Annotated in this window: 207 protein-coding genes, 2 tRNA genes and 3 pseudogenes (2 of these 212 cut by a window edge); 88 read left to right on the top strand and 124 right to left on the bottom strand. The window is 67.5% G+C overall.

Features of this window, described 5'->3' with window-relative positions:
* Window positions 1-28 carry the final stretch of a sensor histidine kinase gene (locus P2PM1_RS14325; RefSeq protein ID WP_186399518.1) on the top strand. Its footprint begins 1,340 nt before the window's first position, so 28 of the gene's 1,368 nt are visible here — the last part of the coding sequence; its start codon lies beyond the left edge, outside the window; the stop codon is at window positions 26-28.
* A gap of 9 nt (window positions 29-37) precedes the next feature.
* Here the strand turns inward: P2PM1_RS14325 and P2PM1_RS14330 are convergent, their stop codons facing one another.
* From P2PM1_RS14330 to fabI, 7 genes are all read right to left on the bottom strand, one after another.
* Entirely contained in the window at window positions 38-892 is an 855-nt protein-coding gene (locus P2PM1_RS14330; protein ID WP_186399519.1) for an alpha/beta fold hydrolase, read from the bottom strand.
* Window positions 893-1,061: 169 nt separating this feature from the next.
* Window positions 1,062-1,715 carry a 3-oxoacid CoA-transferase subunit B gene (locus P2PM1_RS14335; RefSeq protein WP_186389223.1) on the bottom strand — a complete coding sequence of 218 codons (654 nt, stop codon included), beginning with the start codon at window positions 1,713-1,715 and terminating at the stop codon, window positions 1,062-1,064.
* 10 nt (window positions 1,716-1,725) lie between these two features.
* Window positions 1,726-2,379 (bottom strand): CoA transferase subunit A, encoded by a 654-nt coding sequence (locus P2PM1_RS14340; protein ID WP_186389222.1) that lies wholly within the window; start codon window positions 2,377-2,379, stop codon window positions 1,726-1,728.
* On the bottom strand, window positions 2,376-3,554 hold the full coding sequence (locus tag P2PM1_RS14345; RefSeq protein WP_186395245.1) for an acetate/propionate family kinase: 1,179 nt from the start codon (window positions 3,552-3,554) through the stop codon (window positions 2,376-2,378). Before P2PM1_RS14345 ends, P2PM1_RS14340 begins: the two co-directional genes overlap by 4 nt.
* Entirely contained in the window at window positions 3,551-4,915 is a 1,365-nt protein-coding gene (locus tag P2PM1_RS14350; RefSeq protein WP_244301522.1) for a bifunctional enoyl-CoA hydratase/phosphate acetyltransferase, read from the bottom strand. The genes P2PM1_RS14345 and P2PM1_RS14350 overlap by 4 nt, the downstream gene beginning before the upstream one ends.
* A gap of 7 nt (window positions 4,916-4,922) precedes the next feature.
* A complete protein-coding gene (locus P2PM1_RS14355; RefSeq protein WP_186399521.1) occupies window positions 4,923-7,433 on the bottom strand; it encodes a DUF3141 domain-containing protein in 2,511 nt (836 codons plus the stop codon).
* A gap of 10 nt (window positions 7,434-7,443) precedes the next feature.
* Window positions 7,444-8,208, bottom strand: a complete 765-nt coding sequence (gene fabI, locus P2PM1_RS14360; RefSeq protein ID WP_186389218.1) for an enoyl-ACP reductase FabI — start codon at window positions 8,206-8,208, stop codon at window positions 7,444-7,446.
* A gap of 178 nt (window positions 8,209-8,386) precedes the next feature.
* On the opposite strand from fabI, the gene P2PM1_RS14365 reads away from it, so the two are divergent.
* Complete coding sequence (locus P2PM1_RS14365) at window positions 8,387-9,865, top strand: pyruvate kinase (RefSeq protein WP_244301525.1); 1,479 nt, start codon at window positions 8,387-8,389, stop codon at window positions 9,863-9,865.
* Between the two features lie 208 nt (window positions 9,866-10,073).
* Here P2PM1_RS14365 and P2PM1_RS14370 read toward each other — a convergent pair.
* The 5 genes and pseudogenes from P2PM1_RS14370 to P2PM1_RS14390 form a co-directional block, all read right to left on the bottom strand.
* A pseudogene (locus P2PM1_RS14370) lies at window positions 10,074-10,271 on the bottom strand (transposase); the annotation flags it as partial.
* A 61-nt stretch (window positions 10,272-10,332) separates the two neighbouring features.
* Window positions 10,333-10,920: a hypothetical protein gene (locus P2PM1_RS14375; RefSeq protein ID WP_186399523.1), complete on the bottom strand. Its 588-nt coding sequence runs from the start codon at window positions 10,918-10,920 to the stop codon at window positions 10,333-10,335.
* A 39-nt stretch (window positions 10,921-10,959) separates the two neighbouring features.
* A complete protein-coding gene (locus P2PM1_RS14380) occupies window positions 10,960-12,003 on the bottom strand; it encodes a transporter substrate-binding domain-containing protein (protein WP_186399524.1) in 1,044 nt (347 codons plus the stop codon).
* 96 nt (window positions 12,004-12,099) lie between these two features.
* Complete coding sequence (locus P2PM1_RS14385) at window positions 12,100-13,185, bottom strand: amino acid ABC transporter permease (protein ID WP_186399525.1); 1,086 nt, start codon at window positions 13,183-13,185, stop codon at window positions 12,100-12,102.
* A complete protein-coding gene (locus tag P2PM1_RS14390; protein ID WP_186399526.1) occupies window positions 13,182-14,345 on the bottom strand; it encodes an amino acid ABC transporter permease in 1,164 nt (387 codons plus the stop codon). The genes P2PM1_RS14385 and P2PM1_RS14390 overlap by 4 nt, the downstream gene beginning before the upstream one ends.
* 94 nt (window positions 14,346-14,439) lie before the next feature.
* On the opposite strand from P2PM1_RS14390, the gene P2PM1_RS14395 reads away from it, so the two are divergent.
* The 3 genes and pseudogenes from P2PM1_RS14395 to P2PM1_RS25815 form a co-directional block, all read left to right on the top strand.
* Window positions 14,440-15,066 (top strand): winged helix-turn-helix domain-containing protein, encoded by a 627-nt coding sequence (locus tag P2PM1_RS14395; protein WP_244301526.1) that lies wholly within the window; start codon window positions 14,440-14,442, stop codon window positions 15,064-15,066.
* A 494-nt stretch (window positions 15,067-15,560) separates the two neighbouring features.
* Entirely contained in the window at window positions 15,561-17,672 is a 2,112-nt protein-coding gene (locus P2PM1_RS14400; protein ID WP_186399527.1) for a hypothetical protein, read from the top strand.
* Between the two features lie 1,370 nt (window positions 17,673-19,042).
* Window positions 19,043-19,732: pseudogene (locus P2PM1_RS25815) on the top strand (SIR2 family protein); the annotation flags it as partial.
* Window positions 19,733-24,222: 4,490 nt separating this feature from the next.
* Here P2PM1_RS25815 and P2PM1_RS25820 read toward each other — a convergent pair.
* Entirely contained in the window at window positions 24,223-24,345 is a 123-nt protein-coding gene (locus P2PM1_RS25820; protein WP_186395256.1) for a type I restriction enzyme endonuclease domain-containing protein, read from the bottom strand.
* Window positions 24,346-24,878: 533 nt separating this feature from the next.
* Window positions 24,879-24,969 (bottom strand) — tRNA-Ser (locus tag P2PM1_RS14415).
* Between the two features lie 489 nt (window positions 24,970-25,458).
* Between P2PM1_RS14415 and P2PM1_RS14420 the strand changes: the two genes are divergently transcribed.
* Window positions 25,459-26,184, top strand: coding sequence for a LuxR family transcriptional regulator (locus P2PM1_RS14420; RefSeq protein ID WP_186399529.1), 726 nt, complete (start codon window positions 25,459-25,461; stop codon window positions 26,182-26,184).
* Between the two features lie 177 nt (window positions 26,185-26,361).
* Window positions 26,362-26,628 carry a hypothetical protein gene (locus P2PM1_RS14425; protein WP_186399530.1) on the top strand — a complete coding sequence of 89 codons (267 nt, stop codon included), beginning with the start codon at window positions 26,362-26,364 and terminating at the stop codon, window positions 26,626-26,628.
* Window positions 26,629-26,824: 196 nt separating this feature from the next.
* On the opposite strand, the gene P2PM1_RS14430 is transcribed toward P2PM1_RS14425, so the two are convergent.
* On the bottom strand, window positions 26,825-27,094 hold the full coding sequence (locus tag P2PM1_RS14430) for a hypothetical protein (protein WP_186389213.1): 270 nt from the start codon (window positions 27,092-27,094) through the stop codon (window positions 26,825-26,827).
* A gap of 218 nt (window positions 27,095-27,312) precedes the next feature.
* Here P2PM1_RS14430 and P2PM1_RS14435 point away from each other — a divergent pair, with 218 nt between their 5' ends.
* The 3 genes from P2PM1_RS14435 to P2PM1_RS14445 are packed head-to-tail and all read left to right on the top strand — an operon-like array spanning window position 27,313 to window position 28,468.
* The gene (locus P2PM1_RS14435; protein WP_186399531.1) at window positions 27,313-27,525 is read left to right on the top strand and encodes a hypothetical protein; all 213 of its coding nucleotides are present in this window, start codon (window positions 27,313-27,315) and stop codon (window positions 27,523-27,525) included.
* Window positions 27,522-28,022, top strand: a complete 501-nt coding sequence (locus P2PM1_RS14440) for a DUF2147 domain-containing protein (protein WP_208985284.1) — start codon at window positions 27,522-27,524, stop codon at window positions 28,020-28,022. The genes P2PM1_RS14435 and P2PM1_RS14440 overlap by 4 nt, the downstream gene beginning before the upstream one ends.
* Complete coding sequence (locus P2PM1_RS14445; RefSeq protein ID WP_186399532.1) at window positions 27,968-28,468, top strand: DUF2147 domain-containing protein; 501 nt, start codon at window positions 27,968-27,970, stop codon at window positions 28,466-28,468. The genes P2PM1_RS14440 and P2PM1_RS14445 overlap by 55 nt, the downstream gene beginning before the upstream one ends.
* A gap of 41 nt (window positions 28,469-28,509) precedes the next feature.
* On the opposite strand, the gene P2PM1_RS14450 is transcribed toward P2PM1_RS14445, so the two are convergent.
* The 11 genes from P2PM1_RS14450 to P2PM1_RS14500 form a co-directional block, all read right to left on the bottom strand.
* Window positions 28,510-29,223, bottom strand: a complete 714-nt coding sequence (locus tag P2PM1_RS14450; RefSeq protein ID WP_186399533.1) for a glutathione S-transferase N-terminal domain-containing protein — start codon at window positions 29,221-29,223, stop codon at window positions 28,510-28,512.
* A gap of 143 nt (window positions 29,224-29,366) precedes the next feature.
* A complete protein-coding gene (locus P2PM1_RS14455; RefSeq protein WP_186399534.1) occupies window positions 29,367-30,053 on the bottom strand; it encodes a class I SAM-dependent methyltransferase in 687 nt (228 codons plus the stop codon).
* A complete protein-coding gene (locus P2PM1_RS14460) occupies window positions 30,050-31,309 on the bottom strand; it encodes a DUF3419 family protein (RefSeq protein WP_186399535.1) in 1,260 nt (419 codons plus the stop codon). Before P2PM1_RS14460 ends, P2PM1_RS14455 begins: the two co-directional genes overlap by 4 nt.
* 103 nt (window positions 31,310-31,412) lie before the next feature.
* Entirely contained in the window at window positions 31,413-33,215 is a 1,803-nt protein-coding gene (mdoH, locus tag P2PM1_RS14465; RefSeq protein WP_186399536.1) for a glucans biosynthesis glucosyltransferase MdoH, read from the bottom strand.
* Between the two features lie 31 nt (window positions 33,216-33,246).
* Window positions 33,247-33,621 (bottom strand): hypothetical protein, encoded by a 375-nt coding sequence (locus P2PM1_RS14470; RefSeq protein ID WP_186399537.1) that lies wholly within the window; start codon window positions 33,619-33,621, stop codon window positions 33,247-33,249.
* The gene (locus P2PM1_RS14475; RefSeq protein ID WP_186399538.1) at window positions 33,618-35,228 is read right to left on the bottom strand and encodes a glucan biosynthesis protein; all 1,611 of its coding nucleotides are present in this window, start codon (window positions 35,226-35,228) and stop codon (window positions 33,618-33,620) included. Before P2PM1_RS14475 ends, P2PM1_RS14470 begins: the two co-directional genes overlap by 4 nt.
* Window positions 35,229-36,715: 1,487 nt before the next feature.
* Entirely contained in the window at window positions 36,716-38,200 is a 1,485-nt protein-coding gene (gene gatB, locus P2PM1_RS14480) for an Asp-tRNA(Asn)/Glu-tRNA(Gln) amidotransferase subunit GatB (protein WP_186399539.1), read from the bottom strand.
* A 132-nt stretch (window positions 38,201-38,332) separates the two neighbouring features.
* Window positions 38,333-40,480: a hypothetical protein gene (locus tag P2PM1_RS14485; RefSeq protein WP_186399540.1), complete on the bottom strand. Its 2,148-nt coding sequence runs from the start codon at window positions 40,478-40,480 to the stop codon at window positions 38,333-38,335.
* Between the two features lie 356 nt (window positions 40,481-40,836).
* Entirely contained in the window at window positions 40,837-41,862 is a 1,026-nt protein-coding gene (locus P2PM1_RS14490; protein WP_244301527.1) for a fatty acid desaturase, read from the bottom strand.
* A gap of 222 nt (window positions 41,863-42,084) precedes the next feature.
* Window positions 42,085-42,351, bottom strand: coding sequence for an EscU/YscU/HrcU family type III secretion system export apparatus switch protein (locus P2PM1_RS14495; protein WP_186389035.1), 267 nt, complete (start codon window positions 42,349-42,351; stop codon window positions 42,085-42,087).
* A gap of 52 nt (window positions 42,352-42,403) precedes the next feature.
* Window positions 42,404-43,669 (bottom strand): flagellar hook-length control protein FliK, encoded by a 1,266-nt coding sequence (locus tag P2PM1_RS14500; protein WP_186399542.1) that lies wholly within the window; start codon window positions 43,667-43,669, stop codon window positions 42,404-42,406.
* 207 nt (window positions 43,670-43,876) lie between these two features.
* Between P2PM1_RS14500 and P2PM1_RS14505 the strand changes: the two genes are divergently transcribed.
* On the top strand, window positions 43,877-44,137 hold the full coding sequence (locus P2PM1_RS14505) for a DUF6455 family protein (protein ID WP_186389037.1): 261 nt from the start codon (window positions 43,877-43,879) through the stop codon (window positions 44,135-44,137).
* A 70-nt stretch (window positions 44,138-44,207) separates the two neighbouring features.
* On the opposite strand, the gene P2PM1_RS14510 is transcribed toward P2PM1_RS14505, so the two are convergent.
* On the bottom strand, window positions 44,208-44,513 hold the full coding sequence (locus P2PM1_RS14510) for a phosphatidylglycerophosphatase (protein ID WP_186389038.1): 306 nt from the start codon (window positions 44,511-44,513) through the stop codon (window positions 44,208-44,210).
* 319 nt (window positions 44,514-44,832) lie between these two features.
* Between P2PM1_RS14510 and P2PM1_RS14515 the strand changes: the two genes are divergently transcribed.
* Together P2PM1_RS14515 and P2PM1_RS14520 are read left to right on the top strand one after the other, a co-directional pair.
* Window positions 44,833-45,090, top strand: a complete 258-nt coding sequence (locus P2PM1_RS14515; protein WP_186389039.1) for a YjhX family toxin — start codon at window positions 44,833-44,835, stop codon at window positions 45,088-45,090.
* Between the two features lie 125 nt (window positions 45,091-45,215).
* Entirely contained in the window at window positions 45,216-45,878 is a 663-nt protein-coding gene (locus P2PM1_RS14520) for a LysE family translocator (RefSeq protein ID WP_186395268.1), read from the top strand.
* Window positions 45,879-45,973: 95 nt separating this feature from the next.
* Here the strand turns inward: P2PM1_RS14520 and gor are convergent, their stop codons facing one another.
* The 3 genes from gor to rpiA all read right to left on the bottom strand — a co-directional run bounded on the left by gor (window position 45,974) and on the right by rpiA (window position 48,680).
* Window positions 45,974-47,347 carry a glutathione-disulfide reductase gene (gene gor / locus P2PM1_RS14525; RefSeq protein WP_186399543.1) on the bottom strand — a complete coding sequence of 458 codons (1,374 nt, stop codon included), beginning with the start codon at window positions 47,345-47,347 and terminating at the stop codon, window positions 45,974-45,976.
* Window positions 47,348-47,370: 23 nt separating this feature from the next.
* Window positions 47,371-47,913, bottom strand: coding sequence for a DUF2059 domain-containing protein (locus P2PM1_RS14530; protein WP_186395270.1), 543 nt, complete (start codon window positions 47,911-47,913; stop codon window positions 47,371-47,373).
* Between the two features lie 62 nt (window positions 47,914-47,975).
* Window positions 47,976-48,680 carry a ribose-5-phosphate isomerase RpiA gene (rpiA, locus tag P2PM1_RS14535; protein WP_186395271.1) on the bottom strand — a complete coding sequence of 235 codons (705 nt, stop codon included), beginning with the start codon at window positions 48,678-48,680 and terminating at the stop codon, window positions 47,976-47,978.
* A 392-nt stretch (window positions 48,681-49,072) separates the two neighbouring features.
* On the opposite strand from rpiA, the gene P2PM1_RS14540 reads away from it, so the two are divergent.
* Complete coding sequence (locus P2PM1_RS14540; RefSeq protein ID WP_186399544.1) at window positions 49,073-50,746, top strand: methyl-accepting chemotaxis protein; 1,674 nt, start codon at window positions 49,073-49,075, stop codon at window positions 50,744-50,746.
* A gap of 164 nt (window positions 50,747-50,910) precedes the next feature.
* Here P2PM1_RS14540 and gatA read toward each other — a convergent pair whose 3' ends face one another.
* The 5 genes from gatA to P2PM1_RS14565 form a co-directional block, all read right to left on the bottom strand.
* On the bottom strand, window positions 50,911-52,386 hold the full coding sequence (gene gatA / locus P2PM1_RS14545; protein ID WP_186399545.1) for an Asp-tRNA(Asn)/Glu-tRNA(Gln) amidotransferase subunit GatA: 1,476 nt from the start codon (window positions 52,384-52,386) through the stop codon (window positions 50,911-50,913).
* A gap of 88 nt (window positions 52,387-52,474) precedes the next feature.
* Window positions 52,475-52,762, bottom strand: coding sequence for an Asp-tRNA(Asn)/Glu-tRNA(Gln) amidotransferase subunit GatC (gene gatC, locus P2PM1_RS14550; protein ID WP_186389047.1), 288 nt, complete (start codon window positions 52,760-52,762; stop codon window positions 52,475-52,477).
* A 206-nt stretch (window positions 52,763-52,968) separates the two neighbouring features.
* The gene (locus P2PM1_RS14555) at window positions 52,969-53,517 is read right to left on the bottom strand and encodes a hypothetical protein (RefSeq protein WP_186399546.1); all 549 of its coding nucleotides are present in this window, start codon (window positions 53,515-53,517) and stop codon (window positions 52,969-52,971) included.
* A gap of 71 nt (window positions 53,518-53,588) precedes the next feature.
* The gene (locus P2PM1_RS14560; RefSeq protein WP_186399547.1) at window positions 53,589-54,437 is read right to left on the bottom strand and encodes an NYN domain-containing protein; all 849 of its coding nucleotides are present in this window, start codon (window positions 54,435-54,437) and stop codon (window positions 53,589-53,591) included.
* A gap of 186 nt (window positions 54,438-54,623) precedes the next feature.
* Window positions 54,624-55,331: a metal-dependent hydrolase gene (locus P2PM1_RS14565; protein WP_186399548.1), complete on the bottom strand. Its 708-nt coding sequence runs from the start codon at window positions 55,329-55,331 to the stop codon at window positions 54,624-54,626.
* 111 nt (window positions 55,332-55,442) lie between these two features.
* Here P2PM1_RS14565 and ruvX point away from each other — a divergent pair, with 111 nt between their 5' ends.
* The 6 genes from ruvX (at window position 55,443) to dprA (ending at window position 61,161) form a co-directional block, all read left to right on the top strand.
* On the top strand, window positions 55,443-55,970 hold the full coding sequence (gene ruvX, locus P2PM1_RS14570) for a Holliday junction resolvase RuvX (RefSeq protein WP_186399549.1): 528 nt from the start codon (window positions 55,443-55,445) through the stop codon (window positions 55,968-55,970).
* A complete protein-coding gene (locus P2PM1_RS14575; RefSeq protein ID WP_186399550.1) occupies window positions 55,967-56,893 on the top strand; it encodes an AEC family transporter in 927 nt (308 codons plus the stop codon). Before ruvX ends, P2PM1_RS14575 begins: the two co-directional genes overlap by 4 nt.
* Window positions 56,894-57,032: 139 nt before the next feature.
* Window positions 57,033-57,989 (top strand): aspartate carbamoyltransferase catalytic subunit, encoded by a 957-nt coding sequence (locus P2PM1_RS14580; protein ID WP_186399551.1) that lies wholly within the window; start codon window positions 57,033-57,035, stop codon window positions 57,987-57,989.
* A gap of 11 nt (window positions 57,990-58,000) precedes the next feature.
* Window positions 58,001-59,296, top strand: a complete 1,296-nt coding sequence (locus tag P2PM1_RS14585) for a dihydroorotase (protein ID WP_186399552.1) — start codon at window positions 58,001-58,003, stop codon at window positions 59,294-59,296.
* 102 nt (window positions 59,297-59,398) lie between these two features.
* Window positions 59,399-60,019, top strand: a complete 621-nt coding sequence (gene plsY, locus P2PM1_RS14590; protein ID WP_186399553.1) for a glycerol-3-phosphate 1-O-acyltransferase PlsY — start codon at window positions 59,399-59,401, stop codon at window positions 60,017-60,019.
* Entirely contained in the window at window positions 60,016-61,161 is a 1,146-nt protein-coding gene (gene dprA, locus P2PM1_RS14595; RefSeq protein ID WP_186389055.1) for a DNA-processing protein DprA, read from the top strand. Before plsY ends, dprA begins: the two co-directional genes overlap by 4 nt.
* Before the next feature lie 2,047 nt (window positions 61,162-63,208).
* Here dprA and rpmG read toward each other — a convergent pair.
* The 5 genes from rpmG to topA all read right to left on the bottom strand — a co-directional run bounded on the left by rpmG (window position 63,209) and on the right by topA (window position 69,808).
* Window positions 63,209-63,376, bottom strand: a complete 168-nt coding sequence (gene rpmG, locus P2PM1_RS14600; protein WP_186389056.1) for a 50S ribosomal protein L33 — start codon at window positions 63,374-63,376, stop codon at window positions 63,209-63,211.
* A 168-nt stretch (window positions 63,377-63,544) separates the two neighbouring features.
* Complete coding sequence (locus tag P2PM1_RS14605; protein WP_186395284.1) at window positions 63,545-64,288, bottom strand: NUDIX hydrolase; 744 nt, start codon at window positions 64,286-64,288, stop codon at window positions 63,545-63,547.
* Window positions 64,285-64,773: a DUF983 domain-containing protein gene (locus P2PM1_RS14610; RefSeq protein WP_186399554.1), complete on the bottom strand. Its 489-nt coding sequence runs from the start codon at window positions 64,771-64,773 to the stop codon at window positions 64,285-64,287. The genes P2PM1_RS14605 and P2PM1_RS14610 overlap by 4 nt, the downstream gene beginning before the upstream one ends.
* Window positions 64,770-67,022 (bottom strand): ribonuclease R, encoded by a 2,253-nt coding sequence (gene rnr, locus P2PM1_RS14615; protein ID WP_186399685.1) that lies wholly within the window; start codon window positions 67,020-67,022, stop codon window positions 64,770-64,772. Before rnr ends, P2PM1_RS14610 begins: the two co-directional genes overlap by 4 nt.
* An 86-nt stretch (window positions 67,023-67,108) precedes the next feature.
* Window positions 67,109-69,808, bottom strand: a complete 2,700-nt coding sequence (topA, locus tag P2PM1_RS14620; protein ID WP_186399555.1) for a type I DNA topoisomerase — start codon at window positions 69,806-69,808, stop codon at window positions 67,109-67,111.
* Between the two features lie 471 nt (window positions 69,809-70,279).
* Here topA and P2PM1_RS14625 point away from each other — a divergent pair, with 471 nt between their 5' ends.
* Window positions 70,280-70,921: a DUF2799 domain-containing protein gene (locus tag P2PM1_RS14625; protein ID WP_186399556.1), complete on the top strand. Its 642-nt coding sequence runs from the start codon at window positions 70,280-70,282 to the stop codon at window positions 70,919-70,921.
* Between the two features lie 15 nt (window positions 70,922-70,936).
* Here P2PM1_RS14625 and P2PM1_RS14630 read toward each other — a convergent pair whose 3' ends face one another.
* Entirely contained in the window at window positions 70,937-72,424 is a 1,488-nt protein-coding gene (locus tag P2PM1_RS14630; protein ID WP_186399557.1) for a PleD family two-component system response regulator, read from the bottom strand.
* 27 nt (window positions 72,425-72,451) lie between these two features.
* Entirely contained in the window at window positions 72,452-72,820 is a 369-nt protein-coding gene (locus P2PM1_RS14635; protein ID WP_186389062.1) for a response regulator, read from the bottom strand.
* Between the two features lie 156 nt (window positions 72,821-72,976).
* Between P2PM1_RS14635 and P2PM1_RS14640 the strand changes: the two genes are divergently transcribed.
* The 3 genes from P2PM1_RS14640 to P2PM1_RS14650 are packed head-to-tail and all read left to right on the top strand — an operon-like array spanning window position 72,977 to window position 75,374.
* Complete coding sequence (locus P2PM1_RS14640; protein WP_186399558.1) at window positions 72,977-73,306, top strand: DUF3572 domain-containing protein; 330 nt, start codon at window positions 72,977-72,979, stop codon at window positions 73,304-73,306.
* A complete protein-coding gene (locus P2PM1_RS14645; RefSeq protein WP_186399559.1) occupies window positions 73,303-73,983 on the top strand; it encodes a hypothetical protein in 681 nt (226 codons plus the stop codon). Before P2PM1_RS14640 ends, P2PM1_RS14645 begins: the two co-directional genes overlap by 4 nt.
* Window positions 73,984-74,021: 38 nt before the next feature.
* Window positions 74,022-75,374, top strand: a complete 1,353-nt coding sequence (locus P2PM1_RS14650) for a DNA polymerase IV (RefSeq protein ID WP_186399560.1) — start codon at window positions 74,022-74,024, stop codon at window positions 75,372-75,374.
* Here the strand turns inward: P2PM1_RS14650 and P2PM1_RS14655 are convergent.
* A complete protein-coding gene (locus P2PM1_RS14655) occupies window positions 75,371-76,099 on the bottom strand; it encodes a GntR family transcriptional regulator (protein WP_186399561.1) in 729 nt (242 codons plus the stop codon). The genes P2PM1_RS14650 and P2PM1_RS14655 overlap by 4 nt on opposite strands.
* A gap of 250 nt (window positions 76,100-76,349) precedes the next feature.
* On the opposite strand from P2PM1_RS14655, the gene P2PM1_RS14660 reads away from it, so the two are divergent.
* Together P2PM1_RS14660 and P2PM1_RS14665 are read left to right on the top strand one after the other, a co-directional pair.
* The gene (locus P2PM1_RS14660; RefSeq protein ID WP_186399562.1) at window positions 76,350-77,330 is read left to right on the top strand and encodes a N(4)-(beta-N-acetylglucosaminyl)-L-asparaginase; all 981 of its coding nucleotides are present in this window, start codon (window positions 76,350-76,352) and stop codon (window positions 77,328-77,330) included.
* A gap of 77 nt (window positions 77,331-77,407) precedes the next feature.
* Window positions 77,408-78,436, top strand: coding sequence for an amino acid ABC transporter substrate-binding protein (locus P2PM1_RS14665; RefSeq protein WP_371636753.1), 1,029 nt, complete (start codon window positions 77,408-77,410; stop codon window positions 78,434-78,436).
* 75 nt (window positions 78,437-78,511) lie between these two features.
* Here the strand turns inward: P2PM1_RS14665 and P2PM1_RS14670 are convergent, their stop codons facing one another.
* Entirely contained in the window at window positions 78,512-79,366 is an 855-nt protein-coding gene (locus tag P2PM1_RS14670) for a cell envelope integrity EipB family protein (RefSeq protein WP_186399563.1), read from the bottom strand.
* 193 nt (window positions 79,367-79,559) lie between these two features.
* Between P2PM1_RS14670 and P2PM1_RS14675 the strand changes: the two genes are divergently transcribed.
* The 4 genes from P2PM1_RS14675 to P2PM1_RS14690 all read left to right on the top strand — a co-directional run bounded on the left by P2PM1_RS14675 (window position 79,560) and on the right by P2PM1_RS14690 (window position 82,846).
* On the top strand, window positions 79,560-80,024 hold the full coding sequence (locus tag P2PM1_RS14675; protein ID WP_186389070.1) for a RidA family protein: 465 nt from the start codon (window positions 79,560-79,562) through the stop codon (window positions 80,022-80,024).
* Window positions 80,025-80,049: 25 nt separating this feature from the next.
* Window positions 80,050-80,820: a glycerophosphodiester phosphodiesterase family protein gene (locus tag P2PM1_RS14680; RefSeq protein WP_186399564.1), complete on the top strand. Its 771-nt coding sequence runs from the start codon at window positions 80,050-80,052 to the stop codon at window positions 80,818-80,820.
* A gap of 122 nt (window positions 80,821-80,942) precedes the next feature.
* Window positions 80,943-82,202, top strand: coding sequence for a GNAT family N-acetyltransferase (locus P2PM1_RS14685; protein ID WP_186399565.1), 1,260 nt, complete (start codon window positions 80,943-80,945; stop codon window positions 82,200-82,202).
* Between the two features lie 215 nt (window positions 82,203-82,417).
* On the top strand, window positions 82,418-82,846 hold the full coding sequence (locus tag P2PM1_RS14690; RefSeq protein WP_186399687.1) for an HIT family protein: 429 nt from the start codon (window positions 82,418-82,420) through the stop codon (window positions 82,844-82,846).
* Window positions 82,847-82,860: 14 nt separating this feature from the next.
* On the opposite strand, the gene P2PM1_RS14695 is transcribed toward P2PM1_RS14690, so the two are convergent.
* From P2PM1_RS14695 to P2PM1_RS14720, 6 genes are all read right to left on the bottom strand, one after another.
* On the bottom strand, window positions 82,861-83,523 hold the full coding sequence (locus tag P2PM1_RS14695) for a glutathione S-transferase family protein (RefSeq protein ID WP_186399566.1): 663 nt from the start codon (window positions 83,521-83,523) through the stop codon (window positions 82,861-82,863).
* A 116-nt stretch (window positions 83,524-83,639) separates the two neighbouring features.
* Window positions 83,640-83,990: an AzlD domain-containing protein gene (locus tag P2PM1_RS14700; protein WP_186399567.1), complete on the bottom strand. Its 351-nt coding sequence runs from the start codon at window positions 83,988-83,990 to the stop codon at window positions 83,640-83,642.
* A complete protein-coding gene (locus tag P2PM1_RS14705; RefSeq protein WP_186399568.1) occupies window positions 83,987-84,760 on the bottom strand; it encodes an AzlC family ABC transporter permease in 774 nt (257 codons plus the stop codon). The genes P2PM1_RS14700 and P2PM1_RS14705 overlap by 4 nt, the downstream gene beginning before the upstream one ends.
* A gap of 154 nt (window positions 84,761-84,914) precedes the next feature.
* Window positions 84,915-87,341 carry an ATP-dependent Clp protease ATP-binding subunit ClpA gene (gene clpA, locus P2PM1_RS14710; protein ID WP_186399569.1) on the bottom strand — a complete coding sequence of 809 codons (2,427 nt, stop codon included), beginning with the start codon at window positions 87,339-87,341 and terminating at the stop codon, window positions 84,915-84,917.
* A gap of 9 nt (window positions 87,342-87,350) precedes the next feature.
* Complete coding sequence (gene clpS / locus P2PM1_RS14715) at window positions 87,351-87,680, bottom strand: ATP-dependent Clp protease adapter ClpS (protein WP_186389077.1); 330 nt, start codon at window positions 87,678-87,680, stop codon at window positions 87,351-87,353.
* A gap of 548 nt (window positions 87,681-88,228) precedes the next feature.
* Complete coding sequence (locus P2PM1_RS14720) at window positions 88,229-88,558, bottom strand: phasin family protein (protein ID WP_186389190.1); 330 nt, start codon at window positions 88,556-88,558, stop codon at window positions 88,229-88,231.
* 678 nt (window positions 88,559-89,236) lie between these two features.
* On the opposite strand from P2PM1_RS14720, the gene P2PM1_RS14725 reads away from it, so the two are divergent.
* Window positions 89,237-90,940, top strand: coding sequence for a D-alanyl-D-alanine carboxypeptidase (locus P2PM1_RS14725; protein WP_208985286.1), 1,704 nt, complete (start codon window positions 89,237-89,239; stop codon window positions 90,938-90,940).
* A 51-nt stretch (window positions 90,941-90,991) separates the two neighbouring features.
* On the opposite strand, the gene P2PM1_RS14730 is transcribed toward P2PM1_RS14725, so the two are convergent.
* Together P2PM1_RS14730 and P2PM1_RS14735 are read right to left on the bottom strand one after the other, a co-directional pair.
* On the bottom strand, window positions 90,992-91,702 hold the full coding sequence (locus P2PM1_RS14730) for a DnaJ domain-containing protein (RefSeq protein ID WP_186399570.1): 711 nt from the start codon (window positions 91,700-91,702) through the stop codon (window positions 90,992-90,994).
* Window positions 91,703-91,807: 105 nt separating this feature from the next.
* Complete coding sequence (locus tag P2PM1_RS14735; RefSeq protein WP_371636787.1) at window positions 91,808-92,554, bottom strand: VWA domain-containing protein; 747 nt, start codon at window positions 92,552-92,554, stop codon at window positions 91,808-91,810.
* Between the two features lie 152 nt (window positions 92,555-92,706).
* Here P2PM1_RS14735 and panC point away from each other — a divergent pair, with 152 nt between their 5' ends.
* Entirely contained in the window at window positions 92,707-93,573 is an 867-nt protein-coding gene (gene panC, locus P2PM1_RS14740; protein WP_186399571.1) for a pantoate--beta-alanine ligase, read from the top strand.
* 44 nt (window positions 93,574-93,617) lie between these two features.
* Here the strand turns inward: panC and P2PM1_RS14745 are convergent, their stop codons facing one another.
* The 4 genes from P2PM1_RS14745 to P2PM1_RS14760 form a co-directional block, all read right to left on the bottom strand.
* Entirely contained in the window at window positions 93,618-94,052 is a 435-nt protein-coding gene (locus P2PM1_RS14745; protein WP_186389080.1) for a DUF1489 family protein, read from the bottom strand.
* A 93-nt stretch (window positions 94,053-94,145) separates the two neighbouring features.
* Window positions 94,146-96,083: a biotin carboxylase N-terminal domain-containing protein gene (locus P2PM1_RS14750; protein ID WP_186399572.1), complete on the bottom strand. Its 1,938-nt coding sequence runs from the start codon at window positions 96,081-96,083 to the stop codon at window positions 94,146-94,148.
* 63 nt (window positions 96,084-96,146) lie between these two features.
* Window positions 96,147-97,754, bottom strand: a complete 1,608-nt coding sequence (locus P2PM1_RS14755) for a carboxyl transferase domain-containing protein (protein ID WP_186399573.1) — start codon at window positions 97,752-97,754, stop codon at window positions 96,147-96,149.
* 148 nt (window positions 97,755-97,902) lie between these two features.
* Window positions 97,903-98,550: a glutathione S-transferase family protein gene (locus tag P2PM1_RS14760; RefSeq protein WP_186389083.1), complete on the bottom strand. Its 648-nt coding sequence runs from the start codon at window positions 98,548-98,550 to the stop codon at window positions 97,903-97,905.
* A gap of 115 nt (window positions 98,551-98,665) precedes the next feature.
* Between P2PM1_RS14760 and P2PM1_RS14765 the strand changes: the two genes are divergently transcribed.
* Window positions 98,666-99,274, top strand: coding sequence for a hypothetical protein (locus P2PM1_RS14765; protein ID WP_186399574.1), 609 nt, complete (start codon window positions 98,666-98,668; stop codon window positions 99,272-99,274).
* Here the strand turns inward: P2PM1_RS14765 and P2PM1_RS14770 are convergent.
* Together P2PM1_RS14770 and P2PM1_RS14775 are read right to left on the bottom strand one after the other, a co-directional pair.
* Entirely contained in the window at window positions 99,263-99,694 is a 432-nt protein-coding gene (locus tag P2PM1_RS14770) for a rhodanese-like domain-containing protein (RefSeq protein ID WP_186389085.1), read from the bottom strand. The genes P2PM1_RS14765 and P2PM1_RS14770 overlap by 12 nt on opposite strands.
* 722 nt (window positions 99,695-100,416) lie before the next feature.
* Entirely contained in the window at window positions 100,417-101,886 is a 1,470-nt protein-coding gene (locus P2PM1_RS14775; RefSeq protein ID WP_186399575.1) for a PAS domain-containing methyl-accepting chemotaxis protein, read from the bottom strand.
* 299 nt (window positions 101,887-102,185) lie between these two features.
* Between P2PM1_RS14775 and P2PM1_RS14780 the strand changes: the two genes are divergently transcribed.
* The gene (locus tag P2PM1_RS14780; RefSeq protein ID WP_186389087.1) at window positions 102,186-102,944 is read left to right on the top strand and encodes a DUF599 domain-containing protein; all 759 of its coding nucleotides are present in this window, start codon (window positions 102,186-102,188) and stop codon (window positions 102,942-102,944) included.
* A 44-nt stretch (window positions 102,945-102,988) separates the two neighbouring features.
* Here the strand turns inward: P2PM1_RS14780 and P2PM1_RS25825 are convergent.
* From P2PM1_RS25825 to P2PM1_RS14800, 5 genes and pseudogenes are all read right to left on the bottom strand, one after another.
* A pseudogene (locus P2PM1_RS25825) lies at window positions 102,989-104,068 on the bottom strand (adenylate/guanylate cyclase domain-containing protein); the annotation flags it as partial.
* 195 nt (window positions 104,069-104,263) lie between these two features.
* A complete protein-coding gene (gene der / locus P2PM1_RS14785) occupies window positions 104,264-105,751 on the bottom strand; it encodes a ribosome biogenesis GTPase Der (protein ID WP_186399576.1) in 1,488 nt (495 codons plus the stop codon).
* 138 nt (window positions 105,752-105,889) lie between these two features.
* Window positions 105,890-107,218 (bottom strand): PQQ-binding-like beta-propeller repeat protein, encoded by a 1,329-nt coding sequence (locus P2PM1_RS14790; RefSeq protein WP_186399577.1) that lies wholly within the window; start codon window positions 107,216-107,218, stop codon window positions 105,890-105,892.
* A gap of 47 nt (window positions 107,219-107,265) precedes the next feature.
* On the bottom strand, window positions 107,266-107,937 hold the full coding sequence (locus P2PM1_RS14795; RefSeq protein WP_186399578.1) for a tetratricopeptide repeat protein: 672 nt from the start codon (window positions 107,935-107,937) through the stop codon (window positions 107,266-107,268).
* Between the two features lie 245 nt (window positions 107,938-108,182).
* Entirely contained in the window at window positions 108,183-108,761 is a 579-nt protein-coding gene (locus P2PM1_RS14800; protein WP_186399579.1) for an NnrU family protein, read from the bottom strand.
* A 241-nt stretch (window positions 108,762-109,002) separates the two neighbouring features.
* On the opposite strand from P2PM1_RS14800, the gene P2PM1_RS14805 reads away from it, so the two are divergent.
* Complete coding sequence (locus P2PM1_RS14805) at window positions 109,003-109,278, top strand: PilZ domain-containing protein (RefSeq protein WP_186389092.1); 276 nt, start codon at window positions 109,003-109,005, stop codon at window positions 109,276-109,278.
* A 38-nt stretch (window positions 109,279-109,316) separates the two neighbouring features.
* Here P2PM1_RS14805 and P2PM1_RS14810 read toward each other — a convergent pair whose 3' ends face one another.
* Together P2PM1_RS14810 and P2PM1_RS14815 are read right to left on the bottom strand one after the other, a co-directional pair.
* Window positions 109,317-110,189 carry an EamA family transporter gene (locus P2PM1_RS14810; RefSeq protein ID WP_186395315.1) on the bottom strand — a complete coding sequence of 291 codons (873 nt, stop codon included), beginning with the start codon at window positions 110,187-110,189 and terminating at the stop codon, window positions 109,317-109,319.
* A 105-nt stretch (window positions 110,190-110,294) separates the two neighbouring features.
* Complete coding sequence (locus tag P2PM1_RS14815; protein ID WP_186399580.1) at window positions 110,295-110,939, bottom strand: nitroreductase family protein; 645 nt, start codon at window positions 110,937-110,939, stop codon at window positions 110,295-110,297.
* A gap of 126 nt (window positions 110,940-111,065) precedes the next feature.
* Between P2PM1_RS14815 and P2PM1_RS14820 the strand changes: the two genes are divergently transcribed.
* The gene (locus P2PM1_RS14820) at window positions 111,066-111,959 is read left to right on the top strand and encodes a LysR family transcriptional regulator (protein WP_186399581.1); all 894 of its coding nucleotides are present in this window, start codon (window positions 111,066-111,068) and stop codon (window positions 111,957-111,959) included.
* 6 nt (window positions 111,960-111,965) lie between these two features.
* Here P2PM1_RS14820 and P2PM1_RS14825 read toward each other — a convergent pair whose 3' ends face one another.
* The 5 genes from P2PM1_RS14825 to P2PM1_RS14845 form a co-directional block, all read right to left on the bottom strand.
* Window positions 111,966-113,192, bottom strand: a complete 1,227-nt coding sequence (locus tag P2PM1_RS14825) for an MFS transporter (protein ID WP_244301530.1) — start codon at window positions 113,190-113,192, stop codon at window positions 111,966-111,968.
* 58 nt (window positions 113,193-113,250) lie between these two features.
* Entirely contained in the window at window positions 113,251-113,613 is a 363-nt protein-coding gene (locus tag P2PM1_RS14830) for a helix-turn-helix transcriptional regulator (protein ID WP_186399583.1), read from the bottom strand.
* A gap of 98 nt (window positions 113,614-113,711) precedes the next feature.
* Window positions 113,712-114,755, bottom strand: a complete 1,044-nt coding sequence (gene arsB, locus P2PM1_RS14835) for an ACR3 family arsenite efflux transporter (protein WP_186395343.1) — start codon at window positions 114,753-114,755, stop codon at window positions 113,712-113,714.
* A 63-nt stretch (window positions 114,756-114,818) separates the two neighbouring features.
* Complete coding sequence (locus P2PM1_RS14840) at window positions 114,819-115,328, bottom strand: arsenate reductase ArsC (RefSeq protein WP_186399584.1); 510 nt, start codon at window positions 115,326-115,328, stop codon at window positions 114,819-114,821.
* 41 nt (window positions 115,329-115,369) lie between these two features.
* Complete coding sequence (locus tag P2PM1_RS14845) at window positions 115,370-115,702, bottom strand: helix-turn-helix transcriptional regulator (protein ID WP_186399585.1); 333 nt, start codon at window positions 115,700-115,702, stop codon at window positions 115,370-115,372.
* Between the two features lie 121 nt (window positions 115,703-115,823).
* On the opposite strand from P2PM1_RS14845, the gene P2PM1_RS14850 reads away from it, so the two are divergent.
* From P2PM1_RS14850 to P2PM1_RS14860, 3 genes are all read left to right on the top strand, one after another.
* A complete protein-coding gene (locus P2PM1_RS14850; RefSeq protein ID WP_186399586.1) occupies window positions 115,824-116,174 on the top strand; it encodes a hypothetical protein in 351 nt (116 codons plus the stop codon).
* Window positions 116,171-116,926: a class I SAM-dependent methyltransferase gene (locus tag P2PM1_RS14855; protein ID WP_186399587.1), complete on the top strand. Its 756-nt coding sequence runs from the start codon at window positions 116,171-116,173 to the stop codon at window positions 116,924-116,926. The genes P2PM1_RS14850 and P2PM1_RS14855 overlap by 4 nt, the downstream gene beginning before the upstream one ends.
* Before the next feature lie 82 nt (window positions 116,927-117,008).
* The gene (locus tag P2PM1_RS14860) at window positions 117,009-117,704 is read left to right on the top strand and encodes an aspartate/glutamate racemase family protein (RefSeq protein WP_186399588.1); all 696 of its coding nucleotides are present in this window, start codon (window positions 117,009-117,011) and stop codon (window positions 117,702-117,704) included.
* Window positions 117,705-117,710: 6 nt separating this feature from the next.
* On the opposite strand, the gene P2PM1_RS14865 is transcribed toward P2PM1_RS14860, so the two are convergent.
* On the bottom strand, window positions 117,711-118,301 hold the full coding sequence (locus tag P2PM1_RS14865; RefSeq protein WP_186399589.1) for a helix-turn-helix domain-containing protein: 591 nt from the start codon (window positions 118,299-118,301) through the stop codon (window positions 117,711-117,713).
* A 147-nt stretch (window positions 118,302-118,448) separates the two neighbouring features.
* On the opposite strand from P2PM1_RS14865, the gene P2PM1_RS14870 reads away from it, so the two are divergent.
* From P2PM1_RS14870 to P2PM1_RS14880, 3 genes are all read left to right on the top strand, one after another.
* Window positions 118,449-118,841, top strand: coding sequence for a hypothetical protein (locus P2PM1_RS14870; RefSeq protein WP_186399590.1), 393 nt, complete (start codon window positions 118,449-118,451; stop codon window positions 118,839-118,841).
* Between the two features lie 77 nt (window positions 118,842-118,918).
* Window positions 118,919-119,440, top strand: coding sequence for a copper chaperone PCu(A)C (locus P2PM1_RS14875; protein WP_186389105.1), 522 nt, complete (start codon window positions 118,919-118,921; stop codon window positions 119,438-119,440).
* A gap of 132 nt (window positions 119,441-119,572) precedes the next feature.
* Window positions 119,573-120,958: a PepSY domain-containing protein gene (locus P2PM1_RS14880; RefSeq protein WP_186399591.1), complete on the top strand. Its 1,386-nt coding sequence runs from the start codon at window positions 119,573-119,575 to the stop codon at window positions 120,956-120,958.
* Window positions 120,959-121,015: 57 nt separating this feature from the next.
* Here P2PM1_RS14880 and P2PM1_RS14885 read toward each other — a convergent pair whose 3' ends face one another.
* Window positions 121,016-122,005 carry a nucleoside recognition domain-containing protein gene (locus P2PM1_RS14885; RefSeq protein WP_186399592.1) on the bottom strand — a complete coding sequence of 330 codons (990 nt, stop codon included), beginning with the start codon at window positions 122,003-122,005 and terminating at the stop codon, window positions 121,016-121,018.
* A gap of 116 nt (window positions 122,006-122,121) precedes the next feature.
* Between P2PM1_RS14885 and P2PM1_RS14890 the strand changes: the two genes are divergently transcribed.
* Complete coding sequence (locus P2PM1_RS14890) at window positions 122,122-122,580, top strand: Lrp/AsnC family transcriptional regulator (protein ID WP_186399593.1); 459 nt, start codon at window positions 122,122-122,124, stop codon at window positions 122,578-122,580.
* A 135-nt stretch (window positions 122,581-122,715) separates the two neighbouring features.
* Here P2PM1_RS14890 and P2PM1_RS14895 read toward each other — a convergent pair whose 3' ends face one another.
* The 6 genes from P2PM1_RS14895 to P2PM1_RS14920 all read right to left on the bottom strand — a co-directional run bounded on the left by P2PM1_RS14895 (window position 122,716) and on the right by P2PM1_RS14920 (window position 129,514).
* Window positions 122,716-123,126, bottom strand: coding sequence for a DUF3830 family protein (locus tag P2PM1_RS14895; RefSeq protein ID WP_186389109.1), 411 nt, complete (start codon window positions 123,124-123,126; stop codon window positions 122,716-122,718).
* 74 nt (window positions 123,127-123,200) lie between these two features.
* Window positions 123,201-123,929, bottom strand: coding sequence for an amino acid ABC transporter ATP-binding protein (locus tag P2PM1_RS14900; RefSeq protein ID WP_186395332.1), 729 nt, complete (start codon window positions 123,927-123,929; stop codon window positions 123,201-123,203).
* 2 nt (window positions 123,930-123,931) lie between these two features.
* Window positions 123,932-126,841 (bottom strand): FAD-dependent oxidoreductase, encoded by a 2,910-nt coding sequence (locus P2PM1_RS14905; RefSeq protein WP_371636761.1) that lies wholly within the window; start codon window positions 126,839-126,841, stop codon window positions 123,932-123,934.
* Window positions 126,842-126,857: 16 nt separating this feature from the next.
* On the bottom strand, window positions 126,858-127,748 hold the full coding sequence (locus P2PM1_RS14910) for a dihydrodipicolinate synthase family protein (RefSeq protein WP_186399595.1): 891 nt from the start codon (window positions 127,746-127,748) through the stop codon (window positions 126,858-126,860).
* A gap of 22 nt (window positions 127,749-127,770) precedes the next feature.
* Window positions 127,771-128,463, bottom strand: coding sequence for an amino acid ABC transporter permease (locus P2PM1_RS14915; RefSeq protein ID WP_186399596.1), 693 nt, complete (start codon window positions 128,461-128,463; stop codon window positions 127,771-127,773).
* Window positions 128,464-128,869: 406 nt separating this feature from the next.
* A complete protein-coding gene (locus tag P2PM1_RS14920; RefSeq protein ID WP_186399597.1) occupies window positions 128,870-129,514 on the bottom strand; it encodes a GntR family transcriptional regulator in 645 nt (214 codons plus the stop codon).
* Between the two features lie 74 nt (window positions 129,515-129,588).
* Here P2PM1_RS14920 and P2PM1_RS14925 point away from each other — a divergent pair, with 74 nt between their 5' ends.
* Entirely contained in the window at window positions 129,589-130,314 is a 726-nt protein-coding gene (locus P2PM1_RS14925) for a GntR family transcriptional regulator (protein ID WP_186389115.1), read from the top strand.
* A gap of 6 nt (window positions 130,315-130,320) precedes the next feature.
* Here P2PM1_RS14925 and P2PM1_RS14930 read toward each other — a convergent pair whose 3' ends face one another.
* A complete protein-coding gene (locus P2PM1_RS14930) occupies window positions 130,321-131,349 on the bottom strand; it encodes a phosphotriesterase (RefSeq protein WP_186399598.1) in 1,029 nt (342 codons plus the stop codon).
* A 117-nt stretch (window positions 131,350-131,466) separates the two neighbouring features.
* On the opposite strand from P2PM1_RS14930, the gene P2PM1_RS14935 reads away from it, so the two are divergent.
* From P2PM1_RS14935 to P2PM1_RS14945, 3 genes are all read left to right on the top strand, one after another.
* Window positions 131,467-132,342: an ABC transporter substrate-binding protein gene (locus P2PM1_RS14935; protein WP_186399599.1), complete on the top strand. Its 876-nt coding sequence runs from the start codon at window positions 131,467-131,469 to the stop codon at window positions 132,340-132,342.
* A 148-nt stretch (window positions 132,343-132,490) separates the two neighbouring features.
* Complete coding sequence (locus P2PM1_RS14940; protein WP_186399600.1) at window positions 132,491-133,306, top strand: aspartate dehydrogenase domain-containing protein; 816 nt, start codon at window positions 132,491-132,493, stop codon at window positions 133,304-133,306.
* A complete protein-coding gene (locus P2PM1_RS14945) occupies window positions 133,218-134,654 on the top strand; it encodes a M20/M25/M40 family metallo-hydrolase (RefSeq protein ID WP_186399601.1) in 1,437 nt (478 codons plus the stop codon). The genes P2PM1_RS14940 and P2PM1_RS14945 overlap by 89 nt, the downstream gene beginning before the upstream one ends.
* 68 nt (window positions 134,655-134,722) lie before the next feature.
* On the opposite strand, the gene P2PM1_RS14950 is transcribed toward P2PM1_RS14945, so the two are convergent.
* The 7 genes from P2PM1_RS14950 to P2PM1_RS14980 form a co-directional block, all read right to left on the bottom strand.
* Window positions 134,723-135,064, bottom strand: a complete 342-nt coding sequence (locus P2PM1_RS14950) for a RidA family protein (RefSeq protein ID WP_186399602.1) — start codon at window positions 135,062-135,064, stop codon at window positions 134,723-134,725.
* Window positions 135,061-136,461, bottom strand: a complete 1,401-nt coding sequence (locus P2PM1_RS14955) for an NAD(P)/FAD-dependent oxidoreductase (protein WP_186399603.1) — start codon at window positions 136,459-136,461, stop codon at window positions 135,061-135,063. The genes P2PM1_RS14950 and P2PM1_RS14955 overlap by 4 nt, the downstream gene beginning before the upstream one ends.
* Window positions 136,454-136,759 carry a (2Fe-2S)-binding protein gene (locus P2PM1_RS14960; RefSeq protein WP_244293154.1) on the bottom strand — a complete coding sequence of 102 codons (306 nt, stop codon included), beginning with the start codon at window positions 136,757-136,759 and terminating at the stop codon, window positions 136,454-136,456. Before P2PM1_RS14960 ends, P2PM1_RS14955 begins: the two co-directional genes overlap by 8 nt.
* Window positions 136,734-137,834: an FAD-binding oxidoreductase gene (locus tag P2PM1_RS14965; RefSeq protein WP_186399604.1), complete on the bottom strand. Its 1,101-nt coding sequence runs from the start codon at window positions 137,832-137,834 to the stop codon at window positions 136,734-136,736. The genes P2PM1_RS14960 and P2PM1_RS14965 overlap by 26 nt, the downstream gene beginning before the upstream one ends.
* Before the next feature lie 64 nt (window positions 137,835-137,898).
* Window positions 137,899-138,888 (bottom strand): TRAP transporter substrate-binding protein DctP, encoded by a 990-nt coding sequence (gene dctP, locus P2PM1_RS14970; protein WP_186389124.1) that lies wholly within the window; start codon window positions 138,886-138,888, stop codon window positions 137,899-137,901.
* Window positions 138,889-138,942: 54 nt separating this feature from the next.
* On the bottom strand, window positions 138,943-140,241 hold the full coding sequence (locus tag P2PM1_RS14975; RefSeq protein WP_186399605.1) for a TRAP transporter large permease: 1,299 nt from the start codon (window positions 140,239-140,241) through the stop codon (window positions 138,943-138,945).
* The gene (locus tag P2PM1_RS14980) at window positions 140,238-140,708 is read right to left on the bottom strand and encodes a TRAP transporter small permease (RefSeq protein ID WP_186389126.1); all 471 of its coding nucleotides are present in this window, start codon (window positions 140,706-140,708) and stop codon (window positions 140,238-140,240) included. Before P2PM1_RS14980 ends, P2PM1_RS14975 begins: the two co-directional genes overlap by 4 nt.
* A 135-nt stretch (window positions 140,709-140,843) precedes the next feature.
* Between P2PM1_RS14980 and P2PM1_RS14985 the strand changes: the two genes are divergently transcribed.
* Complete coding sequence (locus P2PM1_RS14985; protein ID WP_186389127.1) at window positions 140,844-141,764, top strand: LysR substrate-binding domain-containing protein; 921 nt, start codon at window positions 140,844-140,846, stop codon at window positions 141,762-141,764.
* 160 nt (window positions 141,765-141,924) lie between these two features.
* On the opposite strand, the gene P2PM1_RS14990 is transcribed toward P2PM1_RS14985, so the two are convergent.
* Both P2PM1_RS14990 and P2PM1_RS14995 read right to left on the bottom strand, forming a co-directional pair.
* Entirely contained in the window at window positions 141,925-143,655 is a 1,731-nt protein-coding gene (locus P2PM1_RS14990) for a cation:proton antiporter (protein ID WP_208984360.1), read from the bottom strand.
* Window positions 143,655-143,870 (bottom strand): helix-turn-helix domain-containing protein, encoded by a 216-nt coding sequence (locus P2PM1_RS14995; RefSeq protein ID WP_186389128.1) that lies wholly within the window; start codon window positions 143,868-143,870, stop codon window positions 143,655-143,657. Before P2PM1_RS14995 ends, P2PM1_RS14990 begins: the two co-directional genes overlap by 1 nt.
* Before the next feature lie 126 nt (window positions 143,871-143,996).
* On the opposite strand from P2PM1_RS14995, the gene P2PM1_RS15000 reads away from it, so the two are divergent.
* Complete coding sequence (locus tag P2PM1_RS15000; RefSeq protein WP_186399606.1) at window positions 143,997-144,872, top strand: universal stress protein; 876 nt, start codon at window positions 143,997-143,999, stop codon at window positions 144,870-144,872.
* A 74-nt stretch (window positions 144,873-144,946) separates the two neighbouring features.
* Here P2PM1_RS15000 and P2PM1_RS15005 read toward each other — a convergent pair whose 3' ends face one another.
* The 10 genes from P2PM1_RS15005 to P2PM1_RS15050 form a co-directional block, all read right to left on the bottom strand.
* On the bottom strand, window positions 144,947-145,288 hold the full coding sequence (locus P2PM1_RS15005) for a RidA family protein (RefSeq protein WP_186399607.1): 342 nt from the start codon (window positions 145,286-145,288) through the stop codon (window positions 144,947-144,949).
* A gap of 151 nt (window positions 145,289-145,439) precedes the next feature.
* On the bottom strand, window positions 145,440-146,753 hold the full coding sequence (locus P2PM1_RS15010) for an aspartate aminotransferase family protein (protein WP_186399608.1): 1,314 nt from the start codon (window positions 146,751-146,753) through the stop codon (window positions 145,440-145,442).
* Window positions 146,754-146,767: 14 nt separating this feature from the next.
* Window positions 146,768-147,436, bottom strand: coding sequence for a cysteine hydrolase family protein (locus P2PM1_RS15015; RefSeq protein WP_186389132.1), 669 nt, complete (start codon window positions 147,434-147,436; stop codon window positions 146,768-146,770).
* Window positions 147,433-148,461, bottom strand: a complete 1,029-nt coding sequence (locus tag P2PM1_RS15020; protein WP_186389133.1) for a branched-chain amino acid ABC transporter permease — start codon at window positions 148,459-148,461, stop codon at window positions 147,433-147,435. The genes P2PM1_RS15015 and P2PM1_RS15020 overlap by 4 nt, the downstream gene beginning before the upstream one ends.
* An 11-nt stretch (window positions 148,462-148,472) precedes the next feature.
* Window positions 148,473-149,363 carry a branched-chain amino acid ABC transporter permease gene (locus P2PM1_RS15025; protein ID WP_186389134.1) on the bottom strand — a complete coding sequence of 297 codons (891 nt, stop codon included), beginning with the start codon at window positions 149,361-149,363 and terminating at the stop codon, window positions 148,473-148,475.
* 2 nt (window positions 149,364-149,365) lie between these two features.
* Window positions 149,366-150,073, bottom strand: a complete 708-nt coding sequence (locus P2PM1_RS15030; protein WP_186389135.1) for an ABC transporter ATP-binding protein — start codon at window positions 150,071-150,073, stop codon at window positions 149,366-149,368.
* The gene (locus P2PM1_RS15035) at window positions 150,066-150,800 is read right to left on the bottom strand and encodes an ABC transporter ATP-binding protein (protein WP_186399609.1); all 735 of its coding nucleotides are present in this window, start codon (window positions 150,798-150,800) and stop codon (window positions 150,066-150,068) included. Before P2PM1_RS15035 ends, P2PM1_RS15030 begins: the two co-directional genes overlap by 8 nt.
* Before the next feature lie 51 nt (window positions 150,801-150,851).
* Entirely contained in the window at window positions 150,852-152,024 is a 1,173-nt protein-coding gene (locus P2PM1_RS15040) for an ABC transporter substrate-binding protein (RefSeq protein WP_186399610.1), read from the bottom strand.
* A gap of 122 nt (window positions 152,025-152,146) precedes the next feature.
* Window positions 152,147-152,797, bottom strand: a complete 651-nt coding sequence (locus P2PM1_RS15045; protein ID WP_186389138.1) for an isochorismatase family cysteine hydrolase — start codon at window positions 152,795-152,797, stop codon at window positions 152,147-152,149.
* Window positions 152,797-153,603, bottom strand: coding sequence for an N-formylglutamate amidohydrolase (locus tag P2PM1_RS15050; protein ID WP_186399611.1), 807 nt, complete (start codon window positions 153,601-153,603; stop codon window positions 152,797-152,799). The genes P2PM1_RS15045 and P2PM1_RS15050 overlap by 1 nt, the downstream gene beginning before the upstream one ends.
* Before the next feature lie 157 nt (window positions 153,604-153,760).
* Here P2PM1_RS15050 and P2PM1_RS15055 point away from each other — a divergent pair, with 157 nt between their 5' ends.
* Both P2PM1_RS15055 and P2PM1_RS15060 read left to right on the top strand, forming a co-directional pair.
* The gene (locus P2PM1_RS15055) at window positions 153,761-154,663 is read left to right on the top strand and encodes a MurR/RpiR family transcriptional regulator (RefSeq protein WP_186389195.1); all 903 of its coding nucleotides are present in this window, start codon (window positions 153,761-153,763) and stop codon (window positions 154,661-154,663) included.
* Window positions 154,653-155,966, top strand: a complete 1,314-nt coding sequence (locus P2PM1_RS15060; RefSeq protein WP_244301531.1) for a glutamine synthetase family protein — start codon at window positions 154,653-154,655, stop codon at window positions 155,964-155,966. The genes P2PM1_RS15055 and P2PM1_RS15060 overlap by 11 nt, the downstream gene beginning before the upstream one ends.
* On the opposite strand, the gene P2PM1_RS25705 is transcribed toward P2PM1_RS15060, so the two are convergent.
* The 5 genes from P2PM1_RS25705 to P2PM1_RS15085 all read right to left on the bottom strand — a co-directional run bounded on the left by P2PM1_RS25705 (window position 155,963) and on the right by P2PM1_RS15085 (window position 162,425).
* Entirely contained in the window at window positions 155,963-156,421 is a 459-nt protein-coding gene (locus P2PM1_RS25705) for an integrase core domain-containing protein (RefSeq protein ID WP_186399612.1), read from the bottom strand. The two genes, P2PM1_RS15060 and P2PM1_RS25705, sit on opposite strands and share 4 nt — an antisense overlap.
* Window positions 156,418-156,999 carry a dienelactone hydrolase family protein gene (locus tag P2PM1_RS15070; protein WP_186389141.1) on the bottom strand — a complete coding sequence of 194 codons (582 nt, stop codon included), beginning with the start codon at window positions 156,997-156,999 and terminating at the stop codon, window positions 156,418-156,420. The genes P2PM1_RS25705 and P2PM1_RS15070 overlap by 4 nt, the downstream gene beginning before the upstream one ends.
* A gap of 526 nt (window positions 157,000-157,525) precedes the next feature.
* On the bottom strand, window positions 157,526-158,074 hold the full coding sequence (locus tag P2PM1_RS15075; protein WP_186389143.1) for a GNAT family N-acetyltransferase: 549 nt from the start codon (window positions 158,072-158,074) through the stop codon (window positions 157,526-157,528).
* Window positions 158,075-158,117: 43 nt separating this feature from the next.
* Entirely contained in the window at window positions 158,118-161,231 is a 3,114-nt protein-coding gene (locus P2PM1_RS15080; RefSeq protein WP_186399613.1) for a multidrug efflux RND transporter permease subunit, read from the bottom strand.
* Window positions 161,232-161,240: 9 nt separating this feature from the next.
* Window positions 161,241-162,425 (bottom strand): efflux RND transporter periplasmic adaptor subunit, encoded by a 1,185-nt coding sequence (locus tag P2PM1_RS15085; protein ID WP_186399614.1) that lies wholly within the window; start codon window positions 162,423-162,425, stop codon window positions 161,241-161,243.
* 160 nt (window positions 162,426-162,585) lie between these two features.
* Here P2PM1_RS15085 and P2PM1_RS15090 point away from each other — a divergent pair, with 160 nt between their 5' ends.
* A complete protein-coding gene (locus tag P2PM1_RS15090; RefSeq protein ID WP_186389146.1) occupies window positions 162,586-163,269 on the top strand; it encodes a response regulator in 684 nt (227 codons plus the stop codon).
* 2 nt (window positions 163,270-163,271) lie between these two features.
* Window positions 163,272-164,402 (top strand): ATP-binding protein, encoded by a 1,131-nt coding sequence (locus tag P2PM1_RS15095; protein WP_186399691.1) that lies wholly within the window; start codon window positions 163,272-163,274, stop codon window positions 164,400-164,402.
* 130 nt (window positions 164,403-164,532) lie between these two features.
* Here P2PM1_RS15095 and guaA read toward each other — a convergent pair whose 3' ends face one another.
* Entirely contained in the window at window positions 164,533-166,098 is a 1,566-nt protein-coding gene (gene guaA / locus P2PM1_RS15100; RefSeq protein WP_208985287.1) for a glutamine-hydrolyzing GMP synthase, read from the bottom strand.
* A 245-nt stretch (window positions 166,099-166,343) separates the two neighbouring features.
* Here guaA and P2PM1_RS15105 point away from each other — a divergent pair, with 245 nt between their 5' ends.
* Complete coding sequence (locus P2PM1_RS15105) at window positions 166,344-167,552, top strand: lipopolysaccharide assembly protein LapB (RefSeq protein WP_186389182.1); 1,209 nt, start codon at window positions 166,344-166,346, stop codon at window positions 167,550-167,552.
* Between the two features lie 54 nt (window positions 167,553-167,606).
* Here the strand turns inward: P2PM1_RS15105 and P2PM1_RS15110 are convergent, their stop codons facing one another.
* On the bottom strand, window positions 167,607-168,905 hold the full coding sequence (locus P2PM1_RS15110) for an RsmB/NOP family class I SAM-dependent RNA methyltransferase (protein ID WP_186399615.1): 1,299 nt from the start codon (window positions 168,903-168,905) through the stop codon (window positions 167,607-167,609).
* Between the two features lie 379 nt (window positions 168,906-169,284).
* Between P2PM1_RS15110 and P2PM1_RS15115 the strand changes: the two genes are divergently transcribed.
* Window positions 169,285-169,521 (top strand): hypothetical protein, encoded by a 237-nt coding sequence (locus tag P2PM1_RS15115; protein WP_186394390.1) that lies wholly within the window; start codon window positions 169,285-169,287, stop codon window positions 169,519-169,521.
* Window positions 169,522-169,623: 102 nt separating this feature from the next.
* On the opposite strand, the gene guaB is transcribed toward P2PM1_RS15115, so the two are convergent.
* From guaB to P2PM1_RS25830, 3 genes are all read right to left on the bottom strand, one after another.
* A complete protein-coding gene (gene guaB, locus P2PM1_RS15120) occupies window positions 169,624-171,126 on the bottom strand; it encodes an IMP dehydrogenase (RefSeq protein WP_186394389.1) in 1,503 nt (500 codons plus the stop codon).
* A gap of 188 nt (window positions 171,127-171,314) precedes the next feature.
* On the bottom strand, window positions 171,315-172,013 hold the full coding sequence (locus P2PM1_RS15125; protein ID WP_186389186.1) for an RlmE family RNA methyltransferase: 699 nt from the start codon (window positions 172,011-172,013) through the stop codon (window positions 171,315-171,317).
* Between the two features lie 9 nt (window positions 172,014-172,022).
* The gene (locus P2PM1_RS25830; protein WP_244293163.1) at window positions 172,023-173,108 is read right to left on the bottom strand and encodes a Ppx/GppA phosphatase family protein; all 1,086 of its coding nucleotides are present in this window, start codon (window positions 173,106-173,108) and stop codon (window positions 172,023-172,025) included.
* Window positions 173,109-174,261: 1,153 nt separating this feature from the next.
* On the opposite strand from P2PM1_RS25830, the gene P2PM1_RS15135 reads away from it, so the two are divergent.
* A tRNA-Gln gene (locus P2PM1_RS15135) sits at window positions 174,262-174,335 on the top strand.
* Between the two features lie 210 nt (window positions 174,336-174,545).
* Here the strand turns inward: P2PM1_RS15135 and P2PM1_RS15140 are convergent.
* Window positions 174,546-175,823, bottom strand: coding sequence for an FAD-binding oxidoreductase (locus P2PM1_RS15140; protein ID WP_186399616.1), 1,278 nt, complete (start codon window positions 175,821-175,823; stop codon window positions 174,546-174,548).
* 116 nt (window positions 175,824-175,939) lie between these two features.
* On the opposite strand from P2PM1_RS15140, the gene P2PM1_RS15145 reads away from it, so the two are divergent.
* Window positions 175,940-176,827, top strand: coding sequence for a LysR substrate-binding domain-containing protein (locus P2PM1_RS15145; RefSeq protein WP_186399617.1), 888 nt, complete (start codon window positions 175,940-175,942; stop codon window positions 176,825-176,827).
* Window positions 176,828-176,918: 91 nt separating this feature from the next.
* On the opposite strand, the gene P2PM1_RS15150 is transcribed toward P2PM1_RS15145, so the two are convergent.
* The gene (locus P2PM1_RS15150; RefSeq protein WP_186399618.1) at window positions 176,919-178,427 is read right to left on the bottom strand and encodes an aldehyde dehydrogenase family protein; all 1,509 of its coding nucleotides are present in this window, start codon (window positions 178,425-178,427) and stop codon (window positions 176,919-176,921) included.
* A 253-nt stretch (window positions 178,428-178,680) separates the two neighbouring features.
* Between P2PM1_RS15150 and P2PM1_RS15155 the strand changes: the two genes are divergently transcribed.
* Window positions 178,681-179,580, top strand: a complete 900-nt coding sequence (locus P2PM1_RS15155; protein ID WP_186399619.1) for a LysR family transcriptional regulator — start codon at window positions 178,681-178,683, stop codon at window positions 179,578-179,580.
* A gap of 43 nt (window positions 179,581-179,623) precedes the next feature.
* Here the strand turns inward: P2PM1_RS15155 and P2PM1_RS15160 are convergent, their stop codons facing one another.
* Window positions 179,624-180,448, bottom strand: a complete 825-nt coding sequence (locus tag P2PM1_RS15160) for an IclR family transcriptional regulator (protein WP_186399620.1) — start codon at window positions 180,446-180,448, stop codon at window positions 179,624-179,626.
* 234 nt (window positions 180,449-180,682) lie between these two features.
* On the opposite strand from P2PM1_RS15160, the gene P2PM1_RS15165 reads away from it, so the two are divergent.
* From P2PM1_RS15165 to P2PM1_RS15245, 17 genes are all read left to right on the top strand, one after another.
* Window positions 180,683-181,072 carry a hypothetical protein gene (locus P2PM1_RS15165; RefSeq protein ID WP_186386786.1) on the top strand — a complete coding sequence of 130 codons (390 nt, stop codon included), beginning with the start codon at window positions 180,683-180,685 and terminating at the stop codon, window positions 181,070-181,072.
* A 36-nt stretch (window positions 181,073-181,108) separates the two neighbouring features.
* Window positions 181,109-181,957: an alpha/beta fold hydrolase gene (locus P2PM1_RS15170; protein WP_186386785.1), complete on the top strand. Its 849-nt coding sequence runs from the start codon at window positions 181,109-181,111 to the stop codon at window positions 181,955-181,957.
* 196 nt (window positions 181,958-182,153) lie between these two features.
* Complete coding sequence (gene attM / locus P2PM1_RS15175) at window positions 182,154-182,936, top strand: N-acyl homoserine lactonase AttM (protein ID WP_186386803.1); 783 nt, start codon at window positions 182,154-182,156, stop codon at window positions 182,934-182,936.
* Window positions 182,937-182,975: 39 nt separating this feature from the next.
* On the top strand, window positions 182,976-184,148 hold the full coding sequence (locus P2PM1_RS15180; protein WP_208985288.1) for an ABC transporter substrate-binding protein: 1,173 nt from the start codon (window positions 182,976-182,978) through the stop codon (window positions 184,146-184,148).
* A 67-nt stretch (window positions 184,149-184,215) separates the two neighbouring features.
* Complete coding sequence (locus tag P2PM1_RS15185) at window positions 184,216-186,030, top strand: sugar ABC transporter ATP-binding protein (protein WP_186399621.1); 1,815 nt, start codon at window positions 184,216-184,218, stop codon at window positions 186,028-186,030.
* On the top strand, window positions 186,027-187,445 hold the full coding sequence (locus P2PM1_RS15190; RefSeq protein ID WP_244301532.1) for an ABC transporter permease: 1,419 nt from the start codon (window positions 186,027-186,029) through the stop codon (window positions 187,443-187,445). The genes P2PM1_RS15185 and P2PM1_RS15190 overlap by 4 nt, the downstream gene beginning before the upstream one ends.
* Entirely contained in the window at window positions 187,442-188,821 is a 1,380-nt protein-coding gene (locus P2PM1_RS15195; RefSeq protein WP_244301533.1) for an ABC transporter permease, read from the top strand. Before P2PM1_RS15190 ends, P2PM1_RS15195 begins: the two co-directional genes overlap by 4 nt.
* Window positions 188,822-188,867: 46 nt before the next feature.
* On the top strand, window positions 188,868-189,572 hold the full coding sequence (locus P2PM1_RS15200) for a bacteriorhodopsin (RefSeq protein ID WP_186399622.1): 705 nt from the start codon (window positions 188,868-188,870) through the stop codon (window positions 189,570-189,572).
* A 45-nt stretch (window positions 189,573-189,617) separates the two neighbouring features.
* Entirely contained in the window at window positions 189,618-191,312 is a 1,695-nt protein-coding gene (locus P2PM1_RS15205; RefSeq protein WP_186399623.1) for a flotillin family protein, read from the top strand.
* A 55-nt stretch (window positions 191,313-191,367) separates the two neighbouring features.
* Window positions 191,368-191,799: a hypothetical protein gene (locus P2PM1_RS15210; RefSeq protein ID WP_186386781.1), complete on the top strand. Its 432-nt coding sequence runs from the start codon at window positions 191,368-191,370 to the stop codon at window positions 191,797-191,799.
* Entirely contained in the window at window positions 191,800-193,710 is a 1,911-nt protein-coding gene (locus P2PM1_RS15215; protein WP_186399624.1) for a hypothetical protein, read from the top strand.
* 10 nt (window positions 193,711-193,720) lie between these two features.
* Entirely contained in the window at window positions 193,721-194,881 is a 1,161-nt protein-coding gene (locus tag P2PM1_RS15220; RefSeq protein WP_186399625.1) for an iron-containing alcohol dehydrogenase, read from the top strand.
* A 31-nt stretch (window positions 194,882-194,912) separates the two neighbouring features.
* Window positions 194,913-196,373 (top strand): NAD-dependent succinate-semialdehyde dehydrogenase, encoded by a 1,461-nt coding sequence (locus tag P2PM1_RS15225; protein ID WP_186399626.1) that lies wholly within the window; start codon window positions 194,913-194,915, stop codon window positions 196,371-196,373.
* 439 nt (window positions 196,374-196,812) lie between these two features.
* Complete coding sequence (locus P2PM1_RS15230) at window positions 196,813-198,447, top strand: amidohydrolase family protein (RefSeq protein WP_186399627.1); 1,635 nt, start codon at window positions 196,813-196,815, stop codon at window positions 198,445-198,447.
* A gap of 41 nt (window positions 198,448-198,488) precedes the next feature.
* The gene (locus tag P2PM1_RS15235) at window positions 198,489-199,481 is read left to right on the top strand and encodes a TRAP transporter substrate-binding protein (protein WP_208985289.1); all 993 of its coding nucleotides are present in this window, start codon (window positions 198,489-198,491) and stop codon (window positions 199,479-199,481) included.
* Window positions 199,482-199,548: 67 nt separating this feature from the next.
* Window positions 199,549-200,043, top strand: coding sequence for a TRAP transporter small permease (locus P2PM1_RS15240; protein WP_186386775.1), 495 nt, complete (start codon window positions 199,549-199,551; stop codon window positions 200,041-200,043).
* Entirely contained in the window at window positions 200,040-201,323 is a 1,284-nt protein-coding gene (locus tag P2PM1_RS15245; RefSeq protein ID WP_186386774.1) for a TRAP transporter large permease, read from the top strand. The genes P2PM1_RS15240 and P2PM1_RS15245 overlap by 4 nt, the downstream gene beginning before the upstream one ends.
* 51 nt (window positions 201,324-201,374) lie before the next feature.
* Here P2PM1_RS15245 and P2PM1_RS15250 read toward each other — a convergent pair whose 3' ends face one another.
* From P2PM1_RS15250 to P2PM1_RS15260, 3 genes are all read right to left on the bottom strand, one after another.
* Entirely contained in the window at window positions 201,375-201,761 is a 387-nt protein-coding gene (locus P2PM1_RS15250) for a RidA family protein (protein ID WP_186399629.1), read from the bottom strand.
* Complete coding sequence (locus tag P2PM1_RS15255) at window positions 201,758-202,699, bottom strand: DMT family transporter (protein WP_186399630.1); 942 nt, start codon at window positions 202,697-202,699, stop codon at window positions 201,758-201,760. The genes P2PM1_RS15250 and P2PM1_RS15255 overlap by 4 nt, the downstream gene beginning before the upstream one ends.
* A 100-nt stretch (window positions 202,700-202,799) precedes the next feature.
* Complete coding sequence (locus P2PM1_RS15260; RefSeq protein ID WP_186399631.1) at window positions 202,800-203,360, bottom strand: MarR family winged helix-turn-helix transcriptional regulator; 561 nt, start codon at window positions 203,358-203,360, stop codon at window positions 202,800-202,802.
* Between the two features lie 257 nt (window positions 203,361-203,617).
* Between P2PM1_RS15260 and P2PM1_RS15265 the strand changes: the two genes are divergently transcribed.
* Entirely contained in the window at window positions 203,618-203,950 is a 333-nt protein-coding gene (locus P2PM1_RS15265; protein WP_186386770.1) for a YciI family protein, read from the top strand.
* Window positions 203,951-204,013: 63 nt separating this feature from the next.
* On the opposite strand, the gene P2PM1_RS15270 is transcribed toward P2PM1_RS15265, so the two are convergent.
* From P2PM1_RS15270 to P2PM1_RS15295, 6 genes are all read right to left on the bottom strand, one after another.
* Window positions 204,014-204,811, bottom strand: a complete 798-nt coding sequence (locus tag P2PM1_RS15270) for an ABC transporter ATP-binding protein (protein ID WP_186399632.1) — start codon at window positions 204,809-204,811, stop codon at window positions 204,014-204,016.
* A 3-nt stretch (window positions 204,812-204,814) separates the two neighbouring features.
* The gene (locus P2PM1_RS15275; protein WP_186399633.1) at window positions 204,815-205,750 is read right to left on the bottom strand and encodes an ABC transporter permease; all 936 of its coding nucleotides are present in this window, start codon (window positions 205,748-205,750) and stop codon (window positions 204,815-204,817) included.
* A 268-nt stretch (window positions 205,751-206,018) separates the two neighbouring features.
* Window positions 206,019-206,963, bottom strand: coding sequence for an ABC transporter substrate-binding protein (locus P2PM1_RS15280; protein WP_371328844.1), 945 nt, complete (start codon window positions 206,961-206,963; stop codon window positions 206,019-206,021).
* Between the two features lie 35 nt (window positions 206,964-206,998).
* Entirely contained in the window at window positions 206,999-208,252 is a 1,254-nt protein-coding gene (locus P2PM1_RS15285) for an alpha-hydroxy acid oxidase (RefSeq protein ID WP_186399634.1), read from the bottom strand.
* Between the two features lie 79 nt (window positions 208,253-208,331).
* The gene (locus P2PM1_RS15290; RefSeq protein ID WP_186399635.1) at window positions 208,332-209,396 is read right to left on the bottom strand and encodes a prephenate dehydratase domain-containing protein; all 1,065 of its coding nucleotides are present in this window, start codon (window positions 209,394-209,396) and stop codon (window positions 208,332-208,334) included.
* Window positions 209,397-209,409: 13 nt separating this feature from the next.
* Window positions 209,410-210,198, bottom strand: a complete 789-nt coding sequence (locus tag P2PM1_RS15295; protein ID WP_186386764.1) for a class I SAM-dependent methyltransferase — start codon at window positions 210,196-210,198, stop codon at window positions 209,410-209,412.
* Window positions 210,199-210,954: 756 nt separating this feature from the next.
* On the opposite strand from P2PM1_RS15295, the gene P2PM1_RS15300 reads away from it, so the two are divergent.
* From P2PM1_RS15300 to P2PM1_RS15350, 11 genes are all read left to right on the top strand, one after another.
* Complete coding sequence (locus tag P2PM1_RS15300) at window positions 210,955-211,731, top strand: FadR/GntR family transcriptional regulator (protein WP_186386763.1); 777 nt, start codon at window positions 210,955-210,957, stop codon at window positions 211,729-211,731.
* Between the two features lie 199 nt (window positions 211,732-211,930).
* Window positions 211,931-212,821 carry an ABC transporter ATP-binding protein gene (locus P2PM1_RS15305; RefSeq protein WP_186386762.1) on the top strand — a complete coding sequence of 297 codons (891 nt, stop codon included), beginning with the start codon at window positions 211,931-211,933 and terminating at the stop codon, window positions 212,819-212,821.
* On the top strand, window positions 212,818-213,699 hold the full coding sequence (locus P2PM1_RS15310) for a branched-chain amino acid ABC transporter permease (RefSeq protein ID WP_186399636.1): 882 nt from the start codon (window positions 212,818-212,820) through the stop codon (window positions 213,697-213,699). The genes P2PM1_RS15305 and P2PM1_RS15310 overlap by 4 nt, the downstream gene beginning before the upstream one ends.
* A 1-nt stretch (window position 213,700) precedes the next feature.
* A complete protein-coding gene (locus P2PM1_RS15315; RefSeq protein WP_186386760.1) occupies window positions 213,701-214,744 on the top strand; it encodes a branched-chain amino acid ABC transporter permease in 1,044 nt (347 codons plus the stop codon).
* Between the two features lie 36 nt (window positions 214,745-214,780).
* Window positions 214,781-215,950 carry an ABC transporter substrate-binding protein gene (locus P2PM1_RS15320; RefSeq protein ID WP_186386759.1) on the top strand — a complete coding sequence of 390 codons (1,170 nt, stop codon included), beginning with the start codon at window positions 214,781-214,783 and terminating at the stop codon, window positions 215,948-215,950.
* Between the two features lie 5 nt (window positions 215,951-215,955).
* On the top strand, window positions 215,956-216,765 hold the full coding sequence (locus P2PM1_RS15325) for an ABC transporter ATP-binding protein (protein ID WP_186386758.1): 810 nt from the start codon (window positions 215,956-215,958) through the stop codon (window positions 216,763-216,765).
* Between the two features lie 11 nt (window positions 216,766-216,776).
* Window positions 216,777-218,582, top strand: coding sequence for a long-chain fatty acid--CoA ligase (locus P2PM1_RS15330; protein ID WP_186399637.1), 1,806 nt, complete (start codon window positions 216,777-216,779; stop codon window positions 218,580-218,582).
* Between the two features lie 41 nt (window positions 218,583-218,623).
* A complete protein-coding gene (locus P2PM1_RS15335) occupies window positions 218,624-219,832 on the top strand; it encodes an acetyl-CoA C-acetyltransferase (RefSeq protein WP_186386756.1) in 1,209 nt (402 codons plus the stop codon).
* A gap of 11 nt (window positions 219,833-219,843) precedes the next feature.
* Window positions 219,844-221,235: an enoyl-CoA hydratase-related protein gene (locus tag P2PM1_RS15340; protein WP_186399638.1), complete on the top strand. Its 1,392-nt coding sequence runs from the start codon at window positions 219,844-219,846 to the stop codon at window positions 221,233-221,235.
* Entirely contained in the window at window positions 221,232-222,026 is a 795-nt protein-coding gene (locus P2PM1_RS15345) for an enoyl-CoA hydratase/isomerase family protein (protein WP_186399639.1), read from the top strand. The genes P2PM1_RS15340 and P2PM1_RS15345 overlap by 4 nt, the downstream gene beginning before the upstream one ends.
* 32 nt (window positions 222,027-222,058) lie before the next feature.
* Window positions 222,059-222,997: a nitronate monooxygenase family protein gene (locus tag P2PM1_RS15350; protein WP_186399640.1), complete on the top strand. Its 939-nt coding sequence runs from the start codon at window positions 222,059-222,061 to the stop codon at window positions 222,995-222,997.
* Window positions 222,998-223,019: 22 nt separating this feature from the next.
* Here the strand turns inward: P2PM1_RS15350 and P2PM1_RS15355 are convergent, their stop codons facing one another.
* From P2PM1_RS15355 to P2PM1_RS15370, 4 genes are all read right to left on the bottom strand, one after another.
* A complete protein-coding gene (locus P2PM1_RS15355) occupies window positions 223,020-223,310 on the bottom strand; it encodes a type II toxin-antitoxin system RelE/ParE family toxin (protein ID WP_186399641.1) in 291 nt (96 codons plus the stop codon).
* Complete coding sequence (locus tag P2PM1_RS15360; RefSeq protein WP_186399642.1) at window positions 223,307-223,561, bottom strand: type II toxin-antitoxin system ParD family antitoxin; 255 nt, start codon at window positions 223,559-223,561, stop codon at window positions 223,307-223,309. Before P2PM1_RS15360 ends, P2PM1_RS15355 begins: the two co-directional genes overlap by 4 nt.
* A gap of 75 nt (window positions 223,562-223,636) precedes the next feature.
* Window positions 223,637-224,092 carry a translation initiation factor 2 gene (locus P2PM1_RS15365; RefSeq protein ID WP_186399643.1) on the bottom strand — a complete coding sequence of 152 codons (456 nt, stop codon included), beginning with the start codon at window positions 224,090-224,092 and terminating at the stop codon, window positions 223,637-223,639.
* Between the two features lie 78 nt (window positions 224,093-224,170).
* On the bottom strand, window positions 224,171-225,070 hold the full coding sequence (locus P2PM1_RS15370) for a LysR family transcriptional regulator (RefSeq protein ID WP_186399644.1): 900 nt from the start codon (window positions 225,068-225,070) through the stop codon (window positions 224,171-224,173).
* A gap of 127 nt (window positions 225,071-225,197) precedes the next feature.
* Here P2PM1_RS15370 and P2PM1_RS15375 point away from each other — a divergent pair, with 127 nt between their 5' ends.
* A protein-coding gene (locus tag P2PM1_RS15375) for a VOC family protein (protein WP_186399645.1) crosses the window boundary here: on the top strand, window positions 225,198-225,755 show its 5' portion. Its footprint extends 375 nt past the window's final position; 558 of the gene's 933 nt are visible here — the first part of the coding sequence; its start codon is at window positions 225,198-225,200; its stop codon lies beyond the right edge, outside the window.

Consider the following 225,755-nt stretch of genomic DNA (forward strand, 5'->3'; position numbering starts at 1 on the left):
GGTCTTCGAGGTGGCGTTCGAACGCTGAGCGCGACGATCATCCGGCCGCCCGTTCGGCAGCGCAGGCCTGTCCCACGGCGGCCAGCCAGTCCTCGATCGCGCGCAGGGCCTCGGGCTCGTCCAGGAACGGGATATGCCCGCGATCCGGGATTTCGGCGAAGATCATGTCGGGGCGGCGGCGGCGCATCTCCTGCGCGGTGGCGCGCGCCAGCACATCCGAGGCCTCGCCGCGGATCAGCGCCAGCGGCAGCCCCTGGCAGGCGTCGAACAGCGTCCACAGTTCGGGCAGCGGCGTGGCCATCGCGGTCTCGAAGGCGAGGCGCAGGGCGGGGTCGTAGGGCAGGCCGAGCCGACCGTCGAGCTGGACATAGTGGCGGATGGCTTCCTCGGCCCAGCGCATCGGCGGCACCCCGTGAAAGCCCGGCATCGCCGCCGGCATGCGGTCGGCGACCTCGTCCAGATCGGCCACCGCCGGCTCGATGCCGATATAGGTGCCGATCCGCTGCAACCCGTCGCGTTCGACCACCGGCCCGACATCGTTGAGGCAGAGCCCGAGCACGCGCGAGGGCTGGGTCGCGGCGATCACCAGCCCCAGAAGCCCGCCCCGCGACGAGCCGAGGATCGCCGCCCGGTCGATGCCGAGATGGTCCAGCAGGGCGACGGCATCGCCCGCCTCCTGCGCCACGGTATAGGTGGCGGGATCGGCCCAGCCCGAACCGCCGCGGCCGCGGCTGTCGAGCCGGATCAGGCGCACGTCCTCGGGCAGATGTCGCGCGAGATAGTCGAAGTCGCGGCCGTCGCGCGTCAGGCCGGCCAGGGCCAGCAGGGGCAGGCCCCGACCCGTGTCGCGATACGCCAGAAAGGTGCCGTCCCCGGCCTTGAACCTGTGCATTCCCCTCCCCTGGGCGGTCCCCTCCCCCGTGCAGCCCGTCCCCGCTCCGCATCGGCTCCGGTCCGCATCGGCGGTTGTTGCAGCCGGCAAGTCCCTGCCGGTCTGGTGTCGCGCCTCGTGGGCGGCGACGCAGGCGCCGCGCGAGGGATCGCTCGGGGCCGGGACGTCCTCAGGCGAGGATCACTTCGGGAACGTCGTCGGGGATCACCAATGCGGCCTCGGTCGCGGCGCGAATGTCGTCGACAGTGACGCCGGGCGCGCGTTCGCGCAAGACCAGACCGGCCGCCGTCGGTTCGATGACCGCAAGGTCCGTCACCACCAGGTCGACCCGGCGCTGCGCGGTCAGCGGCAGGGTGCAGCGCGGCACGATCTTCGACTGACCCTTGGCGCTGTGCTGCATGGCGACGATCACGCGGGCCGCCCCGGTGACCAGATCCATCGCCCCGCCCATGCCCGGCACCATCTTGCCCGGCACCTTCCAGTTCGCCAGATGACCGGCTTCGTCGACCTGCAGTCCCCCCAGCACCGTCATGTCCAGGTGCCCGCCCCGGATCAGGCCGAAGCTCATGGCGCTGTCGATGCTCGCCGCTCCCGGCACGGCGGTCACGAAGCCGCCGCCCGCATCGGTCAGGTGGCGATCCTCCATCCCCTCCGGCGGTCGGGCGCCGAGACCGATCACGCCGTTTTCGGCCTGGAAGAACACCCCAAGATCGGCGGGCACGAAATTCGCCACCATCGACGGCAGGCCGATGCCGAGGTTTACCAGCGACCCCGGCCTGATTTCCCGCGCCACCCGGCGGGCGATGAATTCCTTGGCGTCCATGTTCCCCTCCTCAGGCCGCGCGGATCAGCAGGTGATCGACCAGGACGCCCGGCGTCTTGACCGCGTCGGGCGGGATCACCCCCACCGGCACGATGCTTTCCGCCTCGGCGATGACCGTGCGCCCCGACAGCGCCATGACCGGGTTGAAATTCTGCGCCGTGAGCAGATAGCTGAGGTTGCCGACATAATCCGCCTGCCAGGCGCCGATCAGCGCGAAGTCGGCCTTCAGCGGCGTTTCCACCAGATAGCGGTTGCCCTCGACGGTGACGATCTGCTTGCCGGTCTCCACTTCGGTGGCAAGGCCGGTCGGCGTCAGCACCCCGCCGAGCCCCATGCCGCCGGCGCGGATGCGCTCGACCAGCGTGCCCTGCGGCACCAGTTCGCAGGTGATCTCGCCGGCGATCATCTTGGCTTGCGTCTCGGGATTGAGGCCGATGTGGCTGGCGATCACATGCCGGACGAGGCCGGCCGAGATCAGCTTGCCGACGCCCTTGCCGGGCATCGCCGTGTCGTTGGCGATCACCGTCAACCCGCCGACGCCCCGTGCCACCAGGGCATCGATCATCCGCTCGGGCGAACCGACGGCCATGAAGCCGCCGATCAGCAGGCTGGCGCCCTCGGGGATCATCTCCGCCGCGGCCTCGGGTCTCAACGCACCTTTCATACGGCCTCCATCGCGCCCAGGGCCGCGCGGGCGGCACGGGCGATCACCAGTTCCTCGTTTGTCGGAATGACCATCACGGTCGTGCGGGCGAGATCGGAAGAGATCACCCGCGCATGCTTCGCGTTCCTCGCATGATCGATCTCGATCCCCATCCAGCCCAGCCGTTCGCAGATCCTGGCGCGGATCAGGCACGAGTTCTCGCCGATGCCGCCGCAGAACACCAGCGCATCGATGCCGCCGAGGGCAGCGGCCATCGCCCCCACCTCGCGCTGGCAGCGAAAGGTGAAATAGTCGATGGCCTCGGCCGCCTCGGGCGTGCCGGCGGCCTCGAGCGTGCGCATGTCGTTCGACAGGCCGGACAGGCCGAGAAGGCCCGACTGCCTGTAGAGAAGGTCGGAGATCTCGCCGGCCGTCATGCCCTTCTGGTCCATGAGATAGAGCAGCACGCCGGGGTCGAGCTGCCCGCAGCGCGTGCCCATCGGCAGGCCGTCGAGCGCCGAGAACCCCATGGTCGAGGAGACCGAACGGCCGTCGGTGATCGCGCACATGCTGGCGCCGTTGCCCAGATGCGCCACCACCACCCGGCCCTGGGCAAGGCGCGGCGCGGTGCGGGCCAGCTCCCCGGCGACATAGTCGTAGGACAGACCGTGAAACCCGTAGCGCCGCACGCCCTCGGCATAGAGCGCGCGCGGCAGCGCGAACGTGTCGTTGACGAAAGGGTGGCTGCGATGAAAGGCGGTGTCGAAACAGGCCACCTGCGGCACCCCCGGAAACGCCGCCCTCGCCGCGCGGATGCCGGCAAGATTGTGCGGCTGGTGCAGCGGGGCGAAGGGAGACAGCCGCTCCAACTCGCCGAGCAAGGCCTCGGTGATCGGTTCGGGAGCCTGCCGGTCCGCGCCGCCATGCACGACGCGATGGCCGATGGCGAGCAGCTCAAGATCGGGCCAGCGCGCCCGGAACGCGTCGATGACGGCGGCCATCGCGCCGGCATGGGTGGTCAGATCCCCGGCGGCGGCCGGGATTTCGGCCCCGTCCGCGTCCGTGAGGCGCAGCAGGGCCTGCGGCCCGATCCGGTCGGCCAGGCCCGTCGCCACCGGCGCATCGCCGGTCTGCGGGAACAGCGCGACCTTCAGCGACGACGACCCGGCGTTCAGCGTCAGCACCGCGCGGGTCATCTGGCGCCCGCGAAATGGCGGATCGCCGCCACGGCACAGGAGGCAAGGCGCGACATCGGGCTGTCGGAGCGGCTGTTCAGGATCACCGGCACCTTGGCGCCCAGCACCAGCCCCGCCCCCTCGGCATGGCTGATGAAGGCCAGTTGCTTGGCCAGCATGTTCCCCGCATCGAGCCCCGGAACGACAAGGATATTGGCCCGCCCCGCGACCGAGCCCTTCAGCCCCTTGGTCCGCGCGGCCCCCATGTCCACCGCATTGTCCATGGCCAGCGGCCCCTCGACCTGACCGCCCTTGATCTGGCCGCGGTCGGCCATTTTCGACAGCAGCGCCGCATCGATGGACGACTGGATGGCCGGGTTGACGGTTTCGACCGCCGACAGCACGCCGACGCGCGGCTCCATCCCCAGGGACAGCGCCAGGTCGATGGCGTTCTGGCAGATGTCCATCTTGGTGGCGAGATCCGGCGCGATGTTGATCGCCGCATCGGTGACGAACAGCGGTTCGGGATGGCCCGGCACGTCCATCACGAAGACATGGGTGAACCGGCGCCCGACCCGCAGGCCATGGGCCTTGTCGAGCATCGGCTTCAGAAGATCGTCGGTATGCAGATGCCCCTTCATGACGGCCGCCGCGCGGTGGTCATGGACCAGCCTGCAGGCCAGTTCGGCCGCGGCCGCATCGCCGGCCACGTCGATCACCTCGATCCCGCCGAGATCGGCCCCGATTTCGTCGGCCGCGCGCCGGATCGCCTCGGCCTCGCCGATCAGAATGGGCGAAATGACGCTCTCGCGGGCGGCGAGCAACGCCCCGCCCAGCGATTTCGCCTCGTTCGGGCAAACCACGGCGGTCGGCAGCGCGGGCAAGGGCCGCGCGCGCTCGAGCAGCGCCTCGAAATGGCGATGGCGCTGGACCACCAGCCCCGGCACCTCGACATCCTCGCGGTCGAACTTCTCGACCGGGGCGATGACCTCGGCCTCGCCGGTCAGGATCTGGCGGCCGTCGGCATGGGTGACCTCGGTCCTCAGCCGCACCATGCCCTCGGCCTTGGACACCACCTCGGCACGCACGATGACTTCCTCTCCGGCATGGGCGCGGGTGTGGAAGTCGAGGGTCTGGCGGCGATAGAGCGTCCCCGGCCCCGGCAGTTGCGTGCCGAGCACGGCGGAGATCAGCGACGCCATGAACATGCCCGGCGCAATGCGCTCGGCCGTGCCGTTGCCGTCCACATCGGTGTCCGTCAGATGCATCGGGTTGGAATTGCCCGAAGCGGCGGCGAAGACGAAAAGATCGTCGGCCGTGATCAGACGACGCAGCTCGGCGCGGTCGCCGGGCTGCATTTCGTCGAAGGTGCGATTTGTCATGCGCATCTCAGCCCTCGCCACCGGGAGTGGAGACGGGCTTGCCGCGTCGGGGTTTCGCCGTGCCGCCGGCCGCCGGCGGCACCGTCTCGAGCATCGCTGCCGGCTCCAGTGTCGGAGGGACCTCGGCGGGCGCCGACAGCGGATCCCGCGAGACGTTGCCGATCAGCGGATCCAGCCCCAGTATCTCGCGGAACCGCTGCAGCAGGACCACCGTGGTGGGCAACATTTCCTCGGTGTCGCCGGCAATGTACTGCACCGCCTGCATGGCCAGTTCGCGTTCGTTCCTGTCGCCCAGCAACAGCGGCAGGGTCTCGATCGCGCGCTCGGGCTCGAACGTGGCGATCAGTGTCTGCTGATGGATGATCATCGCGCGGCGTTCCGCGCCCAGACTGCGGAAAGGTTCATCCCTGGTCAGCACATGCGCCGAGCGCTCCAGCCGGTCGCGCCGGACCTGGCGGCGGTTCTCGGCCATGAGCACCAGCATGCGGATCACCGCTTCGCAGAAGCCGCCCAGTTCGACGGTCATCAGCGCAGTGGCAACCTCGGGCAAGCCGCGCAGCTCGTTCTGGTTCTTCAGGGTCCGGCGCGCCTCGTGGGTGCGGCCGAAGGCACGGCCCCAGGGGCTGCCCCAGATCGAATGGAAATACAATTCGTACCCCATGTCGCGGCTGTCGCGCAGGAAGTCGATCATGGTCTCCGTGCCCTGCACCCAGAAGGCTTCGGCGGCGAGGAAGGGGTTGCCGGCGGCGGCCTTGCGGCGCTCCGCCTTGACCTTCGCGGCAAGGCCTTCGACCGGTTGCATCGCCGGGTTGCTGCTGGAGGCGAGCGCGCGGGTCAGGCGCATCGGATGCAGCGCGCGGCTCATCTCGGCCCCGCTCTCGGTGACCAGCGAGCGCACCACGGGCCGGACGATCGCGTCGTAGAGCTGCGCCTGCACCTCGGCGGCACGGGCAACGGCGGCGAACGGACGCTGGTCGTCCAGCCCGTCGCCCAGCGCGCGGATGTCGTCGAGCGTGCGTTCCGCGAAGCCGACGGTGAAGTGGGTGTGCCCGTCCTTCTCGGTCACGTCCTCGATGGTCATCTCGTAGAGGCCGGGGGCCAGGGCCTCGATCGTCTTGAGCGTGGAGGCAACCTCCGTGTGCTCCTTCTTGGCGATCTGCGACGAGACGAAGATGCCCAGATGCCCGACCTGTTCGTGCACCATGTAGACGATGCGCTGGCCGCGGATGCGGATCTCGTTCACATCGGCATAGGTTTCGGCGACCCAGTTCAGCGCCTGTTGCGGCGGGGTGATGTTGTCGCCGTGGCTGGCGAAGACGATGATCGGCGCGCGGATCGCCTTCAGGTCGACCGGGCGTCCCGGCTCGATGCGGGCCTCGTTCTTGACCAGCCGGTTGCCGACGAACAGTTGCTCGACGATCCACTTGATCTCGGCTTCCGTCATCAGGAAGAAGCCGCCCCACCATTTCTCGAACTCGAGGAACGCCTCGTCGCCCTTGTCGATGTCGCGGAAGAGGTCGGTATACTTGCGGAACAGCGTGCGCGCCGGATTGAGAAGCTCGAAATTCTGCACCAGATGCGCGCCGTCGAAGATGCCGCCGCCGAGATCGGACAGGAACATCGGGATCCAGGTGCCGCCCAGCACACCGGCATTGTAGCGCATCGGGCTCTCGCCCACCTTGCCGGCCCAGGGCGCGACGGGGGCGCCGTTGATGACGATGGGGCCGGTCAGGTCCGGATTGGTGGCGGCCAGCAGCAGCGTCGCCCAGCCGCCCTGGCAATTGCCCGTCACCACGGGCATCGACGCCCTGGGATGGCGGCGCATCACCTCGCGCACGAAGGCGGCCTCCGAGCGGGTGACGTAGGACAGGAACTGCCCGGGCTCCGGCATCCGCCGGAAGGCGACGAAATAGACCGGATGCCCCTTCCGCAGGGCGACCCCGACCTGGCTGTCGGCCTTGAAGCCGCCGATCCCCGGCCCGTGGCCGGCCCGCGGGTCGATGATGATATAGGGGCGCCGGGCGTCGTCGATCGTGACGCCGTCGGGCGGCAGGATCTTCAGCAGCATGTAGTTCGACGGATAAGGCAGGTCCCGGCCATCCATGATCACGTCGTAATCGTAGATCAGCACGGGCGGGCAGCCGGCCTCTTCATGCGCCAGAAAGATATCGCCGCGCTTGCGCAGCGTGTCCATGGTCAGGATCGTCCGTTCCCAGGCATCGCGCAGGTATTCTGCATAATCCGTGTGCAGCCTGCCCTCGGCCTGCGCGGCCCGCAGCTTGTCCATCAGCGAGCGGGCGGTCTCGACCGCCGCTTCGGCCCGGCGCGAATGGCCATCGGCGATCCGCTCGGACTGGCGCGAGGCGGCCGTGGTCAGGACGGTCAAGATGGCCGAACCGGCATCGATCTCGCCGTCGGTGGCGGTCATGGTCTTCTGCATCGCGGAGAAGAGATCGCCCTTGGAGCGCAGAACCTGCGACTGGCGGAAGGGATCGAACAGATCGAAGACATTCGCCATGGGGGTCTCCTCAGGCCGTGATCGAGAAGCCGCCGTCGATGTCGTGGACACCGCCGGTCAGGTTGCGGGCCTCGGGCGAGGCAAGGAAGGCCGCAACGGCCCCCACATCCTCGATCGTCGCCAGGTGATGGATCGGCGCGCGCTCGGAGGCGGCCGCCAGAAGTTCGTCGAAATGGTCGATCCCGCTCGCCGCCCGGGTCTTCAGCGGCCCCGGCGACAGGGCATGCACCCGGATGCCCTTTTCGCCCAGCTCGGCGGCGGCATAGCGGACGGCGCTTTCCAGCGCGGCCTTCACCGGGCCCATCATGTTGTAGTGCCGCACCACGCGGGAGGAGCCGAAGAAGCTGACCGACAGGCAGCAGCCGCCCTCGGTCATCAGCGGTTCGGCCGAACGGATCATGCGCAGGAAGGAATGGACCGACACATCCATCGCCATGGCGAAGCCTTCGGCCGAACAATCCACCACCCGGCCGTGAAGATCCGCCTTGGGCGCGAAGGCGATGGAGTGGACCAGCGTGTCGAGCCGTCCCCAGCGATCCGCGATTGTCCCGAACACCGCTTCGAGCTGGCCGGGCCGGGCCACGTCGAGCGGCAGCATGATCTCGGCCCCGAGGTCCTCCGCGAGAGGGCGGACGAAGCGCTCTGCCTTGTCGTTCAGCCAGGTGACGGCGAGGTCCGCGCCCTGGGCCCTCAGCGCCTGCGCGCAGCCATAGGCTATCGACTGATCGTTGGCGATCCCGACAACCAGCGCCTTGCGGCCACTCAGAGAGAACATTCCCGCCTCCATCTTGCTGACGGTTACAAGTTGCGATGGACAGGAGTCAGATTCATGTCGGATTGGCGACAGATCTACGAAGGCCTGCACTCGCCAGCTCCCGCAAGCAAGGTTCATGCAACCGTCCTTCACACCACCGTCGCACTGCCGTGAGAGGGGAATCCGAAAGGAGTGTTCCGTGCTGCCCGAAGACCTGTCCGCCCTGTCCCGTGAACTGGATGCGCTTGCCGAGGCGATTGCCGAAGACGCGGCGGCGATCGCCGCGCCCTGGCAATCCTGGCTGGAGGGGTCGGACTTTGCCGACAGCGCGAGCAACCTGTCGCACTACCTGGCCCTGCGTCACCGCGACCTGCGCGACCTGCAACAGCGCCTGATGGCCGCCGGCCTGTCGTCGCTGGGCCGGTCGGAAAGCCGCGTGATGCCCACGATGGCCGCCATTCGCCGCGTTCTCGCGCTGGCCTGCGCCAGCGAACCGGCGGCCCTGCCGAACGGAGCCGGCGATTTCTTCGCCGGACAGGCGAGGATTGCCGCCCGCGCCAATGCGATCCTCGGCCCCTGCGGACCCGAAAGCCCGGTGCGCCTGATGGTCACGCTTCCCTCCAGCGCGGCCAAGGCTCCGGAGTTTGCCGCGCACCTGGCGGGTCTCGGCGTCGAGGCCGTGCGCATCAACTGCGCCCATGATGACGAGGCCGCGTGGGCGGCCATGATCGCGCATGTCCACGCCGCCGAGGCCGGAACCGGCAGGCGCATGCGTGTCGTGATGGACCTGCCCGGTCCCAAGATCAGGACCGGCACGCCGCGCAAGGCCAAGGCCACTCCGCGGCTGCATGTCGGCGACCATCTGGCGATCGCGCGCAAGAACCGGGTTTCCGACGTGCCCGCCTCTCTCTCCGCCATCGAATGCGAGCTCGACGCCGCCCTCGACGCGACGCGGGTCGGTCACCGCATCCATATCGACGACGGCAAGCTGTCGACGCGGGTGCTCACGGTCGAGGAGTGGGGCGTGCAGGTAGTCGTGGAGGCCGGACCGGGAGAGAAGGGCTACAAGCTGAAGCCCGAGAAGGGCATCAATGTTCCCGATGCCGAACTGGCCGTGCCGGCCCTGACCGACGACGACCGCGCCCTCCTGCCCTTCGTCGCCCGCCATGCCGACGCCATCGACTTTTCCTTCGTCCAGACGCCGCAGGACGTGGCCGACCTGCAGTCGGCCCTTGCGGATCTGCGTCCCGACGACTGGCACAAGCTCGGCCTGATCTTGAAGATCGAGACCCGGCTGGCCCTCAGGAACCTTCCCTCGCTCATGGTCGCCGCCGCCGCGCGGCAACCGGCGGCGGTGATGATCGCCCGCGGCGATCTCGCCGTGGAAGTCGGCTTCGCGCGGGTGGCGGAGATGCAGGAAGAGATCCTCTGGCTGTGCGAGGCGGCCCATCTGCCCGTCGTCTGGGCGACGCAGGTGATGGAGAGCTTTCTCAGGACCGGCGTTCCCTCGCGCGGGGAAATGACGGATGCCGCGATGGCGGTGCGGGCCGAATGCGTGATGTTGAACAAGGGCCCGTTCCTGCTGGACGGGATCCGCATGCTCGACAGCCTGCACCTGCGGATGGGCGAGCACATGGCGAAGAAGTCGCATTTGCTGCGGCCGCTGCGCTCCTGGTGACACCCGGCGACAGCCGGCCAGCGCCCCCCAGGGCAGGCGGCGACGGCGGGACTTTACGCGCCCACCGCAAGATAAACGTCGCAAAATACTCCGTCCTCAGACGTTTTCACGCAGCATACTGATGTAGCTGACCAGAGGCGGCGCACGGCGGGTCAGATATGCAGCGACATGACAGTCTCACGATCAAGTACAAGCACCATCATAGAAGATGCCGTTTCACGGCAAGCGCCCTGCCGAGGCGTAGCCGGCTCTGGGCATTCGGGAAGAGGGGCAGGACATAGGTTCGGCGCCGGATCTACTCGTTGAGGCGATCGAACCTGTTGGTCGACTTCAGGTGCTTGTGGTGCTGGCGCGGCAGCCGAAGGAAGGTGGGAGCCTGTTCGATGTTTTCCTCCGCCCAGGCGGTATCGCACCGCCCCGCGCCCTCCCCTGCGGGCATGCGCGATACGCTTGTCGTGACACTGCTATCAGGGGCAGTCGGCCCGCGGAGGGTTTGCAAAATCGACGAGCCAGGCAGACTGGAGATCGTTTTCCACCGATTCGGGAAACTGGCGGCGCAATTGCGTCACCGCCTCGATCGGTGTCAGACCCTCTTCGATCAAATGCATCGCGGCCACGAGGCCGCTGCGACCTGCGCCATGGTGGCAGCACATGCCGACGGACCCGCCAGAGGCGAAGATCGCGGCAAAGGCCGGTGACAGGCGGTGCCATGCGCGCAGGAAGGACGCGCCAGGGACCGAGTAATCCAGGATCGGCAAACGGACACCGCGCAGGCCACGGGCGCGCAGCGCGCCCCGCAGCAGTGACATCGCATCCGTTGGCAGTTCATCGGGCTGGGGTAGAATCAACAGCAGCGCCATGCCCGCCGATACGGCATGGTCGAGGGTAACCTCCATTCGCTCAGGAGAGATCAGGGCCTGACCGCGCAAGTCGGTCTCCAATCCGGGAAAGCCCATCGTGATGACTTGACCGCCACGGGGGTGCGGGCAGATCGCGCGCACGGAACTGTCGCGATCGTCGGTTTCCGGTGTCTGTAGCATGGCAGGGCCGAACAAGGGCGCGCGCCCCGAAAGCCGGGGCGCGCTGGAGCGGGATCAGCGGATCGGATAGGGATACATCAGGCCGCCATCGGCCGCGGCGGCGTTGGGCGTTTTCGCACGGTTCAGGCCAAAGGGCGTGTCGACGCCGAGGTGACGGTCGAACACCTCGCCATAAGACCCCACCTGCTTGACGATCTGGTACGCCCAGTCAGCAGGCAGGCCCAGCTTCGCGGCCATGTCGGTGGTGGCGCTGTCGGCCCCGAACATGCGCTGCACGGCGGGCGGCTGGTCGGCGAGATCGGCCACGATCGCGTCGATATTGGCCGAGGTGATGCCGTGTTTGTCGGCGTTCAGCATGACCTGAAAGCCCCAGAACAACGCGGCCTCGAAGGCTTGATCGGGGCGAGCCACCAGGGTCAGCGGCTCGTTCGAGATGACCTCGGGCAGGATGACGAAGTCACCCGGGTTCGGCGCAAGCTGGCGGTCCGCCGTCAGGGCGGTCACGTCCGAGGCGTAGACATCGCATTTGCCCGAGAAGAAGGCCTCGAGGCGGGCGGTCTTGTCGGCGATGTTCTCGACCCGGTAGGCCATGCCCTGCGCGCCGAACCAGTCCGCAATGTTGAGAAGCGTGGTTGAGCCGTCCTCGGCGCAGACGCTGGAACCATCGAGCTCCGCCGCGCTGGACACGCCAAGTGACTTGGGAACCATGAAGCCCTGACCGTCGAAGAAGGTCGTCACGACAAAGACCATGCCCTCGTCGGCATCGCGGGTGCCGGTGCGGGTGATGGAGCGCGATGCCATATGCGCCTCGCCCGCGACGATGGTCTTCATCGAATCGGAAAAGCCGATGCCACGGATATCGGCCTTGCCGGCGTCACCCAGGATGGCAGCGGCGGCCATACGGCAGAAATCGACATTGAAGCCCTGGAAGATGCCGGTGCTGTTGGGCACCGAGAAACCGGGGGCGGTCGGGCTGACAAGACAGATCAGGCTGTCTTTGGCCTTGATGTCATTCATGACGGGCCCGGCAAGGGCGGGGGTCGTCGCGGCAACCAGGAGAACAGCGCTGGCGGACATGAGGGTTTTTGCGGCGGACATGGGAAACTCCTGCGATTGAAAGAGGAGAGTATCAGCGTATGCCATTACATGTATACAGGTATATTTCATCAGTTTAATGACAATTCTGACGGGTCCTCAGCGGCTTTTCGCGCCCGCGCTGCGGTGCAATTCGCGACCGACCCAGGACAGGAAAGCACAGGACAGCAGGAACCAGACCCCGACAAAGGCATAGGCTTCCAGCGCAAACTGCCCCCAGCCGGGTTCGCTGAAGGCCATGCGCGCCGTAGCGGTCAGATCATGTATTCCGAGGACCACGACCAGCGACGTATCCTTGTAGGCCCCGATCACCGAGTTGACCAAGGCAGGCAGGCTGCGGGTCAAGGCCTGCGGCAACAGGACAAGCCGCATCGACTGCACCCATGACAGACCCAATGCGGATGCGGCCTCTTGCTGGCCGCCGTGCAAAGATTGCAACCCACCCCGCACATCTTCGGCGAAATAGGATGCGTGGAAGAACACCAGCGCGATCAGCGTGGCCAAGACCGGGCTGATCCGGGTGTCCGGCGGCAAGGTCAGCGGCAGAACGAAGACACCGACGAACAGGACGGTGACCATGGGGAAGCCCCGCATCCCTTCGATGTAGACAATGGCCGCGCGGCGCAGCACCGGCCAGCGGGTCTGGTGGCGCAGAACGGCCAGTACAACCCCCAGCGGAAAGGCCAGCGCGATCGCGATGACCGAGAGGATCAGCAGCACCGGCATACCGTTCCACCGCGACATGTCGACCGGCACAAGCCCGGCGAAGCCGCCACTCATCAACAGGAAGGATGCGGGGATCACCGCGCACCACATCGCCATCAGGGCCGTCGAGCCAAGGCCCCGCAACCGCCCGGTCATCCGAAGGCCGACCGCGACGGAGAGCGCCAGCAGCACGGCGCAGACCACCGCTGGGCGCCAGTGCTCGGCATAGGGATAGGTGCCGAACAACATGAACCGGCTTTTTTCGGCATAAAACCGCCAGCAGGCGCCCGACGCCCCGGTGCAATCTGCCATCGGACGCAGCGGAGAGACCGCCGAGAGCAAAGCCCAATCCAGGAGCCCCCAAGCGACAAGCGCCGCAACCGCAGCGCTGACCAGCGAGACAAGAGCCGTCACCGGCGTTCCGGCCCATTGCTTCAGGATATCGCGGCGTGCCTCGGGGGGTGGGGATGGGGGAATCATCTGGATTGTCCGGTGCTGCGGGCGCGCAGACTGTCGTTGAGATGGTTCATCCCCCAGGACGTCACCAGGCACAGTCCCAGATAGAGCCCCATGGTGATCAACATCACTTCCAGCGGGCGGAAGGTCTGGTTGATGATTGTGCCGCTGACCGACATCAGGTCGGAATAGCCAACCGCAATGGCGATGGAAGTATTCTTGATGAGGTTCACGTACTGGTTGATCATCGGGGGAATGATGATCCGCACCACTTGCGGCAGTATGACGAAACGCGTCACCGACCTCGGTGCCATCCCCAGCGCCATCGCGGCCTCGATATGGCCGCGCGGCACTGACAGGATGCCGCCGCGCACCACCTCGGCGACCTGGGCACCGTGATACAGGCCAAGCGTCAGCAAGACCACCATGAACTGGATCGAAAACCGGGCACCGCCCTCGAAATCGAAACGCCGGAGTTCCGGAAGATCGGGCACCATGGGCGTGCCGAAGGCAAGGCCGAAGGCCAACGGCAGCCCGAACACGGCGGCCAGAACCACCGGCAGGACGGGCAACTCCCGGCCCGTTTCGCGCTTGATCCGGCCAGCGTGACGGTGCCAGAGCACCGCAACCGCACACGCAAGCGCCAGCGGCAGGAGCAACCAGGCCTGCCGCGGATCAGCCTCGATCGTCGGCAGGTATATCGAGCGGTTGCTCAGATGGATCGGCCCGATCGAAATCGCCTCCCGTACGGAGGGCAACCCGCGCACGGTCATGACATAGAGCACCAGCAGAACAAGGATCTTGGGCAGGTTTCGAAACAGTTCGACATAGAGCATGGCGATCAGACGGCCTGCCGGACTGGGTGTCACGCTGACCAGCCCCATCAGGACGCCAAGCACCGTGGCAAGCACCAGCGCGCAGACCGCCAGAAACACCGTGTTCAGCAGGCCTGCAACGATCACCCGCCCGTAGCTGTCAGAGGCGCTGGCGCGTATCAGGCTTTCGCTCAGATCAAATCCTGCGGTCTGGGCCAGGAACCCGAAGCCCGGCGTCATTCCGGCCGCCTGCATGTTCAGCCAGATATTGAGACCGAGTACAGCAAGACATGTGAGGATCGTCCCGACAAGCACGATACCGATCCAGTCGCGCGTGGCGCGGCTCGTCGAGGGCGGACTGTGTTGCATGACGCAAGCCTGTGAAGTAGCATATCGATGTTGCACACTTGTATACAGGTTTTGTGTTCGGTCTGTGACACGCATTCGCCGGAATGAGACACCAATGACCATTAAAATGGCCAAGCCACGCGCCGACGACATCGCAGAAGCCATCCGCAAGCGGATCTGCCTGGATGTTCAGGACGGTCAGGGAATGCTGCTGGAAGGCGCGCTGGCCGAAGAGTTCGGCGTATCCCGCACCCCGGTTCGGCAGGCCCTCCAAAGGCTGACTTATGAGGGGCTGATAGAAGTGCGGGCCGGTGTCGGCTCGGTCATCAGCGCGATGGAGCCTTCCCAACGCGACATGCATTTTTTGGTTCATGGCGAATTGCTGGGCCTTGTGGCGCGATTGCCCGATGCACCCGTTCCGACAGAGATCCAGCGGCGTCTCGACATGATCTGCGCCCAGGTCATTTCGGGCAGGTCTACGGATATCGAAAGCCAGTATTCCCTTTTCACCGAGTTCAATGCCCTCCTGTCACGGCTGATCCCGGACCCTGCCATTGCAGATGCGCATCTCATCAGTGGCTGGCGGATTGTGCGCTGGTTGCTCGCGGATATGCAGACTGGCCAAGGTAAGCCGCTGGAGGTATCGCTCGACCGCTTCTGGACCACATGGCGCACCGAAGGGAGCGGGCGGGCATCCTTGTTCCGGGAAGCCTCGAACAGGTTTCTTGCCAAAGGCGCATGAGGGGCGGCGGCGCGGGTGGGCCGAACTGCGCGGCGTGATCCGCGCGCAGCCGGCAGCCGGGGCCTTCGCAGGATCCAGGCCGACGGCTTCCTGCACTCCGACCGTCCGCTTGGGGCCGGTCGCTCCGGTCCGCTCATTCGCCGATGGCCCGCCGCACCTGCCCCCCCAGCCTCCCCCCCAGCCTCCCCCCAAGCCTCCCCATTTTGCAGAACGTGATGCAAACGACCGCAAGGGGCCTGCCTTCCAAGCCGGAGGGCACCTGGCCGCCTTTCGGCGGCCGTGCGGAACCGCGCGCGCCCTGTTGGACGAAGCGCCAGGCTGCGCCGGCGCCAGCCTGTCCTCGCCCGGCTTTACATATGCATCCCGAAGATGCCACTCTCACCAGACATTACGTAGCGTTGCATTTTGTGGATTGTCCCCGCCCCCACCGGGATCCGATTGCAGACCCGTCGATTTGACGGGCAGGCCCCGCCTGCCGAACAGGATATTTCGGAGTGTTCGCCTTGATCGAAAACCGTCCCTCGCCCTGTCCGGTCCTGCTTCTCGGCGATCCCGCAACCGACCATTTCATCCTCGAAATTCCCCCGATCGGCGGTCAGACCAGCCCGGACTGGGCACATTACGGCACGTGGAAGATGTGGACCCGGTATGGCGGAGTGCACATGACACACGACATGCTCCGCAAGCACGGCTTCGTCGTGACCATGGCAGGTCCGAAGACACGGCCGGGCAGCCCGAACGCGGGTGACGGGAAAGCCGGCGGCGGCACTATGACTCACGTCGAGTCTCTCGCCCATGTGCGCTATGTCGATGCCTCGGGCCAGTTCCTTGAGCACCGCCCGAAAGCGCCGCTCGAATTGCGCATTTCCGGTTTCGGCGGCTATCGCGAGAGCACGCGGACCGCGCTGCCGCCTCGGATCTCCGAAACCTGCCCTAAGGGAAGTTGGCCGATCGTCGTTCTCAACGACGCGGGCGGCGGCCTGCGCGAGCGCGAGGATATCTGGGGTCCGCCCTTGTCCGATGCACCGGCGGCCCGGCGCACACTCCTGCACAAGATGCACCTGCCCCTCGGCGAGGGGAGCCTGTGGATCCGCATCGCGGCGCTGCACGACCAGACGCGGGTCCTCATCGTCCACGCCGAAAACCTGAGAGCCAGCGGCGTTCGCCTTGCACGCGGCCTGTCGTGGGAACGCGCCGTCGAGGATCTGTCGCGGCAGGCAGCGGTGAGCGACGGGCTCGTGCCGAAGCTCCTGTCGGGCTGCGACCACATGCTGGTGCTGTTCGATGTCGAGGCCGCGGCGATCCTGAGCGGCAACGCGACGTCCGCCCCGACCCTCGACCTGCTGTTCGATCCGGGTTTGGCCGAAGGCGATGTCGAGACGGAACAGGCCGGCGACCTGTTCGGAAAGATGAACAGCTTCACGACGGCGCTCGCGCGCGGGATCGCCGATGCCGGGCAACCGCTCACGCTCGACGCGCTGCGCAAGTCCGCCCTGAACGCCCTTGCCTGGCAGCGCGCTTTCGCGCAAGGCCGGCTCGTGGAACGCGGCAGCCAGTTGGACTTTCCGGTGCCGGTGCCGACGCAGCAGCACGTCGCGCGCTATCGCTGCGCGATCAACCTTGCCGCCGAAGACCCGGCCGCGCGTGTCGCGATCCCTCGTCCGGAAGCGAACGACACGATCGCCCGACAGGTCGTGCGCGAGGGCTTGGGCGTCCTTTCGAGCGTTCCCTCGGCCCGCTTCGGCAAGTTCTTCACCGTCGATCGGACGGAAATCGAGGGCTACCGGGCGATCAACCGTCTGATCCGGGGCTATCTTGCGGATCACGGCGCGACGAAACCTCTCTCGATCGCGGTCTTCGGCCCGCCGGGCGCCGGAAAATCCTTCGGCATCAACCAGATGGTCGCGCCGCTCGGGCTCCCGTTGAAGGTCTTCAATCTGTCGGAGGCGGCGGCCGAAGATCTGCCCGGCTTTTTCCACGAGATCCGCGACGAGAACCTCAAGGGCAAGACGCCGCTCTGCTTCTTCGACGAGTTCGACGCGCACGGGCTCTCCCTCGTGCCGCATTTTCTCGCGCCGATGCAGGACGGGACCTTCCGGGAAGGCGCGCGGCTCCATCCGATCGGACGCGGTCTGTTCGTGTTCGCGGGCGGCACGAGCCACAAGTTCAAGGACCTGAACGCCAGGGCCGCCGAAAAGCCGGAGCGGAAGCTGACGGACTTTGTCTCGAGGCTCAGCGGCCATATCGACGTGCGCGGCCCCGATCCGGACGACCGCGGCGCCGATGACGGCGACAGCGATCACGTCCTGCGCCGCGCCATCCTGCTGCGCAGCATGCTGGAACAGCGGGCGCCCTCCGTCATCGACAAGGCCAGCGGCAAGGCCTCGATCGACGACGGCGTTCTCGACGCCTTTCTGAAGATCCCGAGCTTCCATCATGGCGCGCGGTCGATGGAAAAGATCATCCAGATGAGCACGCTCGGGGCCCGCGCCGCGCGCTACGCGGTATCCGACCTGCCCGAGACGGACCAGCTCGGCATGCATGTCGACGCCGACGCTTTCCAGCGCCTCGCCCTGGGCACGTCGGACCCGACCAGGCACGGATAGGCGGACGCGAAGACGACGTTCGAGGGGGGCGACGCATGACGACAAATCCGACAACGGGCGACGAAGACAAACGCGACTTCTTCGAGGAATTGCGCGAGCAGTTGCGCTACTGGCCCTACACGATCCACCAGATCGACGACACGCTCGACATGAGCCTGATCGAGGGCAAGGGCAAGCAGCTTCTGTTCCAGGCGATCAACAGCCGCAACCTCACCACGTTCATCGGCTCGGGCTTTTCGGCGAGCTTCGGCCGGCTGAGTTGGCGGGAATGGCAGACGCTGCAGATCGACGTCGTCTGGCGCGCGGCCGAGTGTTTCGAGACGCTCATCGAACAGTCCCAGATCGCGCTGGCGAGGAGCCTCCACATCATCGATCCGGATCTCGACCAGACGGCATTCGACGCCGGCCCGGATGGAAGTTCCGAAGTCCTCAAAGCAATCAGGCCCCTGCGCCGGCGGGTCTTCGGCACTGACGTCGTCGACCGCACGAACCCCAAGTCGCCCCTGATCGCGTCCTTCACCATCGGCGACGCCCGCAACGTCGCGCGCTGGATCACCAGCCGCAAGCGCCAGGTCGACTATGCCCGCGCGGATGTGCGCCGGCTGAAGCGCACCTTCGAACGGGCCAAGAGCAGAAGCGGCAGCTTTCCCGGCGGCGAGAGCCTGCCGATCCTGTTCGAGATCGCCCAGCAACTGCACGACCTGCTGCAGCGCCAGTCGGGCCTGTTCCTGCACAAGCGCGACATCACGCCGGACGACAAGGACGAGATCCTGAGACGCAACGCGCTCGGCTGTCTCGGGGCCAGCGACAATGCGGCGCCGATGGACAGCCTCAAGACGCTGATCGGCGCCCTGCGCGGCACCGGCCCACGGCGGAAGCCGTTCTACCGCAAGATCTACGGGTGCTTCGAGGACAGCCTGATCGCCTATTACCGGCAAGCCCGCAAGGCCGAGATGCAGATGTCCTTTTCCGATCTGGTGAAGGTGCTTCTGGTCGACGAGACAGCCCATGCCGAACAGAGCCTGTTGGGCGGCCTGCGCTATGGCCGGGACAGCGGCCGGTCGGATTCGAACGGTCATAGCGAACGGCTTGTCGACGAGATACGGCGCGCGCTGGCCGTGCTCGACACGGCCAAGCTCGGGCGGCGGATTCCCGGCATCCGCCAGAAACCCGAGCGCTACCGGGTTCTGGCGCCGTTCCGCTGCCGCAACATCCGCAAGATCCTCAATCGAATCCCCAAGGATCAGCCGCACTGGCGCGACATCGCGGCCTTTGTCGGCGACAACCTCCAGGACCAGGCGGCCGAGTCCGGCCAGGCGTCCGGACACGACCAGACATTCCTGACACCGTCCTCGCGCTTTCTCGCCGGCATGCTTCTCGCGCTGGTGAAAGATCCGATCAAAAGCCTCAAGACCGGTCCGCGCGAGGGCCTTCCCCAACTCACCATCTTCGACGAGGTGAAACCCGACGATTTCCGCTCGCGGCGCTCGGTCGTTTCCGAGCGCTTCGACCCGCTGGTCAAGACCGCGCGCAAGCTCAAGATCAGCCGCTTCCTGACGACCAACTACGACTTCGAGATCGAGCGCTATTTCCAGGACGCGGGATACCGGCGGTTCGAGCATGAAAGCCGCGACGGACCGACCGACGGAAGTCCGTTTCCACGCGGCTACATGGATCTGCGCAGCCACCGCTCCGACAGTTTCGGCAGCGTGTTCCGCGACCTGACCTTCCGCCGCGAGACCGCGTCGGATCTCGTCAGCTTCTCCGTCGCCGACGAAGGCGCCGACGCCTCGGTGTTCCATCTGCACGGCCGGGCAAGCAGCGACGAGGACATCGTCGTGACGGAGGCCGACTACATGGACCTCTACCTGCGCCGCGACGCCATGCGGGAGATGGTCGACGAAGGCATCTCGGTCGCCTTTTCGGGCGCGCCGATCCTGTTTCTCGGGCTCGGCATGACCGAGGCGGATCTGCTGCGGCCGCTGCGCCAGTTCATCAGCGACCGCGACCGGGAAGTCGGCTACACGTCCATCGTCCTGTTGCCGGCCGAAGAGGACGAGGACGCTCGCGCCAAGACGAGCACCGCCCTCTATCTTCGCTACGGCGTGCACACGATCTTCTTCGGCGGCGGCCAGGTCGGCATCGACGGCACGCAGCAGGATCTCGACTGGCTGCACAAGACCCTGGCCCTCGTCGGCGCGCTGAAAGCGATTGTCCAGGATCGCCGCGACGCGCTCGACCGCCATCGCAAATCCGGATCGCTGCCAGGTCTTAAGCAACCGATCGACGGCCTGAGCTTGAAAACGAAACATGGCGAGGACCTGACCAATCGCGCGGCGCTGTTCAGGCGCCTGCAAGACAGGCTCGGGACGCTCGAGCACCAGTGGTGCGAACAGACCGTCCTCGCCGCCCTGTTCGGCCGAACGACCCTCTTGCAAGACGATCTTCTCTCGCCGGTCGGGCCGAACGGCGAACTCTCGTGCCGCCTCGTCTGCCCGACCTTCACTCCGGTCCGCCACAAGTCATCGAAGGCGGCGCGGGACGCGCGCGCCCGCCACGGCGACGAGACGATCGACGGCACGCCCTATCTCCGGTTCTACCTGCAACTGCTGACCCATTTGGCGCGGCAGGCGGTGAGCGGGCCCCCTGCCGGTGCCAGGCTCGGCGCCGTGCTGCGCGACCTCACCGCCCAGGAGATCGCCCTTGACGGTCTTTACGGGGCGCTGCTGACCGGCTCGCTCAACGCCTCGCTCGACGGACTGGAGAAGGAATGGCGGTCGTGGTGGGAACGTTGGCAGCAGAGCCCGCCGCACCGGCTGGCGCGGTTCGAGCGGTTCGCGGCCGATCGGTCCCTTGCCAGAGAATTCGCGAAACAGCGTCTCGTCCTGCCGCGGCGCTTCATCCGTTACCGCGTCGACAGCGTGATCACGGATCTGACGAAGGCGGACTCGCGCGTGGCCGCCCGCTGGCCGGACCCGCAAGCGATTGAGAACCAGAAGACCCTTGCAAGGCAACTCAGGGACTTGAACGTCACCGGCGTACGGGCCGCCGACACGTTCCTGCGCGCGGTCTATCTGCAGCGCTGCAAGGACGAACGCGCCGGTCGGCTGAGTCCGGGCCGGCGCTTCTACACGATCTGCGCCCATCGCGGTCTCGGCAAGGGCTGCCTTCTGTCGACCATGAGCACCGGGCTCGGCCTGTCGGCCTATATCCGAGCCGCCTGGCCGAAGCGCGGGCTCGTCCTGCCCGGCACGGCGCGACTGATGCGGCCGGCCTATTTCGGCGCGATCTTCATCAATCTCAGCTTCTCGACCGAAATCGCCTCGGTCTATGACATGCTGATCGACGCGCTGGAGGACCTGACCGACGACATGGCGCGCATCCGTCCCGGTTTGGCCGCCTACAGCTTAATTCGAGCCGAATTCTACGCCGAATTGAATCAAAGTCTGGCCAATGACACCGCAAGACGGGCGTTTCGTCGCGCGCGTGAAACCGGGAACCGCGCCGACGACGAGGGCGCGCTGGACGGCATCGCCCGCATGGTCCACCTGCGCAATGTGATCGCTGCCTTCGCCGCGACGAGTTCGGCCTTCCAGCGCGCACCCTCGAACAGGCTCGGCCTGCAACCGCGCGTGCTCGTCTATATCAACGGGGTCGAACTGCTCGTCGAGCGCAACGGCCGGGCCAAGAATGCCGAGATCCACGATGTTCTCGCCTATCTGATGTCGGAGGAGGCCCGCGATATCCCCTTCGACGTGATCGCAACCGGCGCGGAGACCGGGCTTGGCGAGTTGTGGCGCATGCGCGCGCCGGGGCGGAAGGCGCGGATGCGGGCGAGCCCGGATCGGCCGCCGGCGCCGGCGTTGCATCCGGTTCGCATCGACTCGCCGGCCATCAACGCCCGCGGCCAGGCGAGCGTGCAGCAGCGCGCCGTTACGTCCGGAATCCCGTTCGGCACAGGCAAACGGAAAGCGACAAGCGACCGGACGAATCTCGTCCATTTCGCCCGGCCGATGAAGACGACGAACTTCCTCGTCGACAATTTCTTCCTGCTGGCAAGCGCCTTGTTTGTCATGAACGCGCACGGATCGCGGCACTATGCCGGCATTCGCGAGGATCTTGCAAAGCTGACGACGGCGGGAGCGGTTCGCAGAGCCGGTTTGAAGCGTGACCAGGCTTGGGCGACCCCGAAACCCGAGCAGCTTGTCCATAGCCTTGCGGAAAGTTGGGCAACCGTCGAGAGCGCCGTTGCCCGGCGGATGGTCATCGTTCTCAGGCGCAATTCCGGTCGCGGTCGAAACAAAAAACACAGGCGGGAAACGCTCGTGCCGATGATGCGCCGCATCATGCTCAAGCGTTACAACTCCGTGTCCGACCCCTCCGAACGCGAATGGCGGGAGATCCGCCGGCATCTCGGCGCCAACCGCTTCTGCATGACGCTGCTGCTCGCCGCGGCCCAGCGCATCGTGCTGCGCGAGAAGACCTTGCTGGAGGGCGCGCGCCGGGCCGAGGCCTTCATCTTCAACACCGTCAACGAGATCCGCAATGTCAGCGTCGAGCAGCGCGAGCAGACCGTGCTGCAGGCCGTGCTCGATGCCTATGCCCGGTTCCACACGATCGGCGACCCGGAAAACGACATCGAACTGCACCAGAAGCTGCTGCGCAGCCTCGCCGTCATCGGCTCCCCGGTCAGCGCCAACGTTCTCGTGCGCCTGCCCGACATCCGCGCCTATTTCCGCAATGCCAAGACCGAATTCAACGTCAGTCGCCGGCGGACCGTGTCGCGGGCGCTTCACACGCTGGCGCTACGCGGCCTGTGCTTCCGGCTGCACCCGCATCCGCAGGTGAACCGGCCCCTTGCCTCCGGCGGCGCGGCACAGGGTCCGGCGAAGCGACCCGGCGACTGGCCGCCGCAACACGAATACCGCTTCGCGCTCCACCGCATCGTCCAGCATTACGGCGTTTCCAAGCTCGGCAGCGGCACGGCCGATCCGGTCGCGATCAACAGCTTCTCGCCCTCGCTCTATGCCTCGATGCCCGCGGGCCTGCCACGGCTCACCCACGAGGCCTACGAATACCTGCGCGGCCTGCTGGTCGGCCTGTCGCAATATCCCGACATCCCGCATTCGGAGCAGCGGTTCGAGCCGTGGATCTTCTCGACCGACGACCACAACACCCGCGTCGAGGCGCTGCGCGCGGCGCTGACCATGGTGCGCTCCACCTTCTCGATCGCCGTGGTCTCGCGCTTCGAGGACTACAAGAGCCTTCCGGCAAGCCGGGCGGCGCGCAAGCGCGGCTATTTCGAGACCTACAAGGTCCGCCTGCGCTGGATCATCCGCAAGGCCTGGGAACTGCTCGACGTCAACGACCTGAAGGGGGCGATCGCCAGGCAGACCAACCGGGGAAGCGGCAACACTGTCGATCTGCAGACCGACTTTCGCGCCTACCGGCCCGATCTCGACTGGCCGAAGATGAATGCGCTCTACCGCGACGAGATCGTCTGGCTCTACAACGAGGCGGGGCTGACCTGCCTGGTCCAGGGCAACCTGACCGATGCCGTCGCGCTGCTGCGTCAGGCGATCGAATTCAACCGCGGCATCGACGGCCGCGAAAACACCGGACGCCAGCACAACCGCATTTCGCTCAATCTCGCCATCGTCCAGATCGAACGCGGCCGGCTCAGCGCCGCGCAGCGGCGGCTGCGCCAGATCCGCGACGCGGAGGACGTGCGGGGCGACCGTGTCTTCAAGCTGGCGACGGGCTATCTCGGCCTCATCGACCACCTGATGGGCAATGTCGGCAAGGCGGAGTGTCAATATGGCGAGGCGATCGACTGGTGCCGCCAGGACGACGACATGCGCGGCGCCGCCGTGTTCTTGAACCACAAGGCCCGCCTGGTCGCGGCCCGCGACCCGGACGAGAGCCTGCGGCTGCTGCGCGAGGCGCGCCAGTTCGCCGACACGGGCGGTCACGAGGACGTCCGCCGCCACATCGTCCTGTCGGACATCCGCATCAGGATGCTGACGCCCGTCGGCGAGCGGCCGAGCGCGGAGATCGCCATGCAGCGGCTGCGCGAGGTGGAGGACTATGCCGACCTGATGGGCGCGCCCTCGCTCGCCTGCGAGGCCTTGCACCTGCGCGCCCGCATCCTGCTGCAGAACGGCGAGGCCTCGACCGCCGGCAAGCTGCTCATCCGATCCATGGCGATCGCCCGACGCAATGCCATGCACCTGCGCCTCAACAGCGCCATCACCAGCTATGCCCTGTCGCTGCTGCATCGCGGCCGGTCGCTGCCGGCCGAGCGCCTGCTCTACGCCAGCCTCGAGATGGCCAAGCGGTCGCGCTACAACAGCGAGATCGCACGGGTGCTGCGCGAGTTGGAAAGGCCGGAATTCCTCGACGGCAAGGGCGGCCGTGGCGGGTGAGACGCCGGTGCCGGCTGTTCATCGCTCCCTTTCATGGCGTGCGGTTCCGTCTGTCCGCCGCCGGCGCCATGCATCCTGACCGCATCCGCAACCGGCCGGACGCACAGGCGCCACCAAGTCTCGCGTCACGCCCACTGCGCAGAATGCGCTTCCGCCTGTCGAAGAACCGTTTGCACCGCTGCATCCTGGAGATCGGGCGGGTTGCCGTGCTTGCGCCGAAGGCGCTTCACCAGAACGCGCAGGCCCATCCGAGCTCATGCGAGGCCCCGACTGGAGCGAAGCCCGAAGGGCGGCAGCGCGAAGTCAGAGAATGGCGGAGAGAGAGGACGAAGTCCGAACTCGGAGCCCAGCGGGCGACTGCCCGCCGGCCGGTCAGGCCGCCCCAGCGGGGGCGTCGAGCGAAGCGAGACTGCCGTGAGCGAAAGAATGGCGGAGCATCGCGCAGACAGTCCGAACCCGCAGGGTTCGCAAGGCCAAGGGCCGTCCGAGCTCATGCGAGGCCCCGACTGGAGCGAGCCCGAAGGGCGACAGCGCGAAGTCAGAGAATGGCGGAGAGAGAGGACGAAGTCCGAACTCGGAGCCAGGAGCGCGACGGCGCGACCGGCCGAAAGGCCGCCCCAGCGGAGGCGCCGAGCGAAGCGAGACTGCCGTGAGCGAAAGAATGGCGGAGCATCGCGCAGACAGTCCGAACCCGCAGGGTTCGCAAGGCCAAGGGCCGTCCGAGCTCATGCGAGGCCCCGACTGGAGCGAGCCCGAAGGGCGACAGCGCGAAGTCAGAGAATGGCGGAGAGGATGGGATTCGAACCCACGAGACGCTTTTGACGCCTACTCCCTTAGCAGGGGAGCGCCTTCGACCACTCGGCCACCTCTCCGTGCCGCCCTTTTCGAGGATTTGCGAGCATTTGGCAAGACGGGAAGTTGCGCTTTTGCCCGCCGCCTCGCCCTGCCAGCCGAAATCCGCGTTCCGCTGGTCGAGGTTTCCACAGGCAAAGGGCGGCCCGGCCCAGGCTGGCGGGCGATCATCGCGTCTTTCGACCTTGTCGAGACGAAAAATCTATTTCCGTCGTCGGTCGGTCCGATCTGAACTTGTCGGAACCGGGACCCTGGGCTTCCGCCTCGCGCGGGCTCCTGCTCGTCTTTGCGGGAACCGGGGGACAGTCGATTTTCAAGACCGAGCCATTCATTGAACAGGTTCATGACAAAAGCACCGTTGGCCGTGGCCGCCCCTTTCGAGAGATCCTTGCACCGCGCGATGCCCAGCCTGCACACGGCCAGCCTGCACACGGCCAGCCTGCACAGGGCCTGCCCGCGCGCGATCCGATTGACCGTTTTCGCCGCCGGCCAGGCGGCAGGGACAGCCCGTGAAAGCCGACGACCTTCTCGCCCATCTTGACCGGATCCGGCACGCCGGCACGCCGGACGAGGTGGGCGCCCGGCTCGCCGCGGCCACCGCAGGCTTCGGCATCGACCGCGCGCTGTGCGGCCTTGTGCCCCTCCCCGCCACTCCGCCGGCCGAGGCGCGCAGGGCCATCTTCTTCGGCAACTGGCCCTCCGGCTGGCTGGAGCGCTACGTCGCCCGCCGCTATGCCGAGATCGACCCGGTGATCGCCCGCGTCCTGCGCGCCGACCGTCTGTTCGGCTGGCGCGAGGCGTGTGCGGATGCGGATCGGATGGCCCTTGCCCGGCAGATGATGGGCGAGGCGCGCGAGCATGGGCTCTCGGACGGCTTCGCCCTGCCCTTCGCCAATGGCGCCGGCCGGCGCGGCAGCATCTCGCTGAGCGGCGAGCGGATCGAGCTTGCCCCCGCCCGACGACCCGCGCTGGCGCTGCTGGCGGCCTCGGCCGCCGATCGCGCCGCCGCCCTGCTGGAAACGCCGGCGGCGCTGCCGCTCGCCCCGCTGACGCAGCGCGAGCGCGATTGCCTGTCATGGGCGGCGGAGGGCAAGACCGAGTGGGAAACCGCCATCATTCTGGACATCGCCCCGAAAACGGTCGAAAGCCACTTTGCCGCCGCCCGCCGCAAGTTGAACGCCGCGAACAAGACACATCTCGTAGCCAAGGCCTTCCGCCTTGGGATAATCGACTGAACGACACACCGACAGAACGGCGCAGGGGCGCAGGGTCGCTGGCCGTGTCAATCCGGGAAACCCATGATGGCGACCCGGCAGGACCTTGCGAGACTCGCAAGCGGCACGCAACACGGGACCAGCCGGCTGCGAACGGGAGCCGGAGGGAGCGCGCCAGCGCGCGAAAGGAGAGACCGGATGGACAAGAGGAAGGGACGCAACGACGCCCGACGGGAGATCATCGACCGCCTCGAAGGGGCGATCGCCCGGATCGCGCCGCATCCCGAACTGGTCGTGCTCGGCGGTCAACTGGCGGCGATCCGCGAGATCGCGGCTCTGGAACTCACCGGCGAGGACAGGGCGGAAGCAAGCCCGTCCACGGGCGCGCCCTCTGGCCGGCGGGAGGAAACGGCGCCCTCGTCCGCGCAGGCGCTACCGGGACAAAGCCCGCAAGAGAGCGAGTGAACGTCCGCTCGCCGGGTCCGGCAGGGGCCGGGAACCATCGGGGCAGGCCGCACGGCATCGGCGCGGCATCCTCCCCGGAGCGGGGGAAACAGGCTGCGGCGCGGGCGCAAAGGGACGGTCTGCGCTCACAGTGCCGCAGCCGGGTTGATCCTGTCGGCGGGAATGCCCCTCTCGCGGGGGCCTGCGCCACCGCGGATCAATGCAGCGACAGCCACTCGCGGGCCGCCCGCTGGGCATCGGCGATTTCGGTGCGCGTCATCTCGGTGGAAATTTCCTTGCGGTAGCGCACGGCGTCCTGGCTGCCCTTCACCGCCGCGATGTTGAACCACTTGTGCGCGGCGATCAGGTCGGCGGCGCCGTGGCGGCCGCAGGCGCAATCCAGTCCCATCTGCAGCAGGATATCGGGGCCGGCGGGCTGGCCGCCCATGATTGCGAGTTCGGGGGAACCCAGGTCCAAACGAGCCATGTCACACTCCTTGTCTGTCGTCTTTTCGGCCGGCGTCCTGCCGGCCCGTTGCCGATAGAAGATCCCGAAGCGACTGATCTTTCCCCGCAATCTTCATGTTCGAGTGTGCTGCCGGCCCTTCAACGTGCTCTTAAAATTTTCGCTTAACAGGAAGAAAACGAGACGAAAACAAGCGGTAAATTTTACGAGGGATTCACGAATTTCTCCGCGAAACGGCAATGAAATCAATCGTCTTTGAGTCAAATCCGGAAACGCACGGAAACCAACGGGTAACCTTGAAAGAACTTGGCCCGAAAATGCGCAAGGCGCGCGGCGGCAGAAAACCGCCGGCCTGCCGCTACGACACGACTGGTCAGGTGCCCGGCTCAGGCGTAGGTTACGTTTCCGTAAAGGGAATGCAAAAGATCCCTAAACAGTGGAGGAACCCATGATCGAAGCCGAAACGTCCCTGCCCCGTCTCCTGTCCCGTCCCCTGCCCCGTCTCCGGGCAGCGGCCGTCCTTGCTCTCCGTTCCGGTCCGGCCCTTGCGCTCGCCGCGGCAGCCGCCCTTGCCATGGTGCTGGCCGCGCCGCCGGCCCTGGCGGCCGAGGCCAACGGCATCTGGGCCCGCCCCGGCGGCAGTTCCCGCATCCAGATCGCGCCCTGCGGCGGCGCCCTGTGCGGCACGCTGGTCTGGCTGCGCGAACCGCGCAACGACACCAACAATCCGGACCCGGCCAGGCGCTCGCGGCCGCTGCTCGGCAGCCAGACCGTCTTCGGCATGGTCGCGGACGGGGGCGGACGCTGGAAGGGAAAGGTGTATAATGCCGAGGACGGCAAGACCTATAGCGGCATCATGACGCTCGTCGGCAACACGGGACTGAAGCTTGAAGGATGCGTACTCGGCGGACTGATCTGCAAGGGCGAGACCTGGCAACGGGTCAAGTAGCGCCCTTCCCCCATCGATGGCTTCTGGCCGGGGGACTGGCCCTGTTTTCCCTCGTCTCGCCCGCCAGCGCGGACGAGACGATCTTCGGCACCTGGCAGACGCCGGATGCCGGCATCGTGCGGATCGGCCCCTGCGGGGCGGCCCCTTGCGGGCTTCTCGTCGACTTTCCCCCGCCGCCCGGCACCACCCGGCAGACGGCAACCGACATCAACAACCGCGACGGCGCCAAGCGCGGCCGCAGGCTGCTGGACATGCCGGTGATCTGGGACATTGCCCCCGCCGCCGGCAAGGCCGGCACCTGGAGCGCCCGCGTCTACGACCCGCGCCGCGGCGTCACCGCCAACGCGACGGCGACGCTGAACGGTCGGGACCAGCTCACCTTGCGCGGCTGCGTGCGGGTGGTGGTGCAGTTCTGCGAGACGGAGGTGTGGCGCCGGACGAACTGATCCCCCCGGCGCCGTCGTCGAATGTGGGCGAATGTGGAAGGTCAGCGCGCGCGCTGGCCGAACAGCACCGACTGGGCGCCCTTGTCGTCGGCAAGGTTGAGCTGCTCGCGCATCTCCCGGCCGACCGCCAGCCCGCGCTCCACCGCCGGGCGCGCCTTCAGCGCCGCCAGCCAGCGGGCGACATTGGGGAAGTCCTTGTCCAGTTCCATGCCCTGGCGCTCCCAGCCGGTCGCCCAGCCGACGATCGCCATGTCGGCGATGGAGTATTCGTCGGCGACGAAATCGCGCCCGGCGAGCTGCTTGTCGAGCACGCCATAGAGCCGGTGGGTCTCGTTGAGATAGCGGTCCATGGCGTAGGGGAGCTTCTCCGGCGCATAGACGCGGAAATGGTGGTTCTGGCCCAGCATCGGACCGAAGCCGCCCATCTGCCACATCAGCCACTCGTCCACCTTGACGCGCTTGCGTTCGTCGGCCGGATAGAAGCGGCCGAACTTGCGCCCGAGATATTGCAGGATCGCGCCGGACTCGAACACCGAGATCGGCTCGCCGCCCGGCCCTTCCGGATCGACGATGGCCGGCATCCGGTTGTTCGGCGAGATCTTCAGGAACTCCGGCTTGAACTGGTCGCCGGCACCGATATTGACGTAATGCACCTGATAGGGAACGCCGAGTTCCTCCAGCAGGATCGTCACCTTCCAGCCGTTCGGTGTCGGCCAGTAATGCAGATCGATGGGCTTGGTCTGGGTGGCGGACATGCCTGTCATGCTCCATGGTCGTGGATGGCCGGGGCCCTGGAGCATCGCCCCGCAGGCCGCAGACGGCCGGTCGGAGAGGAACTTAAGGCTCCGCTGCGCCGAAACAACCATTCGCCTGTCCGCAGGCGAGCCGAACGGCGCGATCAGCTTCGCGCCACACCTGCCTTGAGATCGCCGATCACCGCGTAGCCGCCATGCAGGCGGCGGAAGCTTGCCTTGCCGCCGACGGCCGCCGCGCAGGCGGCAAGCGCCTCGCCCAGCTCCGCGCGCGGCGTCACGTGGAAGGCCGCCAGCCAGGCGCGGAAGGGCGCGCGCAGGAGGCCCGGCCAGGCCTCCATCATGCCGAAATCGACGAGATGCACCCCGCCGCCGGGCGCGAGCGCCCCGGCCCCGGCGACAAGCGCCTCGCGCCAGGGCGGGATCATCGACAGGCTGTAGGAGAAGAACACCCGGTCGAAGCGCGCAACGCCGAACAGCGCCTCTGTATCGAACGCCGTCGCATCGCCCTGCGCCACATGCACCCGGCCTTCGAGCCCGGCGCGGCGGATCGAGCCGCGGGCGCTCTCCAGCATCTGCGCCGAGATGTCGATGCCGAAGAACCGCGCCTGCGGGTGCCGGCGCGCCGCCAGCACCAGGTTGCGTGCCGTGCCGCAGCCCAGTTCCAGCACGGTGCCGCCCGGCGGCGGGGCGATCTCGTCGATCAGCCGGTCGCGGCCGAGCAGATAGTATTTGCGCGTCGCGTCATAGACATGCCGCTGCCAGCGGTAGATGCCGTCCATCAGCTCCGCGCCGCCGGAGGCCCCTGCCTCAGCCCCGTCCCGCACGGTCATGCCGCGTCGCGGATATAGAGGTGGAAGCCGCCATAGATCGACGAGCGGTCCATATAGCCGAGCTTGCGCGAGCGCTCCGCATCGTAGCGCCACTTCTCCAGGATCTCCGGCGCGACGCGGCCGGGCAGCAGGCTCGGCTCGGCCGCCGTGCGGAAGACGACGCGCGCGCCCGGACGGGCCGTGCGGGTGATCTCCGCCCACAGGGCGTTGAGCGCGCCGTCGGTCATCCAGTCCTGCGCATCCAGCAGGATGTAGCGGTCGACGCTCGCCTCTTCCTGCGCCGCCAGATAGTCGGTGAAGGAGCGGTTGACCACGCGCACCCGGTCTGCGCGGGCGCGGATCGCCTCGAAATGGTCGCGCCGCAGATAGGGCGGCAGCGGGCCTGACTCGTCGTTCGCATAGCCGCGGCCGAAGGCCTGCCAGGCGAAATAATTCTCCGACAGCGGGAAGTCGCAGGCCAGCCGCTCCAGCCGCTCGCGCAGCACCGCCGCCATGCCGCCGGTGCCGCTGCCGGCCAGCGCCTCGTATTGCGCCGGCGGAATGCCGAGCCCGTAGAGCGAGACGCGCTTCGACGTCGCCCAGCGGACCATCCGCTTGTCGAACAGCGGCGCCAGCGCCTTGTCGAAATAGGTGCGCTGTTCCTCCAGCGAGCGGGCGCGCAACATGTCCCTGGGGTCGATGCCATAGGCGCGGGCGACGAAATGGCCGGCGCCGATGAAATAGCCGAGCAGCCCGTGGTGATAGAGGTCGCGGGCGAACAGGGTGATGCGCTTGCGCCCCGTCAGGTCGCGCTTTTCCCAGTAGTCGCGGGTTTCCGGGTCGAGCCGCTCGCGCAGGAAGCGGTCATAGGCCTCGACATTGCCCTTCTCGTCCGCCTTGCCGAAAAAGCGGTAGAAGGCGTCGTGCCCCGGCAGGTGCTTGACCGCGGCGAGCTTCAGCCGGGTCAGTGCCACATGCGCGCGGTTGAGGTCGACGGCGGTAATGCTGGCCGGATCGGCCGTCAGGTAGGACAGCACGTTGCAGCCGCCCGAGGCGATGGTCACCACCTTGTGGTCGCGGCCGATCTCCAGCGCGTCCATGTCGATCTCGGGGTCTTCCCAGATCTGCGGATAGACCAGCCCCTTGAAGGCGAAGGTGAACAGCCGTTCCAGCGCGCCTTCCCCGGACAAGACCTTGTTGCGATGCACCGCCCGGCCGAGCAGCGCCCCCCGCCCCGCATTGACCGATTTCCTGTTCGACGCCTGACCCGACAGCATCACCACCTCCGACTCGCCTCAAGTTGCCTTGAAGTGAGCCGGGTAAGCCGTTCTCGTTACGGGATGATGACAGGCGGCGGCCGATGGCGCGCGGCGCCCCGTGTCAGGCGGCGCTGCGTGCGCTCCCGGCGATCGGCGGCGACCGGCGGTGGCCCGCGAGCGCGTGCGCAGCCGCCGCGATCAGCGGAACCTCCCGCCCTTCCTGCGGGGTCAGGAACACGCCGCGCCGGCGCGCCCGCGCGCCCGCCGAGGGCGATGCCGTCCACCAGATCACCAGCGGCGCCAGCACCAGGGGCAAGGCGATCGGCAGCAGCCAGACCAGAAGGTCGGCGGCGTAGTGATAGGCGAAGACCAGCGTCGCCATTCCGAACAGGACCATCCACCAGCTCGCCCTGGCGCTGGTCGCCAGATCGAGCGATCCGTCCTCCCGCTCGCTCGACGGCCAGCCGAAATCGGCTCCCGACAGCACCTGGAACACCGAGCGGCTCTGGAACATCATGTGGATGGGGGCGAGCAGCGAGGCGAGCAGCAGTTCGTAGAGCGCGGAGAGCGAGGCCCGCCCCGCACCGCCATACTCCTTCGCCCCGCCGGTCAGGACGGCGCGCAGCAGCAACAGCGCCTTGGGCAGGATCAGCAGCGCGACCACGCCGAACAGCAGCGCCAGCCCCTTTTCCGTCTCCGGATGGGGAAAGCGCGGAAACGGCGAGCCGGACACGAAATAGACCGGCGCCGGCGCGAACAGCGGCGCGGCGATGCTGGCCAGCAGGAACATCAGCCAGACCGGTGAGGCGAGATAGGCCATGATGCCCTGCAGCAGGTTGACCCGGCTCCAGAACGGCAGGCCGGGCGCCGCGAGGACCCGCGCGTGCTGCAGGTTGCCCTGGCACCAGCGCCGGTCGCGCTTGGCATATTCGATCAGGTTCGCCGGCGCTTCCTCGTAGGAGCCGTCGAGATCCGTATCGAGCCGCACCCGCCAGCCGCCGCGCGCCAGCATCGCCGCTTCCACCGTGTCGTGGGACAGGATCTCGCCGCCGAAGGGCGGCTTTCCGGCGAGCGCCGGAAGCCCGCAGGTCGCCGCGAAGGCGCGCGTGCGGATCAGCGCGTTATGGCCCCAGAACGGCCCCTGGCGCCCCTGCAGCGCCGCGACGCCGCGCGAGAACACCGGCGAGTAGAAATTCGCCGAGAACTGGATCATGCGTCCGAACAGCGTTTTGCGGCCGATGATGCGCGGCACTGTCTGCAGCAGGCCGAGATCGGGCACCGCCTCCATGCGCCGCACCATCTCGACGATCGTCTCGGCGCTCATCAGGCTGTCGGCGTCGAGCACCAGCATGTACTCGTAGGCGCCGCCGCTGGTCCGGATGAAGTCGGCGATGTTGCCGGCCTTGCGTCCGGTGTTCGGCGAGCGGTGGCGATAGTAGAGCCGCCCCGCCGCCGAAAGCTCCGCGACGGCCTGCCGATACAGCCGGCGCTCGTCCGCCGCCGCCTCCTCGCGGGTGGAGTCCGACAGGACATGGAAGTCGAAGCACTCCAGCGCGCCGATCTCGTCCAGCGCCCGGTACATCGCCTCGAGACGGGCGAAGACCGCATCCGCCGCCTCGTTGTAGACCGGGATCACGATCGCGGTGCGTCCCTTGGGGCGGCCGTTCCGGGCCGGCACCTCGTCGCTCGGAAAGATCAGTCCGAGAATGCCGATACAGGCGCCCCACGACAGCCACAGCGCACAGAAGGCGACAAGCGAGACCCGGACCACGTCGACCCAGTCGAACCCGTCGGCAACCGCCACCGAGCCGAACATGGCCGCAGCGGCGACCGTGAGGCCCAGCGTGAGTAGGATCGCCGCGGCCCGGCGCAGGCCGACGGCAAGGCTCTCGCGAAGCGAAGACGTCGAGACAGCCGGTTCCATCCGCCAGAGCCCTTTTCTGAAAATTCTGGTCTCAGCGCTCGCCGATGCGCCGGCGGGCAAACGCCCGCAGCGCGGCGAGCCGCGGCAGGACGGGCGGACGCTCGAGCATCTGCGTCGGCATCTGCAGCGGCGCCCTCGGTGCCGGCAGGCACAGCGAGGCGACCACCGACCGGTGCAGGGCCGCGTCGGCGCGTCCCTCAAAGAGGCGCTCGAGCAGGGCGTCCCGCCCCTCGCCTGCCGGATCTTGCGACAGGTGGCCGACGGCCTCGCTCACCGCCCGTTCCAGCGTCTCGTCGTCGAGGTCATGGCGGGAGAACTGGCGGCGCAACTCGCCAAGAAACGCCTGACGCGCTCCGGCCGGGTCCGGCCGGAACGCGGCTTCCGCGGAACCGGTGTCGGCGATCATCTCGTTTGTCCCCATTGATAGGTCCAGGTTTCGGAGAGGGTCTTGCCCTCGAGAACGAGTGCGGCGGACAGCTCGACCGGCTTGTCGGCGTCGGTCCGCCTGACATCAACGATGAGGCGCCACATATCGTTCCCCGCGATCTTGCTCAGAATCTTGTGGACCACCTCGCCATTGCTGAGGGAGAGGCGGACATCCATCGGCGCCTCCTCGCCCAGCCCGGCCAGGGTGTCGCCGCCGAAGTCGACCAGGAACTTGCGGGTGTCCTCGTCATGCGCCACGGCGGCGACCCCGCCATGGCCCGTGCGGGTGCGCAGCGCCCGCGCCAGCGGCACGTCGCCCTCCACGTCCAGCGCCCAGATCATGCGGTAGCGCAAGCGGTGTTCGGAGCCGGCCGTCAGGCCATTCTCCGGCATCCAGAAGGCGACGATATTGTCGTTCGCCTCCGAATCGGAGGGGATTTCGGCAAGCAGCACCGCGCCCTCGCCCCAGTCGCCGACCGGCTCGACCCAGACGGAGGGACGGCGCTCGTAATGCGCTTCCGTGTCCAGGTAGTTGTCGGCGTCGCGGTCGCGCTGCAACAGGCCGAAGCCGCGCGGATTGGTCTCGCCGAAGACGGAGAGCTGCAGCCGCGCCGGATTGGTCAGCGGCCGCCAGACGCGTTCGCCGCTGGCCCGCAGGATGGCGAGGCCGTCATTGTCGTGCACCTCCGGGCGGAAGTCGTCGAAGCCGGTCCGGTCGTTCTCGCCGAACAGATACATCGAGGTGAGCGGCGCAAGGCCCAGCCGCGAGACGTCGTCGCGCAGGAAGATCGCCGCCTCCACGTCGATCAGGGTTTCAGTGCCGGGAAGGATGGTGAAAGCATAGGCGCCCGACACGCGCGGGCTCTCCAGCTCGGCATAGAAGCGGATCTCGCGCGCATCCGTCTCCGGCCGCTCGATATAGAAGCGGCTGAAGCGCGGGAACTCCTCCGCGCTGCCCGCGGCCGTATCGACCGCAAGGCCGCGCGCCGACGCGCCGTAGACGGTGCCCCGCCCCAGCGCGCGGAAATAGCTGGCGCCGAGGAAGGTGATCAGCTCGTCGCGATAGTCGGTGCGGTTGAGCGGGTAATGCAGGCGGAAGCCGGCCGCGCCCGGAAAGGCGAACCCGTCGAAGACCGCCGGGTCGAGCGGCGGGCGATACTCGAAATCGCCGGCGGCAAAGCCCATCGGATAGGCTTGGCCCTCGACGATCTCGAACAGGTCGACCGTATGGGCGAAGACCCAGCCCGGATAGAACGCCTGCAGCTCGAAATTGCGCTTGTCGTCCTTCCACCGCGCATGGTCGGGCCGAAAGCGGATCGCGCGATGGGCGTCGTAGTCGAGCCCGGCGACCGCCTCCGGCAGATCCGCCGCCTTGTCGTTATAGGGCTCGGCCGCTCTCGCCTTCATCCGCGCGACCAGGGCCTCCCAGTCGAACGGCGTGCCGGCCGGCGCCCCGCCTGGGGCCGGCGCGCCCGCCTCCTGCGCGCCTGCCTCCTGCGCAAAGGCGGAAAAGGCGGTGCTGGCCATCAGGAAGGAGAGAAATCCGGCACTGGACGTCAGAAAGCGGCGCTTGTCGATTGTCGGCATGGGACCTGCTGGTACCTCGGAAACGGTTCTCGGGATCTGGCGAGACAGCGCAAGGACGCGCCCGGACCGGCCCTCGGGCCTTCCGGTCGCTCCGCGCACCCTGCCGCCATCCGTGCGAGCGGCCGGCCTGCCGGTTTCCGGCGGCTCGGCCTCCTGTGCAGGCGCAGCATGCGGCGCCTCTGCCGCACGAAGGCCCGCCCCTCACAACGTCAGGCGAGCAGGGCTATTTCACCAAGATATATGAGAGAAATCAGACGCAATCGCGGCAATCGGATGGCAGAGGCACTCCTCTCCCATCGGCCTTGCATATATTGCACCGCAAAATCGGACCTCGCAAGAGGCGCGTGAGGCGAGACGACACGGGGAGAGGGAGGAGCGCAGGAGGGCACGAGGCGGGACGGCGTCGCCACCTCCCCGGCTGTCATCCCGGCCGCAGGCGCAGCCGGAGCGCCGGGACCCATTGGCACCCTCAGCGGGTGTTTTGTCGCTCCCTCCCCTCCTTCGTCCTCCCGGACGGCGCGTCAGCGCCGAGCCGGGACCGGGGAGCCACGAACGTTCGTGGGGATGGCCGGGAGCGTTTCGGGCAGGCCCTCGGCTCGCCGGTCCCGGGTCGCGCTAGCGCGCGCCCGGGATGACGCAGGGAGAGGTCTGCGTCCGGGAGGACGCGGGGGAGATGTTGGCGCACCCTCGCCGCCGCTCTGGCAGCCAATGGACCCCGGCGCTGCGCCTGCGCGCGGCCGGGGTGACGGCAGAGAGGATGCGAGGCCGTGCCAGTTCTCAGGCCGTCAATCCCGGCCGGATCGGCGAGCCACGGCGCTGCCCCCTCCTCGGACGTCATCCCGGCCGGATCGGCGAGCCACGGCGCTGCCTCCTCCTCGGACGTCCTCCCGGCCGCAGGCGAAGCCGGAGCGCCGGGACCCATTGGCACCCTCAGCGGATATTTGTCGCACATGCCCCTCCCAGCGTCCTCCCGGACGGCGCGTCAGCGCCGAGCCGGGATCGGAGAGCCGAGAGCCGAGAGCCGAGCGCGTATGAGGCACGCTCCGGAGCGACACCGCAAGCATGCATGGCTTGCCGAGTCCGGTCCTTTGGGGCCGCCGTCTCGATTCCGGCCGATTTCGAGAGCGATTTTTGCAAAATCCGTCTCGAAATTTGCGAGCAGAAAGCGGCCCCTAAAAAATCAATTAATCAAATCATTTCAAAAACATAATCTCAAACGCCCGCACGGGGCGACGAAAATTTCGAGAATAGGTTCTCAAGTCCCTCTCGCCGCTTATCCCCGTTCGCGAAACCGCTTGTCCCCGCACCACGATCCTCCGCCTCACGCCGGCCGAGGATGCCAATGGATCCCGGATCTCGCGGTGCTCGTCCGGGATGACATCCTGTCAGTGGCGCGCGACCTCGCATCCCCTCAGCCGTCACCCCGGGCAAGGCGAAGCCGCGACCCGGGGGCTATTGGTTGCCAGAGCGATGGCGGAACGACCGCCCTACTCGATGCCGATCTTCGCCTTGAGCAGGTCGTTGACCGCCTGCGGGTTGGCCTTGCCGCCGGTCGCCTTCATCACCTGGCCGACGAACCAGCCGAGCAGGCCGGGCTTGGCGCGGGCCTGCTCCGCCTTGTCCGGGTTGGCGGCGATGATCTTGTCGACCTCCGCCTCGATGGCGCCGAGATCCGTCACCTGGCGCATGCCGCGCGCCTCGACGATCTCAGCCGGATCGCCGCCCTCGCTCCAGACGATCTCGAACAGGTCCTTGGCGATCTTGCCCGAGATCGTCCCGTCGACCACCAGATCGACGATGCCGCCGAGCTGGCCGGCCGACACCGGGCTTTCGCTCAGCTCCAGCCCTTCCTTGTTGATCCGGCCGAACAGCTCGTTGATCACCCAGTTGGCCGAAAGCTTGGCATCGCGCCCCTTGGCGACCTCCTCGAAGAAGTCGGCCGAGGCCTTTTCCGCGACCAGAATGTCGGCGTCATAGGCGGTGAGCCCGTAATCGGCAATGAAGCGCGCCTTCTTGTCGTCCGGCAGCTCCGGCAGGCCGACGGCCAGCGCGTCGACATAAGCCTGGTCGAACTCCAGCGGCAACAGGTCCGGATCGGGGAAATAGCGGTAGTCGTGCGCCTCCTCCTTGGAGCGCATCGAGCGGGTCTCGCCCTTGACCGGATCGAACAGGCGCGTCTCCTGGTCGATGCTGCCGCCGTCCTCCAGGATGCCGATCTGGCGGCGGGCCTCATATTCGATGGCCTGGCCGACGAAGCGGATGGAGTTGACGTTCTTGATCTCGCAGCGCGTGCCGAAGGCCCCGCCCGGCGCGCGCACCGAGACGTTGACGTCGGCGCGCATTGAGCCCTGGTCCATGTTGCCGTCGCAGGTGCCAAGATACCGCAGGATGGTGCGCAGCTTGGTGAGATAGGCCTTCGCCTCGTCGGCCGAGCGCAGGTCCGGCTTGGAGACGATCTCCATCAGGGCGACGCCCGAGCGGTTGAGATCGACGAAGGACATGGTCGGGTGCTGGTCGTGCAGCGACTTGCCGGCGTCCTGCTCCAGATGCAGCCGCTCGACGCCGACCGTCACCTGCTCGCCGCCCGGCATGTCGAGCAGGACCTCGCCCTCGCCGACGATCGGCTGCTTGAACTGGGAGATCTGGTAGCCCTGCGGCAGGTCCGGATAGAAGTAGTTCTTGCGGTCGAACACGGACTTGAGGTTGATCTGCGCCTTGAGGCCGAGGCCCGTGCGGATGGCCTGCTTGACGCATTCCTCGTTGATCACCGGCAGCATGCCGGGCATCGCCGCATCGACGAGGCTGACATTGGCGTTGGGGTCCTTGCCGAACTCGGTCGAGGCGCCGGAAAACAGCTTGGCGTTCGAGGTGACCTGGGCATGCACCTCCATGCCGATCACGATTTCCCAGTCGCCCGTGGCGCCCTTGATGAACTTCCTGGGATCGGGGGTGCGGGTGTCGACGATGCTCATGCCGTGGAAGTCCTGCCCGTTGTGTCGTAACGCGTCCCGCGCGCGCCGAAACGCACCAGACCGCTTGAATGTGTGGGTAGTGGGTCTTTTCCCTCCCCGCAAGGGGGGGAGCATGAAATCGGGATATGAACACTATACGCCGAGATCGAGACTACCATCTGAGGAACGAGCGTCGCCGAAAACCTCTGTTTCGCTCACTTGAAAGCCGTTCTTCATCCAGCTGATTTGAAATTGCTGGACTTTCGCGGATAGTCCACGCTTCTCAGCGATAATTTTCAATAATTTGATCGCGTCATCCTGCTCAATACTGACGGAAACCAAACGCCCCCCTGTGATTGTCAGATAAGAAAGGAGCAATCCGAAAGCAAAAATGCAATACCTTAAAAAGCCAACACTTTCAAAAAATACTGGAATAGTGAAAACAACGGCAAAAAATAAACCAAATAACTTCCTGATAACAATCCTTCTTTTAAGAATTTTAAAAACATCATCACAAAGACGCACAACAACAATTCTATCCTGCCTCAAACTATCAGACAATTTTTCTTGGAAGGCAGCCTGCTGCCCAAGTCGACTCTCTTCAGAAGCCTGCAGTTTCTTGCGCATCTCGGAAATTCTTGCTTTTTCCTCTTTCTTTTGATTCTGAAGAATAGCTTGCGCCTTCTCTCTTTCTTGTTCGAGATGCGGATGAAGCATTTCCTGCCATAAAAGAGGAAAGTTTTCTTCAGTTACAACATTAGCAAGTCCAAGCGTCTTATCCATTAACGCCTGAACACTTCGATCTTGTGATATAAGCAAATCTAACTGCTGCGCTCTGGTCTCATCCCCCATCGCGTCGGTCATTTTCTTAACCGCATCGACCACATTGGGGCGAATGGCTAAAACACGCTCACAGCTCGCTAGCAACATCCTACGAGGAATATTTAGGTCCGTCGCCCCCATACCTGTTCGCAGCCACATAGCGGTGGCAAGTGCACGCCTATGGACCACAGGAGGAACACAACTCTCAGACTCAGGGCGCAATTCCCGTAAAAATCTACGAACAATCTGGGTAAGAACACCGTTTCTAGTCAAAATTATTGCATGAGATTTAAAAATATCCTGCGACAACCCACCACTTCTCTGTCTAACAACCAGAGATACTATATCTGCATCATGTTCTCTGGCGTAATTATTTTCGGTGTATTTAATTTTACTATAAATTTCTCGCCAATTCTCTTGTGTGAAGTACTTGTGATCAGAAGGAGTTTGCTTTAAATCTCGATATGTTACCTTAACGTTCAACCGCTCCAAGAACGGAACGGGGTTTTGCGCCACCGCAATCACATATTCTTTCAACACCTCTCTTTTAAGTATCGCCTGAGCGGTAGGACCAGTTGGTCGAGGATTTTTGAGTACAGCACTTAGATTATATTTTATTTCATCAACACTTTGCCCAAAAATGCGAACCGACGCCCCCATCTCGATCAACTCGGACACGATAGGCAGCGTATTCGAGTAAGCCGCCTTGCCCGAAAGGCCCAGTAGCTCCATAGCGACGGGCGCATCAAGGTATACCACCAAATTAGTGCGATCAACAGGCTCTACCGGGCTAACAAAATCCTGAACAACCTCGGTCAATAATCCAATAGCAGCAATCCTTGATAATATCTCAGTTCTCCCGTCATCTTTCTCAATGATATGTCTGACGAAACGCGCGCATAAGAAATGCTCTTCATCACGAAGTGACGTCTCTCGGAAAAATTCAATCCTCTGGATTATTTTTCCATCTTCATCCACTCTGACATCACTTGATAATTCAGCACTTTTTTCACTGAAGGCTTCAACGTAAAGAAGCCATTCAACGAGGATGTCCTCGAACTCCTCCACCTCTCGTGGAATCGACGTAAGAGGAGACAGCTCTTCCGAGAATTTTTTGAATTCTGTTGCAATATCTTTCAAGCTTTGCTCTATTGTCCCCGCTTCAAGCGGCTCCAAATCTTCATCACCAATACATATTGTATATGTGGTATCCGTGTTTCCGGGAAGATCAGCGTGGACCCAACCTTGCTTTGCCAAATAGGGAGCAAACGCCTCAACAACGTCGGCGTTGAAATTCCAGCGATACGTACTGCGGATCAATTCAGCAACATGATTCGGGTCAAGCTTACTTCCATTTAACTGCCTCAATATTGGATCAAAAAACGGCAGCAAACTCTCCATAACATTGGAGCTTCCGTTTCCCAGCGCCGTCAGTGCGCCGTAGATACGAACTGCAGATCGAGTAAGCTGCTTGGCCATTATCGAAATTCTCTCTACACTGAATACTGAGCGCCCAAAACCTGAGTTAGTAATTTATGTGATGCAAGACTAACTGAAATCTATGTTCAATGACAAGCATCCACTCTCCTCGACGCCTCCACTTTCGGAATAAGCGCAGGACGGCCACGGCCTCATAGAGCTCCAGCGGAAGTTACCGGTCGAGCTCGATATACCACTGGGCTTCCGGTGAGTGAGCGTTCTTCCGCAGGCGCACGGTGTTTCGCGGCAAGTTCCACGACACGGACGGGAAGGACAGCGCGTACCCCGCGCGCGGGCATAACCGCAGTCAAGCGCCCCCTGTCAGCGGGAGGCGAGTTTTAGCCCGGTCGCCCCCCTCACGCCGCAGCGCTGGCCGTGCGGGCCTGGCGGAACGTCACGAGCCGGCGGGTGTCCTCGTCCCACAGGACGAGCTTCACGCAGCCAAAACTCTGGCGCAGGGTGATGCGGTTCATGTCGCGCAGTTCGGGGAAGTCGCGCATCACCTCGCTGAGGCGATAGAACGGGATCTTGCTGGACAGGTGATGCACGTGGTGGATGCCGATATTGCCGGTGAACCACTGCAGGACCGGCGGCAGGTCGTAATGCGAGCTGCCCTCCAGCGCCGCGGTCTGGAAGTTCCACTCGCCGGCCTTCGACCAGTGGGTTTCCTCGAACTGGTGCTGGACGTAGAACAGCCAGACGCCGGCGGTCGCCGCCATCAGGATGATCGGCCCCTGCACCATCAGGAAAGGCCCGAGGCCCGCCGCCCAGATGAGCAGCGCGGCCATGCCGGCGATGCACAGGTTGGTGGCAAGCGTCGAGAGCCACGGCTCCAGGCCGCCGCGCATCATGCCGAACGGCAGGCGGTACTGGCACACGAACAGCCATGCCGGCCCCAGCCCGAACATCACCAGCGGATGCCGGTAGAGCCGGTAGCGCAGCCGCCCGCTCCAGGGCAGCGCCTGGTACTCCCTGACCGTCAGCGTGTCGATGTCGCCGATGCCGCGCTGGTCGAGATTGCCGGTCGAGGCGTGGTGGATCGCATGGCTCCGCCGCCAGTAGTCGTAGGGCGTGAAGGTCAAGACGCCGAGCGCGCGGCCCGTCCAGTCGTTGAGCCCGCGCCGGGTGAACAGCGCGCCGTGCCCGCAATCGTGCTGCAGCATGAACAGGCGCACGAGCAGGCCGGCGGCCGGCACGGTGAGGACGAGGCCCCACCACTGGCCGTGATTCACCAGCACCGCCGCCGCCGCCCACAGGGCCGCGAAGGGCACGAGGCTGGCGAGGATCTCGAAGACGCTGCGCGCGGTGCTCGGCTGGCGATACTTGGCCAGCGAGGCGTTCCAGGAGCGCGGCTTTTCCGCCGGGCGGCAGTCAGTGTTCACCAATATCCATCCAATCCGGGAGCGAGCCCCCCAGATGGAGGAAATGAGGAAACAACCCGCCTGAAAAACTGTCCGTTTTCGCAAGGGTGCGACGCCGGCCAGCCGAAGCCATCGAACTCCCATTTCAGCCCCGGTTTGGCAAGTCAATTCGTCGCCTCGCACAGCGACAATCCGTCCCTCACCGGCTCTTCAACGGCCCTTCAACGGCCCCTCACCGCCCCTTCACCGGCCCCGGGCCATCAGGATGAAGCGCAGCACGGCGGCGACGGCCTCGTAGAGCTCCACCGGGATTTCCCGGTCGAGTTCGATCTGCGACAACGCCTCGGCCAGGGCCGCGTCCTCTTCCACCGGCACGCCGTGTTCGGCCGCAAGCTCCAGGATGCGGGCAGCGATGGCGCCGCGCCCCCTGGCGGTAACCCGCGGCGCACCGGCATGGTCGTAGTGGAGCGCCACCGCCAGCCGGCGGCGCGGGTCCTGCTCCTCGCTCATGGCCGGCCCTCCCGGAGGGTCAGGGGCCGCGTTCCGTTCGCCCGGCGCCCGCTCACGAGACGACGTCCACGAACTGGCCGGAGGGCGCCGGCGGATCGTCCGGCAGTCCGCTGGTCACCTTGAGATCGACCACCTCCAGCCCCTGTTCGGCAAGCGTCGCGGCAAGGCGCGGCAGCCGCTCGCGAAGGTCCGCGGCGATGTCCTCCCGCACGGCCCAAAGGCTGGCGAACAGCCGGGGACCGTCGAGCCCGACCAGCGCCTCCACCGCGCCGGTCGCCTCCGTGTCGAGCGCGAAGCGCAGCCGCCAGGCGGGATGCGCGCCCTCCCCGTCGTGGCCGGGCGTGTCGTCGCGGCCGATCTGCAGCGAGATCACCGCCGTCTGCCCGCCGACCACCAGCGGCAGGTCGAGCACCCGGTCGAACAGCGCCGCATCGCCCGCGCCCTCGCCATCGGCCAGCAACCCGCGCGAGGCCAGCGAGGCAAGCCGCAGCCGGGCCAGCGCCGCCTCGGTCTTGGCCGCAAGGATGGCGGCGGCTTCCTCTCCGTCGCGCGCCAGGAGGGCCGAGATCAGCTCGCCGCTGGCGCGGGCCGGCTTTTCCCCGCGCGGATGACGCGAGATCCCCGGCAGCGGCGGCGGGGTCGCCTGCCGGGCCGGCGCCTCGCGCCCCCCGGCCGCCCCTTTCAGCACGCGCAGGAGCCCGTTCAACGCCTCGTCAAGACTGGGAGTCCCGCTCGCCGCCCCGCGCCCCGTCACGCCTTCCAGTGCCGCCTTGAGCGCGGGGCCATCCAGCCGGCCTTCCCGGGTTCCGGCAGGATCCAGCCGGAAGCCGAGCAGGCTCGCCAGCGCGCTCGTCACCGCAGGCGGCAGCAAGCCGCCCGCCGCCCCGGCGGGCGCTGCGGCCAGCGTCGCGGCAAGGCCGCCATAGAGCGGCGACAAGCCATCCTGGCGGGCGGCAAGGGAGGTGGCGAGCGCGGTGATGCGGGCGAGTGCCGCCGCCTCGCCGGAGGCCGCACTGGATGCGCCCTGCGGGGCGCCCTGGCCGGCGTTTTGCGGCGCGGCGCTCACCTGATAGCGCGGGCCGTCGGGGCCGCGCTCGACGCTCAGCGTGGCGCGCGTGCCGAGCGGCAGCATCTCCTGCCCCTCGACATCGAGCTGAAAACCGCCCGCCCCTGCCCCGCCCCCTGCAATCAGCCGCATGACGTTGTCGGTCAGGTGCTTGGCGACGCGCACGGCGATCACGTCGCCGACATTCAGCATCGGCACCCGGCTCACCGGCCGCACCGCGACGACGCCGCTCTGGTTGCTCTGGGATGTCACGCGAGAGATCATGCGCGGGGCCTCGCCGTGCTGCCGTCCAGCCTCGCGCCGACGGTGAGTGAGCCTAGCAGATTCGCGAAATCCCGCCGATCCCGCTTATGGAGCGGTCCGCCGTTTGATTTCCGTCAAATAGTTTCCTCCGCAACGATCCTACAGTAACCGGGCAGCGGCCGCCGCACCGGCGCCGCGAACAGAGGACGGGCTGCCATGGGACTGATGAAGCGCCTCGACGAACGTGCCGGGCTGATGGGGCGGATGATGCGCACGGTTGGCGCCGACGACACGCTGCCGTCCGGCATGATCCTGGAAAGCACGATGCGCACCGCCGCTGCCCGCTGCATGGGCTGCGAACGGCCGCAGGACTGCGCGAACTGGCTCGAAGAGCACGCCGACGGCGCTGCCCATGCACCGGGATTCTGCCCCAATGGCGAGCTGTTCGCCGCCTGGACGGGCCGTTCCGGCAACTAGGCTGCGACCTTGCTTCGCCGCGCGGCTTCGGGCGTGCGCAAGAGACGGTGTTGCAGGCTCGGCCCCTGCCTCAGCGGCGGTGGCGCTGTGCCCGCTTGCGGATGCCGTGCACGATGGCGGCGAGCACGAGCGCGCCGACAAAGCGGAACGGCAGCACGGCCAGCGGCCCGCCGTCATAGCCGCCGAGCGCCCGCACGCCGCTCGCCGACAGCGAAACGTCGATCAGCACGCTGATCACTGCAGCCGCGAAGCCGGCGATGATCAGCTTGGCGCGCGCGTCGGCATACCAGCCGAGCGCCGCCCCGATCAGCAGCGCGAAAGGGTTCAACAGGCCGGCAAGGCCGAAAAGCAGCGGCAGGGATTCGGTCGGGCTCATGCCGCTGTTTTAGGATCGCGGGACACAAAAGGGAACTGCAATCGCGCCCCCGCGCGCCTTCACGCGAGCGCGACATTTCCGCAACACGGATCGACGACACTGGCCCGCCCCGACCGGGCACCGCCCGCGCTGCCTTGCGCGGCGGGCGCTCAACGCCTATCTGTGCCGCGTCAACTTCGGAGAGCTTATGCGCAGCCAGCTCGAGACCCGGTAAAGCCCGGTCCATCGAGAAAGACCGGGCAACAACCCACGCACGACCGCTTGCGTTGCGGGCGGCGGTGACGTGCGCGTGTGAACTGCATCTCCGGACACTCCGAAAATGGATATTTCCAAGGCCGAGCAGCGGGTCCTGCACCTGCTCGCTCAAGGCGGCCATGTGCTCGTCGAAAAGGACGAGCGCGGCCGCATCGAAGAGCTCGCCATCGTCACCCGCGAGGGCTGGCACAACACCGGGCTGACGCTTGACCTCTTTCGCAAGCTGAAGCGGCGCCGGCTCATCGCCTCCGCCCAGTCCGGCCCCTACCGCATCACCCGTCTCGGGCTGCTGCGGGTCCGTTCGCAACTCGACAACCGCTGAAACCCCCGCCGCCGCCGCGCCCCCGCGCCGCGGCGGCGGCCTTGATGCGGGTGTTTGCCTCTTTTCAAATGCCATCGGTTGTGGATTGCTGGGCAGATCGACGTCCCACCTGCCGGAGTCCTTCCATGTCTTTCGAAACCTGGCTGGCCTTTTCCGCCGCCTCCTTCGTGATGCTCGCCATCCCCGGCCCGACGATCCTGCTGGTCGTCTCCTATGCGCTCGCCCACGGCCGGGCGGTGGCCTCGGCGACCGTCATCGGCGTGGCGCTCGGCGATCTCACCGCGATGACCGCCTCGCTGCTCGGCCTCGGCGCGCTGCTCGCCACCTCGGCGACCCTGTTCACGGTGCTGAAGTGGATCGGCGCCGCCTATCTGATCTGGCTCGGGCTGAAGCTCTGGCGCGCGCCCGTTGCCGACACGGCGCCGCAGGAGATGGCGGACGGCACCCCTGGCCCCGCATCTGCCCCGACCCGCGCGCCGATGCTGCGCATCGCCCTGCACGCCTATGCGGTGACGGCGCTCAATCCGAAGAGCATCGTCTTCTTCATCGCCTTCCTGCCGATGTTCATCGATCCGGCGCGCCCGCTGCTGCAGCAGGCGGTGATTCTGGAGGCGACCTTCGTCATCCTCGCCGCGCTCAATGCCGCCGCCTACGGGCTGATGGCCTCACTGGTGCGCACGCGCATCCGCCGTCCCTCCGTCCGGCGCTGGATCAACCGCAGCGGCGGCACCTTGATGATCGGTGCCGGCCTGCTGGCGCTCGGCTGGCGCCGCGCGGCGGCGAACTGACAGCGCTCCGCCGGCCGCTCGAAACCGCAAAACCGCAAGCAAAACGGGGAGGCAGTGCCTCCCCGTCGTCTTTTCAGGTCCGCCTTGTCGGCCGGTCAGGCGCGCAGCCGCTCGGTCGGCTCGCGCATCGTCACCAGTTCCTCGGCCGCCGTCGGATGCACCGCCATCGTCGCATCGAAGTCCGCCTTGGTGGCGCCCATCCGCAGCGCGATGCCGAGCACCTGCACCAGTTCGCCGGCGTCATGGCCGAGGAGGTGCACGCCGAGCACCCGGTCCGTCTCCGGCTGCACCAGCACCTTCATCAGCATCTTCTCGTCGCGCCCCGACAGCGTGTGCTTCATCGGACGGAAATGCGCCTTGTAGACGTCGACCGCGCCGTAGCGTTCCAGCGCCTCGGCCTGGGTCAGGCCGACCGTGCCGATCTCCGGCTGCGAGAACACGGCCGTCGGGATCATCGAGTGATCGGCGGACCATTCCTTGCCGCCAAAGACGCTGTCGGCGAAGGCATGGCCCTCGCGGATCGCCACCGGCGTCAGGTTGACCCGGTCGGTGACATCGCCGACCGCATAGATCGACGGCACGTTGGTCTGCGAGGCCTCGTTGACGAGGATCGCCCCCGAAGACGCCAGCTCTACCCCCGCCTTGTCGAGGCCGAGACCGGCGGTATTCGGCCGCCGGCCGATGGCGAACATGATCTTGTCCGCGGCAAGCGTCTCGCCCTTGCGGGTGTGGCCGACAAGACCCTCACCGGTCTTCTCGATGGAGGAGAACACGTCGCCGCACAGGACGCGGATGCCCTTCTTCTCCATCTCCTCGTGCAGGACCTGGCGCAGGTCATCGTCGAAGCCGCGCAGGATCTCTTCCCCGCGATAGATCAGCGTCGTCTCCGCGCCGAGCCCGGCGAAAATCCCCGCGAACTCGACCGCGATATACCCGCCGCCGGCCACCACAATGCGCTTCGGCAGGTCGGCGAGATGGAACACTTCGTTGGAGGTGATGACGTGCTCGCCGCCCGGCAGGCCGGCATCGACATTGGGCGTCGCGCCGACCGCGATCAGGATCCGCTCGGCGCGGATGCGCCGCCCGTCGGTCAGCAGGTGCACCGTGTGGGCGTCTTCCAGCACCGCCCGCGTGTCGAACAGTTCGACGCCGGAGCGTTCCAGGTTGCGGCGGTAGATCGCTTCCAGCCGGGCGATCTCCCGGTCCTTGGCATCGATCAGCCGCTCCCAGTCGAAACGGCGCTCGCCCACCTGCCAGCCGAAGCCGGCCGCGTCCTCGAATTCCTCGGAAAAGCGCGAGGCATAGACCATCAGCTTCTTCGGCACGCAGCCACGGATCACGCAGGTCCCGCCGTAGCGGTATTCCTCGGCGATGCCCACGCGCGCGCCATGGGTCGCGGCGATGCGGGCCGCGCGCACGCCGCCCGAACCACCGCCGATGACGAAGAGGTCGAAGTCGAAATCGCTCATGCCTGGAGCCCTCTCGGCCCTGATTATTGCGCCGGGGCTTCCGTCGGCTGGGTCTCCTGCGCCTCCTGGCGCTTAATCATCTCCTCGCGCACCAGGGTCACCATTTCGGTCGAGATCGCATCGCCCCACTGCTTGGCGGCACCGATCGACAGCGCCCGCAGCTCCGGCTCGACGGCGGAATACTTCTGGCCCAGCGGCGTGTTGTAGAAGGCCGCCAGTTCGTTCAATTCCTCGACGGTGAAGCGGCGCGCCCAGACCTCGTAAACCACCCGGTTGAGCTCCGGACGGCGCCCGGCGAGGGACAGGGCCACATCGGTCACCACCTCGTCGATCATCCCGGTGTTCGCCGGATCGTTCTGGATGAACAGGCTGCGGGTCCGCTCCGCCATCAGCGGCAGCACATCGTCGAAGGCGCGGATCGCCTGCGCCGCCTGCACGGCGTTGCGCGCGGCCGTGATGTGCTCCTCGGAAAAGCTCTCCTGGGCATGGGTCGCCTGGGCGAGGGACAGCAGCATCGCCGCCGCCGTGGCGGCGGCCGTCGCGGATTTCCGGCAGAAATCAAACATCGGATACTCCATGAGCAAGTGATCGGGTGCCCGGCCGCCTTCGCCGGGCTGGTCCTTGAAGGTCAGTTTTGCTGGTCGGCGACGGGAAGCAGGCGCTCCACTCCATCGGCCCCGGCCAGATATGCGGCATCGGCGATGCCGAGAAAGAGCCCGTGGTCCACCACCCCCGGAATGTCGAGCAATGACCGCGACAGAGCCTCCGGATCGGTGATCTCGCGCAAATCGATGTCGAGAATATGGTGGCCGCCATCCGTGACAAACGGCGTGTCCCCGCCGCGCAGCAGGATCGGCGCGTCATAGCCAAGGTTCGAAAGTGCCCGGGCGACCGCGTTGCGGGTGACGCGAAGACCGAAGGGCACCACCTCGACCGGCAGCGCGAAGGCGCCGAGACGCGCCACTTTCTTGCTGGCATCGGCGATGACGATCATCCGCCGGGAGGCGGTCGCGACGATCTTTTCCCGCAGCAAGGCGCCGCCGCCGCCCTTGATCAGCCGCAGCTTCGGGTCGAGTTCGTCCGCCCCGTCGACGGTCAGGTCGAGCTCGGGACAATCCTCCAGCGTCGCCAGCGGCACGCCGAGTTCGCGGCACAGCGCCGCCGTGCGCTCCGAGGTCGGCACCCCGATCACCGACAGCCCGCCCTGGACCTTTTCCGCCAGGGCGCGGACGAACTGCTCCGCCGTGGACCCGGTGCCGATGCCAAGACGCATCCCCGGCGTCACCTCTTCCAGCGCCGCCTCGGCGGCCTGTCTCTTAAGCTGATCGCTCATCCCGTTCCGTTCGTCGTTCCGCGTCGTTCCGCGTCGGTCCCGCGGCCGTGGCGCCTGCCGCCGGCTGTGCCCGGCGGGTTTAGCATGGGAACCGCGCAAGGCAAAGAACCCGCGACATGCGCCGCGCCGGCACGCCCTCACACGTTTTGCGGGAGCAGCAATCCGAGACAAAAACTACCGCTGCGTTAACCAACAATTCAAGCAATCATGCAAAACTATTACCAGAAAATTATTGGATAACCCTTTGGGATAGGGCGGAAACCGGAGATCCAACCATGCGTCTATTCGCGGCAGCGAGACCGAAAATCACCGACGATTCCAGTACGGTCCGGAGCGAAGAGATCCACGCAACCGAGACGGACAAACCTGCCGCGACGTCGGCCGAGACATCCTTGTCGCTGGCGCGCGATCAGCAGACGGCGCTGACGCTCGACCTGATCGAATCCGATCTGCGGGCCGCCGCCAGCAGCATCGGCACCGGCGCGCAGGACCTGCGCGCGCGGGTCGGCGAGCAGTTGCAGCAGCTTTCGGATATCCGCGGTCACTCGCAGGCGCTGCACAGCGAGACGCGCCATGCCGACGAGACCGCCCACAGTCTCTCCGCCTCGGTCGAGCAGCTCGTCGCGGCGAGCAACGAGATCGACGAACAGGTCCGCAATTCCTCGCGCCTGGCCGAGGAAGCGCGCCAGGTCGCCGACACGGCGAACACAGGCATCCAGGAGCTGAAAAGCGCCATCGACGCCATCGCCAATGTCGTCCGGCTGATCTCCGACGTCGCCAAGCAGACCAACTTGCTCGCGCTCAACGCCACCATCGAGGCGGCCCGCGCGGGCGAAGCCGGCCGGGGCTTCGCCGTGGTTGCCAGCGAGGTCAAGGCACTGTCGGTGGAGACCCAGAACGCCACCGACGAGATCGTCGCCAACATCGCCCGCCTGCAGAGCTCGGCCGAGGGGAGTATTCTTGCCGTCGACCGCATCATCGGCGTGATCGGCGAGATCCGGCCGAGCTTCGCCGCCGTCGCCGAAGCCGTCGGCCGCCAGTTGGAAACCACCCGCTCGGTCGGCGAAACCGCAAGGGAAACCGCCGATTTCGTGCGGGCGGTGACCGAGAAAGTCTCGACGATCACCGAGGCGACGGACAGCGCCGAGCGCGCCGGCGAGGCCGCCGGCGAGGCCTCCCGCTCGATGCTCGCCCTGGGGAACAGTCTGAGCAGCCGGTTCACGATGATGATCCGCCAGACGGCGATCGGCGACCGGCGGCGCGACGACCGGCTGCCGGCGGAACTGTCCGGAACCCTGACCCAATCGGGCCACAGCTACCGCATCAAGACGCTGGACCTGTCGGCCGGCGGCGTTCTTCTCGCCCCGCAACAGGGCGAGGAGCGCGCCAAAGAAGGCCCGGCGACGGTCGAACTCTCCGGCCTCGGCCGCACGGCGCTGCAGATCGTCGCCGTCACCGATCTCGGCATGCACTGCGCCTTCGAGCGGCCGGACGAGGCCTTCGTCGCCCGCCTTGCCGAAGTGCTGGCACGGGTGCGCGGCGAGTTGTCCCCGTCGATCGACCGGGCCCAGGACGGCGCCCGCCGCGTCACCGAGGCGATGGAACAGGCGGTAGCCAAGCGCGAGCTGACGCTCGACGCCTTGTTCGACATCGATTATCAGCCGATCCCCGACACCAACCCGCGCCAGGTCTCGAACCGCGCGCTCAAAGTGCTGGAGCGGATCCTGCCGCCGATCCAGGAAGATATCCTCGCCCGCGCCAAGGGCAGCGGCCTCGTCTTCTGCGTCGCGGTCGACCGCAACGCCTATCTGCCGGTGCACAATGCCGCCTATTCCCAGCCGCAGCGCCCCGACGACCCGGCCTGGAATGCCGCCAACTGCCGCAACCGGCGGATCTTCGACGACCGCGCCGGCCTCAGCGCGGCGCGCAACACACGCCCCTTCCTGGTGCAGACTTATCCCCGCGACATGGGCAACGGCACGATCATCTGGATGCGCGAGATCGACGCACCTATCACCGTCTCCGGCCGCCACTGGGGCGGCTTCCGCACCGCCTACAAGCTGTAAGGCGATTTTGCGCGGCGATCGCGCCAAATCACCGGCTCAGGGGCAAAAAAGCAAGGCGCCCGAACGGGTTACCGCCGGGCGCCGGGCTTGCAAAAATTGAGACGGATTTTGCAAAATCGCGCGCCAAAATCGCGAAATTTTGCGCAAACCCTCTCAAACCGGCCTTACCACCACTTGCCCGGCTCGAAGCGGCCGGCAGCCTCCTCGATGACGTTGCCGATGGTGTAGAGCGTCTCCTCGCCGAAGGGCCGGCCGATGAGCTGCAGGCCGAGCGGCAGGCCGGCGCTGTTCAGCCCGGCGGGGACAGCCAGGCCCGGCAGGCCGGCCATGTTCACGGTCACGGTGAAGACGTCGTTGAGGTACATCTGCACCGGATCGCCGCTGAAGGCGCCCGGCGCGAAGGCGGCGTCCGGCGTTGCCGGCGTCAGGATCGCGTCGACGCCCGCATCGAAGGCCTCGTCAAAATCACGCTTGATCAAACTGCGGACCTTCTGGGCGCGCAGGTAGTAGGCGTCATAGTAGCCGGCCGAGAGCACATAGGTGCCGATCAGCACCCGGCGCTTGACCTCGGCGCCGAAGCCGGCGGCGCGGGTGTTCTCGTACATGTCGGCGATATCCTCGCCCGGAACCCGCAAGCCGTAGCGCACGCCGTCATAGCGGGCGAGGTTCGACGAGGCCTCGGCCGGGGCGACGATGTAATAGGCCGGCAGCGCGTATTTGGTGTGCGGCAGGCTGATCTCGACGATCTCCGCGCCCGCCGCCTTCAGCCAGTCGATGCCCTGCTGCCACAGCGCGGCGATCTCCGCCGGCAGGCCGTCGATGCGGTATTCGGCCGGAATGCCGATCTTCAAACCCTTGACCGAACGGCCGATGGCCGCCTCGTAATCCGGCACCGGCATGTCGACCGAGGTCGTGTCCTTGGCATCGACCGAGGCCATCGAGCGCATCATGATGGCGTTGTCGCGCAGGGTGCGGGTGATCGGGCCGGCCTGGTCGAGCGAGGAGGCGAAGGCGACGACGCCCCAGCGCGAGCAGCGGCCATAGGTCGGCTTCATGCCGACCGTGCCGGTGAGCGCCGCCGGCTGGCGGATCGAGCCGCCGGTGTCGGTCGCCGTGGCGCCGGCGCAGAGCCAGGCCGCGACCGCAGCGGCCGAGCCGCCCGACGAGCCGCCCGGCACCAGCGCCTCGTTGGAGCCCTCGCGGCGCCAGGGATTGACGACATTGCCGTAATAGGAGGTCTCGTTGGACGAGCCCATGGCGAACTCGTCCATGTTGAGCTTGCCCAGCATCACCGCGCCGTCGGCCCACAGGTTCGCCGTCACGGTCGATTCGTAGGGCGGCTTGAATCCGTCGAGGATGTGGCTGCAGGCCTGGGTGTGGACGCCCTCGGTGGCGAACAGGTCCTTGATGCCGAGCGGAATGCCTTCCAGCGCCCCGCCCTCGCCGCGCGCCAGCCGCTCGTCGGAGCGCTTGGCCATCTCCAGCGCCCGCTCGGCGGTGACCGCGACATAGGCGTTGATCGCCGGATTGGCCGCCTCGATGGCCGCAAGATAGGCCTGCGTCAGCTCGCTCGCGGTGATCTCGCGGGCGGCGAGCCGCGCGCGGGCCTCCGCCAGGGTCAGTTTGGTCAGCTCGGTCATCGGGGTCTCGCTCGGACTGGATCTCGCTGGTGGTAATTACGGACGGCGCCCGGCCGTCCCCTAGTCGCCTGTAGCCGGACGGGCCTGCCTATTCCACCACCTTGGGAACCATGAAGAAATTGTCGTCGGAGGCCGGGGCATTGGCCACGACCTTGTCCGGATAGCCGCCATCGCTGACGACATCGGCCCGCTTCTTCATCTGCTGATGGACGACGGAGGTCATCGGCTCGACGCCGTCCACATTCACCTCGTCGAGCTGCTCGACAAAGGCCAGGATCGTGTTGAGCTCGCCGGTCATCCGGCCGGCCTCTTCATCCGTCACCTTGATCCGCGCCAGATGGGCGACGCGCTTCACCGTATCGACATCGACGGACATGCGAATTCTCCAACAGATCGGGCCTGAAAGGGTGCGGGCCTTGCGAACGTGGCCCCTTCATGACGACAGGCCCGCCGCAATGCCGGCAAGCCCGGCCGGCAACAATGCCGACGGGCCGCACCCGCTTGACCGGGCTATATCATCCGCATCCTTCGCCCCGCAAGCCGCAGCCGGCGCGCAAATCAATTAGGCCGGCCTTTGCCCGATCAGGCGGCAGCCCCCTGCCCGCAGGCGGACGGGCCGAGCGCGGAACAGGCGGCGGCGGAGGGCCGCGACGCCGGCAGGCCGGAGCCCGGAGCGGCAGACGCATGCCTGCCGGCCAGAGCATGGGCGGGGGCCTGAGCGGAGGTGTGGGCGAAAGCCGCCAGCCCGCGCCACTGCTCCTCCTCGATGATCCGGCCGAGATGCCAGCGCTGGCGGACGGACACCGTCTCGCGGAAGACGCGGCCGTCGATCTCGACCCCGTCGAAGCGGCAGGAGAACTCCGCCGTCTCGCCCGCCCGGTCGCAGACCAGCCCGTCGATGGTGCCCCGCAGCATGGCGAAGCGGCGGGCAACGGGCTGCAGCTTGCGCAGCACCCCCTCCAGCCCCTCGGCCGCCAGCGCGCCATTGTCGAACAGGCGGATGTCGGGGGCGAAATGCGCCCGCGCCGCACCGAGCAGATCGCCGCGCGCCAGCGACACCAGATAGTCGTCAAGCCGGCCGCGGAACGGCGAAACGCGCAGGCGGGAGCGGAGCGGAAGGGCAATCGTCATGGCGGCACCTGTTCTGGACTGACGAGAACATTACGAGAACATTCTTCGTGTGTCCAGTCGGGTGACATGCTTCAGTCCGGCGAGGTGCCCCGTGCCTTTACCGCCTTTTGGAAGAATGATCGCAGGAGACCGACCTCGTCCTTGTCGAGGCGTCGCTTCAGTTCTGAAGCACATAGACGAAGCAGTTTCCGGTCAAGGTCCGGCGGAACACCGCGATTTGTCTCCCAGTACGCCTCAATTCCCTTGATGTCCGTTTCCTCGAGCTGCTCTACAAAGACAGTCGCGGCAATTTCGATCTTACTCGACTCAAAAGCAGCATCGGGAACTTCAGACGGGACTGCCAAAGCTGCTTCTGTCAGCTCCAGATCGGCGACGCCCTCTCGAAGGGTCAAGAACGTGGAGACAGTGTCTCGTCCCCACTCGCTCGTCGTATCGGATTCCTGCATGAGCTGCTGAGATTGAGAGCCACGGCTTGGGGCGATTCCAAGCAGATGGACCCGCACGCCATAGTTCTGAGCAATCTGGACGCCGACGCGAACGTCCTCGTCGCCGGAAAGCAAGACGGCATCCGTAATCGACTTCAGGCGGGCGAGTTCGATAAGATCCGTCACGATGAGGGAGTCGACGCCCTTTTGCTGGCCATGACTGTTTACGAAGCCAAGTCTCAGTTTCACATTGTCGAGGTTGGCAACAAGGGCTTGGTCGGATGTGGGACGGACCCCACCTATCGCGCCGTCATACCAGTAGACCCGGAGAATTCGACAATCTGTCGCTTTCGTACAGGCGAACCCGATCAACGCATCAACAGCGACCCTGGCGTTCAGAAGCAATCGATCGCGCGACTTCTTGCTACCTGTGATTGCCGCGCTTCCCTGCGCAAAAAGATAGCCTGCGTCTACGAAAACGCCGCAACGGTCCATTCGCAATCCAATCAAGGCCTAGAAATAGCAAGGGCTCCCGCAGGAGCCCTTTTATGCCGTTGCGGCCTTAAAACGTAGCGGGACGCAACGGAGTAACAGATTATTCGCACAACCGCCCCCGCCGTGCAATAGGCGGCGCGCTCCATCAATATGTAGGCAGCAAGCGCGCCCAAACAAGCCTCCCCCTCAGATCTCCAGCGAGGCGCCGGGGGCGGTGACCTTCACGCGCGCGCCCTGGTCGCCCATTTCCCGCACGAAGGCATCCGCCGACTGGTCGAGCATCGGGAACGTGCCGTAGTGGCAGGGGATGACCGTGTCGAAGTCGAAGAAGCGGCGGCAGGCGAGCGCGGCGGTGCGCGCGCCCATGGTGAAGCGGTCGCCGATCGGCACGATGCCGACCTTCGGCGCGTAGAGCTCGTTCACCAGCGCCATGTCGCCGAAAATGTCGGTGTCGCCCATGTGGTAGAGCGTCGGCTGGCCCTTGGCCCGCACGATCAGGCCGTTCGGCTGGCCCATATAGACCGGCGGCCAGCCGCCGGCGAGCGAGGACGAGGTGTGATGCGCCTGGGTCAGCGAGACCGCGAAGGGGCCGACATCGACCGTGCCGCCGCAGCCCATCGGATTGATGTTCTCATAGCCCTGCGACTGGACCCACATCGAGACCTCGAAATTCGCCGTCACCTGCGCGCCCGTCGCCTTGGCGATGGCGACGGCGTCGCCGGTGTGGTCGTCATGGCCGTGGCTGAGCAGGATATGGGTGACGCCCGCGCTGGCCTTCTCGACGGTCATGTCGGACGGGAAGGACGGATTGCCGCTGAGGAACGGGTCGATGAGGAGGATCGCGCCGGGAAGTTCGACGCGGAACGCCGAATGGCCGAGATAGGTGAGCTTCATGATGGCTGCCTTCGGATCTGGTTGGAACTCTCCCGCCGGAATCTAGCCACTTGTCGGCAAACGGCAATCCCGGAGCTGTTCGCCCCTGCCATGCCGTGCTAAAGCCGCTGAATGGCGACAGACCCTCTCCTTGCGCTGGAAGATTTCGCAGCGCGCCTCCCCCGCATCGGACGCCTGATCGGTCTCGATCTCGGCACCAAGACCATCGGCCTTGCGCTGTCCGATCTGGGGCGCGGCATCGCCTCGCCGCTGGAGACGATCCGGCGCAAGAAATTCGGCGTCGATGCCGCCGCGCTGCTCGACATCTGCGCCAAACACGAGGTGCGCGGGCTGGTGCTCGGCCTGCCGCTCAACATGGACGGCACGGAAGGCCCGCGCGTGCAGGCGACCCGCGCCTTTGCCCGCAATCTCGCGGCGCTGACCGACATTCCGATGACCGCCTGGGACGAGCGCCTGTCGACCGCCGCCGTCACCCGCACGCTGATCGAGGCCGACCGCTCGCGCGCCCGCCGGGCCGAACTGGTCGACAAGATGGCCGCCTCCTACATTCTGCAGGGCCTGCTCGACCGCCTGACCTATGGCAGCCTCGACGAGCAGGACGACATGCCCGACTATGGCCCGGACGACGGGCAACCATGAACGGCGTCTTCAACGCGCTGATCCCGGTGCTGCTGGTGATCGCCGCCGGCAACATCGTCGCGCGCATGGGCCTGATCACCGGCGACCAGTGGCGCGGCATCGAGAAGATCGCCTATTTCCTGCTGTTCCCGGCGCTGATCATCCGCACCGTCGCCAAGACCGACTTCCTGGCGATCCCCGCCTTCGGCATGAGCGCGGCGCTGATCCTGGCGATCCTGGCGATGTCGGCGCTGACGCTGGCGCTGCAACCGCTTTTGAAGACGCGGTTCGGCATCACCGGGCCGCGCTTCAGCTCGATCTTCCAGGGCGCGACGCGCTGGAACACCTTCGTCGCGCTGGCCATCGCCGACGAATTGCTGGGCCGCGAGGGCGTCGCGCTGCTGGCGGTGGCGGTGGTGGCGATGATCCCGCTGCTCAATGTCATCAACGTGCTGGTGCTGGCGCGCTTTGCCAGCGGCTCGCCGCCGGGCGCGAGCCGCATCGCGCTGGATCTGCTGAAAAATCCGCTGATCTGGTCGACCGGCGCCGGGCTGGCGTTCAACCTCACCGGCCTGCCGCTGCCGCGCTTCGCCGATGCGACGCTGCAGATCCTCGGCAATGCGGCGCTGCCGATCGGCATCGTCTGCGTCGGCGCCGGGCTGAACCTTGCCGCCCTGCGCCGTCCCGGCCCGGCGCTCGCCACCGCCACGGTGCTGAAGCTGGTGGTGATGCCGGTCTTCGGCGTCGCCTTCGCGCTGCTGCTCGGCCTCGACGGCGCCGCGCTTTCGGCGGTGATCATCGCCATGGCGGTGCCGTCCGCCGGCAATGCCTATCTGCTCGCCCGCCAGATGGGCGGCGACGCACCGCTGATGGCCGAGATCCTGACCCTGCAGACCGTGCTGGCGGCGGTTACCATGCCGCTGGCCCTGCTGCTCGCGCAGTAGGAAACACGCTCTCACGGCCATCTGGCGCGGGTTTCGATCTGTCACGCGGGCGCGCGTTTCGACTCAATGCCCCCCGCCGGTGGAGAACGCCTCGCCGCGCTTGAGCCGGCGCCGGGAAGCGCCTATAGGGTTGGCTTTAATGAGCGCTCATCATCCCCCCCTCGCGGAGCTTTATCCGCACCGTCACCTCCTCGGCATCGAGGGCCTGCAGCCCAACGAGATCGTCGCGCTGCTCGACCAGGCGGAAGCCGCCGTCGAGATCAGCCGCCAGGTCGAGAAGAAAAAGGCCGTGCTGCGCGGCCGGACCCAGATCAACCTGTTCTTCGAGGCCTCGACGCGGACCCAGTCCTCGTTCGAGATCGCCGGCAAGCGGCTCGGCGCCGATGTCATGAACATGTCGGTCGCCTCGTCCTCGGTGAAGAAGGGCGAGACGCTGATCGACACGGCGGCGACGCTGAACGCCATGCATCCGGACATCATCGTCGTGCGCCACCACGCCGCCGGCGCGGTGCATCTGCTGGCGCAGAAGGTCGGCTGCTCGGTGGTCAATGCCGGCGACGGCGCGCACGAGCACCCGACGCAGGCGCTGCTCGACGCGCTGACCATCCGCCGCCACAAGGGCAGCATCGCCGGGCTGACGGTGGCGATCTGCGGCGACATCCTGCATTCGCGGGTCGCCCGCTCCAACATCATCCTGCTGAACGCGCTCGGCGCGCGGGTGCGCGTCGTCGCCCCCTCGACGCTGCTGCCCAGCGGCATCGCCCAGATGGGCGTCGAGGTGTTCCAGGACATGCGCAAGGGGCTGGCCGGCGCCGACATCGTGATGATGCTGCGCCTGCAGCGCGAGCGCATGCAGGGCGCCTTCATCCCCTCCGTGCGCGAATATTTCCGCTATTACGGCCTCGACCGCGACAAGCTGACCGAGGCGGCGGAGGACGCCCTGGTGATGCATCCGGGCCCGATGAACCGGGGCGTGGAGATCGACCCGGAGATCGCCGACGGGCCGCAGAGCCTGATCCGCGAGCAGGTCGAGATGGGCGTTGCCGTGCGCATGGCCGTTCTCGAGGCGCTCGCCGCCCATCTGCCGAACAAGTGAGGAGCCCGGCCATGGCAAACCCGCAGAGCCCGATCCTCCTCACAAATGCCCGGGTGATCGACCCGGCAAGCGGCCTTGATGCGCCCGGCAGCGTCTTGATCGAGAACGGACGCATCACCGCCGCAGGGCCGGCGGCGCAGAACCAGGGCGCCCCGGAAGGAACCGAGGTGATCGACGTGGCCGGCGCGGTCGTCGCCCCCGGCCTCGTCGACATGGGCGTCACCGTCGGCGAGCCCGGCGCCGAACACCGCGAGACGCTGGCCAGTGCCAGCCAGGCGGCGGCGGCCGGCGGCGTCACCACCATCGTCACCTCCCCCGACACGGATCCGGTGATCGACGACCCGGCGCTGGTCGACTTCGTGCTGCGCCGCGCCCGCGACACGGCCTGCGTCAATGTCCACCCCTTCGCCGCGCTGACCAAGGGTCTTTCCGGCGAGGAGATGAGCGAGATCGGCCTGTTGCAGGACGCCGGCGCCGTCGCCTTCTCCAACGGCCACCGCTCGGTCACCCATGCCGGCATCATGCGCCGGCTGATGACCTATGCCCGCGATTTCGGCGCGCTCGTCGTGCACCACACGGAAGACCCGGCGCTGGCCGGCGGCGGCGTCGTCAACGAGAGCCTGTCGGCAAGCTGGAAGGGCCTGCCGGCCAGCCCGCGCGAGGCCGAGATCATCATGGTCGAGCGCGACCTGCGGCTCGCCGCGCTGACGCGCGGGCGCTACCACGCCCAGTCGGTCTCCTGCACTGAGAGCACCAGGGCGATCGCCCGGGCGAAGGCAGACGGGCTCGACGTTACCTGCGGCATCACCGTCAACCATCTGACGCTGAACGAGAACGACATCGGCCCCTACCGGACCTTCTTCAAGATGTCGCCGCCGCTGCGCTCGGAAGACGAGCGCCAGGCGATGATTGCCGCGCTCGCCGACGGCACCATCGATGTCATCGTTTCGGGCCACGACCCGCAGGACGTGGAAACCAAGCGCCACCCCTTCGCCGAGGCCGCCGACGGCGCCATCGGGCTGGAGACGCTGCTGGCCGCCGGCCTGCGCCTCGTCCATTCCGGCGAGATCGGCCTTGTCCCCCTGCTTGCGGCGATGACCTGCAACCCGGCCCGCCGGCTGGGCCTGGAGGCCGGCCGGCTTGCGGCAGGCGCCCCGGCCGACGTTGTCGTGTTCGATCCGGACCGGCCCTGGGTGCTGGACAAGACCCGGCTGAAGTCGCGCTCCAAGAACACCCCGTTCGAGGATGCGCGCTTTACCGGCCAGGTGCTGCACACCATCGTCGCAGGAAAGATCGTCACGCCCTGAAGGCGTCAAACGCTCTTGGATCAGGCCCCTCGGGAAAAGCGGATTTGCCTTTCCCTGCTTGTGCTTTAGAGTTACCGCGCTGTTGCAACCGGAGGCTGCGCGTTGCCCGATCCGATCAGTTGGGGTCTCGTCTGGCCCTATTACCTTGCCGCCCTCGCCTTCGGCTATCTGCTGGGCTCGATCCCGTTCGGGCTGATCATCACCCGGCTGGCGGGCCAGGGCGACATCCGCAAGATCGGCTCCGGCAATATCGGCACCACCAATGTGCTGCGCACCGGCAAGAAGCATCTCGCCGCCCTCACCCTTCTCGGCGACATGCTGAAGGGCACGGTGGCGGTGCTGGTCGCGAGCCGCTATGGCGGGCCGGACCCGGCGGTGATCGCCGGCCTCGGCGCCTTCATCGGCCATCTCTTCCCGGTCTGGCTGCGCTTTCGCGGCGGCAAGGGGGTTGCCACCTATCTCGGCGTGCTGCTCGGCCTCTACTGGCCGGCGGCGCTCGCGTTTGCCGCGATCTGGGTCGCGGTCGCCGTGGTCACGCGCTACTCCTCCGCCTCGGCGCTGGCGGCGAGCTTCGCCACCCCCGTGCTGCTGTGGTTCGTCTTCGACCGGGCGCAGGTGGCCGAGCTGATGGCGCTGCTCTCGGTGATCTTGTGGGCCAAGCATCACGAGAATATCGGCCGCCTTCTCAAGGGCACCGAAGGCCGGATCGGCCAGAAGGGATGAGCGCAGGCGCGACCGGGCGCGGTCGCGCCCTTTCCGAGCGCCAGCGCCTCGCCTGGCTGCGGCTGATCCGCTCCGAGAATGTCGGCCCGGTCACCTTTCGCGAGCTGATCAACCACACCGGCTCGGCCGAGGCGGCGCTCGCCGCCCTGCCCGAACTCTCCCGCCGCGGCGGCAAGCGCGCCATCCGCATCGCCTCGCAAGACGAGGCGGAACGCGAGATCGAGGCGCTGGCGCGGATCGGCGGGCGCTTCAGGGCACTCGGCGAACACGGCTACCCGCCCCTGCTGCGCCATGTCGACGGCGCGCCGCCGCTGATTTCCGTGCTCGGCTCCGACGACCGGCTGGCGGACGGCGCCACCATCGCCATGGTCGGCGCGCGCAACGCCTCGCTGGCCGGGCAGAAGATCGCCAGCGAGATCGCCGGCTACCTGTCGGCGGCCGGCTATACCATCATCTCGGGGCTGGCACGCGGGATCGACGCGGCCGCGCACCGGGCGGCGCTTGCGGGCGGCACGGCGGCGGTGCTGGCCGGCGGCATCGACATCATCTATCCGCCGGAAAACCGCGACCTCTATCACGACATCGCCGCGCGCGGCGCCATCGTCAGCGAGATGCCGTTCGGCTGGAAGCCGCGCGCCCGCGATTTTCCCCGCCGCAACCGACTGATCTCCGGCATGGCGCTGGCAACGGTGCTGATCGAGGCGGCGCGCGGCTCCGGCTCGCTGCACACGGCGCGCTTCGCCGCCGAGCAGAACCGCGAGGTCTTCGTGGTGCCGGGCTCGCCGCTCGATCCGCGCTCGGAAGGCGGCAACCGGCTGATTCGCGACGGCGCAACGCTGGTCGCAAACGGCGCCGACGTGCTGGAAAGCCTCGGGCCGCGCCGCATCGCCGACGACATCCCCGGCCTCGACATCGAGGAACCGGACGCGGACGGACGGCGGATCGCCCCGCCGGATGTCGGCGACAGCGACCGCAGCCGCGTGCTCTCGGCGCTGGGGCCGGCACCGGTCGAAGTCGACGAGCTGATCCGCTACACCGGCCTCTCCGCCCGCATCGTCCACGTGATCCTGCTGGAGCTGGAACTGGCCGGCCGGCTGGAACGCCATCGCGGCCAGCGCATCAGCCTGATCGACGGCCGCTGAGGCGGCCGGCGTCCTCGCGAGGCTCCAGGGGCGTTCCACCGGCGCTGTGGGTGTGCTTCGGGGGAGTTGGGGGAGAGTTCAAAGAGCGCTCCAGCCACGCTGCGGAGAGAGCGGCTCCGCTGTTGCGATCCCCATCCCGGACAGGCGCAGGAGGCGGCCGGCCGAGCGGCTCATTCCCGCCGGCAGGGCCAAGATCACCGCGAATTGCAGCCCGCAACAACCACAACCTAAATTTCAACCAAGAGAAGCACAGGGGTTGCGGAATAGATGCAAATGCCCGAATACAACCTGTGATAAGGATCAGCGCCTGCCCGCTTTCTCCGCTCCCGGCCGCTGCAGTTCGACATGCCGGTCGAAGGCCTCCACCCGCGCCATCTCCAGCAAATATGCTAGGAATTCCAATTCGTTATTCGAGGCAAGGTCCCTCAGTTCACGGCAAATCTGGGCGCAGTAGCGGGCGGCCTCAGAGCGGTCGTTATGGGCATCTATCGGCATTGTGTGACCCGGTTGTTGGCTTGTCGAGGCGGCATGGAAGGTTTGCACAACCATTGATTTTATACAATCATAGTACACGTCAAAAACGATCTCTGGCAAGCTGATGACGTGATATTCGCGTGCCGTACCCGCAACTTGCGCAGTTCTACGGACCTTGCCTCCGGTCGCCCCCGTGCCAGCGCGCCAGCGTCCGGACGGCGGGCGCCTGCCGAGCCGGGACGACAGTCGGAGCGTGGAACGACGGCGGCGGGGATGCGGGGCCGCGCCTCCCTCTCGAACGTCGTCCCGGACGAGGTCGGAGGCCGAAGATCCGGGACCCATTGGCCCCCTTGGCGGGCATGAGGCGGAAGGCGCGCGCCCCTCTCGGCTGTCATGCCTGCGAAGGCAGGTATCCAGTATCCGCCGGAGTTGGTGGTGGCGTGAAGGCAGCAGCCGGCGGCCGTCCGGCGGCAGCATCACGGCTCGAACCGAGCGACCTGTGGTTACTGGGTCCCGGTCTTCGGCTTCACTGAGGCCGGGACGACAGCCGGTGGATGGAGCTCGGCCGGTGCGTCCTCGCCGCCGCTCTGGCAGCCAATGGGCACCGGGTCGCGCTAGCGCGCGCCCGGTGTGACGGCAGAGGGGGAGGAAAGCGCACACCCGTCCCAAGCGCTCGCGCGGAGGAGCGCAAGGCCGCGCCTCCCTCTCGGACGTCGTCCCGGACGAGGCCGAAGGCCGAAGATCCGGGACCCATTGGCACCCTTGGCGGGCATTAGGCGGAAGGCGCTGGCGTTGTCCCCTCTCGCTGCTCCAGCCTCTCCCGTCGTCATTCCGGCCAAGGCGCAGCCGCGGGCCGGAACCGGAGAGCCACGGTGCGTGTGGCGTCGTTCGGGGAGCGTGTCCGACAGGCCCTCGGCTCGCCGGTCCCGCATCTCCGCTGCGCGTCGTGCGGGAGGGCGCAGGGAGGGGGCTGCCGCGCGGGAGGACGCGCAAAAAAGAGAGGAGCGGCGTCCGGAAGAAGGCGGAGAGAAGGAGAGCCGAGGAGGAATCGATCCGCAAATCCGCGCAAAACGCAACAATATTGCGAGGCCGGCGGATTAACCGATCTCATTTACATAAAAATGAAAGAAATTCTTAGCGAAGCCGGCGAGCGTGTTGATTCGTCGAAGCTTTCGAGTAGTCTTCGGGAACCGGCCGCGACCGCTCCAACCGAACCGTCGCCGCCTGTTCCTGCCGGCCGCCGCTTTCGGCTCCGACCGGCAGGGTGACCCACGGCACGTTCAGGTCCGCCGCATCTCCTGACACCCGTGGGCTTGATCGGCGTCCCCCGGGTTTGGAGTGGCCTCCTCGTGTCCCGGCCGGGACGCCGATCGCCTGCCCCCTCGCGCACTTCGCAGTTTTCTCAAGGGGGGGCTCAAGGGCTCCCGGCCTCAGGGGCTGTCAGTGGCTCCCAGAACCGTCAGTGGCTCCCAGAACCAAGGGCTTTCGGGACGCCAAGGCCGCGCGGCGCCGCAACGCAAAAGGCCCCCGAAGGGGCCTGAAGCGGCGGGACCGATGCGCTGCGCGCGAGGTCTTACTTGATCTTGGTCTCGCGGAACTCGACGTGCTTCTTCGCGACCGGATCGTACTTCCGCTTGACCATCTTGTCGGTCATGGTGCGGGAGTTCTTCTTGGTCACGTAAAAGAAGCCCGTGTCGGCCGTCGACAGCAGCTTGATCTTGATGGTGTTTGCCTTGGCCATCGTTCTTGTCCTTGCACTTGTGTCCGGCCGTACGTCGGAGCCTCCGCTGTTCGGAGAGGACGCTCCACCGGTTGTTCTGGGAAACTGAGCGCGCACCATACGTTTCGCGCGCCCAAAGTCAAGCGGGAAGGCGCGCGGCGCTCCCGGTTTCGCGCCCCGATCCGCGCCTCAGATCTCCTCGCGCACGAAGCCCTTGCCGCGCCAGTAGTAGAACGGCACCGGATGGGCCGGATCGAGCTCGGGATCCTCGGCAAGCCGCGCCTGCAGCTCCTCGATCACCGTCAGCGTGATCGTCGGCAGTTCCAGCGCCTTGGCCTCCTGCAGGGTCAGCCAATGCACCTCCTCCAGCTCGCCGGAGGGGCCGGTGCCCGAGGGCAGACGGTCGGCCACCGCATCGGCGAAGACGGCGAGGAAGCGCGTGTCGAAGCGGCGCGGCCGGCGCGGCGGAGTGATGGCGCGGGCGATCAGCCGCACCGGCGACAGGTCCGGCAGCAGGTGGCGCTCGGAAAAGGCGGCCATGTCGCCGGCGCCCTGCCAGTCGATGTCGCAGCGGGAGCCGACCAACAGGCCGGCCTCCTCATAGGTCTCGCGAATCGCCGCCACGGTGAAGGCGCGGGTGCGGGCGTCCGTCTTCGGCCCCTTCATCGCATGGGCAAGCTTGCTGGCGACCACCGGATGGTAGTCGCCGACGACCGGCACGCGGCTGTCGGCCGGGTCGACCCGGCCGCCGGGAAACACGAACATGCCGGGCATGAAGCGGTGCCGCATGTGGCGGCGGCCCATCAGCACCCGGTGGTTGCCGTCGTCCCTGCGGTCGAGCACCAAGAGCGTCGCCGCATCCTTCGGCCGCAGGTTGGGATTGTCCATGTAGCGCTCGGCTTCCGACAGCCGGCGGACCAGAAACTCGCTCATGAACGGGTGCCGTCTCCGCCGAAATCATAGGCCGGCTGGTCGTCGCCGATGGCGTTGGGGTCGAAGCCGTGCATGTAATTGGCCCATTGCAGGCCGATCAGCGCGCCCTTGATCGGCGGCAGGCAGACCAGCGTCAACAGCACGATCAGCGGCAGCCACAGCGCCATGTGCACCCACATCGGCGGCACCGTCATCACCTCGACCGCGAGCGCGATCGGCAGCACCACGTGGCCGACCACGAAGATGGTGAAATAGGGCGGCGCGTCGTCGGCGCGGTGGTGGTGCAGCTCCTCGCCGCAGGAGGCGCAGACCGGCTCGACCTTGAGATACTTGCCGTAAAGGCGCCCCGTTCCGCAGGCCGGGCAGCGCCCCTTGGCGCCCAGCAGCATGGCGCGGCCGACATCGCGCTTGGGCTTGGCGTCCAGGGAGCCCCTGGCCGCGGCGGTGCCCACAAGCTCGGGCGATCCTGCATAGGTGACTGTCATGTGCGCCGTCCTTTCGATGGCCGCCCCCTCGGCGGCTGCCCGGTCTTGCCCGGGACACCGGCACTGCCGCTCTTGTGCTTGCGGCTGCGCGCGATGGTGCGCTCACGCGCATTCCTTCGCTTGTGATAGTGACCTTCGCTCAAAAGTTCAAACCGCAGCGCCCCCGCGTAAGGGGCCGCCTCGACCAGCCGGACCTCGACCAGGTCGCCAAGAGCGAAGGTTTCCCCGGTGGTTCGCCCGCTCATCGAATGCGACGATTCGTCGTAATGGTAATAGTCGGCGCCAAGGGTCGAGGCGGGCACGAACCCGTCCGCGCCGGTGTCGTCGAGGCGGATGAACAGGCCCGACTTGACGACGCCGGAGATCCGCCCGGCGAAGCGCATGCCGACCTGATCGGCCAGCCACAGGGCGATCAGCCGGTCGATCGTGTCGCGCTCGGCCAGCATCGCCCGCCGCTCGGCTGCCGAGACGTCGGCGCCGATCATCTCCAGCCGCCCCTCCATGCCGTCCGGCAGCCCGTCGTCGCCGAGCTTCAGCGCCCGGATCAGGCCGCGATGGACGATGAGATCGGCATAGCGGCGGATCGGCGAGGTGAAATGGGCGTAGCGGCGCAGGTTGAGGCCGAAATGGCCGATGTTCTGCGGCGAATATTCCGCCTGGGCCTGGCTGCGCAGGATCACCTGGTTGACCAGCTCGGCCTCCGGCGTGCCCTCGACCTTCCGCAGGATGCCGTTGAAAGCCGACGGGCGGATGCCGCCGCTCGAGGCAAGGCGGATGCCGAGCGTCCCCAGGAACTCCTTCAGCGCCTCCAGCTTTTCCGGGCTCGACGCGTCGTGGACGCGGTAGAGCAGCGGAACGCCGTGCTTCTCCAGCGTCTCGGCCGCCGCGACATTGGCCTGGATCATGAATTCCTCGATCAGCTTGTGCGCATCGAGGCGGGCCGGCACATGGACGCCGTCGACGGTGCCGTCCGGCTTCAGGCGGATCTTGCGCTCGGGAAGGTCGAGGTCGAGCGGCTCGCGCGCTTCGCGGCCGCGCTTCAGGCAGGCATAGGCGGCCCACAGCGGCCTCAGGACATCGTCCAGCACCGCATCGGCGACGATGCCGCCCTCCCCGTCGATGGCCGCCTGCGCCTTGTCGTAGGAGATCTTCAGCGCCGAGCGCATCATCACCCGGTGGAAGCTGTGGCGCAGCTTGCGCCCCTCCCCGTCGAAGACCATGCGCACGGCCATCGCCGGGCGCTCCTCGCCCTCCTTCAGCGAGCACAGCCCGTTGGACAGCGCCTCGGGCAGCATCGGGATCACCCGGTCGGGGAAATAGACCGAATTGCCGCGCAGATGCGCCTCGCGGTCGAGCGGCTCGCCGGGGCGGACGTAATAGGCGACATCGGCGATGGCGACGGTGGCGATATAGCCGCCCTCGTTGGCCGGGTCGTCGTCGGCGACCGCATGCACCGCGTCGTCATGGTCCTTGGCGTCGGCCGGGTCGATGGTGATCAGCGGCAGCTTGCGCCAGTCCTCGCGGCCCGACAGGGTCGCCGGCGTCGCCGCCTCCGCCGCCTCGATCACCCGGTCGGGAAAGTCATGCGGGATGCCGTGGGTGTGCAGGGCGATCTCGGAGACCGCCATTTCCGAATGCATGGCGCCGATGCGGCGGACGATGCGCCCGCGCGGCAGCCCGTAGCGGCCGACCTTGGTGACCCGGGCGCCGACGAGGTCGCCGTCTACCGCGCCCTTGAGATCGCTGGTGTCGATCTCCAGTTCCTTCTGCTTGCGGTCGATCGGCTCCAGGGAGGTGCGCCCGCGCGCCTGGCGCAGGATGCCGAGGACGCTGGAGGACTGGCGTTCGAGCAGCTTGATGATACGGCCGGCGCGGGACGCCTCGTCCCCCGTCGGATCGCCGGTGACGCGCACCAGGAGCCTGTCGCCGAGGCCGGGCACGCGCACATCGGACTTGTGCGGATCGGGCAGCACCAGGAGGCGCGGCGGCGTCCCGTGCTCGTCCTCGTCCCAGCTTGCCGGCTCGGCCAGCAGCTCGCCGTCGCTGTCGCGCCCGGTGACGACGACGACCAGCACCGGCGGCAGGTCGCCGGGGCGCGCGAGGCGCTTCTGCCGCTTTTCCAGCAGCCCGTCGTCGGCCATCTCGCGCAGCAGCCGCTTCAGATAGATGCGGGCGCCGCCGGTGATGCCGAAATGGCGGGCGATCTCGCGCTTGCCGGCCATGCCGGGATTGTCGGCGAGGAAGGCCATGATCGCGTCACGGCCCGGCAGCTCCGCCGCGCCCTTGGTCTTTTCGCCCTTTTTCGCCGCGCGCGGACGTTTCGGCGCCTTGGTGCTCAAGAAGCGCCATCCGCGGCGGCAGTCGCCTTCTTCGGCTTCGCCGCCGGTTTTTTGGCCGCCGGCTTCTTGGCCGCTGTCGTTTTCGCGGCGGGCTTCTTCGCGGCGGGCTCCTTCTTGGGCGCAGCCTTCTTGGCGCCCTTGCCCGACTTGCCGGCCTTGGCGTTGACGATCTCGATCGCCTCTTCCAGCGTCACCGTCATCGGGTCCTTGCCCTTGGGCAGGGTGGCGTTGACCTTCGCCCACTTGACGTAAGGCCCATAGCGGCCGTCCTGCACGGTGATCGGCCCGCCGTCCGGATGCGCGCCGAGCTCCTTCAGCGGAGCGGCGGCAGCGCCGCCGCGCGTCGACTTCGCCCGCTTCTGGGCCAGCGCATCGACCGCGCGGTTGATGCCGACGGAGAACACCTCGTCGGCGCTTTCCAGATTGGCATAGGTGCCGTCATGCAGCACGAAGGGGCCGTAGCGGCCGATGCCGGCGGAGATGATCTTGCCGTCCTCGGGATGCGGGCCGACCTCGCGCGGCAGCGACAGAAGCTGCAGGGCCTTGTCGAGATCCATGTCGGCGACCTGCCAGCCGCGCGGCAGCGAGGCGCGCTTCGGCTTGGCTTCCTCGCCGAGCTGGACATAGGGGCCGAACCGCCCGGAGCGCAGGGTGACGTCGAGGCCGCTCGCCGGGTCCTGGCCGAGCAGCTTCGGACCGTCGGCGATCTCCGCATCGCCCTCCTCGCCACCGCCGGCGGCCGAAAGCTGGCGCGTGTAGCCGCAATGGGGCGGGTTCTCGTTGGGAACCTTGCCCTCCAGCTTGTCCTTGTCGTAGTTCGAGCAGCCGACAAAGGCGCCGAAGCGGCTGACCTTCAGCGACAGGCGGCCGGAGCCGCAGACCGGGCACTTGCGCGGGTCCTCGCCATTACCCGTGTCCGGGAAGACATGGGCGGCCAGCATCTCGTTCAGCGCATCCAGCACCTGCGACACGCGCAGGTCCTTGGTGTCGTGCACCGAGAGGGAGAAGTCCTTCCAGAAATCGCGCAAGACATCCTTCCACGACAGTTCGCCGGCCGAGATGCGGTCGAGCTTTTCCTCCAGTTCCGCCGTGAAGTCGTATTCGACATAGCGGTTGAAGAAGCTTTCCAGGAAGGCGGTGACGAGCCGGCCCTTGTCCTGCGGGATCAGGCGCTTGCCGTCGAGCGTGACATAGTCGCGGTCGCGCAGGGTCTGCAGCGTCGAGGCATAGGTCGAGGGACGGCCGATGCCGAGCTCTTCCATCTTCTTGACCAGGGTCGCCTCGGTGAAGCGGGCCGGCGGCTCGGTGAAGTGCTGCGCGGTCTCGATGGACTGGCGCTCCACCTTCTCGCCCTCGCTCATCGCCGGCAGGCGGCGGGCGTCCTCGTCCTCCTCGTCGTCGCGGCCCTCCTGATAGAGCGCGAGGAAGCCGTCGAAACGCACGACCGAGCCGGTGGCGCGCAGGGTCGCCGACCCGCCAGCGCCGCTCGCGTCGATATCGACGGTGGTGCGCTCCAGCACGGCGGATTCCATCTGCGAGGCGATGGTGCGCTTCCACACCAGCTCGTAGAGCCGGGCGGCGTCGGGGTCGAGATAGCGGGCGACGTCGCGCGGGCGGCGGGTCAGGTCGGTCGGGCGGATCGCCTCGTGCGCCTCCTGGGCGTTCTTCGCCTTGGAGGAGTAGTGGCGCGGCTTTTCCGGAACGTAAGTGTCGCCGTAGTCCTTGCCGATCACCTTGCGGGCCGAGGCGATGGCCTCGCCGGCGATCTGCACGCCGTCGGTTCGCATATAGGTGATCAGGCCGACGGTCTCGCCGCCGATATCGGCGCCTTCATACAGTTTCTGGGCGATCTGCATGGTGCGGGCGGCGGCGAAGCCGTATTTGCGCGAGGCTTCCTGCTGCAGGGTCGAGGTGGTGAAGGGCGCGGCCGGATGACGGCGCTGCGGCTTCGATTCAACGCTCGCGACCTTCAGCGAGGCGGCGCGCAGGAAGGCGGCGATCCTGTTCGCCTGCTCCTCGTTGGCGATGTCGAGGCGGCCGAGCTTCTTGCCGTCGAAGGCGGCGATGCGCGCCTGGAAGGCAGCGCCGCCCGCCGTCGTCAGATTGGCCAGCACCGACCAGTATTCCTGGCGCACGAAGCGCTCGATCTCGGCCTCGCGGTCGCAGACGAGGCGCAGGGCGACCGACTGCACGCGGCCGGCCGAGCGGGCGCCCGGCAGCTTGCGCCACAGCACCGGCGACAGGGTGAAGCCGACGAGATAGTCGAGCGCGCGGCGGGCCAGATAGGCATCGACCAGCGGCTCGTCGAGCTCGCGCGGGTTGGCCATCGCGTCGAGCACCGACTTCTTGGTGATGGCGTTGAAGACGACGCGCTGGACCGGTTTGTCCTTCAGCGCCTTCTTCTGCCGCAGCACCTCGAGCACATGCCAGGAAATCGCCTCGCCCTCGCGGTCGGGGTCGGTCGCGAGGATCAGGCGGTCGGCATCCTTGACGGCGCGGACGATGTCGTTGAGGCGCTTCTGCGACTTCGCATCGACATCCCAGGTCATCGCGAAATCTTCGTCGGGCAGCACGGAACCGTCCTTGGGAGGCAGGTCGCGGACATGGCCGTAGGAGGCGAGGACCTGATAATCCGAGCCAAGATACTTGTTGATGGTCTTGGCCTTGGCCGGCGATTCCACAATGACGATATTCATGAGACCCCAAACAGGAAAACGGGCGCGCCGACCCGTCCGGACGGCGCCTTACAACGGATACGGCCTGCGCGACTGACGCGGGACGATCCCTCAAATCTATGGCCGCTGTCAAATGACCTTTCCGACGAGGCGGGTCAAGGGCGGCACGGCGACGCGCGGCGACAGGGCGCGGCGGGGGCCGCTCGGAGGCGCTCCCGGCACTCCCCAACCGCCCCCGGCTCCCCGGTCCCGGCTCGGCGCTGCGCGCCGTCCGGGAAGACGCCCGAGAGGGGGTGAGCGAAGCGGCGGCAGGGTGCGCGCGAAGCAGCGGCAGGGTGCGGCGGCGGCACCAGCAGAAGGGCGTGACGCGAAGCGGCGGCAGGTCGCAGCCTCAGGGCCGTTGCGTCCGCCCTGCCCGGTCCTGTAAGGAGAACATGCCGTTGGGGGGGCATATACCCGGTCGGCACGTCTTGGCTCACACGGGTGCATGTCATGAAATATGTTCTTCACGCAGCCTTGCTGCTGCTCGGCGCAGGCCTTCTCGCCGGCTGCGAAACCGTTTCCAAGGAACAATGCCTTGCCGGCGACTGGAGCGAGATCGGCCGCGCCCACGCCGCCCAGGGCTACCCGTCCTCGCGCTTCGAGGAGGTGACCAAGGATTGCGGCCGCCACGGCGTCACCCCCGATCCGCAGGCCTATATGAGCGGCTGGAGCGAAGGCGTGCTGCTCTACTGCACCCCGCTGAACGGCTTCAACCTCGGCCAGCAGAACACCAGCCTGTCGCCGATCTGCCCGCCCAACCTTGCCGGCGAGGCCGAGCGCGCCCACCGGCTCGGCCAGCGGCTGTGGTCCTCGCGCGACCGCCTCACCAGTCTGGAACGGCGCATCGACGAACGCCAGCGCGAGATCGACCGCCTCAACGCCGACCTTGGCCGGGTCAACTGCAGCGACAAGTCGGGCGACGAGCTGACCACCTGCCGCAACCGCCAGAACGACCTGCGCCAGAAGGTGCAGGACGCCCGCTTCAACATCCAGGAAGCCCGTTTCGAGCTGAACGACCGGCGCCGCGACTATGAAGCGACCAGATGGCAGGTGGAGGAGGAAGCCCGCCGCACGATCCCCGGCTACCGCTAGGAGGACGCCTGGAGCTCAGCCGGTGCGGGCGCCGCGGCCGGATGGCGCCGGAGCGGCCTCGCCCGCCGGAGCGCTTTCGGGACGGCCGGCCGGCGCATGACCCGTTCGGGTCTGCGCCTCGGCCTGCTGCCCGGACTGCTCCCCGGCCTGCTCCAGCGCCACGCGGTTGCGCCCCTCGCCCTTGGCCCGGTACAGCGCCTGGTCGGCCCGCTTGAGCATCTTCGGGCCGCTGTCGCCGGTTCCCCGATAGCTGGCGACGCCGATGCTGACGGTCACCAGCATCTCGTCGTCGGACGGCAGGCGGAAGGGCTCGGCCTCGATGACCTTGCGCAGCCGCTCGGCGATGCCGGCGGCCTTGTCCAGATCCGTCTCCGGCATCAGCATGACGAATTCCTCGCCGCCGAACCGGCAGGCGAGATCGAGGCTGCGGGTGTGCGAGCGCAGCCGCCGCGCCACGTCGCGGATCACCCCGTCGCCGGCGTCATGCCCGTGCAGGTCGTTGATCCGCTTGAAATGGTCGATATCGACCAGCATCAGCGCCAAGGGCAGGCCGGCCTCCGCCGCCTGGCGCAACTCGCTCGCCAGATGCGTCTCCAGATAGCGCCGGTTGCGCAGGCCCGACAGCGGATCGGTGACCGCCATCGCCAGGGTCTGCTCGACATCCGCCGCCAGCCGGTCCATCGCCCGCTTGCGGCTGACCTGGGTGCGCACCCGGATCAGCAGTTCGGTCTTGTCGATCGGCCGCGCGACATGGTCGTTGACGCCGAGATCGAGCGCCCGCGTCACCCGCGCGGTGTCGTCCGCATCGGCGATCAGCACGATCGGCACCAGCCGCGTGCGCTCCAGCGAGCGCAGTTGCGAGACGAGGCGCAGGGCATCGTAGCCGGCCATGCGCAGGTTGATCAGGATCGTGTCGTAGCCGCCATCGGCGGCGCCCAAGAGCGCCTGCGGCGCGGAGGGCTCGACCACCACGTCGTAGTCCCGCGCGAGCGCGGCGGCGAGCCGCTCGGCCGAGGTGGGCCGGTCATCGACGACGAGCACGCAGGCTGGCGCCTCGCCGGCCGGGTCGAAGTCGCTGGCAAGGCCGAATTGCGATCCGGTCTGGGCGCGCAGGCGCAACTCGTCGCTGAGCCGCTTGAGGCCGATCAGGTTGCGCACCCGCGCCACCAGCGCGACATCGTTGACCGGTTTGGTGAGAAATTCGTCGGCCCCGGCGCGCAGGCCGCGGATCCGGTCCTCGGCCCCGTCCAGCGCGGTGATCAGCACCACCGGGATATGCGCGCTGCGCGGGTCGGTCTTGATCCGCCGGCAGACCTCGAACCCGTCGAGGCCGGGCATCATCACGTCGAGCAGCACGATGTCGCAGGGCCAGCCGGCGAGGATCTCCAGCGCCTGGGCGCCGCTCACGGCGGAGCGGACCTCGAAATACTCGGCGCCGAGCCGGGCTTCCAGAAGCCTCACATTCGCCTTGACGTCGTCGACGACGAGAATGCGCCCGCTCATGCCCGCCCGTTGGCCCCCGTCCGTCGGTCAGTCGCCCAGATAGGAACGAACGGTTTCCAGGAATTTGGCGACCGAGATCGGCTTGGAGATATAGGCCTCGCAGCCGCCCTGGCGGATCCGCTCCTCGTCCCCCTTCATGGCGAAGGCGGTGACGGCGATGACCGGGATCGCCTTGAGGTCGTCGTCTTCCTTGATCCACTTGGTGACTTCGAGGCCGGAAACCTCCGGCAACTGGATGTCCATGAGAATCAGTTGCGGACGATGCTCGCGCGCCAGCTCCAGCGCTTCCATCCCCGTGCGGGTCTGCAGCGTCTGATAGCCATGCGCCTCGAGAAGATCGTGAAACAGCTTCATGTTGAGTTCGTTATCCTCAACAATCAGCACGGTTTTAGCCATAGTATTCGCCTTCGTCCCCGCGCCCGGCCTACCCGCGGCTCACATGCCGGCACGAGACCCGTGCCGGCTTGGCGAGAGCGTGACTGGCGTCGGCCCCTTACCCACGATAGGTACCATATATCGTAGAGGGAATTCGTTTCGGAAAGGCAAACGCGAATGATCGCGCGGCATTCATCCCGGCTGGGACCCGAGGAGGCGGAGGCGGTCGCCGCCGACGCGCTCGGCTATCTCGCCCATGACATGGAGCATCTCGGCCGCTTCCTGGCTCTCGCCGGCATCGGCCCGGCGGAGCTGCGCCAGGCGGCGGGCGAGCCCGGCTTCCTGATCGGCGTGCTGGAATTCTACATGGGCCACGAGGCCCTGCTGCTCGCCTTCTGCGAGGCGCGCGGCCTGCGCCCGACCACCATCGCCACCGCCCGCCACGCGCTCGATACCGCCCATGGCGGGGACGGCTTCGGGGATGGATTCGGGGACAGCGGCGCATGAGCGCGCCGACCCCGGTGCTGCCGGCGACGCTCGACCAGATCCGCCGGCTGCACGCGGCACAGCCCGCGCGCCCTGCCCGGCCGCTGGTCATCTGCGACGTCGACGAGGTGGCGCTGCTGTTCCTCGTCCATCTGGAGGAGCATATGGGCCGCTCCGGCCACCGCTTTCTCAGCCACGACTACAAGCTCACCGGCAACATCGCCGATGCCGCCGGCACGCTGCTGGAGGCGGCCGTGGTGCGGGCGCTGATCCAGGCCTTCTTCGACGAATGGGTCGAGCGGCAGCAGCCGGTGCCGGGTGCCGCCGACGCGCTGGCCGGCCTTGCCGGGGCCGCCGACGTGGTGTTCCTCACCAACCTGCCCGGCGACTGGAACCGCGAGGGCCGCATCCGCACCCTCACCAGCCACGGCATGACCTATCCGCTTATCACCAATTCCGGCCCCAAGGGCGGCGCGGTGGCAGCGCTTGCCGCCGGGCGCAGCGCGCCGGTCGTCTTCATCGACGACAGCCCCGCCAATATCCGCTCGGTGCGCGACAGCCATGCGGGCAGCACGCTGGTGCATTTCATCGCCGACAGGCGCTTCTTCGCCGGGGCGGAGGATATCGAGGGAACCGGCCTCAAGACCCATGACTGGGACACGGCGGCAACGTATATTCGCCAGGTGATCGGCGGCTGAGAGCCCACCCCGCCGCCGAAGGACCGGAGCCGCGGGACATGTCGGGCGCAGCGCCTGTTGGGGGAGATCGAGCGGACGGCGCGCAAGCCCCCCGCGCCGGCACCGTGCTGTGCCGCGACTGCCTGACCCGGGCGCCGGCGGCACTGCGCGGCAGCTTTCTGCGCTGCCGCGCCTGCGGCAGTCCGCGCGTGCTCTCCCATCCCGAGCTCGACAGCCTGTCGATCGCCCATATCGACTGCGACGCCTTCTATGCCTCGGTGGAAAAGCGCGACAATCCGGAGCTGACCGACCGGCCGGTGATCGTCGGCGGCGGCACCCGCGGCGTCGTCTCGACCTGCTGCTACATCGCCCGCATCAAGGGCGTGCGCTCGGCCATGCCGATGTTCAAGGCGCGCGAACTGTGCCCCGACGCGGTGGTGATCAAGCCGGACATGGCGAAATATGCCCGTGTCGGCCGCGACATCCGCGAGCGGATGCGGGCGCTCACGCCGCTCGTCGAGCCGCTGTCGATCGACGAGGCGTTTCTCGACCTGACGGGTACGCAGCGGCTGCACCACGCGAGCCCGGCGGAAACGCTCGCCCGCTTCGCCCGCTCCATCGAGGAGGAGGTCGGCGTCACCGTCTCCGTCGGGCTTGCCGCCAACAAGTTCCTCGCCAAGATCGCCTCCGATCTCGACAAGCCGCGCGGCTTCTCGGTGATCGGCGCGGCGGAGGCGAAAAGCTTCCTTGCCGGGCAACCGATCGGGCTGATCTGGGGCGTCGGCAAGGTGTTCCAGCAGAAGCTCGCCGCCGACGGGCTGACCACCATCGGCCAGTTGCAGACGATGGACCCGGTCGACCTTGCCCGCCGCTACGGCGCGATGGGTCTGCGGCTGGCGAGCCTTGCCCATGGCCGCGACGAGCGGCCGGTCTCGGCGAGCCGCGAGACCAAGAGCGTGTCGAGCGAAACGACCTTCGACACCGACATTTCCGATCTGGGGACGCTGCGCGCCATCCTGCGGCGCCTCGCGGAAGAGGTCTCGGCGCGGCTGAAGGCGGCGGATCTCGCCGGGCGCACCGTGACGCTTAAGCTTAAGACACCGGACTTCCGCATCCTCACCCGCTCGCGCAGCCTCGCTGATCCGACGCAGCTCGCCGACCGCATCTTCCGCACCGGCGAGGAGCTGCTGAAGGGCGCCGCGGACGGCCGCCGCTTCCGCCTGATCGGCATCGGCCTGTCGGAACTGAGCGACGGCACGCGGGCCGACCCGGACGACCTCGTCGACCCGGCCGCCGGCCAGCGCGCCAGGGCCGAGCGGGCCATCGACGCGCTGCGCTCGAAATTCGGCAGCCAAGCGGTCGAACTCGGCCTCACCAAGGCCGGCGACCCGCGCCGCCAGCGCGACCGCTAACGGCCGCTCTCGTCCACCGCTTCCTTCTGCCGCAAGGCCTTGAGCCGGGAAATCAACGTCCGCGCGCCCAGCAGGATATGCGTCGTCAGGTGCTCGCGGGCGGCAGCGACATCGCCCTTGCGGCACAGCTCGACCAGCATCCGGTGCTCGCGGCTCATCCGCTCGCGTCCGCCGGTCAGCCGGATCGGCAAGGGAAAATGCCGATAGGCATTGCGATAGAGCTTGTGCACCAGCTCCAGCGTGCGCGGCCGGTTCGCCGGCGCATAGAGCGTCGCGTGGAAGCGCCAGTTGAGATCCGACCAGCTCTCGTCGCGCAGGTCGCTCTCCATCTCCGCGACCAGCGCTTCGGCGCGGGCATAGTCCCGCTCGCTGAGGATCGGCATGGCCTGCTCCAGCAGCCAGCCTTCGAGCTGGGCGCGGATCTCGTAGGTCTCCTCCAGATCGTCGACCGAGAGCCCCGAGACCACCGCGCCCTTGTGGGTGACCAGCGTCACCAGCCCTTCCGCCTCAAGCTGATGCAGCGCCTCGCGCACCGGCACGCGGCTGACACCGAGTTCGCTCGCCAGCTTCTCCTGCCGCAACTGCGCGCCCTCCGGCAGGTCCCCGCTGAGGATGCGCTCGCGCAGCCGGTCGACCACCTGGGCGCTCGTCGTCTTGCGGCGCCCGGTCGAGGCTTCGCTCGATGCGGGCCCCGCCAGGGTTCCTGATGCTGCAGTCGATGTCATCGGCAGAACGCGCCTCTGTTGCGGTGTCGGTCGGGCAAGGCATAGCCCGTCGCCCGCCGCGATGATAGCAGCCTTTCGCCCGCGAAAAAATTGAATCCAATCTCTCAGAGAATCTGCCATACTGTCGCTCTTCGCATCTGGCGAGTCTTGAAAAATTCGGCGATAAACCGCCAAAAAATAGGCCATATGGCTCTCAAATAACTGGATACAAAATGAGTCAACAGACCGCTCACACACAGGCAAGGCCGGCATGATCGTCGTCTCCAACAACGAGGGGGGGTGCGGCATTCCGACGACGGCGCGGCTCCTGGCCGAGGGCCGCTCCGCGCTCGACGCGCTCGAGGCGGGCCTGCGCCTGGTCGAGGCGGACGAGAGCGTGCGCACCGTCGGCCGCGGCGGCTGGCCCAATCTTCTGGGCACCGTCGAGCTCGACGCCTCGGTCATGGACGGAACGACATTCCGCACCGGCGCGGTGGGCGCCCTCACCGGCTTCCTGCATCCGGTCAGCATCGCCCGTCAGGTGATGGAGCAGTTGCCGCACGAGGTCCTGGTCGGCGACGGGGCGCGCCGCTTTGCCGCCGAGATCGGCGCGGAGGCCGGCGAGCTGCTGATGCCGCACGCGGAAAACGCCTGGGAGCGCTGGTTCGCCACCGAAGTCGGCGAGGCCGACCGCCGGAACTGGCCGAACGTGCCGATGCGCGAACTGTGCAAGCAGGCGATCGACCCGGAGCTTGGCCGCGACACGACGGTGTTTCTCGGACAGGACCGCAACCGCGACATCGCCGCGGCGACCAGCACCTCAGGCTGGGGCTGGAAATATCCCGGACGCCTTGGCGACAGCCCGGCGATCGGCGCCGGCTCCTATGCGGACAGCCGCTTCGGCGCCTGCGCCTGCACCGGCGTTGGCGAGATGACCATCCGCGCCGGCACGTCGCGGGCGGTCGTTCTCTACATGAAGATGGGAATGAGCGTCGCGGACGCCGTCTACGAGGCGGTCGAGGACATGCGCCGGCTGGTCGGCGGCCTGATCGGCCGCGTCACTATCCACGCCATCGACGCGCAGGGAAACCACAAGGTCGTCGCGGTCAACGGACTGCCCGAGAACCACTACTGGATCTGGCGCGAGGGCGACCCCGCCCCCCGCGCCGAACCGGCGGAACTCATCGCCATCAGCGACGACCCGACACCGAGACCAACGGCGCATGGCCGCTACGAGGTCATGGACCTGTAGCGCGTGCCGCCAGCGGAAGGGCACGGGACAGGCCCGCGCCCTTGACCTGAAAACACGACCCAACCGGAGAACATGGAATGGCATCATCTGGCATCAGGCTGGCGATGGCCGCAGTGGCGGGAACGCTGCTGCTCGGCAATGCGGCGCTGGCGAAGGACACGCTCGACATCGTCAAGGAGCGCGGGCGGCTGGTCTGCGGAACCAGCACCGGCATCGCCGGCTTCAGCATGGCCGACGACAAGGGCGAATGGACCGGCCTCGACGTCGACGTCTGCCGGGCGCTGGCGGCGGCGATCTTCGACGATCCGCAGAAGGCCGACTTCGTGCCGCTGTCGAGCAAGGACCGCCTCGTGGCGCTGCAGACCGGCGAGATCGACGTGCTGCCGCGCACCACGACCTGGACGCTCGGCCGGGATGCCGGCATCGGCCTCGATTTCACCGCCGTCAACTACTACGACGGCCAGGGCTTCCAGGTGCGCCGCGACCTCGGCGTGGAGACGATCCGCGATCTGAACGGCGCCTCGATCTGCACCGTGCAGGGCACCACCAACGAGCTGAACCTTGCCGACTATTTCCGCGTCAACGGCATGACCTACCAGCTCGTCACCTTCCAGAGCATCGACGATACGGTGAAGGCCTATGAGAGCGGGCGCTGCGACGCGCTGACGACCGACATGTCGCAGCTCGTCTCCTACCGCCTGAAGATGGCCGAGCCGGACGCGCATATGCTGCTGCCCGGCGTCATCTCCAAGGAGCCGCTCGGCCCCTATGTCCGCCAGGGCGATGACGTCTGGTTCGACATCGTCCGCTGGACGGTGTTCGCGATGGTCAATGCGGAGGAACTCGGCGTCACCAAGGCCAATGTCGAGGCGATCGCCGAGACCAGCGACAATCCGGAGATCCGCCGGCTGCTCGGCCTGGAAGGCGAGTTCGGCAAGAATCTCGGCCTGACCAACGACTGGGTCGCCCGGATCGTCCGCCATGTCGGCAATTACGGCGAGTCCTTTGACCGGAACCTGGGCGCCGGCAGCCCGATGCAGCTCCCGCGCGGCGTCAACGCGCTGTGGTCGCAGGGCGGCATCCAGTTCGCCCCCCCGATCCGCTGATAACCGCTGATCGACCGCCGACGCAACCGGGTGCGGACGGGGTCTTCCGCCCGCACCCCCGCCTCGAAACGCCGCCTACCGGTCGCAGGCGCTGGCCTGCATCGGCGTCAGTTCGACAAGGTTTCCGCGCAGCTCGAAATCGCCGTAGTCGAGCACCAGGCGGCGGCTGACGCCGTTGTCATAGAGCAGGAAGCTGAGCTGGTAGATCGGCGTGCCCTCACCGCCGTCGCCCTTGCTCTCGTCGAAATAGGAGATCGTCACCGGCCAGTGGGCGCCCGCCCCGATGGCCCCGACGGCGGCCGGATCGTCGCGGCCGACATCGCCTGCACCCTCCCGGCGCGGGCCGATCACCGCCGTGGTGCCGTAGATCTTCTCGCCGGTCTCCGAGCCGTCGAACAGGTCGGCGACGAAGATCGTCTCGCCGCCGCGCGCCCGCGCCAGCAGGGTCATCAGATGCTCGGTCGGGAACAGCGCCGAGCCGGCCAGCGTCACCGCATGGTCCTTCGGCTTCTTCAGGTCGATGGCGATGGCCTGCGGCGTCCGCTCGGCCCGGCCCCGCGTTTCCTCGCTGAGCTGCTGGTTGATGAAGGTCTTGGAGAGGAACTGGAAGCTCTTGCCGGCCGGCTCCTCGAAGGAACTGGTCTGCAGGTCGGTGACCCGCGTGCCGCCGCTCTCGTCCGCCATCTGGGTGACGAAGCGGAAGGAGATGCTGTAGCCCTCGCAGGCATTGCCGGTGAACTCGTAGACCATGCGCCCGCGCACCGCCGCCATGCCGGCGGCGGCCGCGCTGTCGGTCAGGCCGAGGTCGTAGACGGCGCGGTGCGGCTGCAGCGGCGCTCCCGCGAGCGCGGTCGCAGGCGCGCCGGCCAGCGCCAGCAGGACGCCGAGCCCGGCCAGGGGAAGCGGGCGCGTCCAGTGGGTATGAAACATGAAGCCTGTCTCCTTGGAGCAATCCGAGCCCTAGTCTTGCCGATCCGGCGCGCGCCGACCAGACCCATTTATCGCATGCGCGCGGTGGCCGCGCCGATCATCCACCCGTTTCTCCCCTCCCGCCCGGCAGGCGGCTTGATGCCACACGGGATTTGCGCCAATGTCGCCGCCGACAATCCAAAGGAGGACCGCAATGTCGGGTCAGATCGAGGCACGCATCGCCGAACTGGGCGTCACCCTTCCCAAGGCGGCGGCGCCGGCGGCCAACTACGTGCCCTTCGTGCGCACGGGCAACCAGCTCTTCATCTCCGGCCAGATCCCAATGGGTCCGGACGGCATCCAGTTCCAGGGCAAGCTCGGCGCCGGCACCTCGATCGAGGACGGCCAGGCGGCGGCGCGGCTGTGCGCCATCAACCTGCTGGCCCAGGCCAAGGCCGCGCTCGGCGACCTCGACAAGGTCGTGCGCCTCGTCAAGATCGTCGGCTTCGTCAATTCCGCGCCCGACTTCGGCGACCAGCCGAAGGTGATGAACGGCGCCTCCGATTTCCTCGTCGAGGCGCTCGGCGAGCGCGGCCGCCATGCCCGTTCGGCCGTCGGCGTCGCCGGCCTGCCCTTCGGCGTCGCCGTCGAGGTCGAGGCGATCTTCGAGGTCGAGTAACGGCGGCGGGACGGCGGACACCACGATGCGTGACATTTCCTGGCTGACCAGCCGTCCCATCGCCCATCGCGGCTATCACGACAAGTCGCGCGGCTGTATCGAGAACAGCCAGAGCGCCGTGCAGGCCGCTATCGACAAGGGCTTTGCCATCGAGGTCGACCTGCAGCAGAGCGCCGACGACGTGCCGATCGTCTTCCATGACGACGAGTTGGACCGGCTGACCTTCGAAAGCGGACCGGTACGCCAGCGCAGCGCCGCCGAACTCACCCGCATCGCCTTGCGCGGTACCGACGACCGGCTGTGGACGCTGGACGACCTGCTCGCCCAGGTGGACGGCAAGGTCGGCCTTTGCATCGAGATCAAGTCGCGCTTCGGCCGCCGGCCCGAGCGCGCCTTCATCGCCGCCATCGCCGCCAGCCTTGCCCGCTATTCCGGCCCGGTCGCGGTGAAGTCCTTCGACCCGGAAATGCTCGCCCTGATGCGCGAGGCCGCTCCCGACATTCCGCGCGGCGCGCTCGGCGACGGCGCCCGCGACCTGAAGGACTGGGGCCATGCCAGCCGCGTCGAGCGCTTCGCCCTGCGCCACTTTCTGCACAGCGTCCGCACGCGGCCGAGCTTCGTCTCCTACTGGGTGAAGGACCTGCCGGCGCTGGCCCCCACAGTGCTGCGCAAGGCGTTCGGCCTGCCGCTGATCGCCTGGACGGTGCGCACCCCGGACGACCTTGCCCGCGCCCGCGCCTTCGCCGACCAGATCGTCTTCGAAGGCTTCGACCCGGACGCCGCCCCCTCCTCCTGACGCGGCGCCTGACGCGCCGCCTTTGCAGCACGCGTGCAGCGCACTAGATTTGACGGGCGAGTTCCCCATCCGGCCCGCAGCGCCTCTTCCCACGCGGGCCGCAAGCGTTGAAGGCCTGCCAAGTGAGTGCATGCGACGACGACACCCGCACGTTCCGCCTGAAGGCGATCGGCGGGCTTTCCGACATTCCGCGCGAAGAGTGGGACGCGCTCGCCAATCCCGGCTGGCGGCTGGAGCCGGGCGGCGGGCTGTCGCCCGCCCCACTTGAATCTGATTCTCCAGGCGCTGACTCAGTTTCTCCGCAAACCGCCTTCAACCCCTTCATTTCGCACGACTTCCTGTCGATCCTGGAGGAAGCCGGCTGCGTCGGCCGGCGCGCCGGATGGCTGCCGCAGCACCTCGTCCTGGAAGACCCGGAGGGGCGCGCCGTCGCCGCCCTGCCCTGCTATCTGAAGTCCCACTCGATGGGCGAATATGTCTTCGACCACGCCTGGGCCGATGCCTATGAGCGGGCCGGCGGCAGCTACTATCCGAAACTCCAATGCGCGGTGCCCTTCACCCCGGCGACCGGCCGGCGCTTCCTGACCGGCACCAATATCGACCGGCCGGCGGCCATCGCCGCGCTGGCGCAGGGGCTCCAGGACCTTTGCGCGCTGCGCGAGGCCTCCTCCGCCCACATCACCTTCATGGAAGCGGACGAGTGGGGGGCTGCGGGCGAGCACGGCTATCTGCTGCGCACCGACCAGCAGTTCCACTGGGAGAACCGGGGCTATGCCGATTTCGAGGGGTTCCTGGAAGACCTCGCCTCGCGCAAGCGCAAGCAGATCCGCAAGGAGCGGCGCGAGGCGGTGGCCGGCGGCATCGAGATCGAGCGGCTGACCGGTGCCGACCTCACGGAGGCGCATTGGGACGCCTTTCATGCCTTCTACGAGGACACCGGCGCGCGCAAATGGGGCCGGCCCTATCTCAACCGCCGCTTCTTCTCGCTGCTCGGCGAGCGGCTGGGCGGGCGGGTGCTGCTGGTGATGGCGCGGCGCCAGGGGCGCTACATCGCCGGCGCGCTGAATCTCATCGGCTCGCAGGCCCTGTTCGGGCGCAACTGGGGCTGCACCGAGGAGCATCCGTTCCTGCATTTCGAGGTCTGCTACTATCAGGCGATCGACCATGCGATCGAGCATGGCCTGCCCCGCGTCGAGGCCGGCGCCCAAGGCGCCCACAAGCTGGCGCGCGGCTATCTGCCGAGCCTGACGCGCTCCGCGCACTACATCGCCCATCCGGGACTGCGCGAGGCGGTCGCCGACTATCTGGCGCGCGAGCGCCGGGCGGTGGAGCAGGAAGGCGCTTATATCCGCGACGAGCATTCGCCCTTCAGGAAAGCCTGAAGACCCTGGCCCAAGCGATTCTGCCGACTCGTCTTTTCGCCGCAGTTGAATCGAGATGCGAGGCCGGCTCAGGCGGCCTTGGCGCCACCCGCGAGCCGCCGTTGAATCGATTTCTCAGCTTGACTCTGATTCTGAACTTGAACGCCGGCGGCGGCTGTGCTGCCAAGGGACACCCAAGTTCGCCCGCCAGGGCCCTACCGGAGAAAGCCATGCCGATCGAAGCTGCCGCCTATGACGACCAGAATGTCTTCGCCAAGATCCTGCGCGGCGAACTGCCCGCGCAGAAGGTGTACGAGGACGACAGGACCCTCGTCATCATGGACATCATGCCGCGCGGCGACGGCCATGTGCTGGTGATTCCGAAGGCCCCTTCGCGCAACATCCTCGACATCGCCGAGGACGATCTCAACGCGGTGATGAAGACCGTGCAGAAGATGGCGCATGCGGTGGTGCGCGCCTTCGACGCCGACGGCACCACCATCCAGCAGTTTTCGGAAAGCGCGGGCGGACAGGTGGTGTTCCACACCCATGTCCATGTCATCCCGCGCTTTGCCGGCGTGGCGATGCGCCCGCATACAGGCGAGATGGCCGACCAGGCGGTGCTGGCGGCCAATGCCGACAAGATCCGCGCCGCTCTCGCCTGAGCGAACGCCGAGGCTCAGTTGCCGCCGCTCGCCTGCGCGGCGGCGGCCTCGTGCTCGGCGTCGAGCCGGCCCTCGTCCTCGTGGACGCGCCGGAAGCTCGGCCGCGAGGTGATGCGCCCGGCATAGTCGGTGAAGACCGGCAGGTCCGGCACCAGCTTGAACATCAGCGTCCAGCGCAGCGCCGAGCCCCACTGGATGTCGGCGACGGTGATCTCGTCGCCGAGGATGTAGGGCGCCTTGCCGAGTTGCTCGGCCAGCGTCTCCATCACCTTGTCGTAGGTGCCATAGGGCGACTGCGGTCCGGGATCGTGGCCAAGAAACTTGTCTATCAGGGCCGGCTCGAAACTGGCGGCATAGAACACCATCCAGCGCAGATAGGCGCCGCGGCGCGGATCGCCGATGGCCGGGGTCAGCCCCGCCTGCGGGAAGAGATCGCCAGCATAGAGCGCTATGGCGATGGATTCGGTCACCACCGTGTCGCCATGGGTCAGCGCCGGCACCTTGCCGAGCGGATTGATCGCCAGATAGTCGGGCGACTTCAGCTCGCCGGCGCGCATGTTCAGAACATGCAGGTCGTAGGGCGCGCCGAGCTCGTCGAGCAGCACGCGGGTGGTGCTGGCGCGGCTGCGCGGGGCGTAGTGCAGCGTCAGCTTGTCGGCGGAACGTGTGTCGGACATGCGGTCTCCTTGAGGTCAAACCGGCGGCGCGGTCTCGCGCCGTCGCCGGCACTGGAGTAGCAGCCCCCTGCTGACACCCTCGTGTCAGCAGTCCATCCGGTTCGGCCGCGCTGTCCTCAGCCGAGATCGAGCAGCAGCCAGCCGCCGATCAGCACGACCTCGCCGACGGCAACGCCCACCACCACCTTCTGCCGGGAAGCGAAGAAGGCGGCAAAGCCGCAGGCGGCGGCCAGGATCCGCAAGGCCATCGGCGTGGTCTGCAGCGCGCCGGCGGGAAACAGGATCAGCTTGGCGATGACGCCGGCGACCAGAGCTGTCGCAACGGCGCGCACGAAGATCATCACCTCGCTGTCCTCGCGCAGCCGGCCGCTGGCCAGCACCCCGAGCCAGCGCCAGATGTCGGTGGCGAGCCAGCCGGCCACCACGATCATCAGATAAGGCCACCACCAGGCCTCGGCGCCGGTCATCGCCACCCCCGCCGCGCGATGCGCGTGCCGAGATAGGCGAGCGTGCCGCCGACCAGCCCGGTCCACAACAGGTCGAGGCCGGGCAGCAGCATGTAGAACAGCGGCCCGAGCAGCAGCCCGGCCGCCATCGCCGCCTTGTCGGCGGAAATGCGCGCCGCGCCCCACAAAGAGCACAGGAAATAGACCGGCGTCAGCAGGAACAGCGCTGCCGAGGGCAGCGCCGGCATGCCCTCCACCAGCAGGTAGGCGACGCCGGTCATGACGAAGACGAAGAGGGTCAGGCTGGCGCCGAAGCCGAGGAAGAACGGCAGCCGCGCCTCGCGCGGATGGTCCTCCAGATGCCGCATGGCCCAGACCCAGGCGGTCACCGCCACGAAATGCGAGGCGATCAGCAACTGCCAGCGCGGCGTCTTGCCGTCCACCCGCAGGATCGGCATCAGGGCCATGGTCATCGGCATCAGGCGCACCGAGGCGAGCGCCACGGCAATGGCCGCCGGCACCAGGCCCATGCCGGCGGTGATCGCACCGGTCAGCACGACGACGCTCGGCAGCGCCCAGACGAGGCCAGCCATCGCCAGCGTCTCGCCGAGCGTGAAGCCGCTTTCGCGGGCAAGGCCGGCATAGCCGACAAAGGCGGCGGCAAGGATCAGCGCGGGGATGGAAACCGCCGCCCGGACACCGCGCAGAACCCAGATCCGGGCCGGCAGGTCGCTGCCGTCCTCCGGGGGCTCCGGCAAACGTGTCGGGGGTGCGGACGGGGGCGTCGGCATGAAACGAAACCGCAAGACAGGGCGCCGGCCACAGGGAGGCAGGCCGGCCAGGGGACTTCCTACCTAGCAGGTCGAGGCGAAAATGCAAAACGGCGCCGCAGGGGCGCCGTTCCGCGAGGCCGCGCGCAAGCGCGGCAATGATCGTCCGCCGTCCTCAGTCGGCCAGCGGCACCTTCGGGACGAGGCTCTTCTTGGCCGAACCGCCCTTCTTCGACGGAGCGGCGACCTCGACCTTCTTCGCCGCCGGCTTGCGCCGCCGCTTCGGACGCGCAGCCTTGGGCTTTTCCGCCTTCGGCTTGACCGGCGTGTCCTCGACCGTCTCCAGCAGCAGGCCGGCCGCGTCCTCCGACACCGACACCTTGACCGTGCCGCCCTTCTTGAGCTTGCCGAACAGCACCTCATCGGCCAGCGGCCGCTTGATGTGCTCCTGGATCACCCGGGCGAGCGGACGCGCGCCCATGCGCTCGTCATAGCCCTGGTCGGCGAGCCAGGCGATGGCGTTGTCGGTCAGCTCGAAGGTGACGCCGCGATCGGCAAGCTGCGCCTCGAGCTGCATGACGAACTTCTCGACGATCCGGTGCACGACCTCCGTCGGCAGGCTGCCGAAGGCGATGACCGCGTCGAGACGGTTGCGGAATTCCGGCGTGAACAGGCGGTTGATCGCCTCCTGGTCCTCGCCCTCGCGCTTGACCCGGTTGAAGCCGATCGGCGGCTTGGCCATGTCCGAGGCGCCCGCATTGGTCGTCATGATCAGGATGACATTGCGGAAGTCGACCTGCTTGCCGTTGTGGTCGGTCAGCCGGCCGTGGTCCATCACCTGCAGCAGGATGTTGAACAGGTCCGGATGCGCCTTCTCGATCTCGTCGAGCAGCAGCACGCAATGCGGATGCTGGTCGACGCCATCGGTCAGCAAGCCGCCCTGATCGAAGCCGACATAGCCGGGAGGCGCGCCGATCAGCCGCGAGACCGTGTGGCGCTCCATATATTCCGACATGTCGAAGCGCAGCAGCTCGACGCCGAGCGAGGCGGCAAGCTGACGGGCGACCTCGGTCTTGCCGACGCCGGTCGGGCCGGAGAACAGGTAGTTGCCGATCGGCTTGTCCGGCTCGCGCAGGCCGGCACGGGCGAGCTTGATGGCGCTCGCCAGCGTCTCGATCGCCTCGTCCTGGCCGTAGACCATGCGCTTCAAGGTGGCGTTGAGGTTCGACAGCACCTCCGCGTCGGACTTGGACACCGACTTCGGCGGGATGCGCGCCATCGAGGCGACCGTGGTCTCGATCTCCTTGACGCCGATGGTCTTGCGCCGACGGCCCTCGGGAACCAGCTTCTGCGAGGCGCCGGACTCGTCGATCACGTCGATGGCCTTGTCCGGCAGCTTGCGGTCGTTGATGTAGCGGGCCGACAGCTCCACCGCCGTCTTGATCGCCTCGTTGGTGTAGCGGACCTTGTGGAAGGTCTCGAAATAGGGCTTCAGCCCCTTGAGGATCTCCACCGTGTCCGAGATGGTCGGCTCGTTGACGTCGATCTTCTGGAACCGGCGCAGCAGGGCGCGGTCCTTCTCGAAGAACTGGCGATATTCCTTGTAGGTGGTCGAGCCGACGCAGCGGATCGTCCCGGAGGCGAGCGCCGGCTTGAGCAGGTTGGAGGCGTCCATCGCCCCGCCCGAGGTGGCGCCGGCGCCGATCACCGTGTGGATCTCGTCGATGAACATCACTGCGCCGGGATAGTCCTCGATCTCCTTGACGACCTGCTTCAGCCGCTCCTCGAAGTCGCCGCGATAGCGGGTGCCGGCGAGCAGCGCGCCCATGTCGAGCGAGAAGATCGTCGCGTCCAGCAGCACCTCCGGCACGTCGCCGTCGACGATCCGCTTGGCCAGCCCTTCGGCGATGGCGGTCTTGCCGACGCCCGGATCACCGACGAAGAGCGGGTTGTTCTTCGAGCGGCGGCACAGGATCTGGATGGTGCGCGAGATCTCGGCATCGCGTCCGATCAACGGATCGATACGGCCGGACTTGGCCTTCTCGTTAAGGTTGACGCAATAGGCCTCAAGCGCATCCGTCTTCTGCTTAGGCTTTTCCACGCCTTCCTCCGTCGCCGCTTCCTCGTCGGCGCCGCGAACGGGACGTGCTTCGGACATGCCGGCGCGCTTGGCAATGCCATGGGAGATGTAGTTGACCGCGTCGTAGCGGGTCATGTCCTGTTCCTGCAGGAAATAGGCCGCATGGCTTTCCCGCTCGGCGAAGATGGCGACGAGCACGTTGGCGCCCGTCACCTCCTCCCGGCCCGACGACTGGACATGGATCACGGCGCGCTGGATGACGCGCTGGAATCCGGCCGTCGGCTTGGAATCGTCGTCGCCCTCGATCACCAGGTTCTCGAGTTCGGTATCGATATATTCGACGAGATTGCGTTTCAGCACGTCGAGATCGACATTGCAGGCGCGCATCACCGCGGCGGCGTCCTGGTCGTCGATCAACGCGAGGAGCAGGTGCTCCAAGGTCGCGTATTCCTGCTGACGCTCGTTCGCGAACGAGAGCGCCTGGTGCAGGGCCTTTTCAAGGCTTCGGGAGAATGACGGCACGGGCGACCCCTATTTCTTTTCCATCACGCATTGCAGAGGATGCTGGTGTTTGCGGGCAAAGTCCATGACCTGAGTGACCTTGGTCTCCGCCACCTCATAGGTAAAAACACCACACTCCCCGACGCCGTGGTGATGGACGTGCAACATGATGCGCGTGGCTTCCTCGCGGTTCTTCTGGAAGAACCGCTCCACCACGTGCACGACGAATTCCATCGGCGTGTAGTCGTCGTTCAGCAACAGGACACGGTACAGGTTCGGCCGTTTGGCGACAGTCCGCGTCTTGGTGACGACCAGGTTGCCCGTGTCGTCGCCGTTGCCGCGCTGAGGTCCGTTGGTCATTGGCTCTCCATCGCCCTGTCCCGCAATCGCCTGTCCTGCAATCGCCTGTCCTGCAATCGCCTGTCCTGCAATCGCCTGTTCCGCAATCGCCTGTTCCGCAATCGCCTGTCCTGCGGCGGACCTGTCCCTCGGAAAGCCGCAAGGTCTGGCCCGAACGGCCTGACCAGCAACGTCTGGCCCGCAAGGTTCGGCCGGCGAGCGCCTGCAGTCCTGCTGGGAGATGGCCCCTGCGACGACCGCGGCACGGCCGCTGCGCCCCAAGCACGCCACCCCAGGCACGCCACCCAGGGCACGCCGCCCCTCGCGACAGCCGTTTCGGCGACCTGCCCGCGCGTCCATCTAATGTATGGCATCCTGCGCCAAGCTCAATGGCGGCGATGTGCATTCGCACGCGCAACACGCCGAATTGTTGGGAGGAAGAGCCGCGACCTGGCGCGGGAAACGGCCGCAGCCGCGACGGAACGGCGCAGGCAACAAAAAACCCGCGGACAGGGCCGCGGGTCGAAGGCCCGGCGGCACGCCGCCGGGATCGTCTTGGGAGACGAAGCTTACTTGCCGGCCTTGGAGAAGGCGGCCTCGTAGGGCTTGTAGGCGTCCTTGGCCAGGTCGCTGTACATCTCGCCGATCTTGGTGACCTCGCCGACGAAGCCCTCATAGGCGGTCTTGACGAATTCGCTCTGGGCCTCGAAGGCCTTGTCGAGCGACTTGGCGGCGACCAGCTTCTCGACAGCGGCGGTGCTGTCCTCGAAGGACTTCTTCTGGTAGTCGGCCACTTCCGAGGCGATCGCCTGGAAGCCCTTGGTCATGGCGCCGAAGCTCTGCATGACGACGTCCATGTTGTCCTTGCCGAGCTTCTGGATGTCTTCGAAATTGTTCATCATCTGTGACCTCTGAGCGTTTGCCTTGCGGCCTTGCGGCCTCTTGATTGCCCCGGTGTTCCGGCATTGCCCCGGTATTCCGGTCCGGTCCGGCCTCGCCGGGCCCGGTATGCGACGCGCCCGAATGTTCGGGGCGCCAGAGGAAGATCCGCGGAGGATTTCCCCAAAGCACGCCTCAACGTCGAGCCTTGCGATAACGAAAAGAGATATATGCGATGCACAAATTTTGTCAAGAGTCATTTTGCAGTGCAGCATAGCCGGCGAAGGAGCCCGGCCGCGGCGCGCCAGTGGGGCCGATCCGCCGCTTCCACGGCAAGTCCCCGTCCTGCCTTGCGTTTTTGACCGGCCCGGTTCGCCGCTCCGGTTTCGCGCGAGGGTTGTCGTGCGGCGGAGATCTCCGGTAACGGCGCATTAACCGCCTTTTGCGACTCTTCGCCATCATGAAAGCCGACGACAACGCGGCTAAAAATCTCGGAAATCGGTTTCGCTCGACGACTGCGTTTGGACATTCGTAACCGTATTTCGGGCATCATGAGGCAACACGCGGGACATCCGGCCGGGGCTGGCGGGGATCCGGATCGCACCGCAAACGAAACACCTGGACCCGAGTGGGGTGAAATTGTGCTGAGTAAAGGTGTGCGGCGCGTCGGGCGCGCCCTTGCAATCGGAACCCGCGGAGTGCTTCTGGCCGCCATGGCCCTGGCGCTGACCGCGATGCTGTCCGCTCCAGCTTTCGCCAATCCGAAATACTCGGGCATCGTCGTCGACGTGAAGTCGGGGCGCACGCTCTACAGCTACAAGGCCGATACGGCCCGCTATCCGGCCTCGCTCACCAAGATCATGACGCTCTACGTCCTGTTCGAGGAGCTGGAGGCCGGCCGCATGTCGCTGCAGACCCGGCTCAAGGTCTCGCAATACGCCGCGAGCCGCCCGCCCTCCAAGCTCGGCCTGAAGCCGGGCAGCACCATCACCGCGAAGGATGCGATCCTGGCGCTGGTGACCAAGTCGGCCAATGACGTCGCCGTCGTCGTCGCCGAGAATGTCAGCGGCTCCGTGCCGGCCTTCGCCCAGCGGATGACCCGCACCGCCCGCCAGATCGGCATGAAGAGCACCACCTTCCGCAACCCGTCCGGCCTGCCGGACAATGCGCAGAAGACGACGGCCCGCGACATGGCCCTGCTCGGCCGCGCGATCCAGGAGCGTTTCCCGAAGTATTACAAGTACTTCAACACCCGGGTCTACACCTATAAGGGCCAGCGCTACGGCAACCACAACCGCCTGCTCGGCCGCGTCAAGGGCGTCGACGGCATCAAGACCGGCTTCATCCGCGCCTCCGGCTTCAACCTGGTCACCAATGTGAACACCGATGGCCGCCACGTCGTCGCCGTGGTGATGGGCGGGCGCACCGGCGCCTCGCGCAACGCGCAGATGGAAAAGCTGATCGCCCAGTACCTGCCCAAGGCAACCCGCGGCAACCGCACCGCGCCGATGCTGGTCGCCAGCGCTCCGGCGGCCAGTGCCCCGGCGTCCCGCAGCCAGGCGGCCGCCACGCCGAAGGTCACACCCAAGCCGCTCGCCTTCGCCGAATTGCGCAACGTGCCCGTCCCCGGCCTGAAGCCGCAGGAGCAGGTGATGCAGATGGCGGCGCTCAGCCAGGCCGCCAGCGCCGTGCCGGTGGCGGCCCCCGCCGCCCGCGTCGCCCCCGCAGCGGCTCCCATGGCGGCTCCCGTGGCTGCCCCTGCCGTTCCGGCTGTCCGCGCGGCCGACGCCGGCGCCGACATCGTCACCGGCTCGATCGCGCCGGTGCCGCAGAAGCCCGACCTCAAGGCGATCCTGCACCGCAAGGCGATGGAAGTGGCCGGTACCGACATGGTTCCGCAGGGCTCGGCTCCGAACATCGCGGCATCTCAACCGGCGGTTCCCGCGCCGATACCAGCCGTGCGTACGGTGCGCACGCAGACCATCCGCGTTGCCGCCCTCACCGACGAGGCGGTCGCCACCGCCCTGCCCGACCCGCAGCCGGCCCGGCAAAAGGCCCAGCAGCAGCAGGCCCATCACCAGGCAAGAGCCGATCTGCCCGACGCGCCGGCCAATTCCTCGGTGACCGTCGCCGCCAACAACGCCGCCGATCCGGCGCCGGGCTGGCAGGTGCAGATCGCCGCCGCCGAAAGCGAGGATGCCGCCGTCGCCATGCTGAAGCGGGCGCAGGGCGCGCTCGGCTCCAAGCTGCGCGGCTACGACCCCTATACCGAGCCGGTCGATTCCGGCGGCTCCACCCTCTATCGCGCCCGCTTCGTCGGGTTCGAGACCAAGACCGCGGCCTGGAACGCCTGCCGCGACCTGAAGCAGAAGCGGTTCAACTGCTACGCCGTGTATCAGTAGTGGGACGGACCGTCTGAAACCCAGATCAACTTGTTACGCGTACTGGTGAGTTCAATGACGATCGAGAAGCAGGGCCTTCGCCTCGTTGAGTTTGGCAGCGAGAAATCCGCTCCCCCCCTGATCGGGATGGACGCGCTTCATCAATCTGCGGTGCGCCGCCCGGATTTCCGCCTCGCCGGCGCCGGGCGCAAGCCCCAGAACCTCGTAGGCCTCCTGCTCGGTCATGGCGCCCGTGCCCGGCGGGCTTCCATGCCCCGCTGCGGCATCCGCCTCGAAGTCTACACGCCAGCCGGGCTCCCGGCGGTCGAGATAAGCCTCAAATAAGGCGCGGCTGTCCGCGTCGCCGGACAGTTCCCGGTACAACGTCGCAAGCTCCCCGCGCGACAGGCTGTCGAGGCTGCGCCCCTCGAAGTGGCCGACCAGAACCTCGCCCGCCATGGCCCCGCTGTCGTGGTCGAGGCGCATCTCCAGGAAGGCGGAGCGCACCGTCGAGGTCGCTCCGCTTCCCCCGTTCTGCCCCTCGCCCGCCGGCTTGAAGCCATGGGCGCGCCGCAGCCCGAGCAGCGTCAGCCCGAAGCCGCCGGCCAGCAGCGCCAGGTCGATCCGCCGCGCCACCAGCAGCACCGCCGCCAGCGCCAGAAGGGCGACGCCACCGGCCGTCTTGAGCTGGCGGGCAAGATCGCCCGGATTGGCCCGTGTCGTGTAGTGCGCAAGCGCCAGCAGCAGGGCAAGCGTCCCCACGCCGAGCAGCAAAAATCCCATGCCAGTCCCCGTCTTCGCAAATCATGCAGCCATCGGCACTATAAAGAGCCGGTCGTCCCCGCACGAGGCGGCAAACCAGCGCCCCGCCGCCTCATGCCCGTTGGTTTACCCCATATGCTGCAGCAGCCGCTTCGCCCCGCCGTCGCCGCCGCGCATCAGCCGCTCCAGCCCCTCGCGCCCCGCCGCCGCATAGACCGCCGCCGCCTTCAGCAACTCGGCAAGCTCCCGCGCCGACGAGCCGTCGAGGCGGAAATGCGCGCCGCGCGTCAGCCTAGCGATCTCGCGAAAGGCGGTCTCGGCATGGGCGTCCGCCCCTTCCTGGAAGATGAAGGCCGGCACGCCGAGCAGCCCGAGCTCCCCCGCCCTGGCGCAGAGCGCGTCGACATCCTCCTCGACGCAGTCGCCGATATAGACCAGCGCCTGCACCTTGCGCCGGCGGGTCTCGTCGATGGCATGGCGCAGCACCTTGCGGATCTGGGTCTGGCCGCCGCGACAGTCGATCCGCGTCATCAACCCGGCGAGCGTCTCGCCGTCATCGACCCATCTGGAGGCGGCGCATTCGCCGAAGCCCCGGAAATAGACGAGCTGCATGGCAAGCCGTCCGACCTTGCCGGCGGCGGTGAACATCTCCGCCTGGATGGCGCAGGCCCGGTCCCAGGTCGGCTGGCGGCTCATCGTCGCGTCCAGCGCGATCACCAGCCGCCCCGCGGTGGCGACGTTGCGGGTCGCCTGCGCCGCGCCGAGGAAGGCGGAAATCGCGCTTCTGGCGGAGGTCGCCGGAGCCTTGCCCTGGCTCGTTCCGGCCGGGCTGCGGCTGCGTGTCGCCTCGATCCTGCGGTCCTCGTCCACCAGTGCTCCTTACGGTTCCGCCATGCATTTCAGTCAGTCGCAATTGATATGGCGCCCATTGCGGAAAAATCCAAACGCCAACCGCAAAAGGCGCTAAACACCGTATCCGGCGCCGGCACGGGAGCGGCGTCGCACACTGGAGGATACCGCAAGACATGACCAGGCCGAGGGTTCACGAGACCGTTGCCGACCTGCGCCAGGGCATCGCCGCTGCCCGCGCCGCCGGACGCCGCATCGCCTTGGTGCCGACCATGGGCGCCCTGCACGAGGGCCACCTGTCGCTGGTGCGCGCCGCCCGCGCGCGGGCCGAACACGTGGTCGTCTCGATCTTCGTCAATCCCACCCAGTTCGCCCCGACGGAGGATTTCGACGCCTATCCCCGCGACAACGAGGCCGACATCCGCATGCTGGAAGAGCTGTCGGTGGAGGGCGTGTTCCTGCCCTCCGTGGCAGAGATGTACCCGCAAGGCTTTGCCACCGGCGTCACCGTCGGCGGTCCTTCGGCCGGGCTGGAAAGCGTCACCCGGCCGCACTTCTTCAACGGCGTTGCCATCGTCGTCACCAAGCTGCTGCTCGCCGCCCTGCCCGATGTCGCGGTGTTCGGCGAGAAGGACTACCAGCAGCTCGCCGTCGTGCGCCGCTTCGTCACCGATCTCGGCATTCCGACCGAGATCCTCGGCGCGCCGACCGTGCGCGAGGCGGACGGGCTCGCCATGTCCTCGCGCAACCGCTATCTCGACGCCGGCGCCCGCCGGACGGCCGCGCTGATCCCGCAGGTCTTGACGCAGGCGATCGCGCGCATCGAGGCCGGCGAGCCGGCGGCATCGGTGCTCGCCGAGGGCACTGCGCAGCTCGCCAAAGGCGGCTTTGCCGTCGACTATCTGGAGCTGCGCGATGCCGCGACGCTGGCCCCCGTCGGGCCGCAGAGCGACAGCGCCCGCCTGCTGGTCGCCGCAAGGCTCGGCTCGACGCGGCTGATCGACAACATGGCGGTCGCCCGCCCGGCCTCCGGCTGGGCCTGAGCGGGACAGGCCCGAGCGGACTGCGAGTTTCGCAAGAAAACCAATCAGATCAGGCAGAGTTCGGCGAGTTCCCGGCGCATCGCCTCGGGAATGTCGCCGCCGCCGGCGAGTCGGCGGATGTCGGCCGGCGCGTCCTCGTCGGTGAGATAGCGCCAGCCCTGGAACGGCCGGCGCGGCTGCGGCCGCGTCGGATGCAGCACCGGCTCCAGCACCAGGTGGCAGCGCTTGACCCCGGATGTGTCGGTGAAGGGGCGGATGTCGAGGAGGTGCTGGCGCGCCTGGATCGTGCCCTTGATCACCCAGTAAAGCGAGCCGCCGCCCAGCAGCTCGTCGCGCCGGGTCGGGATCATCCGCGTGGTGTGATACTGCTCGACCGGCTCGCCGCGCGTCCGCTTCTCCTCCAGGCGGAAATCGATCCAGGCCTGGAGATCCTCGATGGCGTCGACGCCGACGCAGAGCTTGAGCAGATGAAGCGGCATGCCTCCTGTTATAGGGCTCCGCACGCGCCGGCAAACCCGCAAGGCGCCGGCCTTGCCCGCTATGCACAGGCGATGCGCTGAGCCGTAGAAGCGTCAGTCCTCGTCCGCGAGCGCCACCACCGGCGCGCCCTGGTCGACCTGCGCCCCTTCGGTGACGAAGACCGCCTCGACCGTCCCGTCGCGCGGCGCGGTGATGGCGTGTTCCATCTTCATCGCCTCGACCACCGCCAGCCGGTCGCCCTTTTCCACCCGGTCGCCGGGCGCGACATCGACGGCAATGACCTTGCCATGCATCGGCGCCTTGACGGCGGACGCGGCTTCCGCGTCCTCCGCCACCCGGGCGAGATGGTCGACCAAGGTCACCAGCACGGCGCGCCCGCCCTCCACCGCGTAAACGCCCCGGTCGCTGCGCACCACCCGGCCGGCTCCCGTCCGGGGCGTGTCATGGCTGGGGCCCGAAACGCTGGCCTCGCCGCCCCACCAGGAGATCGTCACCTCGCGCGGCTCGCCGTCGACCTCGACGCCGACGCCGATGCGCCGGATGCCGGCCAGTTCGAACCCGCTGGTCGCCGCGAAAGGATCCTGCCAGCCGGCTCTCGCGGCGGCGGCTTCCGGCAGCACCAGGGCCGCCACCGCCGCCTCGATCGCCGCCTCGCCGACCCGCCCGGTGGTCAGCCGGGCCAGGTCGCGGTCGATCAGCCCGGTGTCGAAGCCGCCCCGGCGCACCTCCTCATGCGCGACCAGCGCGGCAAGGAAGGCGAGATTGTTCTTCGGTCCGGCGATCAGCGAGCGGTCGAACTGCGCCGCCAGCCGGTCGAGCGCCGTCTGGCGATCCGGCCCATAAGCGATCAGCTTGGCGATCATCGGGTCGTAGAAGGCGGAGATTTCCGCCCCCGTCTCGACGCCGGTATCGATGCGAACGCCTTCAGTTTCAGGCAGTTCCAGCAGATCGAGCCGGCCGGTCGAGGGTAGAAATCCCGTATCCGGATCCTCCGCATAGAGCCGCACCTCGACCGCGTGGCCGCTGATGGCGATCTCCTCCTGCGACAGCGGCAGGCCCTCGCCGGAGGCGATGCGGAACTGCCATTCGACGAGGTCCTGGCCGGTGATCATCTCCGTCACCGGATGTTCGACCTGCAGCCGGGTGTTCATTTCCATGAACCAGAACCCGTCGGGGCGCAGTGTCCCCGAGCCGTCGGCGATGAACTCGATGGTGCCGGCGCCCGCATAGTTGACGGCCTTGGCCGCCGCGACCGCGGCCGCGCCCATCGCCGCGCGCGTCTCCTGCGTCATGCCGGGAGCCGGCGCCTCCTCCAGCACCTTCTGGTGGCGGCGCTGCGCCGAGCAGTCGCGCTCGAACAGGTGCACGGCATTGCCCTTGCCGTCGCCGAAGACCTGGATCTCGATGTGGCGCGGGTTGAGGACAAATTTCTCGATCAGCACGCGGGCATCGCCGAAAGCGGACCTCGCCTCGCGCTGCGCCGAGGCGAGCGCAGCCTCGAACTCGATCGCCTTGTCCACGCGGCGCATGCCCTTGCCGCCACCGCCCGCAACCGCCTTGATCAAGACCGGATAGCCGATCTCATAGGCCTTCTGCTTGAGGAACTCGGCCTCCTGCCGCTCGCCGTGATAGCCCGGCACCACCGGCACGCCGGCCTTCTCCATCAGCGCCTTGGCCCCGTCCTTCAGCCCCATGGAGCGGATCGCCGCCGCCGACGGGCCGACGAAAACGATGCCGGCGGCCTTGCAAGCCTCGGCAAAAGCGGCGTTTTCCGACAGGAAGCCGTAGCCGGGATGGATCGAGGCCGCCCCTGTCGCCTTGGCCGCCTCCAGGATGCGCGCGCCCACCAGATAGCTCTCCGAGCTCGGCGAGGGACCGATGGCGACGGCCTCGTCCGCCATGCGCACATGCAGCGCGTCGCGGTCGGCCTCGGAATAGACGGCGATGGTGCGCAGGCCGAGACGGCGCGCGGTCTTGATGATGCGGCAGGCGATTTCCCCGCGATTGGCGATCAGCACCGAGTCCAGCATGGGGTGGGTCCTCGTTGAAAGGGCAAGCGAGCGCGGGCCCGGATGCGCGGCCCGCGACGGGGATTACATGCGGAAGACGCCGAAACGGGTCTCCGGAAGGGGGGCGTTGAGCGCGGCGGAGAAGGCAAGGCCGAGCACCGTGCGGGTCTCCTCCGGCAGGATGATGCCGTCGTCCCACATCCGCGCCGTGGCGTAATAGGGATGGCCCTCCGCCTCGTATTTCTCGCGGATCGGCGCCTTGAAGGCGGCCTCCTCCTCGGCGCTCCAACTGCCGCCGTCGCCCTCGATATTGTCGCGCCGGACGGTCGCCAGCACGCTCGCCGCCTGCTCGCCGCCCATCACGGAAATCCTCGCATTCGGCCACATGAACAGGAAGCGCGGAGCGTAGGCGCGCCCGCACATGCCGTAATTGCCCGCGCCATAGGAGCCGCCGACAATCACCGTCACCTTCGGCACCCTGGCGCAGGCGACCGCCGTCACCAGCTTGGCGCCGTCCTTGGCGATACCCCCGGCCTCGTACTCCCGCCCGACCATGAAGCCGGTGATGTTCTGCAGGAACAGGAGCGGAATGCGGCGCTGGCAGCACAGTTCGATGAAATGGGCGCCCTTCAGCGCCGATTCCGAGAACAGGATGCCGTTGTTGGCGACGATGCCGACGGGGATACCCTGGATGCGGGCGAAGCCCGTGACCAGCGTCGTGCCGTAATTCGCCTTGAACTCGTCGAGTTCCGAGCCGTCGACGATGCGGGCGATGACCTCGCGGATATCGTATTGCTTCTTGAGGTCGACCGGCACCACCGCGTCGAGATCGCGCGGATCGACCACCGGCGCCCGCGCGGGGAGAAGCGCCAGATCCGGCGCCTTGGTGCTGTTGAGATTGGCGACGATGCGGCGCGCCTGGGCCAGCGCCTGATCGTCGTCGACCGCGTAGTGATCGGCAACGCCGGAGATGCGGGTATGCACGTCGGCGCCGCCCAGATCCTCGGCCGAAACCTCCTCGCCGGTCGCCGCCTTGACCAACGGCGGACCGGCCAGGAAGATCGTGCCCTGCTGCCGGACGATGATGGTTTCGTCAGACATTGCAGGCACATAGGCGCCGCCGGCGGTGCACGAGCCCATCACCACGGCGATCTGCGGGATGGCCATCGCCGACATGTTGGCCTGGTTGAAGAAGATCCGGCCGAAATGGTCGCGGTCGGGAAACACCTCGGTCTGGTTCGGCAGGTTGGCGCCGCCGGAATCGACCAGATAGATGCAGGGCAGCCGGTTCTCCATGGCGATCTCCTGCGCCCGCAGGTGCTTCTTGACCGTCAGCGGATAATAGGTGCCGCCCTTGATGGTGGCGTCGTTGCACACGATCATGCAGTCGCGGCCCGAGACCCGGCCGATGCCGGTGATAAGGCCGGCGCCGTGGATGGCGTCGTCATAGAGGCCATGGGCCGCGAGGCCGCCGATTTCCAGGAATGGACTGCCGGGATCGAGCAACCGGGCGACGCGCTCGCGCGGGAGCAACTTGCCACGCGCCAGATGCCGCTGGCGCGCCCGCTCGGGGCCGCCGAGCGCCGCCGCATGCCGCTTGCCCAAGAGGTCGGCGCGAAGCTCGGCCCAGGCGGCGCGGTTCGCCTCCACCTCCGGCCCGTGGGTCGTGGAATTGCTGCGCAGGATCGCCACCTGGTTATCCCCCCGGTTGCTGTCGGGATGAGACGGATATCGCCGCTCCCGACCTGTCGGTTTCTTGCTGAGCGGGACAGTGAATGACGCTTACGTTTTAGTCAATACCATCCGTATTTCTCTTTTATTTCATTGTGTTATTTTTCATTCAATCGACCTCGTCGGCGTCGACGACCCAGGGCTCGCGCGCCCCCCCCCCCCGCCACTCGGCCAGGATCGGATGCGCCATGACCGCCTCCGCATAGGCGCGCTCGACCTTGCCCAGCGGCAGCAGGTAGGTCAGAAACCGGGTGACGACGGGCGCGAAGAAACAGTCGGCGGCGGAAAACGGCCCGAACAGGAAATCCCCCTCCCCGGCATGGTCGGCGCGGCAGTCCCGCCAGATCTCCCGCATCCGCGCAATGTCCCGCGTGGCATCGGGCGAGCGCGGATGCGGCGCCGGCGTGCGCCGCAGGTTCATCGGGTAATGCCCGCGCAGGTCCGGAAAGCCGGAATGCAACTCGGCGCAGAGCGAGCGCGCCCGCGCCCGCGCCGCCCCGTCCAGCGGCCACAACCGCCCGGCCGGCGCCCGCTCGGCCAGATATTCGATGATCGCAAGGGAATCCCATACGGCGAGCTTGCCATCGACCAGCACCGGCACCCGCGCCGCCGGAGAGATCGCCTTGACCCGACTGGCGAATTCCGGCGTGTCGAGCGGCACCAGCACCTCCTCGAAGTCAAGCCCGGAAAGCTTCGCCGCCGCCCATGCCCTGAGCGACCAGGAGGAATAGGTCTTGTTGCCGATCACCAGTCTCATTCATGCGCTCCCATACAAAACAGCGAAATAACGCCGACCTAACGTAACCCTTCGTAAATCTGACAGGGATAGACTCGTCACTTACTCCCCGCACCCCCCGTCCCGACAAGGTCCGATGATCGCCGTTTCGTTGCAAGCCTCCAGACCGGCTTCGGTCGGCTACGCGCTGCTTGTCGCCCTCTCCCTGATGGTGTCGCTGACGGCGGCGCTGGCGAAACCTGTCCCCGCCGCCGCCGACGCCCAGGCGTTCCGCGTCACCAACACCGCGGTGCTGACCCGCTCGCCCGACGGGGTCACGGCGACACCGGGCGAACTCGACCAGCGCATCGTCCATATCTCACTGTGCAAGACCGGCGAGAACCTGCTGCTCGACATCGGTACACGGTTGAAATTGTGGAAGATTCCGGACGGGCTCGCGCGCATAGACTGGCCGCAGGGCACGGGCACGGCGCTGTCGCGCGACGACGCGATCGCCCTGTCCGGCCAGGCCACGGCGGCCGATGTGCCCACCTGGGGCGCCGAGGTGAGCTGGCCGGACCTTGGCCCGGTAACGCTTGTCCTCTTCGAGACGAGCCCGGAAAGCTATGGCGGCCTGCTGTCCAGCGCCCCCTCCGGGGTGCCGGTGCTGCGGCAGATGATGTTTCAGACCCTCACCCCGCGCTCCCGGCCGCGCGCGCCGGGCATGCCCCGCTCCTATCCCGGCGTCGAGACGCTAGCCGATTGATGCGGCTGCCTGTTTGGGGGCGCTGCCGGGAAGCTCGACCGGGCCGCCCGCCTCCCGCCAGGCGGAAAATCCCCCGCCGACATGGGCGACCGGGGCCAGCCCCATCTCCTGCACCGCGCGGGTCGCCAGCGCCGAGCGCCAGCCGGCGGCACAGAAGAAGACGAAGCGCTTGTCCTCGCCGAAGACCGGCTTGAAATAGGGGCTCTCCGGGTCGATCCAGAACTCCAGCATGCCGCGCGGCGCATGCACCGCGCCGGGGATACGCCCCTCCCGCTCCAATTCGCGGATGTCACGGATATCCACGAAGACGGTGCCGGGATCGCCATGCAGCGCCACCGCCGCGCCGACCTCCAGGGTCTCGACCACGGCCTCGGCCTCGGCGAGCAAGGCCTTGTATCCCCTGATGATCCGTCCCGTCATCGCGCTCTCCCCGCAGTCCGGCCGCCCGCCGGCAAGGCCGCCATTGTTTGCCGGGCCCTGCGCAAATGACAAGCCCTGTCCCCGCGCGCGGCGGCGCGAAAGCGTCGGTGGGAAACGCGAAAGGGCGCGGATGTCTCCGCGCCCCTGGCAATTTCTGCAGTTTGATTTTCGCAGTTCATGTGGCCGTCCGGCGCCTCCGCCTTCGCGGGCGCAGCATGTCCTATTGGACGATGGCCACCGTCGCGGGCGTGACATCCCCGCCGAACACATACATCAGCGCAAGTGCGCCACCCGCCAGGAGAACGACCCAAGCCGTTACGCCCCAACAGGATTTCTGAACCTGTTCGTCCATGAAGTTCCTTGTTGTCCGAGTGTTGCGGCGCGTGTTTGCCCCCCGCGCTCACGTTCGGTCCGAGGCGGCATTTAACGATTTGGCAATAATTTCGCAAGCGCAAAAAAAGGACAAGCTGACCTGCACGTCACGCATGACAGTTTGATGAACCGCCCCAATCCTCTTGGCATTTTTGCGAGAAACCGCGCCGGAAAATTGCGACGAGCCTCTCAAAATTCGCCGAAATCCGTCTCAAATTTTGAGAAATTTCGAGACTCCCGTCTCGAAATCGCAACCCGGCGCCGCCGCCGAAAACGGGGATAAGCGCCGGCGCAGACAAACAGTCGATGAGACATGCAGCCAACGGGGACAAGTGCCGGGGCCGGCCGCCTCACGCGATCGAGCGGGAGGCCTCGCGCACCTTCACCGTCGCCTGCTCGACCCGCTCGGTCTCCTGCGACAGCGACTGCATGTTGGAGCTGATCGCCGCGACGCCCGCATGGGCCTGCTGCATGTTGCTCGAAATGTCGCGGGTGACGATCGACTGCTCCTCGATCGCCGTGGCGACGCTCGACGAAATGTCGCTGATCTCCTCGATGATCGTCATGATCGACCGGATCGAGCCTTCCGCCTGCGACGACGACCCCTGCACCAGGGCGATGCGCGCACTGATATCCTCGGTCGCCTTCGAGGTCTGCGCCGCAAGGCTCTTCACCTCGCCCGCGACGACGGCAAAGCCCCTGCCGGCCTCGCCCGCGCGCGCCGCCTCGATGGTCGCGTTGAGCGCCAGCAGGTTGGTCTGCGCCGCGATGCTGTCGATCAGTTCCAGCACCTCGCCGATCTTTCCGGCATTCGCCGCCAATTCGCTCATCACGGCGGAGGACTCGCGCGCCTCGTCCACCGCCCGGCCCGCCACCTGCATGGCCTGGTTGACCTGCCGGGTGATCTCGCTGATCGAGGCGACCAGTTCCTCCGTCGCCGAGGCAACCGCCTGGACATTGCCGGACGCCTGCAGCGAGGAGGCGGAGGCATCGACCGCCCGCCCGCTCGCCTGGGCGATGGCCGCGGCAACCGAATCCAGATCCGCGTCGATCTGCTTCTGCACAGCCTCCCGGTGCCTGCGCAGGGAGACCTGCTCCGTGCGATCGGTGGCGAACTTGACCACCTTCACCGGCTTGCCGTCCTCGTCGAGGATCGGATTGTAGGTGCCCTGGATCCACACCTCCTTGCCGCCCTTGCCGAACCGCCGGAACTCGTTCGACTGGAACCGCCCGCCCCGCAACTCGTCCCAGAACCGCCGGTACTCGGGGCTGCGCGCATGATCCTCGCCGACGAACAGGCTGTGATTGCGGCCGACGATCTCGTCGAGCCGGTAGCCCATCGTCTTGAGAAAGTTGTCGTTCGCCTCAAGGATGGTGCCATCCATGGCAAAGCTGATCACTGCCTGGGAGCGGCGGATCGCCGCGATTTCGCCGGCCGTCTCGATGGCGCGGCGCTTGGCCTCGGTGATGTCGGCGGCGACCTTGACCACCCGGACGACGCGCCCCGCCCGGCCGAGGACCGGGTTGTAGGACGCCTGCAACCAGATGTCGCGCCCCTCCTTGCCCGTGCGGCGGAACTCTCCGGACAGCGCCTGGCCGCGCGCCAGCCCCGCCCAGAACGCGCGATACTCGGCGCTCTCGCGGTCCTGCGGCCTGACGAACAGGCTGTGGTGCTTGCCGCGGATCTCGTCGAGCCGATAGCCGACGGTTTTCAGGAAATTCTCGTTGGCATCGAGGATCGTGCCATCCGGCGTGAACTCGATGATCGCCTGAGACCGGCCGATCGCCTCGATAAGCGCCTTCTTTCCGCTGCCGAACATTATGTGCCATGCTCCCTAGACTTTCCCTGAAAGCATAAGAGCGGACGATTTTAAAAATAATTAACTGGGAAAGTAACATTCCCAACCTTACGTAGAAAACGTCACGAAAACGCGGGCTGGAAATACGGTAAAACACGCAGACAGCGCACCGAACGCGCCCCATTGCGATCTTCGGCAAGCCGGGATCGGGTCCGCCCGCGCCGCCAGCAGTGGACCACGGCACCGGCGCAGTTGATCGGCGCCGCATGCGAGGTCAGACTTCACCGGCAACGCAAGGGAAAGCGCGAGGACCCCGCATCATGATCGATCTGGCCGGAACGGATCTGGCGGCGCTGGCCTGGTTCGTCGCCGCCTGGCTCGGCTTCAACGTCGTCGTCGAACTGTCGCCGCTGAAGACGCGCACGCTGTCGCACCAGATGAACCTGCACCGGCGCGGCTGGATGGAGATGATGAGCCGCCGCCCGGTGCGGATCATGGATGTCGGCATCGCCGCCGGCCTGCAGCAGGGCACCGGCTTTTTCGCCTCCACCTCGCTGCTGGCGATCGGCGGCTGCTTCGCGCTGCTGACCTCGACCGAATCGATCCTGAAGATGATGAGCGACCTCGGCCTGAAGGGCGGCGGCAGCCCGGCCGTCTGGGAGCTGAAGGTGATCGGCCTGACGCTGATCTATGCCTATGCCTTCTTCAAGTTCGGCTGGGCCTATCGCCTGTTCAACTACGCGACGATCCTGATGGGCGCGATGCCGGAGGAAAACGCGCCGCGGGAGCACCGCGACGCCTTCGCCGAGCGCGCCGCCGGGATCATGGTGCTCGCCGGCACCCACTTCAACCGCGGCCAGCGGGCCTTCTTCTTCTCGGTCGGCTATCTCGGCTGGTTCATCGACCCGCGCGTCTTCATGGCGACGACGTTCTTCGTCGTCTGCGTGCTGGTGCGCCGTCAGTTCGCCTCGCGGGCAAGGGCGCTGGCCGCCTCGCTGCACCAGCTCCCGTCGGCGCCGATCGAACCGGCCGGCGGCATGAACACCGACACCGGCGCCTCGAACCCCTTCACCCGGTAGCGGCCGAGGGCGCCGGCGTGGCAGCCCATCAGGTCGGCGATGGCCTCGGAGACGAGAATCTCCTGGTCGAGGTCGCGGGTCAGCCCGGCAAGACGCGAGGCGAGATTGACCACCGGCCCGACCACCGTGAAGTCGAGCCGCGCCTCCGCCCCGACATTGCCGAAGAACACGTCGCCCGCATGCAGGGCGATGCCGACGCGCAGCGGCGGCTTCTCGTCGCAGCAGTCGCGGTTCATCTCGGCGATCGCCGCGCTCGCCTCGCGCGCCGCCAGCAGCGCCTGGCGCGCGGCGGTGCGGGCGCTGTCGTCGCAGCCATAGGGGAAGACGGCCATCACCTCGTCGCCGATGAACTTCAGCACCTCGCCGTCATGCGCCTCGACCGCGCGGGTGACCGCGTCGAAATAGGCGTTGAGCAGCTTGATCAGCTTGTCGCCGGGAAGGGCGTTGGAGAGTTCGGTGAAGCCGCGCAGGTCGAAGAAGCCGACCACGGCGGAGATCGTCTCGCCGTCGCCGCGCGTCACCGTGCCGGCCAGCACCCGTGCGCCGGCGCGCCGGCCGACATAGGTGTCGAGCAGGGTCTGGCTCATGCGCTTCAGGGTGTAGAGCTCGCACAACAGCCCCAGCGGCCGGGCGATGGTCTCCAGCAGCGAGATCTGCGCGCCGGTGAAGCCGCCGGCGCGGCGGGTGGCGAAGGTGACGCCCTTCACCGACCCGTCGGAAAACGGCAGCGGCAGCGCGAGATAGTCGGTATAGCCGGCCTCCAGCAGCTCCGGCACGATGCCGTAGTCCGGCAGCTCGCCGCCCGCGGCAAGGCGGATGCGGACGCTGCGGCGCTCGGAGAACACCACCTTGAACGGGCTGTTGTCATAGGCCTTGAGGCTCTCGGGCGTTTCCATGTAGCGTCGCAGCTCGAGCCCCTTCTCGGGGGTCCAGGTGACGCCTTCCGTGCGCACGTTGGGATGCAGAACGGTGATGCCGGTCACCACCCGGTCGATGCGCACGCCGGCCTCGTTGAGGCGCAGCGCCAGCATCTCGATCAGCACCGAGATCTCCTCGACCCGCACCGCGTCGCCATGCAGCCATTCCATGACCTCGGCGGCGACCAGACTTGCGCTGATTGTCATGTTCTCACCCCTCCGGCCTGTCGTCGCCGGTCTCCGCAATGCCGATGGCTGTCCCCGCGCCGCACGGCACGGGCAACGGGTCGTGCGCAGGCCGTCCCCGCGCACTGGCGCTTATTTGGGTCGCCCGGACACGCAATGGAAGATGCAGCCGCAACTTCGTGATGCACCCGGCGATCCGGATGCCGCGATCCGGCGTCAGTGGATCTTGCGCTTCTTCGCCTTCGCCGCATAGGGGTTGTCGCCCTTGCGATAGCTGAGGCGGATCGGCGTGCCGGGCATGTTGAACGTCTCGCGCAAGCCGTTGACGAGGTAGCGCGTGTAGCTTTCCGGCAGCACCTCGGGGCGCGAGCAGAAGACGACGAAATGCGGCGGACGCGCCTTCACCTGGGTGACGTAGCGCAGCTTGATGCGCCGGCCGGCCACCGCCGGAGGCGGATGGTGGACGAGAACGCCGTCGAGCCAGCGGTTGAGCCGGGAGGTGGAGACGCGCCGGTTCCACATGTCATAGGCCTGGAAGGCGGCTTCCATCAGCTTGTCGAGGCCGCGCCCGTGCAGGCCCGAAAGCGTGACGATGCGCACGCCGCGGATCTGGTTGAGATAGCGCTCCGAGGCATCGGAGATGCGCTGCATCGCCTCGGCGCGGTCCTCGATCAGGTCCCACTTGTTGATGGCGATGACGAGGGAGCGGCCCTCGCGGGCGACCAGATCGATGATCTGCAGGTCCTGCTTCTCGAAGGGAATGGTCGCGTCCAGCGTGACGATGACCACCTCGGCGAACTTGATCGCCCGCAGCGCGTCGGCGACGGAGAGCTTTTCCAGCTTCTCCTGCACCCGCGCCTTGCGGCGGATGCCGGCGGTGTCGAACATCTTGACGTGCCGGTCGCGCCAGACCCAGTCGACGGAGATGGAATCGCGGGTGATGCCGGCCTCCGGGCCGGTCAGCAGCCGCTCTTCCCCCAGGAAGCGGTTGATCAGCGTCGACTTGCCGGCATTGGGACGGCCGACGACGGCCACGCGCAAGGGACGCTGGGCGCTGCCGGCGGCCGGGCCCTTGTCCTCTTCCTCCACCACCTCGCCATCCTCGTCGGTGGCAAGATCGACATCGGTCTCGGCGACCTCGGCCGGCGCCAGCGCCGCCTCGGCGGCGCGCACCTCAGCATCCGCGGCGGCGGCCTCGCGCTCCTCGACCGCGTCGACCACCGGCCGCAGCGCCTGGTAGAGATCGGCAAGGCCCTCGCCATGCTCGGCCGACATCGCCACCGGCTCGCCGAAGCCGAGGCCGAACGCCTCGTAGAGCCCGCTTTCGCCCGAGCGCCCCTCCGCCTTGTTGGCGATCAGGATCACCGGCTTGTCGGCGCGGCGCAGCAGGTTGGCGAAATGGCTGTCGCTCGGCGTGATGCCGGCGCGCGCGTCGACGACGAAGAGCACCGCGTCGGCATCGGCGATCGCCTCCTCGGTCTGGGCGCGCATGCGCCCCTCCAGGCTGGCGGCGTCGGCTTCCTCGAGGCCGGCGGTGTCGAGAATGGTGAAGCGCAGGTCGCCGAGACGGGCATCGCCCGGCCGGCGGTCGCGGGTCACGCCCGGCGTGTCGTCGACCAGCGCCAGCCGCTTGCCGACGAGGCGGTTGAAGAGGGTGGACTTGCCGACGTTCGGGCGTCCGATGATGGCGATCTTGGCAGGCACGTCCTGTAACCCCGGAAATGGCGAAGGCCCCGGCGGAATACACCCGCCGAGGGCCCGGATCAAATGAAGCATCCCGCGCCGGCACGGCGCGGGATGCGGGAAACGCGGGAGCGGGCCGGCGGGAGCGCCGGCGCCCCGTCAGTTGAACGCGACGACGTCGCCCTTGGCGGTGATCGTCACCAGCCGGTCGCCGGCGACGATCGGCGTCACATAGATGTTTTCCGAGGTCGACGAGGTGCCGAGGATCCGGCCGGAGGCCGCGTCCACCCGCGCCATGCGGCCGTCGCTCGACACCGCAACCAGCACGCCATTGGCGAGCACCGGTCCGGCCCAGTTGATACGGCTCTTCTTCTTGCCCTCGACATTGGGCAGCACGGTGCGCCACAGCGGCTTGCCGGTGGAGCGCTCCAACGCGACGATGCGGTCCTCGATGTCGATCAGGAAGACGCTGCCGCCGGAGACGATCGGCGTGTGCAGCGAGCCGACATCCTGCTCCCACACCCGCTCGCCGGTGCGCAGACGCGAGGCGACCAGACGGCCGGAAACGCCGGAGGAGAACACCATGTCGCCATTGACCACCGGGCTTGCCGCGACATCCGAGAAGCCGGAGACGGCGCGGGTGCGGTAGGAGCGGGTGACGCCCTCGACCCATTTCGGCTCGCCGTTCTTCATGTCGAGCGCCATCACCTCGCCGGAGGTGAAGGGCACGATGACGGTGCCGCCGGAAATCGCCGGATTGGCGAAGGCGAGCAACCCGCTGTTCTCGGCGATGCCGGTATAGGTCCAGCGCTCGGCGCCGTCATCCTGCGCGGCCGCATGGACCTCGCCGGTCTGGGTGACGGCGACGACGAGGCCGCCGGCCGCGGCCGGCGCCTGACGGGCCGGCGCGTTGATGTCCTTGGTCCACAGCACCGCGCCGGAGCCGGCATCGAGCGCCACGAGCTGGCTGTAGCCGGTGGCGACGAAGACGCGGCCGCCCTCGGCGGCGACGCCGCCGCCAGAGGCCACGCCGCTCTCGCCCTCGGGCCGCAGCGAACGGCTCCACAGGCGGCCGCCATTGGTCGACAGCGCCGTGACCTCGCCATTCTGGTTGTAGACGAAGATCCGGCCATTGGCGGAAACGGGGCGCGCGGCAATGCGCACATTGCCGGAGAACATGCCGCCGCCGGAGCTGCCGATCGAGGCACGCCAGGCGCGCCCGCCGGTGACATTGGCCGCGACATTGCCGGGATTGTTGCCGGCATCACCGCCGCCCTGGCGCCACTCGACGCCGCTCGCCGCGCCGATGCTGGCGGCGCGGCCGCCGCTTTCGGTGCCCGGAAGCGTGGTGTCGAACAGCGCCTGGCGCTCGCCCGGCAGCACCGTGTCCTTCGAGAACGGGTTGAGGTCGGCGACCGTCTCGCAGCCGGCCAGCGCCAGCGCCGCCAGCGACAGGGTCGCCGCGCGCAGGACGGTGGTAAACGTCATCCGGGACCTCCGGAAAGATGTGGGGCGAAGGCTCGGGCAGACGGTCATCACGACCCCTCCCCGGCCGGCTTGCCTTCGGCGGCGTCGATCAGGTCGCGCAGGGTACGAGCCCGCGAGGCGACGTCGCCCGGCACGCCTTCCTGCTCGACGATGCCGCCGATCCAGCGGCGCGCGGCGGCCGTGTCGCCCTGCTTCCAGGCCGACAGCGCCAGCGCCTCGCGCGCAAGGAAGCGCCAGCCGTTGTCGTCGCCGGCAAGGGCTTCGAGCCGGCTGGTGGCGCCGGCGTGATCTTCAAGGTCGAGGGCGAGATAGCCGGCGCGCAGCCGGGCGATGTCGCGCAGCAGCCGCTCCGAACGCCCGTCGTCGGCGATCTGGTCGAAGGCGGCGATGGCGCCAGTGGTGTCGCCCGCCTGCGCCTTCAGCGCCGCCGCGCGCATGGCGGCCAGTTGCGGATAGCCGCCGGGACCGCGGGCAAGCTCCGCCAGCCGCGCCTCGGCCTCGGCGAAACTGCCCTGGTCGGCCAGCCGCGCCGCCGAGACATAGACGTCGCCCGCCTCGCGCCCCGCGGTCTGCTGCCAGTAGACCCAGCCGCGCCAGGCGGCCGTGCCGGCGACGATGAGGACGGCAATGGCGATCAGGTAGGTGCCGAAACGGTTCCACAGGCGCTTGTAGCGCTCGTGCCTAATCTCCTCGTCGACCTCGCGAAAAATGTCGGACATACGCTGCGAATTCCCGATACTTGAGCAATACGCCGCCCGGTCTGCCGGCGCGGCGCGGCGCCACCATATCCATTTGCCCTTCTGCTGGCAAACGACACGGGTTGCGCGGCAGGAGCCCGGAACGACGGCCGGAGACGGCTCTGCGTCCCTCCCCTTGCGCGTCTTCATGGCGCAAGTGAGGCAGGCGGCGGGTCCGCCCCGGCGCGCGCCCGCCGCGCCCCCTGGCTGCCGGACGGCGGCTGTCCTTAGAAGATGGGCACGCCGATCAGCCATTCATGCAGGAACAGCACGAAGGCGATGTAGAGGCCGAGGCCGACCGCGATGGCGACGATGTCGCTGGCCAGCGACGGTACGCCGGCCGTCGCTCCGCCCAGCGTCGCCGGGCGCCGCTTCAGCGAGATCCGGTCGACCACCGCCCAGACGAGGAACGAGCCGAACAGCAGGACCGAGGCGGCATCGCCATTGGCCAGCAGATGCGAGACGGCCCAGATCTTCACCGCCAGCACCATCGGGTGCTTGACCACCATCTTGATCCGCCCGATCGGTCCGCCGGAGGCGACCAGCAGCACGAAGACCGGCAGCATCAGCAGCGTGGTGAGGTGGCGCAGCCAGACCGGCGGATAATAGAGGATCGCCGGGCCTTCCGCCCGCGCCGCGCCATAGCCGTAGACCAGCAGCACGAAGCCGACGATGGAGCCGATGCTGAACAGGATCCGGTAGGGGCCCGCTCCGAACCGGGCGCGCAGGCGCTCCCGCAGGCCGGTCATCATCGGCAGCAGGTGGACGCCGAAGAACACGACGAGTCCCAGAACGAGCAGGGTCATGGCGTTGGAATCTCCCTCTTTCCGGCGCAGGGTTGACCGCCCGCGCGGCGTGGTCAAGCGGCACAGGGCCAAGCCGCCGGGAGGCGACGCGACTGTTGCAGGAATGCGACGGTCGCCCGGCGACGGGCCGCCGGCCCACCCGATCCGCAAAAAACCCGATTGCGGACCAATTCAAGCCGCAACCGGCTTGGAGAATCACTGCAGGTGGGCTCATAGTTCGCGCGCCTGGAGGTGGGATGAGATGCCGATTCGCGACAGGCGGAGCAGTCCGCGCCACCGCACCCTGAAAAGCGGCCGGATCGTCCTGGACGACGGGGCGAAGGTGCATGAATGCCGCGTCCGCAACCTGTCGGACGATGGCGCCCTGCTGAAACTGCCTAGCACCGCCGAGATTCCCGACCGGTTCGAACTGCGCATCGTCAACGAGGAGATCGCCGTCGCCGCCCTGGTGCGCTGGCGCACGGCGACCGAGATCGGCGTGCAGTTCCTGCGCGAGGACGACGAGACGGCGGACTGACTCCCCCGTCTTCTTTCCGTCTTCTTTCCGTCTTCCCGTCAGGCCGGGGCAGGCCCGCGTGCCGGCGCCCGCCGCACCGCCCTCTGCGCCGCCCAGACCCCTGCAAGAACGAGACACACCCCGGCGATCTGCGACGGCGCCAGTGCCTGGCCGAGCAGCCCCCAGCCGAGCAGCACGGCGGTGGTCGGGCTGAGGAAGCCGAGCGAGGCGACCGCCGAGGGCTCCAGCCGCGAAATGCCGCGAAACCACAGCACATAGGTCAGCGCGCTGGACAGGCTCATGTAGAGAAAGCCGGTCATGTTGCGCGCGCTCGGCGCCGGCGGCAGCGGCTCCAGCAGCAGCGCCATCACCACCAGCAGCAGGCCGCCGGCGGTGAGCTGCCACGCCGCGAAGACCAGCGGCGAGACCGGCGGCTGCCAGCGGCGGGTCAGCACCGTGCCGAAGGCCATCGACACCGCTCCGCCGAGCGCCGCCGCAAGGCCGATGGCATCGAGCGCCGCCTCGTTGCGCAGCACCAGCAGCGCAACGCCGGCGAGCCCGGCAAGCGCCGCCGCCACCGCCAGCGGCCGGATCGCCGTGCCGAGCAGCATCGCCGCGACGAAGATGACGATCAGCGGCTGCACCGCGCCCACGGTGGCGGCGATGCCGCCGGGCAGCCGGTAGGCGGCGATGAACAGCAGCACCATGAAGATGGCGAAGTTCAGCGCGCCGAGCACAAAGGCGCGCCAGATCCACTGCCCGCGCGGCATCTGGCGCACGATCAGCAGCAGCAACAGACCGGCCGGCAGCACGCGGGCGGCGGAGACGAAGACCGGATGACCGGGCGGCAGCAGCTCGGTGGTGACGATATAGGTGCTGCCCCAGACGATCGGGGCAAGCGCGGTCAGCAGCAGGTCGGAAGCGCGGAACATGGCGGCCTCGTTTGAGGAAGGCGGGAACGGGCCGGGCGACAGGCGCGCCGCCCGGCGATCTTGGCGGGAGCGGCAGGGGCAGACAAGCCCCCTCGCCCGGCACGGTCAGGCGTGCGAGAGCACCTCGGGGAGCGGGCGGCGCGGCTTCTGCGGCCAGTTGCCGGGCGCGGCCGGGCCGACGGCCAGCAGCATCACCGGCACCTCGCCGTCCGCCAGGCCGAACCCGGCCGTGACCTTGGCCGGCTCGAAGCCGACCATCGGTCCGCTGGCAAGCCCCCTGGCGGCCGCCGCCAGCATCAGGAAGGAGGCGGCAAGGGTCGCCGAACGCACGGCCTCGTCGCGCGCGGCGACCGGGTCCGCACCATAGGTGCCGGCCACCGCATCGACCCAGCCGGCGGCCATGTCGGCGGGCATGAACCCGGCCTCGACGGAAGGGCGCAGCCGGTCGCCGAGGCTTGCCGCGTCCGGATGGCTGCCGACGACGATGAAGGTGACGGCGGCCTCCGACACCTTGGCCTGATCATAGGAGGCCGCGCGCAGCCGCGCCTTTGCTTCCGGCGAGGCGACGGCGATGAAGCGCCAGTTCTGCAGGTTGTAGGCGCTCGGCGCGCGGGTGGCGAGCCGGATCAGATCCTCGATCTGCGGGCGGGCGAGACGGGCGTCGGGGTCGAACAGATTGGCCGAGACGCGACCTTCCAGAAGGGTGTCGATGTCGGTGGCGGTAGCAGTGGCGATAGCGGTGGCGCTCATGACGAGGATCTCTCCGTGAGTGGGCCGGGAGCCGGTGCTCCCGTCGGTGCCCAAGAGATATTCCCGTTCCCGTTTCGCGATAATCCGGCTATTTATCCGATCACTCGCAACCAAAAGTGAACAATTATGGACCAACTTACCGCGCTTCGCGTCTTCCGCCGGGTGGTCGACGAGGGCTCCTTCGCCGGTGCCGCGCGTAGCCTCTCGCTGTCGCCGGCGGCGATCAGCAAGAATATCGGCGAACTGGAGGCGCATCTCGGCGTGCGCCTGCTCAACCGCACGACGCGGCGCATGAGCCTGACCGAGCCGGGCCGGCTCTACCATGAGCAGGTGGCGCGCATCCTCGACGACCTGACCGAGGCGGACGGCTCGATGCAGCCGCTGCGCCACCGGCCGAGCGGGCTGTTGCGGGTGGCGGCGCCGATCTCGCTCACGGTCACCCGCCTGTCGCGTACGATCACCGCCTTCATGCAGGCCTATCCCGACGTGGAGATCGACCTGCATCTGGACGACCGGCGGGTCGATCTCGTCAAGGACGGCTTCGACGTCGCCATCCGCGGCACGGCGAAGCTGGAGGACACCAGCCTGGTCGCCCGCCGGCTGATGGCGATGCGCCATGTGATCTGCGGCGCGCCAAGCTATTTCGACGGGGCCGGCCGGCCACACCGTCCGGAAGAGCTGGCAAGCCACCGGATCGTGCAGTTCTCGCTGTCGGGCAATGCCAGCGAATGGGCGCTGGAACGGCAGGGCGAACGGGTGACGCTGCCGGTCGCAAGCCGCTACCGGGCGTCGACCAGCCTTGCGGTGCGCGAGGCACTGCTGGACGGCTACGGCCTGTCGCTGATCCCGGCGTCTTATGTGCGCGAGGACATCGCCGCCGGACGGCTGGAGACCGTGCTGGACGGCTGGGCGCCGGCGGACACGCAGGTCTATGCGGTCTATCCCTCGCGCCGCTACCTGCTGCCGAAGGTGCGCGCGCTGATCGACTTTCTCGCCGAGGATCTGCGGAGCGACGCGTGAGGCGCTTCAGCGCGGGGCCTTGAGCGCGGCGAACCAGAAGCCGAGGCAGAGGACCAGCGCACCGACGAAGACCGCGACGAGCACCGCGCCATAACCGCCCGACGCCTGCCACAGCAGCGCGGCAGCCAGCGGGGCGCCCGCCCGCATCAGGTTCATCGGCCCGATCAGCGAGCCGTTGACCGCACCATAGGCCTCGCGGCTGACCATCTCCGGCACGGCGAGACCGCGCACGATGGTGATCATGCCGTTGGCCGCGCCATAGAGGGCGGCGATGGCGCCGATCACCAGCACCGAGGGCGGGGCGAAGGCAAGCGCGGCGATGGCGAGCGGAAAGACGGCGACCACGGCCGAGCCGATCAGCCGCACCGGCGCGCCCGGCGCCAGCACGCGGATGGCGATGCGCCCGGCGACCTGGGCCGGGCCGATCACCGTCATCACCATGACCACCCCGGCCGCATCCAGCCCCCGCTCCAGCAGCAGCGGATAGAGATGATAGATCAGCGCGGACACCGCCGCCGAATAGGAGACCCAGGCCAGCATCAGCCCCCAATAGGACGGCCGGCGCATCGCCGCCGCCACCGCCCGGCGGCCCGACAGCGGCGCGCTGCCGTCCTCATGCACGGGTGCCGGCGCATCGCGCGCCGGGTTGATCGCCGCGAAATACAGCGCAGCGCACAGGAGGCCGTTGACGGCGGCCATCACCATCAGCGCCCCGCGCCAGCCCTGCGTCTCGATCAGGAGCTGGATGATCGGGATGAAGACGGTGCTGGCGAAGCCGCCCCACAGGGTCAGCGCGGTGATGCCCCCGCGCGCCCGCAACGGGCCGACGCGGCGGGCGATAACGGCGAAGGCCGGCTCGTAGAGCGTCGCCGCCTGCAGCATGCCGAGCCCGGCGAGCACCACATAGAAGGCGGCGATCTCCTCCACCTGCGACCAGGCGAGCAGCAGCAGGCCGGCGAGCACCGAGGCGCCCGCCATGATGTAGCGCCCGTGCCCGCGGTCGATCGCCGCCCCGACCGGATAGGCGGCAAGGCTGGCGAGCACCACGCCGAGCGTCGCCGCGCCATAGAGCACCGGCTTCGACCAGCCGAGATCGGCGCGCATCGCCTCGGCGATCAGCGGAAAGCCGTAGAACAGCGTGCCCCAGGAACAGATCTGGGCGATGCCGAGCGCGGTGATGAACCAGCCGGTTGCGGCCGGCGGCGCGTCACCGCCAAGGAGGCGCTGCGACATGTCTTCTGTCATCCTCGTGAAAGCGCGCCGGACAATGGCCGGACGATGGGAGGCAGGGTCAGGTGGCGGGGTCGGACACAGATGCGCCCCGGCAGGAGGGAGGCGCATCGGCAAGATCGGAAGGGCGGGTGCCATCGGCGCAGCACTCGTCGGCGAGATAGCCGAGCAGTGCCCGCATGGCGGGGTAATGAGCGCGGCAGATCAGCGTCGTCGCCTGACGCTCGCGCGTGACGAGGCCGGCATCGACAAGCTGCTTGCAGTGATGGGACAGGGTCGAGGCAGGAATGTCCAGCCGCTGCTGGATGCGACCGACGGCAAGCCCTTCGGCGCCGGCCCGCACCAGCATGCGATAGATCCGCAGCCGGAGCGGATTGCCCAGCGCCAGCAATTGGGCCGCCACCTGCTCCAGCCGCTCCGTCATCAGCCGTAAGCCTTGTTCGAGAAAACTCGAACAAGGCTTACGGCAGTCAGGCAGGCCCTGCAAGGGCTTTCGTCGGCAGGCGCCGGGAGACGCAGGCGTCAGTTCACGCTGCCCGCTCCGGCGCCCCGCTCGTACCAGCCGCGCGAACGGTTGACGATCCAAACCACCGACAGCATCACCGGCACCTCGACCAGCACGCCAACGACGGTGGCGAGCGCCGCACCGGAATTCAGCCCGAACAGCGCGATGGCCGCGGCGACGGCGAGCTCGAAGAAATTCGAAGCGCCGATCAGGGCAGACGGGCCGGCGACGCAGTGCCGCTCGCCGGTCATCCGGTTGAGCAGATAGGCAAGGCCGGAATTGAAATAGACCTGGATGAGGATCGGCACGGCGATCAGCGCGATGATCAGCGGCTGGGCGATGATATGCTCGCCCTGAAAGCCGAACAGCAGCACCAAGGTGGCGAGCAGCGACACCAGCGAGATCGGCTGCATGACGCGCACCAGCCGGTCGAGCGCCGACTGCCCGCCCATCCGGAGCAGATGCCGCCGCACCGCCTGCGCGACGATCACCGGCAGGACGATGTAGAGCAGCACCGAGATCAGCAACGTGTCCCAGGGCACCGTGATCGCGGACAGGCCCAGCAGCAGGCCAACGATCGGCGCGAAGGCGACGATCATGATCACGTCGTTGAGCGCCACCTGCGACAGGGTGAAGTTGGGCTCGCCGCGCGTCAGGTTGGACCAGACGAAGACCATCGCCGTGCAGGGCGCCGCCGCCAGGATGATCAGGCCGGCGATATAGGAGTCGATCTGGCTTTCCGGCAGCCAGGGCCGGAACAGGTAGCCGATGAACAGCCAGCCGAGCAGCGCCATCGAGAAGGGCTTCACCGCCCAGTTGATGAACAGCGTCACGCCGATCCCGCGCCAGAAGGTGCCGACCCGGGCAAGCGAGGCGAAGTCGACCCGCAGCAGCATCGGCACGATCATCAGCCAGATCAGCACCGCCACCGGCAGATTGACCTGTGCCACCTCGGCAGCAGCGATGACCCTGAACAGCCCCGGCAGCAGGTGCCCGAGCCCGATCCCGGCGACGATGCACAGCGCCACCCAGACCGTCAGATATTTCTCAAAGAAGCTGATGGGCGGCGCGGCAGGCGCGCCAGCCCCGATGGCATGATCCGTCATGGTGATGTCCTGAAATGTTCAACCCGCCCGGGGCAGGTCGCGGCCGATATCCGTGAGCCGCGACTGCAACGTCATGCGGTCGAGCGAGGCGAGCGGCAGGGAGGTGAAGATCGAGATGCGGTTGGCGAGCATGCGGTAGGTGTCGGCGAAGGCGAGCGCGATCTCGCTCGGCAAGCCCTCGACCGCCGCCGGGTCCGGCACGCCCCAATGGGCGGTCAGCGGCTGGCCGGGCCACACCGGGCAGGCCTCGCCGGCGGCGTTGTCGCAGACGGTGAAGACGAAATCCATCACCGGCGCGTCGGGCTGCGCGAACTCCTCCCAATTCTTGGAACGGGCAAAGCCGGTGCCGTGATTGAGCTTTTCGAGCAGGGCCAGCGCCTGCGGATGCACCTCACCCTTGGGCTGCGAGCCGGCGGAAAAGGCCTTGAACCGCCCCATTCCCTCGCGATTGAGGATCGCCTCGGCGAGGATCGACCGGGCGGAATTGCCGGTGCACAGGAACAGCACATTGAAGACGCGGTCGCTCATTTGTCCCTCCTTGGTCCGCCCGTTCTCCGTCCGGCGGACGATCAGCAATTGCAGGTCACCGCCTCGATCACCGGGCGGCAGAGTTCGGGCGCGCCGTTGCAGCAGTCCTCCATCAGGAAGGCCAGCAGGTCGCGGAAGCCGGTCATGTCGGCGATGTAGCGCACGCTGCGCCCGTCGCGCTCGGCCCGCACCAGGCCGGCCTGGGCCAGCGTCTTGAGATGGGCCGAGACGGTGTTCTGCACCGCGCCGAGACGGGTCGCGACCTCGCCGGCGGCGACGCCTTGCGGCCCGGCCACCACCAGCAGGCGGAAGATGTCCAGCCGGGTCTCCTGCCCGAGGGCGGCCAGCGCGGCGAGCGCGGACAACTTATCCATTTATCTCTCCTTCTGGATATATGGATACATTATCCCGCCCGCCCCCGCAAGCGGCTTGACGCGCGCCTCCGCATTCGCCAATGATGAAACGTTATCACATAACAAATCAGGATCCCGCCGCATGCGCCTCTTCGTCAATCCGTTCGCCCCGAAGGGCCGGCACCCCGCCAACGCAGCAGCCGCCGCAAACAGCGCGGAGGCGGAGGCGGAACGGCACGCCCTGCGCGAGCGGGTCAAGCAGGCGGTGCGTCAGGTGCTGGCACCCGGCGCGGAGGCGGTGATCTCGGTCAGCGAGCTTGCCTGCGGCGAGGACGGCTGCCCGGACGTGGAGACGGTGATCGGCATTCACGAGGCGGGAGTGCCTGCGCGCCGGCTGCGCCTGCACATGCCGCTGGCCGAGGTCGGCCTTGCGGATATCGCGGCGGCGGCCGACGATACCTGCTGCACCGCCCCGCAGGAGCCGACCGCATGAGCACCAATCCCGTCGACCTGATGACCGAGCGCCTGCTGGACGAGGCCGGCATCGCGCCCGGCTGGACGGTGGTCGATATCGGTTGCGGTCCCGGCGCGGTGACGCGGATGATCGCCCGCCGCGTCGGGCCGCAAGGCCGGGTGCTGGCGGTCGACCACGATCCCGCCATGCTGGAGATGACCCGGCGGATGGCGGCGGACGAGGGCCTTGCCAATGTAAGCGTGATCGAGGGCGGCTTCGACGCGGAGCTTCCCGGTCACGGCACGCTGGACGCCGTCGTCGGCCGCAGGGTGCTGATGTACCAGGCGGACCCGGTCGCGGCAGTCGAAGCGCTTGCCCACGCGCTCAGGCCCGGCGGGATCGTCGCCTTTCACGAGCACGACGCCTCGAAGCTGGTGCCCGGCCGCCATCCCCTGCCCCTGCATGACGAGGTGCGCGACTGGCTGGCGCAGATGCTGCAGCGGGAGGGCGCGCGGCTCGACATGGGGCTGACGCTGCACGAGGTGATGAGTGCGGCGGGGCTGACCGTCGAGAGCCTGCGGGCGGAGGCGAACCTCTTGACGCCGGACAGCAGCTATCCCGTCGGCATGATCGTGCGCGCGGTGATGCCCCGGCTGGAGGGCTTCGGCATCACCGACATGGCCAGCGCCGATCCGGACACGCTGGACGCGCGGCTGCAACAGGAGCGGCAGGCGAGCGGCGCCACCTGCCTGTGGGAACTCGTTTTCCGCGCTGTCGCCCGGAAGCCGTAGGGCGCCGCCATCCCGTCCGGTTGACCGGCAGGGTCGTTCGATATAATGAACGATTGTCCGGAACGATGGATGGAGCGCGGAAATGGCCCGACATGTCGGCATCATCGCCTGTTCGGCGGAAGGGGCGGCGGAGTGCTACCGCATCCTCTGCGCGGAAGCCGAAGCCCTGCTCGGGGCGCATGGCAATCCGCCGGTCAGCCTGCATATGCAGCCGCTCACCGACTATGTCCGTCATCTGGAGGCCGGCCGCGCCGATCTCGTCGGCGAATTGATGCTGGACAGCGCCCGGCGGCTCAAGGCCTCCGGCGCGGACGTGCTGATCTGCCCGGACAACACCATCCATCAGGGCCTGCCGCATGTGGCGGAGCGCCTGCCCCTGCCTTTTCTCCATATCGCCGAGGTGGTGGCGGAAGAGGCCGCGCGGCGCGGCTTCCGCCGGCTGGCGCTGACCGGCACGGTGTGGCTGACGGAGAGCGACGTCTACCCCAAGGCGCTCGGCAGGCAGGGCATCGCGACCGTGCTGCCGACGAAGGCGGAGCGGGCGGAGATCGGCCGCATCATCATGGACGAGCTGGTGCGCGGCAGGCTGGAACCCTCGGCCGAGGCCTATTTCGCGCAGGTCATCGGCCGCATGGCGCGCGAGGACGGATGCGATGCCGTGGTGCTCGGCTGCACGGAAATCCCGCTCCTGATGAACGGCGGCAACTCGCCGCTGCCGACGCTCGATTCGACGCGGCTGCTGGCGCTCGCCGCCCTGCGCCATGCGGTAGCGGCGTAAACGCTGTCAGCCGTGCTCGATGATCAGCACGGCGCGGGTGTCGGGCACCAAGGCCTCGAAGGTGTGAGGGGCGTCCGCCGGATAGGCGGCATAGTCGCCGGCGGCAAGCTCGACCTCGCACCCTCGCGGCCCCAGACGCGCGCGGCCGCGGATCATCACCACATGCTCGCGCGTGCCCGGCCCATGTGCCGCAGAGAGATGGCCCGCAGAGAGATGCGGCGCGCCGGGCGCCGCCTCGATCACGTAGAGATCGCGCCGCGTGCCGGGACCGGCCGCCGACAGCAGCCGGGCGAGATAGTCGGCATGGTCCGAGCGGGTCGACGGCCCCTCCCCAGCGCGGATCACCTCGATCTCTTTGCGCGGCGCCTCCAGCAGCGCGGCGACGCTGACGCCCAGCGCATCGGCGAGCCTCCACAGGGTCTCGATGGCGGGATTGCCGCTGCCCGCTTCGAGCTGCGACAGGGTCGACTTGGCAAGGCCGGCGGCGCGGGCCAGTTCGCTTGCCGACAGGCCGGCGCGCAGGCGCTCGCGGCGCACCGCTGCCCCGACCAGCGCACCGATGCCGGTCGCAGCCTCCCTGCCCTCGCCGCCCGCCATTGGTCTGCCTTTCCCCTCTTGCCCGGCCGCGCATCCGGTCGGGTCGGGGCACTATAGGAGCGCGCCCTGCGACGTGTCATCCGCGCGGCGCCGATTTCCCCTCGTGACAGACGCACGCGACACGGCTAGAGACGAGGGATGCACAGCATGAGGCAACTCCTGAAGGACCGGTTGCTGACGTGGTCGATGGCCGCGACGATCGTCCTTGCCATGCTGCTGCAGGGCCTTGTCGCCGCCCATGCCCGCACGGTGATGGCCGCCGACGGCACCAGCCCGGCCTATATCCTGTGCTCGCCGATGGCGATCGCCGATCCGGGCGACGACCATCCGCTCAAGGATCTCGCCCGCGACTGCTGCTCGACGCTGTGCAAGCTCGCCTGCGTCGGCGGCACGCTGACGGCCCCGGCCGCCACGCCCCTGCCCGATCCGGAAGCGGTGGCCGACGCCGCCTCCTGGGCTCCCACCCCGGCTCCGACGGCCACCGACCGTGCGGAAGGACCGCCGCCGCCGGCCCGCGCGCCGCCCCTCGTCTCCATCTGACGCAATCGACCTGAATGACGACCGGCCGTGCCCGATGGCCGCCGGTTCGCCCCTTTGCGACTTATGGAGCATTTCTCATGCGTATCCTGCAGATTGTCTTCGCGATCGGCCTGACGCTCGTCGCGCTCGCCGGCGCCCATGCCCACGGCTACCGGATCGGCGAAATCAAGATCGGCCATCCCTGGACCCGCGCGACGCCGCCGGCCGCCAAGGTCGCCGGCGCCTTCATGACCTTCACCAACGAGGGCGGCACCGCCGACCGGCTGATCGGCGGGTCCTCGCCGGTCGCCGAGAAGGTCGAGATCCACACGATGGAAGTGGTCGACGGCATCATGAAGATGCGTCCGCTCGCCGATGGTCTCGAGGTGCCGGCCGGCGCCAAGGTGGAACTCGTTCCCGGCAGCTTCCACGTCATGCTGATCGGCCTCAAGCAGCCGATCGCCGAGGGCGACATGGTGCCGCTGACCCTGACCTTCGAGAAGGGCGGCGACATCGAGGTCGAACTGGCGGCCGACAAGATGGGCGCCGGCGGCAAGGCGCATGACCATGGCAGCCATGGTCACGGCGAGACGAAGAAGACCGACCACAGCACCCACTGATCCCGGCATCGCGCCGGCCCGGGCTTTCGGGCCGGCGCCGCCGGATCCACTCGAAAAACGGCACCTGGGCCGTCCCGCCGCCGATGCGACCCCCGCGCGGCGGCGAGCGCCCTCCTGCCTGGAGATCCATCGATGACCGATACCACCGCGCCTGGAGCCGGAACGGGGGCGCTCGCCTCCCCGGCCTCCAATTCCGACCTCTACCGCGCCGTCTGGCGCTGGCACTTCTATGCAGGGCTGCTGGTCCTGCCCTTCATGATCACGCTCGCCGTCACCGGCGCGCTCTATCTCTTCCGCGACGAATTGGACGCGATCCTGCACGCGGACCTGAAGCGGGTGGAGATCCGCGAGACCCTCGCCAAGGCCGCGCCCTCCGCCATCGTTGCGGCCGCGCTCGACGCCCATCCCGGCACGGCGGTGAAATACACCGATCCGCCGGTCGCCAACGCCTCGGCCGAGATCACCGTCAGGGCCGACACGGGCCAGCGGCTCGCCGTCTATGTCGACCCCTATGACGCGACGGTGCTCGGCGCCCTGCCCGACCGCGGCACGGTGATGTGGACGGTGCGCTACCTGCACAGCCTGCGCTATTTCGGACCCACCGTGCGCAGCGTGATCGAGATCGTCGGCGGCTGGGCGATCCTGCTGGTCGGCACCGGCATCTATCTGTGGTGGCCGCGCGGACGCGGACGCGGCGGCGTCACCAGCGTGCGCGGCACGCCGAAGAACCGGATGTTCTGGCGCGATACGCACGCGGTCACCGGCATCTTCGTCGGCGCCTTCATCGTCTTCCTGGCGATCACCGGCATGCCGTGGTCCGGCAACTGGGGCGCCAAGGTCAACGAATGGGCCAACGGCCACAATTTCGGCTATCCGTCCGGCGTGCGCGTCAACGTGCCGATGTCGGACGTGAAACTCGCCGAGACCGGCCAGACCGCCTGGTCGCTGGAACAGGCGCGGATCCCCAACTCGACCGACGCCGCGCCGCAGGCCCGCGATATGGGCATCGACCGGGCGGTGGAGATCGTCGACGGGCTGGGGCTGCACCGGGGCTATGCGCTGGCGCTGCCCACCTCGCCGACCGGCGTCTATTCGGCCTCGGTCTATCCGGACGACCTTTCGCAGCAGCGCGTCGTGCATCTCGACCAGTATAGCGGCAAGCCGCTGGTCGACATGACCTATGCCGATTACGGCCCGCTCGGCAAATGGCTGGAATTCGGCATCAACGTGCATATGGGCCAGGAATTCGGCCTCGCCAACCAGATCCTGCTGGTGGCGGTGTGCCTGGCCATCGTGATGCTGGCCGTCTCCGCCGGTGTGATGTGGTGGAAGCGGCGGCCGTCGGGGAGCCTCGGCGTGCCGCCGATGCCGACGGACCCGAAGGTGTTCCGAGGCCTGCTGGCGATCCTCATCGTCGGCGGCATCGTCTTCCCGCTGGTCGGCGCCTCGCTGCTGGTGATGCTGGCGATCGACCTCCTGGTGATCCGCCCGCTCGGCAAGCGCGCGTCGGCCCGCTGAAGGCAGGACAAAATGGCTCGCGGCGGCCTTGGCTGCCGCGAGCATCAGGCGCCCGGCTCAGCGCGCTTCGGCCTCGACCTCGCGCAGCATGGCCCGCGCCCGCGCCGGTTCGGCGAACAGGATCCAGTCCGGGATCAGCGACACGAGCCTTGCCAGCAGCGCGGTCGCGACCACCGCGAAGAGCAGCCGGCCGAAGAAGACGCTGGCGAAATCCGCCCCCACCGCGACGACCAGCAGCGTGTCCTCGATAAGGCTGTGGGCAAAGCCCATGAAGGCGCTGGCGAGGAACACCTGACGCGGATCGACCCGCGCCTCCCGCGCCTCGCGGATCAGCAGGCCGCCGCCATAGGAAATGCCGAGCAGCAGGCCGACGGAGGCGAACGGCACCGCCGGCGGGGCGATGCCGGCAAGGCGGAACAGCGGCACCAGCGCGCGGATCAGCCGGTCCATGATGCCGGTGACCTTGAGGATGTCCATCAGCCAGCACAGGCCGAACAGGATCACCAGCATCATCAGCAGCGTCTTGCCGAGGCCGATGGCAAAGCCGGTCCAGGTCGTGGTTTCCTCCATCGGCATCCACACCGGCGACAGCGGCGTGGCGAGCCAGCCGGTGGCGGAATAGAGCTGGTGCAGCAGCGCGGCGCAGGCGAGACCGCCGGCAATGCGCAGCACCGTGGTGATCCAGAACCCCGGCCCGGCGCGCTGGATGATGCGCTGCTCGATGGGCAGCGCATGGGCGAAGAGCAGCAGCGTCGAGAAGACGGTGATGTCGGCAACGGTGAGCTCGGACACCGGCACCAGGGCGAAGACGATGATGATCGCGCCCCAGATGCCGATCAGCAGGCCGGTGAGCCAAGCGAGCGCGATCTCCGGCGGCAGGCCGTAGAGCTGCATCACCGGCTCGAAATAGGGGGCCATGGCGCGGATGGCGCCAAGGCGCGCCAGGATCTCCACGATCACCATCACCGGCACGATGATGCGCACCAGTTCCCAATAGATCCCAAGGGTTTCGCGGTTTCGCTGGATCAGCCGCGCACGCACCGACATTCGAGTCACTCCAACAGTTTCCTGCGCTAGCGATACCGCAGCCGCGCGGCATTTTTGGTCAAACTTTGCAAGTTCGTGCAATTTTATTGCATAGTGCCGCGACCTCCGGAGGCGCCATGGACCGCATCGACAGAAAGCTTCTCAACCTGCTGCAGGACGACGCCGCGCGCACCAATGCCGACCTTGCCGAGGAGGTCGGCCTGTCGCCGTCGAGCTGCCTGCGCCGGATCCGCCGGCTCCGGGCAGCCGGCGTCATCGACCGCACGGTCGCGATCCTGAACCCGGTGCGCGCCGGCAAGGGTCTGAAGGCCATCGTGACGGTGGAACTGGAGCGCCACGGCGAGCAGCACACCCGCCGCTTCCTGGCGCTGGCGGACAGCGAGCCGGCGGTGGTGCAGGCCTATAGCGTCAGCGGCGAGGCCGACGTGGTGCTGATGCTGCGGCTGTCCGGCATGGAGGAGTTTGACGGCTTGTGCGAACGTCTGTTCCGCAACGAGACCAATGTGGCGCGCTTCTACACGATGTTCGTGATCCGCACGGGCAAGGAAACCACGGCGATCCGGCTGGCGCCGTGAGACAGGTAAGACGGGAGGACGCGGCGATGTGGGTGCGCGCGCCGCGCTTCCACATCGCCTTTCTGGTGCTGGCGCTGGCGGCCGAGGTCTTCTGGATCCTCGATCCAAGACGCCGTGCTCGACCGAGCCGGAAAGTCAGGCCGCCTCGAAGCGGATGTCCTGTGCGCCTTCCCACAGGACCTTGCGGCCGAGCTCGGGCAGCTTGTCGAGGTTCGAGGTCAGCGTGACGAAGTGGTTGCCGGCGAGCTGGCCCATCTTCGAGGAGAAGTCGACGCCGCCATAGGCGAGCAGGATCTCCGTCTCGCTGATGCCGCCGGGATAGAGCAGGATATGGCCCGGCGCCGGGTGGCTGGTGTGGTTCTCGTAGCCGACGCCGAAGGACAGGTCGCCGAGCGGGATCCACACGCCCTCGCCCGACCAGCGCACATGCACGATCTGCCCGGCAAAGGGCATGCGCGCCAGGAACGCCTTGCAGGTCTCCGGCGCCTTCTCGGTTTCCAGCACCGCGTCGAAGGTGAAGGGGCCGGCGGTGATCTTGATCTTCATGTCATTTCTCCCTTGGTGGTGGTTCGCGGCCGGCGCGCGGGAGGCGGTCGCTGCCCCGCGCCTCGGCCGAATGGTCAGTGATGCAGGATCTTGCCGAGGAAGGCCTCGGTGCGCGGATTGTGGCGGGCGGTGAAGAACTCCTCGGTCGGCCGGTCCTCGACGATCTCGCCCTGGTCGATGAAGACCATCCGCGTGGCGACGCGGCGGGCAAAGCCCATCTCGTGGGTGACCACCATCATCGTCATGCCCTCGCGCGCCAGCGAGGTCATCACGTCGAGCACCTCGGAGATCATCTCCGGATCGAGCGCCGAGGTCGGCTCGTCGAACAGCATCGCCTTGGGGTTCATGGCGAGCGCCCGGGCGATCGCCACGCGCTGCTGCTGGCCGCCGGAAAGCTGGCCCGGATACTTGTGCGCGTGTCCGGTCATGCCGACCCGCTCCAGCAGTTCCATTGCCCGCTTGCGGGCGACCTGCTGGCTGCGGCCCAGCACGATGCGCTGCGCCAGCATGATGTTGTTCTCGATGGTGAGATGCGGGAACAGCTCGAAATTCTGGAACACCATGCCGACCAGCGAGCGCAGCTCGGGAAGGTTGGTCTGCGGGTCGTTGACCTCGACCCCGTCGACCCGGATCGAGCCTTGCTGGATCGGCTCCAGCGCATTGACGCATTTGATGAGGGTCGACTTGCCCGAGCCGGAGGGGCCGCAGACGACGACGACCTCGCCCTTGGCGACGCTGGTCGAACAGTTCTTCAGGACGGGGAACTTGCCGTAGTATTTCGTCACTCCGGTGATCTCGATCATGGTCACCCTCCTTGGAAGCGGGACATGGAAAAGGCCGAAAGGTCGCGGCCGGGATCGCGGCCGCGCACCAGCGCCGCCGTCACCTGCCCGACCAGCGGGCCGAGCGTGTAGCCGTTCGACGTCACGGCGTTGAAGAAGCCGGGCATCGCCGGGTGTTCTCCGAGGATCGGCGCGCCGTCGATATTGATGTTCATCGCCGCCCAACTGCGGATCACATGCAGCTTGCGCAGGCCCGGCACCACGTGCTGGGCGACCCAGAGATTGCCCTCGAGGCTGGAAAACAGCGGGCGCGGATGGCTGTGCACGGGGTCGAGCCCGGCCGTCCAGCCGCCGCCGATCAGGAAATTGCCGTTGGCCGCCTGCTTCAAGGTCAGGTGCCGGTCGGCATGGGCGACGAGATGGGAGACGGCGGGCGCGGCGGCCTCGGTCACCACCATCTGCAGCGGCGCGCCGAAGACGGGAATGTCGAGCCCGAGCATGGCGCCGATGCGGGCGGCGAAGGCACCGGCGGCATTGACGAGGCGCCCAGTGCGCAAGGACCCGCGCGAGGTCTCGACGACAAAGCCCGCGCCCTCGCGCCGGATCGCCAGCACCTCGGTGCGGTCGAACACGCGCGCGCCGGCGGAGACGGCGGCGTCCAGCACATGACGGGTGGCGACCAGCGGATTGATCTTGCCCTCCTGCGGGCAATAGGCGGCGCCGATCATCGCCGGCGACAGGCCGGGCTCCAGCCGGGCGAGATCCGCGCGGCCGATCACCTGGCAGTCGATGCCGTGGCTGCGCTCGAGCCTTGTCTTTTCCTCCAGGAAGCGCAGATGCGCCTCGGTCTCGGCGACCATCAGCCCGCCCGTGATCTTCATCTCGAAGTCGCGGCCGAGCCGCACTTCCAGCTCCCGCCACAGGTCGATGGAGGCAAGCTGCAGCGGCAGGGTGCGGGCGGCGGCACCGCCATCGCCCTCCGCCTTGGCGCCATGGTCGAAGGAGAGCAATTGGGCATGCAGGCTGCCGGCATTGCCGCCGGAGGCGAGCCCGCCGGGAAAGCCGCGCTCGACCACCGCGACCTCCTCCCCTGCCTCGGCGAGGAAGAGCGCGCTCGCAAGGCCGGCGATGCCGGCACCGATGATGAGCGTCGCGACCTCGCGGATCGGCAGCGGTTCCGGAGTGTCCAGCGGCGGACGTTCGGGCAGGAGCGCCCGCTTGTGGCCGCCCCATTCGGGCTTCTCGACGGCGAGCGCGGCCAGCGGCACCGGGCGCAGCGGCATCTGCGGGGCAAGCAGGCCGTTCGTCTCGCTCGCCGGGCGGCCGGCCAGCGCGGTCAGCGTGCGCCCGCAATAGCGGCCCTGGCAGCGGCCCATGCCGGCGCGCGTCAGCCGCTTCAAGGTGGCGATGTCCGGCGGGCCGCCGGCGGCGGTCTGCCGCAGCACGCTTAAGCCGACGCTTTCGCAGCGGCAGGACAGCGTGGCGCCAGCCTCGGCCTGCGCGTCCTGCGCCGGGCGGAACAACTGCCACAGCGCCGCCTGGAAGCGGCGGGCGCGAGTGAGCCGGCGCAGCGCGGCCGGATCGGGCTCGGCGGCAAACCCGAGCTTGCGCGCAATGGCAAGGCCGGCAAGGCGCCCGGCGGCCATGGCGACATGGGCCCCGCCGAAGCGCGCCGCTTCGCCGACGATATGGACACAGGGATCGGAGCTTTCGCCGGCCTCGTCGCAGCGGGCGACCAGCGTGCCGTCGCCGGCAACCACATGGGCAAGGCCGAGCAGGCGCGACAGCTCGTTGGACGGGGCGAAGTCGCCGCCGATGAGCACCGTATCGACCTCGCACACCTCTTCGCCGGACGGACCTTCGAGGCGCACGGCCTGCGCAGAGGTCTCGCCCAGCACCTCGACGGCGCGGGTCTGCCAGCGGATGGAAACGCCGGCGCGCTGCAGGGCGGCGATCTCGCCCATGCCCTTCAGCGCCAGCGCCGGATCGGCCTGCAGGATGGCGATGGCATCGCGCGGGCTCGACCAGGGCGCGCGGGCCCGGTCGGCCAGGCACACGACCTCACCGCCATGGCGCAGGATCTCGCCGGCGACCTGGATATTGAGCGGACCGTTGCCGGTGATGGCGAAGCGGCGTCCGGGAAGGCTCGCATAGCTGCGCAGGAGGGTCTGCGCCGCGCCCGTGGTCATGACGCCCGGCAGGGTCCAGCCGGGGAGCGCGGCCGGCCGCTCGAACGCACCGGTGGCGATGACCAGCATGCGCGGGTGCAGATAGAAGGCGCCGTCCGGGCCGAGGCAGCCGAGGACGGGGGCGCCGTCCGGCTGGCGCTCGGCGCCCCATACGGTGACGCCGGAGAGGAGTTCCACGCCGCAGGCGCGCGCCTCGGAGACGAGGCCGGCGCCGTCCCGCGCCTGCCGGTCGCGGGCGAGCGCATGGCGCGCCTCCCGCGTGACGGGCTGCTTGTAGAACTGGCCGCCGGCAGCGGGCCGCTCGTCGACAAGGGTGACCTTGGCGCCGGCACCGGCGGCGGCAATGGCGGCGGAAAGTCCGCCCGGCCCCGCGCCGACGACCAGCACGTCGACGGCACGAGAGGGCAGTTCCGCCGGCACGGGTGCAAGATCGGCGAGCGCCGGCGAGAGAATGTCGGGCCGCGGAGCCTGCCGCTCGACCCGCATGCCGTCCTGCACCTTGGTCATGCAAGCGCGCTGGCTGGTGCGCCCGTCTATGGTGACGAGACAGTCGTGACACACGCCCATGCCGCAGAAGAGCCCGCGCGAACGGCCCGCCGCATCGCGCGAGAAGGCGGACCGCCCGCCGGCCGCAAGGGCTGCGGCGACGGACGCGCCCGGATCGACACGGTGCGCCTCCCCGTCCAGATGGACGGTCACGAGGTCTGGGGCCGGCCTGGCGTCGTGCGGGGCCGCAGCGGACATGGTCATCTGCCTCCGGTCAGTTCTCGAAACGCAGGCCGAACCGCTCGACCAGCGCCTTCATCTGCGCATCCTGCGCGGGCGGCAGCGGCAGACGCGGCGGCAGCGGCGCGCCGGTCGCAAGGCCCATGTGGGAGAGCAGCGACTTGGTGCCCGCGACATAGGCCTGCCCGCCGACCGCCTGGATGATCGGCAGCCACTCCAGATAGAGCGCGCGGGCCGCATCGTAATCCTTGTCGTCGGCAGCAAGCGTGAAGATGCGCGACATCGGCCCCGGCGCGACGTTGGAGGCGACCGCCACCCAGCCCTGCGCACCCATGACGAAGGACTCGAACCCCAGGATGCCGCCGAACGGCACCATGCGGTCGCCGGCCAGGCGGACGATGTCGCGGATGCGCGTCACCTCGAGGGTGGATTCCTTGACGTAGTCGCAGCCGTCGATCTCGGCGATGCGGGCCAGCAGCTCCGGCTTCATGTCGACATTCGACGTCGCCGGGTTGTTGTAGACCATGATCGGGATCGAGATGGCAGCGGCGATGGTGCGGTAGTGCTCGACCAGCTCGTCGTCGGTCGGGGTGGAGTAGAACGGCGGGATGATCATGACGCCGTCCGCGCCCATCTCCTGCGCCTTGCGGGCGAGCCGGACGCATTCGCGCGTGTCCTCCGCACCGGTGCCGATCAGCACCGGCACCCGGCCGGCCACGGTGTCGATCACCGTGCGCGCCACCGCGTCCTTGTCCTCCTCGGACAGCGACAGGAACTCGCCGGTGGAGCCGAGCGGGATGAGGCCGTGAACGCCCTCGCGGATCTGCCAGTCGGTGAAGGCCGCGAGTGCTGAAAGGTCGGGCCTGCCGTTGCCGTCGACCGGCGTGATCATCACGGTGAAGACGCCGCGAAATTTCGTGGACATGTGAAGGTACCCTTATGGAGATTCAGCGCTTTTCCGTGAGACCCACGGCGGCGGTCGACTGGCCGAACCGGCGTTCGATGCGTCGCTGGACGAAGTCCCAGAGCGTCGTGAGGATGAGGTAGTAGAGGGCCGCGACCGCGAAGAGCTCCAGCACCATGAACTTCTCCTGGATGAGCACCTGCGTGCGGCGCAGCAGCTCCTCCATGGAGATGACCGAGGTGACGGAAGTCGTCTTCAGCAGGCCGTTCACCGAGTTGCCGAGCGGCGGGATGATCACCTTGAAGGCCTGCGGCATGATGATGTAGCGCATGATCTGGCGCTCGGTCATGCCGAGCGCCCGGGCGGCCCGCGACTGGCCTTCCGGCACCGCCTCGATGCCCGCACGGATGATCTCGGCGAGATAGGCCGCCTCGTTGAGGGCAAGGCCGATCAAGGCCGCCTCCACCACCGAGAAGCGGATGCCGAGCTGCGGCAGCGCCGTGTAGATGACGATGAGCTGCACCAGGAGCGGCGTGCCGCGGAACAGCCAGATGTAGAACCAGGCGATGCCGCGCAGCACCTGCAGCTTCGACCGCCGCATCAGGGCGATGAGGAAGCCGAGCAACAGGCCGCACAAAAGCGAGACGCAGGTCAGCCAGATCGTCGTGAACACGCCTTCGAGAATGTAGGCGTTGGTGAGATAGTTGAAGAAACCTGACCAGTTCCAGACTGACATGGTGGGCCTTTCTGTGCGGGCCTTCCTGTGCGGGCCTTTCTATCGGGCGCGGCAGGCCGCGGGCGACGGCGCCGCCCCCGCGCGGCGCGGACCGACGGGCGGCCACGGGCTCGCGGAAGCGGAACGGGTCGACCGACGGGCAAGCGCCAGCGACAGGGTCGCGGGCCTCCCGGCCGGGAGGCGTCACGGGGTGAGATGGGGCCACGGGTTGGTTTGCTTTTCCCGCATTCATTTGGTATACCGATTTAATACACAGCAACGGAGCCGGCGCAAGTCCCTTTGTCGGACCTGTGCACGGACCTTTCGAAACGCCGCGCGTCCCGCTCCTTGCGAAGACGACGCGTGCGAGACAACGAGTGAGCGAAAGACCGAGATGGCGCCCCGACCCTGCCGCCCGGCGGCGATTTCAATAGGTGGAGAGTACCCGCTGGCGGACCTTGTCCAGATGCCGCGCCATGGCTTGGCGCGTGGCTTCGGGATCGCGCGCGGCGAGCGCGGCGAGGATCTCGCGATGGTCCTCAAGGCCCGGCTTGCGCTGCTCGAGCCGCCGCTGGCGCTCGAAGATCGTCGTGTAGCGGCGCATCTGGACGATGGTCTCGGCCATGAACGGGTTGCCGCTGGCCTCGCCCAGCCCCTGGTGCAGCGCATCGTCGAAGCGCCAGATCGTCGCCGGATCGGGATCGGGGTCGGCCTCGATGGCGTCCAGCATCGCGGACCATCGGCGCAGCACCGCCTCCGGCAGGTCCGGGCAGGCGAGCGCGGCGGCCGCCGGCTCGACGAGCAGGCGCATGGCGAGGCTGTTGAGATAGTCCTTCAGCGTGATCACCCGCACGGTGAGCAGGCTCTTGCCGTTGCGCACCAGGAGCCCCTGCCCCTCCAGCCGGCCGAGCGCGTCGCGCATCGGCGAGCGCGAGACGCCGAGGCGGGCGGCAAGCCGGCGCTCCTGGATGACGACGCCTCCGGCAAGCTGCGCCGACAGGATCTCCTCCAGCAGGGCGCGATAGGTCTCGTCCGCGAGACTTGTCTCCGTGCCGGTGTCCTGCTCGGCCATGCGCCGTCTCCACTTCCCTATTTGACGATCAGGACTGCTATGCCGCATGGCTGTAGCCAAGGAAAGTCTTTCGCATGAGGCAGGATCCGCGCAGCGACGAGACGGGGGAGGAGCAAGCCAAAGTGAGCGTGACGGAGGAAAGCGGCGGCAGCGCAGCGGGTCGGGGAAGCCACAGCCTCGCCGCGCTGGCCTACAACGCCGTGTCGGACATGATTCGCCACCGCAAGCTCAGTGGCGGCCATGTCATCGTCGAGGCGCGGCTGGCCGAGACGCTCGGCGTCTCGCGCACGCCCTTGCGCGAGGCGCTGCAGCGGCTGGAGGGCGAAGGCCTCGTCCACAAGGGCGAGGGGCGCAACTACGTGGTCCGGCACGTCGATATCGGCGAGTATATCCAGAGCCTGAAGCTGCGGCTGCTGATCGAGCCGGAAGCGGCGGTGCAGGCGATGGGCAGCATCCCGCGCCGCAAGCTGATCGAGGTCCGCCGCGAGATCGACGAGTTGATGGGCGCGACCAGCTATCACACCGATGCCCACTGGTTCTCCGACGACCACCTGCACGGGCTGATCATCGACCATTGCGGCAACGACGTGATGGCGCAGGTGCTGCGCAACCTGCGCGCCACGACGCGGCTGTTCGAGATCGGCCAGTTGAAGGACCGGCTGACGCCCGATTCGACCGAGCACCTGATGATCATCGACGCACTTCAGCGGCAGGACGCCGACGACGTGCGCCGGACAGTGGCGAACCACATCGTCAGCCTGATCGACTTCGCCCGCAAGCACCTCAACATGACGGACTGAGCGCACTCAAACGAGCGTCAGCAGCCGCGCCGGCGTCTCTTTCAGCAGCAGGTCGATCTCGGATTGCCCGAAGCCCCGGTCGCGCATCAGGGGAACGACGTTGCGCAGCATATGCGCATAGCCGTGGCCGCCATGGCATTGCAGCCGCGAGCGGGTGCAGATGTCCTGCGACAGGACGACATTGCCACTGAGCCCCTCGTCAAACAGCCGACGCACCGCATGGATGCGCATGTAGTCGGTCGGCAGGTCGGCGACCGCCATCCAGTATTGCGACTGCTCGATGCCGAAGAAGTCGTACTCGACGACGCAGCCGCGCCGGGCCAGCGCGACGACCGCGTCGACGCCGTCATAGGTGCGGTCCATATGGTCGATGATGACGCGGGAGAGGTCGGCGCCTGCCGCCTGAAGCACGTCGAGGATCTCGTGCGGGGCGTCGGGATGGCGGCCGGGATGGACGGTGATGGCGGCGCCGGTGCGCTGCTGGGCAATGGCGCCTGCGGCAAGCGAGCGCCGCTCGAACGGCGTCAGCGGCCAGGAGCAGCCGATCTCGCCGATGATGCCGCAGCGGATATCGGTGCCCCAGGCGCCCTCCTCGACCTGCGCCGTGACGATGTCGGCCAGCGCCTCGACCGGCAGCGCCAGCGTCGCCGCGTCCTGATAGCCTTGCGTATAGAAGCCGGCGCCGAGCACCACATGCACGCCGGTCGCCGCCGAGAGCGCGGCGAGCCCTTCCGGGTCCGGACACAGCCCGCCGGTGGTCATCTCGACGATGGTGCCGCCGCCCGCCTGCGCGAAACGGCGCGTCTCCGACGTCGCGATGGCAAGGTCCTGGAGCCGGTGATTGCCGTGATAGTCGTTCGGCCGGTAGGTGACGTCGAAGACGTTTTCCAGCGTGATCTCGACCTCGGGCAGGCCGCGGCCGCGAAGCGCCGGCGGGGTGAGGTCGCACAGCAGATGCTCGTGCATCAACGTGTAGCCCAGCGCCTGCGGCGCGACCGGCCCGCACACCGTCCGAACCGTCCCCGCATGCGCCATGCCGCCCTCCCGAATTCGTCGTTTTTGCCCGCTTGCGGATCGCATATAAATGGTATACCGTACGAATACAATAAATAACAAGCCCCGTCCCATCCCCCAGAGCGGAAGACAACTCCCATGAAAAACAAAGGCTTCGATCACATTCTCGGCGCAGGCGTCTCCCGCCGGAGCGTGCTTCTCGGCGCGGCGGCGGCTGGTGCCGGCCTTGCCCTTGGCGGGCGCGCCGCCTTCGCCCAGCCGACGCTCGCCCCGCCGCACATCATCAAGCCGGGCACGCTGGTGATGAGCACCAACCCGACCCTGCCGCCGCTCCAGTTCGTCGACGACAAGGGCGAGGTGCAGGGCATGCGCATCGAGCTCGGCAAGGAGATCGCCGCCAAGCTCGGCCTGACGCCGGAATATATCAAGGTCGAGTTCGCGGCGATGGTGCCGGGCCTCGCCGCCGGCCGCTGGGACATGATCAACACCGGCATCTTCTGGACCGAAGAGCGCTCCAAGCTGATGTACATGGTGCCTTACGAGCGCGCCGCCGTGAGCTTCCTGGTGCCCAAGGGCAACCCGAAGGGCATCACCAAGTGGGAAGAGCTGGCGGGCCTGTCCGTCGGCGTCGAGCTCGGCGGCATCGAGGAGCGCCGCACCCGCGAGGTCGACGAGATGCTCAAGAACGCCGGGCTCAAGGGCATCACCGTCCGGGTGTTCAACAACTTCTCGGAAGCCTTCCAGGCCCTGCGCGCCGGCCAGGTCGATGCCGCGACCTCGATCGACGCCACCGCCAAGTTCCTCGAGGACCGCGACGACTTCACCCGCGCCATCGCCGGCCTGTTCCCGCAGATCGCGACGCTAGCCTTTGCCGACAAGACGCTGGCCGAGGCCACCGTCGGCGTGCTCAACGACCTGCGTGCCAGCGGCTTCTATGACGAGCTGTTCGACCGCTACGGCGTGCTGACCATCGAGGAAGAGAAGTTCGCGATCAGCGGCCCCGGACCGGCCTGATCTCCGGCTTAACATCCGGTCTGACGCCTTTCCCCGTAAACGGACCCGCCCGGCCCTCCCCCGCGCCCGGCGGGTCCTGCGGCGGGCGGCGGCGCCTCCCCGCCGCCGCCTCTCCTCCCGCTGTTTTCGATACGGTCTGGACATCGTGATGAGCACCCGCCCCCGCGACCGGCTCGGGATCATCGGCTTCGGACCGATCGGCAGACGGCTTGCCGCGCGCTTTTCCGGTGCGAGCGACGGCCCCCGGCTCGCCGCGCTGCTGGTGCGCGCGCACCAGGCGAGCGAGGCGAGCGCCCTTGCCCCCGATGCGGCGATCTGCACCGACCTTGCGAGTTTTCTGAAGGCGCGGCCGACCGTCGCCGCCGAATGCGCCTCCGCCGCGACGCTGATTGAGGCGGCTCCCGCCCTGCTCTCCGCCGGCTGCGATATCCTGCCCCTGTCGCTCGGCGCCTTCGCCGACCGCGAGGCGGAACACCTGCTGACGCAGGCCGCCGCCAGGGGGCCGGGACGGATCGAAGTGCCGGCCGGAGCGCTCGGCTCCATCGGCTTCCTGACGGCGGCGCGCGAGAACGACCTTTCCCGCGTCGCCATGCGCATCGGCTATCCGCTGGAGCGCTGGCAGGCGATGGGGGCCAGCCGCTTTATCGACCTGGAGAGGGTCGCGGTGCCGACGACCTTCCTGGAGGCGAGCGCCCGCGAGATCGCCGCGCAGTTTCCCGGACACCTCAATGTCACCATCGGCGTCGCGCTGGCCGGTCTCGGCCTCGACGCGACGCGGGTGACGCTGGTCGCCGACCCCACCATCACCCAGGCCTGGTTCGAGGTGGAGGCCCACTCGGCTTGCGGCCCCGTGCATCTTCGCGTCGACGGGCGCGATGCCCCCGTCCATCACGACCCGCTGGACTATACGACGTTCAGCCTCATGCGCCTCTTGCAGCGCCGCTCGGCGGCCATCGCGACATGACGGCTGGCGACGGACACCGACAGGAGACCACCGTGACATCGATCCTGCAGGACATCGCCGACGCCTCGGCGCGCCAGCACGCACGCATTCTCGACGGGCTGCGGGCCTATATCCGCGCCGGCAAGGACGGCGAGACGGCGGTGCAGGCCCTGTTCGCCAAGTCCGCCGAGGCGCTCGGCTGCACCGTCGAGGCCAGCTCCTACAATCCCGCGGATGTGCGCATGGTCGAAGAGTTCGCCGGCGCGGCGGCCATCGACCCGCAGGCGCGCACCAGCATTATCGCACGCTGCAAGGGGACGGGAAACGGGCGCAGCCTGATCCTCTTCGCCATCCCGACGGCGAGCCCGTCACCGGCACCGACCGCTGGCGGCACGACCCGTTCGCCGGCGAGATCGAGGGCGGCCGGCTCTACGGCTGGGGCGTTGCGGATGATCTCTCCGGCGTTGCGGCCGGATTGCAGGCGCTGGAGCTGCTCGCCTCGCTCGGCCTGCGCCCCGACGGCGACGTGCTGATCGCCAGCACGCCGAGCAAGCGCCATGCCCGCGGCGTCTCGCGGCTGATGCAGGAGGGCATGACGGCGGATGCCGCGCTCTACCTGCACCCGGCCGAGTCCGGCGCCGGGCTGCGCGAGATCAAGGCGCTGGCCTCCGGCCAGGTCGAGTTCCGGGTGATCGTCGAGGGCTGCCCGCCGCCGACGACCGAGCCGCTGCAGACCGCCTTCGGGCATCTCGGCGTCAACGCCATCGACAAGGCGTTCGTGATCTGGGACGCCTTGAGACGGCTCGACGCCCGGCGCGACGAAGAGGTCCGGCATCCGGCGCTGCAGGGCGAGGTCGGCCGCTCGACCAACATCATGATGTCGCACATCTCCGCCGGCGATCCGAAGCGGCTCGCCCGTCTTGCGATCAGCTGCACGCTCGGCGCGGCGCTCGCCTTCCCGCCGCCGGAAAAGCTCTCCGACGTCTGCGCGCAGATCGAGGCGGCGGTGGCGGAGGCCGCCGCGAGCGATCCCTGGCTTTCGGAAAACCCGCCGCGCATCGTCTGGGACAGCGGCACCACCGGCGCGGAAGTGCCGGGCGACCATCCCTTGCTGCTCGCGGCTCATGAGGCGATCCGCGGTGTCTGCGGCCTGGACGCGCATGTGAACCCGATGCATACGGGCAGCGACATCCGCAACCCGATGATCCAGAAGGGCATCCCGACCATCGGCATCGGCCCGCTCTGCGGCGATCTCAGCCAGAACGACGGCACCGACGAATGGGTCGATACCGAGGATCACGTGCGCTTCGTCGGCGCCGTCGCCGGCATCATCGCCACGTGGTGCGGGGTCTCGAAGATCGAGGCATAGGCGCGCGCCCGCCCCTTCAGCTTCGGGCACATACAAGCGGCGACGGTGTTCCGCCGCCGCAGGCAGCGTCAGTCGCAGGCGGCGGTGACGATGATCTCGACCTTGAGATCGGCGCGGGCGAGCCTGGCCTCGCCGCAGGCACGGGCGGGCGCGCAGCCGGCCGGCACCCAGGCATCCCAGACCGCGTTCATCTCGGCGAAGTCGTTGATGTCCGCCAGCCAGACGATGGCCTGCAGCATCTTCTCGCGCGAGGAGCCGGCACGCTCGAGCAGCGCCTCGACCCGGGCAAGGCACTCGCGGGTCTGGTCCGCGACGGTCTCGCCCTCGCCGACCTGGCCGCACAGATAGGCGACGCCGTTGTGCTTGACGATCTTGCTCATGCGCGTCGCCACATCGATGCGTTCAATCATTCCGCAGTCTCCTTGCTTTGCGAGGCGGCCAGTGCCGCCAGTTCGCCCAATGTCACCGGCTTCAACGGCGGCCGGATGCGGTAATAGCCGGTCTCGTCCTGGCTGCGCCCGTTGGCGTCGGCCAGCAGCTCCGTCACGGTCAATCCGCAATAGCGCCCCTGGCACGGCCCCATGCCGACCCGGCCGAAGGCCTTGGTCTGGTTGGGACCAAGGCAGCCGATGGAGGCATAGCGCCGGATGTCGCCCGCCGTCACCTCCTCGCAGCGGCAGATCAGCGTGTCATCCCCCGGACGCAGCGCGCCGGCAAACGGCGGATAGGCGCGATCGAGGAACGGGCGCACCGCCAGCTCCCGCGCCAGCGCCGCCCGCAACGGCCGCGCGGCCCGATCCCGCTCGCCAGGGCTCAGGCGGCCGAGGTCGCAGGCAATCGCCAGCGCGGCGAGCCGGCCAGCCAGCGCCGCCGCCCCAGCCCCGCCGATGCCGCCGCCATCGCCAGCGACGAAGACGCCCTCCACTCCCGCCGCACGGCCCCAAGGATCGCGCTCGGGAACGAATGCGTGCTGGGCGTCGTCCCAGCGATGCGGCACGCCGATGGAGCGGGCGACCTGGGTGTTGGGCACGACGCCGTGATGCAGCAGCACGGTCGAACAGGCGATCCGGTGCGCGCGCCCGCCAGCGGTAAAGCGCAGCGCCTGTGCCTGCGCGCCCCCTTCGACGGCAAGATCGCTGGCGCCGGTATAGCGGCGCACGCCGGCCCGGCGCAGTTCGGCCAGCAGGCCGAGACCCTTGGCAAGCGCCCGCCAGCCGCGCAGCGCACCGCCGATATGGCGCAGCGCGGCGAGCCGGTCGGCAGCCGTCTGCGTCTCGACCAGGGCGAGCGGCGGCGTGCCGGCGCGGCACATCTGCGCTGCCACGAGATAGAGCAGCGGCCCGCAGCCGGCGAGCACCGCCCCCTCGCAGACGATACCCGACTGCTTCAGCAGGATCTGCGCGGCACCTGCCGTCATCACCCCGGGCAGCGTCCAACCGGGGATCGGCATCGGCCGCTCCAGCGCGCCGGTCGCGATCAGCAGCCGGCGCCCCTCGACCAGTTCGGCCTCGCCGTCGAGGGTGAAGGCAACGCGGCGCCCCTCCTCCACCTGCCAGGCGGTGGCGCCGGCAAGATGCCGGATATTCGGATGCGGCAGGTCGCGGACGAGATCGGCGCCCTTGAGATAGTCGGCGCCGAGGATCGCGGCGCGCCGCTCTCCCGCCCGCTCGACATCGCGGTAGATCTGGCCGCCGGCGCGCGGCTGCTCGTCGAGCAGCACCACCGCAAGCCCGACCTCCGCCGCCGTCCGGGCAGCGGCCATGCCGGCGGGTCCGGCGCCGAGGATGACGAGATCGGCCTCACGCATCCCCGTCCCTCTCCGCAAACGGCATCGCGATCTCCATGCCGGGGCCGACCTCGCACATACAAGCTTGTCGAGTGACGCCGTCGATCTCCACCAGGCAGTCGAAGCAGGCGCCCATCATGCAGAACGGAGCGCGCGGCGCGCCGGAAACGGGCGTGCGGCGAAACGGGGTGACGCCGGCGGCCAGCAACTCTGCCGCCAGATTGCCGCCCTCGCGCAGCAGGAGATCCCGGCCGGCGAAACGGACGCGGACACGCGGTCCCTCCGGCTCCAGCTCACGAAAGGTCGAAGCGGTCTTCACTGAACACCTCCAGGTCGGGGGCCTGCGCCGTGCCTTCCAGCCAGTCGGGCAGGAAGCGCGCATGGGCGGCGGCGAGCGTCACCCCGCTGTGACAGGTCACGAGATAGGCGCCGGGCATCTCGCGGCTGTGCTGGTAGATCGGCAGCCCGTCGGGCGACAGCACCCGCAGCGCGCCCCAGGAGCGCACGAGCTGGGCCTTCGCCAGCACCGGATAGGCGGCGATGGCCTGGGCGGCGATCCCGGCAATGCCCTCCACCGTCACCGTGTCGTCGTGGCCGACCTCCTCGTTGGTCACGCCGATCTGGACGCCGCCCTCGTCCACCTGACGGGCGAGCAGCGACGGACGGTTGAGGAGCTTCGGCAGTTTCTCGGTGATCAGCACCTGGCCGCGCTGCGGCCGGATCGGCGCGCGAAACCCCATCTTCGGCCCCAGCGCCGCCGAGCCGAGCCCGGCGGAGAGCACCGTGCGCGCCGCCTCCACAAGGGTGCCGTCGGTGCATTCGATGCGGAACACGTCGTTGCGGGTGACGGACCGCACGGTCTTGCCATTGAGCACGCGCCCGCCCCGGCGCCGGACATCGGCGGCGAGCGCCCGCAGCAGCTTGAGCGGATTGGCGTGGCCGTCCTGGTGATGCAGGATCGCGCCTGCGACCTTCGGCCCGATCGCCGGCTCCTCCATGCGCAACTCGTTGTGGCCGAGCACCTCGTAAGGATAGTTGCCGCCGAGCTTCGCCTTCAGCACCTCGTAGCGGGCGACGGTCTCGGCGAGCGTCTCCTCGGAGAAATGCAGATCGTAGCCGCCGTTCTGCCGGAGCGCCGGATCCTCGCCCGTGCCCTCGCGCAGCTCCTCGGCAAAGCCGCGCCAGGCGGCGACCGACGCTTGCGACCAGCTTGCATAGCGCGGCTGGTTCATGCCTTTCGACTGCACCCAGACGAGGCCGAAATTGCCGCGGCTGGCGCGAAAGCTGCCGTCGTCGCCGTCGATCACGGTGACCGAGCGCCCGCGCCCGAGCAGGCCCCAGGCGACGGAAAGGCCCACGACGCCCCCACCGATGATGGCGTAGTCAGAATCCATGACGATGTCCGATCGGATTGGAAAGGATGCCGGGCAGCGCGGGGCCGCCCGGCAGGAGGCAGGATCAGTCGCGGGCAGTCTCGAGAACGGAGCGCGCCCAGTCCTCGCCGATGTCCTTCAGCACCTCGGGCCATACGGTCTCGCGCACCTTTTCGGCCATGGCCGAGAGCTGCTCGTCGGAGAGCGCCACCACCGTGGTGCCGAGCTCGTCGGCCAGGCGCTGCTCGTTCTTCGCCTGATCCTGCTCGGCAACGGTCCAGCGCATGGTCTCGAACTCGGCGGCGACACGTTGCATCGCTGCCTGCACGTCCGGGTTCAGCCCCTCGAACACCTCGGTCGAGATGATCATGAACCAGACCTCGAAATGGGTGTTGGCGGGGATATAGGTCTTGGTCACATCGCGGAAGGAGGAGTAGTAGCCCTCCGCCCCCGAGCCGATCACCCCGTCGACGACGCCGGTCTGGACCGCGGTGAAGGCTTCCGAGAACGGGATCGGCGAGGGAATGTAGCCGAGCGCCTCGCCGGTGAGCTGGAAGCCCTTGATGCCGGGAACGCGCACCTTGATGCCCTTGGCCTCGGTCGTGCCGGGGGTGACCGCGTCACGGTTGAGCGCGATACCGCCGAAATAGACCGGATAGGCCGCCAGCATCGTGATGTCCTGCTTGGCGAAAAGCTCCGCCATCGTCGCGTGCATGGCCCCGCCGCGGCCGTAGACCTTGCGCGCCTCCTCCCAGTTGGAGGCGAGGAACGGCAGAGAGGCGATCTGCATCCGTCGGTCGGCGGCGGTCGCCGCCGGCTGGACCGACATGTCGATGGCGCCGACCGACACGCGCTCCTGCACGGTGGTGTAGTCGCCGAGCGCCGAGGCCGCGAAGATCTGGATATTGACCTCTCCCCCGCTCGCCTCGCGGATCGCATCGGCGAAGACCTTCAGCTCGGTGTCGATGGTCGTGCCCTGCGGGCGGACATGGCTCATCTTCAGGTCGGCGGCCTGGGCAAGGCCGGCGGTGGCCAGCCATAGGGCGGCGGCGGTGACATGCAGCATATGTTTCATGAGGACCTCCTCTTCAGGTTATGCAGTTCAGGGTTCTTCTTGTTGTTGTCGGGGTCAGTAGCCGAACAGCCTCGGCAGGTAGAGCGACAGGTCCGGCCAGAACGACACCAGGAAGACGACCGGCAGGTATCCGGTGACGATCAGCAGCATCGCCGGCGGGATCACCTTGGTGACCTTCACCTTGCCGATGCGGGCGCCGAGATAGAGGATCGAGGCATAGGGCGGCGTGACCCCGCCCATCGCCGTATTGACGCCCATGATCGCGGCGAACTGCACCGGCGAGACGTCCATCGCCTGCATCAACGGCATCAGGAGCGGGGCGACGAGCAGGATCGCCGTCGTGTCGTTGACCACCATGCCGATCAGGAAGAGCAGCACGTTGATCATGATCAGCAGCAGGACCTTGTTCTCGGTGATGCCGAAGATCGCCTGCACGAGCTGCTGCGGGACGCCCTCATAGACGAACATCTGGCCGACGATCATCGAGAACAGGATCATCAGCATGATCGCGCCGACGGCGGTGGCCGCTTCCTTGCCGGCGAACAGGAAGTTATCGAGCTTCAGCCCTTTGTAGACGAGGAAGCCGACCGGCACGGCGTAGATCACCGCGAGCGCCGCCGCCTCCGTCGGCGTGACGATGCCGCCATAGATGCCGCCGAGAATGATCACCGGCATCAGCATCGCCGGGAAGGCATGGACGCCGCGCCGCGCCACCTCGCCGGCAAGGTCCCCGAGCGCCGGCTTTTCGTCCAGCACCAGGTTGAACTTGCGCGACATCCACAGGTTGACGAGCGAGAAGTTGACCATGATCAAGAGGCCCGGCCCAAGCGTCGCCAGGAAGCAGGCAAGGATCGAGGTCTCGGTGACCCAGCCGAACAGGATCATGCTGAGGGATGGCGGGATCAACAGGCCGAGGATCGAGGAATTGGCGATCAGGGCCGTGGCGTATTCGCGCGGATAGCCGCGCTTTTCCATCTCCGGGATCAGGAGCGGGCCGATCGCCGAAATGCCGGTGAGGCCGGAGCCGGAGATCGCCCCGATCACGGCGCAGCTCACCGCCGCGACGATGCCGAGGCCGCCGCGCACATGGCCGACAAAGGCGTTGACGAAGCGCAGCAGCGAGGCGGCGATGCCGCTTTCCGACATCACCGCGCCGGCAAGCACGAAGAGCGGAATGGCCAGCAGCACGGGGTTGCCCAGTTGCTGGAAGCCCCAGAGCACCATACCCTTCATGGTGACGTCGCCGAGATAGTACATCACCATCAGCGCGGCGCCGAAGCACCAGGGCAGCGGAACCCCGAAGGACAGGGTGACGACGAGGGCCGCGATGGCAATGAGCGCGATCTCGATCATCGTGCGCCCTCCCCCGCCAGGGCACGGACATGGCCGACCATGTGGATCGCCGTGTAGAGCATCATCAGCGCAAGGCCGATCACCAGCGCCACATCCGAATAGAAGGTCGGGATGTAGAGGGTCGGGCTCTCCTTCCACACGCGCCAGGCATAGCGGGTGAAGTCCCAGGCCCAGTAAAGCAGCCAGAGGCCGATGATCAGGCTGAGGATCTCGCCGATAATGGCAAGGATCGTGTGCTGCCGCTTCGTCTTGAGGAAGATCTCCAGCACGTTGGCCCGGATGTGGCTGTTCTCCCGCGACGCATTGACCGCCCCGAGAATGTAGAGCCAGAGCGTCGGATACATCATCGTCTCCTCCAGCCCCATCACCGGAATCTGGAAGACGTAACGCGTGAGTGCCTGAGCAAACTGACCGAGCGCCACGATGCAGATCAGCGTCGTCAGCAGGTATTTCGCAAACCGGTCCAAAACACGCCCCCCTCTCATGGCGGTCTTGCGAGCGCCACAGCAACCTCCATTGCAGTTGCCATTGTCGGATCTGCTATGGCATAAAATCAAATTAGAATTACTGCTATATCAATAAAGTCAATCTATGGGATGGACATGAACCTGTCATTCCGCCAGTTGCAGACTTTCGTGGAGGTGATGCGCACGGGCTCGGTCTCCGAGGCGGGCCGTTCCCTCGGGCGGACCCAGCCGGCGGTGAGCGCGATGATTTCGGGGCTGGAGCGGGAAATCGGCTTTCCCCTGTTCGAACGCGAGCGCGGGCGGCTGGTGGCCCGCCCCGAGGCCCATTACTTCCTGGAGGAGGCGGAATTCGTCCTGGAGCGCCTGTCGCACTCGGCGCGCACGCTGCAGGAAATCGGCAACCTGGAAAAGGGCAAGCTCAGGATCGCCTGCAATCCGGCCGCATCCGGCTTTTTCATGCCCAAGGTGGTGGCAGGGTTCCTACGCGGCCGCCCACAGGTCGAAGTCTCGCTGATGATGCAGTCGTCGGTGGTCATCACCGACTGGATCGCCTCGCAGCAATACGACATCGGCCTTGCCGAGACGTCCGAGCCGCGGCGCACGATCCGCTCGCAGGACTTCGTCTTTCCCGGGCTTTGCGCGATGCCCGCGGACGATCCGCTCACCGAACGGGAGGTGATCACGCCGGCCGACCTCGACGGCCGGCCGCTCGCCATGCTGTATGACGAGCACATCACCGCGGTACAGACCTACCGTGCCTTTCGGGATGCGGGGGCGCGCCTCAACCGCCGCTTCGAGCTGCGCACCTTCCTGCCGGCGCTGCAGCTCGTCTCGGAAGGATTGTGCTGCACGATCTGCGACAGTTTCACCGCCATCAGCCATGAGGAAACGTTCGGGACGTCGAGCCGCATCGTCTTCCGTCCCTTCGCCCCCGAACTGCACCACAACCTGTCGCTGATGACGCCCGCCAACCGGCCGCTCTCCATGCTGGTGCAGGAGTTCGCCGCGGAGCTGGCCGATCAGCTTACCGAGCTTGCCGCAAGGCGCGACTGGTAGCCAGGCCCGCGCAAAGCGTTGCGGAAGCCAGGTCGTGAACCCATCGATATGGCGGCTGGCTCGCCGAGCGCATCCCCGGCATCACCCGGACCTATCTGGCCCGCGAGAGCGCCGAGATGGATGAGGCGAAGCGTTGAGCGAAAACGGCGGCAGGGCGGCCTCAGGAGGCCTCCCTCGCCTCGCTCTCGATCAGCGGAATGACCGTGCGCTCCTCCTTGCGGGCGCCGCAGAGCAGCTCGACGGCACGGTCGGCAGCGTCCTGGAACGGCTCCAGCACCATGTCCGCCCCGGCCTTGAACATCGTCTCCGTATCGCTGGCGTGATGCGAGGAGACGGCGATCCGTCCGCCGAAGCCGGCGCTGCGGGCCAGTTGCAGCAGGGTCGTGCGCGGATCCTCCTGGCTGAGCCCGGTGACGTGGCTCGGCACGGTCGACACCAGCCACTCGGCATGGGACATCGGCAGTTCGGAGATGAACTCCGGATCGGTGGCGTCGCCGAACTCTGTCTCCAGGCCGAGTTCGCGCCAACGCCGCACCGCCAGCGGATTGAAGTCGACGCCGAGCACGCGGATGCCCCGCCGCTGCAGCCGCAGGCCGATCGCCGTGCCGAAGCGGCCGAGGCCGAAAACGATCACCTTGTGGCCGGTGTCCTCATGCGCGGATGCCTCGCTCGGCTCGCGCGGGGTGCCCCGGCGCTCGAACAGGCCGAGCAGCGGCTCGCACAGGGCATAGAGCTGGTGGGAATAGGTGATCATATAGGTCGAGGCGGCAATGGTGACGAGGCCGACCATCGTGACGAGGCCGAGCGCATCTTCCCGCACATGCCCGAGCGAGACGCCCATGGCGATGAAGATCAGCGAGAACTCGCTGATCTGCGCCACGGTCAGGCCGGCCAGGAAGCCGGTGCGCTTGCGGTAGCCCATCGCCCCCATGATCGCCAGCACGATCAAGGGATTGCCGATCAGCACGAACAGCGAGAAGATGATGGCGCCGGTCACATGCGCGCCCAGCAGCGACAGATCGAGCGTCGCCCCGAGCGCGATGAAGAAGAACAGCAGCAGAAAGTCGCGCAGCGGCGCCAGCCGCGCCGCGATGGTCTCGCGATAGGGCGTCGAGGCGAGCGAGACGCCGGCCAGCAACCCGCCGACCTCCTTGCCGAGCCCCACCGCATCGCCGATGGCGGCGAACATCGCCGCCTGGGCGATGGCGAAGATCACCAGCAGCTCCGGCGCCCGCGCCAGCCGCTCGGTCAGCGGGGTGGCGACGAAACGGACGAACAGGACCACCAGCGCGACCATGGCGATGCCGGAGACCAGCACCGTCAGCACCGAGCCGCCGCCATGTCCCCCCGCCCCCTCAGTGGCCGCGCCGATGCCGATGGCCGACAGCACGATCATCGCCAGCACCACGACCAGGTCCTGGACGATGAGGAAGCCGAGGGCGATCTGCCCGTGCAGCGAATCGATCTCGCGCTTGTCGGACAGCAGCTTGACGATGATGATCGTCGAGGAGAAGGTCAGCGCCACCGCCACATAGAGGCTCGTCGTGTGGCCGAGCCCGAGCGCAAGGCCGATCAGATAGCCGAAGAACGAGGTGAAGGCGACCTGGCCGAGCCCGGTCAACAGCGACACCGCGCCGAGCGAGCGGATCAGCTTCACGTCCAGCTTGATGCCGACGAGAAACAGCAGGACGGCAATGCCGAGCTCGGCGAGGAACGCGATCTGCTCGTCCGCATGGACGAGGTCCAGCGCCGAGGGTCCGGCAATCAGGCCGACCGCGATGAAGCTGACGATCAGCGGTTGCCGGAGCAGGATGCCGACCAGCCCGACGGCCGCGGCCATCACCAGCAAGGCGGCAATCTCGGCAAACGGAGACTGGATCAGCACGTCCATCAGGCACTCCTGTCCTCGGGCGACGCCATATCCGGCCGTGCCCTTGTCGCATGATTGTTCAGGAAGGTATCGAAATCACTGTCTGCAATCCGCCATCCCTTGCCGATGTCGATCGCCCGCAATTCGCCGCTGCGGATCCACAGCCGCACCGTCGCCTCGCTGATCTTCAGGCGCTCGGCCACCTCCCTGACTGTCTGATACTGCTCTCGGGTCATGGGTATGCCATTTTGCACGTGTTTGTCGCAGAATAGCGAAACATGATGATCCCCGCCTGATCCAGATCAAGGAAAGTGTCCTTTTCTCGTGTCTGTGTAGGTCGGGAACGGCGGAGAACACGCGCAATGAAGACAATCATGGTGGCCACCGATTTTTCCGAGCGGTCCGACCGCGCGCTGCGGCGCGCCACGCTGCTGGCACGGCAGACCGGCGCCAGCCTGTCGCTGGTTCATGTGGTCGACGACGACCAGCCGCAACGGATCGTCGACGCCGAGCGCGAGGTGGCGTTGCGCCTGCTTTACGAGCAGTCCGCGACGCTGCGCCGGATCGACGGGGTGGCTTGCGAGACCCGCGTGGTCCTCGCCTCCCCCTTCGCCGGCATCGCGCAGGCGAGTGAAGATGAGACGCCGGACCTGCTGGTGCTCGGTCCGCATCGCCGGCAGGTGCTGCGCGACGCCTTTGTCGGCACGACGGCCGAACGTGCCATCCGCTTCGTCGCCTGCCCGGTGCTGATGGCCAACGCGCCTCCGGTCGGCCCCTATCGCAACGTCCTGCTGGCCACCGACCTGTCCGATGCCTCGCGCGCGGCGATCGAAACCTTCCGCGCGCTTGCCTTGCACGGGCATGCGCGGCTTTCCGCCCTCCATGTCTTCGACGCCCCGGCGATCGGCCTTGCCATGGGCCATTCGCTGAACAAGGAGGACAAGGAGCATTATCTGGAACGGGAGCGGAACGAGGCGACCGGCAAGCTTGCGGCCTTTTTCGACGGGCTCGACATCGCGCCGGCCGAATATCTGGCGCGCCACGACGCATCGGGCACGGCCGACGAGATCCTGGCCGCGGCGCGGCAGGACGAGGCCGGGCTGGTCGTCGTCGGCACGCGCGGTCGCGGCGGCCTTGCCAAGTTCCTGCTCGGCAGCGTCGCCGAAGAGGTGCTGAGGAACGCCACGATGGATGTGCTTGCGATCCCGCCGGGTCCGGCCACAGCGGACGCCGGTTGACGCACGGCACGACGCCGGCCCGCAACGCGGGAGCGAAAAAGGGACGGCGGGTCGCCCCGCCGTCCGCGATCAGATCAGTCGCAGGCGGCGGTGACGATGATCTCGACCTTGTATTCGGGCGTAGCCAGCTTCGCCTCGCCGCAGGCGCGCACGGGCGCGCAGCCGGCCGGCACCCAGGCGTCCCACACCGAGTTCATCTCGGCGAAGTCGGTCATGTCCGCCAGCCAGATGATCGCCTGCAGCATCTTCTCGGGCGAGGAGCCGGCGCGGGCGAGCAGCGCCTCCACCTCAGCGATGCAGTCGCGGGTCTGCTCGGCGACGGTCGCGCCCTCCCCGACCTGGCCGGCCAGATAGACAACGCCATTGTGCTTGACGATCTGGCTCAGGCGCGTCCCGACATCGATACGTTCGATCATTCCAAGTCTCTCCTTGTGTGCCGACCCGGCCAGACGACCGGCGCGGCCCGTCCGCCCGGAATCGCCGGCCTCAACGACGGGCCGAGGGTCTGTCTGACAGGCTTCGGGCCAGCCATGCAAGGGATGATGGGAGCGCCGGGACGAAGGAGCCTTACCAGCCGGCGAATCCGGCAAGCAGGTTCTCGTCGACGCGCCCGTTTTGAACATCGTCAAGCGCCTGGCCCAGAATGGCGACGCCCTCCAGGGCCTGCGCCTCGGTAAGCGTCAACGGCGGCGTCAGTTCCAGGACATTGGAATGGACCCCGACATAGTAGAGCACGAGCCCCAACTGATAGGCGCGGTAGACCGTCAGTGCCGCCTGCCGCGATGCCGGCCGACGGGTGCCCCTGTCGGTGACGAGCTCGATCCCGAGAGCGAGACCGCGGCCGCGCACCTCCCCGATCAGCGGCTGCGTTGCCGCCAGCCTGCCGAGAGCCTCGAAGAGCACACGGCCTGTGGCGTTGGCATTCTCCGCCAGCCTGTCGCCCTCGATGGTTTCAAGCACCGCCAGAGCCGCGGCCGAACAGACCGGATTGCCGTGGACGGTCTGCAGCGAGAACGCCACCGCATGGTTCATCACGGTTTCGGGCCCGACGACGGCGGAGATCGGCAGGCCTCCGCCCAGTCCCTTGCCGAAGACGACGATGTCCGGCTCGATGCGACAATGCTCGAACGCGTTGAACCGGCCGGTGCGACCGAGTCCGACCTTCACCTCGTCGGCGACGATGAGAATGCCGTGCTTCCGGCAGATCGCCTCCACGGCCTGGAAGTAGCCGTCCGGCGGCACCAGCATCCCGCCGTCGGACTGAATGGGCTCGATGAAGAAGGCTGCGATCTGCTGCGGCGGGGCTTCGCTGGCGAGAGCCTGCTCCAGCGCCTCCAGCGCTTCCCGCTTTGCGGCTTCCGGACCGCCGCTGGCATAGCTGTCGGGATAGGGCACGAGCGTCAGCCCCGCGGCGCGCGCCCCCTGCTGGGCCGGATGGCCGGACACCGCCATCGAGCCGACGGTACCGCCATGATAGGCACCTTTGAAGGCAAGGATGCGGGGGCGGCCGGTTGCGGAGACGACCATGCGCGCGACGGTCTCGTTGGCATCGGACCCGGAATGGCCGAACCAGACGCGGCCGCGGGCACGCTCCGGCGCCAGCGTGAGCAGTTTCTCGGCCAGCCGCACGCAAGGCTCGTTGGCGCTCGACAGATAGCTGGCACCGGCCTGGTTCGACAGCGCCCGGTTCACCGCATCGCGCAGCGCCGGGTGGGAATGACCGAGGCTCGCAGCCCCCCAGGAGGCGGACAGGTCGAGAAGCCGGCGCCCATCCTCCCCGGTCAGATACGATCCGTGACCGCCTGTCACCGCCTGCGGAAAGAACCGCAGATGCGCCATCGTGGAGACCGATCGGCTTTCTCGGGCATAGAGACCAGACATCGGCGCGCGCCCTTTCACTTGAAGAAGGTCACGACCTCGTCGAGCTGCGCGACGTGGCAGTAGATCATGTTGATGATCTCGAGCTCGCGCCTGTGCAGCTCGTCCGTCGCGGCGGCGGCGCAATCATCGACGACGATCACCCCGAAGCTCTCGTCCGCCAGGCTGCGCACGGTGGACGACACGCACTGGTCGGTGAAGATGCCGCAACAGATGACGTCCTTGATCCCCATGTTGTGAAGGATCAGGCGCAGGTTGGTTCCGGTCAGGGCGCTGTCGGTCGTCTTGGTGATGACGATCTCGTCCGCCCTCGGCGCAAGCTCGTCGACGATCTGCCCCTCGGGCAGGTCCTTCGGCAACAGCAGGTAGTTGAAGCCCGGCTTCTTCTGGCTCAGCGAGCGGTCGCGGCCGTCGGGTTTCAGGCAGGCGATGCGGGCGAAGATCACCTCGACCTTGCGCTTGCGGCAGTCCTCGATCAAGCGCGCGGTGTTCGGGATGACGGTCTGGCGCATGCGATCATAAAAGGGCTGCCAGCGGGCGGTTTCCTCGGGCGTGTCCTTGGGCGCGAGATAGGTGTTCTGGATGTCGATGACCAGCAACGCCGTGGTTTCCGGGTCAAGGACGATATCCTCCGGCTCCTCGGCATTGGCATAGTAGAAGGAGCGATAATCGGTCTTCCAGGTCATGAACGTGTCTCCTTCCTGGCGCGGAGGCGGGCGAGGATGTCGCCGATCTCGCGACTTGGGAAAATGCCGCCGGGCTTGAGGATCATCACCGCGATCATGGCGAGCGCCAGCACGATTTCCGTCAGGCCGATGACCTGTCCGGCGCCGAACGACGTGGCGTTGAGCATGCTTTCGGTTCCGCGCAAGCCTTCATAGGCCACGGTTATCAGCACGGTTCCGACAACCGCGCCGGTTACGGTGTTGGCGCCGCCGACGACCAGCATGGTGACGATCAGGAAGGTCTCCTTGAGGTAGAAGGCCTTGGGCGAGAACGACGTGATGAAGTGCCCCCAGAGCGAGCCGCCGACGCCGGCGAGGAACGCGGCAAGGATGAAGGCGCGCCACCGCAATGCGGGAATGTTGGCGCCAAGCGCGGCGGCGGCGACCTCATCCTCGCGAGAGGCGCGCAACAGCTTGCCGGTGCGGGACTCCTTGAAGACCAGCGCGGCGATCACCGCCAGCACCGCCACGCTCGCCGCCGTGGGAAGGTCCGTCGTCCGTGGCAGGCCGAAGAGCGTGCGCGGACCGTTCGTCAGGGCGCTCCAGTTGTTCATCACCGTGTAGAGCACGACCAGCAGCGCGAAGGACGTGATGACGGCTGCCGCATCGGACAGGCGCATCAGCGGATAGGCGATCGCCGCCGCCACTGCCGCCGCGACCAGGCCGCCGGCGACCATCGCGAGAAGCGGCGAGACCTCGACGGCCGTCAGGAACGGGTAGAGGTCGGGCAGCGCCATCCCCTTCATCTGCGAGGGAATGGTGAGAACCGCCGATGTGTAGGCACCAAGGCCCATGAAGCCGATATGGGCGAAGGACAGGAGGCCCGAATTGCCCATGAAGGTCTGCAGACCCACCACAAGCACCAGCGAGATCATCAGGTTCGTGGCAATGCGGTCATAGAGGCGGATGCCGATGAGGTGGCTGCCGACACCGATGATCACGATGACGGCAAGCAGGACGAGGGCGGTGAGATGGGAGGGTTTCAAGGCAGCGCTCCTCAGGTCCGCTGCCCGCTCGCCGGGCCCTTGATGAGGCCATCGGGACGCCAAAGCAGGATCAGGATCACGAGTCCGAAGGTGAAGGCGTCGCGGAACTTCAGGAGATCCTGCGACAGGGTGTAGTTGAGCGTGGTGTCGATGAACGCCAGCAGGAAGCCGCCGATGACCGCCCCCGGCAGGCTGCGCATGCCGCCGATGACCGTGGCAATGAAGGCGACGAGCAAGGGTTCGAGGCCGATCCCCGGCACGACCGTGCCAATGCGGCCGATCCACAGGATGCCGACCACTCCGGCGAGAAAGCCCGACAGGGCGAAGGCCAGCGAGATGATGAGGTTCGCCGGAACGCCCAGCATGCGCGCCATGGTGAAGTTGCTCGCCGCCGCACGCATCGCGATGCCGAGCGTCGTCTTCCGCATCAGGAAGGCGACGGCCGCCAGCAGCACGATCGACGCGGCGATCGTCAGCAGGTTGCGGACCGGCGTGATGGCACCCGCGATCACCACCGTTTGCGAGAAAATCTCCGGCAACGGCACATAGCGGGGACGCGGCGAGATGAACAGAAGCGCCGCGTTCTGCAACAGGTTGGAGAACGCGAAGGAGGTGATCAGCACCGCCGTCACGGATTTGGCGCGCACGGGGCGGAACGCGGCATAATCCGTGAAGATGCCGAAGACGACCGCCATGGCCAGGGCAAGGACCGCCATGACAATCCAGGGCAAGCCGGAGCCGCCGGTCAGGTACAGCGTGTAGCCCGCGACCATGATCAGTTCGCCGTAAGCGAAGTTCACGAGGCGCAGGATGCCGTAGATGATGACGAGGCCGAGGGCCATCAGCGCATAGGCACCGCCAAGGCTCAGCACGTCGATGACGAATTGGATGGTGAACGCCATGCTCAGCCTCCCAGATAATGTGCGCTGAGATCGGTGGTCGACCTGATCTCGTCGGCGGTTCCGGAAGCGACGATTTTTCCGAGCCGCAGAACATAGGCGCGGTCGGCAAGGGCCAGCGCCTGGTTCACGTTCTGCTCGACCAGGAAGATGGTGAGGCCCGTCCGCTTCAGCGTGTCGATCATCTCGAAGATCCGGTCGACGATCGCCGGCGCCAGACCGAGGGAGGGCTCGTCGAGCAGCAGCACGGTGGGACGCGACATCAGGGCGCGGGCGATGACCAGCATCTGCTGCTCGCCGCCCGAAAGCGTCCCGGCCGCCTGATGCTTGCGCTCCGCAAGACGCGGAAAGAGCGTGTGGACCCGTTCGAGATTGTCGCGATTGCCGGCGCGGTCCCGGCGATGGATATAGGCGCCGAGCATCAGGTTTTCCGCGACCGTCAGATCGGGGAAGACGTCGCGGGTCTCCGGCACGGTCGCAAGGCCGGCACGCACGACCTGCTCGGGGCTGCTGGCGGTGATCGCGACCCCGCCCAGCGTGATGGAGCCGCCGGAGGCCTTCAACGCGCCGGCGATACATTTGAGCGTGGTGGACTTGCCGGCGCCATTGGCCCCGAGCAAGCTCACCAACTCGCCCTTTGCGAGATGGAAGCTGATGCCGCGAACCGCCCGGATCGAGCCGTAGTCCACGGAGAGGTCCCGGACATCAAGCATGGGTCGCCCCCTTGCCGAGATAGGCTTCGATAACCGCCGGATGGCTGCGGACATGGGCGGCATCGCCTTCCGCGATGGTCCGGCCGGACGCCAGCACATGCAGCCGGTGACACAGCCGCATGATCAGGCTCATGTCGTGATCGATGATGATGAGACCGAGCCCCCGGCTTTTCGGAAGCTCGGCAAGGGTGTGAAGCAGCGTTTCGGTCTCGGCATCGTTCATTCCCGCGGCCGGCTCGTCGAGCAGCAGGAAGCGCGGTTCGGCAGCAAGCGCTCGCGCGATTTCCACCCGGCGCTTGTCGCCATAGCTCAGGCTCTCGCCGAGTTCGTCGGCCTTCTCGCCGAGGCCGAATTCGCCGAGCAGGGTCCTGGTCCGCTCCCGCGCCTCGTCACGCGGCGTCCCCTTGGCCAACGCTGCGGCTTCGACATTTTCGAACACCGTCATCGCGTTGAAAAGCCGGACGATCTGGAAGGAACGGCTGACGCCCTGAAGGGCGATCTCGCGCGGCGAGAGGCCTGAAATGGTCGTATCGCCGATGCTGACACGGCCGGCGGCCAGCTTCACATGGCCGGTGATGGCATTGATCAGCGTGGTCTTGCCGGACCCGTTCGGCCCGATAAGTCCGACGATCTCACTGGTCGAAACGGCGAGAGACACGTGGTCGAGGGCGCGCAGGCCGGCGAACTCCACCGACACGTCGTTCAGCGCGAGGCGCGATTCTGACATGGCTTTTCCAAACGAAGATGGGCCGGCCCGTCAGCCGGCCCAAAAGTGCAATCAGGGCTTGGGAAGCGAGTCAGGCTTGCGCCAGCCGACGAAGCTCGGCGTGCCGCCCTTCAATTCGATCATCGCCGCGGCCTTGTTCGGAACGTGCCCCTCCTCGGCGGTGCCGTAGTCGAGATCGCCGGTCAGAAGCTTGAACTGGCCGTCCTCGAGAGCCTTGGCGAGCGCCGCGCCCTCGGTGGTTCCGGCGGCCTTGATGCCCTCGGCGATCAGCATGATCGTGTCCCAGCCCGTGGAGACGAAGGACGTGTCGGGTGCCGAACCATGCATGGCGGTGTAGAGCTCGATGAATTCCGCCATGTCGGGATGCGCCTCGGGGCCCATCCAGGTATGCGTGACGAAGAAGACGTCGTTGCCGAACTTCTCGCCGAGCGCCTCGTGCATCGCCGGATCGTCATAGGCGTCGCCGCCCAGCACGGGCGCGTCGTAGCCGACTTCACGCAGAGCGCGAATGATGATGCCGATGTCCTGACCATAGGACGAGACGAAGATGACGTCGGGCTTCGTTCCGAGCGCCTGCAGACGCGCAAGCTGCGCCGAGAAATTGTTGTCGCCGTTGGTATAGGTGTCTTCCAGCAGGATCTCGCCGCCATTCGCCTTGAACTGCTCGACGAAATACTTGGAGAGCGACTTGGTATAGGCGATGAACTGATCGGTGACGACATAGGCCGTCTTCCAGCCCTTCTCCTTGATCGCGAAATCGGCCGCCGCCGCCCCCATCGTGGTGTTCCACATGGAGAGCGTGAACTGCTTGTCGCCCAGCGACCACGACGAATAGAGCGGATCGGACGCGCAGGTCGAGATGCCGACGAGGCCGGCGGCCTGGGCTTCGCGGCTGGCGGGCGAACCGAAATCGAAATCGCAGGGCGCAACGATGACCGCCGCGCCCTTGTCGATCAGTTCGACCGCGACATTGCCGACCGTGACCGGATCGGACTTGCCGTCGATATTGATGAACTCGATCTGCTTGCCGAGCACGCCGCCATTGTCGTTGAGGTATTTCACCGCCACCTGGGCGCCGTAGTAGCCGGGCGTGTCGAGCGGAGCCTGAATGCCGGTCATCGACAAGGCGCCGCCGATCACGATCTTGCCCTCATCGGCGAGCGCCGCGGAGCCGGCCAGCGCCACGCCGGCGGCTGCCATCAGAATTCTGGACGTCTTCATCATGGTTGTTCCTCTTTTCTGGAAGGTGCCTTTCGGCTGCGAACTGACAAGCGGGCCTGCCTTCTTGGGCTTATTCGCCGCGTTCTCGGGTGTCTCCTTGGTCCTTTCCTCAATCCGCCTTTCGCTTACTGGCCGATCTCCTTCAGAAGATCGGCGGTCGAGATCTGCCGGCAGTAGCCTTTGATGGCGTTGAGCGAGAAGTCGTGACGCTCCTGCGAGTAGGTGCCGCAGGCGTCCGGCACGAGCGTGACCAGGTAGTTGAGGTCGCAGGCGTCACGAACGGCGGATTCGACGCACTGATCGGTGAGCAGTCCGCACAGCACGATCTGCTTCACGCCGAGATTGCGCAGCACATAGTCGATATGGGTCGAAACGAAGACGCTGGACGAGCTTTTCGGAAAGACGATTTCGTCCTCAAGCGGCGCCAGCTCGTCGATCACCTTGCCGTCATGCGATCCCTTCGCCACGTTGAAGCCGGTGATCTTGTAATCGAGGCTCCGGTCGCGGCCATCCTTCGTCAGACTCTCGATCGTGGTGTGCAGAACCTCGATCCCTGCCCTGCGGAACCCCGCCAGCAGCCGCTGCATGTTCGGGATCGCCACCTCGTGGATGCGCTTGAAATAGTACCCGTATTTGCCGGCGATATCCTCGTCCGAGACATCCTTGAACTCGCCGCCGTCCCGCAGGACCGAGAAGTTCTGGACATCGATAAAGAGGATCGCGGAGGCAGCCGGATCGAGCGGGATATCGCGTGTGGTCGGATGGGCTGCGGCCATCATACGCTTCCTTCAAGGCTTTGCGCCGCCAGACGAAGGGAGGCAGCCAGCCGGTCCGCCCACTCCCGCTGTCCGCGGTCATCGGTGATGAGATCGTTGCGCGTTTCGATCAGCACGTGCGGGATGCCGCGCCTTTCGCCGTGAACGGGTATCGTGTAGTCGGAGAGATCGTCGACGACATAGGGCTCGTTGAGCTTGACCGTGACATGCGGATTGGCGCGCGCGAACAGGTCGGCCAACCGTTCGGCAAGACGGGCGTCGCGATTGTACAGCAGGCCGAGTTCGAAATCCCGCCGGGCGCCCGTTGCGCGCATGACCGGAGTGAAACTGTGGACGGTGACGAGAAACAGCGGGCCGCCGCCGGCTTGCCGATCATCGAGCGCCGCCGCGATCGCGGCATGCAGCGGCCGGTGGATTTCCTTGAAGCGGCGGCGCCGGTCGATCTCGGCAACCTCCGCATTGGCGGGCACCACGGTGCCGTCGCTCTGCCTGACGACACAGCCGTCGGACTCGTAGGGACGATTGCAATCGATCACGAGGCGGCTGTAGCGCTGCAGGATGAGAGGCGCGTCAAGGCGCTCGGAAAGCCCCCGGGCAAGCCCCTCCGCGCCGACGTCATAGGCGATGTGCCGGTCCATTTCCTCCGGATCAATGCCGAGATCGCCAAGCGCCGAAGGCACGGCACGCCCCGCATGTTCGCAGATCAGGAAAATGGCGGATCGGCCGGAGATGTTGACCCATTCCACCGGATGCGGGTCGCCCGACTGCAGCAGTCCAGTGATGTCGGGATCTGCGAACCTGAGCATGGAGGACGGTATCCGTGAGGCGGCCAGGACGATCTCGGCACGCGGGGCTTCGATACCGCAAATCAAAGAAATTTATCGATCATAGTCAATCGCATTTTTCCATTTGACTAATTTTTTCCAAAAAGGGAATATCCGCTCCAACAAGGGGAACTCGCCAATGAGCGATGTGACTTCGTCTTCGACGATCCGCACAAGAATTCGGGAAGCATCCAGCCAGCTCACCGCAAGCGAACGCAAGATCGCCAACGCCATCCTTGCCGACTATCCATTCGCTGGTCTGGAGAATATTCAGGAGCTTGCCGCCAGGACCGGCGTCAGCGCTCCGTCGATCACGCGATTTGTCAGCAAGATCGGCTGCGGCGGGTTCCAGGATCTACAGAGGCAGTTGATCGCCGAGCTGAAAGCCGGACAGAGCTCGCCTGTCGACCTGATGTCCAGCCAGACCCCGGTCGGCCACTCGGATTTTCTTTCGGAGTATGTGGCGCGCCTCTCGGCCGTGATGCAGGAAATGGTCGAGACCGTGCCGCAGGCACAGTTCGACAGTCTCGCCAGCCTCCTTGCGGACCCAACCCGCAACATCTTCCTGCTTGGCGGCAGGGTGAGCGACTGCATCGCCTCGTTCCTGTCCGTTCATCTCCGGCAGATTCGCAGCGGCATCTATCACATGGCCGACAATCCCGAGTTCTGGCCGGAACATGTGTTGCGCATGCGCAAGAAGGACGTGGTGCTGATCTTCGACTTCCGCCGCTATCAGATCAGCCTCTCCCGGCTTGCGAAATCCATTGCGGAACAGCGCGGAGCGACGATTGTCGTCGTGACCGACAAGTGGATGTCGCCGGCGGCAAGACACGCCGATCACATCGTGGCGCTGCCGATCGATGCCGGCACGGCCTGGGATACGGCCGCGGCCGCCCTGGCCCTTGTCGAGGCACTGATCGTGCGCGTCTCCGAGACCGACTGGGAAGCCACACAAAAACGCATCAGGGACTGGGACGGCATTCGCTTCGCAATGCCCGGATACGACCAGGACAGACTGAACGGGGATGTCGATGAGACGTGAGGAAATGATGGTCGCCTGCTGCGGCGACCTTTCGGGCAAGGTACGCGGCAAGGCTTTCCCTGTGTCGCAGTTCGACAAGCGCCTCAAGCGGGGCGTCGGCTGGACGCCGACCAACGTGCAGATCACCTGCTTCGACGCGATCGCCGACAGCCCGTTCGGCTCGCTCGGGGATCTCGTGCTCATTCCCGATCCCGCGACCCGCGTCAGCATCGAGAGCGAGGCGGGAGCGCCGAACGAGAACTTCGTGCTCGGCAACATCCGCTATCTCGACGGCCGCCCCTGGGAGTTCTGCACGCGCTCGATCCTCGAGGCCGCGCTCGCGCGGTTGAAGACGGTTGCGGGCGTGACGCTGTACGGCGCTTTCGAACACGAGTTTCAGATCAAGCAACTGACCGGGGAGATCGGCAAGGCCTTCACGCTCGCCGCATTCCAGGAAGAGCGTCATTTCTGCGAAGCCGTCGTCGCCGCCATGCGCGATGCGGGCGTGACCCCGGACACGATCCTGAAGGAATTCGGCGCCGGCCAGTTCGAGGTGACGATGGGGCCGCAAAAGGGCGTGACGATCGCCGACCATTCGCTGGTCACACGCGAAATCGTCGGCCTCGTGGCGCGTGAACTCGGCTACGATCCGACGTTCACCCCGATCCGCGATCCTGCCGGCGTCGGAAACGGCGTCCATGTTCACCTGAGCATGCTCGATGATGCGGGCAATCCGGTGACCCACGATCCGCAGGGCAAGCACGAGCTCTCCGACGTCGCCGGCATGTTCGTCGCCGGGATCCTGAAATATCTGGATGCGATCATCGCCATCACCGCCCCGAGCGTCGTGTCCTATCTCCGGCTGACGCCGCACCGCTGGAGCGCTGCCTTCAACAATCTCGGTTTTCGGGACCGCGAAGCCTCGGTGCGCATCTGCCCGGTGTCCGACATCAGCGACATCGCCCGCGCCGCCCAGTTCAATTTCGAGTTCAGGGCAGCGGATGCGGCGGCCAACCCGCATCTGGCCCTGGCGGCGATCGTGCATGCCGGTGTCCAGGGCATTGAAGAGCGGTTGCCGGTACCGGAGGCAACGCAGGAGGATCTGTCGCTGCTCGACGCCGACGCCCTTGCCGACCGCGGCTTCATTCGGCTCCCGCAGACGCTCGAGGCCGCCCTGGAGCGGTTCGAAGGAAACCCGGTCGTTCGCGACTGGTTTCCCGCCGGGTTTACAGAAGTCTATGTGAAACACAAGAAGGGTGAGATCGCCTACCTGGACGGCAAGACGCAGGGCGAAATCTGCGCGGCCTACGAAGCGGTCTATTAGCGCGGCGACCCGCGCGATCCGAAACGCACCGCCGGTCCCCGAAGGGCCAAGCGACAGCCCTTCGGGATGCCGAAGACGTCACGCCACTCTATTTTTCCGAAACAAGCATCTGATATCCCTGGAGAAAGAAAATACTCGGGCGAGAATACCATGTGATCTGGGCCCTGGGGTCCCTGCCGCTCAGCGCAGAGCCCTTGGATTGATTTTTGGCCCCATGCGGCCTGGTTTCCCGGTCTCCATTTGATGGCGTGTTCGTACGGCGTCATGTTACCGAGCGCCGAATGTGGCCGGGTGCGATTGCAGTCCTTACGCCACCTGGCGATGCCCGGCCTCACCTGACCGAGGGTGGTGAACAGCGTCTCGTTCAGGCATTCGTCGCGGAAGCCGCCGTTGAACGCGTCCACCCCGGCGTTCTGGGCCGGTTTGCGCTCAAGCGAGGCGCGCGCCTGGATCATAGGCGATCCAGGAACTCAAGCACTCGGAGGGTGAGCAGTGCGGTCGCATCCGCGTCGTACGACGGAAGCGAGCTGTCAGCGAAGTAGTGCTGATCGCCTGGGTACAGGAAGAGTTCCGCCTCCGCGACTTTCTCCACCAACTCGCGGGCGGCGTCGATATCGCCCTCGCCGACGAACATCGGGTCATTGTCCATCCCGTGGATTTGAGCTGCCACGCCGTCCGGCCAAGGCCCGAAAGCCCACTCGCCAGTTATCGGCAGGCAAGAGTGGAAGAGCAAGGCCCCACGGGCGCCGGGCCGGGTCTGCGCAAGCTGCTGTGCCGGCAGCACACCGAACGAGAACCCTGCGTAGACAAGTTCGAGAGGCAATCCGTCGGCGGCTCTGACGCCGCGCTCCCGCATTTCATCGAATCCCGTCTCCCCGATATAGGCAAGCCCCTCGTCGATACTTTGAAAGGTGAGCCCGTTGAACAGATCGGGCGTGTGAACGACGTGCCCCCCGGCTCGCAAGTCGTCGGCGAAAGCGCGCACACCCGGGGTCAGCCCCTGCGCGTGATGGAACAGCAAGACCTCAGCCATATGGAACCTTCCGGTTGGATGATCGCGGGCATGTCTGACCTGCTACTGCGCGACGAATGCCGTCGACATGCAGAGAGTATTGGAGCGCGGATCAGGACGGAAGGCGCCCGCGAAACAAACTGCAGCCATCAGCAAGGCGCGATCTTGAGACTTCCCGGAAACCAGCCTCGTTCATCCAGGTGCGAGAGTGACTTTCGGGGTATGAGCCACCGTGTCGGTAGGGGTTCAAAAAAGTCAGGTTCATGAAAACGCCTTCGAACGGCCCCATCCCCATCGGCGAGGTGCACCGCCACGGTCCGCGGCCTTGTACTTTCGCCTTTGGTATCAGTGTCTTAAAAGCCGCGTCGGTGAGCTTGGGCACTCCCTACTCTGATTTTTGAATGCCATAAGAGATTGATTTTATTTCAAAAAAACTTGCTTTGCCCGTCAGCGTCGAGGAGTAGGCCGTCAAAGCTGGCGCAGTCAACGCTCACCCTGCCATCGCCGATCGCCGGGATGGCGGACGTCCAAGAGGCCATCCTGTGCTCTACGCGACCAGGCCCCGCATATGCTTCTCGAAGCGGAACATGTCGTCGTCGCCAGGCAGACCCGGCTCACTCGGACGGTGAGGATCCGGGTGGCCGGCGTGGTGGTATTCGACGATGTGGAAGCCGCAGACGTTGACGTAGAAGTGGATGTTGCGCTTCTCGAAGTAGGGCGTGTGGGTGATCCAGACCTGCGTATCCGGATATGCCGCCTCGATGGCGGCCCAGGCCTTGCGACCGATGCCGCGCCCCAGTTCATCGGAGCGCACGTAGAAAAAATCGAGCGAGTTATGCTGCGTTTCGGTGTCGATCGACACCACGGCGCCGCCGACCCAGCGGCCGTCTTCGAGAATCCGGTGAACGACGGCGTTCGGCGCCGCAAAGGAGGCGGCCACGTCGTCGTCGGACGGGATCGGGCCGTCGTCGACCGATCCGAAGGTTTCCACGACCGCGACCGCGAAGGCGTCCTGAAGATCTTTGCGGAAGCGCGGCAGGTCGTCCTCGCGCGCGATGTCGAGGGTTACCTGGCCAGTTGTGGTTGCGGATTTCATCAATATTCTCCGAAATCTATGTTGAGATGCGGCTGGCCATTGGTCACGTTGTGACCGCTTCGGCAGGTCCTTGCTTCGTTTTCCGCCCAGCAAATCGCATGATGAGCGTGAAGAAGACAGGCACGAAGAGCACGGCAAGGACCGTGGCCGAGATCATGCCGCCGAAGAGGCCCGTCCCCAGCGCGTTCTGCATCTCGAAACTCGGCCCCTTGGCGATGACCAGGGGCACGATGCCGAGCGTGAAGGCAAGCGAGGTCATCACGATCGGCCGCAGGCGGAGGCGCGATGCCGCTATGGCCGCCTCCCCGAGGCTCCTGCCCTCCGCGTGCAGCTTTCGCGCGAACTCCACGATCAGCACCGCGTTCTTCGCCGACAGGCCGATCAGCGTGATGAGGCCGACCTTGAAAAACACGTCGTTTTCCATGCCGCGCAGGTGCATCGCGATGACCGCTCCGAGAATGCCCAGCGGCACGACCAGCATGACGGACAGCGGAATGGCCCAGCTTTCGTAGAGCGCTGCCAGAACCAGGAACACCACCAGGAAGGAGAAGGCGACGAGGATCGGCGCCTGCGCCCCGGCCTGGCGTTCCTGGAACGACTGCCCGGTCCATTCCACGCCATACCCACCCTGCAACTTCGATGCGAGGTGCTCGATCTCGGTCATCGCAGCACCACTCGACACGCCCGAGGCGGCATCGCCGGAGATGCTCAGCGAGGGATAACCGTTGTATCGGTTAAGCTGGAGAGGGCTGACCGACCACTCCGGCGTGACAACTTCAGCCAGCGGAACCATCCCGCCCTTGTCGTTGCGCACGTGAAGCTTGAGGACGTCTTCGACCTGCATGCGGTCCTTGGCTTCAGCCTGTATGATGACCTGCTGAAGCCGGCCCGCACGCGGGAAATCGTTGATGTAGGTCGAGCCCATCGCGGCGGCAAGCGTATCGCTGATCATCGAGAAGTTGACGCCGAGCGCCCCGGCCTTCGCGCGGTCGATGTTGAGGCGGACGCTCGGACCGCTCGGCAATCCGTCGACCCGGACGTTCTGCAGGAGCTTGCTGCCTCCCGCCAGCTTGATGAGGTCGTCGGCAACTTCCTGCAGCGCCTCCGCCCCGTTGCCGCTGCGATCGACAAGGCGCATCGCGAAGCCGGACGTCGTGCCGAGTTCCTCGATGGTGGGCGGCTTCATCACGAGGATTTCGCCTTCTGTCGTTTCCTGCATCGCCGCGCTGGCAGCCGCCACTTCTGCGTCGGTGCTGCCCGTCCGTTCGCTCCAGTCGCGCAGCGTCGTGAACGACATGGCGGTATTTGGTCCAGATCCGGAGAAGCTGAAGCCCATGACGGAGAGGTTGTTCGCAATATCGGGACGCGTCGCGACATGGCGGTCGAAGCCTTCCACGATCGCCTTGGTGCGCTCGGCCGTCGCGTCGGCCGGGAGCGTGTAGGACGTCATGAATGCGCCCTGGTCTTCGTCGGGCACGAAGGCGGTCGGCAACGAACTGTAGCCGAAGGCCAGCGCGCCTACGATCGCGGCGTAGACCAGCATCACGCGCATACCGCGTTTCACCAGTGCTCCGACCCAGGCAGTGTAGCGGCCCGTCAGCCGCTCGAAACCGCGGTTGAACCACGCGAAGAAACCCTTGCGCTCGTGATGAGGCGCGACCGGCTTCAGGATCGTGGCGCAGAGCGCAGGTGTCAGGCTGAGAGCGAGGAAGGCGGAGAAGAGGATCGAGACCGCCAGCGAGACTGTGAACTGGCGGTAGATCGCGCCGACAGAGCCCGTCGCCAGGCCCATCGGCAGGAACACCGCGGTCAGCACCAGCGTGATGCCGATGACGGCGCCCGCGATCTCGCGCAGGGCGCGACGCGTGGCATCCCGCGGCAAAAGGCCCTCGGTCGCCATCAGCCGCTCGACGTTCTCCACCACGACGATCGCGTCGTCGACGATGATGCCGATGGCCAGCACCATGCCGAACATCGTCAGCGCGTTGATCGAATAGCCGATCATCCACATCACCGCGAAGGTGCCGAGCAGCGCGATCGGCGCGACGATCGCCGGGATCAGCGTGTAGCGGATATTCTGGAGGAAAAGCAGCATGATGAGGAACACCAGCACCATTGCTTCAACCAAGGTCTGGACGACCTTGGTAATCGAGATCTTCACGAAGGGGGCAGTGTCGTAGGAGACTGCATAGGCGACGCCGGACGGCATCGAGGGTGCCAGTTCGGCCAGCCGTGCGCGGACGTTCTCGGACGTGCTGACCGCATTGGCGCCGGGCGCGAGCTGGACCGCCGCCGCCGTCGCCTGCTTGCCGCCGTCGAAGATCGAGAAGCCGGAGGACTGGGCTCCGACCTCGATGTGGGCGACGTCGCCGAGCGTCAACTTCGATCCGTCAGGATTCGACCGCAGCACCACCGCTGCGAACTGCTCCGGCGTCTCGAGCTGTCCGCTGACGCTGAGCGGCACGCTGATCGTCTGGCCGGGGACACTCGGCTCCTCTCCGAGCCTGCCCGGAGCCACCTGGATGTTCTGCGTCTGGATCGCCTGGATGATCTCGGCCATCGACAGCGAGTAGGATGTGAGCAGAGCGGGATCCACCCAGACACGCATCGCGGCCTCCGAGCCGAACGACTGCACGCGGCCGACGCCTGGCACTCGCTTCAGCTCCGGCGAAAGCTCGCGGGCGAGATAGTCGTCGAGCGCCAGAGGATCGACCGCACCGTCGGCCGACCGCAGCGAGACGATCATGAGAAAACCCGAAGATGCGGCTTCAACCGACAGTCCAGCTCGCCGGACCTGTTCAGGCAGGCGGGGCTCGACCGACTTCAGACGGTTCTGCACGTCGACCTGAGCAAGCTCGGGGTCGGTCCCCGGCTTGAAGGTCACCGTGATGGAGGCGTTGCCGGAAGCGTCTGCCGAGGATTCGAAATAGAGGACGTTCTTGACCGCCGACAGCTCGCGCTCGATCGGCGCCGTCACGCTGTCGGTGACGGTCTGGGCGCTCGCGCCGACATAGCTCGCATTGATGCTGACGCTGGGCGGCGCGATCACGGGAAAGCGCGAGACAGGCAGTTGCGGGATCGCGACGATGCCGGCGATCGTGATGAAGATGGCGATGACCCAGGCGAAGACGGGGCGGTCGATGAAGAATTGGGGCATGGGGCGTCTCTACTGTGTGTCCGTCCGGACGACAGGCTGGTGCGCCACCGTCTGGAGCTTCATTCCGTCGGTCGCGCGATCCTGGCCCCGGACCACGACCTCGTCGCCGGCGCTGATGCCTGACAGGATCACGTACTGCCGGTCGACCAGCGGACCCAGTTCGACATTGCGGCGCCATGCCGACTTGTCGGCTCCGACGACCGTCAACTGCGGCCGGCCGGAGCTGTCACGCACGATGGCTTCCTGCGGCACCGTCAGGGCGTTGGGATGGACTGAGCGAGGGAGTCTTGCGCGAAGGTACATGCCGGGCAGCAGTTGATCATAAGGGTTCGGCACCTCGACGCGGATCGTAATGCTGCCCGTTCCCGGATCGACAGCGCTGTCGGAGAAACGGATGGTGCCTTGATACTCATAGGGCTTGCCCGTGATGGTGAGAATGTCGACCGGCAGCCCGCCCGCCTCGTCTGCCTGTCCGTTCGCAAGCGCCTCTTCGAGTGCCTCACGGCGCATCGACGGCTGGTGGACATCCAGGAAGAGGTGATCCAACTGCTGGACGACGGCCATTGGGTTGGTAGCGCCCGCCGTAGCGAGTCCGCCTTCGGTGATGAGTGCTTGCCCCACCCGCCCGGCGATCGGGCTGGTCACGGTGGCATGGGCCAGCTCGAGCAGGCGACGCGTCAGGTTTGCCCGCGCCTCTGCCACGCTCGCACGCGCCTGTGCCAGCGCCGCCTTCGCGTCTCCCAGGGCGGCGGCGGTCGCGGTCCGGCTTTCGGCCAAGGCCTTGATACGATCATGCTTGAGGGAGGCGTTGAGCTCGTCAGCCTCAGCGCGCGCCAGCACCGCCGAAGCGGCCTCCACATCGGCAGCGAATGGCGCGGGATCGATCTCGAACAGAGGCTGGTGGGCAGAGACCTCGGAGCCCTCCTTGAAAAGCACCTTGCGGACGATCCCGCTGACCTGTGGCCGTATCTCGGCGGTGCGCCGCGCGGACACGCGTCCCGGCAACTCCTCGTAGACGACGACGCGACGGGGCTGGACGGTCAAGGTCGCCACGCGTGCGACCGCCGGTTCAGCCTGTTCCCGCGCACTTGCAGCCTGAGACGCTCGCGGCTCCCCGTTGTCGGAACAGGCGGCGAGAACCAGCAAGGCAATGCCGAGAACTGTGCGGGTGAAGTGCCTGCGGGTACGCATCATCGGGACATCCTTCAAGACCATCGATCGCTCGAAGCGACGACGCCCATATCAACCCGGACCGTTTGCGCAGTGTGGAGGTTTTATGGAGACTTGATGGACGAGAGGCCAAAGCACTCGACGGCAGTCGCTACGGATGGCATCCCTTGAGCAGGAGAACGCCATGGCCGCCCTTGTCCTGATTGCCGAAGACGACGAAGAAATCGCTTCTATCCTGGACGCCTACCTCCAGCGGGAGGAGTTCAGGACCGTGCTCGCCCGCGACGGCCGCACCGCCCTCGATCTCCATCTCGCTTTGAAGCCGGATCTCGTCCTGTTGGATGTGAACATGCCCCGTCTCGACGGCTGGGAAGTCCTGGCGGAACTTCGCCGGCGCGGCACCACCCCAGCCATCATGATCACTGCGCTCGACAAGGATATCGACCGCCTTCAAGGTCTTCGCATCGGCGCTGACGATTACGTCGTCAAACCGTTCAATCCGATTGAGGTTGTGGCGCGCGCCAAGGCCGTGCTCCGGCGCTCGGGGCTGGCGACGGCGGGCGGCGTTCTGCGCGTGGGCGATCTCTCCATCGATCTCGATGGCTATCAGGCGAGCTTCGGGACGGGCAGCGAGGCCAGGCCGCTGGCGCTGACCCTGACCGAGTTCCGCATCCTCGCCCATATGGCGCGCAACCCCGGCAAGGTGTTTACGCGCGGCGAGCTTGTCGATGCTTGCCTCCCCGGATCGGACGCCCTGGACCGGACGGTGGACAGCCACCTCAGCAAGCTGCGCAAGAAGCTCGAACAGGCAGGGGCACACGGGCTCCTGCCCGGCGTTCGCGGCATCGGCTACAGATTGTCGGCGTGACGATGGACGCGCGCACTGGGCTGAGCCGTCAGATCCTTATCGCCATGTCAGCGATCACCGTCCTGGCTGGCATCCTCGTGTTCTTCGGCACCTATCTCATCTACTCGGTTTTCGTCGCCGTCTATCCATTGCCGGAAGCGGATGGCTGGCTGACATCACTTGACCTCGTGATCTTTGCCGTGTTGGTCCTCGTCACCCTTCCGATTGCCGCCTTGGTGGCGCTGCGGCTCGCGCGCCGCATCCTCGATCCGTTGGAGTCGCTGGCCCGCAGCGCTCGCCAGATCGCCGCTGGCGACCTGTCGGCCCGGGCTACGGCAAGCGACAAGGCGCTGGGCGAAACGGCCTCACTCGTCGGCGACTTCAACACGATGGCGCAGCGACTGCAGGACATGGCCGCCGACATGGCGCTGTGGAACGCGACGATCGCACACGAACTGCGTACACCGCTGACCATCCTCAAGGGGCGCCTCCAGGGGATCATCGACGGGGTGTTCGAACCGGACGAGCCCACGCTTCGACGGCTGATCCTTCAGGTCGACGGCCTCGCCCGGTTGGTCGAGGATCTGCGCACGGTGACGCTTGCCGATAGCGGCCATCTCGATCTCCGTATCGTGCCGACCCGCCTGGCCCAGGAGGTCGAGGAAATCGCCGCGCTCCTATCGCCCGATCTGGCTTCAAGCGGTTTCGATCTGGCGCTCGACCTCGACGACATCGTTGTCGACGCGGATGTGACACGCGTGCGTCAGGCGGTTCTCGCCCTGATCTCGAATGCGCGGCGCCACGCCATCCGGGGCACGATCACCATCAGCCTGAAGGCGGTTAACGGAACAGCGGTGCTCGCCATCTCCGACCAAGGACCAGGCATCGACACCGATCTAGTCGGCCGGGTGTTCGACCCGTTCGTGCGCGGCGATCCCGAGCGTGCGAAGGAAACTGGAGGAAACGGGCTCGGTCTCTCCGTCGTGCGCGCGGTCATGGAGGCGCATGGGGGAAATCTTCGGTACAGGACCGCGCCAGGCGGCGGCGCACTCTTCGAGATGGATTTTGCAGCATCCAAGGAAAAGCGCTCTGCCTTTGAGGCGTGTAGCTCGCTGGCTCGTAGCAGCGTCACCGACCCGCGCACCCGTTCTTAGCCCTGAGACCACGGCAGCTTGACTTGTGGAAGATTTGAGCGCTGACAGAAGGCTGGTTGGAATTACCCTGCACTTCAATGTGTTATGGCGTATCGGAGCGTAGAAATGGATACTGCCGGAGGGGCAAAAATCACTCCCACTCTATGGTGCCCGGCGGCTTCGAGGTGATGTCGTAGGTGACCCGGTTGATGCCCTCGACCTCGTTGATGATCCGCGTCGCGGTCTCGCCGAGGAACTCGTGGCTGAACGGGTAGTAATCCGCCGTCATGCCGTCGACCGAGGTCACCGCGCGCAGGGCGCAGGCATAGTCGTAGGTCCGCCCGTCGCCCATCACGCCGACGGTGCGCACCGGCAGGATCGCCACGAAGGCCTGCCAGATCTCGTCATAGAGCCCATGGCGGCGGATCTGGTCGATATAGACCGCATCCGCCTTGCGCAGGATGTCGAGCTTGGCCCGCGTGATCTCGCCGGGACAGCGGATCGCAAGGCCGGGGCCGGGGAACGGATGGCGGCCGATAAAGCTGTCCGGCAGGCCGAGCTCGCGCCCGAGCGCCCTCACCTCGTCCTTGAACAGCTCGCGCAAGGGCTCGACCAGCTTCAGGCCCATCTTCTCCGGCAGGCCGCCGACATTGTGGTGGCTCTTGATCGTCACCGACGGGCCGCCCGAGAAGGACACGCTTTCGATCACGTCCGGATAGAGCGTTCCCTGCGCCAGGAACTCGGCACCCTCGATGCTGTTCGCATGCTTCTGGAACACGTCGATGAACAGCTTGCCGATGGTCTTGCGCTTCACTTCCGGGTCGCTGACGCCCTCCAGCGCCGACAGGAACAGCTCCTGCTCGTCGGCATGGATCAGGCGGATATTGTAGTGGTCGCGGAACATCGCCACGACCTCCTCCGCCTCGCCGAGACGCAGCAGGCCGTGATCGACGAAGACGCAGGTGAGCTGGTCGCCGATCGCCTCGTGGATCAGCACCGCCGCAACCGAACTGTCGACGCCGCCGGACAGGCCGCAGATCACCTTCTTGTCGCCCACCTGCTCACGGATCTTGCGGATCGCCTCTTCGCGATAGGCGCCCATCGTCCAGTCGCCGGTGAAACCGGCCTGCCTGACGAAGTTCTCGTAGAGCCGCCGGCCGTTCGGCGTGTGGTGCACCTCCGGGTGGAACTGCACCGCATAGAAGCGGCGGGCCGGATCGGCGGTGATGGCGAAGGGCGCGTTGGGCGAGGTGCCGAACACTTCGAAGCCCGGAGCAAGCCGGCTGACATGGTCGCCATGGCTCATCCAGACCTGCTCGCGCCCGTCCTCGAACCAGCCGTCGAGGAACGGCAGCCGCTGCTCGGTCGGTGTCACATAGGCGCGGCCGAACTCCGCCGTGCCGCCGCCGCCGGAGATCTTGCCGCCCTCCACCTGGCCGCCAAGATCCTGCATCATCACCTGCTGTCCGTAGCAGATGCCGAGGATCGGCACGCCGAGCTGATAGACGGAGGCCGGCGGGCGCGGCGATCCCTCGCGGACCACCGAGTCCGGGCCGCCGGAGAAGATCACCGCCTTTGGCCGGAACTCGGCCAGGAAGGCGTCGGTGACGTTCTGGAAGGGATGGATCTCGCAATAGACGTTCAGCTCGCGCAGCCGCCGCGCGATGAGCTGGGTTACCTGCGAGCCGAAATCGATGATGAGGAGCTGGTCGGTCATGGGCAGCTAATAGCCAAAGCGCCGCAGGTTTTGAACAGGAATCTTGTCCTCCCGGCCCTGCGCCTGCCGCAATGCCGCAATCTCGCCGGACGGCTGCGGATAACTGCGGGAACGGGCGTGGGAACTTTGACCATGCGGGCGAAGCACCCTACGCTCCCGCAATGACCTGCCCTCCGGAGGCGCGGCCGAATCGCCGCGACCCGAGCCGGGGAAGCACAAGCGCGGCTCAGGAGCCCACCCGATCCATGGCCTCATTCCTCTCGCCGCCCGAAGCCTCCGACGCCCTCATCGCGGCCGCCGCGCGCGAGGCCGCCGGCGACTTCGACGGTGCGCTCGACATCTACCGGGCGCTGATGACCCGCGACCCGGACGATTTCGAGGCCCGCTACCGCGCCGGCACCGCGATGATGCGCAAGGGCGACCTCGACGAGGCGGTGACGCTGCTGCGCCAGGTGGTGTTCTCCCGGCCCGAGCACGGCCCCGCCCGCGCCAATCTCGGCAATGCCCTGCTGCTGCTCGGCCGCGACGAGCAGGCCCGCGAGGCGTTTCTCGCCGTGCTCGACTTCGACCGCGACAACCGCAACGCCCTCTATGGCCTGTCCACCATCCTGATCCGCTCCGGCCGCCACGCCGAGGCCGCGCCCCATGCCCGCCGCCTGCTCAAGGCGATGCCGGAAAGCGCCGCCGCCCTCACGCTCGACGCCGATGCCCAGGCGCCGCTCGGCAATGTCGCCGCGGCCATCGCCCAGTACCGCCAGGCCCTGCGCCTCGACGAGACCTATGTGCCGGCGCTCAAGGGACTTGCCCGGACCCTGTTCCGCCAGGCCCGCGTTGAGGAGGCTCTCGACGCCGCAACCCAGGCGGTGGTGCGCGGGGCGGCGGATGCCGAGATCATGGCGCTGCTCGGCTCGATCCATCTTGCCGGCGAGCGCTGGAGCGAGGCGATCGAGGCCTTTGCCGGCGCGCAGGAGCTCGAACCCGACAATCCCGACCACCCGATCCAGCTCAGCCATGCCTGCCGCAAGGCAGGCGACCTGGCCGGCGCCCTGTCCAATGCCCGCGCTGCATGGGAGCTGGATGGCGACAACCGTGCCGCCGGCAACGCGCTCGGTACCGCGCTCGCGGCCGCCGGCGCCGGGCTGCAGGCGCGCAGCGTGCTGATGGCTGCGGGCCAGCGCGACCGGGTGCCGGAAGGGGTCTGGCGCGATCTCGACGTGCTGGTGCCGCAACTCGAGCGACAGGCGCTGGAGCGGGCGCAGGAGGCCGCCGAGCGCGCCGAGCGCCTGCTGTCCGAACGACAGCAGGACGACGCAGCGGCCGCAGTCGCGCCGACGGGACCCGCAGCCGAGGACATTGCCCCGCAGGGCGCGCAAGAGGCTGCGCAGACGGACACCGACCCACCGGGCGAGACGCGACGGGACCAGGAGAACCTGCCGCTCTTTCCCGGCATCTGACGAGGGCCCGGCATCTGACGAGGGTCCGGCATCTGACGCAGGACGGCGACGGTCTCAGGCTTCCTCGCGCCGCCGCAGCAAGGCGATGAAGAAGCCATCGGTCGCGGTGCGCGCCGGGCTGAGTGTCGCAAAGCCGGGCGCCTCGAAACGCGGACGCGGCGCCGCCTCCCCGAACAGCTCCGTCCAGCGCGACTCCAGCGAGATCGCCTCGAAGCCGGGAACCTCGGCCAGAAAGCCCCGCACCTGCTCGCCATTCTCGCAAGGCAGCAGCGAGCATGTGGCGTAGAGAAGATGGCCGCCCGGGCGCACATGCCGGCTGGCCGATGACAGCACCTCGTGCTGCTCGCGCACGCGCGCGGCCAGCGCGTTGGGCGTGATGCGCCACTTGGAATCCGGCCTCCGGCGCCACACGCCGGTGCCCGAACACGGCACGTCGACGAAAACGAGATCCATCCGCCCTTCCAGGTCGGTGAGGGTCGCCGCCTCCGGGTCTCGCACCTGGACATTGCGCGCGCCCGCCCGCTGCAGACGCTCGAAGATCGGCGCGAGCCGCAGCTTGCTGGCATCATGGGCGTAGATCTGCCCGCGGTTGCCCATCGCGCCGGCCAGCGCCAGCGTCTTGCCACCGCCGCCGGCGCAATAATCCAGCACCTGCGCCGGCTCGACGGACGCAGCAACGAGCGCCGCCACCTGGCTCGCCTCGTCCTGCAACTCGAACCAGCCCTTGCGGAAGCCCTCTTCCGCCTGAACGTGCGGCGCCCGCTCCTTGCCGAGCGGCGGCTCGATCCGCAGCCCCACCGGCGAGATCGCCGTCGCGTGCAAGGAGAGGTGAGAGAGCTTGCGCAGCAGGCGCTCGCGGTCGCCCTTCAGCAGGTTGACGCGCAGGTCGATCGGCGCGCGGGCGGCAAGCGCCCTGCCCTCCTCGACCGCGGCATCGCCGAAAGCCTCGTGGAACTGCGGCCACAGCCACTCGGGAATGTCGGCCGCCACATGCGGCGCCATCTCGACCGGAGCCTCTGCGGCAAGCCGCGCCGCCTCGTCCTGCGTCACCACCTCGGGCGCGAAACGGTCGCCATCGAGCACCGCGGCAAGACCGTCGACGCCGAAGCCCCAGATTCGCGCATAGGTGGCCAGCACCAGCGCGCGCGGGCTCTCGTCCTGCATGATCGCAGCCAGCGACAACCGCCGGCGCAGCGCATCGAACACGAGGTTGCCAATGACCAGCCGGTCGCCGGAGCCGGCAAAGCGATGCTGCCGGCCCCAATCGCGCAACGCCTCCTGCACCGGCCGGCGCGCCTGCTCGACATCGCCGAGAATCTCGATTGCCGCAGCCAGGCGGCCTCCGTCCTTCATGCTTCGTGTCCTCGAAATCCGTCCATGCGCGCCAGCAGGTCGCGACATCGCCCGCGTCGCGCCGCTGCCCGACGGCACGACGCCAAAGACCCTGCCAGCCGATCCCGGCCTGACCGGGACTGCACCCTTTCGGCTGCTTTAGCCGATCCTCCGCGCCTTGCCAATGTCTGGCACCGCCGCGACAGGGTGGCGTGGCATGTCGTTTTCGCGAGCAGCCTTCACCCTGGGATTGTTTGAAAGTCAACCTTAAGTAGTGACGCCTCGATATTATTGACAGAGCACACCAAACATACAACCAATACGTGCTTATGAGTAGAATACAAATAACGCTTCCATAACGTCACTGAGTGCCAAATCTTGTTTATCGGAGGAGGATGCCATGAAAAGCGACATCAGACAGCCGACCGAAAGTACATTTACCGACCCGGATAAGGAAATTCGGGCGTGGAAAGCGTTCTTCTCCTATGCCGCCCAGGACGTTGACGGAGCCTCGCCCGAGTTGCTCGTCGCCTGCGCCCATCGCCTTCTGGAGATGTCGCGGGAACCCCGCGCGCCGCGCCGCGGCGGCCGGCGGCGCGGCCCACAGGCGCAGGTTGCGGACGCCGCTCTCGGGTGATCGGCCGGCACGATCCGGAAAAACCGGTCCGGAAAACGACACCGGGCGGAAGATCTCTTCCGCCCGGTGCCGGCTGATATTTCTTCTCGACCGTCGCCGTCCTCAGACGCCGCCGGGGTAGTTCGGGCTCTCGCGGGTGATCGTCACATCGTGGGCGTGGCTTTCACGCAGGCCCGCGCCGGAGATCCGCACGAAGCGCGCCTTGTCCTGCAGATCCGCGATGGTACGGGCCCCGACATAGCCCATGGCCGCGCGCAGGCCGCCGCCGAGCTGGTGCAGGACGCTGGCAAGCGGCCCCTTGTAGGGAACCTGACCCTCGATGCCTTCCGGCACCAGCTTCAAGGTGTCGCGCACTTCCGCCTGGAAGTAGCGGTCGGCGGAGCCCCGCGCCATCGCGCCGACGGACCCCATACCGCGATACGCCTTGTAGGAGCGGCCCTGGTGCAGGTAGACCTCGCCGGGGCTCTCGTCCGTGCCCGCCAGCAGCGAGCCGACCATCGCGGCGGAGGCACCGGCCGCCAGCGCCTTGGCAAGATCGCCCGAGAACTTGATGCCGCCGTCGGCGACGATCGGCACGCCGTCCTTCTCGGCAACCGCGCAGGCCTCCATGATCGCGGTGAGCTGCGGCACCCCAACGCCGGCGACGATCCGGGTGGTGCAGATCGAGCCCGGACCGATGCCGACCTTGACCGCGTCGGCACCGGCGTCGATCAGCGCCCGCGTGCCGTCGCCCGTGGCGACGTTGCCGGCAAGGACCTGCACGGCATTCGACTGCGCCTTGACCCGGCGCACCATCTCCAGCACCCGCTCGGAATGACCATGGGCGGTGTCGACGACCAGAAGGTCGACGCCGGCATCGATCAGCCGCTCGGCCCGCTCGAAACCCTCCGGCCCGACGCTGGTTGCCGCCGCGACCCGCAGTCGGCCCTGCTCGTCCTTGGAAGCGTTGGGGTTGAGCTGAGCCTTCTCCATGTCCTTGACGGTGATCAGACCGATGCAGTGGTTGCGGTCGTCGACCACCAGCAGCTTTTCGATGCGATGCGCATGCAGCAGCCGCTTGGCCTCGGCCTGGCTCACACTGTCGCGCACTGTGACCAGCCCTTCGCGGGTCATCAGCTCGGCGATGCGCTGCGCCGGATCGGAGGCGAAGCGCACGTCGCGGTTGGTCAGAATGCCGACCAGCCGGCCGACATGATGCCCGCCCGAGCCGCCGTTCTCGACCACCGGCACGCCGGAAATGCCGAAATGCTGCATCAGGTCCAGCGCTTCCTGCAGCGTCGCCTCGGGGCCGATCACCAGCGGGTTGACCACCATGCCGGACTCGAATTTCTTGACCTGGCGGACCTGCTCGGCCTGCTGATCGATGGTCAGATTGCGGTGAATCACGCCGATGCCGCCGGCCTGGGCCATGGCAATGGCAAGCCGCCCCTCGGTGACGGTGTCCATGGCGCTCGACAGGATCGGCAGGTTGAGCTCCAGCTCCCGCGTCACCCGGGTACGAAGATCCGTTTCCGCCGGCAGGACCTCCGAATGGCCCGGCATCAGCAGGACGTCGTCGAAGGTCAGAGCCTCCGTACCGTGAATGGACTGGTAGAATGCGGGCATCGGCCAATTCCCCTTTCAGGAAAAACGACCCTGGTCCGGACGGGAGGCGTCCGGAGGAGCGGTCGCAGATGGGAGAAGTTGGCGCGGGTCATTAACACGCGTACGACGGGAAGGGAAGCGCGATCACGGAAGGACTTGTCCCTTCGCGGTCTTTTCTTAACCGCACCGATGCGGCGAGTGTCTTTCGCTCAGTCCTTGCGGCCGCGAAAACCCTTCGCCAGAACATAGAGTTCCGGGCTTTCCTTGCGGCTTGCCGGCGGCTTGATGTGATGCACCGTCTGGTAGTCGCGCTTCAGCTCGGCGAGCTGATCGTTCTCGGCTCCGCCGCGAAACACCTTGGACAGGAACGCCCCGCCCGGCGCCAGGGTCTCGCGGGCAAAGAGGGCGGCGACCTCGAACAGGTGAGTCGTGCGCAGGTGGTCGGTCTGACGGTGGCCGGTGGTGGGCGCCGCCATGTCGGAGATCACCAGGTCCGGCGCGTGGCCGCCAAGCGCCTGCAGCAGGGCCTGCGGCGCGTCGTCGTCGAGAAAATCCTTCTGCAGCAGCACCACGCCGGGGAGCGGCTCCATCTCCAGATAGTCGATGCCGACGATCAGCGGATCCTCGTCGGTGGACCCGGTCTTCGCCGCCGCCACCTGGCACCAGCCACCGGGCGCAGCACCCAGATCGACGATCCTCTGACCCGGCTTCAGCAGCTTGTGCTTCTCGTCGATCTCCAGCAGCTTGTAGGCCGCGCGCGAGCGATAGCCGTCGATCTTCGACCGGCGAACGTAAGGATCGTTGAGCTGGCGCTGCAGCCAGCGGGTGGAGGAATTCGACCGCTTGCGCGCGGTCTTCACCCGCTCGAACATGCCGCGGTCGCCGCGTCCGCGGCCCGAAGTGGTCATTGCCTTGTCCTATCTCGTGCGCCCGCGCGGGCGCTGTCGGTGCGGCGGCTTTCGGCGCCAGACATTGTCGGCCGCCATAAGCTCCATCAGGATGCCCTCGCGCAAGCCCCGGTCGGCGACACGCAGCCGCTGGCACGGCCAGCGCCGCCGGATCGCCTCGAGGATCGCACAGCCCGCCAGCACGAGATCGGCCCGGTCGGCGCCGATGCACGGGTTGTCGACGCGCTCCTCATACGGCATCGCACGCAGCCGCTCAATCATCGCCGAGACATCCTCGGTGTCCATCCACGCCCCGTCGACCCGGCGCCGGTCGTAGCGCTTGAGGCCGAAATGCACGCCGGCCAGCGTCGTGACGGTGCCGGATGTGCCGAGCATGTGCACCTTGCCGTCGCAGATCGCCGCGCTGAGTTCCCGTCCCAGCGAGAAGGCCTCCAGATGCGCGCGGGCATCGTTGACCATCGCCTCGAACGTGTCGGTCGTGACATGGCGTCCGCCATGGCGTTCCGCAAGGTTGACGACGCCGACGGGCAGCGAGATCCAGGCGCGGATGAAGCGGGTGAGCGCCACGCCGCGCGCGCCGCAGCGGTTGCGCAGGTCCAGCCAGACGATCTCCGACGATCCGCCGCCGATGTCGAACAGCACCACGCCATTGGCATCCGGACACACGAGCGACGCGCAGCCCGCGACCGCGAGCCGCGCCTCGGTCTCCCGCGAGGCGATCTCCAGGGCAAGTCCGGTTTCCTGCCGCACCCGCTCGATGAATTGCGGCCCGTTTTCCGCCGCGCGGCAGGCTTCCGTGGCGATCAGGCGGAAGCGATCGACCCCCCGCTCCTCCAGCTTGTCGCGGCAACAGACCAGCGCTTCCAGCGCCCGCTCCATCGCCGGCTCGCTCAGCCGGTTGGTATGGCCCAGCCCCTCGCCCAGCCGGACGATGCGCGAATAGGCATCGACCACGCGAAAGCCGCGCTGCTCGGGCCGTGCCACCAGCAGGCGGCAATTGTTGGTGCCAAGATCGAGCGCCGCATAGAGCCGCCCCGGCGGCTCCGCCTCTGGCCCGGCTACCGCATGCCCATGCGGCGGCGGCCGGTGGGCCACGGGTTCGTCCCGCCCGCGCGCCGGCAGCCCGGACGCGCAGTGGGGCACCGGCGCGCGCACCGGCTCAACCGGGCGGTCGTGTTTTCCCGAGCCCTCGCCATGGCTGCCGGGGCCCGATTGCCCAGCCCCCCACCCTGCCTGCTGTCCGGTCGTCGGCACACCACGCCGCAGCGCCGCAGCGTCCCGCGCCCCTGGTTGCGGCTGTTCCTTGTACCGGATCGCGGCCCTGCCGGCCTGCGGCGCAGTCTGCGCGCGCGTTGCCGGCTCGGCTTGGCCCGCCGTCTCGGCGGGTGTCTGCCCTTCGGCCCGGCTCGCAGCCGTTCGGCTGGCATCCGTGCGGCTGGCATCTGTCTGGCTGGTGTCCGTCCGGCTGGCATCGGCACGCCGCTCCGCCCGGTTGGGGCGGTGGCGCTTGCGCGCCCGCTTTCGGCTGCCCGCGGATGCAGCTTTCCCGTTCACGCCCCCTAGTGGTGGCGCGCCGACGGCGTTCGCTCCGGCATCCCGGTCTCCGGCCGTGCGTGCCGCACCTTGCCCGGAGCCCCCGGCCGGGGCGCCAGCGGCGCCCTTCGGCCTGCGTCTCTTCCGGGACCTCTTGCGCTTGGCGGGCCCTGTGCCGGCGCCTGTCGCGTCGCTCTGTCCCGGTGTCGAGCCGGGATGCAGCCGGCTGTCGCCCGGCTCCATCTGTCCCGATTCGCTCACAGTCTGTCCTTGCCGGCACCCATGGGTGCCTCTGCCTTCCTGTGGCAGCCTCATCGTGGCCGCCGCCAGAAAACGCATTGTCGTTGGGGAGAGTTTACCACCATATCCGCCGCCCGCAACGTTCTGCCCCACGGGAAGCCCCCGACAGCCGCAAATCCGATGGCATGCGACGCCGCGCGCGCGCGGCCGGGCCTTGCGCGCGCCCTCTGCCAACCCCGGATATGCACAGGCTGGGGCAGCATTTTTTCCAAGGACCGGCATCCGTGCTTGACAGCGCAGGCCCGGATTCATAAAAAGCCCCCATGGATGCGCTGCCGTTCGCGCGGCAGGCGCCGGTGAAGCTTTTTCCTGAAGGGCATCTCCGGCCGGACTGCATCGCCAAAGGCTCCAGAGCCGGCATGGCTGTTGCAGATCCAGATGTCCGGTCAGATCCGGACACAGCATCCATCGGCATTGGGGAATAGGTTAACGGTAGACCCACGGACTCTGACTCCGTTAGTCCTGGTTCGAATCCAGGTTCCCCAGCCAACCTCCCTGTCTCATAGGCTCACCCTCCCCGCCAGACTTGCCCTTGCCCGCGGAGCGTCCCGTACGGCATCTGTCATCGCGTGTGCAAGCATTCTAGTCCGCGGCCTCAGTCCACGGCCTGAAGGGCGCACTACCTCCCACACAGGCTGCGTGCAGGCCGCGCGCGCCGCTGCACCGCGCCGCAAGGGCGGGCGGACGGGCCCGCCCGCGTCAGGCGCCGCCCCTCGCTTTGACGGCATGGGTCAGGACGGCGCCCATCTCGTAATAGGCCTCGCGCACGGGAACTAAGCTCTCGCGGTGGCTGGTCACCGGCGCGACGGGCAGGACGGTGTCGTCGCCGGTCAAAAGCGCCTCGGCCGCAAGCGTGCCGAAAGTGGTGCCCGGCCCGATCCCCCGGCCGGAATAGCCGAAGCAGGCCAGGGCCGAGGTGCCGAAGCGCAGGATCTTGGGGATGTGATCGCCGGTCATGGCGATGCGGCCGGACCAGTCATGTTCGAACGGCAGGTCGCCCAGTTCCGGGAAGGTCTGACGCAGCTTGCGGCGCGCCCAGCTCATGTGGACAGCCCGTCCCGGCCCTTCCAGATTGCCGATGCCGCCGATGATGAAGCGGCCCTGCGCGTCCATGCGGAACGAGGACATGACCAGATCCGTATCCCAGCAGCCCTGGCGCCCCGGCAGGATGCGCAAGCGCAGGTCCTGCGGGATCGGCACGGTCGCGGCCTGGAAATAGTTGACGGCGACGATCTCCGGGCGCGTGCCCATGTCGATCCCGTCGAAATAGGCGTTGGTCGCCAGCAGCAGGCTGCGCGCCCGCACCGGCTGGCCGTTCACGCTCAGATGCCAGTGCTGGTCCTCACGCCGCACCCGGCTGACGCGGCTGTGCTCGAACACCCGCGCCCCCGCCGAGATTGCCGCCTGCGCCAGACCCAGCGCATAGGACAGCGGCTGGATCGTACCCGCACGCGGATCGAACAGCGCGCCGTGAAAGGCCCTGCTGCCGGTGCGGCGGGCCGCTTCCGCCGCATCCAGCAGTTGCAGCGGCCAGCCGAGGGCCGTGCCCTGGCGGTGCCGCTCGGCCAGATCGCGGAAGCCGGCAGGCGCATGAGCCAGATGCAGCGTGCCCTGCCGCGTCGCCTCGCACTCGATGCCTTCGCGCTCGATCAGCGACCACACCCGGCGCGGCGCATCGGCCAGCAGCGCCATCAGCCGCCCGCCCGCCTCGGCGCCCATTGCCCTGACGACCTCCTCGGGCGGCAGCCAAAGCCCCGCATTGACCAACCCGACATTGCGCCCCGAACCACCGTGGCCGAGCGTCTCGCCCTCGAACACGGCGACCGAGGCGCCGCGCCGCGCCCCTTCCAGCGCCGCGGCCTGGCCGGTGAAGCCGCCGCCGATGATCGCCAGGTCCACGTCCAGCGGGCGGTCCAGCGCCGGTGCCTCGACCCGAACAGCAGAACTCGCCCGCCAAAGATTTCCCTTGCTGGTCATGGAAGCGTCCCCGAACGTGCCCGCCTGATCCGGGCGATTTGACATTGGCGTGAGCATAAATCGCGAAACCTGCTAAAAAAGCGCGATTTCGTCACCGATACTCAAGGAAAACTCACATGATCGCGCCGCGTCGGTTCCTGCCCTCGATCCCGTCGCTGCTGGCGCTGGAAGCGGTGGACCGGCTGGGGTCGGTGACGGCAGCGGCGCACGATCTGGCGCTGACCCATTCCGCCGTCAGCCGTCAGTTGACCGTACTGGAAGAGCAGCTTGGCGTCGAACTGCTGCGCCGCGAAGGGCGCGGCGTCCGGCTGACCGACAGTGGCCGCGACTATGCCCAATCCGCGCGGAACTGCCTGCAGGATCTGGCCGACGCCAGCTTGCGCATCCGTGCCGCCGGGACGCGGATCAGCCTGAACCTTGCCATCCGCCCGGCCTTCGGCATGTCCTGGCTGGCGCCGCGGCTGCGCATCTATGCCGCGCGCCATCCCGACATCTCGATCAATCTCGGCACGCGCTTGACGCCTTTCGACTTCGCGCAGGAGCGCTTCGACGCGGCGATCCACTTCGGGCTGCGCGACTGGCCGGGCATGTGCTGGCTGGATCTTGCCGGCGAAGAGGTCATCCCCTGCTGTGCCCCGGCCCTGCTCCCGGATCGCATCGACGATCCGCAGGCGCTGCTGGCGCTGCCGCTTCTGCATCTGGAAGGCCGCCCCGGCGCCTGGGAGGAGTGGTTCCAGGCCCAAGGAACCGAGGCCTCGCGCCTGCGGGGCATGCTGTTCGACCAGTTCGCCACCCTGGCCGAGGCGGCGGTGCTGGGCTTTGGACTGGCCCTGTTGCCCCGCCCCATGGCCGAGGCCGAGTTCCATCGTGGCCGACTGGTGCCGGCCTTCGATCGCTATGCCCCCACGCAGGGCCGCTATGCGCTGGTCTGGCCCGAGGCGCGCCCGCCCTCGCCCGCCCTGGCGGATCTGATCGCGCTGCTTGAGGAGCTGCGCGAGCCCTGATCCCCGGCAGTCTCGCGCCGGGGGAAACACAACACGGCCGCCACTGGGCGGGAGCCCGGCGGCGGCCTGCATCGCGGGGTCTTGCCTCGCCTCAGATGTCGAACTTGACGCCCTGGGCCAGCGGCAGCGCGGTGGAGAAGTTGATCGTGTTGGTCGCGCGGCGCATGTAGCCCTTCCACGCGTCCGAACCGCTTTCACGGCCGCCGCCGGTCTCCTTCTCGCCGCCGAAGGCGCCGCCGATCTCGGCGCCCGAGGTGCCGATGTTCACGTTGGCGATGCCGCAATCCGAGCCGGCGGACGACAGGAACATCTCCATCTCGCGCATATCCAGCGTGAAGATCGAGGACGACAGGCCCGCGCCCACCGCATTGTGCTGGGCGATGGCGTCGGTCAGGTCCTGGTAGCGCATCACATACAGGATCGGCGCGAAGGTCTCCTCCAGCACCGGGCCGGTCTGGCTGGGCATCTCGACCAGCGCCGGGCGGGCGTAATAGCCACCCTGCCCGACAGTGACGCGCTCGCCGCCATGGACGGTACCGCCGGCCGCGCGGGCGGCGTCCAGCGCCGACTGCATGGCATCGAAAGCGGCCTTGTCGATCAGCGGGCCGACCAGCGCATCGGTCTCCAGCGGATTGCCGACGCTGACCTGGCCATAGACCTTGATCAGTTTCGGCACGATCTGATCGTAGACACTGTCATGCACGAACAGCCGCCGCATCGTCGTGCAGCGCTGGCCCGCCGTGCCCATGGCGCCGAAGGCAACCGCGCGCAGCGCCATGTCCAGATCGGCGGACGGCGTGACGATGCCCGCATTGTTGCCGCCCAGTTCCAGGATCGCCCGGCCGAAGCGCGCCGCGACCTTGGGACCGACGATCCGCCCCATGCGGGTCGAGCCGGTGGCCGAGATCACCGGCACGCGCGTGTCCTCGACCAGCGCCGCGCCGATCTGCGGGCCGCCGATCAGCACCTGCGACAGGTTCGCGGGCGCATCGCCAAAGCGCGCCAGCGCGCGGTCCAGGATCGCCTGGCAGGCGAGCGCGGTCAGCGGCGTCTTCTCCGAGGGCTTCCAGACCACGCTGTTGCCGCAGACCAGCGCCAGCGCCGCGTTCCACGACCAGACCGCGACCGGGAAATTGAACGCCGAGATGATGCCGACCACGCCCAGCGGATGCCAGGTCTCCATCATCCGGTGGCCGGGACGCTCGGTGGCGATGGTCAGGCCGTAGAGCTGGCGCGACAGGCCAACGGCGAAGTCGCAGATGTCGATCATCTCCTGGACTTCGCCCAGTCCTTCCGAGGTGCTCTTGCCCGCCTCGATCGAGACCAGCCGGCCCAGGTCGCTCTTGCTGGCCCGCAGTTCCTCACCCAGCAGGCGCACCAATTCGCCCCGGCGCGGAGCAGGAACGCCGCGCCAGTCCAGAAAGGCCTTGTGCGCGTCGGCGATGATGCGATCGGTCGTGGCGAGGTCATGGGTCGCGATGGCCGCGACCTGCTCGCCCGTCAGCGGCGAGAAGGTGGCCAGATCGCCGCCGGTCAGCAGGTCGGGCGAGAGGCTAAGCCGGGAAAAGATCTCGGCGGTGGCGGCGGTCAGCTTGGTCATCGGAATGTTCCCTTGTCGACGTTCAGCTATCGGCAGTCATGTATCGGTTTTCAGGCCCTGTCGGCGGCGCGGCGGCGTTGTCCAGGTCCGGTCACCGGCCTCACGCATTGTGCCCGTTCCGGTCGAGCGGATCCGGTCGAGCCGTTCTGCGCCACGTCAGCTCCTTGAGCGGGTGATCGCATCTTGCATCTGCCTAAAGCATGGATCATCGATTGAATCGTGCTAATATCTCATGAGTTGATGCAGGATGCGCATGGATCTTCGCCGCCGACTGATACCCGACATGATCATGCTGCAGTCGTTCGACAGCGCGGCACGACACCTGAACTTTACCCGCGCGGCCGAGGAATTGCACCTGACGCAGAGCTCGATCTCGCGCCATGTCCAGGATCTCGAGGCGCAACTGGGCGTCGCGCTGTTCAACCGGGTGCGCCGGCAGGTCGTGCTGACGCCGGCGGGACTGCAATTCCAGCGCGAGGCGGCGCGGCTCTTGCAGGACAGCCGGACGATGATGATGCGCGCCTTGCACACCGGCGACAGTCCCGAGGTGCTGCGCATCGCCACGCCGCCGACCTTTGCCGGCCGCTGGCTGGTTCCGCGCCTGCCCCGGTTCTGCGCCGACCATCCGGGCTTGCAGATCGACGTCATCACCTATGACGCTCCCTTTCCGCTGGCGCGGGAGCATTGCGACCTGGCCTTTCACTTCGGCGATCCGGTCTGGCCGCAGGGCGAGTGCCGTTATCTGTGCAGCGAGCAGGTCGTCGCCGTCTGCGCGCCGCAGCTCCTGCCGGACCCGGCCGAGCCGGTCGAGACGGTGTTGGCACGCCTGCCGCTGTTGCAGAATGCCGGTCGCCCGCTGCAATGGCAGGATTGGCTGACCCAGGCGGGGATTGAACGGGATTTCAGCCTGCGCGGGCCGCGTTTCGACAGCTTTGCCACCACCATTGCCGCGGCGCAGGCGGGGCTCGGCGTGGCGCTGCTGCCCGACTATCTGATCGAGACCGAACTGGCGACCGGCGAGTTGCTGCTGCTGGATGCGCCGGCCCTCGTCTCCACCGCCGCCTACTACATCGCGATGCCCGACCAGAGCCCGCGCGGCCAGTTGGCCCAGGCCTTCGCGGACTGGGCCTGCGCGCAGGTCCGCAAGCGCTAGCCTTGCCTCACCCCCTCATGCGACCGAACACCGGAGAAGCGGCTCACCCGCTCGCAGTTGCAGGGACGGCGTCTGTCATCTGGTGCAACCCGATATTCGCTCCCATGCGGTGTGACAGGCGCGCGGCGATGCGCTGGACACTGGCAATGATGCAATCCTGGCTGGTGTCCTCCAGCCGGTCGACCGGCAGGCTGACAGCGACACCCGCCATCGGCCGGTTGCGCGAATCGAGGACGGACGCACCAAAGCAGATGATCCCTTCGGCCACCTGCTGGTCGTCGACGGAAAAGCCGTTCTGCCGCACCATCGCGAGTTCCGACAGCAGGGTCTCCATGTCCTTGACGCTGTAGGGCGTGCGGGGCTCCGGAAGCCCCTCGGGATACAATCTCCGGACCTCGAACTCGCTCATATGGCTGAGGAAGGCCTTGCCGGTCGCGGTGAAACAGGCTGGCAGGCGCATGCCGGCGCGAAACTCGATGAGGGAGTGGGAAATGGCCGAATTCCGCGCCGCGATATACACGACCTCGCCCCCTTCCAGCACGGTCAGGGTAATGGTCGCACCCGGCAGTTCGGTCTCTTCGTCCCACAGTGTGGCGAACTCGGCGGCGACATCGGACTGCTGAACGAAGGCGTTGGCCCAGCGCATCACATGCGGGCCGACGCGGAAGGTCTGATCCGGCCTGCGGATCAGCAGTCCCAGTTCCGTGAGCGTGTGGCACAGCGTATGCGCGGAGCTCTTGGCGATCTCGAGTTCCCGGGCGATCTCGGTGAGCGAGGGGGGATTTCTGGCGTGAGTCACGAAATCGAGAATCCGTATGCCCCGCTCCAGCGCAGGCACCAGCCGCGGCTTCAGCCCATCCGTCGCCATCCATTCCTCCTGTGCCCGCTGCAATCTTCGCGAGTGTTCTACGCCCCCCGCCCAGCTTGTCAATTCAGGCAATGTATCCGCGTTTTGTCCTTGACATCCGTCTAGCATGATGACTAACGTTCAGTCCACAGAAAAGAGTTCAGCATATTGAACCGAAATCGCCAAGGAGAACGCAGTTCTTCTTGAGGGTGGATTGGGCGGCACTCCTGGCGCCGCCTCCGGGGAGGAACAGCAATGGTGATGAGCCTGCGCGACTGGGCCGTGCGCTTCAGCGAGGCTTCGGATCGTGACGCCACCATCGGCGCGATGGCCAAGTATTTCACGTGCACCTACATGTGGGACATGGGCACGGCGAAGGTCATCGTCGAAATGATCGACGGCAAGGTCTATCGCATCAACACCGATCCCCGGCCGCTGGATGCCTACGACTTCGCCCTGCGCGCAAGTCCGGCGACCTGGCGCGAGTTCGCCCGCCCGGTTCCCGAGCCGATGTATCACGGCATCTGGGCAGCAAGTTTCCGCCGCGACCTGAAGATCGAGGGCAACACCCTCGTGATGATGCAGAACCTGCGGAACTTCACCGTCCAGTTCGAGCTCCTGCGCAAGGTCGGCGTTCCCGTCTGACCCCGCGTTTCAATCCCAGACCTGAAGGACTCCGGTATGGCCAAGCACTCGCCGGTCATCGGTCGCTATGTGACCATCGACGTCGACGGCTATGAATACAAGGTGTTCTACCTGCGCAACGGCCAGGGACAGCCCCTGGTGTGCCAGCATACGGCCGGCTGCCACAATCATCAGTGGCGCGGCCTGCTGGAGGACGAGGCGATCACCCGGGACTACGACGTGATCGCCTATGATCTGGCCCGGCACGGCAAGTCCGACCCGCCGCACAATCGCGAATGGTGGAAGGAGGAGTACCTCCTCACCGCCGATCACTACATGAAGTTCGTCGTCGCGTTCTGCGACGCGCTGGAGCTGAAGAACCCGATCTTCATGGGCTCTTCCTTCGGCGGCAACCTTGCCCTTCAGCTCGCCCTGCACCATCCGGACCGCTTCCGCGCCGTGATCCCGGTCGAGGCGGCGGAGCATGCCCCCGGCTTCTTCCTGGACTGGTGGCGGCATCCCCACGCCAACGCCGCTCAGGTCTGCGCCTCCGGCGTGTGGGATCTGATGGCGCCGCAGTCCCCCGACCAGGACCGCTGGCTGACCTGGCACTACTACACGCAAGGCTCCGAGGTGTTCCGGGGCGATCTCTATTTCTACTCGATCGACCACGACCTGCGCGGCCAGCTCGGCAACATCGATACCCGGCGCTGCCCGGTGATCATGATGACGGGTACCTACGACTATCTGACGCCCCCCGAAGCAACCGAGAACACCGCCCGCCAGATCCCCGGCGGCATCTACATCGAGATGGAGGACATCGGCCATTTCCCGATGTCCGAAAACTATCCGCTGTTCGCCGTCTACCTGAGGGAAGCGCTGCGCATCATCGAGGAGCGGACATGAGCCGCGCCGCCGCCGGAGGAGTGATCGCCCGATGAAGATCGTGGAGTTCGACGATAAGGGCCTGCGGGTCGAGGTCGAAGCGGATGGCGCCGGCGGCAGGAGCCGCGCGGACGGCTCGGCGCTTGCCCCCCGCCCGGTCTTCGCGCCGACGCCTGCACCGGCCGCAACGCCGGCGCGGCGGCGCAAGTCCTCGGGGATGGAGCTGCACATGTTCCAGACCGGCACGCTGCGCACCAAGCTCAAATACATCAAGATGAACCAGGGTGAGGAGGACTTCGAGATCCCCGTGCCGTGGTTCCTGATCCGCCACCCCAAGGGCAACGTGGTGATCGATGGCGGCAATGCCGCCGAGGTCGCCGTCGACAAGCGCGGACACTGGGGCAAGGTGGTGGATGCCTATGACCCGGTCATGGGCCTGTCCGAGAACTGCATCGAGCAGCTCAAGATGGTGGATGTGGCGCCGCATACGGTGCGCTACGTCCTGCAGTCGCACCTGCATCTCGACCACACCGGCGCCATCGGCCGCTTCCCGAAGGCCACCTATGTCGTGCAGAGGGCGGAATACGACTATGCCTTCCGCCCCCACTGGTTCTCCCAGGGCGCCTATATCCGCTCGGATTTCGACCGGCCGGGCCTCGACTGGAAGTTTCTCGGCGGCGACTACACCGACAATTACGACCTGTTCGGCGACGGCACGGTGCGGATGATCTTCACGCCCGGCCATTCTCCCGGACACATGTCGTTTCTGGTCACCCTCCCCCAGACCGGACCGGTGCTGCTGACCATCGATGCCGCCTACACCCAGGACCACTGGGAGGACCGGGCGCTGCCGGGACTGGTTCACTCCGCCGCCGATGCCGCCAACTCCGTCGCCAAGCTGCGCCGGATCGCGAAGGACACCGGCGCGATGGTCGTCACCGGCCACGACCCCGACGGCTGGGCCGCGTTCCGCAAGGCGCCGCACGACTTCTACGACTGAAGCCACGCCCCGAGAGAGGGCAACTGAGGAGGAAATAGCATGACGCTGAAAAGATACCTCGGCCTGACCGCAGCCCTGCTGGCCGTTGCGATCAGCCCGGCCCTGGCGGAAGGCCTCGACGAACTCAACCCCGCTGTCGTCGAGCGTCTCTACAACAAGGACATGCTCGACCCGATGCAGCCGGTCGGGCCCAGCGCCTGGCGCGAGTTCAAGGCGAAGAACCCGCCGCCGTGGAAGATCGGTTATGCCTCGTCCTATGCCGGCAACACCTGGCGCGCCGCCGCCATGGACGAGTTGCAGAACACCATCATTCCCGAATGGCAGGCGCTGGGGCTTGTGTCGGAGGTCGTCGTCACCCAGTCCAACCTGAACGACGCGACGCAGATCCAGCAGATGCGCCAGTTGGTCGACCAGGGCGTCGATGCGATCATCGTGTGCTGCTCGAACCCGACCGCGCTCAATGCCACCGTCAAGTATGCCGCCGACCGCGGTGTCCCGGTGTTCTCGATGACCGGCTACCTGACCTCGGAATACTCGGTCAATTCCTCGGTCAACTACCAGGTCGCGGGCTATGAGATCGCCCGGGAAGTGGTCGAGCAGCTCGGCGGCAAGGGCAACGTCCTGGTGGTCGAGGGCATTCCCGGCACCTCCGGATCCGACAGCCAGCATCGCGGCGTCCTTGCCGGACTGGCAAGCTCGCCCGACATTCGCGTGGCCGGCCAGGTCGCGGGCATGTGGACCGATCAGGTCGCCCAGGGCGAGGTCCAGCGCTGGCTTGCGACCAATCCCGGCCAGCTTGACGCGATCGTCGTCCAGTCGGCCGCCGAGATGGGCGTGCTGCGCGCCGTGCAGCAGTCGGGCCGGGGCAACATCCCCGTCGCGATCGGCGGCGAGCTGGGTGCGCTCTGCTACTGGCGCAAGAACCCCGACTACATCACCGCAGCCTATCAGGTCTGGCCGCCGGCCGACGAGATCCAGCTGATCTGGAACATCATGATGCGCACGCTGCAGGGCCAGGGTCCGAAGGTGCAGTCGGTGCTCGTCGATCCGGTCAAGATCACCCACCAGGATCTCGCCGAGGTGATGGGCGAAGACTGCAACGAGGACAGCCCGGACTGGCTGGCCGTCGGAGCGAGCCGCTGGGGCCAGGACCCCGCCTATCTGGACGACTTCTTCCTGCGTCCGGCCGATCCGCGCGCCTACAAGCCGTGAACCGGATCTGAAACCGCGGGGCCGCACACCGTGCGGCCCCACCTTTCCACCTGACCGCCGGAACCCCATGGCCGACGCCGCTCTCCCCGCCGCAACAGCGAAGCCCGGCCGCGAGACCATCGCGGTTCGGAACGTTCGCAAGTATTTCGGGCCGACCCGCGCGCTCGACGGCGTCAACTTCTCCGCCCGGGCCGGCGAAATCCATGCCGTCGTCGGCGGCAACGGCTGTGGCAAGAGCACGCTGGCAAAGGTCGTTTCCGGCATCCTTCCGGTGGACGGCGGCACCGTATCGATCCTTGGCGAAAGCCCGTCCACCCCGGCCGAAAGCCGCGCACTCGGCATCTCCACCGTCTATCAGGAGGTGCTCGTCGCCGACGAGGCCAGCGTCGTCGACAACATCTTCATGGGCGCGGACACGCTCTTCACCAAGACCCTGGGCCAGGCGCAGAAGGTCGCCCGCGCCGCCCAGTTGATGGAAGAGCTTTCGGGGGAGCCGGTCGATCCGCACGCCCTCGCCGGCACCCTGCCCCTGTCCCTGAAACAGTGGCTCACCATCGCCCGCGCGCTTCTGTCGGATCCGCGCATCCTGATCCTCGACGAGAGCTCGGCGGCGCTCGACTTCGATTCCACCGAACGGCTGTTTTCCAAGATGCGCGCCCTGCGCGACGCCGGCACCACGGTGCTGATCGTGACCCACCGCATCGCGGAACTGGTGCGCATCTCGGACCGTGCCACGGTCATGCGCGACGGCCGCGACGTCGGCGTGCTCGAGCGGGCCGATATCACCGAGCGCAATCTCCTGTCGCTGATGACCGGCGAGGACCCTGGAACCGGGCACATGACGCAGGAGCCGGCCCGGCCGGCGACGCCGGAACGGGCCCTGCGCGCCGCTGCCCTCAAACTATGGCCGGCCAGCCACAGCTTCGACTTCGACCTGCGCCGCGGCGAGATCGTCGGCATCGCCGGGCTGGACGGACAGGGGCAGGACGCCTTCGTGCGGGCGCTGGCCGGCGTCCAGCCGGCCCCGTCAGGCAGCGTCGAGGCGCAGGATCGGCACGGACACTGGCATCCGGTGCGCGCCCTTGCCGAAGCCGTCAAGGGACGCATTGCCTATGTCTCCGGCGACCGCAAGCGCGAAGGCATCTTCGCGTCGCTGTCGATCTTCGAGAACATGGTGATGCCTCTCTACCGGGAGAAGAAGCGTGCCGGCATCCTCGGCATCATCGACTGGGAAACCCTGAACACCACGTTCCGACGCGAGGCCGACAACCTGCTGATCAAGTTCGGCGTCAAGGAAGACCGCATCACCTCGCTGTCGGGCGGCAACCAGCAGAAGGTGCTGATCGGGCGCGGCTTCGCCATGCGTCCCGACATCATCGTGCTGAACGACCCGGCGCGCGGCATCGATGTCGGCGCCAAGAACGAGCTCTACAAGCACCTGCATCGCTTCGCGGCCGAAGGGCGCTCCGTCGTCTATCTGTCGTCCGAGATCGAGGAGTTCCTCGGCTTCGCCACGCGAGTGATCGTCTTCCGCGACGGGGCGCCGTTCGATGCGTTTGACGGGCGCGGCCTGCGCGCCAATCTCGTGCTCGAGGCGATGTTCGGCCAGACCGACGGAAGCGGGCTCAACGCTGCCTGGGGGTTGAAGCCCGTCGCCGGCCGACCGGCCGAGACGCCTGCGACCGGCGACGGCGTGCGGGTCCGCGTCGACATCCCCGACCACCTTCGCGCCGCCGCGCCCCAGCCCCGCCCGCCAGCGGAAGACCGTGTGCCGCAGGCGGCTCACCGGACGCCCTCCCCCGCAGCAACGCCCCCGGCGCGCCGTATCAAGATCGTCGAGTTCGACGCCGACGGTCGTCAGACCCGTGGAGGCCAGCGGTGAGCATCACCACGACAGGTCCCGGCGCCAGCGCTCGCAGCGACGCCCCCCGGCAGGGAGGACGGTCGAATCCGTTCCTGCTGATGCCGATCACCCTGTTCTTCGCGCTGCTGACGCTCGCCGTCCTGCGCTCGCCCAGCCTGACGACAAGCTATGGCCTCGGCGCGGCGGTGATCGTCGTCTCGCCGCTGATCCTGGCAACCTATGCGTTGATGGCCTCGGTGATCTCCGGACGCGGAACCGTCGACCTGTCGGTCGGACCGCTGATCGGCTTCATCAACGTCACGCTGATCCAACTGAGCGGCGCCGGCATCATCTCCTCCCCGATCGCGGTGTTCCTCTACGCCATCGCCGCAGGCGCGCTGTACCAGTTCCTGTTCGCCCTGATCGTCATCTATGTCCGCGTCCAGCCGATCATCGTGTCGCTGTCCGGCTATCTGGCCCTGTCGGGGATCAATCTTGTCATACTGCCGCGACCAGGCGGCCTTGCCCCGGAATTCATGGCCGAATGGGGCTACGGCACCACCATCTTCTCGCCGCCGCTGATCATCGTCCTGATCGCCACCGGCCTGTGGCTGCTGTTCACCGCAACCGCCTTCTACACCCATCTGCGACTGATGGGCTCGGACGAGCGCGCCGCCTATACCTCCGGCGTCCAGATCTCCGTCGTACGGATCGGCGCGCATCTGATTTCGGGCGCCTTTGCGGGGCTAGCGGCGATCTGCTTCACCGCCCTGATCGGCTCCGGCGACCCCTCGCAGGGCACGACCTATACGCTGATCGCCGTCACCGCGCTGGTGCTGGGCGGCGCGTCGCTGGCCGGCGGGCGGGCGGGCGTCTTCGGGTCGGCGCTCGGCGCGCTGAACCTCTACCTCATCACCTTCTCGCTCTCGACCTTCAACTTCGGCGCGGTGCAGAGCTTCGTCACCAATCTCGCCTATGGCACGATCCTGGTCGTGTCGCTGCTGCTGACGCTGCTGATCCCGGTGATCCAGCGGCGCATACCGAACTTCTCGCCGCTGCTCTATTTCGTCGCGCTGTCGGTGGTGGTGCTCGGCGTCATCCTGCATGCCAGCTTCGACTATCGCAGCCTTGGCGCTGTCGGCGCCGTCCTTCCCGGTCCGCTCGACATGCAGGCTGCCCTGACCGGCCCGCTGGAAATCGCCATCGTGTCGCCGGCAACCGAGGCCCTGCGCCTGCAGGCCGCGCCGCTGATCCTTTCGGTGATCGTCCTCGCCGTGGTTGCCCTGTTCCTGCGCCTTGCGATCACCGAGGCCGGTCGGCGGCGTGAGATCGGCATGGCCACTGGTGTCGTCGTGGCGGCGCTGGTTCTGGCAATTGCCTGGGTGATGAGCAGCGAGAGACCGGCACCGCCCGCAGAGACCGCAGCGCCCGTTTCGCAGGAGGTCGCCGAATGACCGACGCCGCCCGCGTTGCCCCGCGCACCCCCCTGCCGCTCGGCGCCCGCATCCTCGGCCTGGTGGCCGGCCTGATCCTGACCGGCATCGGCATCATCATGGGCTTTGCCCAGGATGCCAGCGTGCAGTTGGTGATCCTGGCCGCCATCGCCACGCTCGCCCTGTGGATGTGGGGCTGGCACTATGTTCTTGGCCAGTTCTGGGAGATCGGCGGCGACAGCGAAGACGGCCCCGGTCCGATCCGCAGCCTGTGGAACAGCTATCGCTGGCCGCTTCTGGGGCTCGCCGCGATCCTGCTCGCGTTCCTCGTGCTCAGCGCGACCGTGACGGGTTTCTTCAATGTCTGGAACGTCATCTCGCTGCTGATCCTGCTGACGATTCTGGTCCTGACGCGCACGCTCGGCCGACAGTTCCAGCAGAATCGCTCCGCCTTCATCGGCATCATGGTTCTGTCGGGCCTCTTTTCCGTCGGCGCGATGAACATCGAAGGCTTCTCCTCGGCGCAGAACATCAAGTCGATGCTGCTCTTCGCGGCCTTCCTCGGGCTGGCCTCGGTCGGGCAGACCATGGTGGCGCTGCTCGGCGGACTGGACCTGTCGATCCCCTTCATCATCGGCGCGGCGAATGTCGGCCTGCTCTACCTGATCTCGCTCGGCGTGCCGCCCTGGCTCGCCATGATCATCGTGCTGACCGTCGGCGTCATCCTGGGCGTCATCAACGGGTTCCTCAGTTACCGGCTGCAGGGTCAGGCACTGATCGTGACGCTGGGCACCGGCTTCGCGATCTCCGGCGGCGTGCAGATCCTGACGTCGATCGGCACCGCCTATTCGGGCAACGTGTTCGGCACCGTTCCCAAATGGCTGGCCAACCTGAGCTCGATGAACGGCACCACGTTCGGCCTGCCTGTTCCGCCGGTGATCGTGATCTGGGCCCTCATCGCGCTGGTTCTGATCGTCGGCATGCGCACCACCGTCTATGGACGCTACCTCTACGCGCTCGGCGTCAACCGCACCTCGGCCAACCGGGTGATGATCTCGGAGCTGCGTTACTGGGTCTCCATGTACGCCCTGTCCGGCTTCTTCGCGGCGCTGACCGGATCGCTGTTGCTCGGCTGGTCGGGCGGCGGATTCATCGGCGTCGGCGACCAGTATCTGTTCCTGACGCTGGCCGCTGTCGTGGTCGGAGGCACCTCGCTTCTGGGCGGACAGGGGGGCTACGGCTTCACGGTGATCGGCGTCCTGGTCCTGCAGGTCCTGTCGAGCTTCCTTGTCGGGCTCGGCCTCAACTTTCAATGGCAGCAGTTCATCTTCGGACTGCTGATCCTGCCCATGGTCGCGCTCTATGCGCGCTCCCCGCACATCCGCACGCAGATCTGAGGCGGGACCATGGGCAACAGGCACATCCGCGAACGGAGGAAACGCGATGGCGGTTTATGAGACGGCCGACCTGACCGCGGCGAGCTATTCGGTGGCGATCTTCGGTCTTGCCGCAACAGCGGTGCTGCTGCTTCTCGGCACGGCCTGGGTGGGGCGGGCCTGGAAGCTGCCAGTGACGCTGTGCGCCGTTGCGGCGCTGGTGGGCGTCGCCGCGGCCTGGGAAGGACGGATCGCCTGGGGCGCGGCCGGACAGGTGCCGGTCGTCTATCACTATGTCGGCTGGATCGTGTCGATCCCGCTGCAGGTGATGGCCCTCTATTTCTTCGCCGCCACCTCGCGGCGGCTCGGAGCCGGCCTGTTCTGGCGCCTCATCGTCGTCGCCGTGCTGATGGTCTTCGTCCGCTACCTGGGCGAGGCGGCCTATATGAACGCCACGCTGGCCTTCCTGATCGGGCTCGTGTTCTGGCTCTACATTCTCGGCGAGCTCTATTTCGGCGGAATGGACGACGCGGTGCGCGAGGCCGAAAGCGATGCGGTGCGCAGCGGCTACTTCTGGCTGCGCCTGATCGTCACCATCGGCTGGGCGATCTATCCGCTCGGCAATTTCCTGACCGCCTTCGCCGGCATCCCCGACACCGGGGAACTGACGGTGGCCTACAATATCGCCGACATCCTGAACCGCATGGCCTTCGGCGTCGCGGTGCTGGCCACCGGGGTGCTGTGCGCATCCTCGGAGACCCGCCGTGACTGACGCCATCGGTCATTCCTCTGCCGCGCATATGAAGGGAGCACGTCCATGAACGGTGCAGACGTCATTGCCATCATCATCCTGGCGGCGATCGTCATCGCCGTGGCCGCCTACCTGCTTCACTGGCTCTACCGCCGATCGACCAAGGACATCTCCTTCGTGCGAACCGGCTTCGGCGGCGAGAAGGTCGTCATGGGCGGCGGCGCGCTGGTGCTGCCCATCCTGCACGACATCACCGAGGTGAACATGAACACCCTGCGGCTGGAGGTGACGCGCGCCCGCGAGCGCTCGCTCATCACCAAGGACCGCATGCGCGTGGAACTGACCGTGGAATTCTACGTCCGCGTCGCCCCGACGGAAGAGGCCGTGGCGATTGCCGCGCGGTCCCTCGGCTCCCGGACAATGAATGCCGAACAGCTCAAGGACCTGATCCAGGGCCGTTTTGTCGACGCCATGGGCGGCGCCGCGGCGAAGATGACGCTCGAACACATCCACGAGCACCGGCAGGCCTTCGTCAAGGAGGTCAAGCAGGAGGTGGCCGAGAGCCTTGCCCTCGACGGGCTGGAACTGGAAAGCGTCTCGCTCACCTCGCTCGACCAGACCGACATCAAGCTGTTCGACGAGTCCAACACCTTCGACGCCGAAGGCCTGACGCGCCTCACCGAGCAGATCGAGAGCCGCAAGAAGAAGCGCAACGACATCGAGAAGGACACGGCGGTCGCGATGCGCGCCAAGAACCTCGAAGCCGAGAAGCGCAGCCTCGAGATCCAGCGCGAGAGCGAATATGCGCGGCTGGCGCATGAAGCCGAAGTGGCGGTCGAGCGCGCCAACCGCAAGGCCGAGATCGCCAACGAGGCGGCCGCCCGCGAACGCGAGATCGAGACGGCGAAGGTGAAGGAACGCGAGGCGGTCGAGCGCACCCGCATCGAGATGGAGCTGGAAATCGAGCGGCTGGAGATCAAGCGCCGCGAGGCCCTGGATCTGGAGCAGCAGATGCGCGAGATCGCCGTCTCGCTGAAGTCGAAGGAGCGGGCCGAGGCGCAGTCGATCGCCGAAGCGGCACGCGCCGCCGCCGTGGAGGCTACCGAACGGGTGCAGACCCTGCGCGACCTGGAGATCGCCAACCGCCAGAAGAAGGTGGAGGTGATCGAGGCCGAGCGCGCTGCCGAGTCGGAGGCTGTCCGGCTGCGCATCCTGGCGGAAGCGGAGAAGGCCGCCGCGAGCGACCGGGCGGATGCCGACCGCATCGCCGTCGCTGCGCTCGAGGAGCGTCTGCGCGTGGAAGCGGAGGGCAAGGAGAAGCTGAACGCGGCCGAAAACCTGCGCTCCGACGCCAGCCGCCGGTCGGCGCTGCACAAGGCGCTGGTGGAGAACCTTCCCGCCATCATCCGCGAGAGCGTCAAGCCGATGGAGCAGATCGACGAGATCAAGATCGTCCATGTGGAAGGCTTGCCCGGCCTCTCGGGCGCCTCGCTCTCGGGACAGGCGAGCGGCGCTGCGATCGACGGCGGCACCCCGCGCGACGGCAACCTGGCCGACCAGGTGGTGACCTCGGCCCTGCGCTATCGCAGCCAGGCGCCCTTCGTCGATACGCTGCTGGGTGAGATCGGCCTGTCGGCAGACACGATCCACCGCCCGCATACGCTGCAGGACCTGTCGAAGATCGTCTACACCGACCCTTCGGCCCCCGAACCGGCGACCAAGGGCACCAAGGCGCGCGGCGGCAAGCCTTCGGCCAACTGACACATCGCGGGGCGCGCGACCTGCGCCCCGCCCTCCCCAACGGAGCGGCTGAGCCATGCGCGAACGCACCCCGAACGTCGACCGCGGAATCCTCGTCTTCTCGATCTGGGGCAGCCTTGGCTTTCTGGGCCTCGGGCTGTTCCTTGAAGGGATGGCGCACGATGTCTGGGCCGTCTCGGCAGCGGGCGTCGCCGTGATCCTGACGGCCCTTGGCGCGCATGTCGTCGTCAATGCCGTCCACGGCACCGGGTTCACCCGCGGCGAGGCGGCGCTCGGTGTCGGAACCTACGGCGTGCTGGGCTTCGTGTTCATCGTCGGGGCGCTGCAGGGAGACATGACGATGGCCGATTACTATGCGGGCCTGACCCTGTTCGGCACGCTGGCCGCCGGCTTCCTTGCCTATCTCGTCACCCGCCACGGGCTGCGCGGCGCCTTCTCGCAATTCCACATGCGCTCGGCGGGACCCGCCATGCGGAAGGGTGACTAGATGATCTGGCTCCCGCTCTACCTGCTGTTCTGGGCTGCCGTCACCCTGTACTGGGCGCGGGTGGCGGCCCTCGCCAACGCCGGCCACGAGACCTGGTTCTCGGCCGGACACACGCTTCCCGCCTGGGTGTCGGCGCTGGTCGTCGCCGGCGCCTCCGTCTCCGGCTGGGCAACGCTGGCGCTGCCTGCCGAGATCGCGGCGCAGGGCTTTTCGCATCCCTCGCTCCTGCAGGCAGGCGTGGTTCTGGCCATCCCCGGGGTCCTGTTCTTCAAGCGGCTGTGGCTGGTCGGCCAACGGCTGCGCCTGTCCTCGCAAGGGGAACTTCTGCGCGTCTATTGGCAGTCGGAGTTCCTCGTGGTGTTTTCCGCCCTGGTGGCGGTGGTCTTCGCCGTGGCCTTCGCAGGGCTGCAGTTGCGGGCCCTCTCGGCCATCGCCGCGCAGCTCACCGATGGGGCACTGTCGCTTGAAGGAGCGGCCTTGCTGCTGGGGGCGATCCTGATCGGCTATGTGGTGATCGGCGGCATGCGGGCCGTCGGCTATCTCGGCGCGATCCAGGCGGTGCTGGCAATGGCCGCGCTGATCGGCCTTGCCACCTTCGCCCTGGTCGAGGCCGGGGGTTTCGCCGCGCTCAACCGGGGCCTGCAGGCCGTTGTGGCCGAGAGCGGCGGCGGCCACCTGACCGTTGCCGGCGTCATCCAGTTCACCGCCGGGATCGGGCGCGAAGCCGCCGCCGGGCATGAGGGCACCGCCGTCGCCGCCCTGTCGCTGGCCTTTGCGCTGCTGGGCATGCAGGCCAGCCCCGTCGTGCTGAAGGTGGTGCTGTCCACGGCCACGCCGCGCGGTCTTGCCGCCGGGCAGACCTGGGTGATGGCGGGCGCCTTCGGTCTTGCGGTGGCGCTGGCCGCCGCCGCCGTCGGGGTGGCCGGCTATACCGATCCGGCCCTGTCTGTGCCGGCCCTGATGGCGAGCCTGTCGCCCTGGTTCGCGGCCTGGATCTTCATCGGCATCCTCTGCGGCATCCAGCTCCTGGCCGGGCTGGCCCTGCTGACGGCGGCCGAAGCGCTGGTCCGCACCCTCTACAAGCCCTGGTTCCACAGTGCCCTGTCGCGCTCGGCGACGGTCAGCCTGGCGCGCATCGCCGTGGTGCTGCTGGCACTGCTGTCGCTGCTGATGCAGGCGCTGACCCCGGTGACGCTGTCCGTGCTCGGCGCGCTGGCGCTGCCCCTCTCCGTCCAGTTGTGGACGCCGCTGCTCGGCATGACCTGGGTGCGCTGGTTCACGCGCCCCGCGGTCATCACCGGCACCGGCTTCGGCATCGCCGGCGTGCTGCTGACCGAGCCTTTCGGCCAGGCGGTGCTGTCCTTCCTCGGGCTCGACCTGCCATGGGGTCGCTGGCCCTGGACGATCCACTCCGCCGCCTGGGGTCTTGTGCCCAACCTTGTCGTGACCATGCTCGTCTCCCTCTTCACCCAGCGCCGGGGCTTCGGCAGCGAGGCGGAAGAAGCAAGGCGGTTCCTTGCCGGCACGCTGCGCCAGTCGCCCCGCGCCGAGGCGCTGCGCTCGACCGCCTGGTCGGTGGCGCTGGCCTGGGCCTTCTTCGCCGTCGGTCCCGGCCTGGTGTTCGGAAACATCGCCTTCGGCGCGCCCGCAGGCACCTGGCTGGTCGGAATGCCGTCGCAATGGGCCTGGGGCCTTCTGTTCTGGGCCCTCGGCCTCGGGCTCGTCTGGTTCCTCTCCTACAAGATGGAGATGGCCAGCCCCCATACCGGCGCCATACCGGCCTATACCCCGCCGCCGCGCCTGCGCCCCGACACGCGCGCGGCAGAGCGGGAACGGCTGCGCGCCCTGGTGCTGACCGCAGCCATCGGTTTCGCGCTGATCGTCCTGACGGCGCTGTCCTTCGGCGGATAGGAGCAACAACATGACCGCCCCCTTCACCTTCAACACCACCCGTTCCGTCCGCTTCGGCGCCGGCGTGCTCGGCGAACTGCCGGCCCTTGCCCTGCCGCTGACAGGCCCGCGCGTGCTGATCGTCACCGATCCCGGCATGATGGGCACCGGCATCGTCGATCTCGCAGTGGGCCTGCTGCGTGACGCCGGCTTGGAGACGACGCTGTTCGCGGATGTCCAGGCCGACCCGCCGGAAGCCGTGGTGCTTGCCGCGGTCGATGCCGCACGCGAAGCCAGGGCCGGCGGCATCATCGGCCTGGGAGGCGGATCGTCGCTCGACGTGGCGAAGCTTGTCGCGCTGCTTGCTCCGGGAATGGAAGCGCTCGCCGATGTCTATGGCGTCGGCAAGGCCAGGGGGCCGCGTCTGCCGCTGGTGCTGATCCCCACCACCTCGGGCACCGGCTCGGAGGTCACGCCGATTTCCATCGTCACCACCGGGGCGGCGGAGAAGATGGGCGTCGTCAGCCCGCACCTGATCCCCGACCTCGCGCTGCTTGATCCCGAGCTGACCCTGGGTCTGCCGCCGCATGTGACGGCCGCCACCGGCATCGACGCGATGGTACACGCGATCGAGGCCTATGCCTCCGCCAGCCCGAACAACAATCCGGTGTCCCGGGCGCTCGCCTGTGAGGCCCTGCGGCTGATGGGCGGAGCCCTGCTGCGGGCCGTGCGGGATGGCAGCGATGCGGCGGCGCGGGCCGACATGCTGCTCGGGTCGATGCTCGCGGGCCAGGCCTTCGCCAATTCCCCGGTCGCGGCGGTGCACGCCCTCGCCTATCCGCTCGGCGGGCATTTCCACATCCCGCACGGCCTGTCGAACGCCCTCGTCCTGCCCCATGTCCTGCGGTTCAACGCGGTGGTCGCCCCGGCGCCCTATGCGGAACTCGCGCCCCATGCTTTCCCCGATCTTGCCGCTCTCGACGGGCAGGAGCGGGCCGCAGCCTTCATCGAGCGGCTGGCGACCCTGTCGGCCGATTGCGGTCTGCCGCAGCGGCTGCGCGACATGGACATTTCGGCCGAGGTGCTGCCACGGCTGGCGCGCGACGCCATGAACCAGACCCGGTTGCTGGTCAACAATCCCAGGCCCCTGACCGAGGCCGACGCCCTCGCCATCTACACCGCCGCCCACTGACGCCTCCATCGACGCCCCGAAAGGACAGATCATGGCCCTTGCCTTGCGTGACCCCTCGCTCCTGGAGCCGCGTGCCTTCGTGGCGGGACGATGGGAAGAGGGAGGCGCCCGCTTCGCCGTCACCAACCCGGCCACCGGCGAGAAGGTGGCGGAGGTGGCGGATCTCGGGCCCGCCGACATCCGCCGCGCGATCGACGCTGCCTATGACGCGCAAAAAAGCTGGGCGGCGCGCACCGCAAAGGACCGCTGCGCGATCCTGCTCGCCTGGCAGGCGCTGATGCTGGACAATGCCGACGACCTCGCCGCGATCCTGACCGCCGAAATGGGCAAGCCGCTGGCCGAGGCCAAGGGCGAGATCGCCTATGGCGCCAGCTTCATCCAGTGGTTTGCCGAGGAAGGCCGCCGGATCTATGGCGACGTGATCCCCGGCCACCAGCCCGACAAGCGCATTCTGGTGCTCAAGCAGCCCGTGGGCGTGGTGGGATCGATCACGCCCTGGAACTTTCCCAATGCGATGATCGCACGCAAGGTCGCACCGGCGCTCGCCGCCGGCTGCAGCTTCGTCGGGCGGCCGGCGGAGAAGACCCCCCTCTCGGCGCTGGCGATGGCGGTGCTGGCGGAGCGCGCCGGCATCCCGGCGGGTGTGCTGTCCATCGTGCCGGGCCTCGATGCTCCGGGCATGGGTCTTGAGCTCTGCACCAACCCGAAGGTGCGCAAGCTGACCTTCACCGGCTCGACCAATGTCGGGCGCATCCTGATGCGTCAATGCGCCCATGACATCAAGAAGCTCTCCCTGGAACTCGGCGGCAATGCCCCGTTCCTCGTCTTCGACGATGCCGACCTCGATGCCGCCGTCGAAGGCGCGTTGATCGCCAAGTACCGCAACTCGGGTCAGACCTGCGTTTGCGCCAACCGCATCTATGTGCAGCGCGGCGTGATGGACGCCTTCGCCGAGAAACTCGCCGAGGCAACGGCGGCTCTTCGCGTCGGCGACGGGGTCGTCCCCGGCGTCCAGATCGGGCCATTGATCGATGCCCAGGGGCTGGCCAAGGTCGAGAGCCATGTGGCCGATGCCCTGGCCCACGGCGCACGCGTGATGACCGGCGGACGCCGCTCCGAACTCGGCGGCACCTTCTACGAGCCGACGGTGCTGGCCGATGTGGCGCCGGGCATGAAAATCCTCACGGAGGAAACCTTCGGGCCGGTCGCTCCGCTGATCCCCTTCGACACCGAGAGCGAGGGCATCTCGATGGCGAACGACACCGAATTCGGCCTCGCCTCCTACTTCTATGCCCGCGACGTCTCGCGCATCTGGCGCGTCGCGGAAGCCCTGGAATACGGCATGGTCGGCATCAACACCGGCCTCATCTCGACTGCCGAGGCGCCGTTCGGCGGCATCAAGTCCTCAGGCCTCGGCCGCGAAGGGTCGAAATACGGGATCGAGGACTATCTCGAGACCAAGTATCTGTGCCTCGCGGTCGCCGCCTCGTGAGGCAGATGGAACCCCGCAGCGCTGCCTGACCGAGGCCGCCGCCCCGGGTGGACGACCGGGGCACCAGCGCCAGCGATGAGATCGATCTGGCCCCCCTCAGGCCGGTCGGTCGAACCGCCAACGTGCGCCGGCCAGTCCGACGCGGCGCTGGATTATCGCAGGTGTCGACCCTCCCGTGCTGCTTGAGGGTGTGCGGGGTGGGCTGACCGCCTGCCCTGCCCGACCCTACCCTGCTCCACCCGCGTCCCTGCTGCTTCCTGCCTTCGCTCGGCTCTGGTGCCGCCGGCCGGCCGCATCACTCGCCCCTCAACGCCCTTCCCCGTCCTTTCACCACCGGCTTTCACCTCCCCGTCGGGAGTTCTCAAAAGCGCGCCTCTTCAAGTCATCAGTTGTCAGACAACGGATCACCTGCTATGTAAGTTATTACAGGGAGGTCGCAATGAGTCGGACTGAACAGGAAAGACCGTTTGCGCCGCGACCGCTCGGCCGCCGCCGGCTTCCGGACGAAATCGCGGAACAGCTTTCCGAGATGATCGTGTCCGGCCGCTTCTCCGCCGGCGACCAGTTGCCGACGGAAGCAACGCTCACGGCGGAGTTCGGCGTCGGCCGGAGCGCCGTGCGCGAGGCGATCGCCAAGCTGCGCGAGGCGGGCCTGGTGGAAACCCGCCATGGCGTCGGGGCTTTCGTGTCGTCCGATCCCACTCCCGCCAGCTTCCGCATTGATGCCGGACGGCTCCAGTCGATCGAGGCGCTGCGCCAGGTCCTGGAACTGCGCATGGAAATCGAGGTGGCCGGCGCCGCCATGGCCGCCCGCCGGCGCACCCTGGCGCAGATGGCGCTGATTGACGAGGCCTTCGCCGCCATGCGGGCCAGGCTGGAAGCGGGCGATGCCGCCGTTGCGGAACAGCGCGAGTTCCAGCGGGTGGTCGCCGCGGCGACCGGCAACCCCTACTTCCGCGATTTCATGCAGTTTCTCAGCCTGCGGATCGGCACCGGCATCGCCGACGAACTGGCGCGCTCGGTGCTGCGCGGCACCGGCCCCGCCGACCTGATCCGGGAGCATACCAACATCGTCGAGGCGATCCGTATCGGCGATCCCGACAAGGCCCGCCGCGCCGCCTGGAACCACCTGCTGCGCTCGGCCGACAGACTTGGACTACGCGGCCTGCAAGGCTGGGAGGAGAGCAGAATGACATCCATCGGCGAGACGATGATCCCGGTTTGCGCGGCGGCCGACCCGGCTCCGCGCGCGCCGCGCTTCACGCCGCCTCCCGGTGCCTGCGACTGCCACGCGCATATCATCGGCCCCGCCGCGACCTATCCCTTCACCCCCCACCGCACCTACACCCCGCCGCCGGCGATCCTGTCCGCCTATATGGCGATGCTGAACGCCCTCGGCCTCGAACGCGGTGTCATCGTCCAGCCGAGCGTCTATGGCCGCGACAATCGCTGCACGCTCGATGCGACACGGATGATGCCCGACAGGCTGCGCGCCGTCGTGGTGGTCGACCACACCGTCACCGAGCGCGAGTTGGAGGAGATGCACGAGGCCGGGGCGCGCGGCGTTCGCCTCAACCTGCTCTTCCGCTCAGGCATCGAGGTCTCCGACGTTCGCACCATGGCGGAGAAGGTGGCGCCCCTCGGCTGGCATCTGCAGATGCTCGTCGACGTCTCCGAATTCGCCGACATCCGCGAGACCTTCGGCAAGCTCCCCATCGAGACCGTGTTCGACCACCTCGGACACATGCCGACCTCCGCCGGCATCAACCACAAGGGCTTCCAGGACATGCTCTCGCTGATGGCGGACGGGCGCGCCTGGGTGAAGTTGTCGGGCAGCTACCGCATCACCAGCGAGGCGGAAACACCCTATTCCGACATCGCCCCTTTCGCGCGGGAGATCATCCGCGCCAACCCTGAGCGGGTGTTGTGGGCCAGCGACTGGCCGCATCCCTACATCAACGTGCCCATGCCCAATGACGGCGCGCTGCTCGACATGCTCGGCGACTGGGCACCCGATGCCGCCACGCGGGACCGGATCCTCGCGGACAATCCGGCCCGGCTGTACGGCTTCTGATCCGCAAAACCAACGGAAACTGGGAGGAAACGATAATGAGAATGTCCTTTACCCGTAGCTTGCAGGCCGCTGTCGCGGTCTGTGGGATCGCCATTGCCGGCCTTGCACCGGCAGACGCCGCCGACAAGCTGCGCATCGGCTGGACGACATCGGACGGGCCGACGGATCCCTACGCAATCACCGCACGCACCCTTGCCGCCGAACTCGACAAGCGGTTGCCGGGCAAGTTCGACGTGGCCATGTTCCCGAACAACCAGTTGGGCGACGAGAAGCAGATGCTGGAAGGCCTCAGCTTCGGCACGCTGGACGTCGGCATCATCACCAACGCCCCCATCGGCAACATTGCCCCGGCCTTCCAACTGAACGACATGCCCTTCCTCTACGCGAGCGAAGAGCAGGCACACCAGGTGCTGGACGGCGAGATCGGCCAGCAGATCCTCGCCACGCTCGATGGCAAGGGCATTGTCGGCCTCGGCTTCGCCGAAGGCGGCTTCCGGCACATGATCAACAACAAGCGCCCGGTCCTGGAGCCCGAGGACGTTTCCGGCGTCAAGTACCGGGTGATGCAGAACCCGGTCTTCATCGGCATGTTCGAGGCGCTCGGCGGCAATGCGACGCCGATGGCCTGGGGCGAGACGTACACGGCCACCCAGCAGGGCACCATCGACGGGCTCGAGATCCCGCTCGCGGTGATCGCCGCCAACAAATATGCCGAGGTCACCAAGTATCTCTCCCTGACCCGCCACACCTATTCGGCCCTCGGCGTGCTCGTGTCGAAGCGCTTCTTCGACAAGCTCTCCGCCGAGGAACAGGACGCCTTCCGCGCAGCGGCGGCCGCGGCCATCGCCAGCCAGCGCGCCGAGACCGCGCGCAACACCGCCGAACTGCTCGACGTGCTGAAGGCAGCCGGCATGGAGATCAACGAGGTCAAGGACGCGGCCGCCTTCCGCTCCCGCGTCGGCAATGTCTACGAGCAGTTCAAGCCGGTGATCGGCGCGGAACTGTTCGACAAGGCCCTTGCCGCGGTCGAATAGAGCGCAGTCTTCCGGCGCCCGCCGAACGGCGGGCGCCGTCCCCGCCCCGCACGAAATGGAACCGGCCATGGCCTGGCTTTTGGATCGCCTCTCGCATCACGTGGCGCGCCTGACCAATGTCGTTGTCGCCATCATGGCGACCGTGATGATGGCTGCGCTCATTCTCCAGGTCTTCTCGCGCTATGTGCTCGGCGCCTCGCTGGTCTGGTCCGAGGAACTCGCCCTGATGCTGTTCACCTGGTCGACGCTGCTCGCCGCGACGACAGCGCTGCGGGCGGGAGCGCATGTGCGGCTGGACCTGTTCCTCTCGCTTCTGTCGCCGCGCCTGCGGCGAGCCTGGCAGGCCTTGATCATGCTGGCGATCCTCGGCTTCTGCCTGGTCCTGCTGCGCTCGGGCATCGACTACACCGATGCCACCCTCGGTCAGGTCTCCGCCGCCATGCGCGTGCCGATCGAGGTCCTCCACCTCGCCGCGCCGGTCTGCGGAGCTCTCGGCTGCCTGCACGCGCTGGCGCTCCTGTTCAACCCGCCGGCGCCGGCCGAAGCGGAGAAAATCGGATGAGCGCCGTCGCCCTCGCCATTCTCGCCACCTTCCTGACGACGATGTTCGGCGGCATGCCCATCGCGTTCTGCCTTGGCCTCGCCTCGATTATCGGCCTGCTGGTCGCCGACCTGCCGCTGGTCGTCCTGGCGCAGCGGATCATCGCCGGCACCCAGAGCTTCTCGCTGCTTGCCATTCCCGGCTTCATCCTGGCCGGCGATCTGATGATGCATGGCGGCCTGTCGCGGCGGCTCGTGCGCTTCTGCCAATGCCTGGTGCAGCATGTCACCGGCGGGCTCGGCATGGTGACGGTGCTGTCGGCGACGTTTTTCGCCGCCATCTCCGGCTCGGCCCCCGCCACCACCGCGGCGATCGGCGGCATCATGATCCCGGAGATGGAGCAGCGCGGATGGCGCCGGGATTTCTCCGCAGCCCTTGCCACCGCATCCGGCCCCATCGGCCAGATGATCCCGCCCTCCATCCCCCTGATCATCTGGGGCGTGGTGGCGGAGGAATCGATCAGCCAGCTCTTTCTCGCCGGGATCATCCCCGGCCTGCTGGTCGCGCTCGGATTGATGCTCGTCTGCTACATTGCCGCCCGGCGCAGCGGACAGATCCGCGCGAGCAGCCGCACCACCCTCGCCGAACTGCTGAAGGCTCTCGATGCCGGCAAGTGGTCCCTGCTCGCGCCGCTGGTGATCCTCGGCGGCATCTATGGCAGCGTCTTCACCCCGACCGAAGCGTCCGCCATCGCCGTCCTTTATGCGCTCATCATCGGCGTCTTCGTGCATCGCGAGATGAAGATCGCCGATCTCGGCCGGATCGTCGTCGCCTCCATGCGCACCTCGGCGATCATCTGCTTCATCATCGCCATTGCCTCCGCCTTCGGCTGGCTGGTCGCCATCGAGCAGCTTCCGACCGCCATCGCTGCGGCCATTCTGTCGGTCTCCGATAACCCGATCGTCATCCTGCTGATCCTGAACCTGTTCCTGCTGTTCATCGGCGCGATCATGGACAATATCGCCGCGATGATCATTCTCGGCACGACGCTGACCGCGATCGGGGCGCAGATCGGCCTCGACCCGGTCCATCTCGGCGCGCTGGTGGTGATCAACCTGGCCATCGGCATGGCGACGCCGCCCTTCGGCTACTCGCTGTTCGTTGCCGCGGCAATCAGCAAACTGTCGATCGAGCGCATCTCCCTCGCGCTCTGGCCGATGCTTCTGGTCAGCTTCGTCGTGCTGATGCTGGTCACCTATCTGCCGGCCGTCACGCTGTTCCTGCCCTCGCTGATGCGTTGAAGCCCGGCAACAAGCAGGAGGCCCGCGCAGCAACAGAGCGGCGCAGCGCCGTCACGCCCCGCCGGGACTGCTCGCCGGAACATGGGCGATCGCCTCGATCTCGACCCTGGCATCGACCGCCAGCAGCGAAACGACGCAGGATCGGGCCGGCTGCAGGGACGGGAAATACTCGCGATAGACGGAGTTGAAGGCGGCAAAGTCGGCCGCGTCGGTCAGCCAGACCGTGGTCTTCACCACATCCTCCATCGACGCGCCGACCTTGCCGAGCACGGCAGCGATGTTCTCCAGCACCTGACGGGTCTGGACGGCGATATCTCCCGGCACAAGCCGGCCGTCCGGCCCGAACGGCACCTGGCCCGACAGGAAGAGAAAATCGCCCGCCTGGACCGCCGCGCTCAGCGGCACGGTCGGATGCACGCCGTGAACCGTCCTGGTCATGATCTCTCCTCCCCCATCTGGAGCGATGCCGCCGAAGGAGCAGGCCGTCCCTGCCCCCCGAGCACGAGAACGTTGCCGACCAGCACTGCCGCGCTGCCGGCCAGGATATAGGCGTCGAGGGTCAGGTTCTCGAACAGCGCCGACAGGATCAGCGCGACCACCGGGACCAGCGCCAGCGTATAGGAGGCGCTGGCTGCGCCGATGCGCTGCACGAGACTGAAATACATGAAGAAGGTCAGGCAGGACGAGAACACCGCCAGATAGGCCAGCCCCATCAGGTATTCCGCCGAAACCTCGACGCGGAAGCTCATCTGTCCCAGAACGGCAAGCAGGAACGAGAACAGCGCGCCGAACAGGGCCGCCCAACTGATCAGGGCGGCGATCGGCATGCCGCCGCGCTGGTTGCGCATCGCCACCACCGTGCCGCAGCCGGTGCAGAACGCCGCGGCGACGGCCAGCACCGCGCCGACGAGGCTGCTCTGCGTCACGGCGGCATCGGAGGCGATGCCCGAGACCGTTGCGGCAAGCTGCGGCAAGGCGATGATGGCAAGCCCAACGACGCCGGCGAGGATCCCTGCAACGGTCCGCCCGGTTACGGGGGCGGACAGGAACAGCCAGCCGACCAGGGCGGCGAAAAGCGAGGAGGTCGACAGGATCAGTGCCGCGATGCCGCTCGGGATCAGCGTCGTTGCGTGGTAGAAGGTGATGAAGGCGAGGCCGAAGAAAAGCACCCCTTGCAGCATCACCCAGGGCCGGTCGACGGCACGCAGGCCGAGCTTCTGGCCCGATGCGAGGCACCAGCCGAACATGATCAGGCTGACCAGCGCCATGCGATAGCCGACGGACACTTCCGGCGCGCCGGAAACGGCCTGATGACCGGTGACGATGGCGCTGCTGCCCCACAGGATCGCGGTGGCGGCGAACAAGAATGCGTGCATGGCCGTCCCTTTCAAGCGCCGAGCGAACCGCGTCCGCAAGACCCGGTTCCGCGCCGGATGCGGTCCAGGCGATGCTTGGGCGGACGGCTGCCCGCCCTGATCAGGACCTGTCGCTTCTGCCGCCCACCTTGCTGTCCATCACTCCGTGCCAGCCACGCGCCAGGACACCGGCGCTGGCATTGTCGAGCTTGGCGAGCAGGACATCGAGCACCGCCAGTTCCTCGTCGGTGATCGATCCGGTCAATTCCGCATGGATGCGGCGCGACAACTGCGAGATCTCGCCATAGGCCGACCATCCCGTTTCGGAGAGCTCGATCGCCGCATAGCGCCGGTCGGACTTGCCGGTCTGGCGCTGCGCGAAGCCCAGTTCGACCAGTTGCCGGATGGCCCGTGACACCGCGAACTGGTCGAGCCCGCCAGCCTGGCAGATCTCCTTGACGCTGATCCCCGGACGGTTCGCGACGATCGCCATCGTTCGCCAGGCCGCGCGGGACAGGCCGTATTTCGGTCCGTAGAAGGCGCCGAGCACATCCGCCACCCGCGAGGAGATCCGAAACAGCCGGTAGGGCAGCCAGGTTTCGAGTTGAAGCCATTCGTCGGCACCGGTTTCCGCGGTTCCGGCTTTTGCGGGCCGCGAACCTTGATTGCTATTTGCTTGCATATTGCAATCATATCCCTTCTAATTGTCCCAGGCAACCCGAGAGGTTGTGCCGCGTCCGGGCGCGAAAAAGCAACCGCCTTCGCTCTCGCGAGCCGGCATGCCATGCCCGCCCGACGCGGGAAAGGCGGCCGTCGGCGGTACGGGCACCGGCAAGTCATGCGCCAGCCGGTCTTCGGCTGCGCGGCGCGCGCAACCGTAGGGCGGTGCGGCCGCTCTGCCGAGACCCTGGACCCTGTGGAACCGGAAGGAGAGATAGCGTGCCCTATGTCGTCTATTGCATCGATCGTCCCGACGCCGGCGACCTGCGCCGCCGCACCCGTGCCGTGCATCTGGAATACATGATAGCGCACCAGTCCCGGGTTCTGTTCGGCGGCCCGCTGCAAAGCGAGGACGGCAGCCGGGTGCTCGGCAGCCTGATGGTGCTCGCCTTCGACGACAGACAAGCGGTCGAGGCCTTCCTCGCCGACGAACCCTATGCCCGGGCCGGCCTGTTTTCCACGGTCGGTGTGCACCGGCTGCGGCAGATGGTGCCGGAACATCCCCCCGGCCTGCTCCTGTCGGAACTGGCAAGGGAACGGGCCCTGGCCTGAAGCCGGCCCCGCCCCGGATCGCCCGATCCCGTCTCCGCCCGGCCCACCGGGCCGGTGTGCGCGTCACGCCAGGACCAGTTGATCGTCCTCGACCGCCTTGCCGGTGGTCTTCTTGAAGAGCGCGAGCAGGTCGGACACGTCGTAGCCGTTGCGCTCATCGCCGCGAATGTCCAGCAGCACGCGGCCGGCATTCATCATGATCGTCCGCTCCCCGTGATCGAGCGAATTGCGCATGCTGTGGGTGACCATCAGCGTGGTCAGCCGCTGCTCGCCCGTAATCTCGCTCGACAGCGCCAGGATCGTCGCCGCCGCGCCGGGGTCGAGCGCCGCGGTATGCTCGTCAAGGATCAGGATCTTCATTGGCAGAAGCGTTGCCATCAACAGGCTGAGCGCCTGGCGCTGCCCGCCCGAGAGCGTGCCGACATGCGCACCGAGCCTGTCCTCCAGCCCCATGCCGAGCCGTGCCAGATGCTCCTTCAGGCGCGCACGCTCCGCCCCCCGCCCGAGGGCCAGCCGCAGCCGGCGGCGGCCGCCCCGGCTTGCCGCCAGCGCCAGGTTCTCCTCCACGGTCAGCGAACTGCAGGTGCCGGCGCGCGGCTCCTGGAAGACACGGCCGATCAGGCTGGCGCGCCGCTCGGTCGGCCAGCGCGTCACGTCATGGCCGTCCACATAGATCCCGCCCCGGTCCAGCCGCACATCGCCGGCGACCGCCGACAGCAGCGTCGACTTGCCGGCGCCATTGGTGCCGATGACGGTGACGAACTCGCCCGGCGCGAGATCCAGATCGACCCCGCGCAGCGCGGGGACCGCGATCGGCGTGCCGGGGTTGAACGTGACATAGGCATCGCAGATGCTCAGCATGGGTCAGGTGCCTTTCTGTCCTTGCGGGCGGGCGAAAAGCCGCTGCAGCCGCGTGCGCAGATGCAGCGGGTGCTTGCGGCGGGCGCGGGAGAGGACCACCGCCACGGCCACCACCACCGCCGTCACCAGGTTGAGATCCTGGGCCTGGATGCCGAGAAAACCGGCACTCAGCGCAAGCGCGATGAAGAAGCGGTAGAGCAGCGCCCCGGCCAGACAGCCGAGCGTCGCCCAGCCGACCTTGAGCGAACCGAGCAGGGTCTCGCCGATGATCAGCGCCGCAAGGCCGGTGACGATGGTGCCGATGCCCATGGAGACATCGGCAACCCCCTGGCTCTGGGCGAAGAGCGAACCGGCCAGGCCGACAAGGCCGTTGCTGATCGTCAGGCCGATCAGGGTCATCCGGTCGTTGTCGACCGACTGCGCCCGCGCCATCACCGGGTTCTCGCCGCTGGCTCGCAGCGCCAGTCCGATCTCCGTTGCGAGAAACCAGTCGACAGCGAATTTCATCGCGACGGCAATCGCCAGCAGCACGACGGCATTGGTCCAGATGCCGAGCCCGAGCAGCCCGTCGAACGGCGTGAAGATCGTTTCCTCGCCATAGAGGGAGATGTTCGGCCGCCCCATGACGCGCAGGTTGATCGAGTAGAGCGCGACCATGGTCAGGATGCCGGCCAACAGGTTCAGGATCCTGAAGCGGACGTTGAGATAGGCCGAGACGAAACCGGCACAGGCACCCGCCCCCGTGCCGATCAGCGTTGCCAGCAGTGGGTTGATGCCCGAGACGATCGCCACCGCCGTGGCGGCAGCCCCCAGAGGGAAGCTGCCGTCCACCGTCAGATCCGGAAAATTCAGGACCCGGAACGAGATATAGACCCCGAGCGCCACCAGCGAGAACAGCAGCCCCGCCTCGATAGCCCCGGACAATGCCAGCATGCTCATCTAGAGCCCTTTCGGCCAATTCGAAGTGAATTCTGCTTCTCGACTGGGGCGGCGATCCGGCGTCGAAACGGGTGCCGCGCGATGCCTTCGCATCGGGCAAGACCGGTTCGGCGTCGGGCGCCCGCCAATCGGAAGCCCTGTGGGGCGGGCGATTTTGCGCCAATTCCGGCGCAAAGCCCCTTGTCCGTCTCCAGATACGGCCTGCGTGTCTTTGCTTGACCTTGTCACAAAATCGCTCCGTCAGAATGGCTCCGAACTACAAAAGGGCTTAGTCGACCACCTTCTTGGCCGAGGCGAGCAGCGCTTCGGGCAGCTCGACGCCCATGGCCGCGGCCGATGTCTTGTTGAGATAGAGATCCTGGCTCTCCAGCGCCCCGACCGGGATCGTCGCCGGGCTCTCGCCCGACAGCACCCGGATCGCCATCTTTCCGGTGATGCGGCCAAGCTGGTAATAGTCGAAACCGAGGGCCGCGACGGCGCCCCGTTCGACCGAATCCGTGTCGCTGGCAAAGACCGGGATCTTCGCCTTCCGGCCCACATTGACGACGCTTTCGACCGCCGCCACCACGGTGCTGTCGGTGGGAATGAGAATGGCGTCGGCGCGGCCGGCAAGGCTCAGCGCGGCATCGCCGACCATTGCCGTCTGCGAGGCGGAGCTCTCCTCGATCTCGAACCCATAGGCGCCCGCCTCCTGCTTCAGCGCCGCGACCTGGGAGACCGAGTTGGCTTCGCCGGCATTGTAGATGACGCCGAGCTTGCTGGCCTCGGGCAGCAGGTCGCGGATCAGTTGCAGGGTCGGGCCGAACGGCTGCTTGTCGGTGGTTCCGGTGATGTTGCCGCCCGGGCTCTCCAGGCTCGCCACCAGCTTTGCCTCGACGGGATCGGTCACCGCCGAGAACAGCACCGGGATGTCGCCCGCCGCGCTCTGCAGGGCCTGGGCCGAAGGCGTGCTGATGGCCACCAGCAGGTCGGGCTTCAGCCCGGCGAATTCCTTGGCGATCTGCAACTGCGTCGGCATGCTGCCCTGGGCGCTCTGGGTGTGCAGCTTCAGCGTCTCGCCGGCCTTGTAGCCGGCCTCGGCCAGTTCCTCGACAATGCCGTTGCGCGCCGCGTCGATCGCCGGATGATCGATGATATAGGTGATCGCCACCTGCTTCTGTTCGGCCGCCTCGGCGCCCCAAAGCCCGGCACCCGCGAGCAGCATCGCCGCCATAGCGGCCCATTTCGATCGGAACATCGCTTTTCTCCTCACTCCGTCATCACCGTTGGAAGATCCTGTTGGCGGGCTCCCGCCCGCTCGCTCCGAACCGCCGGTCCATTGCCGGCGGCCGGTTCCCGCAGCATGGACCGCGTGAATTCGGCCGGACGCCGCACGCCCATGAGCATCTGGACGACCTCGAACTCGCGTCTGAGGACGGCAAGCGCCTGGACGACGCCGCACTCGCCCGCCGCGGCCAGCGCATAGAGGGTTGCCCGTCCCACCTGCACGGCATCCGCCCCGCGAGCGAGCGCACGAGCGATGTCCGAGCCGCTCCGGAAGCCGCTGTCGACCAAGAGCGCAAGCCGCCGGCCGGCTTCGGCGCGGAACTCGGGCAGGATGTCGATGCTGGCGACCGCGCCATCGAGCTGCCGCCCGCCGTGATTGCTGACGACGAGGCCGTCGACGCCGATCTCCACGGCGCGGCGCACCTGCGCCGGATCCATCATCCCCTTGACGATCAGCGGCCCCCGCCAGGCGTCGCGGATCCGGTCGATGTCGTCCCAACCCACCGACGGATCGAGCTGCGACTGCATCAGTTCGGCAATCGTGTCCGTGGCGGCCAGCCGGCCGAGTTCGGCCGCCATCACCTCCAGCCTCGGCGCCCCGGCCCGCGCCATCTGCAGCGACCAGCGGGGATGCGCCAGGAGGCTCGCGAGCTTTGCGGGCGACCAGCGGAACGGCAGCGAGAACCCGTTGCGCACATCGCGCAGGCGCCGCCCCGGCACCGCATTGTCGACCGTCACCTCCAGCGCCCGGAACCCCAGCGCGGCGGCCCTCTCGACCAGCCGCCGGCTGACCTCCCGGTTGCGGAACAGATAGAGCTGGAACCATTTGGGACCGGCACCGGCCGCCGCCACCTCTTCCATGCTGGCGGTCGCCGCCGAACTCATGACGAAGGGAACGCCGCAACGCGAGGCGGCCCGCGCAAGATCCAGATCGCCGCGCGGCCAGGCCGCCCCGGCAAGCCCGGTCGGCCCGATGATCAGCGGCATCGACAGCGGTTCGCCAAAAAGCGTGATCGCCGGGCTGCAGGCGCTGACATCGCGCGGAGCCGAGCCGACCAGCCGGATGCGGTCGAGCGCGGCGCGGTTTTCCGCCAGCGTATCTTCCGAGCCGCTGCCGCCATCGATGAAATCGAAGACGAAGCGCGGCAGCCGCCGGCACGCCAAGCTGCGGAAATCCTCGATCGACTGCGGCAGCCCCGCGATCTCGCCCGGAACCTCCGCCCCGGCTTTGTCCATTCGCCCCGGCATTTCCCCTCTCACACCGTCCTCCCCGGACGACCAGGCATCGCGACGCCTGGATCGATCGCCCTCGTTTTCAAATGCCTTTTCGACTGTCCGGCGCGTGTTCCGCCGCCGCGATCCGCAGGCCTGCGCCCTGGGCATGCATGGCGAACACGCCGAGCACCGCGTGGCGGGTCGTGTTGCGCCGAAGCACCTCGATCGCCCGGCGCACGGCCGGTTGCTCGGGATGCCCCTGGAACTCGCAGAAGAAGCGCGTGGCGACGAACTGCCCTCCGACGAGGTAGCTCTCGAGCTTGGTCAGGTTGACCCCCTCCCCGGCGAAACCGGCCATCGCGCGAAACAGCGCCCCCGGTTCGTTGCGCAGTTCGAACAGCAGGCTGGTGATCGGCTCCGGCACGTCCGCCGCCGGCATGACGGGCCGGGCGGCGAGCACGTAGAAGCGTGTCCGATTGGCCGGGTCGTCCTCGATGTTGCGCTTGAGGATCGTCAGTCCGTGGACCTCCGCCGCCAGTTCCGAGGCCACCGCCGCTTCCGACGGGTCGGCCCGCTCCCGCACCAGCGCCGCCGCCATCGCCGTGTTCGGCGCCTCCACGCCGGCAATCCCGTGGGTCGCCAGAAACCGGCGCACCTGCATCAGGGCCACGGGGTGCGAATGCACCCGCCGGATGAGATCGAGACGCCAGCCGGGCGGGGCGACCAGATGATGCTCGATCCGCTCGAAGATCTCCCCGACGATCGCCAGCCCGCTTTCGGGCAGCAGCAGGTGGATGTCCGGCACCCGGCCGACCAGCACGTTCTCGCAAGGCAGCACCGCCGCTTCCGCAGCACCGCTGCGCACCGCCTCGATCACCCCCATGAGACTGGTCCGTCCGACCGCCTCCGCCTCGGGAAAGGCCGAGCGGCAGGCGATATGGGCGAAGGCCCCCGCCGAGCCGTGATAGACGACCTTCGCCGGCGCGAAGCCACCCTCGCCGAGGCGGACCGCCTCGCCTGTCCGGCCCGCAGTGCCCGTGAGGCGCGCCTGACCGCCACCGCGCCCCAGCACGCGCAGCCGTGGGGGCTGGGCAAGCCGCCGATGTCCCGGCCCGCTGCGGCGCTCGCCGGCGCCGGACGGGGCCACCTGACCCGACCTGATCATGGCGCCCTCCGCTCTAGCCATGGGCCGGGCGCGTGCTGGTCATGACCGTCATCGGCCACATCAGCGCCCAGCCGGATCCGGTCTCGGTGACGCTCAGGAAGTGATCCGCCGCCGCCAGGCAATCCTGCGGCGAGTAGCCGGGCTTGGCGGAAAACAGCAGATGCAGGAAGTGGCCGATCTCCTCCTTGCGAGCGAATTCCCAAGGGGTGACCACCTCGTGAAACACCGGCGGCGCCCAGCCGGTCAGCTCGCACAGGCTTTCGGCGAACTCCCGCGACAGGAAGGCGACCTCGTGGCCGGTCGAACAGCTCCGCGCGATGAAGGCATCGAAATAGCGGGCGAGCGGCGTGCCGGCGAAAATATCGGCGATGACGAGCCGCCCTCCCGGACGCGCGACCTCGTTGAAGCGCCGGAAGGCGGAGGTCTTGTCGGCAACGTGATGAATGGCGCCCCGGCTCCAGACCGCGTCGAACCCGTCATGGCCGACATCCAGCGTGTCCGCCGAGGCAGGCACGACGACAATGTTGCCGAAGGGCGCTTCCGCCCCCAGGTTCGCCAGTTGCTCCACCGACGGGTCGCTGGCGACGAGCAGGCCGCTCGGACCGATGGCAGCAGCGATCGCCCGGCTGAAATAGCCGTTTCCGGCACCGACTTCGAGAATGTGTTCTCCGGGGGCGGGCGCCAGGAATCGCTTCATGCAGGCGATATCCGGCAACCAGGCATCCGCGTAGAGCGACAGTGCATCGCGATAGTCTGCGGAGCGCTTTCCGACAAATTCCACGGACTTGGCATCGGCATACATGGTGCAAGCTCCCTGTGGCTTTCGATGGATCCGATCCGGACGCTTTCCTCCCCGACTTCTTTTGATGGCCCTGTTGTGTCGAGCCCTCGCCTCTGTGCCCGGCGCCCCCGCCCAGCCTCACCCGAACCCGGTCTGCACCAGGTTCCCGCGGTGAGGAGCCGGCAAGTACCGACACTTCTGTCATGGACACTTACGCCGAGGGGAATGGCGGTTTCCGGCGAGTTCCCCCTTGCAGTGTCACGACGATATCTAGCGTTTTATTTGCTTGTCAATTGCAATATGCAATCATTTTTTGCACTGCAAAATCTTTGTGCAGGCGCCCGCAAATCAACCAGAGGCAGCAAGGGCGGGAGACTGCCGATCGCCGGACACCTCGTCGGCCGACGGTCCGGGAGGGGCGAAACGACAGGAGCGGGCATGTCAGGAGCAGGCATGGCAGGAGCGGGCAGGCGCCGCCAGGGCCGGCAGGAGCGGCCCCTCCCTTTGGCGCCCGTCCCGGCGCCTTGTGGCCACACCTTGGCAAGTCGCCGCCAGCTCCCCGCTGCTTCCCCGAAGCATTTGTCCGACAAACCGGCAAAGGCCAGAATTTCGAACGGACGGGCCCTCTCGCCGGACATTTTCTCGAGTTGATGCTCGGAAATCTCCACTTGACGGCCGGTTCAGGCTCATGCCAAGCTTTGTCGGACAAAGGGACGAACCGACAATACGCGCCATCAAGACGTGCGATGCCGGAGCGTTCGGGAGGAGACGTTCAGAATGTCGTTGGCGGAGCCAGGGCGCTTCGAGAAGATCAAGGTGCCGTCCGCCTACCAGATGGTCGCGGAGGCGATCGAGCGCGAGATCATGGCCGGCCGGCTGCGTCCGGGCGACGAGATCGGCACCGAGGCGGTGCTGGTGCGCCAGTTCGGCGTCAACCGCTCGACGGTCCGCGAGGGCATCCGCCTCTTGGAGCAGGCGGGACTGGTCCAGCGCGAGGCCGGCCGCAAGCTCTATGTCTGCCTTCCCCACTATCGCAAGCTGTCGGATCGCATGAGCCGGGCGCTGGTGCTGCATCAGGTCACGTTCCGTGAGCTGTTCGAGGCGGCCGTGATCCTGGAACTCGGCGTCATCGACGCCGCCGTCGACGAGGCTTCGGAGCAAGACCTTGCCGCGCTGGAGGAGAACCAGGCGCTGGCCGAGGCGGCGCTGGGCGATCCCGTCCGCCTTGCCGGCCTCGACACGGAGTTTCATGCGCTGCTGGCCAAGGCCTCGCGCAACCGGGTGCTGGAACTGGCGCGTGAGCCGGCAGCGCTCCTGTTCTTTCCCACATCCGAGCTGATCTGCCGCCGGGTGCCGCAGGGCGCCGGCCGCATGGTCGCCGCCCATCGCCGACTGATCGATGCCGTTGCCGCGCGCGACAAGGAGGAAGCGCGCCTTTGGATGCGGCGGCACGTGGTCGACTGGAAGCGCGGTTTCGAACGCGCGGGCCGAGATATCGACGAGCCGGTGGAGAGCATCTTCGAGAGGCTGTCGAGCGTCCGGCAATACGCATGAGGTAAGGCGGGCGGCCCTGGAGGGGGCGGCGCGGAAGATCGAGAAAAGAAACCCGTAAAAGACCGGCAGGCGACGCACCGGCAAGGAAGACATCGGGGAGGAACATGTCGAACGTCCTGCACGACCGGCCGCAATCGGCCGGCCCCATCACGTTGGCACGCGGGCGGAGTGTCCCCACGAGCGCCCGGACGGTATGCCGATGACGGGCGCGCTCGACAGTGGCGCGACCGGCGCCGCCCGTCTGGAGGTGGAAGACCTGTCGCTGTCCTTCGGCGGCCTCAAGGCGCTGCGCGGCGTGTCCTTCTCGGCCGAGCCCGGCTCGATCACCGCGCTGATCGGCCCGAACGGCGCCGGCAAGACCTCCATGTTCAACTGCATCTCCGGCTTCTACAAGCCGCAGAAAGGCAGCGTCCGCTTCGATGGACGCGACGTGACGCGGATGCATCCGCCCGAACGCGCCGCCCTCGGCTTCGCCCGCACGTTCCAGAACATCGCGCTCTTCCGCGGCATGACCGTGCTCGACAACATCAAGCTCGGCCGCCACGCCCATATGAAGACCGGCCTGCTGCAGGCCCTCGCCTATTGGGGGCCGGCCCAGCGCGAGGAGATGGAACTACGCGCCGAGGTCGAGCGTCGCATCATCGATTTCCTCGAGATCGACCACATCCGCAACATGCCGGTCGCCGCGCTCTCCTACGGCTTGCAGAAGCGGGTCGAGCTTGCCCGCGCCCTCGCCATGCGCCCCCGCATCCTCCTGCTCGACGAGCCGGTCGCGGGCATGAACCGCGAAGAGACCGAGGATATGGCCCGCTTCATCCTCGACGTGAAAGAGGAATGGGGCACCACGATCCTGATGGTCGAGCACGACATGGGCATGGTGATGGACATCTCCGACCATGTCGTCGTGCTGAATTTCGGCGAGGTCATCGCTCGCGGCCTGCCGCACGAGGTGCAGGCCGACCCGCATGTCACCGAGGCCTATCTCGGCAGCGGCGACCCGGCGGCGCTGATGGCCCGGCTCAAGGGCGAAACGGGAACCACCGGCAATTCCGGTGCGCCCACGGACGACAGGCGCGAGGACGTGGCATGAGCGACCTTCTGTTCTTCTTCGAGGTGACGCTGGCCGGCCTCGGTTCGGGGGCGCTGCTGTCGCTGACGGCCCTCGCCTTCGTGCTGATCTACAAGGCGACCCGCGTCATCAACCTCGCCGTCGGCGAAATGCTGATGCTTGGCGGCTACCTGTTCTTCGCCTTCGCCGCCGGGCTCGGCCTGCCGGCCTGGGCGGCGATCCCGCTCGCCATCGCCGGCGGCGGCCTCGTCGGTGCGGTGGTCGAGCGCGGGCTGATCCGCCCGATGCTCGGCGAGAGCCCGATTGCCGTCTTCATGGTGACCATCGGCCTCGGCTCGATCCTGGTCGGCCTCGTCGAACTGATCTGGGGTACCGACCCGCGCGCCCTGCCCGCCTTCATGGGCAACACCCCGATCTTCATCGGCGAAGCCTATGTCTCGCGCAAGATCGCCATCGCCTTCGCGGTTGCCGCCGTGGTCATCGCGGTCTTCCTCGTCCTCTTCCGCTACTGGCGCGGCGGTGTCGCGCTGCGGGCGACGGCGACCGACCAGGCCGCGGCCTATTCCTGCGGGATCAACGTGCCTGGTGTCTTCTCGCTCGCCTGGGTGATCGGCTGCGGCACCGCTGCCGGCGCCGGCGTGCTGCTCGGCTCCATCGGCGGCATCTCGCCAGCCATGGGCGTGTTCGGCCTCTCCGCTCTGGTCGTGGTCATTGTCGGTGGGCTCGACTCCGTCGCCGGAGCCCTCGTCGGTGGCCTCGTGATCGGCCTCATCGAGGCCTGGGCCGGCACCTATCTCGGCGGCGAATTCAAGCTCGTCACCACCTTCGGCCTCCTCCTCGTCGCCTTGATGATCCGTCCCTACGGACTGTTCGGCACGACAGAAATCGAGCGTCTCTGACATGAAGATCGGAACCGCCAAGCACAGCTACCAGGCCGACGAGGCGCTGCTGACCACCCGGCCGCAGCGCCTGTGGATGGGGCTCTTCGCCCTCGGTCTTTGCATCGCCCCGTTCATGCTCGACAATTATTGGCTCTATCTCGCCTGCCTTGTCGCCATCAACGTGGCGAGCGCCACCGGTCTCAACATCCTGACCGGCTATACCGGCCTCGTCAGCCTCGGCCAGGCGGCGTTCATGGCGGTCGGCGCCTATACCGTCGGCTGGATGCAGCTCCGCCTCGGCACGCCCTTCCTGCTCAACATCGTGGCCGGCGGCATCGTTGCCGCCGCCGTCGGCCTGCTGGTCGGCCTGCCGAGCCTCAGGGTCAAGGGCCTCTATCTGGCCATCGCCACCATCGCCGCCTCCATCATCCTGCATTTCGTCTTCGTCAACTGGCAGAGCGTGACCAACGGCAACAGCGGCCTGACGCTGACGCCGGCGACCTTCCTCGGCACGCCGCTCACCGACTACAAGCAGCTCTATTTCGTCTTCGTGCCGATCACCGCGCTGATGGTGCTGGGCGCGGCGAACCTCTTCCGCACCCGCGTCGGACGGGCCTTCATCGCCATCCGCGACCGCGACATCTCGGCCGAGGTGCTGGGCATCTCGCTGCTGCGCTACAAGCTGACGAGCTTTGCCATCTCGTCCTTCTATGCCGGCGTCGCCGGCGGCATGTGGGCCTATTTCTTCCGCGTGGTGACGCCGGAGAGCTTCCCCTTCGTCTATTCGATCTTCTTCCTCGCCGCGATCATCGTCGGCGGCATGGGCACGATCCTCGGCGCCATTCTCGGCGCCGTCTTCATGACCCTCGTGCCGGAGCTGCTGCGCTTCGGCATCGACTGGCTCACCCCCGTCCTTCCCAATGCAGCGGCGATGCTCTCGCCCGTCCGCACCATCGTTTTCGGCCTCCTGATCGTCGGCTTTCTCATCTTCGAGCCGAAGGGACTTGCCGAAATCGTCCAGAGAACCCGGCGTTACTTCCATCTCTGGCCCTTCAAGAAGTGAATGACCAAAAGTCACGCGATAAAACCGGAGGAAACAATGCTTAGCTTTACCAGGAGAACGCTGCTTGCCCTGTCGGCATCGGCAGCCATCGCCACCGCGCTGCCGGCTGCGGCCGCGGACGACATCGTCATCGGTGGTTCGATCCCGCTCACCGGCGTCTTCGCCTTCGCCGGCGTCGGCATCGAGGCCGGCATGCAGGACTATATCAAGATCGTCAACGAGGCCGGCGGCCTCCAGGGGCGCAAGCTGCGCCTCGCCTACGAGGATACCGGCTACAAGGTCGACGCCTCCGTCGCCGCCTTCAACAAGCTGACGAGCCAGAACACGATCCACCTCTACTATGGCGACTCCACCGGCTTCGCCAAGACCATCAACGGCGAGCTCGACCGGATGGGCACGACCATCATGGCCGGCGCCTCCTTCGCCACCGAGCTGAACGATCCCAAGGCTTTCCAGTATCAGTTCATGGCCGGCCCCGACTATTCGGAGATGACCGGCATCCTGCTGGAATACATCGCCAAGGAGAAGCCGGGCGCCCGCATCGTGCTGGTCAATTCCGACACCGAGTTCGGCCGCGATCCGATCGCCGCCACCAAGGCGCGCGCCAGCGAACTCGGCCTCGAAGTGGTCGAGGAGATCATCACCCCGCCGACCGCCGTCGACGTCTCCACCGAGGTGCTGAAGCTGCGCCGCGCCCGGCCGGACTACACCATCTTCCACGGCTACGTGCTGGCGCCGCTGCCCGAGTTCATGACCCAGGCCAAGCAGCTTGGCCTCGAGACCAAGTTCATGGGCACCTTCTGGTCGATGGACGCCAGCATCTGGAGCAAGGTCGGCGAGGCCGCCGACGGCTTCATGGGCGTCATGCCCTATCGCTACTACTATGACGAAGCGGACAACGCGCCGATGCTCGACCGCATCCGCGAGATGCGCCCCGAGTACCAGTCGACGCCCTACATGCAGGGCTTCCTCACCGCCATGCTGTTCACCGAGGCGGCCAAGCGCACGCTGGAGGCGGGCCAGGAGCTCAACGCCCCCAACCTGAAGGCGGCCCTCAACTCGATCGAGAACTTCGACACCGGCGGCATCATCGGCGTGCCGATCTCGATCCCCGGCAACTCGATCCCGGTCGGCCGCATCTATCGCTACGACGCCAGCGCCCAGCAGATGCTGCCGGCGTCCGACTGGATCAGCGTGCAGGAGTAAGCGAGATGGCCGCGGACATCCTCCTCGACATCAACAACATCGAGGTCGTCTACAACAAGACGGTACAGGTGCTCCGCGGCCTGTCCCTGAGCGTCGGGCGCGGCAAGATCGTCACCCTGCTCGGCTCCAACGGCGCGGGCAAGTCGACGACGCTGAAGGCAGTGTCGAACCTCCTGACGCTGGAGAACGGCGCCGTCACGGCGGGAACCATCCGCTTCGACGGCAACGACATCTCCCGCCTGACGCCCCATGCCCTGGTGCGGCGCGGCCTCTTCCACGTGATGGAGGGGCGCCGCATCTTCGAGGACCTGACGGTCGAGGAGAACCTGACGGCGGCGACCTTCGCCCTGTCCGGGCGCGGGCTCAAGCCGACGCCCTTCGACCTCGTCTACCAGTATTTCCCGCGCCTGTTCGAGCGGCGCAACGGCCGTGCCGGCTACCTGTCCGGCGGAGAGCAGCAGATGCTGGCGATCGGACGCGCGCTCATCGCCCAGCCCTCGCTGATCCTCTTGGACGAGCCCTCGCTCGGCCTCTCGCCGGTGCTGGTCGAGGAGATCTTCACCATCATCGCCTCGATCAACCGCGATCTCGGCGTCTCCATGCTCCTGGTCGAGCAGAACGCGGCCGTCGCCTTCGCCGTCGCCCATTACGGCTACATCATGGAGACCGGCAAGATCGTGCTCGACGGGCCGACCGAGCGGCTGGTGAAGGACGAGGACGTGCGCGAATTCTACCTCGGCGCCAGCGGCGGCGAGGGCACCAGGAGCTATCGCGACATCAAGCACTACAAGCGCCGCAAGCGCTGGCTGTCCTGAGGCAAGAGATCATGGCCGACTTCCCCGAACTCACCCTGCCGCAGATGCTGCGCGCCCATGCCGAGGCGACGCCCGACCGGGTGGCGGTCCTGCAGAAGGACTTCGGCATCTGGAACCCCCTTACCTGGCGCCAGTATCACGAGCGCGCCTGCGATGTCGGCGAAGGCCTTGTGGCCCTCGGCCTCGGCGAAGGCGGCCATGTGGCGGTGCTGTCGGAAAACCGCGTCGAATGGGTGCTCGCCCAGCTCGGCACCGGCCTTGTCGGCGGCGTCACCATCGGCGTCTATCCGACCAGCCCGGCCAACGAGGTCGGCTATGTACTGGAACATTCCGACAGCGAGATCATCGTCTGCGAGGACCAGGAGCAGCTCGACAAGGTGATCGAGGTGCGCGAGCAGTTGCCGAAGCTGCGGCGCGTCGTTGTCGTGGAGACCAAGGGTCTGCGCGGCTATTCGGGAGACTTCGTCATCTCCTTCGACGCCTTGGAGGAGATCGGGCGGACGCGGCGCGCCGCCGGCCCGGCCGTCGCCGGAGACGGGCCAACCGCCCGCTCGCTCGATGACATCGCCCTGATGATCTACACCTCGGGCTCGACCGGAAAGCCCAAGGGCGCGATGCTCTCCTATCGCAACCTGCGCGCCCAGGCGATCGCGGTCGCCGACCGCATCGGCCTCGACGCGCAGTCCGTCCACCTGTCCTATCTGCCGCTGTGCCATGTCGCCGAGCAGATGGTGACGGTGATGGCGCCGATCTATCTCGGATCGCGGATCTGCTTCGGCGAGTCCCTGCGCACCGTCCAGGAAGACCTGCGCGAGGTCGCCCCCTCCTCCTTCCTGGGCGTGCCGCGGATCTGGGAGAAACTGCATTCCTCGATCCATATCCGCATGCTGGAGGCCGGCGGCTATCGCCGCGCGCTCTACGAATGGGCTTATCGCGCCTGCGAGCCCTTCGCCGAAAAATCCCGCACGGAGCGCAGCCTCAGCGAGCGGATCCTCTTCGCGATCTGCTACCTCCTCGTCTTCCGCGCGCTGCAGAATTACATCGGCCTGCGCCGCACCCATGTCGCCATGACCGGCGCCGCGCCGATCTCGCCGCGCATCGTCCGCTTCTTCCGCACCATCGGCGTGCCCCTCGTCGAGGTCTACGGCATGACGGAATCGAGCGGCATCGCGCTTGGCCAGACGCTCGGCCGGCTGGTGCCGGGTTCGGTCGGCCCCTCGGTCAAGGGCGTCGAGGCGCGCGTCGGCGAGCACGGCGAACTGCTGCTGAAGGGCGACACCGTTTTCGCCGGCTACTACAAGAACCCCGCCGCCACGCAGGCAACCCTGAAGGACGGTTGGCTGCATACCGGCGACGTGGTCGAGGTGGAGAACGGCGAGTTCCGCATCGTCGACCGCCTGAAGGACATCATGATCACCGCCGGCGGCAAGAATCTCAGCCCCTCGGAGATCGAGAACACGGTCAAGGGCAGCCCCTACATCAAGGAATGCATCGTCATCGGCGAGGCCCGCAAATATGTCGCGGCGCTCATCCAGATCGATTTCGAGACCGTCGCCAAATGGGCGGAGGAACAGGGCCTGTCCTACACCAACTTCCGCAGTCTGGCCGAAAACCCGGCGGTGCGCGAACTGGTCGATGCGGAGATCCGCACCGCCAACAGCCAGTTGGCGCAGGTCTCCCACATCCGCCGGTTCCACCTGCTGACCAAGGAACTGGACCACGACGACGACGAGGTCACGGCGACCATGAAGGTGCGCCGCTCCAGCATCCAGACCAAATACGCCGGAGAAATCGCCAGCCTCTATCCGAGCGGCTGACGCATCCCTCGCCCGGATCCAACGGAGCCCGACACCCCGACATGCCCGACGCCCTGATCTACGACCACCTGCGTACGCCGCGCGGCAGGGGCAAGCCCGATGGCGCCCTGCACGAGGTGACGCCGATCCGACTTGCCACCACGGTGCTGGAGGCGGTGCGCGAGCGCAACGCGCTCGACACCGCCCTCGTCGACGACGTGGTGATGGGCATCGTCATGCCGGTGGGCGAGCAGGGCCAGTGCCTGCCACGCGTTGCCGCCATCGCCGCCGGCTATGCGGAAGAGACCGCAGGCGTGCAGATCAACCGCTTCTGCGCCTCGGGGCTCGAGGCCTGCAACATGGCCGCCGCCAAGGTGATGGCCGGCCAGGCCGACATGATGGTCGCCGGCGGCGTCGAATCCATGTCGCGCATCCCGATCCTCTCCGACGGCGGCGCCTGGGGCGCCGATCCGCAGGTGGCGGCCGCCACGACCTTCGTGCCGCAAGGCATTTCCGCCGATCTCATCGCCACCAAATGGGGCTATTCGCGCGCGCAGCTCGACGCCTTCGCGGTCGAGAGCCACCGCCGCGCCGCGCGGGCCTGGTCGGAGGACCGCTTCACCCGCAGCGTCGTTCCCGTCCATGACCGGGTCGGCGAGGTGCTGCTCGCCCGCGACGAAACCATCCGCGGCAATTCCACGGTCGAGGACCTGGCCCGGCTGAAGCCCTCCTTTGCAGCCCTCGGCGAGAAGGCCGGCTTCGACGCGGTGGCGCTGGAGCGCTATCCGGACTTCGCGGAAATCCGCCACGTCCACCATGCCGGCAACTCGTCCGGCATCGTCGACGGCGCCTCCGCCGTGCTGCTCGGCACCCGCGAGGCGGGCAGCCGCGCCGGCCTCGTTCCGCGCGCCCGCATCCGCGCCTTCGCCGAAATCGGCTCGGAGCCGACGATCATGCTCACCGCCCCTTCCTTCGCGGCGGAAAAGGCGCTGAAGCGGGCCGGCATGACCGTTTCCGACATCGATCTTTTCGAGATCAACGAGGCCTTCGCGGCCGTCGCCCTGCGCTTCATCGAGGCGCTCGATCTCGACCCGGAGATCGTCAACGCCAATGGCGGGGCCATCGCCATGGGCCATCCGCTGGGAGCCACCGGCGCGATGATCCTCGGCACCGCGCTGGACGAGCTCGAGCGCACGGACCGACAGACCGCCCTCGTCACCCTGTGCGTCGGCGCCGGCATGGGCGTCGCCACCATCATCGAGCGGATCTGAGGAGGCGTCCCATGCTGACACACGAGATCGACGATGGCGGCATCGCCCTGCTGACCATCGACATGCCCGGCCGCTCGATGAACGTGATCGACTGGGCCTTCACGCAGGCCCTGCGCGAGGAGATCGCCCGGCTCGCCGCCGACCCGGCGGTCACCGGCATCATCGTCGCGTCCGGCAAGGAGAGCTTCATCGCCGGTGCCGATCTTGCGATCATGAACGGCATGACCGGTCCGGGCACCTCTCCGGCCACCGCGTCGGAGCGCATCCGCGCCATGACCGACGCCTTCCGCGCGCTGGAAACCTGCGGCAAGCCGGTCGTCGCAGCGGCCAGCGGCACCGCGCTCGGCGGCGGGCTGGAACTGATGCTCGCCTGCCATTACCGGATCGCCGCGCGCAATCCCAAGGCGGTCTTCGGCCTGCCCGAGGTCACGCTCGGCATCCTGCCGGGCGCCGGCGGCACGCAGCGCCTGCCCCGCGTCATCGGCATCGAGGCCGCCCTCCCCCTGTTGCTGGAGGGCCGCCGCCTGTCCGCTGACGAGGCGCTGTCGCTCGGTATTCTCGACGAGCTGGCCGAGCCGGACGATCTGATTGCCGCAGCCAGGCGCGCGCTGACGGAAGGCCGTGTCCCGGCGACTGCACCTTGGGACGCCAAGGGTTTCGCTCCGCCCGGTCCGGCCGTCACGTCCGAGGCCGCGTCCAACATCTTCCTCTTTGCCAATGCCAAGGTCCGCGCGCGCGGCCACCGCAACTATCCGGCGCTGGAGGCGATCCTCTCCTGCGTCTACGAGGGACTGCGGCTGCCCATCGACAAGGCGCTGAAGGTTGAGCGCCAGTATTTCGGCCATCTCGTCCATGGCGATGTCGCGCAGGCGATGATCCGCACCCAGTTCTTCGCCCGCCAGGTGCTGGCCCGCGAGGGCCGGGCGCGGGCGGGCAAGGACGGGCCGCTCGCCAACGCCTGCCGAAACGCGCTCGACGCCGAGGCGCTGCGCATGCAGGCTGAGGGCATGAGTCCCGCCTTCATCCGAAACGCCGCCGAGGGTGTCGGCCTCTCCACGCTGCCCGCCTTGCCGACCGACGCGCCCCTTGCGGCCACCGACGACAAGAGCGCGCGCGCGGCCCTGCGCCCCGCCGGCCTGCGGCTACTGCGCGCGATGGCGCTTGCCGCTGCCGCAACGTTTGAGCGCGGCGATGTCGCCTCGGCCGCTGAGGCCGACGTCCATGCCATCGACGCGGCGGGGTTCCCCGTGTGGACCGGCGGGCCGCTCAGCCTGATCGACACGCAAGGCGCGGCCGGGTTCGTCGCCGCCTGCCGTGCCGACAAGCTGGAGATCCCGGTCGGCCTTGCCGCCATGGCCCGCGACGGCGGACGGTTCCACGCACCCAAGGAGGCCGTCGCATGAGCGAGGATCTGGTGCTCACCGAGATCGATGCCGCAACCGGCATCGCCACCCTCACGATCAACCGGCCGAAGGTGCTGAACGCGCTCGACGTACCGACCGCCCGCGCTTTCCTGCAGGCCGTGCGCAAGGTCACCGCAACCAAGGGCGTGCGCTGCATCGTTCTTTCCGGCAGCGGCCGCGCCTTCATGGCCGGCGGCGATGTCGCGGCCTTCGGCACCGACCCGGACCGCGCCGCCGAGGTCGTCCACGACCTGCTCGACGCGCTGCACCCCGCCCTCACCGCCCTGCGCGAGTCCCCCGCCCCGGTGATCGCCAAGGTGCAGGGCGTCGCCGCCGGTGCCGGCTTCAGCCTGGTGCTCGGCGCCGACCTGGTGATCGCCGAGGCCGGTGCACGCTTCGTCGTCGCCTATGACCGCATCGGCACCTCGCCGGACTGCGGCGGCACCTGGGCGCTGCCGCGCAAGGTCGGCCGGGCGAAGGCGATGGAACTGCTGCTGCTCGGCGAGACCTTGAGCGCGGAGGAAGCCCGCGCGGCGGGCATCGTCAACACGGTGGTGCCGGCGGAAGAGCTCGACGCCGAGACCCTTGCCCTTGCAAAGCGGGTCGCCAGCGGCCCGACGCAGGCGCAGGGCGCGGTTCGCGCGCTCATTGATGGAGCGCTTGACCGCCCCTTCGCCGCCCATCTGGAGGCGGAGCGCGCCTCCTTCATCCGCATGACCGGGACCCGCGACTTCCGCGAGGGCGTCTCGGCCTTCCTCGAAAAGCGCCAGCCACAGTTTCGCGGCGAGTAACCGGCACGCCCGGCAGACCGGAGGGTTCCCGCATGACCATGCCGAACGCATTCGATGGCCGCCTCAAGGTTCCGGCGATCGCCTCGCCGATGTTCCTCGCCTCCGGCCCGAACCTTGTCGTCGCCACCTGCCGCGCCGGTGTGATCGGCACCTTCCCGGCGCTCAACCAGCGCACGACGGAGGGCTATGGCGAGTGGCTGAGCGAAATCGAGGATCGCCTCTCCGGCCATGCCGATGCCGCACCCTACGGCGTCAACCTGATCGTCCACCGCAGCAACACGCGGCTGGAGGCGGATCTGGCGATGACCGTCGCGCGCAAGGTGCCGCTGGTCATCACCTCGCTCGGCGCCAATCCGGATGTCGTCTCCGCCGTCCAGTCCTATGGTGGCCTCGTCTTCCATGACGTCATCAACCCGCGCCACGCCCGCAAGGCGGCCGAGGCCGGCGTCGACGGCATCATCGCGGTCTGCGCCGGCGCCGGCGGCCATGCCGGCGCGATGAGCCCCTTCGCGCTGGTCTCGGAAATCCGTGCCTTCTACGACGGCGCCATCGTCCTCGCCGGCGCCATCAACACCGGCGCGCAGATCGCCGCCGCCCGCGCCATGGGCGCGGACCTCGCCTATCTCGGCACCCGCTTCCTCGCCACCGAGGAAGCGATGATCGTTAACGATTACAAGCAGATGATCCTGGATGCGACCGCCGCCGACATCCTCTACACACCGGCGATCAGCGGGGTGAACGCCAACTTCCTGCGCCCGAGCATCGAGCGCGCCGGCCTCGACCCGGACAACCTGCAGCACGCGGGCACGCTCGACATGGGCAGCGAGGCGAAGGTCTGGAAGAACATCTGGTCCGCCGGCCAGGGCACGGGAACCATCACCGACCTGCCGCCCGCCGCCGAGCTGTGCGAACGCCTGCGAGCCGAATACCGCGCCGCCTGCGCCGCCCTCGCCTCGGACCCTTACGCCTGAGGCAGGCGGCGGGCTGGATTGGCTAACCGCCGTCAGTCCAGTCCTCATGTCCATGACGAATACGCACGACGAGAATATCACCGTCCTCGTCCGTCACATAAACGACCAGATGCGCCTTGAACGGGTGAATGCGCACGGGAGGCGAGATTTCGCTACGTTCACGCGCCATCTGCGGGTTCTCGGCAAGAAGCTCCAGAACGGCCGCCAGATCGCGGTGATAGGCCTCGGCATGCGCCTCGCCGAACAGTCGCACACCTTCCAGATAAACCTGGATGATGTCCTCGGCAGCTCTGGCGGAAAGCCGCCAGATCACGGCCGTCCGCCCTCCTTCGCCGCCCGCGCACGCGCAGCTTCCAGAATGGCGTCCATGCTCAAATCGCTCACGCCGCTCGCCAGACCTTCGTCGACGAGGCGCTGCATGGCGGCGACCCTGTCGTTTCGCTCCTGATCCCTGCGGATGAGGTCGCGCACGTAATCGCTGGCGTTGGCGTATCGCCCGCTGCGGGCCCGGTCTTCGACCCAGGCCTTCATCTGCTCGGGAAGGGAAACATTCATCGTCACCATGTCGGCCTCCTGTGCCGACATCATACGATATTTGGCAAGCTTTGCCAAAAAATGGATCCCAGTGTCCCTTGCCCCTTATGAAACGGGGACGGCCTTGGGTTCCGTCACCGGCGGCTCGGGCTTGGTGATGTTGGTGCTCTCGCCCTCGGCATCGACCGGAACCAGCGTGATGGTCACCGGGTTAGGGTCATGGTCGAGCGTTGCGCCCGACACCGCATCGACGCCAACGCCGACCACGCCGCCCAGCAGGATGTTGCCCGCGAGGCCGGCAGCCCCTCTGCCACTCACCTTCGTGTCGACGAAGACCTGCCCCGGTTTGTAGCCGTCCTTTGTTGCATGGACGGTGAGAGTTTTCTTCCGACCGACCTCGACCTTGCAGGGCGACTGATTGCAGGAATGGCCGAGCGTCGTGGTGACCTGCGCGTCGGCCGGCTCCACGTTGATGACGACCTCTTCCGAGGTGCCTCGAACGACGGACGCACAGCCCGTCACGAGAATCGCGCAGGCGATCACGGAAGTGATTGATTTCATTATCGCCCCCAAAAAAATACAGAGCGCGCATGAAACACAGGGAGGAGGGATGAGTCGACAAAAATGTCAGGATCGCGCCTAGAGCGGGCGGGTCTGCGTGACATAGGCCTCGAAGAAATCGGAGAACCGCGCGACCCGCATCGGCAGGCGCTCGTACGGGGGATAATAGAGCGTCAGCCAGATCTCCGGCGCCTCCCAGTCGGGCAGCACCTGCGCGAGCCGGCCCTGCGCCAGCCCCTCCTCGACGATGAACAGCGGCAGCAGGGCGATGCCCTCGCCGTTTTCCGCAAGCCGCGCCAGCAGGTCGCCATTGTTGCCGGCAATCGTTGTACCGGCCCGCACCCGGCGCGTGCGCCCGTCGCGGCGCAAGTCCCAGGTCTCGGCCTGCGAGCGCTCGTCATAGGCAAGGCAGGCATGGGCCGAAAGGTCCTCCGGCGTCTGCGGCGCGCCGCGCAGCGCCAGATAGGCGGGCGAGGCAACCATCACCCGGCGCACGCGGCAGATCTTGCGCCAGATCGTCGACTTGTCGCGCGGCGCCTCGGAAATGCGGATCGCCAGGTCGACATCGCCGGCGACAATATCGATGAAGCGGTCGGTGAGCCCGATCGACAGCGACACCCGGGGATACTGGCTGCGGAACCCGGCGACGACATCCGGCAGCACCTGCTGTCCGAGCGACATCGGGGCGTTGATACGGATCGTGCCGGCCACATCGCCCTGCTGCTCCTGCAGGTCCTCGGTCGTGCGGCGGAACGCCTCCAGCAGCGGCGCGATGCGGGCGGCATAGACCGCGCCGGCCGAGGTCAGCGACACCTGCCGGGTGGTGCGCAACAGCAGTTGCACCCCGAGTTCTTCTTCCAGCGCGCTCACCGCGCGCGTCACCGTCGGTGCCGTCATCGAGAGCTGCCGGGCGGCGGCGACGAAGCTCCGCTGCTCGGCGACCGCCAGGAACACGCGAATATGGTCGAGATCGATCATGCAGCGATTATTGCATGAATTGAAATGATATCCGAGGAATTGCTTCCATTCTCAAAGCATCCCGCCCGCCCCATCTTTGCAGCAGCGGCGAAGGCCGCAGCCACGGTTCGGGAAAGGGAGCAGTGCCATGCTGACGCAGATCAAGGGCCTCCATCACGTCACGTCGATGGCGGGAAACGCTCAGGAAAACAACGACTTCTTCACCCATACCCTCGGCCTGCGGCGGGTCAAGAAGACGGTCAACTTCGACGCCCCGGAGGTCTACCACCTCTATTATGGCGACGAAACCGGCACGCCCGGTTCGGTCATGACCTACTTCCCCTTCCCGGATATCGTGCAGGGTCGCCCCGGCGCCGACGAGGTCGGAAACACCTATTTCGCGGTGCCCGAAGGCTCCCTGCCCTACTGGAAAGAGCGCCTTGCGGGGCTCGGCGTCGGCGGTCTTGAGGAGGATAACCCCTTCGGCGAGGCACGCCTGCGCTTCCAGGGACCGGACGGCGACGGCTTCTCGCTGGTCGAGACGACGGGCGACGAGCGCCTCGGCTGGAGCGCCGGCGGTGTCAGTTCGGCCGAGGCGATCCAGGGCTTCCGCGGCGCGGCCTTCCGCCTGCGGGATAGCGGGGGGACAGCCGAGCTGCTCCGCTTCATGAACTACCGCGAGGTGGAGCGCAGCGGCACCTGGACC

This window comes from Stappia sp. P2PMeth1 (assembly GCF_900185735.1).
Taxonomy (GTDB): Bacteria; Pseudomonadota; Alphaproteobacteria; order Rhizobiales; family Stappiaceae; genus Stappia.

Coding starts and splice junctions, on each gene's coding strand:
- P2PM1_RS15255 (WP_186399630.1), bottom strand. CDS start 202,699: ATGCACGCATTCTTGTTCGCCGCCACCGCGATCCTGTGGGGCAGCAGC.
- P2PM1_RS14985 (WP_186389127.1), top strand. CDS start 140,844: ATGAACCTGTCATTCCGCCAGTTGCAGACTTTCGTGGAGGTGATGCGC.
- P2PM1_RS14695 (WP_186399566.1), bottom strand. CDS start 83,523: ATGTCCGACACACGTTCCGCCGACAAGCTGACGCTGCACTACGCCCCG.
- P2PM1_RS14775 (WP_186399575.1), bottom strand. CDS start 101,886: ATGTTCGGCAGCGGAAAGAAGGCGCTTATCGAGGCGATCGGCCGGTCT.
- P2PM1_RS15250 (WP_186399629.1), bottom strand. CDS start 201,761: ATGACCAGGACGGTTCACGGCGTGCATCCGACCGTGCCGCTGAGCGCG.
- P2PM1_RS14730 (WP_186399570.1), bottom strand. CDS start 91,702: ATGGGATTTTTGCTGCTCGGCGTGGGGACGCTTGCCCTGCTGCTGGCG.
- P2PM1_RS14885 (WP_186399592.1), bottom strand. CDS start 122,005: ATGTCGGTGCGTGCGCGGCTGATCCAGCGAAACCGCGAAACCCTTGGG.
- P2PM1_RS14890 (WP_186399593.1), top strand. CDS start 122,122: ATGGACCGCATCGACAGAAAGCTTCTCAACCTGCTGCAGGACGACGCC.
- P2PM1_RS14805 (WP_186389092.1), top strand. CDS start 109,003: ATGCCGATTCGCGACAGGCGGAGCAGTCCGCGCCACCGCACCCTGAAA.
- P2PM1_RS15295 (WP_186386764.1), bottom strand. CDS start 210,198: ATGTATGCCGATGCCAAGTCCGTGGAATTTGTCGGAAAGCGCTCCGCA.
- gatA (WP_186399545.1), bottom strand. CDS start 52,386: ATGACCGAGCTGACCAAACTGACCCTGGCGGAGGCCCGCGCGCGGCTC.
- P2PM1_RS14935 (WP_186399599.1), top strand. CDS start 131,467: ATGAAAAACAAAGGCTTCGATCACATTCTCGGCGCAGGCGTCTCCCGC.
- P2PM1_RS14720 (WP_186389190.1), bottom strand. CDS start 88,558: ATGAACAATTTCGAAGACATCCAGAAGCTCGGCAAGGACAACATGGAC.
- P2PM1_RS25820 (WP_186395256.1), bottom strand. CDS start 24,345: ATGGGCCTGCGCGTTCTGGTGAAGCGCCTTCGGCGCAAGCACGGCAAC.
- P2PM1_RS14585 (WP_186399552.1), top strand. CDS start 58,001: ATGGCAAACCCGCAGAGCCCGATCCTCCTCACAAATGCCCGGGTGATC.
- P2PM1_RS14930 (WP_186399598.1), bottom strand. CDS start 131,349: ATGGCGCATGCGGGGACGGTTCGGACGGTGTGCGGGCCGGTCGCGCCG.
- rpiA (WP_186395271.1), bottom strand. CDS start 48,680: ATGAGCGATCAGCTTAAGAGACAGGCCGCCGAGGCGGCGCTGGAAGAG.
- ruvX (WP_186399549.1), top strand. CDS start 55,443: ATGGCGACAGACCCTCTCCTTGCGCTGGAAGATTTCGCAGCGCGCCTC.
- P2PM1_RS15075 (WP_186389143.1), bottom strand. CDS start 158,074: ATGAAATCCGCAACCACAACTGGCCAGGTAACCCTCGACATCGCGCGC.
- P2PM1_RS15300 (WP_186386763.1), top strand. CDS start 210,955: ATGTCGTTGGCGGAGCCAGGGCGCTTCGAGAAGATCAAGGTGCCGTCC.
- P2PM1_RS14475 (WP_186399538.1), bottom strand. CDS start 35,228: ATGCCGACAATCGACAAGCGCCGCTTTCTGACGTCCAGTGCCGGATTT.
- P2PM1_RS14990 (WP_208984360.1), bottom strand. CDS start 143,655: ATGGACGTGCTGATCCAGTCTCCGTTTGCCGAGATTGCCGCCTTGCTG.
- P2PM1_RS14635 (WP_186389062.1), bottom strand. CDS start 72,820: ATGGCTAAAACCGTGCTGATTGTTGAGGATAACGAACTCAACATGAAG.
- P2PM1_RS15285 (WP_186399634.1), bottom strand. CDS start 208,252: ATGGACAAAGCCGGGGCGGAGGTTCCGGGCGAGATCGCGGGGCTGCCG.
- P2PM1_RS14505 (WP_186389037.1), top strand. CDS start 43,877: ATGGGACTGATGAAGCGCCTCGACGAACGTGCCGGGCTGATGGGGCGG.
- guaA (WP_208985287.1), bottom strand. CDS start 166,098: ATGACCGACCAGCTCCTCATCATCGATTTCGGCTCGCAGGTAACCCAG.
- P2PM1_RS14915 (WP_186399596.1), bottom strand. CDS start 128,463: ATGTCAGTCTGGAACTGGTCAGGTTTCTTCAACTATCTCACCAACGCC.
- P2PM1_RS14675 (WP_186389070.1), top strand. CDS start 79,560: ATGTCGGGTCAGATCGAGGCACGCATCGCCGAACTGGGCGTCACCCTT.
- P2PM1_RS15080 (WP_186399613.1), bottom strand. CDS start 161,231: ATGCCCCAATTCTTCATCGACCGCCCCGTCTTCGCCTGGGTCATCGCC.
- P2PM1_RS14975 (WP_186399605.1), bottom strand. CDS start 140,241: ATGATCGAGATCGCGCTCATTGCCATCGCGGCCCTCGTCGTCACCCTG.
- P2PM1_RS14665 (WP_371636753.1), top strand. CDS start 77,408: ATGGCATCATCTGGCATCAGGCTGGCGATGGCCGCAGTGGCGGGAACG.
- P2PM1_RS15145 (WP_186399617.1), top strand. CDS start 175,940: ATGATCGCGCCGCGTCGGTTCCTGCCCTCGATCCCGTCGCTGCTGGCG.
- P2PM1_RS15050 (WP_186399611.1), bottom strand. CDS start 153,603: ATGCTCAGGTTCGCAGATCCCGACATCACTGGACTGCTGCAGTCGGGC.
- P2PM1_RS15035 (WP_186399609.1), bottom strand. CDS start 150,800: ATGTCAGAATCGCGCCTCGCGCTGAACGACGTGTCGGTGGAGTTCGCC.
- P2PM1_RS14845 (WP_186399585.1), bottom strand. CDS start 115,702: ATGGATAAGTTGTCCGCGCTCGCCGCGCTGGCCGCCCTCGGGCAGGAG.
- mdoH (WP_186399536.1), bottom strand. CDS start 33,215: ATGGAACCGGCTGTCTCGACGTCTTCGCTTCGCGAGAGCCTTGCCGTC.
- dctP (WP_186389124.1), bottom strand. CDS start 138,888: ATGAAACATATGCTGCATGTCACCGCCGCCGCCCTATGGCTGGCCACC.
- P2PM1_RS15040 (WP_186399610.1), bottom strand. CDS start 152,024: ATGATGAAGACGTCCAGAATTCTGATGGCAGCCGCCGGCGTGGCGCTG.
- P2PM1_RS14485 (WP_186399540.1), bottom strand. CDS start 40,480: ATGGCCAAGCAGCTTACTCGATCTGCAGTTCGTATCTACGGCGCACTG.
- attM (WP_186386803.1), top strand. CDS start 182,154: ATGGAGCTGCACATGTTCCAGACCGGCACGCTGCGCACCAAGCTCAAA.
- P2PM1_RS15105 (WP_186389182.1), top strand. CDS start 166,344: ATGGCCTCATTCCTCTCGCCGCCCGAAGCCTCCGACGCCCTCATCGCG.
- P2PM1_RS15140 (WP_186399616.1), bottom strand. CDS start 175,823: ATGACCAGCAAGGGAAATCTTTGGCGGGCGAGTTCTGCTGTTCGGGTC.
- P2PM1_RS14860 (WP_186399588.1), top strand. CDS start 117,009: ATGGCCCGACATGTCGGCATCATCGCCTGTTCGGCGGAAGGGGCGGCG.
- P2PM1_RS14425 (WP_186399530.1), top strand. CDS start 26,362: ATGGACAAGAGGAAGGGACGCAACGACGCCCGACGGGAGATCATCGAC.
- P2PM1_RS14495 (WP_186389035.1), bottom strand. CDS start 42,351: ATGAGCGAGGAGCAGGACCCGCGCCGCCGGCTGGCGGTGGCGCTCCAC.
- P2PM1_RS14430 (WP_186389213.1), bottom strand. CDS start 27,094: ATGGCTCGTTTGGACCTGGGTTCCCCCGAACTCGCAATCATGGGCGGC.
- P2PM1_RS15160 (WP_186399620.1), bottom strand. CDS start 180,448: ATGGCGACGGATGGGCTGAAGCCGCGGCTGGTGCCTGCGCTGGAGCGG.
- P2PM1_RS15025 (WP_186389134.1), bottom strand. CDS start 149,363: ATGGCGTTCACCATCCAATTCGTCATCGACGTGCTGAGCCTTGGCGGT.
- P2PM1_RS25705 (WP_186399612.1), bottom strand. CDS start 156,421: ATGATCCAGGCGCGCGCCTCGCTTGAGCGCAAACCGGCCCAGAACGCC.
- P2PM1_RS15235 (WP_208985289.1), top strand. CDS start 198,489: ATGTCCTTTACCCGTAGCTTGCAGGCCGCTGTCGCGGTCTGTGGGATC.
- P2PM1_RS15225 (WP_186399626.1), top strand. CDS start 194,913: ATGGCCCTTGCCTTGCGTGACCCCTCGCTCCTGGAGCCGCGTGCCTTC.
- P2PM1_RS15290 (WP_186399635.1), bottom strand. CDS start 209,396: ATGATCAGGTCGGGTCAGGTGGCCCCGTCCGGCGCCGGCGAGCGCCGC.
- P2PM1_RS14865 (WP_186399589.1), bottom strand. CDS start 118,301: ATGGCGGGCGGCGAGGGCAGGGAGGCTGCGACCGGCATCGGTGCGCTG.
- P2PM1_RS14380 (WP_186399524.1), bottom strand. CDS start 12,003: ATGTCCGCCGCAAAAACCCTCATGTCCGCCAGCGCTGTTCTCCTGGTT.
- P2PM1_RS14565 (WP_186399548.1), bottom strand. CDS start 55,331: ATGAAGCTCACCTATCTCGGCCATTCGGCGTTCCGCGTCGAACTTCCC.
- P2PM1_RS14840 (WP_186399584.1), bottom strand. CDS start 115,328: ATGAGCGACCGCGTCTTCAATGTGCTGTTCCTGTGCACCGGCAATTCC.
- P2PM1_RS15230 (WP_186399627.1), top strand. CDS start 196,813: ATGAGTCGGACTGAACAGGAAAGACCGTTTGCGCCGCGACCGCTCGGC.
- dprA (WP_186389055.1), top strand. CDS start 60,016: ATGAGCGCAGGCGCGACCGGGCGCGGTCGCGCCCTTTCCGAGCGCCAG.
- P2PM1_RS14945 (WP_186399601.1), top strand. CDS start 133,218: ATGCCCCCGTCCATCACGACCCGCTGGACTATACGACGTTCAGCCTCA.
- P2PM1_RS14460 (WP_186399535.1), bottom strand. CDS start 31,309: ATGCTGTCGGGTCAGGCGTCGAACAGGAAATCGGTCAATGCGGGGCGG.
- P2PM1_RS15335 (WP_186386756.1), top strand. CDS start 218,624: ATGCCCGACGCCCTGATCTACGACCACCTGCGTACGCCGCGCGGCAGG.
- P2PM1_RS15245 (WP_186386774.1), top strand. CDS start 200,040: ATGAGCGCCGTCGCCCTCGCCATTCTCGCCACCTTCCTGACGACGATG.
- P2PM1_RS14850 (WP_186399586.1), top strand. CDS start 115,824: ATGCGCCTCTTCGTCAATCCGTTCGCCCCGAAGGGCCGGCACCCCGCC.
- P2PM1_RS15240 (WP_186386775.1), top strand. CDS start 199,549: ATGGCCTGGCTTTTGGATCGCCTCTCGCATCACGTGGCGCGCCTGACC.
- P2PM1_RS14345 (WP_186395245.1), bottom strand. CDS start 3,554: ATGACCCGCGCGGTGCTGACGCTGAACGCCGGGTCGTCGTCGCTGAAG.
- P2PM1_RS14940 (WP_186399600.1), top strand. CDS start 132,491: ATGAGCACCCGCCCCCGCGACCGGCTCGGGATCATCGGCTTCGGACCG.
- P2PM1_RS14680 (WP_186399564.1), top strand. CDS start 80,050: ATGCGTGACATTTCCTGGCTGACCAGCCGTCCCATCGCCCATCGCGGC.
- P2PM1_RS14820 (WP_186399581.1), top strand. CDS start 111,066: ATGGACCAACTTACCGCGCTTCGCGTCTTCCGCCGGGTGGTCGACGAG.
- P2PM1_RS15055 (WP_186389195.1), top strand. CDS start 153,761: ATGAGCGATGTGACTTCGTCTTCGACGATCCGCACAAGAATTCGGGAA.
- P2PM1_RS15345 (WP_186399639.1), top strand. CDS start 221,232: ATGAGCGAGGATCTGGTGCTCACCGAGATCGATGCCGCAACCGGCATC.
- guaB (WP_186394389.1), bottom strand. CDS start 171,126: ATGCCCGCATTCTACCAGTCCATTCACGGTACGGAGGCTCTGACCTTC.
- P2PM1_RS15370 (WP_186399644.1), bottom strand. CDS start 225,070: ATGATCGATCTCGACCATATTCGCGTGTTCCTGGCGGTCGCCGAGCAG.
- P2PM1_RS14455 (WP_186399534.1), bottom strand. CDS start 30,053: ATGACCGTGCGGGACGGGGCTGAGGCAGGGGCCTCCGGCGGCGCGGAG.
- P2PM1_RS14660 (WP_186399562.1), top strand. CDS start 76,350: ATGATCGTCGTCTCCAACAACGAGGGGGGGTGCGGCATTCCGACGACG.
- P2PM1_RS15185 (WP_186399621.1), top strand. CDS start 184,216: ATGGCCGACGCCGCTCTCCCCGCCGCAACAGCGAAGCCCGGCCGCGAG.
- gatC (WP_186389047.1), bottom strand. CDS start 52,762: ATGTCCGTCGATGTCGATACGGTGAAGCGCGTCGCCCATCTGGCGCGG.
- P2PM1_RS14390 (WP_186399526.1), bottom strand. CDS start 14,345: ATGCAACACAGTCCGCCCTCGACGAGCCGCGCCACGCGCGACTGGATC.
- P2PM1_RS14905 (WP_371636761.1), bottom strand. CDS start 126,841: ATGTCCGCTGCGGCCCCGCACGACGCCAGGCCGGCCCCAGACCTCGTG.
- P2PM1_RS14900 (WP_186395332.1), bottom strand. CDS start 123,929: ATGATCGAGATCACCGGAGTGACGAAATACTACGGCAAGTTCCCCGTC.
- P2PM1_RS15000 (WP_186399606.1), top strand. CDS start 143,997: ATGAAGACAATCATGGTGGCCACCGATTTTTCCGAGCGGTCCGACCGC.
- P2PM1_RS14385 (WP_186399525.1), bottom strand. CDS start 13,185: ATGATTCCCCCATCCCCACCCCCCGAGGCACGCCGCGATATCCTGAAG.
- P2PM1_RS15320 (WP_186386759.1), top strand. CDS start 214,781: ATGCTTAGCTTTACCAGGAGAACGCTGCTTGCCCTGTCGGCATCGGCA.
- P2PM1_RS14650 (WP_186399560.1), top strand. CDS start 74,022: ATGTCGGGCGCAGCGCCTGTTGGGGGAGATCGAGCGGACGGCGCGCAA.
- P2PM1_RS14335 (WP_186389223.1), bottom strand. CDS start 1,715: ATGGACGCCAAGGAATTCATCGCCCGCCGGGTGGCGCGGGAAATCAGG.
- P2PM1_RS14780 (WP_186389087.1), top strand. CDS start 102,186: ATGATCGATCTGGCCGGAACGGATCTGGCGGCGCTGGCCTGGTTCGTC.
- P2PM1_RS15340 (WP_186399638.1), top strand. CDS start 219,844: ATGCTGACACACGAGATCGACGATGGCGGCATCGCCCTGCTGACCATC.
- P2PM1_RS14765 (WP_186399574.1), top strand. CDS start 98,666: ATGATCGCCGTTTCGTTGCAAGCCTCCAGACCGGCTTCGGTCGGCTAC.
- P2PM1_RS15005 (WP_186399607.1), bottom strand. CDS start 145,288: ATGATCGAACGTATCGATGTCGGGACGCGCCTGAGCCAGATCGTCAAG.
- P2PM1_RS14880 (WP_186399591.1), top strand. CDS start 119,573: ATGACCGATACCACCGCGCCTGGAGCCGGAACGGGGGCGCTCGCCTCC.
- P2PM1_RS15260 (WP_186399631.1), bottom strand. CDS start 203,360: ATGCAAGCAAATAGCAATCAAGGTTCGCGGCCCGCAAAAGCCGGAACC.
- P2PM1_RS15095 (WP_186399691.1), top strand. CDS start 163,272: ATGGACGCGCGCACTGGGCTGAGCCGTCAGATCCTTATCGCCATGTCA.
- P2PM1_RS14670 (WP_186399563.1), bottom strand. CDS start 79,366: ATGTTTCATACCCACTGGACGCGCCCGCTTCCCCTGGCCGGGCTCGGC.
- P2PM1_RS14895 (WP_186389109.1), bottom strand. CDS start 123,126: ATGAAGATCAAGATCACCGCCGGCCCCTTCACCTTCGACGCGGTGCTG.
- P2PM1_RS14800 (WP_186399579.1), bottom strand. CDS start 108,761: ATGACCCTGCTCGTTCTGGGACTCGTCGTGTTCTTCGGCGTCCACCTG.
- P2PM1_RS14750 (WP_186399572.1), bottom strand. CDS start 96,083: ATGCTGGACTCGGTGCTGATCGCCAATCGCGGGGAAATCGCCTGCCGC.
- P2PM1_RS14815 (WP_186399580.1), bottom strand. CDS start 110,939: ATGAGCGCCACCGCTATCGCCACTGCTACCGCCACCGACATCGACACC.
- fabI (WP_186389218.1), bottom strand. CDS start 8,208: ATGTTCTCTCTGAGTGGCCGCAAGGCGCTGGTTGTCGGGATCGCCAAC.
- P2PM1_RS14560 (WP_186399547.1), bottom strand. CDS start 54,437: ATGGACCGTTGCGGCGTTTTCGTAGACGCAGGCTATCTTTTTGCGCAG.
- P2PM1_RS14330 (WP_186399519.1), bottom strand. CDS start 892: ATGCACAGGTTCAAGGCCGGGGACGGCACCTTTCTGGCGTATCGCGAC.
- P2PM1_RS14830 (WP_186399583.1), bottom strand. CDS start 113,613: ATGACGGAGCGGCTGGAGCAGGTGGCGGCCCAATTGCTGGCGCTGGGC.
- P2PM1_RS14760 (WP_186389083.1), bottom strand. CDS start 98,550: ATGAGACTGGTGATCGGCAACAAGACCTATTCCTCCTGGTCGCTCAGG.
- P2PM1_RS15170 (WP_186386785.1), top strand. CDS start 181,109: ATGGCCAAGCACTCGCCGGTCATCGGTCGCTATGTGACCATCGACGTC.
- P2PM1_RS14520 (WP_186395268.1), top strand. CDS start 45,216: ATGTCTTTCGAAACCTGGCTGGCCTTTTCCGCCGCCTCCTTCGTGATG.
- P2PM1_RS14995 (WP_186389128.1), bottom strand. CDS start 143,870: ATGACCCGAGAGCAGTATCAGACAGTCAGGGAGGTGGCCGAGCGCCTG.
- P2PM1_RS14440 (WP_208985284.1), top strand. CDS start 27,522: ATGATCGAAGCCGAAACGTCCCTGCCCCGTCTCCTGTCCCGTCCCCTG.
- P2PM1_RS15150 (WP_186399618.1), bottom strand. CDS start 178,427: ATGACCAAGCTGACCGCCGCCACCGCCGAGATCTTTTCCCGGCTTAGC.
- P2PM1_RS14910 (WP_186399595.1), bottom strand. CDS start 127,748: ATGTCCACGAAATTTCGCGGCGTCTTCACCGTGATGATCACGCCGGTC.
- P2PM1_RS14580 (WP_186399551.1), top strand. CDS start 57,033: ATGAGCGCTCATCATCCCCCCCTCGCGGAGCTTTATCCGCACCGTCAC.
- P2PM1_RS15350 (WP_186399640.1), top strand. CDS start 222,059: ATGACCATGCCGAACGCATTCGATGGCCGCCTCAAGGTTCCGGCGATC.
- P2PM1_RS14950 (WP_186399602.1), bottom strand. CDS start 135,064: ATGATTGAACGCATCGATGTGGCGACGCGCATGAGCAAGATCGTCAAG.
- topA (WP_186399555.1), bottom strand. CDS start 69,808: ATGAATATCGTCATTGTGGAATCGCCGGCCAAGGCCAAGACCATCAAC.
- P2PM1_RS14770 (WP_186389085.1), bottom strand. CDS start 99,694: ATGACGGGACGGATCATCAGGGGATACAAGGCCTTGCTCGCCGAGGCC.
- rnr (WP_186399685.1), bottom strand. CDS start 67,022: ATGGCCTTCCTCGCCGACAATCCCGGCATGGCCGGCAAGCGCGAGATC.
- P2PM1_RS14445 (WP_186399532.1), top strand. CDS start 27,968: ATGCGTACTCGGCGGACTGATCTGCAAGGGCGAGACCTGGCAACGGGT.
- P2PM1_RS15205 (WP_186399623.1), top strand. CDS start 189,618: ATGAACGGTGCAGACGTCATTGCCATCATCATCCTGGCGGCGATCGTC.
- P2PM1_RS15110 (WP_186399615.1), bottom strand. CDS start 168,905: ATGAAGGACGGAGGCCGCCTGGCTGCGGCAATCGAGATTCTCGGCGAT.
- P2PM1_RS14395 (WP_244301526.1), top strand. CDS start 14,440: ATGACCATTAAAATGGCCAAGCCACGCGCCGACGACATCGCAGAAGCC.
- rpmG (WP_186389056.1), bottom strand. CDS start 63,376: ATGGCCAAGGCAAACACCATCAAGATCAAGCTGCTGTCGACGGCCGAC.
- P2PM1_RS14965 (WP_186399604.1), bottom strand. CDS start 137,834: ATGGATTCTGACTACGCCATCATCGGTGGGGGCGTCGTGGGCCTTTCC.
- P2PM1_RS15070 (WP_186389141.1), bottom strand. CDS start 156,999: ATGGCTGAGGTCTTGCTGTTCCATCACGCGCAGGGGCTGACCCCGGGT.
- P2PM1_RS14870 (WP_186399590.1), top strand. CDS start 118,449: ATGAGGCAACTCCTGAAGGACCGGTTGCTGACGTGGTCGATGGCCGCG.
- P2PM1_RS15015 (WP_186389132.1), bottom strand. CDS start 147,436: ATGACCTGGAAGACCGATTATCGCTCCTTCTACTATGCCAATGCCGAG.
- P2PM1_RS14640 (WP_186399558.1), top strand. CDS start 72,977: ATGATCGCGCGGCATTCATCCCGGCTGGGACCCGAGGAGGCGGAGGCG.
- P2PM1_RS14920 (WP_186399597.1), bottom strand. CDS start 129,514: ATGGCCGAGCAGGACACCGGCACGGAGACAAGTCTCGCGGACGAGACC.
- P2PM1_RS14825 (WP_244301530.1), bottom strand. CDS start 113,192: ATGTCGCAGCGCCTCCTTGGCGGTGACGCGCCGCCGGCCGCAACCGGC.
- P2PM1_RS15115 (WP_186394390.1), top strand. CDS start 169,285: ATGAAAAGCGACATCAGACAGCCGACCGAAAGTACATTTACCGACCCG.
- P2PM1_RS14470 (WP_186399537.1), bottom strand. CDS start 33,621: ATGATCGCCGACACCGGTTCCGCGGAAGCCGCGTTCCGGCCGGACCCG.
- P2PM1_RS14555 (WP_186399546.1), bottom strand. CDS start 53,517: ATGACGATTGCCCTTCCGCTCCGCTCCCGCCTGCGCGTTTCGCCGTTC.
- P2PM1_RS14855 (WP_186399587.1), top strand. CDS start 116,171: ATGAGCACCAATCCCGTCGACCTGATGACCGAGCGCCTGCTGGACGAG.
- P2PM1_RS15010 (WP_186399608.1), bottom strand. CDS start 146,753: ATGTCTGGTCTCTATGCCCGAGAAAGCCGATCGGTCTCCACGATGGCG.
- P2PM1_RS15330 (WP_186399637.1), top strand. CDS start 216,777: ATGGCCGACTTCCCCGAACTCACCCTGCCGCAGATGCTGCGCGCCCAT.
- P2PM1_RS14630 (WP_186399557.1), bottom strand. CDS start 72,424: ATGAGCGGGCGCATTCTCGTCGTCGACGACGTCAAGGCGAATGTGAGG.
- P2PM1_RS15275 (WP_186399633.1), bottom strand. CDS start 205,750: ATGAGCATGCTGGCATTGTCCGGGGCTATCGAGGCGGGGCTGCTGTTC.
- P2PM1_RS15165 (WP_186386786.1), top strand. CDS start 180,683: ATGGTGATGAGCCTGCGCGACTGGGCCGTGCGCTTCAGCGAGGCTTCG.
- P2PM1_RS15215 (WP_186399624.1), top strand. CDS start 191,800: ATGATCTGGCTCCCGCTCTACCTGCTGTTCTGGGCTGCCGTCACCCTG.
- P2PM1_RS14530 (WP_186395270.1), bottom strand. CDS start 47,913: ATGTTTGATTTCTGCCGGAAATCCGCGACGGCCGCCGCCACGGCGGCG.
- P2PM1_RS14810 (WP_186395315.1), bottom strand. CDS start 110,189: ATGTTCCGCGCTTCCGACCTGCTGCTGACCGCGCTTGCCCCGATCGTC.
- P2PM1_RS14625 (WP_186399556.1), top strand. CDS start 70,280: ATGAAATATGTTCTTCACGCAGCCTTGCTGCTGCTCGGCGCAGGCCTT.
- P2PM1_RS15180 (WP_208985288.1), top strand. CDS start 182,976: ATGACGCTGAAAAGATACCTCGGCCTGACCGCAGCCCTGCTGGCCGTT.
- P2PM1_RS14605 (WP_186395284.1), bottom strand. CDS start 64,288: ATGAGCGAGTTTCTGGTCCGCCGGCTGTCGGAAGCCGAGCGCTACATG.
- P2PM1_RS14790 (WP_186399577.1), bottom strand. CDS start 107,218: ATGACGTTTACCACCGTCCTGCGCGCGGCGACCCTGTCGCTGGCGGCG.
- P2PM1_RS14575 (WP_186399550.1), top strand. CDS start 55,967: ATGAACGGCGTCTTCAACGCGCTGATCCCGGTGCTGCTGGTGATCGCC.
- P2PM1_RS15280 (WP_371328844.1), bottom strand. CDS start 206,963: ATGGCGGCGATGCTGCTCGCGGGTGCCGGGCTTTGGGGCGCCGAGGCG.
- P2PM1_RS15210 (WP_186386781.1), top strand. CDS start 191,368: ATGCGCGAACGCACCCCGAACGTCGACCGCGGAATCCTCGTCTTCTCG.
- P2PM1_RS14700 (WP_186399567.1), bottom strand. CDS start 83,990: ATGACCGGCGCCGAGGCCTGGTGGTGGCCTTATCTGATGATCGTGGTG.
- P2PM1_RS15365 (WP_186399643.1), bottom strand. CDS start 224,092: ATGAAATCAATCACTTCCGTGATCGCCTGCGCGATTCTCGTGACGGGC.
- P2PM1_RS15315 (WP_186386760.1), top strand. CDS start 213,701: ATGAAGATCGGAACCGCCAAGCACAGCTACCAGGCCGACGAGGCGCTG.
- gor (WP_186399543.1), bottom strand. CDS start 47,347: ATGAGCGATTTCGACTTCGACCTCTTCGTCATCGGCGGTGGTTCGGGC.
- P2PM1_RS14355 (WP_186399521.1), bottom strand. CDS start 7,433: ATGGCGAATGTCTTCGATCTGTTCGATCCCTTCCGCCAGTCGCAGGTT.
- P2PM1_RS15360 (WP_186399642.1), bottom strand. CDS start 223,561: ATGGTGACGATGAATGTTTCCCTTCCCGAGCAGATGAAGGCCTGGGTC.
- P2PM1_RS15200 (WP_186399622.1), top strand. CDS start 188,868: ATGGCGGTTTATGAGACGGCCGACCTGACCGCGGCGAGCTATTCGGTG.
- P2PM1_RS14350 (WP_244301522.1), bottom strand. CDS start 4,915: ATGACAAATCGCACCTTCGACGAAATGCAGCCCGGCGACCGCGCCGAG.
- P2PM1_RS14745 (WP_186389080.1), bottom strand. CDS start 94,052: ATGCCGCTTCATCTGCTCAAGCTCTGCGTCGGCGTCGACGCCATCGAG.
- P2PM1_RS15305 (WP_186386762.1), top strand. CDS start 211,931: ATGACGGGCGCGCTCGACAGTGGCGCGACCGGCGCCGCCCGTCTGGAG.
- P2PM1_RS14435 (WP_186399531.1), top strand. CDS start 27,313: ATGAAATCAATCGTCTTTGAGTCAAATCCGGAAACGCACGGAAACCAA.
- P2PM1_RS15060 (WP_244301531.1), top strand. CDS start 154,653: ATGAGACGTGAGGAAATGATGGTCGCCTGCTGCGGCGACCTTTCGGGC.
- P2PM1_RS15090 (WP_186389146.1), top strand. CDS start 162,586: ATGGCCGCCCTTGTCCTGATTGCCGAAGACGACGAAGAAATCGCTTCT.
- panC (WP_186399571.1), top strand. CDS start 92,707: ATGACCAGGCCGAGGGTTCACGAGACCGTTGCCGACCTGCGCCAGGGC.
- P2PM1_RS14515 (WP_186389039.1), top strand. CDS start 44,833: ATGGATATTTCCAAGGCCGAGCAGCGGGTCCTGCACCTGCTCGCTCAA.
- P2PM1_RS14340 (WP_186389222.1), bottom strand. CDS start 2,379: ATGAAAGGTGCGTTGAGACCCGAGGCCGCGGCGGAGATGATCCCCGAG.
- P2PM1_RS15325 (WP_186386758.1), top strand. CDS start 215,956: ATGGCCGCGGACATCCTCCTCGACATCAACAACATCGAGGTCGTCTAC.
- P2PM1_RS14795 (WP_186399578.1), bottom strand. CDS start 107,937: ATGTCCGACATTTTTCGCGAGGTCGACGAGGAGATTAGGCACGAGCGC.
- P2PM1_RS15310 (WP_186399636.1), top strand. CDS start 212,818: ATGAGCGACCTTCTGTTCTTCTTCGAGGTGACGCTGGCCGGCCTCGGT.
- P2PM1_RS14450 (WP_186399533.1), bottom strand. CDS start 29,223: ATGTCCGCCACCCAGACCAAGCCCATCGATCTGCATTACTGGCCGACA.
- clpS (WP_186389077.1), bottom strand. CDS start 87,680: ATGACCAACGGACCTCAGCGCGGCAACGGCGACGACACGGGCAACCTG.
- P2PM1_RS15125 (WP_186389186.1), bottom strand. CDS start 172,013: ATGACCACTTCGGGCCGCGGACGCGGCGACCGCGGCATGTTCGAGCGG.
- P2PM1_RS14955 (WP_186399603.1), bottom strand. CDS start 136,461: ATGCGTGAGGCCGATCTCGTCATCCTCGGCGCCGGACCCGCCGGCATG.
- P2PM1_RS15155 (WP_186399619.1), top strand. CDS start 178,681: ATGGATCTTCGCCGCCGACTGATACCCGACATGATCATGCTGCAGTCG.
- P2PM1_RS14610 (WP_186399554.1), bottom strand. CDS start 64,773: ATGACAGTCACCTATGCAGGATCGCCCGAGCTTGTGGGCACCGCCGCG.
- gatB (WP_186399539.1), bottom strand. CDS start 38,200: ATGAGCATCGTCGACACCCGCACCCCCGATCCCAGGAAGTTCATCAAG.
- P2PM1_RS14705 (WP_186399568.1), bottom strand. CDS start 84,760: ATGCCGACGCCCCCGTCCGCACCCCCGACACGTTTGCCGGAGCCCCCG.
- P2PM1_RS14510 (WP_186389038.1), bottom strand. CDS start 44,513: ATGAGCCCGACCGAATCCCTGCCGCTGCTTTTCGGCCTTGCCGGCCTG.
- P2PM1_RS14645 (WP_186399559.1), top strand. CDS start 73,303: ATGAGCGCGCCGACCCCGGTGCTGCCGGCGACGCTCGACCAGATCCGC.
- P2PM1_RS14655 (WP_186399561.1), bottom strand. CDS start 76,099: ATGACATCGACTGCAGCATCAGGAACCCTGGCGGGGCCCGCATCGAGC.
- P2PM1_RS15195 (WP_244301533.1), top strand. CDS start 187,442: ATGACCGACGCCGCCCGCGTTGCCCCGCGCACCCCCCTGCCGCTCGGC.
- P2PM1_RS14875 (WP_186389105.1), top strand. CDS start 118,919: ATGCGTATCCTGCAGATTGTCTTCGCGATCGGCCTGACGCTCGTCGCG.
- P2PM1_RS15085 (WP_186399614.1), bottom strand. CDS start 162,425: ATGATGCGTACCCGCAGGCACTTCACCCGCACAGTTCTCGGCATTGCC.
- P2PM1_RS15030 (WP_186389135.1), bottom strand. CDS start 150,073: ATGCTTGATGTCCGGGACCTCTCCGTGGACTACGGCTCGATCCGGGCG.
- P2PM1_RS15270 (WP_186399632.1), bottom strand. CDS start 204,811: ATGCTGAGCATCTGCGATGCCTATGTCACGTTCAACCCCGGCACGCCG.
- P2PM1_RS15220 (WP_186399625.1), top strand. CDS start 193,721: ATGACCGCCCCCTTCACCTTCAACACCACCCGTTCCGTCCGCTTCGGC.
- P2PM1_RS14925 (WP_186389115.1), top strand. CDS start 129,589: ATGAGGCAGGATCCGCGCAGCGACGAGACGGGGGAGGAGCAAGCCAAA.
- P2PM1_RS15045 (WP_186389138.1), bottom strand. CDS start 152,797: ATGGCCGCAGCCCATCCGACCACACGCGATATCCCGCTCGATCCGGCT.